We start from the raw sequence: 229,686 nt of genomic DNA, 5'->3' as shown, positions 1-229,686 counted from the left end.
CCAGGTCATCACGGCCGAATCGATCGAGAACGCCATCGAAGTCGCCTTGGCCCTCGGCGGGTCGGTGAACTGCATTCGGCACCTGACCGCCATCGCCGCCGAAGCTGACCTGGGTCTCGATGTCGTGGGCCTGTTCGAGAAGCTCGGGCGAGATGCGGTGCAGCTGGCGGCGATCCGCCCAAACGGCGCACACCAGGTGTGGGATCTCGACGGTATCGGCGGGGTCCAGACGGTGATGCGGACGCTGTTGCCGCGACTGCACGGTGACGCTCTGACCGTTGACGGCCGCACTGTCGCCCAACGCGCCGAGCATGCAAGGGCCGCCGACGGCGACGTGCTGCATGAACTTGACGACCCGGTGAACGACGAGCCGGGTCTGATCATCCTGCGCGGCTCGCTGGCGCCGGACGGTTCCATCGTGAAGGTCGCCGGGGTGGGTAAGGCCACCCGCCGTCAGTTCGGTGGACCGGCCAAGGTGTTTGTGGGCGAGGACGCCGCCATCGAGGCTCTGAAAGACAACGGAATTCAGCGCGGCGACGTGATCGTGCTCCGCGGGATGGGTCCGCGGGGTGGGCCGGGCACGGTATTCGCGGCCAGCTTTGTCGCCGCACTCAACGGTGCCGGGCTGGGCGGAGAAGTCGCCGTGGTCACCGACGGTGAACTGTCCGGTCTCAACCACGGTCTCGTCGTCGGACAGGTGATGCCCGAAGCCGCCGATGGCGGCCCGTTGGCGGGACTCCAGGACGGCGACGCCATCAGTATCGACCTCGACGCCCGCCGGGTCGACGCGGACCCTGTCCGCGACGGCGCTCCCGTACGCGCGGCCGGTGACGCTCCCGAACGCGGATGGCTCGGGCAGTACGCCGAATTGGTCGGCCCTATTCAGGGTGGCGCGGTGTTACGCCGTCCCGCTCACTGACACAACACCTTTCAACTCACAAAGGACACGCAGTATGTCAACCGCCGTACCCAACCAAGCCCGCAAGGCGGGCATCGCTGCCTTGGTCGGCACCACCCTGGAGTGGTACGACTTCCTCATCTACGGCACTGCCGCGGCGCTGGTGCTCAACAGCCAGTTCTTCCCCAACGCCGACCCCACCGTCGGTACCCTCGCAGCCTTCGCCACCTATGCTGTCGGCTTCCTCGCGCGTCCGCTGGGCGGCATCGTGCTGGGCAACATGGGTGACAAGGTGGGCCGCAAGAAGATGCTGATCTTCACCATCGTGCTGATGGGTGTGGCCACCACGTTGATCGGTGTGCTGCCCAACTATGCCGCCATCGGCATGTGGGCGCCGATCCTGCTGATCCTGCTTCGGTTGTTGCAGGGCTTCGGCGCCGGCGGCGAGTATGCCGGTGCCGTAGTGCTTTCTGTTGAGCACGGCGATCAGAAACGCCGCGGACTGGCCGGTGCTTGGGCGCCCACGGGCTTCGCGCTGGCCACCCTGCTGTCCACCGGCGTGTATCAGCTCGCCACTCTGTTGCCCGAGGACGCCTTCCAAAGTTGGGGTTGGCGGGTGCCGTTCCTGCTGGGCTCGGTTCTGCTGGCCGTCGGCTACTTCATCCGTCGCAGCATCGACGAGACCGAGGCCTACGAGAACGCCGTGCAGGCCGAGGCGGCCGGTGTCGCCCAGGAGACCAAGGTCCCGGTGCTGGAGTCCATTCGTCGCAGCCCACGCAACTTTCTGGTGGTCATCGGCGCCCGCATGGCGGAGAACGGGTTCGCCTATCTGTTTCCGGTTTTCGCCGTGGGGTTCGCGGTCAACACCCTGGGTGTGGAGCGCAGCACGACGCTGCTCGCAGTGGTGATCGCCTCCGCAGTTCAGCTGGTATTCATACCCATTTGGGCGCATCTCAGTGACCGGATCGGGCGTCGGCCGGTCTATGCAGGCGGCGCGTTGCTGTCGGTGTTCTGGCTGGTGCCTTTCTTCCTGCTATTGGAGACCCTGAGTGCACCGCTGCTGACCTTGGGTTTTGTTGTGGGACTGGGTATTTTTTACCCGGCGATGCTGGCGCCTCAGGCGGCGTACTTCGCCGAGTTGTTCGATACCCGGACCAGACTGTCCGGTTTCGCATTCGCTCGTGAGATCGGATCGGTGCTGGCCGGTGGGTTTCTGCCGCTCATCGCCACCGCGTTGATCGCTGCGTTCGGCCACTGGTGGGTGATCGTGGTTTACCTCGGCATCCTGACCGCCCTCACGCTGGTCGCACTGGCCTACGGCCCGGAGACCAACCGCAGGGAGATCATCGAACCCGGCGTGGCTAACGCGCCGGAACCACAGTCGACAACGACGACGAGCTGAGGGGCGAGCGCTCCGGAGTCAAGTCCCGCCTATCGCGCTCCGGTACCGAAGGAACAACCTTTCCGGGACATGACGTACGGAGGGGGATCTCACTACTCGAAGCGCTGTACTGCAGCGTCCTCGCCGTGATAGCGGTCCCAACCAGGAGAACCGTTGTGGGCGAAAGCTACCCACGAGGTATGCATCCGTCGGGCCAGATCCTCTGGAGCCGGATCGGGCCCCAGCAGACCCGTCTTTCCGTGCAGCCACGGCGAATCGGCGATGTCGAAGACAAACGGAAGCTCCACGGTGTGCGCCGCGCCCAGCTTGCCGTCCAGCGCTGTCGATCGGTATCCGAAACGGTAGACGTAGGTGCCGCGCGCCGAGATCAGCGCGTGCGCTCGGGCGATCCGGGCCGAGCCGGTGCTGAAGAGGGCCTCACCGAGCAGGGCCGAGCGTAACTCGCCGTGAGTGGCATGTGGGCGGTCGGCGGCCACGGTCGCCGCCGCAGCGTGCGGGTCCGAATGTGTCTGCGCGGCAACGGCTAACACATCAGCGTGTTGTGACGTATGGAAGGTGCCCTGAGGTACGAGATAGAGGTTGCCCTCTTCGGTGTTGGTGCCGATGAGCAGAGCGACGTCGGCCGCTGGACCGTGCGCCAATGCATCGGCGGGCTGCTGGTCCAGGACGAGGCTGAACGGGCTGAGACCCACCAGTGGGTCGGTGGCGGTGGCGGTACGCAGGTCAAGACCGGCCAGCGTGGGCAGCACGGCGACGAACTGTTCGTCGGGAAGGTCTGCGAGCCCGTCCGCGGTGGGTTGCACACCCAGCTCGGCGGCCGCAGCGCGGGCGACTCGTGCAGCCTGCTCAGGTGTGAACGCACCCGCGCCGCTACCGCTCTGCATGACAGCCTGGTGGAACAACCCGGTGGCCTCCGACGTGGCGAGCAGGGCTCCCACCAAAGTGGCGCCGGCGGACTGGCCGAACAGCGTGACATTCCCGGGGTCACCACCGAAGGAACTGATCGTGTCGCGGACCCACCTCAGGGCGGCCAGCACGTCGAGCAATCCGCGGTTGCGCGGTGCCCCAGGGACATCGAGAAACCCGGCGACCCCCAAGCGGTAATTAACGGTGACGAGCACGACGTCGTCACGGGTGAATGCCCGGCTGTCGTACAGCGCGGCCTGCGATGACCCGGTGACGAATCCGCCGCCGTGGACGAACACCATCACCGGTCGCGCCGCGTCGTCGGGGGCGGGAGTGTGCACGTCGAGCGTCAGATAGTCCGTGCCGCGCACCCAGCCCGGGCCGAAGTATGGCCGCATGTCGAGTGCACCGAAGTCGCGGACCGGCTGCGGCGCCGTCGCACCGTGAGCCGTCGCGTCCCGGACGCCGTCCCAACCCGGGTGCGGTGCCGGTGGAGCGAAACGAGCAGCCCCTGTCGGGGTGGCGGCATAGGGGATGGAACGGTAGCGCACGCCGCTATGGTCGCGGACACCGCACACCGCGCCGGATGGGGTTTGAACGACGGCAGTGTTTCTCTGAGACAAGGGTTCTCCTAGGTGAGTGGTCGATCAGCTGATACGGGCGAAGTCCGCCCAGCCTTTGATGGCGAAGCTAGAACCGTCGCGGACGACTTCCACAGCGCCGTGTCCACCAAGGTGCGCCGGGAACAGCAACGCATTGTCCTCGCTGGCACGACCCAGCAGCTTGTGCCTGGTGTTGCGTGATTCCGTGGGGTCCTCGCAGAAACAGCTGTTGGTATGTGGCGTGACGATCTGCAGCGGGGTGTGGATGAGATCGCCGACAAACACGGCTCGGTCTCCACCAGATTCCAGTGTCAGGACCGACGAGCCGGGGGTGTGTCCTGGCGCGAGCTCCAGCCGCAGATTCTTGTCGATCTGGTAGGTCTCGTCCCACAGATGGGTCAACCCGGCTTGGTGGACCGGGGTGACGCTGTCTTCGAACACATTCATACTTCCGCGGCTAGCGGTGGGATTGTGGACATTGGCCGGGTTCCAGAACTCGAAATCGCGTTGTGACATCAGGTAGGTCGCATTCGGGAAGGTGGGCACCCACGTCGAACCGTCCAGACGGGTGTTCCAGCCCACGTGGTCGATGTGCAGGTGGGTGTTGATCACCACGTCGACGTCCTCGGGCGCAACGCCTGCGGCGGCCAGATTGTCGAGGAACGCGGTGTCGAGGTGGTTCCACACCGGGACATACGGCCGCTCCTTGTGGTTGCCGACACCGGTGTCGACCAGGATGGTGCGTCCTTCGCTGCGTAGCACCCAGGTCTGGATCGCCGAGATGCACTGATCGGTGCCGGGGTCCCAGAAATCAGGGGCCAGCCAGTGCTTGTTGGCTTCCCAGTCGTGCTCGGTGCTGTCCGGGAAGAACTCTGCGGGCCCCATCTGCACGGAGCCGTAGTACTCCTTGACGCGGGTGACGGTGACGTCGCCCAACTCGATCTGTTCCATGTGACTCCCTTGGTCATCGGTGGTGCTCACATGAGTCTTCCGACGTACCCGGTGGGCAACCACACCTCGTTGGTCCTATCCCTGACAGGGGGTGGCTGGGATCCCACGGCGCACGGATACTGAAGAGATGGACGGACCTGGGCCACTCGGAGAGTTTCTGCAGGCACGGCGCGCACACACCCGCCCCGAGGACATCGGCGTGCAGGACTTCGGTGCGCGCCGACGGGTGCAGGGGCTGCGGCGCGACGAGGTGGCGCACCTGGCGGGAGTCAGCGTGTCCTACTACACGCGGCTTGAGCAGGGGATCTCCCGCGGGGCTTCGCCTGAGGTCCTGGACGCGATTGCCGGTGCGCTGCAACTCGATACACACGAACGTGAACACCTCGAACGGTTGGCCGGCGCTGCCCGGCGGGCACCCCGGCCGCGGCGCCCGCGGCCAGAGAAGGTGAGTGACGAAACACGTGACCTGCTGCGCGCCCTTGACGGGACGCCGGCGCTGGTCCTGGGCCGGCGCACCGATGTCTTGGCGTGGAATCACCTGGGGCACGCGCTGCTGGCCGGACATGTGGACCGAAGCGCCGTCGACGATGTGATGAACCGGCCCAACATGAGCCGAATGGTGTTCCTGGACGGACACAAGCGTGAGCTCTACACAGACTGGCGACGCAAGGCCAGAGCAGTGGTGGGCAATCTGCGGATCGCCGTGGGGCGGCATCCGGACGACCGTGACCTTGCCGCACTCATCGGTGAGCTGACGATGAAGAGCCCAGAGTTCGTCACGATGTGGGGCGATCATCGGATCACCCCCTGCGACGCCGCGTCCTACGACCTACACCATCCCGTGGTAGGTGCCCTGACAGTCACCCAGCAGACGCTGGCCATCGCGCGCTCGCCTGGTCAGAGTCTGATCGTGGTCACCACCGTCGCGGGGTCACCCTCGGAACGGGCCTTGGCGCTGCTACGAACTCTGGGCACACCCATGCTCGACCGCGAGTTGTCCGAGAGGTCACGCGTCTGAGGCTTACTCGGCGATACCCATGAGCACCAGCGCCGACGCCGGAACATTTAGCGCGTCGACAATCTGGCTGACGAGCAGGTCGACAACTGCGATGCGCACCGGCATGACCGGCTCGTAGAAGCATCACGACAAAAGCTGAAATCAAAAGAATCTCAATCATCATCCTGTCCTGGTTGCGCAGTCTTACAGACGGCCCTGTCCGCCGGATCCGTTGTGGCGTTGCGCTAAAAGCTGTGCGAGGGCGGTGAGAGCCGGGATACCCATGCTGAACATCCCGACAATGACCGCTGTTTCGTGGATGTGGCGGCCAGGAAGGAGCGCTCGGCGACTGTCACCGCGTCCGTGACGGGCACCGGGCGGGATACGAACGTGATCACACTGGGTGACAACAGGCCGAGCCACAATATCGGCGGCAGGACAGGGGAATTGCCGGTGGCGCGTGCCGGCGGCGCAAGGCACGCGAAGATCTGAAACGCGACCCACCCAGTGAGAACCCAGCCCAGGAAGTTCGTCAGCGGCACACCGTATAAACCGCTTGGTGACCGAAAGCTCCACGCGCCGTTCAGCGTCGCGCCGCTTGGATCGAATACGACGTCATACCCCGCGAGCACGAGCGCGGCAATGGGCGGGACGCTGAAACGTTGCGAGCCGATCAACGGGCCGGGGCGGTCACCGACGATCAACAGACGGGCGATCGACCACGCCACGTAACCAGCGGTGGAGTAGAGGATGGGCACGGTGAGCGGTACGCCGAGCAGCTGTGCACCGGGGCCGTGGTGGGTGAAGTAGCCGAAGGGGAATCCGATCGCGACGCTGAGCGCCTCGAAGGCGAATGCAACCGGGTACGCACAGGCCAAGAACCCCACCGCGCCACGCCAGCCGTAGACCAGGGTCCCGTGGCTGAGCAGGAACACGATCAACCCGCCAGAACTCAGCATCATCGACCAGCTCGCCTGCAGCAGGGATGCCGGCGCGTTTTCGGCAATGGCGACAACACCCGCAGAGGTCCAGGATGCCGCTTCCTGCTTGTTCACCGGCTGCCTATGGGCGGTCCGCTGCGTGTGATCAAGGCGTCGAACCGGAGAGGGCCGAGGGCGCGGTGAGGGCGGTGGATCTGCGGCGTTCGCGGAGCCTGCGCAGCAGGCGGAGCAGGGTCGGGCGTAGCACCTCGACTGCGCGGCTGGAAGGGACAAACATCTGCTGTTTGAACCGGGCGGTGCGCTGGTGTTGAGTGATGGCGGGACGCAGCCCGGTTTCCCAGGAATCCAGGGCGGCGGCAAGATCATCGGGATACTGACGCAGCGCAGCGCCCAGTTCGGCGCCGGCGCGAAGGCCAATGCTGGCACCCATGCCGGAGTAGAGGTTCAAACACCACGCCGCATCGCCCACAAGGGCCACCCGCCCTTTGCTCCACCGAGGCAATTTGACCTGGTGTACCGAGTCGAACACGTAGTCGGGGGCCTGCGGTAAGAAGTTCAAGGCATGCCCTACGGCGGCGTTATCCATGCCGGAGAACGCCGTTCGCAGACGATCGACCGGGGATCCGGCGAATTGCTCCTGAACATCTTTGGTGCGGTAAGTCAGCAACACGGTGGGAGCCCGATCGGCAAACCCGAACACCCACATTGCGCGTTTGGCGTGCGCGATGACCACGCTATCGGCTGGGCCGAAGGACGGTACCTGCTCTGGGAGCTGGAAGGCGCAGATCATGGCCTCCCAGTTCGTCAGAAACTCTTCGTGCGGGCCAAACACGATGCGGCGCACGCTCGATCGCATACCGTCTGCGCCGACGACCAGGTCGAAATCCTCGTGGTACTGAACGGCGGCCTCGGCGTTGGTGAGGTGGACCCGCACATCGTTGACGCGGTCAGTGATTTCGGTAGGCGTGGTGGCAAACCGCACCTCGATTCGCGCGCCGCTGATGCTCTGCCAGAGCGCCGCTTCGATGTCTCCGCGGAGGACTGCCGCAGGGCCTCCCGGCTGGTCCAAGAACCCCAGACTTCGGTGACGCTTTCCGCGGCGGTTCACCGACCACGTGGCGGCGTCTCCGACGGGATTACGGGTGTGGAGATGATCGGCGATCCCCAGGTCGGTGGCCGCTTGACGGCCTTCGGGGAACAGGGCGATGAAGTAGCCGCCCGTTCGGCGCGCGGGACTGCGCTCAACGATGATCGGTGTCCACCCGGCACGGTGCAGCCCGAGCGCCGTCGACATGCCGGCGATACCGAGCCCCACCACCAAGGCTCTTTTGCTTGTCGCCACCGTGTCCATTAGTTCGCTCCTGTCGCTCCAATGGACATACCGACCTCCGAGTCCGGCGCCCAGCGACGGCAACACCCATGACCATCCTTGCTTAACTTAGTTAAATGCACTTGGTCAGGATGCTTTAACATTGTTAAAGTGTCAACCATGGCGAAGGGCATCACCCGGGAACGAATCGTGGCGACAGCTCTCGAGCTACTCAACGAACATGGCATGGATGCCTTGACCGTTCGCGCGCTGGCGACTGCGCTCGATGTCCGTGCACCGGCGCTGTACTGGCACGTGCGCAACAAGCAAGAGCTACTCGACGAGATGGCCACCGAGGTCATGCGCCGAGTCGGAATCGCGCTGTCGACGATCGGCCCCGGCGCCGACTGGCGCAACGACGTCTGCGCCTACGCGCGCACCTTGCGCTCGGAGTACCTGAAACACCGAGATGGGGCCCGGATCTTCAGTGGCACGCGGCTCTCCGATCCGAATGTCCTGCGCACGAAGGAAGCCTGGTTTGCCCGGTGGACGGCTGCTGGGATGACACTCGTGGACGCAGATGATGCGATTGATGTGGCCACCGCGTTCGTGGTCGGCTTCGTCATCGAAGAACAAGAGCGACGACAGTCCGCCGAGGCCGACCCGACGCGGTACTCGCTTGCCGAGCGGGACGCTTGGCTGGGTGAGGGATCTTTGTTGGTCCGGGAGGCTGGTCACGCCCGCGACGACGGTGATACGCGTTTCGAACGTCAACTCGGCACCGTCCTCGACGGAATGGCGGCTCGAATGAATGACGCAACAACAGGACATTGATTTCCAGCACCGGTGCAGGTCGCTACGAACTGTCGCGCAATGTGGGGTCTCCGGCACGAATCGCCGGCCGGCCCGGTGCGAGCGCAGGTCAATCCGTCATGACTCGGACAGTTTGTCACCACATCGCCCAGATGGGGTCGGGGGCGTCGCCGCCATCGTGGTGTTTTGTCGAAAAGTGTTTCTCAACAACGTGATCACCGGCACAGCTGCCAACGCAAAGAGCACTCCCGCCAGCGTGATGTACAGGTAGACGCCGGAGGCGGTACTGACCGCAGATCCACCTGCGCTGAGGTCCGGTAGTTGGGTAGCTTTGAGTACTTCCCCGCCGGCGATATTGACTATGACCGAGCCGAGCGCGAGCACAACCGACACCAAGCCGGCTGTCATGCCTTGCCGTTGGGGCTCTTCGAGGCTGGTGGCCAAGTTGTAGCCGGAGGCGCCTATCGCACCGGCGGCAACGCCGAGCATGGCGCTGCAAGCAATCGCCAGCGGCAGCAGTGATACCCCTACCAGCATCCCGAAGGTCGCGGCGGTGCCTACCGAGATACCGCCCAGAAGGGGAAGTGCCGGGCCGATTCGGCCCGCAACCCACCCGGCGCCGACGCCGCCCACCACGATGCCGAGATTGGCCGTACCGAGCAGAGCGGCGAGCGCATCAGTGCCGCCCAGCCCGTAACCGAGACCCAGCGCAGGGGACACCTGGGCGGTGATACTGGTCAATTGCAGCATGCTGCGAAAGGAGCCCGCAGCCAACACCAGCGCCAACAGCGTGAGCAGAACAGGGCGTGTCAACGCACGGATATCGATGATGGGTTCAGCTATTCTCAGCGCGAGAAAAGCCCAGCCCGCCAGTGCTGCGACGCCGGCCGCCAGAAGCGCCACCATGCCCTCGGACAACCAGCCAGCCTGACTGCCGAGGCTGATGTAGGCGAGGGTCGCGCCGAGGCCGCAGCCGAGAAGGAGCGCCCCGACCACGTCGACCCGGCCGCCGGTGCGGATCGGTGACTCGGGAATGAACACCCGCACACAGACAGCGGCGGTCGCAGCGAGCAAGGCCGCTGCGACGAACACGCCCCGGAAACCGAAAGACTCGATGACGGGCTGCATCAGAAACGGCTCGATGATCCCGACAATCGAGGAACCCGACGTGAGAACGCCGACCAGTGTCATCGCCACCGTGGGCTTGCAGATCTGCTGTGTGAGAGCAACCGTGAGGAAGATCGCCGCGAATGCGGCTCCTTGAAAGAAGCGGCCTACCAGGAAAATCCACAGATTGGGGGCTAGCAGACAGATCAAGGCACCTGCACAAGCAAGGAGAAGGCTGATGAGGAGCAGCCGTCGCTTACCGAAGATGTCGGAACTCTTTGCCAGCAGCGGTGACCAGATTGCCCCAGCTAGCATCGCGCCGGCGTTGAGCCACGCTGCCTGATCGGTGTGGAAATGCTGCATCAACTGCGGCAAGACCATCATGGGCGACCCGATGACCAGATCAGCCAGAACGTTGGCGAGAGTGAGAACCGCTGCCCAGAGGACGAGCCTCTTACTCCAGCCGTGCTCGTGCTCGCCACTGGCTGAATCATCCTGTAACAGTCTCACTGTGCACTTTCTTTCGAATGATCGGGGAAATACGTTGTCGGGAAGGCAATGTGAATCGGTCGCGCGATCGCTGTGGTGGCCGGAGGTCGGCGGACCGCGTCTGTCGCGGCTGATCGGTTTCCGGCGGTCAGCATTCAGTAAAGGATGCGCAGTCAAGGCATTCGGGTGCGGGAGGCCGTTAGAGCCTCGTCGCGGGCGGCAATGTCGGCCCAGGTTGCGGGCAGGATCCGACCGCGGCCACTGTCCGCGCGGCTCTGAGCGAAGGTGACATACGGGCGTTGCCGGGCTTCGTACCGCGCGAATGCTCTGGTGTGGTTGCGATCTCGATCCAGTTCCGCGGCGAGGAACCTGGCGCCGGTGAGGGCCAGCGACGTGCCCCGACCGGACAGGAACGTTGCGCAGTAGCCGGCATCGCCGACGAGCACGACGCGACCACGGTGCCACGACGGGAGGTGCACCTGACTTGCGGCGGAAAAGTAGAAGGCAGGATCGACGCGCGCCGCGTCGAGCAGCTCCGGGATCCGCCACAGCGGGTAGTCGGCAAAAGCGTCGGCGAGGATCTGCTTCTTACTGTCCAAGTTGTCGGGATCGTAATCCACTGACTCCGAGCGGAACTCGAATACGGCGACCGCCTTACCCCCGAATCGGAACACACCTGCCATCCGGCCGGGAACGTTGTATATCGAGTTAGGGCCCTCAGTGTGAGGTTCGCCGGGAAGATCGGCGAGGGCGAAGTACACACCGAGGTGCCGCAGATAGTGCTCGTCGGGTCCGAACGCCAGTCGGCGTACCTTGGAATACTGGCCGTCGGCGCCGACAACCAGGTCGTAGCGCGCGGTCCGGCCCGATGCGAATTGCACGTCGACATGGCCGTCGTTGTCGGCCAAAGCCCTGATCGAGTCATCGAAGCGGATGGTCACTGCGTCCGAAACAGCATCGGCGAGGATGCCAACGAGATCCTCGCGCAGGATCTCGATGTCGGCGTCGGAGTCGCCGATCTCGGCGATCGGCATCGGGGCGATCGGCTTGCCGTACATGTCGACAAACTGGGTTTGCTCAGACATCCGGATGCGTCGTGCCTGAATTCGCTTGAGCAGTCCCATTTTGTCCACGGATTCGATGGCATCGCCGCGGATGTCGATCGGGGTGCCGGTGAGTCGGAGGCGGGGGGCGCGTTCGATCACCGTGACATCGTGACCGCGGCCGCCGAACTCCAGCGCGCACGTCAATCCGGCTATACCGCCGCCCGAGACAAGAATCTTCATCAGCGCTCCATGGATCCGTGGGGATGGTGGTGACGGATGGGACGGCCGTCGGTTGCGGCCGCCTTACTTAAAGCGAAATATAGTCGCGTTAGTGAGCGTATATGCATCCGGGTTGCATCGCCACCCTCCACTTGGCAAGAATCGTCGCCGAGGCAGGAGGTGAGGGTGGCGATGGGGAACGGGACTACCGACCGTCCGCCATCGCGGCGCCCAGGCGGCCGTAATGCGCGGGTCAAGGCGCAAATCCTCGCCGCCACCGCCGAACTCGTGGCACGTGATGGCATCGCCGCGTTCCGGTACGAGGATGTCGCCGCAGCAGCCGGCGTACACAAGGCCAGCGTTTACCGCAACTGGCCTGATCGCGAAGAGTTGGTCGCCGAGGCGTTGTTGCGTTATGCCGAAGGCCTCGCGTCGATTGCAGACACCGGCGACATACGCCGAGACTTGGTGGATTTTCTGGTGGCCCTTGCTGCCGGCCTTGAAACGCCATTTGGACGCACCCTCGAAAGAGCCATCCAACCCACTCGTCACGATGCCACCCTGCGCGCGCTGACCCGAGTGCTCGACGCCCGGGTGGCCGCCATGCAACACCGAGTGGACACCGCGGTCGACCGGGGCGAGCTCCCCCCGGTCGATAGCTCTTTCCTGGGCGAGATGATTTCCGGCCCAGTGCACCTCATTGTCAACCGGGGCATGCGCATGTTCACCCCTGCCGACGCGGAAAGAATCGTCGACGTTGTACTTGCCGGCATCCGATCGCGGCTGCCCGAACATCGGCAGTGACTTGGATTGGCGCAGAAGCAGGCCCGCGCCTGAGGCTCACTCGAAGCCATGACGGGCGCCATGGCCGCCGCGCAAGGGCACGTCAGTAGTTGACTGACGTGCGCCTCGTACGGCCGAAGCTGCACGACACGTACACCTGCTGACGGGTGAATTCCGCACGCAGGAAACCGGATTCGGGAATGTTCAGCTTGGCGCCGATCTAGACCGACAGCTCATCGATTGCCAGGAGATCACCGGCTTCTGCGTCCTCGGCGCACAGGAAGCCATGTCCGGCTCGTCCAAGTGTTCACGTGCGTTGCCGTCATCCGTCCAGGACGAGGCCGCGTAACCCATGGTTGACACCTTAACGTTGTTAAGGGATGCTGTGATCAAACGCCTAACTTAGTTAAGGAAATCCTGATGCGTGCTGCAGTTGTTACCGCCCCTGATGTCGCACCCGTCTGCAGCGACTTCCCCGAGCCCACGGCCCCGCCCGGCCATGAGCCGTTGCACCTGGTCGCAGCCGGCCTGCATAATGTCGTTCGCGGGCTGGCCACCGGGCGGCACTATGGCTCCGGCCAACTGACGTATCCGTTTGTCCCAGGCATCGACGCGGTCGCGCGCACCGGCGACGGGCGCCTGGTCTACACCGGATACGCGCGTCCCCCCTTCGGGACGATGGCCGAGCGACTGTTCGCCCCCCTCCAGGCGGAGTTACCGATGGGAGCGGATCCGCTCACGATCGCCGCGGGTATGAACCCCGGCTTGTCGGGATGGATGGTCCTCACCGCCCGGCGCAAGGAAGTCGGGGCGTTGGGCACCGTGCTGGTGCTGGGCGCCACGGGAATGTCGGGCAGCCTTGCCGTGCAGGGCGCATTGGCGCTCGGGGCGGAGCGTGTCATCGCCGGCGGGCGTGACCCGGAGGCACTGGAGCGGCTGCGCGGGACGGGAGTGATGACCGTGTCGCTGGCCCACGACGGACCCGACGGTCTGCAGAAGGCCCTGGCCGGTTCGGTGGCGGAGACGTCGCCCACTCTGGTGCTGGACTACCTGTGGGGGCCCGTCGCCGAGGCCGCCTTCGCCGTGCTGGGTCGCAGCGGCGAAGACACCGATGCGAACACTGCCTACGTGCAGATCGGATCGCTCGCAGGTGGGGCGGCTTCGCTGCCCGCGGACCTGCTGCGCAGCCGGCGGATCCAGATCGCCGGAAGTGGCATCGGATCGCAGTCGGCCGAGGCGATGCTCGCCGCCGCGCCCGAGGTTATGGCCCGCTTCGCCGACAGATCCCTGCAGCTGCCCTACACCGCGTTCCCGCTGAGCCGGATCCGCGAGGCCTGGGCGCACACCGGCCGCAGCCGCGCCGTCGTCGTGCCGGATTGAACCGCTCGTCGAGTGAAGCGTGCTCGGAAAGGAAAGTGCCATGCAGAAGAGAGCACTGGTGGTGGGGCTCGGGATCGCGGGGATGTCCGCGGCGATTGGGTTGCGCCAGGCGGGTTGGACGCCGGTGATCATCGAACGGGCGCCCGAGCGCCGGACGGGGGGCTACTTCATCTTCCTGTTCCCGGAAGGTGTGCAGGCCGCCGCTGACCTCGGGATCGCCGACCAGCTGCACACCCGCAACCCGGACTGGAGACCGGGTGGGACCACATGGTCGGTGGACCGCCGGGGCAGACGTAAGCCGGCGCTGGGATTGCTGGAGGTTCCCAGCGGGTTGGCAGCAGTACTGCGCGGCGACATCGAGTACGCCTTATGGCAGAACATCATTGGCGCAGGGACCCAAGACGCGGTCGAGGTTCGGTTCGCAACCACTCCCGTTGAGATCACCGATGGTGCCGACGGGGTGCAGGTCCTGCTCGAGGACACCGGCACCGGGAAGCAGCATCGCGAGGACTTCGATCTCGTGGTCGGCGCGGACGGGATGCGCTCGACCGTGCGCCGGATGGTGTTCGGCCCGGACGAGGACTACATGGCGAACTGGAAGGCGATGATCTGCGCTTTCCAGTTGACGGAGCAGGTGCCCTCCTATGCGGCGAGCGACAGCATCATCGTGGCCCGCCCCAAGCGTGCGATATGGGTGTTCGGACTGGCCGACCACGCGCCGTGCGCGTGGTTGACCTACCGCACCGAGGACCTCCCGGACCGGTTCGCCGGGTCGTCGATCGAGCAGCTGCGCGCAGTCTTCTCCGGGATGGACGACGACCCAGTGGTGCGTCACGTCTTGGACTCCTTCGAGCAGGCCCCTGACTACGTCTTCGATTCGATACACCAGGTGAAGATGCCCCGTTGGAGCACAGGGCGAGTCGTGTTGGCGGGGGACGCGGCCTGGTGCATGAACACCTACTCCGCCATGGGCTCGTCGTCTTCGCTGCGCGGCGGCGCCGCGTTGGGTGCGGCGCTGCGGCAGCACCCCGACGATCTCGACGCCGCGCTGGAAGCGTGGGAGGCCGGCCTGCGTCCCTACATCACCGGGCAGCAGCGCTCTGCACGACTGAAGCAACAGAGGTTCGTACCGTCCGGCCGTCCGACCGAAGTGCTGTGTTCGGTTGTCCTTGGACTGGTCCGCAGAGTCGTCCACCGCCGGATGGCCGCGGCATTCACTGCAAGCCCGTCGCGGTGATTACGTTCGGCGGCCACTCCTTTGGGCACTTTCCTGGGTCAAGTGCCAAAGCCTGGGTGCGCGGGAACATTCACACCATGAACATGGAGACGGCCTCCACTTATCGAGCGGTAGCCGGTAGGCTGAGGCTAGGACGTCGAAATCGACTCAACGTGTGGGTTGTCGACGATCGACGAAGGGTGCTTCATCAGGTATGAGTGTCGAATCCAACAAGAAAATCGCGCGTGCACTAGTGGAAAGCCTTGGCTCGGATCGGAACGACGGCCTTTCGGGGTTGCTCCACGAAGAGGCCCTATGGAGCGTGATGGCGAACCCGGCATCGTTTCCCGTGACAGGCGACATGACCAAGGACCAATTTCTCGAACATATGCAACGCTTTAGCCAAGCTGTACCCAACGGACTCCAAATCGCTGTCACTGGTGTGACCGCCGAAGGCGACCGGGTAGCCGTAGAGGCTGAATCGTCAGCGACCTTGATGAACGGCAATGTGATGAGCCAGGTGTACCACTTTCTCTTCGAAATCAAAGGCGAAAAGGTGTACCGAGCAAGGGAATACATCGACACCGCGCATGGCGCTGCGGTTCTTGAGTACTGATGGCAACACAGAACCTGGGTGCAGACTTGCGCCAGCAGATGGTCGCCAACGGCGCGAGCATGCCCCGGACAACCATCCGGCGTCACTGCTGAGGCCGTTGCAGCCAACGGTCGCGTGACCGTACCGGAGGCTCATCCGAAGATGTCGGTGGGCACCATGGCTGACACCAACACGTTGGGCACGTCGACGATCTGGCTGATACGCAGGTCGACGGCCACGCTGCACAGCGCGTACGCCTGCTGACGGGTGAAACCGCGTTCATCGGCCAGATGATCGACCATCAGGCGCAGTGCGTTTCGTGTAGCCAGGTTGAGATTCTCCGGGTGGATCCGGCCGTCGTCGTCTACCGGCACACCGGTCACCGCGAAGTGTGGCCGCGCGGCCACCTCCGGCGGTCCGGCGGTAAGGCGCTCGAAGCGCAGATAACGCACGCCGCCCGACGTCGCTGCCCGCTTACGCAGGTCGAATCGCAGCACCACCCTTGTGGTGGTTTCCACCGCGGCACCGCAGGATTCGCCGTCACCCTGCGCGAAGTGCCCGTCACCGACGGAGAACAAGGCGCCCGCAACCCAGACGGGCAGGTACACCCGGCTACCTGCAGTGAGGTGTTTGATGTCGATGTTGCCGCCGGCTTCGGTGGGGGAGATCGTGCGCCGCCCCGGGTCCCCCGGGAGGTCCGGTGGCACCGATGACGTGGGATTCGGCAGTTCGACCAGTCCGCCCTCCCGGGCGACCCGTTCTTCGGCGGACCTGCTGCGGTCGAACAACTCCCGCGACGGTGCTACCCCCATCACCCCCATGAAGGGGGCCCCCGGCAACCGTACGCCCGGAAGGTCCGCTGAGGTGGCAAACCCGTCGGCGATCTCCCAGCGCACGACGTGCGGTTCGGTGAATTCGTCACGCAGGAATCCGAATCCGGGAATGTTCAGGGTGGCGCCGAAGTCGCCGGTCTCCACCGATAAAACGTCGACCACCAGAAGGTCACCCGGTTCGGCGCCCTCGACGTAGACGGGTCCGGTCAGCGGGTGGATCCGGGCGGCATCCATGGCCAGTACATCCGCGGCCGTTGAATCCCGGTTGATCTGGCCGTCGTATCCGTCGCGAGCACGCAACGCCACGGTGTCGCCCGGCGCGCACCGCAACACGGCCGGGATGTCTGGATGCCAGCGGTTGTGGCCTGCTCGCGGGTCGTCCACCAGTGACTTGGTGAGGTCCAGTTCGATCTCGTGCACGTGGCTCATGATGCCCCATCCGCTGCGAACGGAAAGCCCCCGCGGGCCTGCTCGAAGGTGTGTGCAACCCGCAGCACCGTGGCATCGTCGAGGTGGCGGCCCACGATCATCATCCCGACCGGCAGTCCGTCGACCAGGCCGGCCGGTACGCTGCACGCAGGATGGCCCGTCACGTCGAACGCGGCGGTGTTGGCCATCATCTCCAATGCGCGCGCCAGGTACTCCTCCAGTGGCGCGTCGCCGCCCGGTATCGGGCTGGCCAGGATCGGAGTGGTGGGCATGACGAGGACATCGAAGCGCGACAGGGCCTCGTCGTAGGCGGCGCGCAAGTGCGGAACGAGGTTGCGTGCCATCGCATAGTGCACGCCGTGATGCCGATCGAGGGTGTGGCGACCAGCCAGCAAGACGAGCTTCACGGTGTCCGGGAAGGAGGAGCCATCCGCGCGGCGTCGGCTGCCGTAGTGCTCGATCAGCGCTGGGTCGTACCAACCCTGCCAGTTCCTGCCGTAGGCGTTGCCGTCGACCATCTGGGTGGTGCCGCCCTCGACGGCGATCACGTCCCAGATCTGCTTGCCGTGGCGGTGCCAGGGTACCGAGACCTCCTCGCACAGAAGACCTTCGGTGCGCAGGACATCGATGGCACCACGGACGGCAGCGTCGACACCGGGTACCGACTCCGGATGCCCGAAGCCCTCGGTGAGGACACCCACCCGCAGCCCGGCTGTGGGCTGGGTCAGCTCGTCGGTGAACGTCGCTTCTGAACCGTCGATACGCTGCCGGGGATCCAGGCCGTCGGGTCCGGCGATCACGTCGAGAACCAGTGCCGCATCGGCGACGGTGCGGGTCATCGGACCGAGGTGGTCGAGGGACTGCTCGATGGGGAAAGCGCCGGTGTAGGGGACCAGCCCGTGTGTCGGCTTGTGTCCTACGATCCCGGTGAATGCGGCAGGAAGCCGCACCGATCCGCCCTGATCACCGCCGATGGCCAGGTCGACGGCCCCGGAGGCGACCAGAGCGGCACTGCCGCTGGAGGATCCGCCGGAGGTGCGGGTGTGGTCCCAGGGGTTGCGCACCGGGCCTGTGGCTGCGGTGTGCGAGGCTCCCGAGAAGCAGAGGTCCTCGCAGACGGTCTTGCCGGTGATGGTGGCGCCGGCGGCCAGTAGTCGGGTGACCACGGTGGCGTCCTGAATCGGGACGTAGCCTTCGACCAACGCTGAGCCATTCATCATCGGCACGCCGGCCACCGCGATGTTGTCCTTGATGCCCACTGTCCGGCCGGCCAACGGGCCCGTGCCTGCCGAAGTGATGTTGCACGTGACATACCAGGCGCCCAAGGGGTTGTGTGCCGGCTGCGCCCAGGCACGTGTGACGGTGGGTGGCGCGATCTCCCTATGCAATTCGGCGACGACATCCCAGGAGGCCAGCGTGTCTTGTACGTGCGGGGCGAACTCAGCCAACTTGCTTGTGGACAGGCCGAGACCGTAGGTCGTAGAGGTCTGTTCGAGATCTACGGCTTCTGGAAGATGCACGGTCATGCTCAGCCCGCCTCAAGTGTTGCGCGGGCCCGGGTGGCCAGTTCGGTGTTGACGTTGTTCTCATATGACGTGGCATCCGAGGGATAGGCCGCGATGTTCTTGGTAAACAACGAGATTTCCATGTTGCGGTCCCAGGACTCCTTGGTCACTGTGATGTCCTCTGCGTAACCCTTGGCGTCGATCTCCCGTTCGACGGCGGCTGCGACGACCTCGCGGGGCAGATCGGGGAAGTACTTTGCGGCGATGTCGGTGGTGGCCACGGGGTCGGCGTAGATGAACTTCGAGGCCTTGGCGATCGCGGTGACCACACCTTGAGCGGATTCGGGGCTCTCTTGCAGGTATTTCTCGGTTGTGGTGAGGCTGGAAAAGGCGAAGGGGTACCAGTCCGGGTTGGCGGGGAAGGAATAGACAACCTCAAGACCCTGGCCCACCACAGCTTGGCTGACGGTCGGCTCGAAGGACAATGCCAGGTCGGCTTGCCCACCTGCCACGGCGGCGAGTTCACTGCCGAGCGCGACGTTGACCATCGTGACGTCCTTCAGACCTTTCTGGTCGATCAGGTACTTCATGAAAGCCCAACTGGTATCGGGCTCCGGACTCACCACCACCTTCTTGCCTTCGAACACCGACGGGTCGTTCAGGTTGGCGCCGGCACCGCCGCGGCCGATGGCGAACACCGACGGAGCATTTTGGATGGCGGCCACAACCACGCCGGGGCCGCCGTTTTCGTGTGACTTCGGCACGAATACCGGGTCCTGTATGGAGAAGTCGGCGGACCCGCCCAGGACTGCAGTCCACGACTGGGTGCCACCGCCCCCGGTGGCGATCTCGACGGTCACCCCCTGTTCCTGGAAGTAGCCGTTCTCCTGGGCCACATAGAGCGGCAGGTAGAGCAGGGACTGGAACGCTTGGCTAACCCGGACTGTGGTGGTGCCGTCCGCGGACTGAGTCGGTTGACTGCTGCAGGCAGTGGTGAGCAGAACCGTTGCCGATGTGACGGCAACAGCCAGCTTTCGGAGGAATTTTCGCATGATCATGACCTTTCCCAATGACCGAGGAAGCGCTCCAGAGCGCTGACGAGGAGGTTGAAGACCAGCACCATGACCATGACGATGGCGATGCCGGCGATGACGAGACTGATGGTGAAATTGGAGCTGCCGAGCAGGATCATGTGGCCCACGCCCGCGTCGGAACTGATGTATTCGCCAACGATGGCGCCGACCAGCGCGAAGCCGATGTTGAGCTTCAAACCCGATACCACCCACGTCATCGCTGACGGCACAACGAGTTTGCGGAAGATCTGGGAGCGGGAGGCCCCGAATGACTTCATCAGGTTGATCAGGTCAGGATCGGTGCGTCGGGCGCCGCGGTAGGAGGTGGTCAATGACACGACCACACACGAGAACGCGACGATCACCACCTTGGATGTCATCTCGGTCCCGAACCAGATGATGGTCAACGGTGCGACCGCCAGGACGGGGATTGAACCAATGGCGGCGATGAACGGCGACGTCAGATCCGCGACGAACTGCGAGTACCACAGCAGCAGGCCGAGCACAGATCCACCGACGGCGCCGATCAAGAACCCGAGGATGACCTCCGTGCTGGTGACGCCGATGTCGGACCACAGCTGACCGGAGATCGCGCGGGTCTGCAGTACGTTCCACACCGCGCTGGGGCTGCCAAAAAGAAATGAGCTGATCGCACCGCTGCGGGCACCGAATTCCCACGCCGACAACGCTGTTACGACAATGAGGACCTGCATGGTGTGCAGGACGATCCGTCGGCTGCGCGGCGACGCGGTCGCCGTCCGCCGCCGGATCGGCCGTGTGGGAGCGGTCGACGGCTCGGTCAGTACAGTGGTCATCTGTCCTCCTGGGTGAGGTGAGGAAATGTGCGGCCGGTGAGGTTCATGCCGCGTCCGCCGACTGTCCGATTCCGCGCCAGACCTTTTCGTAGAACTCGTTGAACCGTGGCGCCAGTCGCCGCTCGTTGATATCGGTGCTCGTGGTGCCGAGATCGACGTCGAGTTCATCGACGATCTCTCCGGGGTGGGCTTTGAGGATGTACACACGGTCCGACATCGTGACCGCCTCCTCGATATCGTGCGTGACAGCGACAACGGTTTTGCCTGTGGCTCTGGCGGTTTCGAGCAGCTCGCCCTCCAGTGCGATTTTGAGGGGATAGTCGAGTGCCTTGTAGGCTTCGTCCATCAAGATGATGTCCGGATCAGTCACCATGGTGCGCATGAGTGCGGCCCGCTGCCGCATCCCCCCAGACAGATCGGCGGGGTAGTTGTCCTCGTAGCCCTCCAGCTTGTAGGCCGCGAACAGTTGTCGGGCGCGTTCGCGTGCTTCCTTCTTGCCGGTGCCGCGCACTTCCAGCCCGAGGATGACGTTCTCCAGAACCGTCCGCCATGGGAACAGGAGATCTTTCTGCAGGACGTAGCCGATGTGTTGCGAGGTGGTGCCGGTGACGTCGGCCCCGTTCACCCGGATCGACCCAGAGGTGGGTGTCACCAGCCCGGTGATGATGTTGAACAGAGTCGACTTGCCGCACCCGCTCGGGCCGACGATGGAGACGAACTCGCCGCGGTCCGCGTGCAGAGTCAGCCCCCGCAGTACGCGGGTGACGCCGTGGGACGTGCCGTATTCCTTGTCGATCCCGACGACTTCCAGGCTGCGGGTCATCGCCGCAGACCCTGTAATTGGAAGCGGTGGGCAAACCGATCGATAACTGATATATCACTCATGTCGTGACTGGTCCCATTCTCGAATGTCTTGAGTTGGCTGGTGCGGGCCTCGCGGCAATGCGGGGGCAGGATAGAAAATCGAGCGTCCACGCTCGGTGGTTCACCTAGCGAAGCACACGCTCAGACGTTGAGCAACCGATTGGGCAAGATTGGCGTCGACCTGAACAACCGATTGCTCTACGGGTGGCGCGCCAGCTTCGTTCTTCCGGTCCTTCTGTCGGCCGGCGACGTGGTTCGCCCTGACCGCGGGCGTCATGCGATTGGCCGGGATGTCGGGGCGGTGGTGCCGATGCCGGCCAGGTCGATGCCCTTGGTCTCTTTCAGGAAACTCACCGCCACGGTCGAGATGACTGCCGCCACCGCGAGGTAGCAGGCGATCGGCACCCACGATCCATGCGAACGCAGCAGCGAGGTGCTGATGTAGGGAGCCAGCGATCCGGCGAAAATCGAGGTGACTTGGTAACCCAGGGAGACGCCGGTGTAGCGCATTCGAGTGGGGAACATCTCGGCCATCAGTGCCGGTTGTGGCGCGTACATCAGGCCGTGAATCAGCAGGCCGAGCGTGATGCCGAGGAAGATCAGAAAGTCGTTGCCGGTGGACAGCAACGGGAATCCGACGAATCCCCAGCCGGTGGCGAGCACGGATCCCAGCAGAAAAACTGGTTTTCGGCCCCAGGTGTCGGCGAGCCGGCCGTAGAACGGCACCACGACGAAGTGGATGGCGTGCGCGCCGAGGATGAGGACGAGGATCTCGGTGGTGGTGGCTCCGATCGTGAACGCCAGGTACGTGATCGAGAACGTGACCACCATCTGGTACATGATGTTCTCGGCGACCCGGGCGCCCATGGCGATCAGCACCTGGCGCGGGTAGGCCCGGATGACCTGCAGCGCAGAGGGTGTTGCCTCATTGGCCTTCTCGGCCGCCTCGCGGGCTTCCAGAAACAGTGGCGCCTCGTCCACGCGTGTCCGGATGTAGTAACCGACGATCACGATCACGGCCGACAACCAGAATGCTATACGCCAGCCGTAGGCCAGGAAGGCGTCCTCGGTCATGGCGAACGACAGGCCGGTGAGGACAAGTGTCGCAACAAAATTGCCGAGCGGAAGGGCGGCCTGCGGCCAGCTGGTCCAGAATGCCCGACTCTTGTTCGGACTATGTTCGGCGACCAGTAGCACTGCGCCGCCCCATTCGCCGCCGACGCCGACGCCTTGGATGAAGCGCATCAGGACCAGGAGCAGGGGCGCGGCCATCCCGATACTGGCGTAGCCGGGGATGCAGCCGATCGCGAACGTCGATGCGCCGACCAGGAGCAGGCTCACCTGGAGCAGCTTCTTGCGGCCTACGCGGTCACCGAAGTAGCCGAAGACCAAACCGCCGAGGGGCCGGGCGAGGAAGCCGACGGCGTAGATGAGAAGTGCGTTGATGACGCCGTCGAGTGCGTTGTCGGTTTTCGGGAAGAACAACGTGCCGAAGACGAGGGCCGAGGCCGCCGAGTACAGCAGGAACTCGTACCACTCGATGACGGTGCCGGCCATAGACGCCGCCACCACTTTCCGCAGCTTGCTTGCGGGCGGGTCAGCGGTGTGCGGGCTGGTGGCGGGGGATTGCTGGGGCGATGAGTTGACCACGGTGACTCCTTGTCGGTCCGCATGGTTGATGGGTGTGGCCGCGGCCTGTGTCCCAGATCACGGCAGCCATAGTGAAGCACAAGGAAAGACCTGTGAACAACCGATTGCGCTAATTTTGCGGAAGATATGGACAATCGATTGTTCATGTTGTTTCAATGGGTGCGTGGCGAAGTGCGCCCACCCCGCCGATTCGATCGAAGGAGGCACCGATGGCCATGCTCGACGGTGTTCGCGTCGTTAGCTTCACGCATTTTTTGCAAGGCCCATCAGCCACGCAGATGCTCGCAGACCTGGGTGCGCAGGTCGTGAAGGTCGAGCCACCGGCCGGTGCGTTCGAAAGGTCGTGGTCGGGCCCCGACGCCTACCTCAACGGGGAGAGCGTTTTCTTCCTACTGGGCAATCGGAACGTCAGCAGCCTGGTAGTCGATCTCAAGGACCCCGAGTGGGTGGATGTCGTCCTCCGACTGCTCGACGATGCAGACGTACTGATCGAGAGTTTCCGCCCCGGCGTGATGGAGCGGCTCGCACTGGGCTGGGAACGCCTGCGCCACCGCAACTCCCGGCTGGTGTACTGCTCGCTGTCGGGCTACGGCAGCGACGGACCATACAAGGACCGACCGGGGCAGGACGTGCTGCTGCAGTCTATGTCAGGAATCGCCGCAGCCACGGGAGTCGCCGATGGCCCTCCAACGCCGGTCGGCGCTTCGATCGTCGACCAACATGGCGCGGTGTTGGGGGCGTTCGGGATCCTGGCGGCGCTGCATGGCAGGGAACGCACCGGACGGGGCGCTCGGGTAGAGAGCAATCTGCTCAGCGCCGCGCTCGATCTCCAGATCGAGCCGCTGTCCTACTTCCTGAATGGTTACACCGGGCACCGCAGCAACAGCGGCGTGTCGTCGCCGTATTACAAAGCGCCGTACGGTGTTTTCGCCACCGCCGACGGCCACCTCACCCTGTCGCTCAATGCGTTGGCTGTGCTCGCTGCCGTCTTCGAGGACGACTGGTTCCTCAGTGTCGGGGAAGACTCGTCCTACCAACGGCGCGAGGACGTCAACGAACGGGTGGCCAAGCACATGGGGCAACGAACCACTGACGAATGGAGTGCGGTGTTCGTAAGGGCCAAGGTCTGGTTCGCGCCGGTGAACACCTACGCCGACATCGTCGAGGACCCTCAGGTGCTGCACAACAAGTCGGTGATCGAGATCGACCATCCGACCGCTGGTGCCGTCAAGCTCCTCGGGCACCCGGTGCTCTACGACGGACTGCGCCCGGGGGTGCGCAATCTGCCGCCCGAACTGGGCAGCTCCAACCGGACTGTCCTGACTGAATTGGGCTACGACACAGAAGACATCGATCGACTTCAAGCAAAGGTAGGTAACTGATGACCGAGACATTGACGATGGGGGAATCGGTGAGCGTCGACCCCGAGGCCACCAACGGCGTGCTGCACGTGGTGTTGAACCGTCCGAGAAAACGTAACGCCTTCGACCTCGATATGGTCCGATCGCTGACCAGGACGATCGACGCGCGCCCGGCCGGCACACGGGTGATCGTGCTCAGCGGTGGGTCCTTCTTCTGTGCGGGAGCAGATATCTCGGTGTACGGGCGTGGCGATCTGGGCGAGATCGGCGAACTCACCCGCGCGGCGGGAGTCCTCGTCGAAACCATCGCCACAGTTCCCGTCCCCGTCATCGCGGCGATCGAAGGGATGGCCCTCGGCGGTGGATTCGAAGTCGCGATGGCCGCCGACATCGTGGTGGCGGGTGACACGGCCGAACTCGGGCTTCCCGAGGTGTCCCTGGGGCTGATCCCGGGCTGGGGCGGCACGCAGCGACTGACCGCACAAGTGGGTGCTCGAAAAGCCAAGCAGCTCATCATGCTTGGGCAGCGACTGCCAGTTGCCGAGGCACACGCCTTGGGCTTGGTGAACGAGGTGGTCCCGGCGGGCACCAGCCGGCACCGTGCCAATGAGTTGGCTACGTTGCTGGCCGGATCCTCAGCCTCGGCGTTGGCTGCCACCAAAGATTTGGTGTCGAACGCCGAACGGGCGCTGGCCTACAGTGACGAACGGGCCACGCTGATGGAGCTGTTCACCTCCGCCGACGGAGTCGAAGGGGTGGCTGCCTTCGTGGAGAAGCGTCCGGCCCACTTCAGGCGCTAGGCGCGCTCGAGATCACGAACTCGGCGTGGCCGTGGTCTCCTTCGCCACCAGTTCGGGTGCAGGATCCTCGACCACCACATCCGTGAGCTCGGCTCCCCCCAAGTGATCTAGCAGCATGGTGGCGGCTACTTCGCCGAGCCGGTGCAGCGGCAGCTTGACAGTAGTAACGGCCGGATACACCGTGTTGGAGACCCACGTCGTGTTGATCCCGACGATCGACAGCTCCTCTGGCACCCGCACGCCGAGCCGCAGCGCGGCGAACAGGGCCCCCACGGCAGCGTTGACGCTGGCGACCACGACGGCCGTGGGGCCTCCAGGTTTTCCCAGCCCGCCATCGCGATACAGCGTGCCGAGCGCCTGTGCGCCGGCATCGGATTCCCACCCGGCATCGATCACCCAGGTCGGTTCGGCTGCGAGGCCGGCCTCGGTGAGCGCGCGCAGATACCCGTTCTTGCGTCGGCGCGCGGTGTCGTGCGCGCGCGTGCCAGAGATGAACGCGATCTGCCTGTGACCCAACTCGATCAGGTGTCGGGCGGCCAGCGCCGCGCCGCGCTCATCCTCAAGGATCACCGATCCGACCCGGCCCGGTAGCCGGGAGTTGACGGTGATCGCTGGCACGCCCGAGTGCAGAACCGCGGCCAGCATGGTGTCGTCGAAATCCTCCCGCCGCTGAATCAGCAGTCCATCGACCCGGCCTTCCCGCACCAAGCGGGACAGTTGTTGGGCACCTTCGGGCGGTGGATCCACCTGCCCGAGCAGCACGTCGGTACCGTGTCGGGCGGTCGCCTGCTGCACACCCGCCAACATGTCGGCAAACACCGCGTTGTTGACGTCAGGAACGATCAGACCGATTGCGCCGGAGCGAGACTGGCGGAGAGCACGAGCGCGGGCATTGGGCACATAGTCGAGCTCGGCGGCAGCCGCCAGAATCCGCGCACGGGTAGCTTCGCTCATACGCGCCCGGGTATCGCCGGTCAGAGCTCGAGAGGCCACTGACTTCGAGACCCCTGCCGCGCGCGCCACGTCATCGAGAGTGCCCATGAAACACATGGTAATTGGCCGACTGTATGAATAGCGATATGGCTGTGCCCCCGTTAGCCCCGGCCGATGTAGCCTCAGGACGGGTGCGGTCGACCTGTGAGAGCGCCCGCGCGCGGGGCTGGCACCACCAAAATCCCTTTGCTGGTCGGGACCCGATGGCCGCCCCGGCCCCATACGTCGCGTATTCGACGCCTCCGCGTGTCGTCGACAACCACGTGTGCGCGAGTGGCGTCGAACGGATCGCCCTCACAGTGAGGCCAGCGTCGAGGCGCCCTTGGACGGCCTTAAGCGCAATTGTTGTCTGTGCAGCGTAGTGACGCCGCGGGTTGCGCGCGGTGCATGCTCAAACCAGTCTCTCCAGGGGCAAGTTCTGGTCTCAGCGTGAAGTTTTCGTAGTCACCACCGTTCTGGGTTCTATACAGCAGTGGCGTCGCACTTTGTAACGTGTCCAACCGCTCCCGCAACCGCGCCAGAGCCAACTCGGCGTCGTCGGCGGTGTACCGGTCGGACCCCATGATCAATAGCGGTGAAAGAACCTCGGCACCATTTGAGAATCGACAGATGCCACGCGCGGCGGCTTGCGCATCCGAATCGAAAGCAGGAACCTTCCAGCAGAAACAAATGCTGCCCGGCAACTCGCTGGCACGAGACACTGCCGGCGAGCAATGAATCGTTCGGAGCGGCATCGATCAGAGGAAGCCGCTGAGCAACTCCGAGGTAGCGTTTACGTGCGTCTCCATCAGCTGCCGGGCAAGATTGCGATCGCTGGCGCGTATCGCTGCGACGATCTGAGCGTGTTGTTCGTGAGAGTGCTCGAGTGCCGGCCCAAAGAATGGCACCACCTGCAGGAGGTTCTCATTTAGGATCAGCTGGATGTTGGCTACTTGATCAGCGAGTGCCCGGCAGTTGCTCAGCTCTGCGATGTAGGTATGTAGTTCGGAGTCGGCGAGCCTGAAGTCGGGACCTCCGCACGTGGCAGCCTCGAGCCGGTGGTCCAGTCCCTGGAGTTCGGCTTCGGTGAGATGGCGTTCCGCGGCCAACGCCGCGGCGCCGGGTTCAAGCACTGATCGGAAACGCAAGGCGTCCAGGAGCCGTTCTTTCATCTGGTCACTGAGCCTGCGCTGTCCCCGTTCGTCGCCGTCGGGCTCCCAGATAACTGTGCTACCGCCGGTGCGTCCCCGCCGGGTCTCGATATAGCCCGCTTGCTGAAGCGCTCTGATGACGGCTCGGAGTGTGCTACGGCCGACCTGCATCTCGTTGCTGAGTTCGCGCTCAGGTGGCAGACGCGAACCCATCGGCAAGTCACCGCTGCGAATCCGTGAAACCAGTTGTCCCAGAGACTCTTCGAAGGGATTGCGGCCGGATCCGTCGTCGACGCTGCCCGCATCGTCGGCCAGTGCCCGGAGTTCGGTCATACGCAGCCCTTCGCCATGTTCAGTGATGATACCTCCGGCCAGCATTTGTCTCAACCATTTGCGGTAATCAGCGTCACATTCTATTATTTGGTGTGACCAAAACGTGGAACAGCGGCAGAGTCGCTTCTCCGGCGTCGGCCGTGCGATCGCCGAGGGGGACCGCACACCAGCAACAGATTCGGGTCGGCTTTGAGTGACCTCACCTGCTGGGACCACGGGTGAAAACGATTGGAAGGAACAAGACATGGATGCGTTTCTAAGTATCGAGGATCTGCGTGACGCGGTTGCAGAGGATTCGATCGACACAGTTGTGGTGGCCATGCCCGACATGCACGGGAGACTTGTCGGTAAACGGCTTGATGTCACACACTTTCTCGACGACATCGTGGGATCGGGGGTCAATGCGTGCTCCTATCTGATCACCCGCGATATCGAGATGGAAATCGTTGACGGGTTCGAGATCGCTGGATGGGCAACGGGACTCAACGACTTCACCTTGATCCCCGATCTCGACACGCTGCGACGCGTGCCCTGGATGCCGGGAACCGCGATGGTGTTGGCTGACGCACGATGGGAAGACGGAAGTCCTGTCGTGCAGTCCCCGCGGGAGATCCTGCGCCAACAGCTGGCCCGACTCGACGCCCGCGGCTGGCGTGCGCTGGTAGCCACCGAACTTGAGTTCTTGCTCTTCGACGAGACCTACCGAAGTGCCCACGAGAAGCACTACCACGACCTTCAGCGCGCCAGCTACCACAACATCGACTACACCATTTCGGGAACGTCCAAAGCGGAGCCGCTGATGCGCCAGATCCGCCGCAACATGCGCGGCGCCGGGATGAACGTCGAGGCACTCAAAGGCGAGTGCAACATCGGTCAGTTCGAACTGGGCTTCAAGTACTCCGATGCATTGACCACCTGCGACAACCACGCTATCTACAAAGATGGGATCAAGGAAATAGCCATCGCCAACGACGTGTCTTTGACCTTCATGGCCAAGTTCGACGACGGGCCCGGAAACTCCTGCCACGTGCACCTCTCACTCATCGGCGAAGACGGGGCACCAGTCTTCGCAGGCCCGGACGGCACGTCACTGTCGAAGACCTTCGAACATTTCCTGGCAGGCCAACTCGCCACAGCCCGTGAGTTCGGCATCACTGTGGCTCCCAACATCAACTCCTACAAACGATTTCGAGACGGTTCATTCGCACCGACCGCACTCACCTGGGGGCGCGACAACCGCACCTGCGCGATGAGAGTGCTCGGAGAAGGACGCAGTCTGAGGCTGGAGAACCGCACACCTGGCGCAGACGTCAACCCCTACCTGGCGGTGGCAGCCACCATCGCCGGAGGGCTGCACGGGATCGAGAACGAACTCGTACTGGAGCCGGAAGTCTCCGGTAACGCCTACGACACCAGGGGCAGCCGCATGCCCGGTTCGCTCCGGGAAGCCGCCCAGCTTTGGCAGAGCAGTGAAGCCGCTGCTAAGGCGTTCGGACCGGAAGTAGTGCACCACTACGGTAACGCCGCCGCGAAACAGGTGGAAGCGCACGAGTCCGCAGTGACCGACTGGGACCGAGCGCGCGGGTTCGAGCGAGGATGAGTCGCATTCTCCGCCAAAGGGATAACACTATCGACGTCGGTATAGGGAGAACACCATGAAAGCAGCCATTCTGCGCGGCGGCACCGACCTCCTGGAGGTCGAAGAGGTGGACGTAGACCGGGTAGGGCCACAGGAGATCCTGATCGACACCGCTGCCGCAGGCTTGTGTCACAGCGACCTCTACCACCTTAAAGGCGTCTTTGACATTCCGCGCCCAACAGTGCTGGGCCACGAGTCCGCCGGCGTCGTCGTTGAAGTCGGGCAGGACGTCAGGAATTTCAGCCCGGGCGATCACGTCATCACCTGTCTGGCCGCGTCCTGCGGAATGTGCCAGCGTTGCTTGGCCGGCCGCCCTTATCTGTGCAGCGGCGCGCACAGTGTGCGGCCGGCCAGCCCGAGCCGGCTCAGCCAGCATGGTGAGGAGGTGTTCCAGTTCCTGAACGTGTCGAGCTTCGCCGAGCAGCTCCTTGTTCACGAATCGGCGGCCGTCCGCGTATCGAAGGAGATGCCGTTGGACCTGGCGGCACTGATCGGTTGCGGGGTGACGACGGGCCTAGGAGCTGTGCTGAACAGAGGTCAAGTTCGTCCAGGCGAGACTGTAGCCGTGATCGGCTGCGGTGGAATCGGTTTGAGCGCCATCCAAGGCGCACGTTTGTCTGGTGCATCACGCATCATCGCTGTGGATCTCAATACAGACAAACTTGACACAGCAATCGTTGTAGGCGCGACTGACGTGGTGGACGGTGCCTGCGGCGACGTCGCCGCCGCCATCCGCGATCTCACCGACGGCGGTGTCGACCACAGCTTTGAAGCGGTCGGTTCGCCTGCCACCGCTACCACTGCACTGGAGTGTTTGGACGTCGGCGGGTCCGCGACCATTGTGGGTTTGATGCCGGCGGGGAAGACATTCCCGGTGCAGGGGCGGCTCCTCCTCGATGACAGACGGATTCAGGGTTCGTACATGGGGTCGCAGAACTTCCGGCTCGCCATGCCGAAGTACGTCGAAATGTTTCTCGATGGACGGCTGCTTTTGGAGGAGATGGTCAGCTCGCGTATCACCTTGGATGGGATCAATGACGCCTTTCTTGCCATGGAGAAGGGCCGGGCGCTGCGAGACCTCATTGTTTTTTGAGACTAGCTGCAGGGCCCGGGTGGCGGGATCGGGCGGGCCGCAGCAGTGACCTGGCACCTGCGTGAATTCGCTCCGGAGGACTTGGAATCGGCGATCAAGCTCGATGCCGACTCCACCATGACAGATGAGAGACCGTTGTTCGAGGCCTCTGATCTTGTGGCGAGCCTGCAGTCGCGCCACCCGGCAGTCGTGGCGGTGTCAGCTGGGGAGGTCATCGGCGTGGCCGTCAGTCGGGTGGAGATCGATCACGCCTGGGTCGTACGACTGTCCCTGGCCCCCCAATGGCGTGGCCAGGGACTCGGTAGCGAGCTCTTGAGTGCGTTGGAACACCGGTTGCTTGGACACGGCGTGCGGAGAATCTCGGCGTTGCTTCCGGCCGGCGAGACAGGCACCCAGGCGTTTGTCAACTCAGGTTTCGTTCAGCGCGCAGGCATCGCGTACTTCGAAAAGCATGAACAGATTTCGCCGCGCTCGGCTGCCATTCTGTCCAGGTTGGGCGGAGTGGTCCCCCCGGCCGGCTTGTGGCAGCAGATCGCCGGTATGGCTGGTGAGAAGCGGCTGATAGACCGGCGGATCGTTCTTCCCCTCTCACTGCCAGAGCAGGCCGCTGAACACGATGTCACACCCCCTCACGCCATCGTCCTGTTTGGACCGCCGGGCACGGGCAAGACCACCTTTGTGCGGGCCATCGCCAGCAGGCTCGGCTGGCCTTTCGTCGAGCTGTTTCCGGCGCGCCTGGCCAGCGGTGAGGGCGGGCTGGCGGCAGCTTTGGGCGACGCGTTCGACTCGTTGAACGAACTCGATAATGTTGTTGCTTTCATCGACGAGGTGGAAGAAATTGCTTCGCAGCGTGAACCAGGGTCGCTAGCGGCCACTGCAGTGGTCAACGAGCTACTCAAGAGGCTGGTTCAATTTCGTGATCGCCCCGGCCGACTGCTGGTGTGTGCCACAAACTCCGTGCGAGAGCTGGACTCCGCGTTTCTACGCCACGGTCGGTTCGATTACGTTCTGCCTATCGGGCCACCTGACGCCGACGCCCGCGGCGAGCTGTGGCGACGCTACGTCAAAGATCCAAACGTCGATATCAGTACTCTGGTTGACGCCACTCCGTACTACACCCCGGCGGACGTCGCCCATGTGGCCCGCGCGGTCGCGCAAGCGACCTTTGAGCGCAGCGTGGACTGCGGAACGCGTTGTCATAGCGACACCACGGACTACCTGACCGTTGTGCGGGGCACGCGACCGACGCTCAGCGCAGAACAGGTGCTGCGGTTCAGCACTGACATTGAGGAGTACGCGCGGACCTGACTTCTCAGGAGCTTTCGACTCACGGGCGGTCGGCATCGCACAGATGCCGACCGCCCGCGTCGCTGCCAGGGAGCCTTAACTGTCGAGTGCGTCTGCATAATCGAGCGATGTTGCGGCGCGTGGGGTGCTTACAAGCACACCGACGATGAAGAACATCAGCGGCACCGCGCCCATCAGGCCGGCCAGGAGGACGGTGCCGCCGACGATCACCGGCAGGTTCACCAGGATGAGAATCAGGCTCGCGCTGAGCGCAACAACTGCCATACCCGCGATCAACGTCGTTCCACTAATGCCACCCTGGCGTGCAAAGAACACCGTGACTGCGAGTGAGGTGAGCAGCCACAGGCCAGCGAGGCCCGTGATGCCGATTCCCCCCATCGGGCCGAAGATCTCAAGCAACGGATCGAGTTGGAGGACAGCGAAGGTGCCGATGACTGCAGCGGAAAAGATCGAGACGACGAGGGAGGCCCGCGACGGTGCCTGATGCTTGGGATGGGCCACCCCCCATGACCTTGCGAAGACGCCCTGTTGTGCGAGGACGAACTTGTAGCGGGCCGAGATGTTGTGGAACGACAGCGCGGCGGCGAACAAACTGACGACGAGCAGCACCTGGGTGATGTCCTTGCCCACCATGCCCAGGAACGCGCCGGCCGTGTTGATCGTGAAATTGTCCGGATCGTCGGTGGCGACCGCCACGGCGGCGGATCCGCCGTTGCCCTCGATCAGCGCCCAACTGGACACGGCGTAGAACACTGCGATGATGCCGACGGCCCAGTAGGTGGCCCGCTTGATGGTCCGTTGCGGATCCTTGGCCTCATCGCGGAAAATGGCGGTGGCCTCGACGCCGACAAATCCGAACAGCGCGAACAGCACTGCCACGCCGAAACCGCTGCCGATGCCGGCGGCGGTGAATGAGTCGAAGGTGACCCCCTCGGTGCCGCCGCGCACGAAAATGACGGCGTCCAGGATCACGACGATGGCAATCTCGGAGATCAGGAAGATGCCGAGCACTTTGGCGCTCAACTCGATGTGCCGGTAACCCAGCAGTCCGCAGATCCCCATCACCACGAAGGACAACACCCACCAGGGCAGCGAGGGGCCGCCGAAATCATTGATCAGAGTGGACAACACCGCACCGAGAAAGCCGTAGACGCCGAGCATGGTCGCCATGTATGCCGCGTAGGCGACCAACGCGGAACCAATTCCAGCTCGCCGCCCCAGGCCGCGCTCAACGTAGGCGTAGAACGCTCCGGCCTTGTTCACGTACTGGGTCATCGCCACGAATCCCGCTGCAAACAAGATGAATACCGCGCCGGCCACCAAGAAGCCCACGGGTGCACCAACGCCCTGTCCGAGCGCGATCATCAACGGGACATTGGCGCCGAGGGAAGTGAGTGGTGCTGCCGCTGCGACAACCATCAGCACGATTGCTGCGGTGCCAAGGTTGCCGTGCAGCCGGGGATGTTCGGGCTGATCCTGGATCAGTTCTGACATAGTGGTTTCTCCTGACGGACAGTGCGACCCGATGGGATCACTAGCGGACAAGTGTCATGTGATGTGGGTCATTTCAGAATCGACAGTTCGTCGGATCTGCCTGCGCATTCCGACATTCCGGCGGGGTGTCCCCGTCGAAAAGTTCCTGGGCCAACACAGCGACGTGTAGCGAGGTCCGGATATGGGGATCATCCAAATCCACGCCAAGGATTGATTCGATCTTGGCCAGTCGTTCATAGAGAACCGGCCGAGACAGCAGTAGTTTCTTCGCCGCGGCGGCTTTCGGGCCAGGGGTGTTCAGAAATCCCTTTAGTACGGGCAATAGCGAAGTCCCGTGCTGCGCATCGTGTGTGAGCAGCGGGCTCAGTTCGCGACGGGAGAAGAGTCGTAGACGTTCGTCGTCCCGGAGTAGGTGAATCAGCCCCCGGAGGTGGACGTCCGCTGGGGTGATCCACGGGCGCCCCTCGCCGGACTCGGAGACTGCGAGGATGTTCCGCGCCTCGATGAGAGTGCGGTAGGTGTCATCGAGGCGGTCGACCACTTCGCCGCGCGCTATGTCGGTGCTGAGTGATTTGTCGAGTTCGTGCACTAGTCGGGTCATCACCGCGTCGGCCGGTGTGCTCAGCGGGAATCCGACGAGTGCGATGACATGGTCGGTGTCGACACCCACAAGAATAGAGAGTCCGAGATAGCGCGCCGTCGTCGCGATGCTGGAGGCGAGGTCGGTGAGCGCCCACTGCCGTCTCCCCGGACTGGCTAGGCGCTGCCGAACCGCGATCGCAAAGAACGTGCGGAGCCGTGCGGGGAAATTGGCGTTCTCGCAACGAATTACCAACTCTGGGTTCATTCTGGCGGTCCGCAGTTCGCCGATCAAGGCGGTGTGGGCACTGCGCTCGATGCTGTCGCGGGCGCGGGATCGCATCTGGTGCAGCGACAACGCAGCGGCGGCACGTGCTACCAGCACATGGTCGCGGCGGGTCGGCGGGTTGTCGGTCAGCATGGTCAATCGCCCCCAGTCGTCACCTTGGGATCCAACGACAGTTGTTAATCGTCCTGTCGCGCGGTCGTAGCTGGTGCGGTTCGACGTGTGCACGCTGCGGGAGCGGCGCGGCCATTCTGCCAAGACATCCTTGGGGTCACGACCAGCGAGGTTGTACCGGATTACCTGGTGTCGCGAGGATTCCAACACGACTGGCATGTGCGCAATCTCGACCACGGCGGCGAGGATGTCGTCGGCTCCGGCCGCATCGACGTCGAGGCGGGTGAACGTTTCGTGAATATGCTCACTGGCGCGCAGGTCCTCGATTTGGGAAGCGAGTATCCGTCCGCCAACCTCCTCCACCACACCCGCGAATCGGACGATCTTATGCAATGCGATGAGTGCGAGATTCGCCGACCGGAAGGCCGTGATCAGTGAGGTCGGCACCGTCGACCACCGTCGACCGAGCTCGACGATGAGCCCGACTACGCGAGCATCGGAGAGGGATTGCGCGTAGTCGCGCATAGCGCCGGCATCGTCGGACAAGACGATGCCGGTGATCAGGACTAGCTCCCCACCACTAAGAAGGTGTGCGATGTCGGCGACCTCGGCTGGGTGGACCCAGCGGACAGGACGATCGAGGTGATCTTCGCCGGTGAGTACTTCGGGATCGGCGGCGGCGATCAGCGGCATCGACAAGACGCTGCGCACGGTGATCGCCATAACGCCTTACCTCCTCAGAAACTCGATGCCACTATTTGTACCAACCATTGCGCTCCACCGGGGCAATATTCTACTATTTGGCATGCCCAAATACTCCAACAGCGCCCGACCATATCCGGCGGAGGTCGACGCCCGACGGTCTGCCGTGGTGGGCATCCCAGTACCCGTCGAGCATGCGCAATGGCGAGTGTGGTCAGCAGAAGTGCACCTCCTCAACAGGGCGTACACGGATCACCTTCGCCGCGCAGGGATGATCCCAGTGCTCCTGCCCGTCGCCGCTACCGTCGACGAAGCGGACCGCCTCGTGCAGGGACTTGACGGATTGCTGATCGCCGGGGGCGCCGACGTTGACCCCGACAGCTACGGCCAGGAACCGCATCCCGCGTCAGGTCCGTTCGACATCGACCGCGACACTTTCGAAGCGGCGCTGATCCGCCGGGCCATCTCTCACGGACGACCAATCTTCGGTATCTGCCGCGGAATGCAGCTGCTCAACGTCGTTCTGAAGGGCACCCTGCGCCAGCACCTCCCGGACCTTGTCGGCAACCACACGCACAACCCGGTACGCGGCCAGTTCGCGCGTCACTCTGTGACCATCGCCGCCGACAGCCGACTGGGGGAGGCCCTCGGCGCCCGGCTCGACGTCCCCACGTATCACCATCAAGCCGTCGATGTAGTCGCATCTGGTCTGCGGCCCGTCGCTTGGGCCGCCGACGGCACTGTCGAGGCTCTTGAGGACTTCGGCGGCCGCCTACTCGCAGTGCAGTGGCATCCCGAAATGGACGATGAAAACCTCATTTTCGAACACTTTGCGTCCCTGTGCCGTGGGTTACCGCCCCATCTTGAACTCACTGGAAGGAACCACCAATGACAACCACGTTCAACCCTGCCGCCCGGGACGTCACGCTGCTCGAGCCCCGAGAGCAACGCGACTTTCTCAACGGCAGGTGGGAAATCCCTGCCGCCATCGGCGACACCGTGGATGACCCCAATACCGGTGTGGCGCGCCAGCAGCAGACCGAGACGTCCGCGGAATCCACCGAACGTGCGGTTGCGGCGGCGGCGCAGTTGCACCACGACGGCACGTGGGCCGAGTCCGCGTTGGGCACTCGGGTGGCACTGTTGGACCTATTGGCTGAAGGACTCGATGCTCGCGTCGACGACCTCGCCTACGAAGACGCGCTGGCCTCGGGCAGCCCGATCAGCTTCGCGCGCGTAATGGCCTCGTCCCTGGGGCCGCGGGTCCGAGCAGCCCGTGACCAGTGTCTGGCAGTGGGAGATTCCTCGTTGCTGCCTGCAGGCGGCAGGCATGTGCTGCAATTGCGGCGCGCGCTGGGGCCGGCCGCGATCCTGGCACCGTGGAATGCGCCGACGTTCGTTGGCGTGGCGAAGACGGCAAGTGCGTTGGCCGCAGGATGCCCGGTGATCCTGAAACCCTCGGAATGGGCCCCGGGCGGATGTCAGATCGTCGCCGAGATCGTGGTGAACACCGTTGCGCAGCTAGGGCTTCCGGCCAACGTGTTTCAATTCGTGCACGGTGGTGCAACCACTGGTTCGCGGCTGACCTCAGATCCGCGGATCCGCGCCATCTGCTTCACCGGTGGACTGCGCGGGGGACAGGCGATTGCGGCGGCGGCAGCACCGCATTTCACCGCGGTGCAGCTCGAGCTCGGTGGCCACAACCCGGTGGTGATTCTGCCCGACGCGGACATCGAGCAGACTGCCGCCGGGTTAGCCGAAGGAATGACCAAGCTCAACGGCACCTGGTGTGAAGGACCCGGGAGAATCCTGGTGCCCGACGAGCTGCACGACGACCTGGTAGACGCGCTGACGACTGAGCTGCGGTCTGTGCAGGTGGGCCATTGCCTGGATGAGGAATCAGGATTGGGGCCTCAAGCCTATGCGCAGCAGCGCATCCGGCTACAGGACCAGATTGACCAGCTTGTCGGCGCCGGTGGCGAGGCGATCACCACGGCGACATTGCCGGATGCAGGTGGTTGGTTCTTTTCGCCGACGGTAGTCGTGGGATTGGCGGCCGCGGAGTCGACGCACGAGTTGTTCGGTCCGGCGGTGACCGTCCACCGAACCGGCTCCGTCGAGGAGGCCGTGGCCGCTGCCCACGGCCCACAGACGGGTTTGGCCGGCTACGTCTTCGGCCAGGATGTCGACGCGGCATTGACGGTCGCCAGCAGGATCATCGCCGGCGAGGTCAAGGTCAACGGTTGCAAGCTCGACGATCTCGCTGCCGGCGCGGAACAGTCATTCTGGAACAACGCCGGCGTCGGCGGGCACGGCCCCACCGAGATGGTGCGTTTCTTTCAGGGGCGCCGCGTCGTCGGCGTAGATGATCCGAGCCTGGCTATGTGATTCCGACGAGTCGTCGGGCGACCGAAACAGATCCGACGTTATGTCACTTCATAGTTCGATGCAAAACAGGGATTCTAACGAGGCAGGGAGGATGCGACCTCCCGCACGTTTGAGCAGTGAGGACTCGACATGACAGACGTTCTGCAGACATCGGTGCACGATGCCACTCGGACCCATCGGCTGGACCGTCAGCATGTGTTCCACTCGTGGTCGGCGCAGGCTCAGCTCGATCCGATGGTGATCACCCGTGCGAGCGGCTCGTACGTATGGGACGGTGACGAAAACAGGTACCTGGATCTCGGTAGCCAGCTGGTCAACATGAACATCGGCCACCAGCATCCCAGGGTGGTGGCGGCGATCCAGGAACAGGCCGGCCGGATGTGCATGATCGCACCCCAACACGCCAACGATATGCGCAGCGAGGCAGCCCGGCTTATCGCCGAACGCACCCCCGGTGACCTCAACCGGATCTTCTTCACGAACGGCGGCGCCGATGCCAACGAACACGCAGTTCGGATGGCACGTCTGGTTACGGGGCGGTACAAAGTCATGTCGACATACCGTTCGTATCACGGTGGCACCACCACCGCGGTGAACCTCACCGGGGACCCGCGCCGGTGGCCCAACGACCAGACAAGTGCCGGGGCCCTACATTTCTGGGGGCCGTTCCTGTACCGATCAGCATTCCACGCTCAGACGGCGCAAGAGGAGTGCATCCGCGCCCTCGAGCACCTCGAGCGGACAATCACGTTCGAGGGCCCCGACACCATCGCCGCCATCATCCTGGAATCCATCCCCGGCACCGCGGGTGTTATGGTCCCACCCCCAGGATATCTGCATGGCGTGCGCGAACTGTGTGATCGGTTCGGTATCAAACTCATTGCCGACGAGGTGATGTGCGGCTTCGGGCGTACGGGGTCGTGGTTCGCCGTCGGCGCCATGGGGGTCGTTCCTGATCTGCTGACCTTTGCCAAGGGCGTGAATTCCGGGTACGTCCCCCTCGGCGGAGTCGCGATCAGCGACGAGATCGCCGACTTCTTCGCCACCCGCGCCTATCCGGGTGGGCTCACCTACTCCGGGCACCCACTCGCGAGTGCCGCTGCGGTGGCGGCGATCACCGTGATGGAAGACGAAGGCATGATCGACAATGCAGGGCGTCTGGGGCGCGACGTGATCGAGCCTGGTCTGCGGGCGATGCAGGAACGCCATCCCAGTGTCGGTGAGATCCGTGGGACCGGGTGTATGTGGGCACTAGAACTGGTCGCCAACCCGGCGACACGCGAGCCACTGGCTCCCTACGGCGGCACCAGCCCCGCCATGGTCGATATGGTGGCGTTCTTGAAGGCGAACGGCGTGCTGCCCTTCACCAACTTCAATCGGATCCACATCAAGCCGCCGCTCAACATCGCTGACGCGGATCTCGTTGACGGGCTGGCTATCACGGATGCCGCACTCGAAATTGCCGACGCCCATGTGGCGAGCTAGCCAACCACTGACTGCGAGGAAGTTCATGACCACTTTGGCTCAGCCCGGGGCTGCCCTGCATCCGCAGCCTCTCGCCGACGCGCAGGCGCAACTGACGCAAGCGGTGCAGATCCTCGGTTATGACGATGGGCTGGCGCGACTGCTGGCGCAGCCCCGTCGGGAAGTAACGGTGAGCATTCCGCTGCACCGCGACGACGGCAAGGTCGAGATCCTCACCGGACACCGAGTGCAGCACAACCTGTCTCGGGGTCCTGCCAAAGGTGGCCTGCGATACAGCCCGGATGTCAACCTCGATGAGATACGCGCACTGGCGATGTGGATGACGTGGAAGTGCGCACTGCTGGATGTCCCCTACGGCGGGGCCAAGGGTGGAGTCCAGATCGACCCAAGCCAGTATTCGCGCGCGGAACTCGAACGGGTAACCCGGCGCTACACCATCGAAATCAGCCCCTTCATCGGCCCTGAACGCGATATCCCCGCCCCTGACGTCGGAACCGACGAACAGACCATGGCCTGGATCATGGACACGTTCTCAATGCAAGCCGGACACACCGTGCTTGGTGTAGCGACGGGCAAACCACTCGGGTTGGGGGGGTCCTTGGGACGCGCCACAGCGACCTCGCGGGGAGTGGTGCACGTGGCATTGGCGGCCTTGCGGGCCAACAAAATCGAGCCCGAAAACGCCACCGCGGCGGTCGAGGGTTTCGGCAAGGTGGGCCGGCACGCCGTCCGGTTTCTCGCCGACGCCGGTGTACGCATCCTGGGGGTCAGCGATGCGCACGGAGCGGTCGTGTCACGCACCGGACTCGACATCGAGTCGTTGGAGGCATATTTCGACTCTTGCGGGACGGTAGCAGGCTATCCCGGCGCGGAGGCCGCCGATCGCGATGCAGTTCTCGAACTCGACGTGGATCTCTTGGTGCCGGCAGCAGTCGAAGGAACAATAAACGCTCACAACGCCGATCGTATTCAGGCGTCGGTGATCGTAGAAGGGGCCAATGGTCCGACATCGGCGTCCGCCGATGACATCCTGCGCCGCCGCGGCATCATGGTGGTGCCCGATATCCTGGCCAATGCCGGCGGCGTCATCGTGTCCTACTTCGAATGGGTGCAAGCCAATCAAGCCTATTGGTGGAGCGCCCGCGACGTGGAAATCCGGCTCGAAGACCGCATGCTGCAGGCTTGGCGTGGGGTACGCGATCGCGCAGCCAAATACGGTGTGTCACTGCGTACAGCCGCGACAGTGACAGCGGTGGAGCGCGTCGCCGAAGCCCATCGCCTTCGCGGCCTCTATCCGTGACCCATCCGATCCGATCTGACTACGAGGAGAACTCTGTGACCACGACAACGAGCTCGCCGCAAATCCTGGGAATTCCGGACGCCAAGGACTACCCGATGTTCATCAACGGCCACTGGGTGCCGTCAGAGAGCGGAGGGTGGAGCGACGTCACCACCCCCGTCCTGCGCGGTCACGTCATTGGCCGGACGCCGGATGCCTCAGCAGTCGACATCGACAGGGCCGTACAAGCGGCGCGGCAGGCATTCCCGGCGTGGCGTGGCGCTCACTTCACGGACCGGCAACGAGCATTGGCCCGGATCGCGGATTCGCTACAGGCGCGTACAGAGGAGTTCGCGCGGCTGACCGCCCTGGACACTGGAAATGCTATCCGGACCCAAGCGCGTCCTGAAGTGACGGCGACCGTCAACCTCTTCCGCTATTTCGCCGGCGTCGCCGGTGAGGTGAAAGGCAGCGTACTGCCTGCCGGGAACAATCAACTCCAATACACCCGCCAGGAACCACTCGGTGTAGTGGGTTGCATCTTGCCGTGGAATTCGCCGTTGATGATCGCAGGCTTCAAATTTCCCGCAGCGCTGGCGGCCGGAAACACCCTCGTCGTCAAGGCTGCCGAGGCCGCACCGCTGAGCCTGCTCCTGCTCGCCGAGGTGTGTGCCGAGCACCTGCCCGCCGGAGTGTTCAACGTGGTCACCGGCCGCGGAGCCGTTGCTGGTGAAGCGCTGACCACCCACCCTCTAGTCGACAAGGTGTCCTTCACTGGCTCCACCGAGGTCGGCAAGCAGGTCGCACGAAAGGCCGGCGACAGGTTGGCCCACGTCTCACTGGAGCTCGGCGGGAAGAATCCATCCATCGTCTTTCCGGACGCCGCCGACGATGACGACCTGGTCGACAATCTGCTGATCTCGTCCAGAGTGCACCGCCAAGGGCAGAGTTGCACCGCCGGCTCGCGGCTGCTCATTCACACCTCGGTCTACGACAATGTGCTGTCCCGGCTGACCGACCTGCTGGCCCGACAGGTCATCGGAAATCCTCTCGACGAGGCCACCGATATCGGCGCGATCATCAACGAGACTCAGTTCGCCTCCGTGAGTGCATATGTCGACGAGGGCTTGGCTGCCCCTGGGGTTGAGGCTGTGCTCGACGGCAACGCCGCGGAGGTGAGTGCGGAGGGCTACTACCTGGCACCGACGGTGTTCTCCGGTGCCGACAATTCATGGCGCCTAGCCCGCGAAGAAATCTTCGGCCCCGTCCTCGTAGCACTGCCGTGGACGCAACGTGATGAGGTCATCAAGATGGCCAACGATTCACACTACGGGCTGGCAGCGTACATCTGGTCGCACAACCTCGACGACGCGTTGACAACAGCCCACGCGCTGGAAACCGGTTGGGTACAGGTCAATCAGGGCGGCGGGCAGGTGGTCGGACAGTCCTACGGCGGCTACAAACAGAGCGGACTCGGCCGCGAAGTATCCCTGGAAGGCATGATCGCCGGGTTCACCCAGACCAAACAGATCAACGTCCGGATCGCCCGATGACCGTCGGACCGCTCGACGGGACCGTGGTGCTCGACCTGTCCCGCGCGCTGCCGGCCCCATCGCGGCCATGATCATAGGGGACTTGGGTGCCCGGGTGATCAAAGTCGAGACACCGCGCGGTGGTGACGAGTCACGAAGCTGGGGGCCGCCCTTCGTAGGTTCCGACGATGACCCCCACGCCACCTACTTCATGTCCGCAAACCGCAACAAAAGTCGATCGTGCTGAATCTGAAGTCGGACTGCGGCCAGCAGACGCTCACCAACCTCATTCGCCGCGCTGACGTGTTGGTGGAGAACTTCCGGCCGGGCGGCTTCGCCCGACTCGGGTTCACCCCCGAGATCCTCGAACAGATCAACCCCCGACTGGTCACGCTGTCGATCACCGGGTTCGGCCACGACGGACCCGAGGGTGCTCGCGCTGGTTACGACCAGATCGCCCAGGGTGAAGCGGGGCTGATGTCGGTGACTGGATCCCCCGAGACCGGGCCGGTTCGGATCGGGGTACCCATTGCCGATGTGCTTGCAGGTCTACACGGTGCTATCGGAATTGCAGCATCGCTGATCGAACGGAACAAGACCGGCGACGGTGCCGTCGTACGTACCTCACTGCTAGCGGCCGCGATCAGCGCCCACGCCTTCCACGGCACAAAATGGACTGTGGGCAAGGAAGTCTCGAGCCTTACCGGAAACCATCATCCGCAAATAGCGCCCTACGGAAGCTTCCGCTGCCGCGACGGGTGGGTACAGCTAGCCGTCGGGACAGAGGCGCTTTGGCACCAGTTCGCACCGGCGATCGGCTTAGATCCCGACGATGTGTTGTTTAACGCGAACCATATCCGGATGGCCAACCATCAGAAGCTGGTGACCACGATTGAAGAGGCCCTGTCTCAAGTCGACCGTGACGAGCTGCTGAGCCGACTGAGCGAGGCAGGCGTACCTGCCGGCGCAATCCGCAACCTGGACGAGGTTTACGAATCAGAACAGACACGCAGTCAGGGCATCCTGATCAACGTCAAGCGCTCGGCGCTCGGCTCAATCGAGCTGCCCGGAACTGCAATTCGGATCGAAAGCTCGACGGGACTAAGTCTCCTTCGGCAGGAACACGACGCACCGCCCCTGCTTGGTGAAGACACCACCGAGACCTTGCGCTGGGCTGATGTAGCTATCGCGCCGCCCGGCGTGCGCTCATACTCGGCATCGACTGGCATCTTCTGCTAGTAGACAGCCCTACTCGGCGCCTCTTGTGCACTTGCTGTCTACTAGGAGCCCGTTGATGTTGAGATTCACCCGCTCCCAGAAACGCCTCGGAACTCCTTTGATCTGAACTTGTCCGGACTCCGCCTCCCCAGATAGGGATGGTGTGCGCACACGTCTTCGGGAAGCAGGCTCGGTCGCTCGGACGGTATCCTGAATGGCTCATTGGTCTCCAGAGCCACGGCCGCTGGCTATTGCGCGTCATAGTTGCAATCGAGGTCCGGCAGCGTGCGGTCAGCTACCAGGTGCCTTCTGTATCCACTCTTAACGACATAGAATCTGATGCAGCATTGCGGTCAACTGGGCCTGTCGGCCGATTTGTTGGTAGCAAGTGATGAGTACAACTGTGCGGCCGTCCAGATCTCGGCCTGACGGGGAAACACCCGCCGCAGCAGGAAGTCGTGCACCTCGGGGTCAGAGTCGGCTGTGCAGCCGGCAACCACGATGATCCGATAGTCGCGGTCGGCGGCTTCCCGGATGGTGGTGAGCACAGCACCGCTGGTGTGGCATCCGACGATGATCAGGGTTGTCACACCGTAGTTGGTCAGTTGTTCGTCGAGATCGCCCGTGGAGAAGACACCCAATCGGGTGGTGCGCAACTCGATATCCTCGGACCGCCGCGCCACCGCTGGGTGAAAATCGGCATCTGGAGTCCCGTTCTGCAGCCGATGTTCCTCCACCACGGTCGCGAACTCTTTGTTGGTCAACGGTGGGAACCGATAGTCCATTGGGTCGAAGGCTGTCCGGGCATGGACCGCGATGACGTCGTGGATGCGGGCGATATCCACGACCTTGTTGATCTTCGCGATGAGTTCGTCATGTTCTGGTACCGATGCGAGCATGCCCGGTTGGCACCCCAGGGCGAGTAGGGCGCATTCGCCGGGCGCGATTGGTCCGCCCGAGGATGGAGAGGTCGCCGACGGAGCGGACCGGGGCGCCGGGCGCGGAGCGCTGATGCTTATGCCTGCGGTGGGGGTGCGTGGGTGCGGGTTCACCCGGCCGGACCGGTTCACGGGCCAGCTGAGGGTGCGCCATACTGATTCGACAAGCACTGAAATATCCTCCAGTGAAGCAGTTTTGCTGCAGTGATCTTGTGATAGGGCTCTACGCGTGCGTGGAACGGGAGAACGACACCGGGACGGACACGGCACCCCACACCTGGCTCTGTACATACTTGACCTGTTCGCCGGGCGCGACGTGGAAGTCATCGAACGCCCGGAACACCTCCTCGATGGCCACCCGGAGCTCCAGTCGCGCCAGGTGCATGCCCAAGCACTTGTGAATACCGCTCCCGAAAGTCAAGTGGCGTACGTTGTTTCGGTCGAATTGGGGCTGATCGGGCTCGGAGAACTCGGCCGGGTCACGGTTAGCCGCGGGAAGCGCGAGCAGTACCCGCTCGCCGGCCTTTAGTGTCTGGCCAGCCACCGTGGTATCGGTCGCGACGGTACGTCCGGTCACCACTGGCGCGAACAGCCGCAACGCCTCCTCCACGACTTGTGCCGACGGAGACTTCCGCGCCTGCTCCTGCACCTCGGGATTCTCGGCGAAATAGGCCAGCGTCGTGGCCAGTGTCTTATAAGTGGTATCGAAGCCGGCACCGATGATGCTGAATCCGATTGCGGCGATTACGTCATCGGTCAGCTCCGCCACCTCGGGTTGCTTGGCAAGTAGGTGACTGAGCAGGTCGTCGCCGGGATTCTCGCGGAGCGGCGCGATGATGACGTCCTGGATAAACGCCATTGCCCCCTGCCATGCGTCGATCGCACCGCTGGTGTCCTGCCCGGCCTGGTCGACCATGTATCGGACTCCGTCGCGGATGACATCCATGTTCTGAGCCTGGACGCCGACGACCCGCAGAATCATCTCCATGGGGATCGGCAGAGCGAATTCGGTGGCCAGGTCGGCCGGCGAGGTCAGCGATGCCAGGACCTCGGCGGTCAGGTCCCGCAGAACCGGCTCGAAACCGGTGATACGCCGCGGTGTGAACCAGTCCCGCAACAGCGTCCGATAGAGACGGTGCTCGGGGTCCTCGAGCATCTGCGGTATTAGCGGATTGCCCGCGGTCATATCCGGAATGAGGGCTTCTCCGGAGGTGAATTCGTTGGGAGCCGAGGCGATCGCGTGAATCGATTCGTATTCTGTCGCGATCCAGAAACCGCCGTGACTGTCGGTCCACTGCATCGGATTCTCGCTGCGCAGGCCTCGGTACACATCGTGTATGCGGTGCGCGATACTCTGATCGTAGTGGTCGAAGTCAACGGTTGGACGCTGACCAGTGGCCGGTTGAACCATCATTTGTCACTCTTTCTGTCGCAAGCGCCCGACGTCGCGGGGCGGCCGGCAGTGCCTGATTCCAGCTTTGCTGACCGCAACTCCCTTGGGAAGAACCCTGCGTGGTGTTGGCACTACTCCGATGCACTCCGCGGCTCGGACGTGAATCGCCAACTTATGCGGGCATACTGGTGGCATCAGCGGGATGGGTTTCCGTAGACCGCGACGACCACGGTGCGATCCAAGGCGTTCTCCGACCAGACCCCGATATCGGTCTGCGCGCAATTGCTCATCACCGCGAAGTCCTCGGGATTCCAGTACCACATGTTGATGAGTTCCCTCGAACTGATCGCCAGCGCGGGGTTGATCGCCATCGTCTCCTGGGCGGACCCTGGGTATCCTGCGTCCGCCGCCCGCTGTTGAGCTGTGGAACCGTCGGATCCGATGTGGCCGAACAGTGACCGGTTGTCGCGGACGTCGAGCGCATGCCGTTGGGCAGCCTGCTGCAACCGGGCGTCGACTCGGAGCTTGGCACGACAGCCCGCCTTGTACTGCACGATGCTCACCATCTGCACCACCGACGAGTTGAGCCGGTTGTTGTCCGCGTGAGCGGCCGGATGAGCGGAGACGGCCACCGCCAGCGCGACGGCCGCCGCTGCAATTGCGGTCTTCATTTGGCCCCGTTTCTGTTTCAGATCGGCGTGAAGTCGGAGACCAGCCATCGTCCGTCGATCCGTTCAAGGGCGACCTTCACGCTGGATGCAGTATCGGTGGGAGGGTCATCGGCGATGACGGTGGTCTGATTGACGTAGACCAGCACCAGGGCATGCGTGCTGTCGGCCGACACCGAGGCTGCGGCGGGAACCGTTGCGGTGGAGAAGGTCTTCTTCTCTCGCGCACTGGGGATCACCACATCGTTGACCAGCGTGGTGAATGAGTCACGGAAATCGCCGGTGAGTTGGTCACGGACCGGCAGCAGATCCCCCTCGACGGTGTCAGAGGAGTAGCTCAGCATCGCGATGGTGGACTCGGTGGCGGCGCGGACCGCCTCCGGGCCTGCCATCAGTGCCTCACGCTGCTGGGCGTCGTGAAACTTGAGCCAACCCGCACCGCAGGTCAACATCAGTGCCGCGCACCCGACCGCCATCGCGGGCGCCGGGCGGCGGTCAGGGAACAAATTCCACATTGGACACCTTCGCCGTCGATCCGTCCTGTTGAACACCGATTCGCATGCGCCACTGGCGAGGCTGGGCCTCGGCGCCGTTGATCGAGGTCGTCACCGCCACCGTGACCAGGACATCGGCCTGATCGCCGCGGATCTGCTCAAGTCCCGCCTCCAAAACGGTGCCGCGAGTGCTGGACTGGGCCTTGGTCACCGCCTCGACGAAGGCCTCCGAACGCCGCTGGAAATCCTCAAGGAACGGCCCTGTCGAAGAAGCGGTGATGCGTGCCACGTCATCGTGCACGTGGGCTGCGTCGACGGTGGTCAGCATCTCCGAGCCCGCACGTGCGGCGGCCAGGAACGACTCCTGGCGGCGGAGCTCCTGTCCGCCTTCGTAGCCGCCGACAGCGAGGAATCCACACAGCGCCGCCAGTGCCAGGATGATCGCGGCGTACAGCAATCGGCTCGGCCGTGGCAGCCATCGGCGCGACCGCGGTGGTTCGTCATCGTCCTGGGTGGACGCCGTCTCCCGGCTATCGGGGGCAACCATCTGGCTCAACATGGCCCTGCACATCCGTCTCGTGGCTGAAAAATCGTATCGTCATTGTCGGCCGGGGTACCGTCTTGCGGTCAAGTCCGCCCACTTCAAATGGTGCGAGCACAGCGCGTGGACTCAATCGTGTTCTGCACCATATGAAATCGCCGCCGTTGCTGAGTTGCAGCGGCACCTGTTGCACTCAGGTGACAGCGGTGCCACCTCGCACCGCGATACCGAGAGCAGGTGCAGTGGTCAGCGTCGACTTGATCGCCAAACCCATGCGAGGTATCGGCGGTTTCATATCCATGGTGATCGACACCGCGATGCTGTTGCCACGTCCGCCGTTCGCGTGGCGCGAGTGCATCTTTCAGATGTGGTTCGTGGCGCGGGTGTCCATCGTGCCGACGGTGATGCTGTCCATCCCGTTTACCGTGCTGTCGGTCTTCATCTTCAACATCCTGCTCGTCGAATTCGGGGCCGCGGACTTCTCGGGTGCCACCGCGGCATTCGGGGCCGTGACCCAGATCGGGCCACTGGTAACAGTCCTCGTCGTCGCCGGTGCTGCCGCCACGGCGATGTGCGCCGATCTGGGCGCACGCACGATCCGCGACGAGCTCGACGCCATGCGAGTGATGGGCATCGATCCGCTCCAGGCGCTGGTGGTCCCCCGTGTGGTGGCCACCGTGATCGTCGCGTTGCTGCTGAACTCGGTCGTCTGCGTCGTGGGCGTCCTCGGTGGGTTCTTCTTCTCGGTGTTCGTCCAGCACGTGACACCCGGCGCGTTCGTTGCCGGGATGACGCTGTTCACCGGAGGCGCGGAGATCCTGATCTCATTGATCAAGGCGGCACTGTTCGGTCTGGTGGCAGCCCTGGTGGGTTGCTACAAGGGCATCTCGGTCGGGGGCGGCCCGGCCGGCGTCGGCAATGCCGTCAACGAAACGGTGGTGTTCTCCTTCATGGCGCTCTTCGTGATCAATGTGTTGGTCACGGCCGTCGGCGTGCAGGCGACGATGTGACCGGCAGCGCCCCGAGCACCCTGCGACCCCGGCTGCGACGCATGGCGCACACCATCGGTGACGGCTGGAACAAGTTGGGCCAACAGACCCAGTTCTACGGGCAGACCGTACGCTCTGTCGGCGACGCCGTGGTGCACTATCGCGCCGAGGTTGCCGTCCAAGTTGCCCAGATGAGCTTGGGTGCAGGAGCATTGGCGGTGGTGGGCGGGACGATCGTCATCGTCGCGTTCCTGACCATGTCGGCGGGTGCGCTGATCGCGGTGCAGGGCTACAACACGCTGGCCGGTGTCGGAGTGGAGGCCCTGACAGGCTTCACCTCGGCTTACCTCAACGTCCGGATCATCGGCCCGTTGACAACGGGTATCGGCCTGGCCGCCACCATCGGTGCCGGCGCGACCGCGCAACTGGGCGCCATGCGCATTTCCGAGGAGATCGATGCGCTCGAGGTCATGGGGGTGCGGTCGATCTCCTACCTTGCCTCGACCCGACTGCTGGCCGGTGCCATCGTCGTGGTCCCGCTGTACTGCGTGGCCGTGCTGATGTCGTTCGTATCGGCACGGGTGGGTACGACGGTCGTCTACGGGCAGTCCACGGGCGTCTACGACCACTACTTCAAGACCTTTCTCAACCCTGCGGATCTGGTGTGGTCCTTCGTGCAGGCGGTGGCAATGGCGTTGGCAGTCATGGTCATCCACACCTACTACGGGTACACCGCCAGCGGTGGTCCTGCGGGGGTCGGGGAGGCGGTCGGCCGCGCGGTCCGGACCTCGCTGATCGTCGTCGTCTTCGTCACCCTGGTGATCTCGCTGTCCGTATACGGCCGTTCCGGCAACTTCAACCTGTCTGGATGATCGCATGCAACCGGTGAAACACTCACGAATCCGTCCGGCCTGGTCGGCCGCCCTACTGGTGGCCACCGTGCTGGTGACAGCTGCTGTGACCGCCGCGCTGTTCAACGGCTGGTTCCGCTCCTACCTGCCGGTGACGCTCACTGCCGACCGATCCGGACTGGTGATGGAACCCGGCGGCAAGGTGAAGATGCGCGGACTTGCCGTCGGCCATGTCACCGACGTCACGCCCGCCGCCGGCGGGACCGCCACCATGACATTGGCGATCGACCCGGAGTACGTCAGATACATCCCGGCCAACGTGGCCGCGCAGATCAACGCGACGACGGCATTCGGTGCCAAGTATGTGGACCTGATCTACCCCAGTGACCCGAGTCCCGAGCGCATCACCGCACAACAGACCCTCCGGTCGAGCGACACGACCAGTGAGGTCAACACGGTGTTCGAGAACATCGTGGGGTTACTGGACAAGGTTGATCCGGCGAAGCTGAACGCGACCCTGAGCGCCATCGCCGAGGGTGTGCGCGGTCAGGGCGAAGCCATCGGCCGGGCCACCACCGATGCCAACGAGGTGCTGCTGGCGATCAACCCGCGCAGCGAGACCATCCGCACCGACCTGCGTGCGTTGCGTGACTTCAGCAATACCTACGGTGCGGCCGCGGGCGATCTGCTGACGGTGCTTGATTCCCTGAGCACGACCTCTGCGACCGTGTCCGATCGCGCCGACGATATCGATGCACTGCTGGTGAACGTCATCGGATTTGGTGACAGCGGAACACAATTGCTCGGTGCGGCCAAGGACGATCTGGTGCGCACCGTGCATGCCCTGCAACCCACGACGTCGATGCTCTTCGAACACCATCCCGCGCTGACCTGCACGCTGCTGGGCGCCCAGTGGTTCATCGACAACGGTGGGGCCCAGGCCGAGGGCGGTAACGGGTACTCGATCGTCCTGGATGCCTCACTGGCCTGGGGCCAGGACCCCTACGGATATCCCGAGAACCTGCCCATCGTGGGGGCCAAGGGCGGACCCGGCGGCAAGCCCGGATGTGGGTCGCTGCCCGACCCGAGTAAGCAGTTCCCGGTGCGGCAGCTGGTGACCAACACCGGTTGGGGCACCGGAAACGACATCCGGGTCAATCCGGGCATCGGATTTCCCGGCTGGGCCAACTACTTCCCGGTCACCCGCGCCGTTCCAGAACCGCCGAGTGTGCGCAATCTGGACGGTCCGGCACCTGCACCGGTTCCCTATCCGGGCGGACCGCCCCATGGCGCGCCGCAATACGCACCAGACGGCAGCCCCCTGTATCCCGGCCTGCCACCGGCCCCACCGCCGGGGGCACCGCGCGCACCGGGACCCACGCCAGGATCCGAGGCGTTCGAGGCGCCGTTCCCCATGGCCACGCCGCCGACCCCGCAGCCGGCTCGACCCACCATGCCGACAGGAGCGTCATCGCCGTGAAGTCACAGTTGGGGGGCGTCCTGTGGCGCCTGAGCATCTTCTTGACCGTCTGTATCACGGGTCTGTTCGTTCTGGTGGCGGTGTTCGCGCAGGTGCGATTCCAGCCCCATCAGAGCTACCGGGCACTGTTCGGCAACGTCGGTGGACTCAAAAGTGGCGACTTCGTCAGGATCGCCGGTGTCGAGGTCGGTAAGGTCGGTCGGCTCACGATCGGCCGGGACAGCACGGTGGACGTCGAATTCGAGGTTGACGACTCCGTGCAGCTGACTCAGAGCAGCCGTGCGGTCATCCGTTTCGACAACCTCTACGGCGACCGCTACCTGGCACTGGAAGCCGGCGCCGGCGGCGGCGCGCCGCTGGAACCAGGTGGCATCATCCCGGTGGCCAACACCGCACCCGCACTGGATCTCGACACCCTGATCGGCGGATTCCGCCCGCTGTTTCGGGCGCTGGACCCCGACCAGATCAACGCTCTGTCCGGACAACTCATCCAGGCTTTCCAGGGCCAGGGCCGCACCATCGGCTCGCTGCTGGGCCACACCGCCATGTTCACCGATGCGTTGGCAGACCGGGATGCCTTGATCGGGGATCTGATCACCAATCTCGATGTCGTGCTCGGTGCGATCGGTGACAATGACGCCGACTTCGGCCATGCGATCGGCCGGCTGGACGAACTGACCGCAGCCTTGGCCGAGCGCAAGGATGGGATCGCCGATGCCACGGCGAACCTCGACAGCACAGCCCGCGAAGTCGCCGATCTACTCGCACAGTCGCGCCCGGCGATCCAGAAGGTGCGCCAGGAGACCGATCGGGTGGCGACCATCGTGCTGAACAATCATGAGTACTTCGACGACCTGCTCAACACCCTGCCCGATGCCTATCGAATGCTGGGTAGGCAAGGCCTGTACGGGGATTGGTTCGCCTTCTACATCTGCGAGGCAATCATCAAGGTCAACGGCAAGGGCGGTCAGCCCGTCTACATCAAGGCCGCGGGCCAGACGTCGGGCAGGTGCACGCCGAAATGAAGCCGATGTCAGAACGCAACCCGGTCAAGGTGGGGGCGGCCGGATCGGTGGTCATCGCCGCCGCCATCGTCGGCGCGCTGAACTACGACATGATCCCGTTTCTCAGCGGTGGCCACACCTACACCGCCCAGTTTGCCGATGCGGCCGGACTGCGACCGGATTCACCGGTGGAGGTGGCCGGCCTGCGGGTTGGACAGGTGTCCTCCATCGCGCTGGACGGCGATCGGGTCGTCGTGACCTTCGACATCGATAGCAACGTCTTCGTCGGGGACCGTTCCGAGGCCGCCATCAAGACCAAAACCGTGCTGGGCGCCAAGGTGATCGAGGTGACACCGCGCGGTGATGCTGCATTGGAGCAGACCATCCCGCTGGAGCAGACCACATCGCCCTATCAGTTGGCTGATGCGCTGGGCGACCTTTCGGCAACCATCAACGGTCTGGATACCGGTCAGCTGTCGACCTCCCTGCAGACACTCGCAGAGACGTTCGCCGATACACCTCCGGAGTTGCGCTCTGCGGTGGACGGAGTCTCCCGGCTGTCGGGAACCTTGGCCGAACGCGACACGCAACTGCGGTCACTGCTGTCCGATGTGGGCAAGGTGTCCACCGTACTGGGTCAGCGGAGCAGCCAGATCGTCGACCTGGTCACCAATTCCAACGCGTTGCTCGCACAGATCCGGACCCAGAGTGCGGCACTGGATTCCATCTCCTCGAGCATCGTCGCGGTCAGCGGGCAGGTGCGCGCCTTCATTGCGGAGAACCGCGAGTCGTTCAGACCGACACTGGACCGACTCAACGGGGTGCTGGCCATCATCGACAACCGCAGGGAACGCCTGCAGGACGCTGTCAAACGCCTCAACTCCTATGCGATGGCGCTCGGCGAGTCGGTGTCCTCGGGCCCATTCTTCAAGGGATTCGTCGTCAATCTGCCGCCCGGGCAGTATATTCAGCCATTCATCGACGCGGCGTTCTCCGACCTCGGGCTGGATCCCAACGTACTGGCGCCCTCCCAGCTCACCGATCCGCCGGTGGGACAGCCGGGCACGCCGGCATTGCCGGTGCCCTTCCCGCGTACCGGGCAGGGCGGTACTCCACGGATGACGTTGCCCGACGCGATCACCGGCAATCCGGGCGACCCGGGGTGCGGACCGCCGGGCCTGCCACTGCCCGGGCCCACCGGGTGCTACCCGTATCGGGAACCGATCCCGGCGCCCGCCCCCGGCGGACCACCGCCCGGACCGCCGGACCCTGGGGCCACCTCGCCGATCCCGCCCACCCACGGACCGGTATTCGTCCCGGCCCCCGGTGAGCCCCCTGCGGGCGGGGTACCGGATACGGACGGAGGACGATGAGGACATCCAAGGCCGGGCGGCTGGCCGCGGTCATCGGACTGGTGGCCGTACTGGCCTGTGGCGCTGCCGCGCTGCGGTTCTGGGAATCGGCCGGGCGCACGCACATCACCGCCTTTTTCGCCAACAGCACCGGCATCTTCCCGGGTGACGATGTGCGGATCCTCGGGGTGCGCGTCGGTGAGATCGCGACGATAGAGGCGCAACCCGACCGGGTGCAGATCACCATGTGGGTCGATGACAGCTACCAGGTGCCTGCCGATGCCAAGGCGGTGATCCTGTCGCCCTCGCTGATCTCGGCCCGGGCGGTGCAGCTCGTCCCAGCGTACACCGGCGGACCGGAACTGGCCGAAGACGCCGTGATACCGATCGACCGTACCGCGGTCCCGGTCGAATGGGATGACCTGCGTGAGCAGTTGGGCAAGTTGGCCGAGGCGCTACAGCCCACCGAGCCGGGTGGGGTGAGCACGCTCGGCGCCTACGTGAACGCGGCGGCGGACAATCTGCGCGGGCAAGGAGACAACATCCACACGGCGATCAAGCGCCTCTCGACGACCATGTCCGCACTCGGCGATCACAGCGAGGATATCTTCGCGACGGCCCGCAACCTGGCGCTGGTGGTGTCGGCGCTGCAGGACAGCAAGGACGTGATGCGCCAGCTGAACCGCAACCTGGCCGCCACCACGGAGCTGCTCGACAACCAGCCCCAGGAGATCGGAACGGCCATCGACGAGCTCAGTGCGGTCGTCGGTGAAGTGACGAGCTTCACCGCGGACAATCGCGAGACGATAGGGGTGACGGCAGACAAGCTGGCCTCGATCAGCACCGCGCTGCAGGAGAGCCACGATGACCTGGAGCAGACGCTGCACGTCGCACCGACCGAACTGGCCAACTTCGTCAATATCTATCCGCCCGCCATCGGCGGTTTCGCTGGTGCGTTCAGTCTCAACAACTTTGCCAATCCCATCCAATTCCTCTGTGGTGCCATCCAAGCCGCGTCCCGGCTGAATGCCGAACAGTCGGCCAAGCTCTGTGTTCAGTATCTGGCGCCGATTGTGAAGAACCGGCAGATGAACTTCCCGCCGCTGGGCGTGAACCCGGTCGTCGGCGCCTATGCCCGCCCGAACGAGATCACCTACAGCGAGGACTGGATGCGCCCGGACTATGTGCCCCCGCCAACGACGCCGGCTGCAGATCCCGCTCCGGCGCCGTTACCCGCCGAGCAGGCACCGCAGGATCTGCACGACATGTTGATACCGCCGGGGCCGGGCTCATGAACCGCCGACACGGAAGGTCCATCCTGGCAGGACTGGTGGCGACAGTGTCGCTGACGGCCGGGTGCGGCTGGCAAGGTGCGAACTCGCTGCCGCTGCCCGGTACCGAGGGGAGCGGACCGGGGGCTTACACCATCACCGCCCAACTCCCCGATGTCGGTAACATCCAACAAAATTCGCGCGTACGAGTCGGCGATGTCACGGTCGGGGCCGTCACCGCGATCGAGCGCCAAGGTTGGCACGCGTTGCTGACGATGCGACTCAACGCTGATGTCGACCTGCCGGCAAACTCCACCGCGACGATAGGCCAGACCAGCCTGCTGGGCTCACTGCACGTCGAACTGGCCGCGCCGGTCGCCGTCGCCGCCGAGGGACGCCTGCACGAGGGCTCGTTGATTCCGCTGTCCGCGGGCGGGAGCTACCCGACCACCGAGCAGACCCTTGCTGCACTGTCGTTGGTGCTCAACGGTGGCGGCCTCGGCCAGGTCCACGACATCACCCAATCGTTGAGTACCGCTTTCGACGGCCGAGCGGGTGACCTGGGCAGCCTCGTCGAACAGGTCGACGTATTCGTCGCCGATGTCGAGAACCAGACCCGGGACATCATCGACGCCGCCGACAGTGTCAACCGGCTCGTCGCACAGTTCGCGGCACGGACACCGGTCCTCGACCGGGCCCTCGACACGATTCCCAGAGCGCTGCAGGTGCTGGCGGATCGCCGTAGCGAGCTGGCACTGGCACTGGACAAGCTCGGTCAGTTCGGTGCGCTCACCGCCGAGACGGTGAGCAAGACCAAGGAGGACCTCATCACCGAGCTCAACGATCTCGGTCCGGTATTGGAGTCCCTGGCCAATGCGGGTCCGGCGATGGTGACCTCGCTGAGCTACCTGACGACCTTCCCGTTCGTCAAGGAGAACATCGGCAACTATTTCCGCGGTGATTACGTCAACCTCACCGGAGTCTTCGATCTCACCCTGAGCCGGCTCGACGCGGGCTTTCTCACCGGGACCAGATTCGAAGGCAGCCTGACCGAACTGGAAATGCAATGGGGTCGCACGATCGGGCAGATGCCCAGCCCGTATACCGGTGGAAACCCCTTGAGCGCACCGTATATCGCCGACCAGGGACGTTGAGATGAGACTGAACAAACGGATCAGGGTGCAGCTCGCCGTGTTTGCCGTGGTGTCGCTGGTGGCGGCATTGGTGATGAGCATCGGATTCATGGAGGTGCCGGCCCGGGTCTTCGGCATCGGCCAGTACCGAGTCACCATCGCCCTGCCCAGCACAGGCGGACTGTATCCGTCGGGCAATGTCACCTACCGGGGGCTGGGGGTGGGGCGGGTGGTCGACGTGCGGATGACCGACACCGGTATCGAAGCCGACCTGTCACTGAACTCCGATGTGTCGATCCCCGCCGAGGTGACCGCACGCGTACACAGCCGGTCGGCGATCGGCGAACAGTACGTCGAACTCACCCCGCTCGCCGATGCGCGCGGCGTCGCGTTGCGTGATGGCGACGTCATCGGTATCGACCGCACTGGAGTGCCCGTCGACATCGATACCATTCTCGACGAGACCAACCGCGGCTTGAGCGCCATTCCCGCGGACAACCTTCGTACCGTCATCGATGAGAGTGCGACCGCGTTCGGCGGTCTGGGACCGGACTTGGCCCGGCTGGTCCGGGCATCCACGAAGTTGGCCTCTGGCGCCAAGGCGGATCTGCGGGCGCTCACCACCCTGATCGACGAATCGGCCCCCGTGCTGGACACCCAGAGTGACACCGCCGGCGAGATCAGAGCCTGGGCGTCGCAGTTGGCCGGGATCACCGGTCAGCTGGCCCAGCGGGACACCGCGGTACGCAGGCTGATCGGGGACGGTGCCGCGACGGCGGGGGAAGTTCGCCAATTGTTCGAGCGGCTGCAGCCGTCCTTGCCGATCATGCTCGCCAACCTCGCCGGGGTGGCCGAGCTGGCTGTCACCTACCAGGCCGGAGTGCGGCAGGTCCTGGTGCTGGTTCCCCAGGCCATTGCCGTTTTGGGCAGTTCGCTGGTGCCCGGTATGGGAGTGATGAGCGCCTACAAGGGACCGTTTGTCACCTTCGATCTGAACCTGAACGTGCCACCGCCCTGCCTGACCGGCTTTCTTCCACCCAGCCAACAACGTTCACCGGCGTTCGAGGACTATCCGGACCGGCCCGCCGGTGATCTGTACTGCCGGGTGCCACAGGATTCCCCCTTCAATGTGCGTGGCGCGCGCAACCTCCCGTGTGTCAACAAGCCGGGCAAACGCGCACCGACGGCACGGATGTGCAACAGCGACGAAGAGTATGTCCCGCTCAACGACGGGTTCAACTGGAAGGGAGACCCCAACGCCACCATGTCGGGTCAGGGAATCCCGCAGGTCGACACCGCCGCACCGGCACCGGCTACGCCACCGGAATCAACACCCCAGGCCGCGCCAGCCTCTCTGACGCCGCCCGCGACGAGCCAAACTGACGATGTCCCAATAGCATTCGCGTCCTACAATCCGGCTGACGGATCCTATGTGGGCCCCGACGGCAACGTCTACGCACTGACCAATCTCGCCGAACACCGTCCCGAGCAGACCTGGCAGTCGATGCTGGCCGCCGAAGGCTGACCACATATCGGACGACACAATGGACGCTGAAAACCGTCTTCGTCGGTGTTAGCGGCAATGCTAGCAACGAGCTATCCCTTGTTCCGGCGGTCGGTGGATGCCTAGGGTTTGCTGCGTACGGACATCATTCACTCGGCCTTGAGCTTGGGAGGTGCGGTGGTAGGCGCAGAGCAGACCATGATTCGATCACTGCAGCGCGGTCTGCGCATCATCAACGTGGTGGCCGCGCACGGTCCGCTGCACGCAAAGCCCGTCGCACGTCAGGTAGGGGTTCCCCTTCCGACGGCCTACCACCTGTTGCGAACGCTGGTCCACGACGGCTATCTGATCCGGTTGGACGACGGCTCCTATGTGCTGGGTGGGCGGTTGGACTGGACCGGTTTCGCCACGGCCCCTGCGGAGTCGCGGTCGTTGGCCTCCGTCAACGAGGCGGGCTGATCCCGTGGATGCGTCGGCCCCGACCCTGATCCAGAGCTTGCAGCGGGGGATGAGGCTCGTCGACATCGTGGCCGAGCGGGGTCCCGTGACGGCCAAATCCCTCAGTGACTCAACCGGGATCGTGGTGGCCACGGTCTATCGTCTGGCGCAGACCCTGGTATACGAGGGATATCTTGCCCGCACGCGGGATGGTCGGTACGTGCTGGGTTCGCAGTTCGCCAGTGTCGCAGAATTGGAAGGCCGTGCTCGGGATTATCGGCTGGTTCGCGAAGCGATGGCGCGTCTGGCGGCCGCCACGCGATCGCATGTCATGATCGGTGGCCTGCTACACGGCGAAGTCGAAGTCTGGAGCATGGCCGAACATCCGGCGGCCCCGCAAATCGACTGTTGGCCGGGAGTGCACCTTCCCGGCCATGCCACCGCGATCGGTAAGAGCATCTTGGCGCACGCCGGAACGGCCCAGCGTGAAACGTATCTGACCCAACATCCGTTGCGCAGCTACACATGTCACACCATCGAGACCAGCTCGCGGCTTGGGCCTCATTTGGTGGCCCGCCCGTTGTCGATCAGTGACCAGGAGTTCCGCTACGGGGTCACCTGTCTTGCTGCACCGCTGGCCGATGCGAGCATGCCCGCCGCGCTGGGGCTTGCCACCCGTTCGGGCCGTTCGGTGCGCGCCCAGGACGAGATTGAGGAGCACCTGCTCGCGGCGGCGACGAAGATCTCGAAGCTGTTGTTGCACAATAAGTTAACCCGTACCCGGGTCGTCGCTTAGCGCATGCTTGAGGGGTGCCTTCCGTACCCCCGTCGAACCTTTTGCCGGCCGCCGACCGGCGGTATAACTGAGGCTGTCGAACCTCTGTGCATCTCACAAATATCGCGAAAGATATTCTATGACTCCGCTTTCCGATGAAGAACGAGCGACGCTCAGCTCTTCGGTCCGTGCTGCGTGTACGCGCCTGCTGCCCGAGCACCGACTGCGCGCCGTCGCCTACGAGGGACCCGTGGGCGATCGCGGTTTCGACCGTCAGCTCTGGGAAGTCCTGTGCGGCCAGGTCGGCGTAGCCGCGATCGATATTGCTGACGGTGGCCAGACCGATGATTGCCCGATTGCGGCGCATGCCGTGATCGCTCACGAGGTCGGGCGGGCACTGGCGCCGGTGCCCTTCCTGTCCTCGGCCATTCTGGCCACCCGCCTGCTCACCGCGACCGACGGGGCCATTGACCTCGTGGAGGGCCTGGCTGCCGGCGAGAGCACCGCCGCGGCGGCCGTGCCCACCAAGGACGGCGGCGTCGAGGAGGCCGAATTACCTGTGTCGTCCGACGACGCTGGACAGTGCCGGCTCTCGGGGGCGGTACGCCACGTCCTGGGCGCGGCGGGCGCCGAGCACATCGTGGTTCTCGCCACGCAGAACGGTCGCCCGCAGCTGTACCTCGTCGACCGCGATCAGTCCGGTGTCACGATCACTGTCGAACCCGTACTGGATGCGACCCGGCCGATGGCGACGGTTGCCCTGGACGGCGCGGCGGCCAGGTGCCTGCCTGCTGATCGCCCGGCAGAGGAGATCGTCGCCGATAGCCTGCGGTACGCCCTCGCTGTCCTGACCGCCGAGCAGGTGGGCGCCGCCGAGCGGGTTCTGGAGATGGCGGTCGAATACGCCAGGGTGCGCAGACAGTTCGACCGGCCGATCGGTTCCTTCCAGGTCATCAAACACAGGTGCGCGGACATGCTGGTGGAGCTGGAGATGGCACGGTCGGCGTCATTGGCTGCGGTCGAAGCCGTCGAGGCCGCCGACCCCGACGCGCCCTGGCTGGTCAGCATGGCCAAAGCGGTGTGCTCGGAAAGCCTGCGCGGAGCAGCGCACGCCAACCTGCAGATTCACGGTGGCATCGGCTTCACCTGGGAGCATGCCGTGGGTCTGTACGTCAAACGGGCCCGCACCGACGAGGTGTTGTTCGGGTCACCGGCGGCCCACTGGACCGTGCTGGAGCGATCAGCCGCGCTGATCGGGGTGGCATCGTGACGGGCGATCTCGACACCGCTTCCCCGACCCTCACCCGTGCAGAACTGCGCGCCTTCCTGGCCGGTGCGCCCAAACCGGCAGGACTGCGCAACTACGGGCCCACGCCCACCGCGGCCGATGTCGAGCCGGGTTCGGCGTGGCACCGCTTCCTGGCCCAGCACGGCTACACCTGCCTGCACTGGCCGACCGAGCACGGCGGGCGGGACGCGTCGGTGGCATTCCAGGCGATGTTCGCCGAGGAATGCGCGCACGCCGAGGTTCCCCGGCAGTTCAGCCTCTTCGGGCCCGATCTGGTCGGGCCGGTGCTCATCCGCTACGGCAGCGATGCGCAGAAGGCACGACACCTCGAACCCATCCGGACCGGCGGGCATATCTGGTGCCAACTGTTCTCCGAGCCCGAGGCGGGTTCTGATCTGGCATCGTTGCGCACCCGCGCTCAGCCCACCGAGACGGGCTGGCTGGTCGACGGGCAAAAGGTGTGGAGCTCCGGTGCTGCGGACGCGGATTTCGGAATTCTACTGGCCCGCACGGGATCCGATAAGCATGGTGGACTGTCGATGTTCATCGTCGAGATGCGGACACCGGGCATCACGGTGCGCCCGCTGCGTCAGATCGACGGGGAATCGAAGTTCAACGAGGTATTCCTCGATGGTGTCGAAATCCCGGGGGACGCCCTGGTAGGCCGGGTGGGTCAGGGCTGGGAACTGGCGCTGGCGATGCTCGGGCGGGAGCGGCTGACCCTGGGCACCCATGCGGTGGCGATGTTCCGCCGCCATGACGCCCTGGTCGCGGCGGCGCGTAGCCGCGGTGTGCTGGACCCGGTGCTGGGCCGGGCGTTGACGAGGCTGTGGGCCAGGACGTGGCTGTTGCGCCACACCTGGCAACGAGCCGTGGCTGGCGGAGATGTCACCTCACCGGAGTTCTCGGTGCTCAAACTGGTTGCCTCCGAGACCGATCGCGACCTGTCCGACCTGGCCACCGATGCGCTTGGCATCGATGCATGTGTCGATCCAGAGCTCGATGAACTGGTGCGGCACATGCTCGTCGGGCGTGCCCAGACGATACTGGGCGGCACCAGCGAGATTCAGCGCAACATTCTTGCCGAGCGGCTTCTGAAGCTGCCCCGGGAACCGCATTGACCACCTTGACTCTGGCGCAGGTGTTCCGGGCGAGGCTGCGCCCGGGGATGACGGTGGCCCTCGGCGACGGGGTCGGGGTACCGGGACGACTGCCCGATGGCACCTCGGTATGCGAGGCGCTGTGCAGTGCGGCAGCCGAGATCGGGGGGATCCGGCTGGTCGTCGGTTGGCTGCCCGAACCCGCCGACGGTCTGGACGCGAAGGCCTTCGACGAGCTGGTCGTGCTGATGCCCGGCGCCGGAGCACGGGCGTTGATGCACAGTGCCACAACACGATTCGTTCCGGCGCGGTTCTCGGCGTGGCCGGCTCTGTTGGCCGACCGGCTGCGGCCGCAGCTGCTGATCACTCGCCTCGTCGAACGCGCGGGCGCACTGCACTTCGGCAGTGAGGTGTCCTATCAGCGCGCGCTGGTCGAGTCCGGGGTGCCGGTGCTGGCGGTCGTCGACGACGCCACCCCGATGGCCTCGGCCGAGCCACCCCTGAGCCCGGCCCAGGTCGAGATCGTCGCCCGCAGCTGTGCCGGGCCGGTCAGCCACCACCGGGAACCGGAGCCGCTGCACGATGCGCTCGCCGATGCGGTACTGCGATTCATTCCGGCGGGCTCCCGGATCCAGTACGGACCTGGGCAACTTGGTACCGCGCTGCTGCGCCGGGCGACGGTGCCGCTGCATGTGGACACCGGCCTCCTCACCGATGCGGTGATCGATCTGGAGCGCCACGGGCTGCTCTGCGGCAACCCTTCGGCGACCTATTTGACCGGGACACAGGAAATCTACGAGTGGGCGGACGGGCGGCCGATACTGCGCGGGGTGCAGCACACCCACGATCTGACCCGGCTGTCACGGGGTATCCCGTTGATGGCCGTCAACACCGCCGTCGAGATCGACCCGGTGGGACAGGTGAACGTCGAGGGACGGGGCGACAAGGTCATCGGCGGCATCGGCGGGCATCCGGACTTCTGCGCCGCCGCCCGCATGCATCCGCAGGGTCTGTCGATCATCGCGACCCCCTCGACGGTGAACGGTCACAGTCCGCTGGTGGAGCAACTCAGCAGGCCGGTGTCCACACCGGCCGGCGATGTGGACCTCATTGTGACCGAAAACGGCCACGCAGACCTGCGCGACGCCGATTGGCCGTTGCGGCGCAGAAGGATAGCCGAGTTGTTCGGCCTCTGATCGAGAAGGGATCGGGTATGTCAGCACTGGACGGTCAGGTGGTTCTGGTCACCGGAGGAGGTCGGGGTATCGGACGTGCACACTGCCTCGAGCTTGCGGCGCGTGGCGCCGCGGTCGTGGTCAACGATCCGGGCGTGGACCGAGACGGCAGCGGCGGTGGGGTGGGACCTGCCGAAGCCGTCGTCGCCGAGATCACCGACGCGGGCGGAGTAGCGTTGGCGCACACCGGATCGGTCACCGACTGGGAAGACGCCCGCGACATGGTCGGTCGGGCGGTGTCTGTGTTCGGAACGCTGACCGGCGTGGTGAACAACGCGGGGATTCTGCGCGACGAGGTGATCACCAGCGCAACGGAACAGGCCTGGGACGCGGTCGTCGATGTCCATCTGAAGGGAACCTTCGCGGTGACCAAACACGCGTGTGACTACTGGCGCTCGATGGCCAGGAGCGGACACGCCGTGGACGCCCACATCGTCAACACCGTGTCGGGCGCTGGCCTGTGGGGCAATCCCGGCCAGGCCGCCTACAGCGCGGCCAAGGCGGGTATCGGGGCGCTCACCTTGGTCACTGCGCTGGAGATGGCACGCTACGGGGTCGCGGTCAACGCGATCTCCCCGTTGGCAGTCACCCGAATGAGCGCATCCTTCTTTGGTGAGGAGCGGGCCGCCGATCCCGAACTCGACCCGGCGTGCATCTCGGCTGTGGTGGCCTGGCTGCAATCCCCGCAGGCGTCATGGCTGACCGGGCAGATAGTGCGGATCGACGGCCGCCGACTGATCCGCATCGAAGGGTTCACCGAGGCGCCGCACCACTATGTGGCGCGCAACGGCGAACGCCTGGAATTCGACGAACTGCAACAGGCGGCGCGCTGGCTGTGGGGCACCGCGCCACGCGGACTCGCCGGCCCGCTACCGGTGCGCTCATGAGCACCGATGCCATGGCCTCGGTGAACGGATTCTTCGCCGACCTGACCGCCAATAGCGCCGAACTGGCGGCGATGAGGCGCGGCATCCGGGAGTTTCTGCGCGCCGATCGAGATGCGCACGGCTGGACTCCCCGGGTCGACTCGTGGTTGTCCTGCTGGGACGAAGGATTCAGCGAACGCCTCGGCGCCGCGGGCTTCCTGGGCATCACCACGCCACGCGAGTACGGCGGGGCGGGCCTCGGCCATCTGCACCGCTACGTGGTCACCGAGGAACTCTTGGCGCACGGCGCGCCGGTGGCCGCGCACTGGATCGCCGATCGCCAGGTCGCGCCCGCACTGCTCACCTACGGCACGGAGGAGCAGCGTCGCCGCATCCTGCCACGTATCGCTGCGGGCCGTTTCTACTCGGCGATCGGTATGAGCGAACACGGTGCCGGCTCGGATCTGGCGGCGGTCAGCACCCGTGCGACCAGAGCAGCGGGCGGCTGGAAGCTGTCGGGAACCAAGGTGTGGACCAGCGGAGCCCACCACTCACATCAGATCGTGGTGCTCGCCCGCACCAGTGCGGTTGATCCCGAACAGCGGCACGCCGGGCTGAGCCAGTTCCTGGTGCCCCGCGACGCGCCCGGTGTGACCATCAGTGCCATCGAATTGATGTCCGGTGAGCACCATTTCAACGAGGTACTGCTCGACGATGTCGAGATCGCCGAGTCCGACGTGCTCGGTGAGATCGGAAACGGTTGGCATCAGGTCACGTCCGAGTTGTCGTTCGAGCGCAGCGGACCCGAACGCATATTGACCACGATGCCGCTGATCTCGGCGGCGCTGGCGCGGTTGGCCGCGCAGGACGATACCGATGATGCGATGTTGGCCGATGTCGGCCACCTGGTCGCCCGGTTGACATCGTTGCGGCAACTGTCGGTGGCGGTGGCCAGGGCATTGGTGGCCGGGCAGCCGGCCGCCAACCAGGCCGCGTTGGTCAAGGATCTGGGCACTCGATTCGAGCAGGAGTCGGTCGACATCGTCGCCGACCTGCTGGAGCGCGTACCGGCCGACCCAGGACTTCAGGCAATGGTGAACATTGCGTGGTTGCACCGGCCGCTGTTCACACTGCGGGGCGGCACCAACGAGGTGTTGCGCGGTGTGGTGGCGCGGGGGATGGGATTACGATGACGAACTTCGATTCCGTGCTGGCCCATGGTGTCTTCGGCGCCGCGTCTGGGGCCGGTGAATTCGATGCGCTCGCCGAACTGGCCGACGATCTCGGTCGACGCTCCTCCGACGCCCGCCTCGGGTGCCGGCGACGGCCCGACACCTTCGACGAGCAACTCTGGGATGGGTTGGTTGCGAGCGGACTGGACCGGCTCACCAGCGATGCCGACAACGAAGCGGGACCCGCCGAGCTCGCGGTGGTGCTGTACTGGTTGGCGCGCAGCAGCGCCGCGGTTCCGGTCGCCGAGACGGACCTGGTGGCGGCCTGGCTGATGCAACGCGCCGATATCGCGGTGCCGACAGACGGGCCGCTTACGGCCGGACGGGCCGTGGGGACGGCACTGGGAGGGCTGGTCACCGGTGTGGCGGGCGCGGTCCCGTGGGCGCGTTCGGCCGGCCGAGTGGTACTGGTCGAGGTGCGCGGGCCCGGTGCCGACGACGGGACCCTCCACGTCGCGCTGGCCGATCCCGCCGACACGGTGATCAACCACGGTATGAATCTGGCCGGTGAACCGCGTGACGAGATCGCCTTCGCGATCGCCGGTGACACGTTGCGTCCCGTTGACCCGGCCGTCGCCGAGGAATACGAATGCCGTGGGGCGTGGGCCCGGTGCGTCCAGTTGATCGGTGCGCTCGATGCCGCGGCGGAGTCCTCGGTACGGCACTGTCGCGAGCGGGTGCAGTTCGGCCGGCCGTTGAGCAAACTGCAGAGTGTGCAGCATGCGCTGGCAGTCATGGCGGGTGATATCGAGCGCGCGCGTGCCGCAGTGACATTGGCAGTCGCCGCCGCGACCGATCTCGGGTTCGGGGACGGTCGCACCGAGTACGCAGTTTCGGTGGCCAGGACGGTGCTGGGCCCGGTGGTCGGTGCGGTGACCGAGTCCGCGCATCAGCTGCACGGCGCGATGGGAACCAGTATCGAGCATGGGCTGTGGCCGTCGACGCTGCGCGCCAGGAGCTGGGTCGACGAGTTCGGCAGCGTGGGCCACCACGCTCGGCGCGTCGGCCGGACGGCGTTGGGCACCGCCGATGTCTGGGACTGTGTCACGGGTTCGCGCTGGGGCTCACCACCGGTGAAACAACCGGGGTGAATGAAAGGTAGGAGATCAGATGGACCACCTCGACTTTACGGTTGCCGACGGTATCGGCACCCTCGTCATCAATCGACCGGAGGCGCGAAATGCCTTCACCATGAGCATGATCAGGGACTGGGAGGAGATTCTTCGGTGTTGTCGGACCGATGACGACGTGCGGGTAGTCGTGCTGACCGGAGCAGGCGACCGTGCGTTCTGCGCCGGAATCGATCTGGCCTGGCTCACCGACCCGTTGACCCCCCTTGAACGAAAGACGGACCTGCATGCCGGGATTCAGCGGATCGCCCTGGCGGTCGAGGATCTCGGAAAACCGATCATCGCGGCGATCAACGGGGTGGCGGTCGGTGCAGGCCTGGACATGGCCCTGATGTGTGATCTTCGGGTGATGTCGAGTACGGCCCGGGTGTCCGAGGGTTACGTCAAGCTCGGGCTGGCACCCGGTGGCGGAGGCGCGTACTTCCTGCCACGGCTGGTCGGCCTGGCCAATGCGCTGGAGCTGCTGCTCACCGGGGAACCGGTGGATGCCGAGGAGGCCCTGCGGATCGGACTGGTCAATCGTGTGGTTCAGCCGCACGAACTGCTCGACGCGACCATGACTCTGGCCCGGTCCATCGCCGCCAATCCGCCGGCGAGCGTGCGGATGATCCGGCGGGTCACCAGACAGTCGGCAAGTCTGGAGCTGCGGCCGGCGTTGGACATGGTGTCCTCCCATGTCGCCGTGCTGGCCACCACCGATGATGTCGGCGAGGCCCTTTCGGCGATGACACAGCGCCGGGCGGGTGATTTCACCGGCCGATAGGCCGATCTGACGTCAGCTGACTGCCGAATAGGGCCGAACACCAACGGTGTTCGGCCCTATTCGGTATGGCTGGCGACAACTGGTCAGGGTGTCCCGTTCTTCCAGGTCGGGTCGTTGAGCACCTCGTCGCGGCTGGCGTCGAGTTCTTCTCCGGTCCACCGAATCGACCCGGGGGTGCGGCCGAACCGGGGAACCACCGCGGGCATCCGCATCGGGCCGTACAACGGGTCCTGCACCGTTTCGATGGTGCCCCGCGCCCGATAGTGGGCATCGGCGAAAATGTCGGCGGCGTCGTACTCGACGCAGTAGGCGACGTCGCTGTCATCGCAGATGCGGATCAGTTCTGCGGTGGTGTGACCGTTCACCCAGGATGCCAGGATCGCGTCGAGCTCTTCTCGGTTGGCGACCCGCAGTGAGTTCGTCGCGAACCGGTCGTCGGTGGCCAACTCCGCGCCACCCACGGTCTGCAGCAACCTCTCGGCCACCGGCTGTGTGCTGGCGGTCAGGGAGAACCATTTTCCGTCAGTGGTTTTCCAGGTGCCAACCGGTGCCACATAGGTGTTGGAGGTGCCCTCCCGGCCAATCACCCTGCCTTCCTGGTCGAAGGTGGCGGTCATCAGTTCCATCAGACGAAAGCACGCCTCGTACAGGGCCAAGTCGATCTCCTGGCCTTCGCCGGATTTCTGCCGTTCCAGGCAGGCTGCCAGCACGGCGGCGGTGCCGGTGAGGGCGCCGAAGTAATCGCCGACCGGGATGCCGGGGTGGACGGGCGGCCGGTCGGCAAACCCGTTCACCGAGGAGAATCCACTGAAGGACTGGGCGATCCGCCCGAACGCCCGGCTCGCCCGGTTCGGCCCGGTCTGGCCGAAGCCGCTGACGCGCAGCATGATCAGTCCCGGGTTGATCGACCGCAGTGTCGGATAGTCCAGTCCCCAGCGTTCCATGGTGCCGGGAGTGAAGTTCTCGATGAAGATGTCGGCCGATTGCACCAGCGTCAACAGCACATCGCGGTCGGTCTGCTCATGCAGGTCCAGGGCGATTGAACGCTTCCCGCGTCCGTTGATCTTCCACCACAGCGGTGCGCCGGAGTGTGATCCGAGTTTGCGGATCGGGTCACCGACACGTGGTTGTTCGATCTTGACGACGTCGGCTCCCCAGTCGGCCAGATAGGTACCGATCATCGGGCCCGCGACGAGCTGGCCGATATCGAGTACTTTCAGTCCCAGTAGTGGGCCGCGAGCCTCGGTTCGGTGGTTCTGCGTCGTCATCGTGTCTCTTTCGCCGTGAGTATGATTGGGATGGCGCGCATTCGAAGGCAACCATCATCCCGTCAGCAGGCTAGCGGTGGTTGCCGACGGCGAAAATGGTTGCGATGCCACTACGGTCAGGACCCGGCGCGCATCCGCGGGTCCACCGTATGGGCATTGGTGATAGTGGGCGGTATACCATGTCGCGATCCCTCACCTCGGATAGATTCGGCTTGTGGACAACCCTTTTCGGGACGCAGCCGCAATCGTCGGTGTCGGGCGTACGGAGTACTCCAAGCGCTCGGGCGTCTCCACGCTCACCCTCGCGGTGCGGGCCGTCAGCGCCGCGCTCGCCGATGCCGGGCTGACCGCCCGTGACGTCGACGGCGTGGCGTGTCACCGTATCGCCGACTCGGCGGACCCAGCACTCGTAGCCCAGGTGCTGGGTATCGCCGATGTGAGGTTCATTCGAGATGTGTTCGGTGGCGGAAGTTCCTGTATCGCACCGCTGGCCGCGGCGGCCACCGCGGTGGCCACTGGGCAAGCCCGCTGCGTGGTGGTGTGGCGGGCGCTGAACGCGCGTTCGGGTCCACGTATGTCGGGTGCGGGGGCCATGACCGGAATGTCCTCCGATGCGCAGTACTGGTTACCCTATCAACACGTTTCCGCGCCGGCGCAGTTCGCCATGTTCACCCGCGCCTACATGCACCGGTACGGCCTCACCGAGGAGGATCTCGGCACGGTCGCGATCAACCAGCGCGACAATGCAGTTCGCAATCCGGCAGCGATGATGCGGCAACCGATCAGCATGGACGACTATCTCGGCTCACGATGGATCTACGAACCACTGCGGCTGTTCGACTGCTGTATCGAATCCGATGCAGCCGTCGCATTGGTCGTGATGTCGTCGGTACAGAGTCGAGACACCAGGGCGCTGCCGGTCACCATCTGTGCCACCGCATCGGGTGGGGGCAGTCAGTTGGCCTCCAATCACCGTTCGGATATCACCCTTTCGGGAGCAACCCGGATGGCGCCCCGGCTGTACGAGGCGGCTGGGATGAGCCCCGAGGACATCGATGTTGCCGAGTTCTACGACGCGTTCAGCTCGCTGGTGCCGTTACAGCTGGAGGCATACGGGTTCTGTGAACCCGGCGAGGCGGCATCGATGATCGCGGCGGGGGAGACGAGGATCGGTGGTCGGCTTCCGGTCAATACGCATGGTGGTCACCTGTCCGAGGCATACGTGCACGGCCTCAACCATGTCGTCGAGGCGGTACGGCAATTGCGCCAAGAATGCGGTGACCGGCAGGTGGCCGGTGCCGAGGTGGCGCTGTCGACCGCACAACCGGGGATCAACAGTGGTATCACCGGGGCGGTCATCCTGAAGCGGGGAGGGTAGCCACTATGACCGAACATCCTCTGGCCGACGCCGATTCGGCGCCGTGGTGGGATGCGTTGGAGCGGGGCGAGTTGCTTGTCCAGGATTGCGCTCGCTGCCGGCGGCTGCGTTGGCCTGCCCGCGCGGTGTGCGGTGACTGCAGCTCTCTGGAGTGGAACTGGCTTGCGGCGAGCGGTAGCGGCACCATCGCGTCGTGGACCGTGGGCCACCGGCCCGGCGCCGATTCGGCGCGCTCGGTGGTCGTCATGGTCCGGCTCGATGAACAGGACGACCTGCTGATGCCCGGGTACATCGACGGACCGGCCGACGGCCGAGGTCTGCGGATCGGGCAGTCCGTCGAGGTCGGGTTCGACGAAGTCGAGTTCGGGTCGCAGGGCTGGCGGGTGGCGGTCCTGCGCTGGCGCCTGCGGTGACCGGCCGATGTCAGCCGGCCAATAGAGCCTGCATGCGTTCCCGAGATTCGTTGTCGGCGAGCATGTGCACCATCAACAACATGTTCGGGTGCTCCAGCGGGCGCAGTTGCATCAACCGGGCACGCACGTGACCGACCCGAGGGTGGTCGATCGTTTCGACATGGTCTGCGACACCCTGAACTTCGTGGCGTTCCCAGATGTCATGGAAGAAGCTGCTTTCGGCGGTGAGTGTGTCGACGACTCTGGCGAAGTGCGGATCACCGGGGTACTTGGCGGCTTCGGCGCGGAATCGGCCGGCGGCGCGGCGCGTCTCCAGTTCCCAATCCACAAGGCGGTCGCGTATTTCCGGACACATGACCTGGATCCACAGGCCGTTGCGATGTTCCGGTGTCAAGGTCGCGGGGTCGACGAACAGCTGAGCATAGGCGCGGTTCCAGGTCACCAGGTCGGTGGCAGGCAGCATCAGGTGCGCGGGGTTGGGCAGCAAATTGTCGACCAGAGCCTTCATGCTGGAACCGATGTCATGCGCGTCGACGTAGGTGGTGCGCGACGTGACTCCGGCGAGCCGGCGCAGATAGCTGTGCCCGCTGTCATCGAGTTGCAGTGCGCGGGCCAAGGCTTCGATGACCTGCGGGGTGGTGTGGATATCGCGAGCCTGCTCCAGCCAGGTGTACCAGGTGACACTCACCGCCGCGGTGTCGGCGACCTCGTGCCGGCGCAGTCCCTTCACGCGTCGGCGTCCGCGTCGCGGAATCCCGATGTCCTCGGGCTGCAGCGACTCCCGCCGGGCGCGCAGGAACGCCGCTAGCGAGTTGCGCCGGGCTTGGTCCTCCGTGGTCCGGCTGCGGCCACCCGTGGTGACAAGCTGCGGCATAAGAGGTTCGGTGCCGACAGTCGGCGCGGGACCGGGCAGAGTCAGGGTGTAGTCGTCCATGGAGCAGTCTCCTCGTCGCGGGGGCTGGATCCGTCCGAGGGACTCGGGCGGTGAGGGGTTTGCGAACCGGGCCGCGCCGACAGGTGCGGTGGCGTCCAGGGGCGGATGGCACCGGGCGAACGCCACGGGCCTGCGGGATGACCGATCCGGCGACATCCACGCCTTGCCTTGTGTGTTGAACACCGTTGTTCACGATAGTGAGACTACACTACACCGAGTAGTTTAGTTTGATATTCGTCACATTTTGGAGTTGATTCAGCAGATGACCACCACGACCACCGGCACGAGCCGTCGCGGCCGATCCGAGATAAAGCGTCACGCGATTCTCGACGCCGCTCAGGAGCTGTTTCTCACCGCGGGTTTCAAGTCGACCAGCGTTGACGCGATCGCGGCCCGCGCCGGTGTGTCGAAGCGGACCGTGTATGACCACTTCGGCGACAAAGAGAACATCCTTTCCACGATCGTCGAAAGGCTCACCGATGGGGTGTTGGCGACCGTGGCGGCGGCGCTAACCGACGAAATGCCGACGGGATGTGATCTGCGTGCCGGACTACTGGCGTTCGTGCGGCGAGTCGCAATGGAGGCGCTGCCCTCGACCGACTACTTGCAATACCGCAACCTGGTGAACGCGGCATCTGGGGGCAGCCGCATACTAGGGCCCAAGTACAGCACTCCGATGGAGCTGTTCATCGAGCGGATGACGCAGTTCGCCGAGGAGGGCGCCATCCGCACCGATGCCCCTCACCGGGCGGCCGAGCATTTCATCGCGCTGACGATCCTGCTGGTGCAGGACACCGTCGACGCGTCGGCCGCATCTGCCGGAGATGCCATCGATTCGATTCTCGTCGACGGTGTCGATGCCTTCATTCGGGCCTACACCTGAGTGGGAGCCATCACCGTCGATCAGTCATCGATGGTGATGGCTCGCTTCGGGCATGCATTGATCGCTTCATGAACCTCGGTGCGCATGGTTTCGGGCGGGTTGTCGTCGATGACATAAAGCAGTTCGTCCTCGCGCACCTCGAATATCTCCGGTGCGGCGAAGCAGCACAAGGCATTTGACTCACACAGATCGTAGTTCACCGAGATCTTCATGGCTGTGATCGTGCCGCAATCGGCCCTGCTCATCGAGACCGAGGCGATGAGAGTATCGCCGGCACCACTTAGACGAGTTCGACGATGGTGGCATTGGCCGTCCCACCACCCTCACACATCGTCTGGAGCCCATATTGAATTCCTTTGTCGCGCATGTGATGAATCATCCTCGTCATCAGCACGGTGCCAGATGCCCCGAGCGGATGGCCCACCGCGATGGCGCCCCCGAGCGGGTTCAGGCGTTCTTCGAGTGCGTCGAAGTTCTGCTGCCAGGCCAGTGGTACGCAGGCAAACGCCTCATTGACCTCGAACACGCCAATATCGGAAATACTCAGTCCTGTTCTCCGGAGCAGCTTCTCGGTGGCGGGGATCGGCCCGGTCAGCATCTGCACGGGGTCCGAACCTGCCACGACGCCTGTGTGGTAGCGGGCGATGGGTGTCAGTCCGAGTTCACGAGCCTTGGCGGCGCTACAGATCAGGGTGGCCGACGCGCCGTCGGAGATCTGCGAGGAATTGCCCGCGTGGATGACACCGTCGGCCTGGAATGCCGGTTTCAGGCCCGCCAGAGATTCAGCGCTGGTGCCACGGCGCAACCCCTCGTCGGCCGAGAAGTCCGGCTTGTCCGGTAGGGGGGCCAGTTGGGTGTCGAACGCACCAGCGTCGATCGCCGAGGCCGCCAGCTCGTGCGAACGGACCGAGTATTCGTCGAGGCGCTTACGGGTCAGCGCCCAGCGCTGCGCGATCAACTCCGCGCCTAATCCCTGATTGAAATCCTCGTTCGGGAAACCCCCGTCGCGTAACTCGGATTGATACCGCTGCCGTGCGCGTGGGCCGAACGGCCGGCCGAGATCGCGCCCGGCACCCAGCGGCACGCGACTCATCGACTCGACACCGCCGGCCACCACCATGTCGTAATGCCCCGAACGGACCAGGGCCGCAGCGAAATCGAACGTCGATTGGCTAGAACCGCAAGCCCGGTTGACGGTCACCGCGGCGACGCCCTCCGGCCAACCGGCGGCCAAGACCGAGTAGCGACCGATCTGGGCGGCCTGATCGCCCACCTGGTTCACGCAGCCCCACAGCACATCATCGACCATCGCGGGGTCGATACCGGTGCGTTGTGCCAGCGCGCACAAGACATGCGCGGACAGATCGGCGGGGTGCACATCGGCGAGAGACCCATTGCGTTTACCGATGGGTGTACGTACCGCATCGATGATCACGGCCTCGTGCATATGTCCTCCAAATTGTGTTGTGACGCGACGGATCGTGCCGCCGGCCCGGCGGTCGGCGACGCCATTGTCGGTGATCCGCCAATACCGTTGCGGTACAGCACCTCTAGGTGCGCCACAGATGCGCGTGGTGATGCTACTCGGCTGGCCGTCGGTCAGTGTGGTGCCGAGACTGCCAGGCCGTGCCAACGACGACGCAGCGTGGCAGTGCTGCTGATGGCATGGTCGCAATCTGTTCCGTGCGGTCCGGTGATGGCAATACTGAACGGGACTGACGGAGGTTATATGAGCGACAAAAATCGCGATTCGGGTGTTCTTCTGGTGGAAGGCACCGGCAGTGTCCGGACCGTAACGATGAACCGGCCGGATTGGATGAACGCGGTCAACGAGGAGTTGCATTCGGAACTGGCGGATGTCTGGGCCGGACTGCGCGATGACGACGAGGTGGGCGCGGTCGTGCTGACGGGAGCCGGTAGGGCTTTCTCGGCCGGCGGCGACATGGATTTTCTCAACCGCGTCTCCAACGATCCGGACTTCCGCTACCGGAGCATGGCCGAGGCACGCCGCATCGTCACCGAACTGATCGCCTTCCCCAAACCCGTCATCGCCGCCGTCAACGGACCGGCCGTCGGCCTGGGTTGCAGCCTTGCGGTGCTGTCCGATGTGGTGTTCATGAGCGAGCGGACGTTCATGGCGGATCCGCACGTAACCCTCGGGCTCGTGGCCGCCGACGGCGGTGCGCTGGCCTGGCCGTTGGTGATGAGCATGTTGCGTGCCAAGGAGTATCTGCTCACCGGCGACCGCATCGACGCCGCCACGGCTGAGCGCCTGGGGATGGCGAACCACGTGGTGCCCGCCGAGGAGGTGCTGCCCAGTGCACATGCCTTGGCCCGAAGGCTGGCAGACCAACCGAAGCAGGCGCTGCGGGACACCAAGCGCGCGCTCAACATGCACGTGACCGCCGCTGTCGGCAACGTGATCGACTTCGCCTTCGCAGCGGAAGCCGAGACGTTTGCCCTACCGACGTTCCGCGAACAACTGGACAGCTACACCACCGACCGAAACATCGGCAACTCAAGGGCCGCCGCGTCGTCCTGACGTGACCAACAATCGAAGGAGAGAAGATGACTGACATTTCATTGGACTGGCTGGTCTCCGTCGACGACCATGTTCTGGAACCGCCGCACGTGTGGCAGGACCGACTTCCGGCGAAGTTCAAGGAGGCCGGCCCGCGCATCGTGAATGACGCCGACGGCGAAGCGTGGGTGTTTGAAGGCAAGCGCAAGCCCACCACCGGGCTCTCCGCTGCGGCCGGGAAGAAGCGCGAGGACTTCAGTCCGTTGCCCATCACCTACGCCGATATGCGGCCAGGGTGCTACGAGCCGAACGCGCGAATCGAGGACATGAACCGCGCCGGTGTGCTTGCCTCGCTGTCGTTTCCGTCATACCCGCGCTTCTGTGGACAGGAGTTCACCGAGGCAGAGGACCGTGAGCTCGGGCTGCTGTGCGTGCAGGCCTACAACGACTGGATGATCGAGGAGTGGTGCGGGGCAGCTCCGGACCGGTTGATTCCGTTGGTGATCCTGCCCCTGTGGGATCCTGGGTTGGCCGCCAGGGAGATCGAACGCACCGCAGCGATGGGTGCAAAGGCGATCGCCTTCAGCGAGAATGTCTATCAGCTCGGGTTGCCGTCCATCCACGACCGCAGCGGGTACTGGGAGCCGATGATCGCCGCCGCCAATGACACCGGGATGCCGCTCTGCATGCATCTGGGCTCGTCCTCGCAGCTGCCCGCAACATCTCCTGATATGCCCATGCTGGGCGTGATCGCGCTTTCCCCGGTGGCGAGTACCGCTGCGGCCTGCATCGACTGGCTGTTCAGCCCTTGGCTGCCGAAGTATGAGAATCTCAAGCTCTGCCTGTCCGAGGGCGGGATCGGCTGGATTCCCTACGTCATTGAGCGTTGTGACCACGTGGTAGAGGTTCAGCGTGGCTGGGCGGCCAAGGACGGTTTCAGTGCGGACGACTATCTCAAGGGCTGGGGTGGGGACGAGAGCAACTCCGGTGGACTGGATCTCTCGGTCATGCCCTCGGAGCTGTTCCGCAAGCACATCTTCGGCTGCTTCATCGAGGACTCGTTCGGGGTGGCGTCCATCGAGAAGATCGGTGTCGACAACGTGATGATCGAGACCGACTACCCGCACACCGATTCGACGTGGCCCAATTGCATCGAGGTGGCGCATAAGGAGCTGGCGGGGCTCTCCGATGAGGTGAAGCGAAAGGTCATGCAGACCAACGCATCACGGGTGTTCAACTTCGCACTGCCCGAGCCTCCCGCGATCAGGAAGTGACTGCGGGCCACCACCGCAGGGTGGACGTGTGGCTGTCGCTGCCGTTCCTTCCCGCGGAGGGTCTGGTCGCGCTCGCCCTCGCGGCCGAGCGGGCCGGGGTCACCGGGGTGGCGCTCTCCGAACACCCGGCCGTGCCCGCGGCGTTTTCGTCCCCGTATCCATACGGAGGCGGTCGACCGGCCAGCCTGCCGACCGACACCCTGCTACCGGATCCGATCGTCGCAATAGCAGATCTGGCGGCACGGACGTCGAGCATCCGCTTCATGACCGCTGTGCTGCTCGCGCCGCTGCGTCACCCGGTGATGCTGGCCAAGGAGACCGCGACCGTTGCGGCAATGGCCGGCGGCCGGTTCGAGTTGGGGGTGGGCGTCGGATGGCTCCGTGAGGAATACGAGGCGCTCGGCAACGAGTGGTTCTCCTCCCGTGGCGCTGTGCTGGACGAGATGCTGGAGCTGATTCCGAAACTGTGGACCGGCGCACCGGTTGCGCACCAGGGTCGCTTCTTCACCTTCGATGCCGTTGCCGTCAATCCCACCCCGCCACGGCCGATCCCGGTCTTCGTCGGGGGGACATCGGGGGTGGCGGCCCGGCGCTGTGCCGCCGTCGCTGATGGCTGGGTCGGCGCCAACCACACCGTCGACGATGTGGCAGCGATGATGGGAAGGCTGGAGACTGCACGGTCCGCCCTCAACGCGCCGTCGCGTCCGTTCACGACCCGCACCGGGCTGCGTGGCGCCGTCACACCGGAATCGGTGCGGGCGTTACGGGATATGGGAGTGGATTCGTTGCTCCTGGCCCCCTGGCAGGTGGGGGAGCGGCGCCCCTCGATCCACAGCCTCGACGTCGATGCGATTGCCGAGGCATTGCCGAACATGGTCGACATGATCACGAACACATAGGAGTTTTCCGAGTTGAAGCGAACCCTCTTTGATGACGAGCATGAGATGTTCCGGGATTCCGTCAGGACATTCATCGGGCGCGAGCTCACCAAGGACTTCGAGCAGTGGGAGCGGGCAGGAATCATCGACAAGGCGGTCTTCACCAAGGCCGGGGCCGCCGGAATACTGGGTGTGGCCGTCCCCGAACAGTTTGGTGGCGGTGGCCTTTCGGACTTCCGGTTCAATACCATCTTCCTTGAGGAGGTGTGCCGGGCAGGTGTGATGAACGCCGGGCTGGGCATCTCCAACCATGCTGACGTCGTGGTGCCGTACATCATCAAGTACGGCACCCCTGAACAACAGCAGCGCTGGTTGCCCGGGCTGGCCTCCGGCGAGCTCGTGGGCGCCATCGCGATGACCGAGCCCAATACCGGCTCGGACCTTGCGGCGATCTCCACCTCCGCGGTTCGCGACGGAGACTCCTACGTGCTCACCGGCAACAAGGTCTTCATATCCAACGGGATCAACGCAGATCTCGTCATCGTGGTGTGCCGCACCGGGTTCGATGGACCTGCGCAGCGAAACCTGAGCCTGCTCGTCGTGGAGGCAGATCGCGCGGGATTCAGCCGTGGCCGCAATCTGGACAAGGTCGGCCAACACTCTGCCGATACCGCGGAACTGTTTTTCGACAACGTGGTCCTGCCGGCGGACAACCTGCTCGGCGAGCAGGACCGCGGCTTCTACCAGTTGATGAGCATGCTTCCACAGGAACGGCTTTCGATCGCGGTGACGGCCCTGGCACACGCGCGGGCCGCGTTCGACGAGACCTTGACCTACTGCAAGACCCGGCACGCGTTCGGCCAACCCATCGGATCGTTCCAGAATTCCCGGTTCCAGCTGGCGACCATGCGCACCGAGCTCGACGTCGCGCAGGCCTTCGTCGATGCTCAACTGACCGCACATCTGGCCGGCGAGCTGACCGGGGAGGAAGCGGCGCAGGCCAAGTGGTGGTGTACCGACCTCAACAGCCGGGTGTTGCACACCTGCGTCCAGTTGCACGGCGCGTACGGTTACATGGAGGAATGCGCCGTCGGGCGGGCCTGGCGCGACGGCCGGGCGATGGCCATCTACGGTGGCACAAACGAGATCATGAAGGACATCATCGGCCGACGGATGCTCGGTGTCTGATGGATTTGAGTAGTACCGGGCTGCGGGTCGAGCGTCGCGGCCGTACCGCGTGGTGCACTGTGGGCAATCCCGATCGGCCCCACACCGTGTCGGATGCCATGTACGCCGGCCTCGGCCGGCTCATCGAGAAGGTAGAGGCCGATCCCGATCTCGATGTACTGGTGGTGACCGGCAGCGGTGATGTCTTCATCGCCGGTGGCGATCCGGCCGCGCACACCCAGGACGGCGCCGATGGCGAGGATGTCGAGCTCCCGTTCCCGATATTGCACCGTACCGGGATTGCCGTCATCGCCGTGATCAACGGACACTGCCAGGCCAGTGGCGTCTGGTTTGCCGTGCTTGCCGATGTGGCGGTGGCCAGCGACCGGGCTCGGTTCCGGCTGCCGGAACTTCGCCTCGGCGTCGCCGCGCCGTGGAGTTCGGCGATACTGCCCGCCGTGGTGGGCCTGGCGCGTGCCAAGGAACTCGCTCTGACCGCACGCTCGTTCTCGGCCGACGAGGCGCTCTCGATGGGTCTCATCGGCAGGGTGGTGCCGCATGACGAACTCGAAGATGCGGCCGAGCGTATCGCTGCCGATCTCCGCGAGACCGGTCCTGCGGCCCGCGCAGCCTGGAAAGCAGCTGCACACCAGCATATTCCGTTGGTCGATGATCGCAGCGTGGGCGCCTCGATCAGGACTGCGGAGGCCCACGAAGGATTCACCGCATATGCCGAACGTCGGCCACCGGTCTGGTCGCCGCGGCACCCAGGAAGCAAGGATGCACAAAGAGATGTCTGATGTGTGGTTCGGACCGCGGAATGACCCCAGCGTCGTCGGGTTGCTCCGCGAACGTGTCGATGAGGTGGGCGATGAGCTGTTTCTCGACTTCAGCGGGCAGGAGCACACCTATCGCCAGATCTTCGAGCGTGCCGCTGCGTTCGCGGCAGGGCTGGGCAAGGCCGGGCTGATGCCGGACCAGACGGTGGCCACGATGCTGGACAACAACGTGGACGCGGTGTCGCTGTGGTTCGCCACCAACCTGCGCGGCGGTATCTGGGTCCCGGTGAACACGGCCCTCAAGGGCAGCTTCCTGGCGCATGTCGTCGCGGATTCCGGCGCCCGGATCGTGGTCTGCGAGGCGGACTTCGTCGACCGGTTTCGTGCCGAGATAGCGAATCTTCCTCAACTGGAACGCATCCTGGTACGCGGCGCCACCGCGTGCACCTCGATCGGTACGGTCCCGGTGGAACCGCTGGCCGACTACCTGCTTGAGCCCGACGAAGACGCCCATGTGGTCCGGGGCGCGCGTGATACCGCGCTGATCATCTACACCGGCGGAACGACCGGTCCGTCAAAGGGCTGCGTGATCTCCAACGGGTACGTGTTCAACTCCGCCCGCGGATTCATCGAGCAGTGCGGGCGTCAGGAGGGCGAGCTCAACTGGAGCCCGCTGCCGATCTATCACTTCAATCTGGTCAGCGGCACGGTCGTCGGGACCATGCTGCTGCGCAGTGCGGCCTCGATCGCGGGCCGGTTCTCGGTCTCGGGTTTCTGGCCGGAGATGCGGCGCTGTGGCGCGAGCGTGGTGAACCTGCTCGGATCGATGGGTTCGCTGATCGCCCGGATGGACGACACCCCGGAAATGGCCCTGTGTGACGGCCAGATCCGTGTCGTGCACGGTGCGCCGTTTCCGGCCGAGCTCCAGGACATCTGGCGCTCACGATTCGGTGTGCAGGTGGTCGGAGGCAACGCCTACGGGCTCACCGAAGGATTTCCGCTGACCACTCTGCCCGCCGGCATCGCGGCACCGCCGGGAAGCTCCGGTAAGGCCAACACCGAAAGTTTCGACGTCCGGATCTTCGATGACGGCGACCGCGAGGTGGAGCCCGGTGCGATCGGTGAGATCGTCTGCCGTCCCAAGCGGCCGGGGGTGATGTTCGAGGGCTACTGGGAGCGGCCGGACGCCTTCGCGGCCGCAATGGGGAACCTGTGGTTTCACACCGGAGATCTCGGCCGTTTCGACGAGGACGGTTTCTTCTACTTCGAGGACCGCAAGAAGGACTACCTGCGGCGTCGCGGTGAGAACATCTCCAGCCAGGAAGTCGAGCAGGTGATCCTCGGTCATACCGCGGTCGCCGAGGTGGCCGTGCATGCGGTGCGCTCCGAGGTGACCGAGGACGATCTCAAGGTGACCGCGGTGCTCAAGGCCGACGCGCAGCTCAGCGAGATCGAGCTGTTCGAATGGCTCAAGGACCGGATGCCGTACTTTGCGCTGCCTCGCTATATCGAGTTCCGCATTGCGCTGCCGGTCAGTGCGGTCGGCCGCGTGCACAAGTATCAACTGCGCGACGAGGGCGCCACGGCGGCCACCTGGGACCGGGAGAATGCGAACGTCAGCTGGGACCGGCGATAACCAGGCGACAGCGCTGTGGCCCCGTCCGGATTCGGGCGGGGCCACAGCGCTGTTCAGTGCGCTGGGGGAGTTCCGGTCCTGACATCGATGAGCAGCGGACCCGTGCGCTGGGCGAGAGCAGCGGGGATCCGCTCGAGTTGGCCGGGGCCCTCGACGCGCACCGCCGGTACGCCCATCGCCTCGGCCACGGCGGCGAAGTTCACATCCCCGAGCAGCGGTAGGTCATGGCCCATGCCGATACGGTCGGTGATCTTGAGCTCGGCGCCATAGGCGCCGTCGTTGTACACGACCACGACCATGTCCAGCCCGTAGCGTGCCGCGGTGAGCAACTCGGACAGACCCATTGTCAGTCCGCCGTCTCCGACGGTCACCAGTGTCGGCCGGTCGCGCCTGCCCACCGCTGCACCGATTGCCGTTGCCAGCCCGAGACCGATCGATCCGAACGCCACCGTCTCGATGAAGGCCGAAGGCTCGGTCACGTGCAGCCACGAGTAGCCCGGCACCATGAACAGACCGGAATCGCAGACATAGGTGCGCTCTTGCTCGAACACCGCATCGAGCAAGAGGGTGAGCTCCCGGTTGTCGACCACGTCGCCTCGCTGTGCGGTGAATTCCGTGCGCGGATCGTACTGGGACAGTCGCTCGGCGAGTTCCGGAGTGCACAGTGTGCCCGATCGCGGCAGATTCACCTCATCGAACCAGTCCACCAGGGTGACCGCAGTCTGGGCGACGTCGGCGTGGACGGCGGCGGCGACCGGAGCATGCCGGCCAAGGTGCGCAGATTCGAGGTCGACCTGCACGATGCGTTTGCCCTCCAGCAGGGAGCCTTGCGCCGTGGTGTCCGAATTCAGGCTGGCTCCAAAGGCGATCAGGCAATCGGCCGCCAGGATGGTGTCGGTGGCGATCTGGTGGGACAGGCTGCCGCAGATCCCCAGATCGAAGGGCTCACCGCGGAAGTAATCCTTGGCGCACAACGTGGTGGCGAGCGGGGCGCCGATCCGCGCGGCCAGGGCTGTCAGCGGAGTACGGGCATCCGCGAGCACCGCTCCACGCCCGGCCAGGATGACCGGACGACGGGCATCGGCGATCGCTCCGGCAGCCACATCCAGGGCCGCCGGATCCGGCGCAATGGCCTGTAACGCAGTGATATTGACCTGAGCGGGCTGATAGGTCGTCGAATGGTGCTGGACATCGACCGGCACGTTGAGCACGATGGGTCGACGTTCGGCGCGGGCGCGGCCGAAGGCGCGCGCCACATCGTCGGAAATGGCGTCGGCGGAGTACACATTCTGAAAACCCGCGCCGGTCGGTGCGACGATACCGGCCTGGTCGACGCGCTGGCGACCGTACGGAAGCAACGGGTCAGTGTCACCGGCGAAAACCACCACCGGAATCCCGCGACGGGCCAGGTGGGTCAGGGCGGTGACCGTGTTGGTCAGGCCAGGACCGTGCGTCACCGAGGCGAAGCCCACCGCACCGGTGACCGCGGCGAACCCACCGGCCATCAGCACCGCACCGTCCTCACGGGCGGCCTTCACGTAGTCGACACGATGGTTGTCCCGCATCTGGGCGAGCACCTGGATATTGCCTTCCCCGATCACCCCGAAGGCGGTGGTGACGCGTTGGTCGGCGAATGCCTGTGCGAGGGCCGTATGGCCAGAGATTTTGTGGGACATTCTGGTTATAGAACCATGCACCGAGCATCGGGATCGACTCTGCCAAAACGTAGTTGACCTCTTACAGGGGTTGAGCTGATACCAGCACCAGCACCGACTTGTGCCTCGGTGTTGACCAGCGCAGCATCACGGTGAAGGTTGGAAAATCCCCAAGGAGGAAGACGTGTCAACGGTTCTCGACGTCGATAGCCACGAGATGGCGCCGCTGGAGCTTTGGGGTGAGGTGTTCGGCGAGGAGATCGCCCGCCGCATCAACGAAGTCGGGTTCGACATCCTGACCAGGACCCGGGCCAATTCGCTGTCGGTGCCGGGGCTGGAAGGCGACACGACAGCGATCAACCAGGAATCGGTGTGGCAACTCAAGGGCGCGACCGCCCCGTCGGCCATCGACCTGCGTCGCCGGCCGGCTGTGCTCGACGAGATGGAGATCTCTCGTCAGCTCGTGTTCCCGACCTTCGGCCTGTTCGCACTGATCCTGTTGAACGACCCGAACGCACCTACCTGGCTCGGGTTCGATGCGCAGAAGTTCGACGGCCGCGCGCTCGGCCGCCAAGCGGTCGAAGCCCACAACGAGTGGGCCGCCGAGATCACCCGGTCGACATCGAATCGGGTACGGCCGGTCGGCATCGTGATGACCGACGCCCCTGCGGAATCGATTGTCGAGCAGGCCAAGTGGGCGATCGATCAGGGTATCCGCGCACTGATGATCCCGGCGAACGTGCCCCCCGCGGGTGCGTCGCCGGCCCATCCCCAGCTGGATCCGCTCTGGCGGCTCGCGGCTGAAGCAGACATTCCGGTCACCATCCATCTCGGTACCGACAGCGGATTCATCAGTTCGACGGCATGGTCGCAGGGTGTCGAGATCTTCCATCCCTCCGACAAGTCCAGCATCGAACTGCCCATCGAGCCGTATCGGGCCACCAATATCCACTATTGCGCCGAGAACATGGTCTCCACGATGGTTCTCGGCGGGGTCTTCGAGCGGCACCCGGCGCTGCGATTCGGTGCCATCGAACTGGCGGCCGGCTGGGCAGGCCCACTCGCCGATCGGTTGGATGTCTGGGCCGACACGATGTTCAAGTCACGACTCAGGGACACGCTCTCGCTGCGGCCCTCCGAGTATCTGGCCCGCAACGTGCGGGTCACGCCGTTCTACTTCGAGCCGCTGGGACGTTATTACGAGCAGCACACCAATGTGTGGCCGATGTACTGCTACGCCACTGATTTTCCTCATGTCGAAGGCGGTAAGGACTCCCGGACGGTGCTGACCAAGGCACTGTCGTCGGCACCGCAGTCAGCGGTCGAACAGTTCTTCAACACCAACGGCGAGTTACTGCTGCCGGCGTGAGCCGCACCTTTCCCGCCCGGACATCCGAAACGCAAGGTAACCATGACACAGATGCAAGCCGGTGACGGCCTCGATTCCTTCGATGCCGCAGGTACGGTGACGACCTTCGACCACCTCGACCCGGAGCTCAACTACGAAAGACTGCAAGAGGTTTACCGTGGTCTCGGCGCGGGTTGTCCGGTACCGAAGACCACAGCCCATGGTGGGTACGCCCTGGTGACCCGATACGACGACGTGGTCGAGGTCGAGAAGGACGCCAAGACGTTCTCGTCGGCCAGTGGCGTGCTGCATCCTCCGCACGAGGGCCGCCCGCCCAGCATCCCGATCGAATTCGATGGGCCCGAGCACATCGCCTACCGGAAACTGTTCATGGAGGTGCTCAGCGCACCTCGGGTGCGTAAGCTTCTGCCCTACCTGGAGGGCCTCACCGAACGCATGCTCGACGGGTTTGCCGCCGCGGGAGATACCGATTTCGTGCAGCATGTCGCGGTGCAGATCCCGGTGCGCGCGGTGGGGCATCTGCTCGGTCTCGGCGAGGATGCCAATGAGATGATCCAGGCCTTCGCCACAAAGATTCTGGAGAACGCCGGCACACCGACAATGGTGGAGGCGCTGCAGGAACTCGATGTAGAGGCCGCGCGGTACTTCGGTGAGAGACGGGACAACCCCGGTGACGACTATCTGAGTCGACTGGTACACCTGGACTTCGGTGGTCGCAAGCTCACCGACGACGAGCTGAAAAACATCTTCCGGACGTTCGTGTTCGCCGGATTCGAAACCACGGCGCATGCCATGGGAAGTCTGGTGCATCACGTGGTCAGCCATCCGGACCTGCAGGCCGGTATGCGCTCGGGTGCCATTCCGTTGGAAGGTCTCGTGGAGGAAGGTCTGCGCATGCTGCCGCCCGTGCAGACCATGTTCCGCACCACGACCTCAGCGACCACGCTCAATGGCAGCGAGCTGTCCGCCGGTGAGCGGCTGGTGTTGCTCTACGCCGTTGCCAACCGCGACCCGGCACAGTTCGAGGATGCCGAGTCGTTCTGTCCGAGCCGTGTCAACCCCAGACAACACGTGACATTCGGGATCGGTCCGCACTATTGCGCGGGAGCGACCCTGGCGCGCGCGGAGATTCATGTCCTGATGAAGGCTCTGCTGAACCGTCCGCCGCTGGAACTGGCGGGGACGCCGAAGCACAACCCGCATCTGATGATGGGCCAGATGATGGGTGTCGATTACCTCCCGCTGCGCTTCCGGGAAGGCCCGTGCTGATGCGATCGGCGGTGCTGCATGAACTGAGAGCCGACCTGTCGGTCGAGAGCGTCACCCCGTTACCGCCGGGCCCACGGGATGTCATCGTGGAGGTCCGGGCCAGCGGCATCTGTCATACCGATCTGTCGATGCGTAATGGCATGTTCCCTACGATGTTCTCCGGCCCGATGATCGGCGGCCACGAGGGTGCGGGTGTCGTCATCGAGGTCGGCCCGCAGGTGTCCCGGGTGGCCGTCGGGGACCGGGTGATCACCTCCTTCAGGCCCGCGTGCGGCACCTGCACCTACTGCAACGACGGCCGCACCCATCTGTGTGACTCGCTGGCCTCCTTGATGCAGCGTCCGCGCGCGGTGCGCAGTGACGACACACGCGTCAACACGATGAGCGGTATCGGTACCTTCAGTCAGTTCCTCACCTGTGACGAAGCATCGGTGGTGCGGGTGCGGACCGACCTGCTCGACGTGCACCTGGCGCTGCTCGGCTGTGGCATGACGACCGGCGTGGGGGCGGCACTGTTCACCGCACACGTCCGGCCGGGATCGACGGTGGCCGTCGTCGGGTGCGGCGGGGTGGGGCTGTCGGTCATCCAGGGAGCGGTGGTCGCCGGGGCGGCACGAATCATAGCGATCGACCCGGTCGAGTCGAAACGTCAACTGGCACTGCGGACCGGAGCCACCGATGCGATCGACCCGAGCGCGCACCCAGCCGCTGAGCAGGTGCGGGAAATGACCCGCGGACGGGGAGTCGAGTTCGCCTTCGATGTCGTCGGGGGACCGGCGACCTTCGCCACCACCTACGCCATGCTCGATAAGGGCGGCATGATCGTGCTGGTTGGCTACGGCCCGATCGACAGTGAGCTGAGGCTGCCGGCGTTCGATCTGCAGTCCCAGGAGAAGGTGGTGAAAGGCTGCGTGGCGGGCTCGGCTCAGATCCGCCGGGACTTCCAGAAATTCATCGACCTCATCGAACACGGTCGGCTCAGGACCGAAGACATGGTGTCGAGCGAGGTGGCCTTGGCGGATATCAACGAGGCGATGCAGGCGATGCTGTCCGGGGACGTGGTCCGCAGCGTCATCACTACTTTCTGACGGCCACCCAGGTCTCCGTCAACTTCAGATACAGCCCAGCCCCAAGGATAGGAAGGTCGTCCATGCCGAAGTACTACAAGGTCAGCGATCCCGGCTTCTTCGATGCCATCACCCCGCCCGAGCTGAGGTTCGCGGGGGCGGCGACGCGTGAGGTGATGCCCGGATGGGATCTCGGTGCCATCGTGATGGGGGAGAACAGTACCGACCCGGACAACGCGGTCGTCTCGCTGCTGCGTATCGCCCCGGGAGACACGCTTCCCCGCCACGCGCATGACTGCTATCGGGTCGAGGTAGTCATATCGGGTTCCATCACGGTGCCCGACGGCGATATTCTGCGGTCCGGGGACATCATGACCTCCGACCCCCGCGAGTACTACGGACCGCACGTTGCGGGTGACCAGGGTTGCCTGTCGGTCGAGATCTTTTCGGCGGCCAAGGGGATGCTGCCCATCGGTGATACCGAGGACGCGGTCGCCGGCGATGTCGCCAGCCGAGTGAACGAGACGCTCTCGCGGCTGCAGGGAAACCCCAACGCAACAACGGTGTAATCGCATACCCCGCAAAGCCAGCGCCGGACGTGAGCATCAGCTCGTCCGGCGCTGGTTTCTTGTCCGACAAAAAACAGACACAGAAGGTGATAATCCAGTGAAAGCCAAGAAACCCCTCGTCGTCGGCATCGGCGGTACCCTGCGCGCCGACTCATCCACCGAACGGGTGTTACGGCACTGCCTGGCCTCCGCCGAGCGCCTGGGCGCCGAAACGAAGCTGTTCTGCGGTGAGGACCTGGACCTGCCGATGTACAACCCCTACGACACCATGCGGACTGCCAAGGCGACCGCGCTGGTGGCCGGCTTGCGGGCCGCCGATGCGGTCGTCGTCGCCTCACCCGGATACCACGGTGCGGTTTCGGGGCTGGTGAAGAACGCTCTGGACTACGCCGAGGATCTGCGTGCCGGTACGCGCACCTACCTGGCCGATATTCGCTGGGGAGCGATCGCGTGCGCTTACGGCTGGCAGGCCGCGGTCGGCACGCTGGGCCAGCTGCGAACCATCGGTCACGCGCTACGCGCCTGGCCGACCCCGTTGGGCGTGGCGATCAACTCCGCCACGGCCACATGGGGTCCGGACGGGTCGATTGAGGATCAGTCCGTCATCGGTCAGATCGACTGTCTTGCCGCGCAACTCCTCGACCTACCCGCCGACAGCGTGTGATACACCGGCGCAAGCACGATGGGGGCGGGTAGCCGAAGCCATCCGCCCCCATCGCGTCATACCGCATCGAGGTGTGCGCACCGTTACGCTATCTCGGTGCGAGCAGTACCGATTCGTCGAGCATGGACTGCGGTGGCTCCGGGTGGTGATACAGCGCCGCGGCGTTGCCGTAACAGATCTTCTTGATGGTCTCTATCGGCAGTGTTTCCAGCTCGGCGCGGAACAATTCCTGGCTGTCCGGCCAGGAGCTGTCGCTGTGCGGGAAGTCCACTTCGAGCATCATCCGGTCCTCGCTGATCACATCGAGCCGCTGGAATGCGGATGGGTCCTCGATGGAGGTGAACCAGAAGTTGCGATGCAGGACATCGACAGGGTGGATGGTCGATCCCGCCCAGACGCCGGGCTCGGCTTCCCGTTGGCGGTAGGCGCGGTGCAGACGCTCCACGACCATCGGCACCCAGGAGATGCCGGCCTCCGACAGTACAATGTGAATATCACTGTACCGCTGTGGAATTCCAGAGAATATCCAGTCGACGACGGTTTCGATCCCGTTGAGCGGGAACAACGCCACCTGTGCCGGTACCGGAGTGTCCGGGGAGGGGCAGCTGATGCGCCCGGACGACCCGATGTGCAGATTGATCGCGGTATCGGTCTCGGCGCAGGCCCGCCAGAACGGTTCCCAGTGATCGGAATGCACACTGGGAAATCCGAGCTGGGCCGGATTCTCGGTGAAGCTGACCGCGTGCACACCGCGCTCGGCGTTGCGGTAGATCTCCTTGGCGGCCAGTTCGGCGTCGGCCAGGTAGCTCAGTGCGCACGGAATGAAGCGATCGGGATGCGAACCCGCCCACTGTTCGACCGCCCAGTCGTTGTAGGCCTGCACACACGCGAAACCCAACTCCTTGTCCGGCATCCGTGAGAAGGTGGTGCCGGCAAACCCCCACGTGATGGACGGGAAGCACAGCGAACCCCAGACACCCGCGATATCCATGTCGTGAACTCGCGCATCAGTGTCGTAGACCGACGCCCGATAGTCCTCAAGTCGCATTTGCATGGACCGCCACTCGGTGATGGGCCGCCCGGCCGCTCCATCCATCCCGCTGAAGAAGAACTTCTTGTCGGCGATCTGCCACGCCGGACGGCCGTCGACATGGACCAGCCGCGGGACGTCATCGCGAAACTTGGCCGGAACGGTATCGAACAGTGTCGACGGCTCGAAAGAGTGATCATCGACCGAGATGACAGGGCACCAAACTGGTTTGGGGTCAGGCTCGGGCAGTAACGACAACTCGTAGTCACGGCCGACCGTGAAGATGCTGGAATCCGAAAGCGAATCCTCGAGATCACTGGGCATGGAATCCGTACCTCTCCGCCGCCGGAGCGGCATTCACCAATTTGGAAGGGACTAGAACAGGGGAACTTGTTTGGGTTCGGTGTAGGCCAGCAGGCCTTCGATACCGCATTCCCGGCCGATACCGCTTTGACCGAAGCCGCCGAACGGCCCGTCGAAGCTGCCGCCGGCGCCGTTGACCAGGATCATGCCGGCCCGCACGCGCTTGGCCAGCGCCGTCGCGCGATCGACGTCGGTACCCCAGACACTCCCGGCCAGACCGTATTCAGAGTCGTTGGCGATCGCCAGCCCCTCCTCGTCATCGGCATAGGGAATGATGCAGACCACGGGACCGAAGATCTCCTCCCTGGCGATGCGCATACTGTTGTCGGCCGCCGTGAACACGGCCGGCTCCACAAACCAACCGGTGTCAAGGCCGGCGGGCCGACCACCGCCGAGAACCAGTTTGGCACCCTCCGCCTGCCCAAGGGTGACATAACCCTCGACCCGCTCGCGCTGACGCTGCGACACGAGCGGACCGATTTCCGTGGCCGGCTCGGTCGGGTCGCCGACCACCATCGACGACACCATGTCACAGAAGGCATCGGTGAAATCGTCGATTCGACTGTGTGGTACCAGAATTCGAGTCTGATTTGTGCAGGTCTGGCCACTGTTGCGGAAGGCTGCGTCGCGCAGCCCCGCGACGGTGCGATCGATATCGGCGTCGTCGAGCACCAGCGCGGCCGACTTACCGCCCAGCTCGAGTGTGCACCGCCGCAGGGCGCGACCACAGATCTCGGCGACGCGCCGGCCGGCCTCGGTGGATCCGGTGAAGGCCACCCGATCCACAGCTGGATGGCTGATCAGATGTTCGCCGGCCTCACGGTCTGCGGGCACGACGTTCAGCACACCCGGAGGAAGCCCTGCCTCGTCGAAGATCTGGGCCAGCAGCAGTCCGTCGAGTGCGGTCTCGGGAGACGGCTTGGCCACCACCGTGCACCCGGCCACCAATGCGGGCGCAATCTTCATCAGCATCAACGCCTGCGGGTAGTTCCAGGGCGCGATGGCGGCCACCACGCCGGCCGGATCATGGATCACCGATACCGGCGTGCTGAGCTCGGTGCGATGTTGTTCGATCTCGAAGCGGTCACCAAGTGCGGTGAAATACCCGAGAACATGCTGTGCGATCGGGCCTTGAGCATTACGCGAGAAGGTGATCGGACTGCCCATCTCGGCGGTGATGAGATCGGCGATCTCGTTGGAATGCTCGGCATAGATCTCGCCGGCACGGCGCAGATAGCGAGTCCGTTCGGTGATCGGCAGACCCGACCAGCCGCCGTCATCAAAGGTCGTCCGTGCGGCGGCGACCGCACGATCCATATCGGCTGCCGTGCCGTCCGGTGCGTACCCGATGACCTCGAGGGTCGCCGGCGAGACGATATCCCGGCGGGAGCCAGTCGAGGCCACCCACTGGCCGCCGATGTAGATCGTGTCGCGCTGCCGGGAACGCAGTGCGTGTCCACGAGCTGACATTGCTGACCGCCTTAAGAGTCGACGTTGTGGTGTGTGCACCGCGTGTAACCGATCTCAACGAATCATGTTGGATACCAGTCGCTCCCCTGATTCGAAGCGGGTGGCGTGCGGTCGCTGCGGTGTGTACCCCAAGGTTCATCGCTGCCGACGATGCCGTCAAGGAGGGTGCGTGGTGGTGACAGTGCCCCGGTCTTGATGAGGGGTGTCAACGCAACCCCCCTTCGTGCATGCGGCGGAACTAGCGTCTGCGGTAGGTGAAATGCATGGCACAGAAACGGAGACACCCCGCACAGATGGTCAACCGATGGGTGAAGTCCGAGGCGGACGTGGTCGGTATCTGCCCCGAAATGGTTGAAGTGCGATATCTGAGTATTCCGACCGGTATCGCACCTTTTCGGCTTCCCAATGGGCGGCTGACACCGACGGACATCCCGGCGATCGTGCTCCGGTTGACCGATGGCGAGGGAGTGCAGGGGTTCTCGCTGCTGTGGTTTCAGCAACCGGGGCAGGCCGTCCTGGTCGGCGCGGGACTGCAGTACCTGTGTAGAGAGGTGGTTCCGGCGGCCGGAATGGTCGAGCTGGACGCCGGGGTCCTGTCCGCGACCCGGTTCGTCGGTGAACACGGTGTCATGGCATTCGCGTCGTCCGGACTCCGGATGGCAGCTGAAGACCTACTTTGCAGGCGTCGTGGAATCGGACTCGCCGACCTGGTCGGGCGCCGACGTGAACGGGTCCGGTGTTACCAGACGGGCCTGATGCTGCAGTCGAGTACCGACGAGCTCGTGGCGGAAGCGGCGGCGATCTACGCGAGCGGTGTGCGCGCGGTGAAGATGCTCGTCGGCAAACCGGACCTCGACGAGGATGTGGACAGGGTCCAGGCGGTCAGAGATTCACTGCCGACCGATGCCGTGCTCATGGTCGACGCCCTGCAACGCTGGGACAGTGCTGCCACCGCCCTGCGCGCCGCACATCGATTTGAGCCCTTCGGGATCCACTGGATCGAGGACCCGCTGCCGCATACCGACATCTCCGGTTACCGCGACCTCGCGCAGCGGTCGCCGGTCCACATCGCCAGCGGCGAGACATCGTTCTCTCTGGTCGATATCGAGGAACTCGTGGGTGCCGGCGTGCGCTATATCGTCGGCGAGCCCGAACGCGTCGGGGGACTGCGAGCATGGCTGGATGTCGCTGATCGCGTGCGCGAATCGGGCGCCACGATGCTGCCGCATCTCTATCCGCACGTGTCGGCACAGCTGCTGGCGACGCTGCACCAGGAGGAGGTGTGGCTGGAGTACGTGCCATGGTTCGATCAGCTGGTATCGCAGCAGCTGTCCGTCACCGCCGACGGAATGGTCCGTGTGGATTCCGAGCCTGGAGCCGGTTTCACACCTTGTCCGGACGCACTGGATCGACTGGCCTGGGGCCCCTGGCACCAAGTCGGTCGGTGAGCCGGTCAGCGCAGTGATGGTGTAAGGCGTACCCGTTCAGTTCGTTGACTTGGTGCCGCCGCGGCCGTGAAATCGAGTCAGTCGAACGCGTTTGGAAGTTCGGCGCGGTCGGCATCGGCATCGATAGCGAGTAGCGGAGGGTAGGAGTGGCCATGGACTGGTTCGACCGGAGAATTGTGCAATACATGTTGCACTGGCAGCCGTTCGGTGGACCGCCCGAGGAGGAGGTGCTGCCGCGGTTCGGGATGAGCTTGCCCCAACTGAACCGGCGTTTCGACCGGATCGTCAAGAGAATGGAAGTCCAGCGGGAGGCACTGCGATCCGAGGATGTGGCCTTGCTGTCGGCCGTCAACCGCGTCAAGGTGGAGGCGGCAGTCAAACGCGAGTTGGAGTCGGCGGAATCGCCGTTGCGTTGGCCGTTCTCGACCTCTGCCGAGCCTCGTTTCGTGTGAATGCGGTTCAGAGAATATGACTCCTGGTGATGTGTCCGGATACGAGGCCGCGATTCTGCTCCTGCGGGTGGTTCTGGGTCTGACGATGGCCGCGCACGGCTACAACAAGTTCTTCGGCACAGGCGGCATTGCGGGCACTGCCCGGTGGTTTGACAGTATCGGCATGGCGCCGGGTGCTCTTCACGCGCGAGTGGCCGCAGGTGCCGAGATCATGGCTGGAGTCTGTCTGGCGATCGGATTCCTGACTCCGCTGGCTGCTGCCGCATTCGTCTCGTTGATGGTCGTGGCAGCATGGATCGTTCACCGCGGCAACGGATTCTTCATCACCAAAGACGGCTGGGAGTACAACCTGGTGCTGGCGGCCGGAGCAGTAGCGGTGGCAGGGACCGGGGCCGGCACTCTCAGTCTGGACTCTCTGTTGTTGCGCGATGCCGCCTTGTGGCCGCTGCTGCATGGGTGGGCGGGCTTGGCGATTGCGGCGATAGTCGGGCTGTTCGGCAGCGCCGTCCAGTTGGCGGTCTTCTTTCGTTCACCTCCGCTTGCTGCGTCTTGATCGCCCAACCCAATATGGCCTGGAATATGTTGCTTGTGACCAACATTCGTCGTATTGGCGTCGCGATGAAACTGGCACAATCGGTACCCGTTCGTAATCGCCGCGCGATCTTGACCCTCGCCGAATCCGTTGGCTATAAACGGCACAGCCGTCAATTGTGACGCGCATAACACTCTGCTGAAGAGTGTTGTCCCAGCAAGGAGTTGAGAGACATGTCGATAGATTCTGGGCCCGCCGATGAGCTGGAACCTGGCGATCTCGTGCGAAACGGATACGAAATTCGTCACCTGTGTTTACTTTCCAGCACGGACCGCCTGTCCTCCTCGGTGGTTCGCAGTCCGTCGGGTAGTCAGCTCACGCCGGCGGCCCAGACCTGGTCTCTGATACCCGAGAATTGGGGCCGATGGCTGCGTGTCGGGGTCTTTGCCGCAGGCATCGGTCTCGCCCTGACCACCGGACACGGCGTTGCGGCGGCGGACACGTCGTCTGGTGGGTCGGATTCGTCGGGTGGTGCGTCGTCGGGTCGTGTTTCTTCGCAATCGGACTCGTCGACAGGGGCGTCCTCGGGTCGTGGATCTTCCGAGCCGGATTCTCCGCGCGCAACAGCCCGTGGCGTTCGTGGCGACCGTGCCGACGACACCGATCGCCGTCAGCGTCGTGCGGGATTCGACAACGGTGCTGATGGTGATAGCGCCCCCGACGCCGGCGAGAAGAGCAGTGGCGACAAGCCCAGCGACAGGAAGCGCGCCGACGGGACGCGCAGCGCGAATGCGGCCGGTGACGGCCGGCGCGAGGCGGCCGGCGAAGGCGCTCGCGGTGTTGTGCGTGTGCAATCCCAAACTGCGAGGCTGTCGGCCCCGCAGCGTCCGGGTGAGCTGACCGCTGCGCGTACGACTGCGCAAGCGGCAGCAGATTCGACCGATTCGGATCCTGCGGAACCGATTACGCCACCGACCGGTGCTGCTGCCTTTGTATTCGGCGCGGCGCGTGCGGCCGACGAATCGATGGCCATGGCTCGGGTGGTCCCGTGGTCGGCGTTCGTCAATCGTTGCGGACTGATTTGTAACGGATCCGACGGGACGCAGGCGAATCCGAATGGCGTCGGTGGTGGTTGGATATTCGGCAACGGCGGAGACGGCTGGTCGAGCACCGTGGAGGGTGTGGCCGGCGGCAGGGGCGGTGTCGGAGGATTGTTGTGGGGGAACGGCGGTGCCGGTGGGGCAGGCGGTCTCGGGGCACGGGGCGGCGGTGGCGGTAATGCCGGGCTCCTGGGTGGAAACGGTGGTCGTGGCGGCGATGGTGGAGGCGGGGTCACCGGAGTTTCCGGCGAGTCCGGTGTGAACGGGGGGCGAGGCGGCAACGGCGGAGTCGGTGGCGACGGCGGCTCCGGTGGCCGGGGTGGCCTGTTCTTCGGCTGGGGTGGCGAGGGTGGAGACGGCGGCATCGGCGGTGCAGGCGGAGCTGGGGCACACGGCACCACGGCGTCGACCGCTGAAGAAGACGGTGGTCCCGGCGGCGACGGTGGCAGTGGAGGCTTCGGCGGGTTTGGTGGCGCGGGTGGTAATGCCGGTTTGTTCATCGGCGACGGTGGTAACGGCGGCTCCGGGGGCGCGGCCGGTGCCGGTGGTGCCGGTGGATTCGGCGGCACCGGGGGAGCCACGGTTGTCACGCTGGCGGGCGGCCAGCTCACCGACAGCGCCGGTGTCGGTGGTATCGGTGGCTTCGGTGGTGCAGCTGGTTTCGCGGGGCTCGGTGGCGTCGGCGGCACGCGCAGCATGTTCGGCCGGGCGGGTGTGACCGGAGTCAACGGTGCGGGTGCGCTGGCCGGAGCCGGTGGCGGTGTGGGTGGTAATGGCGGACTGGGCGGGCGGTTGCCGCTGGTCCAACTCAACTCCGCAACCCCCGCTCAGGCGGCGCTGGCAGCACTGATGAAGAGGCTGGGTCTGCCGATCCAGGCTGCGACCGGAATACAGTTGGAGGACATCAACGGGCTGTTGCTCGGCCCGCTGAACGCCTACCTCTATAACCCGGTCATCGGTGAGGCGATCTTCAACATCGGCAATACGTTCTCTTCGTCGACACTGTCCGCACGAGTCAAGGAGATCGTGATTCTCTCTGTCGGCGGTAAGTGGGGATCGCCCTATGAGCTCTACGCCCACGAGCTCGTCGCTCGAATGGTGGGTGTTCCCGAAGCTGCCGTCGTGTCGCTTGCCAGCGGCCAGCCTCCGGTCGGTCTCACCGGCAACGAACTTGTGGCGGCGCAGTTCGTACAGGAGCTCATCTCGACCTACCGGGTGAGCGCGGCTACCTACCAGGCTGCCGAGGCGGCATTCGGTCAGACCGGAGTCGTCGATATGGTCAATCTGGCCAGTACGTACCTCGGCGTTTCGGCGACGCTGAACGCGTTCAATGTGCGTGGGCCGAATACGGCTGCGCCCGCGGTGCTTCCGACGCCGGCCCCGGCAACTCCGCCGGCCCCGGACGGTCCGAATGGATTGGGTGGCCGGCTGCCGCTGCTGGATCTCGACACCGCCACGCCGGACCAGCTGGCGCTTGCCGCGCGGATCAAGGCCCTGGCGCTACCCATTCAACAGGCCACCGGCATCGAGTTGGTGACGCCCGAGGGACAGCTGATCGGCCCGTTGAACGCCTACCTGTACAACCCGGTCATCGGCGGAGCACAGTTCGACGTGGGCAATACGTTCTCGTCGTCGACGCTATCCGCCCGGGTGAAAGAGGTGGTCATCCTCTCGGTTGGCGGGCTCTGGGCTTCGGACTATGAGGTGTGGTCACACGCCAAGGTGGCCCGGCTCGTGGGTCTGCCCGAGGAGACGATCGTCTCGCTCGGCAGCGGTCAGACTCCAGTGGGGCTCAGCGGAAGCGAGCTGATCGCCGCCCAGTTCGTGCAGGAGCTCGTCTCGACCTACCGTGTCAGCGATCAGCTGTACTACGCGGCAGAGGCGGCGTTCGGGCGGGTGGCGCTCGTCGACCTTGTCAATCTGGCCAGCACCTATCTCGGTGCCTCTGCGGTGTTGAATGCCTTCGAGATTCCGGTTCCGCAGGAGGCGCCCGCCAGCGTGTAGATCGTCGTGCGCACTCTCGGCGGGGCGTCTCCACCACTGTGGAGGCGCCCCGTTCGGGTAGCTGCGGTCCTATGCCGGTGGTGTACCCAGCGGCAAGGGTGTGACGGCTCGGTCGAGCACCTCGTGCAGCGTGCCGGCGGTGGGAATCTCCAGCCAGAACTGGACCGCGGTGTGGATGGCAGCGACGACGGTCGCGGCCGCCAAGCGTGGACCGAGGTCCACCAGCGGGTCACTTCCGGTGCGATAGGCGATCTCGGCGGCGACGACCTGTTCGACCTCGATATCGGACTTTCGCTCCTCGGCGAACAATGACGGTTCGGATCGGATCAGGCGCGCACGTGCCATCCAATGTCGATCAGGCTCACCCGTGAACAGGGTTTTGGCAGCAGCGCGTAGAGCGACATGCAACGCCTCCTCGTCGGGCCGGGCCCGCAGAGCCGCGCAGAAGACATCGGCCCGAATCGCCGCCACGCCGACGATTGCCGACTCCTTGCTGGGGAAGTAGTTGTTGAATGTCCGGGGCGAAACACCGGCTGCAGCGGCGATGTCCTCGATGCGGACCGCCGCGACCCCGTTTTCGACAGCGAGGTCGAGTGCAATAGCGCTCAACCTCGCACGCATGTCGCGCTTCTTGCGTTCTCTCAATCCCAGTGAACGTTGGTCATGGTTCACAGATCCGATGGTCCCCTCAGATGTCACGTGTAAATCCGTATTCGTGCAATTGTTTTGGCTCGCCGAGCGACAGTCGGGGGAGCGTGCGAGACAGTGGAGTGGACAGGAAAAGGTTGCGCGCCGCGATGCCCAACCGAGTCCGGGGAACCGTTATGTAGGTGAATAGGTGGCCCTGCTTGCCGGCGACAAGCGGACGCTGTGCAGCCTCGTACCGGGCAAATGCTCGCTGCGAGGCGTCTTGGGAACTCAATTCGCCGGCTAGTCGGTAAGCACCGGTCAGTGCCAACAACGCTCCCGCTCCCGAGGCCGGCGAGGCGCAGTATGCCGCATCGCCCACCAGCACGACGCGTCCCATCGACCACGACGGCAGCTTGATCTGGTCCAACGCGTCGAAGTAGAAGTCCGGCGCGGCGTCGGCGGCGTCTAGGAGGGCCGGCACCTGCCATCCGAGGTCGCAGAATGCATCGCGGAGCAATTGACGCTGTGCGTCGATGTCGCGGTAGTCATAGGTTATGGGGTTGCCGCTGCGGAAGGTGAAGTTGATCAGTCCGTGCCCGGTCCCGTCCCGGTGCACAGCGACGGACCTTCCTGGCTCGTTGTAGAAAGTCGTCCAATGCTGTTCGCCCACGGCAAGATCGGTACTGCAAACCGCATAGTAATGATGCTTGAAGACACGAAACGAGCTCTCGGGTCCGAAAGTCAGGCGCCGTACACCCGAGTGCATACCGTCTGCACCTACCACGTAGTCGAACCTCTGGGATTGCCGATGAGTGAACGCGACGGTTATCCCTGAGTCATCTTGTTGAAGCTCAGTGACAGAGTCGCCGAAGATGTACTCGACGTCAGATTCGGTGACCGAATACAGCAACTGCGACAGGTCGCCGCGGGTGATCTCGATGTCTTCGGAGCCCACCATCTTCTCGACGTCGGCTGCCGCGAAGCGTACGCGCTGCTGGCCATCGCGATCGACGAAACGCATACCCTGGTTGACCAACGCGCGCTCCTTGATCGCCGCACTGAGCCCCATTCGTTCGACAACTGCCAGCGCCTCGGAGCGGATGTCGACGCCATTCCCGCCGCGTCGGAGTTCAACCGCCTGTTCGACGATAGTGACCTCAAATCCGGCGCGAGTCAGCCAGAAGGCGGTTGCCGGTCCGGCGATACTGGCACCAACGATGAGAACTTTGGCTTTCGGCATGAGTGACATCCTGGCAGAATATTGCGTAGTCCGCAAAATTGCTGAACACGCAAAATTAGCGGGATGTCACCCACCAGGCGCGTGACGAACCCTGCGATGGAGGCATGCCAACCGAACGGGAGAGGCGCGCCGAGGAACTCCGCGACAAATGCAAGAACAATAGGCAGAGCGGGGGCAGGTGATAGTTACCGAATGGGGAGCCTTCCCGAGCGGGAACACTCGTCGCAGTTTCCGGTCTGGCCAGGGGTGGGCCGGCGGCACCGTGTAGCTTGTCCGCGCGGTAGGAGGACCGCACGATCGGACCCGCCAGTACGCCGGCGAATCCGAGAGCTTCGGTGAAGGTGATGAGTTCGTCAAATTTGCCGGGGCGCATATCGTTCCGGCTCTTGTCACTTGCGTGAGTGAATCGGTTCCGCCATCGCCGTGAGAGCTTCGCAACCCCGCACCTAGACGCCTCGGGCTCTCCAACGAGATTGAGATCACAGCCCGTTAGTGCGAGCGACACCGGCTTCCCGCACCCCATGGCCGATCGTCAGCGCGAAGCCATGTCGTGCCGCCGGTCAGCGAGATGGTCTCTTCCGGAGTCGCGAGAGTAGCGACGCATATTCGGCTTCGCGTTGGTAGACACGGCACCACATGTGGAGGCGCTCGAGTGTTGAAGGGGGAAGTGCAATTTGGCCCTGCAGGGCGACGTGAACGAGGCGGTGTATGGCAGCCGAGTGGTGAGCGCTGCCCAGGTCCATGAAGACCAGGGCGCGTTGCTCGACGCTCAGGTGTGCGTTCAGATTGTCGGCAAGTTCCCACGCAATCTGGTGTTCAGTCGTTGCAATCATGTTGTTCTACCTTCTGTTGTGCCGCTGCTCCTGTCGGCTGAGACCGTTCATCGGGATTTCGGCTGGACGCTCGGTAGCAAGAACTGCAGGTGCCTTGGCTCCGAGTTCGGGAATCAACGATTGCCCGGAACCGGCGCTATGGCTGTCGACGGGTTGCTCTGTCTCGGAGACGCAGTCAGGAGTGTCGCCACGGCGGTGGCAACGACTGACAACGCCATAACCACCTGGCCCAGATGAATGGCTTCGGCCAGCGCGATCGTGACGCGAGTGTCTTTGCTTGAACTACTGAATGTGCTTCTGTCGGTCGTGCCAGGCGCGTTCGCGTAGCAGATACTTCTGAGTCTTGCCGGTGGATGTCTTGGGAAGGTCACCGAATATCACGTGCTTGGGTGCCTTGAACCGCGCAATGTTGGCCCGGACGTGATCGATGATGTCTTCGGCCGTCGCTTCGCGGCCAGGTTTGAGTGCGACGTAGGCGGCCGCTACTTCGCCCCACTGAGGATCCGGTACCGCGATGACTGCAACCTCAAGGACGGCGGAGTGCTCCATGATTACTTGCTCAACCTCTACCGAGGCGATGTTCTCGCCGCCCGAGATGATTACGTCTTTACTGCGGTCGCGTAGTTCGATATATCCGTCAGGATGGCGCACGCCCAGGTCGCCAGTTCGGAACCAGCCGTCGGGCGCCGCCGCTTCGGTGCCCTTCAGGTCATGCAGATATCCAAGCATCACGTTGTTTCCGCGCAGTGCGATCTCGCCGGTACTCAGGCCGTCGGAGAGCACGTCGGTGCCATCATCGGCGAGTACTCGAATCTCGCAGGAGATCATGTTCGCGACGCCCTGCCTGGCTTTGATCTTCGCGCGCGATTCCAGATCGAGTGCGTCCCATTCGGGGCGCCAGTCGCATATGGCTGCGGGTCCGTATGTCTCGGTCAGTCCGTACAGGTGCGTGACGTCGAATCCGAGCTCCGCCATCCGCCGCAGGATGGCCGGTGAAGGCGGCGCACCGCCGGTGGCGACCCGAACGGGGGTGCCCTCGATGGCGTCCGCCTCGGCCGCGTACGCGAGCATGGACAGCACGGTCGGTGCGCCGTTGAGGTGAGTTACGCCGTGCCGGCGGATCAGTTGCCAGACTTCCGAGGGGTCGACCTTGCGCAAGCACACATGTGTGGCGGCCGCAGCTGTGACCGCCCAAGGGAAACACCACCCGTTGCAGTGAAACATCGGAAGCGTCCAGAGGTAGACCGCCGACGGGGACAAACCCGTATGACCGACCATCGCCAGCGCTTGCAGGTAGGCGCCACGGTGGGAATACATCACCCCCTTGGGTTTTCCCGTCGTACCCGAGGTGTAGTTGACAGATAACAAGCTCAGCTCATCCGTCGGCGTGCGCCGTACCGGGGAGGCCGCCGACAACATCTGCTCGTAGTCACCGTGTTGACCATCGTCAGCCTGCACCAGGATCGGCGAGATGCTCATCTGGGCGCGGACCTGTTCCACGACCTCTGCATGTGTTGAGTCATAGATCAGCACTGCCGCCTCCGAATGGCCCAACATATAGGCGATTTCAGATGCAGAGAGACGTGTGTTGAGGGCGACCAGGGGTGAACCGGACCACGGGACGCCGAAATGCGACTCCAGCAGGACGTGCGAGTTGGGTGCCAGCACTGCGACGGGCCGTCCCGACGACAGCTGAGCCAACGCCCCAGCTAGCTGCGCGGACCGTTGGTGGAGTTGTTCGTAGGTCCATTCGTTCAAACCGTCCACCACTGCAACACGGTCGCCATGACAACTGGCCGCTCGATCGAGGTATGCGGTGGGCGTCAACGGTTCGTAACTCATCGACGTGAGTTGCGCAGATTGCCCGCTGGCCTTCATCGCGGCGTTCCTCCTCGGGATAAAGTCTCTTGACCGACTGACGGAGTAGCCGCTCGTGTACTTCCCCGCCCTCCGTCGCTGACTGACGGCGGACGTCGGACGAAGTGCTGTCCAGTCAATACCCCTGTTGCACTGTCGGGCAACGGGTATGAGCGAAATCGAGCATTTTGCCAAGTCCAACGAGGTATAGGACGTTGATCACTGGGCAGATCGATCACTTTCCTGTTTGGTGAATGAGGTCGTCGAGCAGTGGCGTGATTCTGTAGTCGACCAGTTTGCGCATCACCAGCGAGGTCGTTGTCTGTTCGACACCATCGATGTCCAAGATTCGGCCGGCTATCCGGTAGAGGTCATCGGCTTCGCGCGCCACCACGTGAATCATCAAGTCGGTGACTCCGCCCAGCCCATGGACTTCGATCACTTCAGGAACCTGTTCGAGGGCGTCGGCGATCTGTGCGAGTTTGCGCTGAGTCACCCGCGTCAGGATGAATGCAGTGAGCGGGTACCCGAGTGCGGCAGGATCGATCCGGCGTTCGAGCGATCTGAACACATGTTGGTTTTCCAGCTTGTTCAGGCGCGCCTGAACGGTATTGCGGGAGACCTTGGTTGTGTCGGCGAGCGCTATCACGGTTGCGCGCGCGTCGTCGCTGAGCGCCTTGATGATCCTGGCGTCGATCGCGTCGATCGCGTCGATGCGCGTTTTGTTGGTCATAATGCCCAGCCTGCTGAGTCCGGAGTGCCGGAAAGTGAGCAGATTGCGTATAAAGGCGGCCGCATCTTGCGCAGACGGAGAGCCGCTGGTCCACTGAGGGTGACTTTTTGCACGAGCGAACCGTACCTCGGGTGACAATGCGTCACCACTACGCCGGGCAACCCTCATCCGGGGACCCGCACAGGGAGGGGCCGCAGACCCATGATCTGGGTCCAGTGCAGCGATCCCGCTCCAACACGACGCCGACCGACAAGGACCTCGATGCCCGGCAACGCCGCAGTGCAAAACACTGCCCACCAAGTCGACAACAGCCACGCCGCGCTCCACGAGATTGAGCAGCGAATCTTGTGGTTGTCCACCGCGATCATTCACCACGCCAATAGAATTCGACCGAATACCAGTGGCCTCAAGGTCGGCGGTCACCAGGCGTCCAGTGCTTCGATGGTGTCGATCATGACATCCCTGTGGTTCGAGCAGTTGCGCCCCGGGGACCGGGTCTCGGTCAAACCACACGCATCGCCGGTGCTGCACGCCATCAATTACCTCATCGATGAGCTTGATGCGTCCTACCTGCCGAGGCTTCGCGAGTTCGGTGGTCTGCAGTCCTACCCGAGCCGCACCAAAGACCCCGATCCGGTCGACTATTCGACCGGATCGGTGGGAATCGGTGCCACGGCGCCAATTTGGGGTGCGATTGCGCGCCGCTATGTCGACACCCAGATCAGTGCTGTCGGCAAGGGCCGCCAGTACTCGCTGGTGGGTGATGCCGAACTGGATGAGGGTGCGGTCTGGGAGGCGATTCTCGACCCTGCGGTGGCGGACCTCGGCGAGATCGTCTGGATCGTCGACCTGAATCGTCAATCACTGGACCGGGTGGTGCCGAATATCGCCGCTGGGCGCTTGGAAGCCATGTTCGCCGCAGCCGGCTGGCAGGTGATCACGGTCAAGTTCGGCGCTCTGCTTGAGTCGTTGTTCGCCCGTCCGGGCGGCCCCGGCCTGCGCACGCGGATCCTCGAAATGCCCAATCCCGAGTACCAGCGCCTCTTGCGTTGCACTGCAGAGGAACTCCGTGAACGACTGCCGGGATCGGGCTCGGGGGCGGTAGGCATTGCTGCGTTGGTGGCCGAGTTGCAGGATGCGGAACTGCTCCACGCGATCCGCAATCTCGGTGGCCACGACCTCTCTGCGCTGCGTGCAGCGTACGCGCAGATCGACGACACGCGCCCGACGGTCGTTATTGCCTACACCATCAAGGGGCGTGGCCTACCGACACAAGGACATCCACAGAATCACTCGTCGTTGCTGACGTCGGAGCAGTACGAGCAACTGGCCACCGAACTGGGGATCAATGTCGACGATCCCTGGCCACGATTCGCACCCGGTACCGCCGCGGGCCGGCTCTGTGCGGAGACGGCGCAGCGTCTCAAACGGGAGCCGGTGCAGACGTTGGCGCCACCGCCGATACCGGGAGACCTGGGGCGCACTCCTTCGGGTACGGCGACCACGCAGGCCGCGCTGGGGCGCGTTCTACTCGACCTGAGCCGCCAGGCGCCGGAGGCCGCCAAACGGGTGGTGACCGTCAGCCCCGATGTGAGCTCGACGACGAACCTGGCCGGCTGGCTGAACAAGGTCGGTGTCTGGTCCCCGAGCGAGCGACGCAACTGGTTCGACGATGATCCCGAAACCATCATGCACTGGCGGGAGAAACCGTCCGGACAACACATGGAACTCGGCATCGCGGAGACCAATCTCGTGGGGCTGATGAGCGAGCTCGGGGCAACGTGGAGCCGATGGGGACAACCGTTGCTGCCCATCGGTGTTCTGTACGACCCCTTCGTCGAGCGCGCGTTGGAACCGTGGTCGTACGGGATCTATGCCGGCGGACAGTCCATTCTTGTCGGCACGCCGTCCGGAGTCACGTTGGCAGCTGAAGGTGGCGCCCACCAGTCGATCAAGACGCCCTCGATCGGCCTGGAGCAGCCGGGCTGTGTCAGCTACGAGCCGGCCTTCGCCGTCGACGTCGAGTGGACGTTGTTGTCGTGTATCGGCCGTCTCGGCCGTCCCGACGGGACATCGGCTTACATTCGGTTGTCCACGCGGCCCGTGGACCAGCTGCTCGCCGCAGTGCCCGGCGACCCCGCCGGAAGGGAGCGGCGGCGGCGCCATGTACTGGCCGGAGGATATGTATTGCGACGGGCCGCCGAGCCGGCGCTGACCCTCGTCGGGATGGGCGCCATGATGACTGAGAGCTTGGCCGCAGCCGACCGGCTCGCGCAGCAAGGCGTCGACGTCGACGTCGTCTGTGTCACCAGTCCGGGTTTGCTTTTCGAGGCTCTACAAGCCAGGCAGGGGCGTGGCGACGCGCCGACATGGATCCTGGATCAGCTGTTCCCGGCCGGCCGGGCCGCTCCGATGCTCACTGTGCTCGACGGTCATCCGCACACCCTGGCGTTCCTCCCTGCCGTCAACGGTGTGCCGGGAACCCAATTGGGCGTCAGCCGGTTCGGTCAGGTCGGCTCGCTTGAAGACGTGTACCGGTACCACGGCATCGACACCGACAGCATCGTTGGCGCAGCCCTGGATCTGCTGGGCGGGGTGTGACATGTCTGCTGCCGAGAACGACATCGCGGTGAGATTGCCCAATCTGGGCGAGGCGGTCACCGAGGCGACCATCACCCGGTGGCTCAAGTCGGTCGGGGATTCCGTGGAAATCGACGAACCACTCCTGGAAGTCGCCACCGACAAGGTGGATACCGAAATTGCGGCCCCCGCGGCCGGCACCTTGCTGGAAGTCGTGGAAGCCGAGGACGCCGTTGTGTCGGTGGGCGCCGTTATCGCGAGACTCGACGTCTCCGCACCGGTGACCCCGGCCGCGGATGCATGTGCGCCGCCCCCTCCCGAACCCGAACCCGAACCGGTGCCGGCGTCCGAAGCAACGGAATCGGCGATCTCCTCGCCTCCGCACCCGCCATCACCAGAGCAGCCCGACGCTGGGATCGGGGTCGATCGTGTTGAGAAGTTGCCCCGGATTCGCCGGACCATCGCCCGTCGAATGGTCGAATCACTCCAGACCGCAGCACAATTGACGACGGTCGTTGAATCCGACCTCAGCTTGATCGCGGCGCGGCGTGCGGAGATGAAACAGGACTTTCTCGACCGCACCGGCTCCCGGCTGTCCTATCTGCCCTTCATCGTGGTAGCCGCGGTCGACGCGCTGGCAGCGCATCCCGTCATCAACGCCACGGTCAACGCCGACTGCACTGAGGTGACCTACCACGGTTCAGTGCACTTGGGAGTGGCGGTGGACGGTCCGAAGGGTCTCATGGTCCCGGTGATCCGCGATGCCCAGCACCTCGATGTCATGGAGGTGGGCGCGGCCATCGCGAGGGCGGCTGCGGCGGTGCGCGACGGCTCGATACGGCCCGACGACATGAGCGGTGGCACCTTTACGATCACCAACACCGGCAGTCGTGGTGCACTTTTCGACACACCGATCATCAACCAGCCCCAGTCGGCGATCCTGGGGATTGGTGCTGCCACGGAACGCCTTGTACCCGAACGTGACAGCGATGGCGCATTGCTGATCCGTACCCGGTCCATGGCGTACCTGTCACTTACCTACGACCATCGGACAATCGACGGTGCCGATGCAGCGCGCTATCTGACCGCGGTACGGAGCCGTCTGGAGTCGTGATCGAGGTGATTGACGGTCATCGCCGACACACCCGCACCTGAATGTGCCACAGCCACCCCTTGCCCAAAGGAGGACCGATGGTCCAGTCGTCGTTCGATTTGTTCGATCTGCCGAAGGAACACCACGAACTGCGCGCCTCGATCCGCGCACTCGCCGAGAAGGAGATCGCTCCGCACGCCGCGGACGTTGATGAGAACTCACGATTTCCGCAAGAGGCCCTCGATGCGTTGAATGCCTCGGGTTTCAACGCGGTCCACGTGCCCGAGGAGTACGGCGGTGAGGGCGCCGACTCGGTGGCCATCTGCATCGTCATCGAAGAGGTGGCCCGGGTCGACGCTTCGGCGTCGCTGATCCCGGCGGTCAACAAGCTGGGCACGATGGGGTTGATCCTGCGTGGGTCGGAAGGCCTGAAGAAACAGGTACTGCCGGACCTGGTGAACGGCCACCTCGCCTCCTACGCGCTGTCCGAACGTGAGGCGGGCAGTGATGCCGCAGGCATGCGAACGCGTGCCAAAGCCGACGGTGACGACTGGATTCTCGACGGTTCCAAGGCCTGGATAACCAACGGCGGCAGATCAACCTGGTACACGGTGATGGCGGTGACCGATCCGGACAAGGGTGCCAACGGAATCTCGGCATTCGCCGTCCACATCGACGACGAAGGCTTCACCGTCGGTCCGAAGGAGCGCAAGCTCGGTATCAAGGGCTCACCGACCGTCGAGTTGTATTTCGAGCACTGCCGGATCCCCGGTGACCGGATGATCGGCGAGCCGGGCACCGGCTTCAAGACGGCGTTGGCCACTCTGGACCACACCCGTCCTACCATCGGCGCCCAGGCGGTCGGTATCGCTCAGGGTGCTTTGGACGCGGCGATCGCATACACGACGGGACGCAAGCAGTTCGGACGGGCTGTCAGTGATTTTCAAGGCGTGCAATTCATGCTTGCCGACATGGCGATGAAGATCGAGGCGGCCCGGTTGCTGGTGTATAACGCCGCGGCCCGTGCTGAACGCGGCGAGGCCAACCTGGGGTTCATATCGGCTGCGTCGAAGTGCTTTGCCTCGGATATCGCCATGGAGGTCACCACCGACGCCGTCCAGCTGTTCGGGGGTGCCGGCTACACCGTCGACTTTCCGGTCGAGCGGATGATGCGCGATGCCAAGATCACCCAGATCTATGAAGGCACAAATCAAATACAGCGGGTGGTGATGGGGCGCGCGCTCTTGAAATAACACACGATCAGGCTCGTGGTCGAGAGGATGCCGTGAGAGCCTGATAGGCCGCCGTCGACATCGTGGCGATGATCGTCTCGTGGTCGAGGCCCTTGTGCAGGGTCGCAGCGGCATTGAGCATCGAGAAGACCGTCTGCGTCAGCAGCCGCACCGCAGGATCCGACAAATCCGGGCGGAGGATCGCCACCACCGAGATCCATTCTTCGGCATAGAGATTCATGGCCCGACGAATGCGTCGTCGGTCCGCCTCGGGAAGAGCGTGCTCATTCTTGAGGAAGATGAGCGGAGTCGGCGGCCCCTCCACCACGCTTCGGATGTGGAACTCCACCATGGAGATCAGCGCAGCATGCGGGTCCGTCGTCTCCTCCGCAGTTTTGCGGGCGAACTCGTGGAGTGAACCAATAGGGTTCTCCACGACGGCGATGAGCACGGCCTGCTTATTCTGAAAGTGGCGGTACAGACCTGGCGCCGAGATACCCGCCTTCGCGCACAGCATGCCGACGGTGACCGAATCGTAGGGATGCTCCAAGAACAGGTCTGCAGCGACCTTCAGCAACAGCTCTCGCCGAAAGCCTTGCGCGCGGGGTCGGTCTTCAGTCATGCCGATTACGATATCCAGTCTGTACGTGCCGTTCGGGGTGCGCACCTCGGCGGGGCCCGCAGAGGCGAATATGACGATGCGAAGTAACTCATCATTAATATTAGAACAGTAGTTCACGGCAAGAGGGCGAACCCGACCAGCAGGCCCGTCAGCTCCGTCTGTAGACTCTCGGAACTGGTCTTACGTGTCTGACTGTGGACCGATCGGAGACAAACAGTTGACAAGCCATCGCCACCGAATTACGTTAATGTCCATTCACTGTTCGCAGTTCTCGCAGTACCCGGTCAGGCGACGGCCGGCAGCCGTTCTCGGCGGTGTGCGTTCCTGCGAGGCAGTGCGGATCGACGCGTTCTGGGAGGATCACCATCCCGTGTGCCGCTCGGTTCGCGTTGACCGGTACTACCCAGGCTGCTCGGTGTCGACGTGGGCCGCGCAAGAGGTTTACGGGAGAACGACACGGCGACAATCGATCACGTCCTGTGCCAGGAAGCTGGCGAACAACCGCAAGTCGTTTTACGGTACCCGGCCGTAAACTGTCGAATTTCTCCGAGGAACAGATCTGATGGGCGAGAATTTCAATATGACACCGCCGAGTGCCGGTAGAAGTGCCGGTGTGCCGGTGCTTTCGTCCGTGGCTGCGTTCGAGGCCGTCGACCGGACTTTCCCGCAGCTGCTCTGCGACCGGGAACGGTTCGAGCCGGACACGGTCGCCTTTCAGAGTTGGTCGGGTGGCGCAATGCGCCGGAGTACCTGGCGCGACTATCTCGATGAAGTTCGTGAGATCGCGCTCGGTTTGCATGGACACGGCATCGGAACGCGTGATCGCGTTGCAGTCCTTGCTGGTACCCGACATGAGTGGGTGGTCGCGGCACTGGCGATCCTCAGCGTCGGGGGCATCCCGGTAGGTGTGCACCAGACGAGCTCACTCGCGGAGATCCGGCACGTCCTGGACAACTGCCGTGCCACCGCGATAGTTGTCGAAACAGCCAACGACGCCGAGAAGTTGGCTTCGCTGACGCCCCAACCAGACCATTTGCGACTCGCCGTCGGGCTCGACGCCGATCCGGCAGGCTTGGCGGACGGTGTCGCAGCAACAACGTGGGAGCAACTGCGTGCCGATGGCCGTCGGCTGGCCGCCAGCGATCCCGCGCTCTTCGAAGGACTGGTCGAGGCGGGTCATATCGATCAACCCGCGGGGTTGTTCTACACCTCGGGTTCGACGGGCGCACCCAAGGGTGTCACTCACACGCACCGGACGATCCAGTACTCGGTGCTCGGCTTCGCCATGTCCTATCCCGATCTCGGGCGCACTCGCCACGATCTCGTAGGATTCCTCGGAATGTCGCACGTTGCGCCGGCTCTCATCGCGGTGTACGCGCCGATCATGACCCGACTGGTCATCACCCATTGCAGCATCGACGAACGGCTCGCCGCACTTATCAGCGTGCGACCCACCGCCGTGCTTTGGCCGCCGCGTATGCACGAGAAGCTGGCCGCCGAAGTGCTGCACGCAGTCTCGGAATCGGGCGGGATGTTCCGACTCGGCTACCGCGTGGCGATGGCCGTCGCTAGACCGATCACTGCTCGGCGCTGGCAGCAACGGGAATTGCCCTGGTATGTCCGGGCGGCCGATGGGTTGACTCGTAAGATGGTATTCGTCCCACTGCTGGGCAAAGTGGGCATGGATCGCATCCAGGTGACCTGGACGGCGTCCGGGAGCATGACCCCGGATGTGGCCGCACTCTGGCACATATGGGGCCTCGACCTTCGAGAGCTGTTCGGCACCACTGAAACATGCGGATCGGTGCTGGCACAGTGGGACCGCTCCTTTCCTGCCCCGGGCACCATCGGCAAATGTCTACCGGACCCCCGCTGGCAGCTGCGAGTCTCCGCCCAAGGTGAGTTGCAGCTACGCAGTCCCTCGTTGTTTGTCGGTTACTGGGAGAATCCCGAAGCATCCACGGCCGCGATGTCGGACGGCTGGTATCGCACGGGGGATCTGGCCGAGCTCGCATCCGACGGGGAAGTGAAGATCATCGGCCGACTGAAAGATGTTCTGAAAACCAGCGGGGGCAAGATGGTGAACCCGCAGCCGATCGAAGTGCGGCTCAAGGCCGCCCCTCTCATCGATGAGGCGATCGTCGTGGGCGACGGGCGGAAGTACCTTTCGGTGTTGTTGAGCGTGAGCCAGGAAGCCACGAAACTGACCGCACAAGAACTCGACGACGCTGTCAGCGGGTGGCTCGACGAGGTGAACGCCGAGTTGTCACGGCCTCACCAGCTCAAGAAGTATCGAGTCCTCCCGCGGGAATTGTCAGTGTCGGCAGGCGAACTGACAGCCAAGGGCACCATCAGGCGGGCGGTCATCCTTGCATCGTTCGGCGATCTCGTCGATGAAATGTACGACGGCGGAGATCTCGACGCGATCGCCCGCGAGGTGCGGTACGCCAAGCCGAACCGGAAGCGGTAGGCCGCCGGGGCCGTCGTCTCCGAATACGACCACCGCCACCCAAGCACGCTCACCGGAAAATACCGTGAGTTATGGGTGCACTGTCCAGGAAGTCGCGGCTCAGAAGCGGATTCAGCATGTTCAACGTACCCCGCTTCAGATCGCTCAGGCAGGTGACCACGTCCAGGAAGCGCTGCTGCTCCCGCCGGTCAATGATGCCTTCGGCCAGCTCGGTGAACTTGGCGATGTAATCCCTGCGCTGAAACGGGCGTGCGCCCGACGGGTGCGCATCGGGAACGGTGAGCTCATCGACGAACACACCACCGGACTTCGTGGTGATTGTTGCCCTTGCGCCTAGGCCCATTTCGGTAACACCCTCGGCCACGGAGATCTGTTGCCACAGTTCAACGGTGTCAGGCCGATGAGATCGCTCCGGTGCGTACGAATGTTCGTGATGCCAAACACCGTCCTGCAGTGCGACAACGAACATGTACACCACCGAACTGCCGAGTGCTTCCCGGGATACGGGAGGACCCAACGTACGAGTCCGGCTCGTGCCGCTGACCACCCCCGATTGATCATCATGACCGGTGTGCAGCACGATGGACTCGACTGCGTCGAGCCGGCTGATTCGATTCCGCATCCTCAAGGCCAGATCAATCCATGCTTGACCCGGGTACGCCGCGCAGTGCGCTCTGGGAGAGCTGTCGAGGATGGCGATCTTCGGATCCCCCGATTTGGGTAGTCGCACCGGGTGGCCGTATCCGGTGGACAGCCAGTCGTATCCGCAGTCGTTGGCTTCTTCTGGTGGGGTCGGGTGGCGTTCACCGTGCATGGCGCGGTCCATCGCCTCGATGGCGACTTTGCCGGCGTAGGCGGCCGCATAGCCCGTCCGCCTCGAATTCGGACTCGGATGGCAGCGACGGCCGACGCCAGTCAGATGTACCGCGTGACCGATCGCGGCATAGATTGTCTCGGGCGACAGCCGCAGAGCCGTGCCCAGGCCCGCCGCCACCGACGGACCGAGAAGTCCGACGGGATCGATCAGGCTGTGGTTCGGACGGATACCACGGGCCAACGCGATCTGCACTTCGTAGGCGGTGGCGATTCCGTTGACCAGATCGGTGCCACCTAAACCCGCGTGCTGGGCAACGGCCACCAGAGCGGGAATGTTGGCCCCAGGGTGCATGTCATCGGCGGCCGGATACACATCGTGCAACTCGATTTCATGGGTCGCCACAGTGTTGGCGAAGGCGGCCCATTCGGGTGAGTAGGTGTCTTCGATCCCAAAGATGGCAGCCCCAGGCGTCGATCGGTGGACGCGTGCCTGGGCACGCGCGACGGTCACGGAAGGCTGGCGTGCCGAGGCGGCCGAAACCGCAGCGTTGTCGATGATGCGATTGACCACCATGGTCTTGGTCTCGACGGGTACCGCCGCGGGGTCGGCGGCGAGCTCGGCGATCTTCCAGGCCGACTGTTCCTCGCGAGGCAGCAGCTCAGCGCGAAGTCGGGTCCTACCGGGACTGGTCATCGGTGTGAATGGATCGGAAATGGCTGTTGTGGAAGATCAATGGCGATACGGTGTCATCTTCGGCTGCACTGATGATCTCCATCAGAACGACATCATGATCACCCGCGGTGATGGATGTGCTGATCCGGCAGTCGAACCACGCCGCTGCGTTGGCGAGGAAAACCGCGGAGGAGTCGCTGGCGAACCACGTCAGCCCGGCGAAGCGATCGGTGTTCTTGGCCGCCAGTTGACGCGACAATTCTGCGTGTCCCGCGGCGAGTACCGAGATCCCGAGATGCTCTTCTCGAGAGAGATGCGGCCACGTCGTCGATGTGTGCTGCACGCAAATCGATACCAAGGCGGGCTCCATGGACACCGGGGTGAATGAGGTGGCCACGATCCCCACCGGTTCGCCGTCGCGCAGTGCACAGATGGCGGCCACGCCGGTCGGATACCGGCCGTATAGCTTGCGCAGTCTCGACGCGTCGTGGGCAGCGTCAGTGGAGCGGATCTGGGTGAGCGCGTTCATGTTCATCTTCCTCAGTGAAAGCAGAGCGGTGTGCTTTGGGACGCTGGTGCACCGGGCGAAGCGGCTCTGCCCGGCTGCGGACGTAGTCCACGATCAGACTGGTGACCGCGTTGAGACAGGCACGACCGATCGCAGTGTTGGCTCCGACGGGGTTACCGAGGATCCCGTTGGGCGAAATGGGTTTCAGGCCATCGGCAAGCAGACGTGCGACAAACGCATCGTCGGTATGGACCTGGTATCCGGGGACCAGCTTGTCGGCGCGCACCCGTTCCGGGTGCAGCACGAGCATGACCGACGTCTCGGCGATATCGGCGTGCCCGCCGACGCTGCCCCCGTGGCCGGAGGACTCCGCGGCCGCACGCCAAGCATCGAGAATCGCCTCACTACCCGTGAAGGTAATCACCGACAGCGGAGCGAGTTTGGCGGCGAGGCGCGCCTCGAATTCGCGCATCACCGGATAGTTTCCGATGTGCCCGGAGAAAAGCACGAGTGTTCTGAATCCCGAATCGGCCAGATGGGCACCGTAGTCCTCGCAGATGGCCTCCAGCGTCGAGGCCCGCAGCGACAGGGTTCCCGCGAAACCGAGGTGGTGCGGCGAGTACCCGACTCTGACCGTGGGCAGTACCAGAGCATCACCGAGCTCGCGCGCGATGCATATGGCGAGTTCGTCGGCATGATCGGCGTCCGTCGCCAGGGGCAGATGGGGGCCGTGCTGTTCGACGGCGGCCAGCGGGAGGATCGCGGTGCGTGCGCCCTCCTCGATCGCAGCTGCCACCTCACCGCTGGTCATCCGCTCGATCCGTAACTCCTGGCCGGTGTGGCCCGCGAATGCCGGCTCAGCCATTGCCGGACCGTGACAGGCGAGCATGGCCGGCGATCTGATCGAGCTCGTGTGCTTCGTACATCTCATCGATGAGGTCGGCGAACGAAGTGAGGATAGTGCCGCGTCTGATGGTCGATTTGAGCGTGAGCTCGCCCAGATCGACCGACAGAGCTCGCGGCAGAACTCGGAAATTCTTCAGCTGCAACGGTCGGGCCAGTTCGGCGTTGACCTCCTCGATCCAGGCGTTGATGGCCGCCCGTTGCTCGGGTGCCGGCATCGCCTTCGCCTCCTCACTGACGCTGAGCAGGACGGTCAGGTACTTGCGGCCTTCACCCACCACGATCGCCTCGTCGACCAAAGGGCTGGCCTTCAGCCGCACCTCAATGGGCTGCGGACTGACGGATTTTCCTCCACTTGTCTTGAGGACGTCCTTGATGCGGCCGATGAGGGCGACCTCTCCGTCGGGTGCGATCTCGACGAGATCCCCAGTGCCGTACCAATCGCCGGTCAGCGTCGAATCGGTGGCCGCAGCACCACGCCAGTACCCTGTGAACAGACATGGGCCTTTGACCTGGAACTCGCCGTCCTCGCTGACCCGGACGGACCACCGCGAATCGGGCAAGGATTTGCCGACGGTGCCCACCGGATAGAAGGACCGTTCCCACTGCACGAGAACCGGGCCGCAGGTTTCGGTCGTCCCGTACATCTCGCGTAGGTCGACGCCCCACATCTGCCACAGCGCCGCGACCTCGGGCGTCATGGCTCCCGACGAGGTCCAGCTGACCCGGATACGGTCCATTCCGTAGGTCGACCGTAGCGGCATGAAGACAGTCCGCACACTGAGGCGATTCAGCACATCGAGTAACCTGTTCAGCGGCTTGTCGTTCCAGCGACGGGCGCAGACAGCGCGCGCGACTGCCATCGCCGCGGTGTAGCGAGCACGGAACAGCGGTCCGGATTTCGGGAGTTGCTCGAGCAGTTCGCCGGCCAACTTCTCGTACATCCGCGGTGGCCACACGATCGCGGTCGGTCGGACTGCTGTGAGCACGGGCAGGCGCTCTTCCGCTGTGCAGAAGGTCACGACCAGTTTCGTCATGACCGGGACGAAGACGTTGACCAGGGCCGGTGCGACGTGTGAAAGTCCCAGGAACGCAACCGCATCGTGTCGTACGCGGCCGATCTCCGGGTAGGCCATCGCGAACGCCAGCACCGAGTACTGCAGCGAGCGATGGGTGTGTATGACCCCTTTGGGATCTCCGGTGGAGCCCGAGGTCCAGAACAGTACTGCGGGGTGATCGACATTGCCACCCTCGACCAGGTCGTCGAACAGGTTCGGCTCGGCGGCCGCCCGCGCCCATCCCACCTTCTGCAGCGTCCGCCAATCGGTTGCCCGAATGGTTTCGGGCAGTTCGGTCGAGGTGCACTCGATCCCGACTGCGATCCGAAGGTGCGGTGTGTCCGGCGCAGCCGAGGCCACCTTGTCGAGATCTGATTCGGTCTCGGCGAAGATTGCCGTCGCCTCACTGATCTGGAGGACGCGCGCCACCTCGGTGGCCGAACTGGTCGGGTACACCCCGACAAGGATCGCGCCGAGGCTGTGGATCGCCATGGTGGCGATGACCCATTCACGGCGGGTCGAGGACATGATCGCGACTCGATCACCCGCTCTGACACCGAGCTCGTGCAAGCCGATGGCCACCTGCTCGACTTCGCCCAGGTAATCGCGCCACGTGGTCGAGCAGGCGACGCCATGCTGCCATGAGGCAAACGCCACGGTGTCCGGTTCCTGCGCAGCCCGATCGACCAGCATCTGGCTGAACGTTCGTGGCGAGGCCTCGAAATTGTGAACACTCTGCAGGACAGGGATTGTGCCGGGGCTGTCGTGATTCGGCGCGTCTGTCCGGGAAGCTCTCTGTACGACCATTGTCTGCCTTCGTCTTTTGGCGAGCTTGATGTTGCTATTGGTCTGTCGGATGGCGGCCGGTCGAGGCCTTGCCGCGGTTCCAGCCGGCGCGCAAGCCCGCGGCGACGGGATCCTCGAAGTACTCCTTGGCGGCACTGATCGTGTTCGCCAACGACCGCTCATCGCGCGTGCCGTCCGGATCGTTCACGCTGCGTTTGAGTGCGCGATAGAGGGTCGGCGCCTTCATGCCGGCTGAGCGCGCTGCCTCGATCGCCGAGTCGAGCAAGGTGTCGCTGTCTTCGAGGCGTTCGACCAAGCCGATCCTGACGGCCTCGTCAGCGGAGAAAAGGTTCCCGGAGAGGACCATTGAACGGACGGCGCGAGCACCGAGAATGCGCACAGCCCGTTGGAGTCCCTTGTCCGCGGGTAGAAGGCCGTGATTGATCTCCGGAAAGCCGAACTTCGCGTGAGGCGTCGCCAGGACGGTATCGGCGAACAGCGCCAGTTCCATCCCGCCTCCGACGCAGTGCCCGTTGACGGCGGCCACGAGTGGACGGGGGAACCGATCCAGTGCGACGAGCAATGCGTGGAAGTCCCGCATCCGCCCTTCGATTTCGGCCGGGCCGGTGCCCTCCAGCTCTTTGATGTCACCACCGGCTGTGAAAAAGCGCTCACCTGCACCGGTGAGGACCACCGGCGCAGGTGCAGCTTGAGAAGCCAGTTCGGTGAAGAACGTACACAGACTGGCGACGAGGCTGTTGTTCAACGCATTCGCGGGCGGATGATCCATGCTGACCACAAGGACACCGGAGTGGTCGTCGCATGTCAGCCCTGGGGTACGGACGGAGGATGTCTCAGCCATCGTCAGTTGACTGGTTCCATTGCCGGTGCAGGCTGATCACCGTGTGCAGAAGGGAACCGCGTGGGCCGGTTCTCCCGGAAGGCCTGCCGCGCCTCGAGGTAGTCGGCGCCCGCGAAATTGAGGGTTTCAAGTGCGGCCGAGAGTTCCTGCTGCGGTAGAGCATTGGTGAGCCAGCCGGTATTCAGTGAGCGTTTGGTCCATCGGATGGCGCGCTGCGAGCCCAGCGCGAGATCGTCAGCGATCGCCAAGGCACGTTCGAGCACCTTCTCTCGAGGCTCCACGAGACTGACCAAGCCGATGCGTTCGGCTTCGGCACCGGTCATTCGTGCGGAGGTGAGCTGGTAGTACTTCGCCTTGGCCATGCCGACGAGCAGCGGCCAGATCAGTGATGAGTGGTCCCCCGCGACCACGCCGACGCGCGTGTGTCCGTCCATGAGAACGGCGTCTTCGGCGGCGATACTGATGTCGGCGAGCAGCCCCAGCGACAGACCCCAGCCGACGGCTGGCCCGTTGATCGCCGAGATGATCGGCTTGTCCATGCTCAGCGTCGCCATTATGCGCTTGCGTTCGGTCTCCATGAGCACGATCGCGTCTTCGAGCGATGGATCCGGTTGTGCGACATCCATCCCTGTGCAGAATCCGCGGCCGGCACCGGTGATGACGGCGACTCGTGTCTGCGGATCTCGCTCGACATCGAGCAGTAGGTCACCCATCAATTCGAACATCGGCATGGTGAGCGCGTTGAGATGCTCAGGCCTGTTGAGGGTTATCAATAGAACGCCGTTGGGTTTACGCTCGATCAGGAACTCTTTCGGATAGCGGGCGAAGATGTCGTCGCCGTTGAGGTTGGTCATCACGCCTCACCCGCGCCGGCGCCGACACCACTGATTGCTGGTTGCTTGTGATTCATGTTCTCCTCGAATGCTTCTCGTTCGGCGTAATGTGCGGGTCGGGCGTCGCGAATATCGGCCAGGATGGCCTCGGGAGTGCGCGCTATTCCACGCGGATTCTTGAACTTCGGGATCACGTACTTCCCGAACAGTTCAATCGACTTCATGAGTTCCCTGTGCGGCAGGCCGTCGATCCGCATCACCAGTGAGTCGACTCCAAGGTCGGCGAAACGTTGGACCTGGGCAATGCAATCGTCGGGGTCGCCGACGATGAAACCGGACGAATCTTCGAACATGTAGCGTTCGTCGCCGAAATCCAGATGCTTTACTGCGCCCATGTATTGGTAATCGCTCGAGAGCTTCGAGAGTCGTTCGTAGGCGTCAGTGGACAGGCCGACTGTCTCCTTGAGTCCGCGCGCCCAGGTGCGGGCTTCCTCACGGGTTTCCGCGCAGTGCATGCCTCCGCCGATCGCTACCAGTCGCTCGGCCTGTACCGGATAGGTGTGCGTTGCCGAGGCCAGCGCATCGTCGTAGCGACGAATCATGTTCTCGACGAAGTCGAAGCCGAGGTAGAAGCCGCCTACGATCGCCCCGATCCCGAGTTCGGCTGCCGCGCAGACCGATTCTGGGCTGCCGGTAGCCATGTGGATGGGGGGATAGGGCGTTTGGATACTCCTGGGAACCAGACTGCGAGGTGGGATCTTGTAGTGTTCGCCGACAAAGGAGAAGACGTCGTTGTGCAGTGCGCGGCGGATCACTTCGATCCCCTCGAGCTGCTGCGATTTGTTCTCGGAAGGCGACACCTCGAAGGCGCGCAACGCGAGCGTGGTATTTCCCCGCCCGACACCGAGTTCGACCCGACCGTTGGACAGGACGTCTTCGGTGGCCAACCGCTCGGCGACGCGGATCGCGTGGTTGATGCGTGTCGGAAGCAGGGTGACCAGGTGAACAAACCGAATCCTGCTGGTCAGGGCCATCAGGTATGGATACAACACCTCAGGTGCGGACGTGCTGGCGGTGCCGATGGCCAGATGCTGTTCTGAAGTGCCGAACGCATCGAAGCCCACCTCCTCGGCGAGGAGCACTTCGTCGATGAGTTCACGATAGCGGTGCTCGTACGAGGCGCCAGGGGCTGTCTCACCCTCGCTCATGAATATGAACCTCATGCTTTTTATCTCCTTCCAATGTGAATCGACATTAACGTAAGGCTCGGTCGCTTCACTGTCAACCCTCGGACGATTTATGCGCCCTGTAGCCTTGTTGTACAGCAATATTGGTGAGGCGCAGGCGCCCGGTTGCAGTCCACGGCCGCGCTTCCTGATGTTAACGTAGTCGCCTCTGCATAAACATGCAGACGGAAGGGCAGGCGCTTATGGCAACGTCGGCAGCATCCATCGGGACTGATGCCCCGCTCATGCGGACGAGTGATCCGCATCCCCGTGGCTCGCGCCGGAAGCTGCTTCTCGATGCTGCCGCCGAGCTGTTCCTGCGCCACCCGTACGACTCGGTTACGGTCGGCATGGTGGCGACGGAGGCGGGTATTTCCGGCCCAGGTCTGTATAGACACTTCCAGAACAAGCAGGCGTTGCTCATCGCGGTGGTCGAAGAGGGGCTACAGGAGCTTCATCGGTTCGCTCGGGCGACCGCTGCCGCGGAATCGGATCCTGGCGCCGCGCTGGCGGCAATGGTCGACCTTCATGTCAGATCGGTGATAACCGGCCCGCCGAGAACGCTGATCTTCCTGAAGAACGAGCACGCCGTTCCCGTATCGGATCAGCGACGGATTCGACGTGAGATGAACCTATATGCGCACGAATGGATTCTGGTTGTCCTCCGGCTACGCCCAGACCTGTCCGAACCACAGGTCCGCCTGTTGACGCAGGCGGTGTTCTCGATGCTCAACTCGGTGGCGACTTTGAACAAGGGACTGGACCAAGAAGAGATCGTCGTGATGATGTCGACCGCGTCGATTCGAGCGCTGACCGGCCTCGGATAGAACTGGACAGGTGCTGGTCGGAAATGCACTCGTCGCTGTCCGGTCGGCTCTTCCAATATCCCAATCACCCTCTGGCACTCCAAATTTCCAGGAGGAAAGGCGGTTATGCTGGTTGCTGACGCCCGTGTCCTCTGGAGCGCAATGAACCCACGCGGTGTGCCTGTATGGCCGGCCGCGGGCAAACAAAGGAGCCATCGTGAGTGTTCTCGATCTGTTTCGACTCGACGGCAAGGTTGTCATTGTCACCGGTGCATCCTCGGGCCTTGGGGTGGCATTCGCGCAGGCGATGGCCGAAGCCGGAGCTGATGTCGCACTCGGCGCACGCCGCATCGATGGGCTCGCCCGCACCTCGGAGCTGGTTTCTGCGGCTGGCCGTAAAGCGTTGCCTGTGCGCACGGATGTCGCCGATCCGGCTTCCTGCCAGGCTTTGGTGGACGCAACCGTGGCCGAGTTCGGCAAGGTCGATGTGTTGATCAACAATGCTGGTGTCGGCACCGCGGTGCCGGCTACCCGCGAGACCCCGGACGAGTTCCGCCGGGTAGTCGATGTCAACCTGCACGGGTCCTACTGGATGGCGCAGGCCTGCGGTCGGGTCATGCAGCCTGGTTCATCGGTCATCAACATCGCCAGTGTCCTCGGCATCACCACCGCCGGTCTGCCCCAGGCTGCCTATGCCGCGTCGAAGGCTGCTGTAATCGGATTGACCCGTGACCTCGCACAGCAGTGGGGGTCTCGCAAGGGAATCCGCGTCAACGCACTCGCTCCGGGATTCTTCCGATCAGAAATGACCGACTCCTACAAGCCCGGTTACCTAGACGCTCAGATGCCACGGGTGATCCTCGGCCGCACCGGTGAACCGGTCGAGCTGGCCGCGACGGCCGTATGGATGGCCTCGGCCGCCGGCGCTTTCGTCACGGGGCAGACACTCGCAGTCGACGGTGGTCTGACCATCACCTGATGGTGTTAAGTGACCTGGGGGCGGGTCCGCTCAAACGCCGAATGCGCCGCAGAGTTTCGTGGTTTCGACAGCGGCTACAGCGGTGAGACCTTCGGAGCTCGTACCGCCAGCACAAGCATGAGGGCGACAACCGCGATGGCACCGGAGAGGCCCCACGAAATGGCGAACCCGCTCCATGGCGGTGGCGCCCCTGCATCAACTCCGTCGACGGTGAGGACAGCGCCGGATACCTGAGCGCCGATAGTTCCTGCGACTGCCTGGATCGCGAAGTTGAGGCCATTGAACTCAGTCACTTTGTCCGCCGGCACACCGGTCACGACAAGATTCAGTGATTGAGTCATCGATACCGCTATACCGAAGTTGACCAGCAATGTGGAGACCAGAATGATCACGATGCTCCCTCGCTGTCCGACTACAAGCATCAGAACAGCGCCACTCAGGATCCCGATCGGGCCGATCGACGAAGCGAACCTGGAGCCGATGACTCGGTCCAGCACGGAAATCAGCGGTGCCATCAGCCCGATCATCATGGTGAATACCAGGATGACGGAAGTGACAGTCGCCGACTGGCCCAGACCGTAGCCGGTTGACTCGGGCAGCTGGGTCTGAATAGGAACACTGATGAGAGTCGCGTTGATGCAGTAGCCGGCGAGGAACATCAGTCCCGAAGCCGCTACGACGGTGAAACTGCGCATCAGCCGGAGGTCGATGAGAGGGTCGTCAACTGTGAGTTCGAGGCGAATGAAGAACGCAAGCCCCACGAGCCCAGTCGCGAAGAGCAGGAGAAGCTTGGGTGACAGCCATCCCCAGCTCGGCGCGAAGGTCAGTGCGAGCAGGATGCACGCGAGGCCGAACGCCAACAGGACACCACCGGCGACATCGATACCCGGCCGCTCCCTGCCGGCCTTCACTGAGCGAGGAACGAACGCCCAGACTGCCGCCATGCACGCAATCAATGCAATGAACGGAACCCAGAACAACCATCGGTAGGACAGGTGGTCAGCGATTGGCCCGGCAACCATCGTTCCGACGGCCGTACTGCCGAAGATCGCTCCGACCAGAATGCCGTTCGCCGACTTGGTTCGAGCTTCGGTCTGGGTGTCACGAATGATGCCAAGAGCCAGCGGAACGGAGCTCAAGCCAACGCCCTGAAGTAACTGACCGATGATGAGCATCTCTATTGACACCGATAGGGCCGACATCAGTGTCCCTATCGAGACGATCGTGAGCACGCCGAGAAGGGCTCGGCGTTTGTCCCAGACCTCGCCCAGTCGGCTGACGATGGGCGTCGCGATGGTCCCGGTGAGAAGTACGCCTGTGATTACCCAAGAGATTGTCGATCCGGGAACTTGGAATTGTTCCTGCAGGATCGGAAGCGCCGGTGGAGTAACAGACTCGTTCAAACCCTTGAATGCGGCTACGCATGCGATCACTGCAGCAAGAATCGCGCCTGCGCGTGCGCGCTGGTCAGCGGATGCAACACGCGAGGGGGCATGGGAATCGCGTAGAGACATAAAGCTGCTCCTTTTCCAATGGTATGCAGATCTGCGAGGTCGTGGCTGCTGAGTTGACCCGGGTACGGTCGGTTGTTCTGACGCTGAGGAGTAGGCGGTGTCCGGTTGTGCGGTAAAGCTTGCGGCGCGGTACCACTAACGGGATCTGCCACGACGACGCGGCCCGGCTGCTCCAGGTATGGCGCGTCGGATCAGTGACACGGCGAATGTGTGGGATTCGTCTGTGCGCGTTGAGAAGTCGTCGGAGACCGAGTCTCTACTTGCCGTAGCCTCCTGCGATTCGGGGATATTTCTGTAGGTTCTTCCGCCGCCTGCTGTCGCGTGCACCTGGCCGCGGCCTACGAGGCGCTGTCCGCAGCGAACCCTCGGCGAGGTAGCACGAACGCCGGCTCGCCGTCGAACGTCGACCTGCCGCGGCCGGTTGCTCTGCGAATGTGACTCAACATTAACCTAGGCACGTTGTGTGACGTTGTCAACACTGTGTTGCCGGGATTCCCGGATCTGTGCTGAGTCTTCACGTACATGGGCGATATAGCAGTCATTTCGTTCCCTGCTCCACTGATGCATGCCGACCATTTGACCTTGATTCCGGGTCGGCCCCATTCCTTATGCGTTAATAACTGTTAACTTTTAGCTGCGGGTAATCGGTCTGTCCCGCTGGTCGTCTCCGTCACTGCCGCGGCCGGTGCCCCTGCCGCCAACCATTCCGAGGTGACTGCGCCATGACCCACAGCAAGCCGGCTCAGAGCAACGTGTCCGCGGCGACCACCGAAGCGGAGATCGCCGCGGGGAACCCCGCGTAGAAGGCCAGGTGTGTGATCAACGCTGATATCTCGTCCGTGGTCAGTCCGTTGTCGACACCGCGCCGCAGGTGTGCCCGCAGTTCGTCGGGTCGGTAGAGCGCGATGAGCGCACTCAGGGTGGCGATGCTGCGGTCGCGAGGGCTCAGCCGATCGTCGTTCCAGACTTTGTTGTAGAGAGGCGAATCGACGAGATCGGCCAGCTCTGGAGTGAATTGCCGAGCGGCGCCGCGCGGGGATTCGTTGATGTCAGGCACGAGAAGGCTCCGTTCATGTTGGTGTTGGCCGTTGCCAACGAGATTGGCGGGCTCACCGCGTCACCGCTGTACCGAGGCCCACGCGGAGCAGTGCCGTCTGCATCTCGGGCGACGACGGTCAACAACCAGATCACCGCGCGCCGCTGGTGCGCTTCGCGCGGAAGACGACGGGTGCAACGCTGCCCGTGGATCAGTCACCTCCCTCTGCGTGGTGGATCTGCGCCGAGACATCCTCGCCGACGAGATCGGCGTGCAGGAATGCTCCGGATGTCGGCAGGCGCAGGTGTAGTTCCGAGGCGGTGCTGATGGCGATGTGCCCGGCGTCCAGGGTGAAGTCGAGGACGTGACCTCCGCTGGTGCGTTCGTCGTCGAGGAAGTGCAGGTGATAGCCGGCCACCGAGATGCCCTGCTCGAAATCCGGTGTGCGGAAACCGACGAGAACACCATTCACGTGGTCGAATGTCTTTTCGGCCTGACCGTCGCTGGCCTCGGTCAGCGGGGGATAGGGCGGTGTCTGGGCCCTGACGGTGCGGGTGCGCACATTCGAGAGCGCACCGGTGACCCGGACCGCGTAGATCAGGTTGGGGCTCTCCACCGTCCGATCGATCAGCGCAAGAACATCCGGCCGGCTGGTGGGGACGTCGACGGTGCGGGTGGTGCTGTGCGTGAAATGGGTGACCGCCGCGAACGGCGAGCGGTCGGTACGGTTCGCCACGGTCGCGCTGCCGTCGGCCCGCAGGTGGTAGCACACGCCGTCGAGGATGATCATTTCGCCATCGAGACGGTTGAAGGTGCCAAGGCCGAAGTCGCCGTGGCGCAACAGTTCCTCGATGGTGATGTCGCCGTCGTAGACGCCGTCCAGCAGCGCGCTCATGGTCGAGGACTGGAACACCTCAGCACTTCGCGGATCGCCGGTAACTGTCGCACTGTGGTGGGCGATGACCTTGCGCGCCCATGTGGCGAACTGGTCGAGGGGGCCGTGTCGTGACGTCATGGGGTTGCCGTCACTCGAAGCTGTCGTCGTGCAGGTGCGCGGCCAGATGTGTGTTCCTGCTGTAGTCGACGGGGACGTCGATCACCGACGGCCCGTCCTCGCCGAGGGCCTGCGCCAGCGTGGAGGCGAACTCGTCGAGTGAGCCGACCCGGTAGCCGCGGGCGCCGAAAGCTGCTGCGTAATTGGTGATGTCGTAGTCACCCAGTTGTACGCCCGACTTGCGGCCGTACTTGAGGACTTCTTGGAAGCCGACCATGTCGTAGGTGTTGTCGCGCAGGATGATGTGAGTGAGGTTGAGGCCCAGTCGCGCCGCGGTTTCGAGTTCTTGCGCGGAGAACAGGAACCCGCCGTCCCCGGAGATGGACACGACGGGTGTGCCGGGACGCACCAGCGCAGCTGCCATCGCCCACGGCAGCGCTACGCCGAGGGTCTGCTGGCCGTTGGAGAACAGCAGACGCCGGGGTTCGTAGACCCGAAAGTGTCGCGCCATGTAGATGTATACCGAGCCGACGTCACAGGCAATGGTGGCCTCGTCGTCGAGGTGTTCCCGCAGCGCCAGCACGACGGCGGTGGGGTTGAGTCCCGCTGTCGTGGCGGGTATCGCGCGTTCGGTGGTGTCGATGTCGGTCAGCGACTGACGCTGACGAGCGATGTCGTCGACATAGGTGTCGGCGAGTGTCATTCCGGACAGCAGCCGGGTGAGTTCGACCAGTGTGTCGGCGATGTTGCCGCGTAGCTCGCTGACGGGCTGATAGTGGATGTCGATGCCGGCGGGCAGGGAGTCGATGTGGATGACGGTGCGGGCCGGGTCGTCGTTCCACAGGCCCGGGTCGTATTCGACGGCGTCGTAGCCGATGGTGATCAGGACATCGGCTTGGGAGACGAGGATGTCGCCGGGTTGATTGCGGAACAATCCGACGCGTCCCAGGTAGTGCGATTCGAGGTCTCGGGAGATGACGCCGGCGCCCTGGAACGTCTCGACGACGGGTAGCTCGGTGGCGGACACGAGAGCGCGCACCGCTTCGCAAGCCTCGGGTGCCGCACCTCGAACGCCCACCAGGAGGACCGGTCGTTTGGCGGCCGTGATGAGGTCGGCGGCCGCGCGGATCCCGGTGATGGGGGCGCCGGCCAATGCCGGTACCGGGTGTCGCGTGGTGATGGCTGCTGCAGTGGGGGCACTGAGCACATCGGCGGGAAGCACCAGCGCGGCGGCGCCCTGAGGCTCGGTGAGCGCGGCGCGAAAGGCGCCGACAGTGGCTTCGGCGGCGTTGTCGGCGTCGTTGACCTCGCCGGTGTGTTTGGTCACCGTCGTGAGGAACGCGGCGGCATCCATCGACTGGTGGGTCCGCTTGAGTCGATCTGCCCGGCCCACGGCGCCGCACAGGGCCACGACGGGGTCTTGCTCGGTGTTGGCGGTGAGCAGTCCGGTGGCCAGGTTGGTGGTGCCAGGACCGGAGGTGACCAGCACGACACCTGGTGTGCCGGTGAGTCTGCCGATGGCACCGGCCATGAAGGCCGCGTTCTGTTCGTGGCGACACACGACCAGTTCAGGCCCCCCGTCGACCAGGGCGTCGTAGACGGCGTCGATCTTTGCCCCCGGCACGCCGAACACGTAGGGCACCTCGTAGGCGGTGAGCACGTCGACGATGCGCTGGGCGCTGCGGGTGGAGCGGTCGCTGGTCATGTGTCGTCCTTCGTCGTGTGAAGTCGAGGTGCGGGGGCGTCCGTGACTACTCGGCGTGTCGGCACGCGCTGCTCGCCGAGACATGTTTCTAGGAGTCGACTGCAGCCTCGCGTGGACGGTGCCGATGCGTCCAATTGGTTCTTCGACGCGACTCCATAGGCGAGACCTATGCGTCCGAATCCGTTGCGATGCTGCGTGACCGGGGTCGCCGATCCTCGGCGGCCAGCTGGAATCACGTACACACGTGGCCCGAAGTCTCCTCCACGTTCACCGTGGTGTTCCAAAGCGCAAGGAACGCACGCAACGGCGCTGACGCGGGAATGTCGTTGCGCCAGATGAGCATCTTCTCGAATTCGATCTGCGGGGTGATCTGCCGGATGGTGAGGCCGCAACCAATGAGGGCGGGATCGCAGCGGGAGCTGAGCGCCACTCCGAGCCCTTGCTGGGCGAAGGAGACCTGCAGGCGCACGTCGTTGGCCGCACAGTTGACCAGGACCTCGGTGCCGGACGCTGCCGCGACCCGGTCGATATTGGCCCGCAACGCGCTGGTGCGCGGGTAGGTGATGATCGGGTGGCAGGCCAGCTCACTGAGTTCGAGTGGGTCACTGTCGCCGAGCGGGAACGCACAGGGGTCGAACACCGCGACGATCTCGTCCACGAACAGCGGCGAGGTGCTGATCGAGGCCGGTAACGCATCGGCGGGCCGGGCGATCACGGCTGCGTGCAGCTGGTTCTGCAGCACCATGTCGAGCAGTGGCTTGCTGGTGGCCTCGGAGACGACGATATCGATGCCGGGATACTCGTTCCGAAGCGCGCCGAGCAACATCGGGGTCGTGGTGTGTTCCACACCCCCTCCCGTCCCGATCCGAAACTCGCCGCGTAGCAAACCGGCGCGTGCGGAGAACTCTGCCTTGGCGTCGTTGGCGGCCTGAATGCACATCCGTGCATAGGGCAACAGCACCTGACCGGCGTCGGTGAGGGCCGTGGTGCGCTGGGTCCGGTCGAACAGCGCCTCGCCGAGCTCGCGCTCCAGCCCCTGTATCTGCGCGCTGATCGAGGGTTGGGTGATGAAGCACTTCTGGGCGGCCCGGGTGAACGAGCCCTCGTCGGCCACGGCGACGAAGTACTCCAGGGTCCTCAACTCCATGAACCGACACGATGCCCGATGATCATGACTGGTGGCTACTCATACGGCAAAGTTTCCTGGTAGCGGGGGGTCACGATGCTTCTGCAGGTTTGCCGACGCGTCAGCCGAGGGCTCTCACGATGTCGCGGATCGTGTCGACGACCACGGCGGGCTGAGACAGCATCACCAGATTCGAGGAGTTGACCTCGCGGATAGTGGCACCGGCACGCTCGTAGCCGAAGTGCTGCACCTGCGGCAGGATGCTGCGATCGGCCGTGCACAGGACCGCCCAGGTCGGGCGAGCCCGCCAGGCCGCCGTCGTGGCGGGCTGGGCAAACGCAGCGGCGGTCACGGGCCGCTGCGACACGGCGAGCACCGACGCGACCCCGGGATCGACGTCCGCGGCCAGCACCGAGGCGAACTTCGAGGAGTCCACCGACACGTCCATCCCGGCGGTGGAGTGCTCGGTGGCCGGAAACGGCGTCTGAATCAGTGCATCGGGAAGGTCGGAGTCAGGGAACCGGCCTTGAAGCTGCGCAACGCTTTCACCCTCGGTCAACGCGTATCCGGCGAGGTAGAGCAGCGCCGCGACGTTGGACGCGGTGCCGGCCTCAGTGATGACCGCTCCACCATAGGAATGGCCGACCAACAGCACCGACCCCGCGATCGTCTCCACGAAGGCGCGAACCAATGCAGCGTCTCCGATCAGGCTGCGGTTCGGTACGGCTACGGCGACCACCGGGATGCCGGAGTCCAGAAGTCCCTTCGTGACCGGCTGGTAGGACGAGGCATCGGTGAAGGCTCCGTGCACGAGAACCACGGTCGGGGTGGGCATCACGGACACGCTCCGATGAACGACGAGGGAACGATCACATCGTGATGGGCCAATTCGGCGGCGTCCAATCGTGTTTGGCGATGCGGCCATAGGTACAGCCAATCCAGATCCCCATCGGCGGAGCCGATGGAAGCCCGTGACGATTCCTATTGGACGTCGAACTGGGTGAGACGTGAAACTTCGAAGAACCCATGAAGCTGCCGACGCTCGGTGGTCCGCAGGCAGCCAAGCGCACGCCGCGTTCGAGATGACTCGTCAATCGACGAGAGAAGGAAGAGTCAGATGAGCGTCACCGTGATCGAGTACGTTCTCGGCAGACTGCACGACATCGGTGTCAACGACATCTTCGGCGTACCAGGGGACTACGCCTTCCCTCTGCACGACGCCATCGTCGCGCATTCCGACATCAACTGGATCGGCTGCTGCAACGAACTGAACGCCGGCTATGCCGCAGACGGGTACGCGCGCATTCAAGGCGTGGGTGCAGTCACCACCACCTACGGAGTAGGGGAACTCAGCGCGATCGGTGCGGTCGCCGGTTCCTACGCCGAGAACCTGCCGGTCTTCCATCTCGTCGGCATGCCCACCCTGGCCACCCAAGCCAATCGGTCGATGGTGCATCACACCCTGGGCAACGGAGAATTCGACCTGTTCCGGTCGATGGCCGACACCGTCACCGGCGCCAGCGCGATCATCACCCCCGCCAACGCCGTCGCCGAGACCGAACGTCTCATCGCTGAAGCCCTCTACAACCGGCGCCCCGTGTACATGGCCCTGCCCTCCGACGTCGTCGACAAACCGATCGTCGCACAATCGGACCCCTTGCCCGTGCCCGTCAGCGATTCGACGGCACTGGGGGCCGCGACCGACGCCGTGGTCGGTGCGTTGGAGGCGGCGTCGACGGCGTGCGTCCTGCCCGGCATCCTTCTGGACAGGTTGGGTCTGCGCGACACCGCTCGGCAGTTCGTCGAGGCGGCGGACCTTCCGTTCGCGACCATGTTCGCCGACAAGTCCGTCCTCGAAGAAGAACACCCCAACTACATCGGCATCTACGACGGCCAACTGATGGACCCGGCGGTCCGCGAGTTCGTCGAAACCTGCGACGTCGTCGTGGCGTTCGGCACGATGGCGACGGACTTCAACACCGGCGCCTTCACCTCCAACCTCGACCTTCACAAGATCGTCAAGATCGACCTGCACAGCACGCGTGTGGGGTTCACCGTCTACCAGGGCGTCGAGATGGCCGACCTCCTCCGCGCACTGGCCGGGCGGTCGTGGAGTACCCGGCAGCGAGGCGGTCCCCGGCCAGAGCAACTGGGTCCCGTGTGCGGGTCCGGTGCCGATCCGATCACCGCGGCAGCGTTATACCCGCGATGGGCAGACTTCGTGCGGCCCGACGACATCGTCATCGCCGAAACCGGCACCGTATCCATGGGTTTGGCGTTCGCGCAGCTCCCACGAGGCGCACGGTTCCACAACCAGACCCTGTGGGGCGCCATCGGGTGGGCCACTCCGGCAGCACTGGGGGCGGCCGTCGCCGCACCGAACCGCCGGCTCGTCTTGTTCACCGGGGAAGGCTCCCACCAGCTGACGGCACAAGAAATCGGCCAGTTCCACCGTCTTGGCTTGAAGCCGATCATATTCGTGCTCAACAACTCCGGTTACCTCATCGAGCGGATGCTGTGTACCGACCCCGGCATCGCCTACAACGACGTCGCGCCGTGGAACTACACCGAACTCCCGCACGCACTGGGATGCGACGACTGGTTCACCCCGCGGGTGAGTACGTGCGCCGAACTCGACGCCGCGCTCACGACCGCCGCCGAGGGCACCCGCGCCGCCTACATCGAGGTGATGACGGGGACCTACGAGGTGCCCCCGCTCGTCCAGAAGCTGCACGAGAACGTCAAGACCCTCTACAACACGGGCTAGCGAGAGGCGTGTCGATGGGAAGCCGCGGGACAGCTGCTCCGTGATCTCCGACGTTGCCGTCATTACCGCTAGCCGGAAGTGGCAACTGCCGCCACCGGGCTGTCGACCAGTACGCGATCGGAGTTGGCTCGAGTCACGACATTCGGCCGGCACAACAGAAGGGGATCGACATGACCACCCGCGTGATCGTAGGAATAACAGGGGCCAGCGGCACGGCGTACGGCGTGCGCCTCCTGGACGTGTTACGCGAAGAGCCGGACGTCGAGACGCATCTGGTGATGTCCCAATCTGCGCGTAGGACTTTGCATTACGAACTCGACATGACTGTCGGCGAGATCGAGGAACTCGCCGACGTCGTGCACAAGCCCAACGACATCGGCGCCTCGATCGCATCGGGATCTTTTCGTGCCCACGCCATGGTCGTCGCCCCCTGTTCGATGAAGACCGCAGCAGGCATTGCGACCTCCTACTCCGACAATCTGCTGCTGCGCGCCGCCGACGTCATGCTCAAGGAACGACGCCGACTGGTTCTGTTGGTTCGCGAAACGCCGCTGCACCTCGGACACCTGCGCATCCTCACCCAGCTCGCCGAGATCGGCGCGATCATCATGCCCGCGGCACCGGCCTTCTACCAGCGGCCCGAGACGATCGACGACCTGATCGACCAGACCGTGAACCGTGTCCTGGACTTGGCCGACGTCGAACTGCGCCGGGACCTCTTCCCCCGCTGGACCGGCGGACAGCCGGCACCCGATGCGCACCACGAACCCGAACTCGTCCGCCCCGTCCACTGACCGCCGATCCCGACTCACCAGGAGCACACCCACATGTCTGCACACGTCGACCGCAACAAGATCCCCCGCAGCTACCGCGAGTACCTCGCCCTCATGAAGGACATGGGCGAACTCGTCGAGATCGATGACGAAGTCGACTGGAACCTGGAGATGGGGGCGATCTTCCGCCACTCCGCCGAAACGTGCGCTCCCATGCCCGTGTTCAACCGCGTCAAGGACACCGCGCCCGGATTCCGTGCCGCCGACTGGGGCATGGGCAAGAGTGGTCACCCCACCCAACCCTGGCGCCGACTCTCCGCCATGCTCGGATTGCCCCCCGAGACACCCCTGATGGAGATCCAAGCCGCCTACATCGAGGCCAAGGAGAACGGTCGCTCCTACCCGCCCAACGTGGTCGACGCCTCCCAGGCACCGTGCAAGCAGAACAAGTGGACCGGCGACCAGATCGACCTCAACAAGATCCCTGCGCCGCTGGCCCATGACGGCGACGGTGGCCGATACCTGCAGACCGCGGGCCTCAACATCGCCAAGACCCCCGACGGGAAATGGACCAACTGGTCCACCAATCGCGCGATGATCCTCGACGCCCAGACCATGACGGGCCAATGGTGGCCCAAGCAGCACAACGGGATGATCTGGAAGATGTGGCGCGACGCGGGCAAGGACATGCCCTGGGCGTGCGCACTCGGCGTGAGCCCGGTCGCCTCGACCCAGGCTGCCTCTCGCATACCGGCCTGGGTCGACGAATACGACATGGCCAGCGCACTTCTGGGCGCACCGCTGGACATGGTGAAGTGCGAAACCAACGACATCCTCGTCCCCGCCGATGCCGAGATCATCATCGAGGGCGTGATCGAATACGGCACCCAGGAACCCGAGGGACCTTTCGGCGAATACCCCGGCTACCTACCCGACGAGACCACGATCTTCCCCCGCCAGAAGGTCACCTGCGTGACGTTCCGCGACCAGCCGATACTTCCGATGTCGATACCCGGGGTGCCGATCGACAACTGCCACGTCACCATGGGATTCTTCATCTCCTCGGACTCGGTGGTCACCCTGCAGAAGGCCGGCCTGCCCGTCATCGACGGCATGTACCTGTTCGAGGCGGCCATCCTGTGGTTTGTCATCCGCGTCCCCAAGGATTGGCACAACCGGACCGGCTGGACGCTCGACGAGTTCATGAACCGTCTGGGCAACACCTTCTGGACGGACCACGTGGGCGACACCGTCACCAAGATCCTCGTCGTCGACGAAGACATCGACCCCTCCGACGTGAAACAGGTGGTGTGGGCATTCGCGTCGCGCAACCATCCCACGTTCACCACCTACCTGTTTCCCGAGTTGCGGGCCTTCGGTGACGGCATCGAGTCCTACCACACCACCCGCGAGCTGTCCGAGGACAAGGGAACCTCCCTGGTCATCTACGCCTGCCTGGAGAACGCCGACCGGGTCGGACGACCCGAGAAGCGGGTGATGTCCTTCACCGAGAACTACCCCGAACCCGTCAAGCAGAAGGTCCTCGACAACTGGGAGCGCTGGGGCTTCACCACACCGTGACGTGCGGGCCACACCACGAACGGCGCTGCAGCTAGCCGGTAGAGCACATGTCAGGCCACCAACCATCGGAGATGGCGGACGGCACTGCCGACAGACGTCGCGTGCTCGGCAAGAGTAGGACTCACCCGCAGAACGCATCAATCGACGAGGAGAATCGCTCATGACAACGTCCCCGGCACGCAGCCTGCACTCCGCCTCCCTGCTCGACGGCGAGATCGTCGAGGAGTCCGACCTGGGCTCGATGCGCCGCGTCACCGCCGACAACCTGCCGATCCTCAACCGCCTGTCCATCAAGCGGGTTCTGCTCAACCCCGGCGCCATGCGCACACCGCACTGGCACGCCAACGCCAACGAACTCACCTACTGCGTCTCGGGCACCGCACTGGTCTCCATCCTCGACAGCGGCAGCAAATTCTCCACCTTCATCGTCACCGCCGGCCAGATGTTCCACGCCGAATCCGGCTCCCTGCACCACATCGAGAACATCGGCGACGACGTCGCCGAATTCATCATCGCCTTCCGCAACGAACGCCCCGAGGACTTCGGCTTCGGCGCCACCCTCGGGGCCTTCTCCGACGCCGTCCTCGGCAACACCTACGACCTCCCCTCGGCCGATTTCGCCAAGATTCGTCGCACCACCCGCGACCACAAACTCGCCGCCCGCATCGGCGACCCCGCCATCCCCGCCGCCGCGCACTTCAACGACCCCCACAAGTTCGACGTCGAAGCCCAAACACCCGGACTGAACTACGTCTCGGGCAACGCCCGCTTCGCCCGCGACCAGTTCTGGCCCGCCCTCAAGGACATCTCCATGTACTCGCTGCGGGTCACCGAGGACGGCATGCGCGAACCGCATTGGCACCCCGTGACCGCCGAGATGGGCTACGTCAACCACGGCGACGCACGGATGACCATCATGAATCCCGATGGGACGCTGGATACCTGGAACCTCACCACCGGCGACATGTACTTCATCCCCCGCGCCTACCCGCACCACATCGAGAACACCGGCACCGACCCCTGGCACTTCCTCATCTTCTTCGACCAGCCGTTCCCCGCCGACATCGGCTACCGCGCATCCGCGAGTGCCTACTCCCGCGAGGTCCTCGCCGCCACCTTCGGCACCCACATCCAGGACCTGCCGCAGTTCCCGTTCACGCCCGCCGATCCGCTGATCGTCAGCCGCACCAATCCGGTCGATGCCCACGGCGTCGGACAAGCCGGATAGCACCGTGGGGCAGCACCCGACCGACACCGGGTCGGCGACGCCGGTCGCGGCCGTGCGCCGCGGCGGGGTGCGGGACGTCTTCGGTGTACCTAACTACCGGCGGTTCGTATCGGGACAGTCGCTGAGCCTGATCGGATCCTGGGCCGAGACCATTGCACTCGCACTGTTGGTCCTGCAGTTGACGCGCTCGCCCCTGGTCCTCGGGCTCGTCATGAGCACGCGATACCTCCCCGTGTTGTTGGCGACGCCCTACGCGGGATTGATCGTCGACCGCAGCGACAAGCGGCGTGTTCTGACGTTGACCAATGCGGTACTCGGTCTGACGTCACTCGGGTTGGGGTTGTCGGTCCTGATGGGCACGATCGCGCTGTGGCAGATCTTCCTGGCGGCGGCGGTCTTCGGCGTCATGACCGCGCTGGACAACCCCGCGCGAATGGCGTTGATTCCGGAACTCGTTGACACGCAGCTTCTTCGGTCGGCCATCACCATCAACAGCATGATGGCCAACGTGGGACGGGCCCTGGGTCCCGCCGTCGCGGCTGGGCTGATCCGCTGGCACGGCCTCGGGTGGTGTTACCTGTTCAACGCGCTGACCTTCGCCCTGGTGGTGGCCGCACTCGCTGCCCTCGACGGTCGTCAGTTGCACAGGACGGCACCCACCGGCCGCGGCAAGCGCCAGCTGCGCGAGGGACTGGCCGTGGCCCGGTCGAACCGTGACATCGCAGGACCCCTGGTCATGATGGCCTTCGTCGGCACGCTGGCCTATGAGTTCGAGACCAGCCTGCCGGTGTTCGCGGAGCAGACACTCAGCGCGGGCGTCGACGGATATGCCTGGCTGACGACGGCATTCGGGGTGGGCTCCGTGTTGACGGGTCTGCTGATCGCACGATGGCCCATCACGGGGCTGGAACCGATGATTCGTGTGACCGTCCTCTACGGCGCAGCGATGCTCCTGTTGACCGTCAGTTTCGAGCTGCCGGTAGCGCTGGTGTCCGCAGGGCTCGTCGGCGGTGCGAGCATCGCCTTCCTCACGACGGGCAACAGCACCATCCAGCTTGCGGCGCCACCGCAGATGCGCGGCCGCGTCACCGGGTTGTGGACGACGGCGTTCATCGGGTCCACTCCGTTGGGCGCCGTGATCATCGGTGTGGTGGCACATCGTTTCGGCGGACACGCCGGCCTGGCCGCGGGAGTGATCGGATGTGCACTGGCGGTGATTCTCGGGACCGTCGTACATCGCCGAAGCGAGCCCGAGCGCACCGACGAGTCCGGTAGTCGCTGACCACCGTCGGTGCCGCGGGGGTTCAACGCCATCGATCACGTCACCCACCCCGGCCAGGCGTTCACTGCAATGGCTCGGGTGTGAAGGTGACGTCGACATCGCCCACGGTCATCGTCACCTGACCTTCCATCACCATCACCTGCGCCGAGACCCGTCGATCGACAGTCTGGGCCAGCTGCTGCACCGGTGCGTGCGGGATCTGCACCACCGACAGGTTCGGCAGCCCGGCCACTTTGGGGCCGACGGTGCGCCACCAGGTTGCCACGCCAGCGGCGAACGGGAACAGCAGCACCTGGTCGGCTTGGCCGGCCGCCTTGCCCAAGGCGCGTTCATCGGGCTGGCCGACGTTGATCCACTCCAGGATCCGGCCCGTGTAGTCCGCGAGCCGCAGGTCCGGGACCCCCGGGGTGGACAGGCCGGCCCCGAACGTCAGCTCACCGTCGACGTCGCTGAGTCGGTGTGCGCGCAGCCCAAACGCCAACAAGCGCACCACCATCCGCTCATCGGTCTCACTGGGATGACGGGCCACGGTCAGCGTGTGATCGGCGTAGTAACCGTGATCGACATCGGAGACGCCAAGCTCGACTTTGAACACTGTTGCAGAAAGGGCCACGGCCTAGTGTCCACCCTGGTGGTGTTCTGCGGGCAGGCAGGCCGCTTCATGTGGTCCGGCCGCCGCGCTTGTCGCTGGATCGAGTCGCCACCGCACCGGCGTATCAGCCCTGATGCACCGCGCCCTCAGGCCGGGCTGACCTGGCAGGGAACGCCGTTGATGGCGTGTGTGTTGCTCGGCACGTCGATGACGTCGGTGGGATTGAGCAGGTTGCTGTTGACTCCGGGATGGCGGTACGCAACGGTCAACGTCGTGCCGTCCAGCCCGTGACCCCAACCGTGGGGGAGCGACACCACCCCGGGTCTGACCTCGTCGGTGACGTCGGCAGTCACCGTGACGGTGCCTTCGGAGGTGGTCACCTGCGCCATGGCACCGTTCTCGACACCGACGCGCGCCGCGTCGGCGGGGTTGATGAGCAAGGTGCAACGATCACGTCCCTTCATGAGCGCAGGGACGTTGTGCAGCCAGGAGTTGTTGGACCGCAGATGCCGTCGGCTGATCAACACCAGTTCGGGGGTTTCGCGCTCCATCCGCGACAGCAGCCGGGGGATGTCGCTGACCAGGTGCTCGTGCAGCAGTTCGACCTTCCCCGAGGGCGTGGTCACGCTGGTATCGAGCCGTCCCCCTTCGAGTTCGGCCAGGCGCAGCCCATCGGGATGGCGGCGGACCTCTGTCAGGGTGAGGCCACCGGGCCGCTCGCCCAGCTGGTCACCCCACGGTCCCACCCGAATTCCCAAATCCATCAACCGTTCTGGTCCCTTTCCGATCAGCGCGGTCATCACCTGTTCGGCGTCGCGTCCCGTCAGCGGGTTGTTCGGAGTCGCGGACATGGTGGCCACCATTCCGCCCACGTAGAGGTCGTCGAGCGCGGCGATGTCGACCTCCGGCACCGGCGTGCCGAACATCGCGCCACCGAGTCGCAGCAGTAACTCCCATTCACGGGGACGGTCCGGCGCGGGTTCGAAGACCGGCTCCGAGTACTTGACGCAGGAGGCGACCGCATACATCCAGTACAGGTCGTCCAGATGGGGAAGTTCCAGGGGCGAGCAGCCCGGCAGAATCACATGGGCATGACGGGTGGTCTCGTTGAGCCAGTTGTCCACCGCAATCAACGCGTCGAGTCGGCCCAACGCGGCGGACAGACGGCCGGCACCCGGCGCTGACACAGCGGGATTGCCAGCCACCGTGATCAGCGCGCGCAACCGGCCTTCGCCGGGGGTGTCGATCTCTTCTGCGAGGCAGCCGACCGGGAAGCTGTTGAGCACCTCGGGCGCTCCCCGGACGCGGCTGCGGTAGCGCCCGAACCGCCAACCCGGCCCGTCCTGGTCGGGCGGCTTGGCGAACATCGGCGACCACACCGCCGGTTTCGCGAACACCGCACCGCCGGGACGGTCCAGCACACCGAGCGCGGTGTTGATCACGAACACCAGCCACGTGGTCAGCGTGCCGAATTCCTGTGTACAGGCCCCAATTCTGCTGTACAGCACCGGGTGCTCGGCACGCGCGAGGTCATCGGCCAGCCGGCGGATCGTGCCGGCGTCGATGCCGGTGGCGGCGGCGACCCGCTCGGGCGGGAAGGGCTCTGCCATCGCGATGATCTCGTCCAGCCCGGAGACTTTCCCGCGCAGATGTTCGGGATGCCGCACCCCACCGTTCTCGGACAGGGTGCGCAGGATGGCAAACAGCAGAAGTGCGTCGGTGCCGGGTTGGATCGGGACCCACTCACTCGCGCGTTGCGCGGTCGTGGTGCGTCGCGGGTCGATGACCACCACGCGGCCGCGCCGGGCGACATCGGCCAGCAGTCCGGTGATGTCGGGCGCTGACAGCATCGATCCCTGTGAGGCAGCCGGATTGGCGCCGAGGATCACCAGGTGGTCAGTGCGATAGAGGTCGGGGATGGGGCCGTTCCACATGCCGCCGAACAGCAGGCTGCTCACCACGTTCAGGGGCCATTGGTCCATGGTGCCCGGCGAGTAGTACCCCTTCACGCCTGCTGCCTCGGCGAAGCCGATCAGCGCCCCGATATAGGTGGCCAGGTGGCTGTTGTGCGCAACGGGGTTCCCGACGTACACACTCAGTGCGCCGGCACCGTCGGCGTCGAGGGCGGGCCGCAGCACCCGTTCGGTCTCGGCGAGTGCGTCATCCCAGGACACCGCCACGTGACTGCCGTCCGGGCGACGGACCATCGGCTGCCGCAGCCGGTCGGGATCGGTGTGCAGGTGTCCGAGCGACACCCCTTTCGGGCAGATGTGCCCGCGGGACCACACATCGTCGTGGTTGGCGCGGATGCCTTGGACGTGGCCGTCGCTCACCGTGACGTGAAGTCCGCACATCGCTTCGCACAGCGGGCATGTCACGTTGTGGGAAGCCATGTCGTCTCCTGACCATCAGCACGCGAAACCCCTTGAGATCTCACGATGACTATCGATGTTGGCGGAATATCTGCGAATGCGTCGCGCCGGGTCAGCGGCCCTGGGCGCGTATATAGGTGTTGAGCACCTCGACCAATGTTCTGCGGTCCCTGCTGGTGTCGAGTGGTTGTGGGGAAACCATCTGGGCGAGCACGATTCCCCGTAGCGTTGCCCAGATGAGGTTTCCGATCTCGGTGGTCTGCGGTGCGTCGAGATCCTCTCCGAGATGCCGGCCGAGCTCGGTGAATTGCCCCATGGTGTCGGACAGTTGGGCGTTGACCTCACTGTCGCGCGCCGCGCGGGTGGAGATGAGGATTTCCAGCGCGGCCATGGAGGTGGGGCTGGAGAACGCCTGCCACAGCGTGTCGACGACGACCTCGGTGCGGCGCTCGGCGGGCAGGTGCGCGGTCTCGTGGCGCAGTCTTTCGAGGGCCTCGGTGAGTTCGGTGATGCCTTGGTTGACCACTGCCATGAGCAGTCCGCCGAGATCGCCGAAGTGGTACTGCACCACTCCCCAGGTGAGGCCGGCGCGTTCGGTGATGCGCCGCACGCTGGGTGCGGCGAAGCCTTCGTCCAGGATGTAGCGCACCGTTTCGTCGATGACGGCTCGGCGTGTGCGTTCGGCGCGTTCCTGGTTGCCGCCGGGCGGCCGTCGGGGTGCAGGGGATCGTGCCATGCGCCTATGTCACCACATCGTGCCCGGTAGATGGTCGAGCGGTCGCAGCTCGTGGGCGGCGAGGATGCCGGTGGGTGCCCGGCACACCGCGTCGATGGCGTTGACCGCGCGGGCGGCGGTGGCGACGACACCGCCGATGTTGTGATCGACGCCCATTCCTCCGACATGGGTGTCGATCCTGATGCCGGGATCGCCCTCGACGGTGACGCGGTGCACGCCCGGCCTGCCGTCGGGGGGATAGGTCCACTCGGGAGCGTCGGCCGCGGTGAGTCGGTTGATGTGCTCCATGGTGATGATGACCTCGTCGTCGCGCACGCCTTCCACACCGAACCGGACCGCGGCCACCCGGCCGGCCGCGACGTCCATCATCGTGGTGGAGACCGGTTCGGGAGTGACCCATTTCTCGTGGCGCTCGCGTACCGCGTCGAGGCGCACGCCGAGGTCGCGGGCCAGGCTGCGTACCTGGGTTCCCCACATCGACGCCAGGACGCCGGGCGCGAAAAGGATCGGTTCATGGTCGGGCTCTGTGCCGAAACCGAAGCTGACGCCCGTGAATTCGGCGTCGTCATAGCTGCCGTACTCGCAGATCTCTTGGACGGTGATCGCGGTCGCGCGTCCGGCGAGGCTCAATGCCGAGTACACCAGGGTGTCACCGGAGAAGCCCGGATCGATCCCGTTGACGTACAGCGTCGAGTTGCCGGCCCGGCACGCCTGCTGCAGTGGTTCACGCAACCACGTGTCGGTGAACTCGGGTGCGACCAACCATACGAAGGATGTGCCTACGACGTTCGTCCCGGCGCTCAGGAAGCGGATCAGGTCAGCCATCGCCTCGTGTGGCCGTGTCTCCGCTTGGGAGGTGTAGACGACGCAGTCGGCTTGTAGCGCAACGAGTTCGTCGATGTCTGACGTCGCGGTCACTCCGGTGGGCGTGGCCACACCGCAGAGGTCTGCGGCGTCGCGCCCGACTTTGTCCGGCGATGCGGCATGGAGCCCGACGAGTTCGAGGTCCGGGCGCCCGATGATCGTCCGGAGCGCGTGGATTCCGACATTGCCGGTGGAGAATTGAATGACGCGGCGGGTCAATGTGTTTCCTTCAGAGGAGATCGGTGATGGTCTTGAGGCCGGCGTCATAGAGAACACCGGGGAGCATGCCGCCGTCGATCTCGATGGTGGTGCCGTTGATGTAATCGGCTGCGCCGGCGGCGAGGAACACACAGGTACGGCCCACTTCGGCGGGTTCACCGCCGCGCTTGAGCGGAATGGGGTCGAAGTACTTCTCGCCGTGCGGGTCATCGGTGGGCAGCACGAAGGACCGGAAATTGTCGGTGACAGTGGGTCCGAGCGCCACACAGTTCACCCGCACAGCGGGGCCCCATTCTTGGGCGAGTGACCGTGTCATCTGGTTCAGGCCTGCCTTGGCTGCGCCGTAGGACACCAGGGTGGGCGAACCGGCGGAGTGGCTGGCTCCGCTGGAGATGTTGATGATGCAACCGGTGCCGTCCTGGGTCTTCATCTGCCGGTAGGCGCGGATGGCGAACCACAGCGGACTGATCAGGTTCATCTGCACGGCGAAGGCGTGAAACAGCACGCTGCGCTCATAGTCATCGTCGCTGGCGGGAGCCCCTTGAATGCGGGCGACCAGGCTGGGAACGGCGTCCACCGACGGAGAAGGAACCGTGCCTCCGGCGTTGTTGACGAGGATGTCGATGCGTCCGTAGGTGTCGACCACCCGGGTGACGAAGGCGTCGATGGCCCGGTAATCGGCTTGGTCGCAGACCATCTGCGCGGATCGCTCGGTCCAGGCCGAATCGTCTTCGGTACCGGGTAATGCGTCCATCGGTGCCCGTGAGCAGCCGATCACCGTCGCCCCGGCCCGCAAGAGTTCGTGCGCGATGCCCACCCCGACGCCGCGGCTCGTCCCGGTGACTATCGCGACTTTGCCGTCCAGTTCGGCCATGTGGGCACTCATCTCTGTGCGTACGGAAGATCGGGCGGCAGCGCGTGATGCATCGACACCGAAGCGGCCGGATCCGACATCCCAAAAGATTACATCTGTTATTTTTATCTGCGTGCGGAATCGGTAATCGAGGCGTACGTCGAAAGGGCAACGATGAGCAAAGTTCCGAGTCGACGTGCGCGCTTGGCGCACGCGGCACAGCACGCTGAACTGGCGAATGCCGGTGCGCACCTTTTCCGGGCCCCCGCCCCAGAATCCCGCCGAGCCGATGGCTGATCCAACGAGCCCTACGCTTCGGGTGGCCCAGTGGACCACCGGCAACGTCGCCAGAGAGGCGGTGAAGGCGACGCTCGCGCGGCCGGATCTGAGTGTGGTCGGCGCCTACGCGCACTCACCGGAGAAGGTCGGTGTCGACGTGGGCACGTTGTGCGGGATCGACCGTGAACTCGGTGTGTACGCAACCAACGACGTGAGCGCACTCCTTGCCTTGGCGCCGGATTGCATCGTCTACACACCCCTGCATTTCGAGGTCGCAGAGGTGCAGCAGATCCTGCGTGCTGGAGTCAACATCGTCACCAGTGCCGAGTTCCTGACGGGTTTGAATCTCGCCCCCGACGATCGAACGCTGATCGAGGCTGCTGCCCGCGAAGGTGGGGCCACCATCTTCGGCAGCGGGATGAACCCTGGATATGCCCAGATGATCGCCGCGGTATCGAGCGGCCTTTCCAGCAATGTGCGGCACGCCTCGATGACCGAGTCCGTCGATGTCTCGCAATTCATCGGAGATGCGAACTTTCAGTCTGTCGGCTGGGGGCGGCCCAAAGACGATCCCTCCCATGCGGATGATGTGCGCCGAGGGACCGTCGTTTTCGCTGAAGCAGTTGACGTGTTCGCGAGGCTGATGGGCATCGTTGTCGACGAGATCCGCTGCGATGTCGCCTTCGCCCACACCACCGAAGACGTTGTCGCGGACGGGGTGTCCCTGCCGGCCGGTCACGTGGGTGGAATGGACGTCAAGTGGTACGGAACACGCGACGGGCGTGAGGTGTTGGCGGTCAACCAGCGCTGGATAGCCACCCCGCTGCTGGAACCGGCGTGGACCGTTGAGCACGGATACCGAATCGACATCGCCGGTGACCCCAATGTGCATGTCAAGGTCGACCTGATGCCGACGGCTGAAGATCTCGCTGAGCTGACGCCCTCCCGGATGCGAGGTATCGGCCTGCGCATCACCGCTGCCCCGCTGATCAATGCGATTCCGGCGGTCTGTGCAGCGGCACCCGGTATCGCCACCTACGCCGACATTCCGGTGGTAGCGGCCCGCTTGCTGAGCGCGACAAACGAATAGCCGCACCATGCCGACCTCGGCGCCGTAGTCCGAGGGGCCGGCAGCCCGCGACGAGTCAATCAGTGAGTTCGAAGGTCTTACGTAACTGCTTGTCGAAGATGCGGCTGGGAACGGCCCGGCGCATGGCACTGAGCTGGCGCGCCTTCACGCCGGCCGGGTAGCGCAGCTTGGGTTTCTGATCGGTGGCGGCAGCCACGATGGCCTTGGCGACAGTCACGGGGTCCTCGCCGCCGTTGACCTGCTCTGCCACCACACCGTTGGCGCGGCTGCGCTGCCGGGCGTAGACGTCCAGCGGATTGTCCGGTGCCGTGGTGTTGTCGTCGAAACCGGTTCTGGTGCCGCCCGGTTCGACGAGCAACACCCTGATGCCGTGGCCGCGGACCTCGTGGTCGACGGACTCCGAATAGCCTTCGACGGCATATTTCGTGGCGCTGTAGGCGGCCATGTACGGGGCGGGCATGAATCCGAAGATGGAGGAGATATTGATGATCCGTCCGCTTCCACGAGCCCGCATGTGCGGCAGCACGGCGTTCGTCATCCTGACGACGCCGAAGACGTTGATGTCGAACAGCTTCTGCTGCTGCGCGATCGAATTCTCCTCGATGGCGCCGGCGAGTCCCATGCCGGCATTGTTGACCAGGACATCGATGCGCCCGAAGTCGGCGATCACGCCCTCGACGAGCGTGGCGACCGACTCGTCGCTGGTGACATCGAGGTCGCGAAGTGTCACGCCCGGGCGGGAATCCAGTCCCGTGGTGTTGCGGCTGGTGCCGACGACGTCGAAACCGGCCTCCACGAGACCGAGGGCGGCGAACTTACCCAGACCGGAGTTGGCGCCGGTGATGAGTGCGACGGGTCGCGATGATGGCATGTGGTTCTTTCCTGACGTGGTGTGCGGTGGGTGGGTCATGGTGTTCTCAGTGGACTGTCGTGTGGCGCTGCGCGTGACCGCCGATGGGCCAGAGACTCCACGGCGCCCAAGGCGAGGCCGACGAGGGCAGTGGTGGCTCCGGCCGTGGCCAGCAGCACCCAGCCGGAGCGGATGGACGCGAACTCCGTGGGGGCGCTCGCGATGTGCGTCCCGACCACGGTGACGATCAGCGCGATGCCCAGTACCGAGCCGACCTGCCGGGCGGTGTTGATCAGCGACGAACCCGAACCCCAGCGTGGTGCCGGCAGCGCGGACCCCACGACCGAAGACAGGGTCGGCAGGATCAGCCCGACTCCCAGGCCGGTCAGCAGCTGGCCGGGCAACAGGCCGCCTAGATAGTTCTCCGATGGCCCGAGCCGCCACAGCCACCACAGCGCACCGGCCGTGAAGCTCAGGGCGCCCAGCGTGGCGGCGGCTCCGATTCCCAGCCGTGCCGTCAGGCGATTCGCCTGTCGGGCGACGACGACAACGACGGCCGGGCCTGCCGCAAGGCCGAGACCGGCGGCCTGAGCCGACCAGCCCCAGGTGGAGGTGAGATACAGCACGTTGACCAGGAGCATCCCGGCGAATCCGCACGAGAAGGCCAGCATCATGACGGTGGCCAGCGCGAACTCGGGGACACGCAGCACTGCGAGATCCAGCGCGGGCACCGGATGGCGGCGCGAGCGGATCACCACCGCGGTCATGCCCACCAGCGAAACGGCGAGTGAAGTGACGACCAGCGTTGCGCCCCAGCCCCGCTCGGGCACTTCGACCAACGCGAAGGCCAGCGCACCGACTCCGAGCACCAGGAAAGCAGCGCCGAGCAGATCGGGTCGTCCGATCGCCGTGATGTCGGATTCGCGGAGGACACGAGCCGCGGCCACCATGGTGAGGATGCCGATGGGAACGTTGACCAGGAACACCCATTGCCAGCCCGCGGCGACGAGCAGTCCGCCCAGCGGCGGACCGAGAGCGGCAGCGACCGCTCCCACCGACGCCCAGGTGCCGACCGCTTTGGCGCGCCGTTCGGCGGGCCAGGCGTTGAGCAGCAACGACAATGAGGTCGGTGTGATCAGGGCCGCCCCGACACCTTGGACGGTCCTGGCGGCCACCAGCGCCCACAGGTGGGGCGCGAGCGCGCAGGCCGCGGACGCGACGGTGAAGATCGCCAGTCCGATCAGGAAGATCCGTCGGTGGCCGTAGCGGTCGGCGAGGCGGCCGGCCAGCGCCAGTACCGCGGCGAAGACGACGGTATAGCTGTTCAGCACCCAGGACATCTGGCCGAAGTCGGCGTCCGGGAAGTCAGCGCTGATGGCGGGGAAGGCGATGTTGACGATGAACAGATCGAGCGTCGCCAGGAAGGCCGCCGATGAGGTGATCACCAGGACGGCGCCCGGCCGGGTGTTGGCGGAGGTGGTCATGTCGTGGCCTCGACGTCAACCGCGTTGCGGGAGAAGGCCGGTTGCGAACAGATCCGACACGTACTTCTCGATCAGTTGTCGCGACAGGTGTGGAATGTCGTCGGCGCCTTCGATGTTCTGCTGCTGCACGGCGTGCCGGAACACCTCCGCGGGCGCGAGCGCACCCAGCACCGGCCGCTCCGGTCGGCTGTAGGCCGTCAGCAACGGAAGCACCGAATGCTGTCGTTGTGCGTCTGGGAGGGCACGCAGCGCGGTGTCGAATCGGTTGAGCCAGTCACCGTAATCGTCTACCCGGTTGATGGCGTGTCCGGCGTCGATCATCCAGTCCACGAACACGTCCAGGGACACACCGTCGTCGTGCGGGTTCATCACGTCGTAGGACCGGAAACCGGGACCGGCCGCGGTGGCGAGCGCGGTGATCGCTTCGGCAACGAAGTCCACGGGCAGACCGTCGTAGTGCGAACGGGCACGCTGCCCCGAAGGGCCCGTCTCGTAGAAGGATCGGGGTGCCAGACCGGTGACCAGCAGGCTGTAGACCAGGCGGGTGAACATGTCGGGGACGTTGAGCTGACCGGCGTAGCGGCGGTGGGCCAGGATCATTCCCGAACGGAACACCGACACCGGCAGACCGCACAGGTCGTGGGCCTCGCGCAGCAATACCTCGCCGGCCCACTTGCTGTTGCCGTATCCGTTGGCGTAGGAGTCGTCGATCGGTCGCACCGGGCTGATCTCGCGGATGTCACCGTCCTCCTCGAAGCGTCCGGGCTCGACGGTCATCGCGACCGACACCGTGGACAGGTAGCTGACGGGTTTGAGCCGCGTGCTGAGTGCCAGCCGGATCACCTCGGCCGTTCCATTGACGTTGGGGCCGAACAGTTGTCGGTACGGCAGCATGTGGTTGACCAGGGCGGCCGGATGGACGATGAGGTCGACCCGCTGAGCAAGGCCGTCCCAGACGTGTGGGTCGAGGCCGAACAGTGGCTCGCTGATGTCGCCGGCGATGACCTCAAGATGAGCGGCGGCCAGCGTCCGGAAATGCTCGAGCAGTCCGGCGTCGCCGCTGTCGAAGACGTCCTCCAGACGTGCCCGGGCGGAGTCGTCGTCGGCGCCGCGCAGCAGGCAGATCAGTGTTCCACCGGTCTCTGAGAGCCGCTGCAGCCACTCCAGCGCCAGGAATCTACCCAGATAACCGTTGGCGCCGGTCAAAAGAACGACGCCGGGTGCGCAGTCCTCGGGTGGCGGCATCGTACCGGCCTCCGCCAGAAGGGGTTTCGGCAGGAACTTGTCGAGAGTGAGATCGGTGGCGTGTATCGAGCCGGTGCTCGATCCGTGCACACTGGCCGCCGTTGGGGCGGACGGCCCGTCCCCGGCCTCCCTCGTGAGGTAGTCCGCAATGTCGCCCAGAGTCGTTGTCGGCCCGGTCAGTACTCCCACGGGAGTCTCCACGGCGAACAGTTCGTACAGCAGGTTCGAGAAGGTCAGCGCCGACAGCGAGTCGCCGCCCAGGTCCAGGAAGCGATCACCGGGGGTGACTTCTGCGACGGGTGTGCCGAGCAGTGCGGCGGCCGCCTGCACGACGACGTCGACGGTCGGTTGGTGGCGCGCCGCGTCCCGCAGCGCCCGCACCTCGTCTGCCCGGGAGGCATCCAGCTGCTCGTACATCTGCTCGAGCTCGGCTGCGTACCGCTCCTTGAGCTTCGGGCGCAGCAGCTTTCCCACTCCGGAGAGCAGCCCGTTGTCGGAGGTGAACGGCTCGGCGTCGAGCAGGAAGTCGACCGGCAGCTCGTAGGATTGTAGATCGGCCTCGCGGGCCGTCTTGGAGAGTCCGGCCCGCACGGCCGCCTTCAGTTCGGCGTTGGCCCCGCCGTAGGTGGCCAACGCATCGTCGGTGGGGACGACGACGGCAAGCAGGCCGGGGCGCTCGCTGTTGCCGTAGATGAAGATCTGCCGGATCAGTGGGGCGCCGGCGTAAATGGCTTCCAGATTGGCCACTGCGACGAACTCACCCTGGGACAGTTTGATGACATTGTTGCGGCGGTCGACATAGGCCAGCCGATCCGGTGCGATCTCGGCCACGACATCGCCGGTGCGGTAATAGCCGTCGGCGTCGAAGACCTCGGCGGTGAGCTCGGGACGCTTGTAGTAACCGGACATGGCGGCGGCGCTCTTGACCAGCAGCTCGCCCCGAGGGTGGGGTTTGTCGGTGCTGAAATAGCCCAGCTCCGGGACGTCGATCAGCTTGTAGTCGATGACCAGCGGCCGCACCACGTAACCGTCGGTGGTGACCGCGCCGATCTCGGTCAACCCGTAGGTGTCCACCAGGTCGGCCTGCAGAGTCGATTCCAGGAACGATCGCATGTCCGCGGCCAGCGGGGCAGTACTGACGAACCCACCGAGAACCCGTCCGCCGAGCAGCTTTTCGCGGATCTCGGTCTTGGCGTGCTGTTCGGCGACGTCAGGGTCGGCGCCGCCCGCCAGCAGTCGATCCCTGATCTGTTGGTAGCGCTGGTAGAGCATGTCCACGACACGGGGAACAAGGCCCAGGTCGGTGGGTCGCGCCAGCGCCCAATCCTCGAACAGTGTCGTCAGGTCGCTCTCGGCGACGAAGTAGCTGGTGCCGCCGGTCTGGAACGACGCCGACAGCGGCAGCCGTCCTCCGAGGTGGTTGAGCGGCATGAAGTTGACGTTGATCACCGCCGACTCGGTCGATTTCGTGGGAATCGTCCACAGCGTGGCGACCATCCGCTCGGTCCACATGGCACCTTTAGGGGTGCCGGTGCTGCCGGAGGTGTAGAGGATCATCGCCAGCCGGTCGTCGGATCCATCGGTGTAGATCGGGGCCTCGGGGGCATTCTTGCCCCGCGCGATGAGCTCAGGCAGGGTTTCGATGATGACGTCCATCCCCGCGGCCGAGAATGTGTCCCGGGCGTGCTGCAGGCTTTCGGCGTGCTGCACATCATCGGCGCGGTAATCCATGACGACCATCCGTGACAACTCGCGCACTCCGAGCGCCGACTCCACGGCCAGGTCGAGATAGGCCGCACCGGCCGCGAGTACCCGCGGCCTGGTCTCGTCGAGGATGGGCGTCAGCCGAGATGCCGTGGCGTTGTGCTGCAGCGGTATCGACACCAGCCCCAGGTAGCCGCACACCAAGTCGATCGTGAGGTAGTCGGCACTGGAGAAACCGATGGCCGCCACGAAATCACCCGGCCGGATGGGATCACGGTGGTCGTGGTGCCACGCGCCGGCGACGGCGCGGACATCGGACCAGAGCTCGCCGTAGGACACGGTGGTGAACGCGGGGAGTAATCGGGTGGCGCTGCTACCGGCGGCTTCGTTGCGGACCGTCTCGCGGTCCCTGGTGCCCAATGCCGGACGATCGGAGTATCCCTGGGCCAGGGTCTGAAGTACCTGCGACAACCGCAACCCGGGGCGACGCGCTGCGCCGAGCACATCGGGACGCGGAACGGCCGCCTGCAGTTGTGGGTCGGCGTCGACCGCGGTTGCGGTCGGTGTTCCAGCGGTCACGCGATCTCCTGTGCTCGAGCCACACCCTCTGGCTGTGCCTTTGTCTAGTCAGACCCTAGGCGTCTGACTTTACTGAAGGCAAGTCAGCTGGCACCATGGCCGTTATGACCTCCATGACACTCACCGGCCGGCTCACCGACCGTGATGCCTGGTCGGCGGACGGTTGCTCCGTTGCGGCGGCGCTGGACGTCGTCGGGCGACGCGCCAGCCTGTTGCTGTTGCGGGAGGCGTTTTACGGCGCGCACCGGTTCGAGGAGTTCTCCCGGCGGGCCAAGCTCAGCGAGAAGATCACCGCCACCCGGCTGAGGGAGCTCGTGGAGGAGGGGCTGCTGGAGAAGCGGCCGTACCACGAACCCGGCCAGCGCGGCCGCGAGGAGTATTACCTCACCGAGAAGGGCGAGGACTTCGGGCCTGCGCTGCTGGCCTTGATGCGCTGGGGTGACCGCTGGGTCCGCGCCGATGGAGGACGAGTCAAGCTGACACACGCGGAGTGCGGCGCGCCGATCGATGTCGAAATTCGCTGTGGCGCAGGTCATTCGGTATCGGCGTCGGACATCGAGGCCGGTCCGGCCTAGAGTTCGAGGACCAGCCGGTCACCACGTGCGCGGGAGACGCAGATCATCATCGTGTCACCGGCCTCGCGTTCGGTGGCGTTGAGAATCGAGTCGCGGTGATCGACCGAGCCGGACAACACTGTTGTCTCGCAGGTGCCGCAGACGCCCTCTTCGCATGAGGACATCATCGGCACTCCCGCGTCTTCGACGGCATCGAGGATGGATATGTCCGCGTGCACCGTCACCGTCTCGCCGGATAGGGAGAGTTCGACTTCGAATGTGCGGTCGGTATCGGTGCCCTGGCTTGTCTTCGGCGCGAAGCGCTCCAGGTGTAGTGCCCCTTCCGGCCAGTTCGCGCTGGCGGATTCGACGGCGTCGAGCAGGGGTTCCGGACCGCAGCAGTACACCGCAGTCCGCTTCTTCGGGCGCCCGAGCAGCGACGTGAGATCCAGGCGTCCGTACTCATCGGCCGGACGTATCTGGACCCGCTTGCCGTAGGTGCGCTGCAGTCCCTCGCGGAACGCCATCGACGCTCGGGTGCGACCCGCGTAGACCAGGCGCCAGTCGGCGCGCTGTGCGTGGGCGGCAGCGATCATCGGGAGTATCGGGGTGATCCCGATCCCACCGGCGATGAACAGGTAGCGCCTCGCTCTGACGAACTCGAAGTTGTTGCGTGGCCCGCGAATATGGATCTGCTGGCCTTCGACCAGTTCGTCGTGCACATGGCGCGATCCGCCACGGCTGTCGGGCGACCGCAGCACCGAGACCTGCAGGCTGGATCGATCTGCGGGGTCCCCGCACAGCGAGTACTGCCTGACCAGCCCCTCGTCCAGCACGAGGTCGATGTGGGCGCCCGGCTGCCACGTGGGTGCCGGTCGACCGTGCGGATCGCGCAAGGTCAGCATGACGACATCGTCTGCGACCACTGACTTGCTCTGCACCACGAGGTCGTGCTCGGTGTCGACGAAGAACATGTTCATGTCCGGCTCTCCTTGTCCGCGGTGGTCGATGTGGGAACGGCTGCGCGCGCACTCAGGTGGGGAAGCAGCGCGCGAAAGTGCGCAGGAGCAGGGGTGAACCCTTGATCGTGATGCGGCGGCGCACCAGCGCCCAGGGCAGGGACGCTTGTTTGTTCAGGAAACGGATCCAGGTGTCCGAGTCGGCGGTGACGTGGATGTCGGGCGCACCGTGGTGCCCCTCGGCGACATCGAGTTCTCGGTCCCCGATCGTCACCGTGATCTTGCGCGGCTCGGACCCGGTGAAGGTGAAGTGGTAGCGCGCCGATACGCCTTTCGCCTGCTCGCGCTGAAAGATGATCGGCAGGCCTTCGACCAGACCGTCGATGCTCGTGGCCCGCAACGTCTGACCGACATGACGCACCGTCTTGTGTGGATAGCGTTTCGTCACGAACTCTTCGGCGTCGGATCCTTCGATGACGTACACGGGTTCTTCTTTGGCTTGTAAGGGGCGTACCACGTCGGTGAGGTGCTTCTTGCGGTCATCGAGCCAGGGCCCCAGGACGTCCTCGCCGGCGGGGCACACCGACATGCAGTAGGCGGCCTTGTAGTTGGCGCCGAAGGACAAGCTCTGCCACATGGACGCCGACTCGTTGGCGGTGACCTTCGAACGGAAGTCGGTGGAATCCTTGCTGTCGGCGACGTCCTCGATGAAGTCGGTGAAGCCGCCCATGAACTCGCGGTAGTTGTGGCTGTAGCAGGCCGAGAAGTCGAAGTGTCCGTCGGCGGCGATCGCTCCGGTGGGGCAGGCGGTGACGCAGAGTTTGCATTCCAGGCACGGGTTGTAGGTGATCGGTGCGGAATAGTCGCTGACCTCCGCGTCGATGAGCACGGTGCCGAGCAGGATGAAGTTCCCGAAGGTGGGGTGAATGACGTTGCGGTGAATCCCCATCTTTCCCAGGCCCGCCGCCACCGCCACCGGCTTGTGGCTGACGACCCATGTTTTGCGGGGAAAGTTGTTCATTTCCATGGGGAATCCCATGGAGGGGTTGATCGCGCGGACACCCATCGCTTCCAGCTTGCTCGCCACGGTGCGGCCGACATCGTCGCAGTGGTCGCCGGTGTGGTGGAACTCGAGGTTGGCCACCGAGCGCGCCGGGGTGCGAATGCTCTCCCGGTTCATGCGACAGACATAGCTGATCAGCACTTTGACACCCGGGAGTGCCGCGTTGAGATCCGGTCGTTGATCCGCGATTTCTGGGCGATCGATGTGTACGAAACCCACGTCGTCGGCGCCTGCGTCCAGACACAGTTGACGCAGCCAGGACTCGTCGAGCGGTTGGGCGGGGATTCTGGCCTGATCGCGCTGCCGCACCGCGATCACATTCGGATGGTCTTCGAGCTTGTTGGGTTTGGCCATAAGGCCTCCTTCGTCGTCAACAGTGATGATCCACAGTAGAGACAAGAAAATCAAGTAACATGACTAAAAACATGTCCAAATGGATGATGTCGGCAACCGGATAGATGCGACTTACCCACATAGGCTGACGAGCGTATGATCGGCCCGTGTCCGCGCCGAAGACCTACCGCCAGAATTGTCCTGTAGCACTGGGTTTGGATGTCCTCGGCGAACGATGGACGCTACTCATCTTGCGCGAGTTGATGGGTGGGCCGCGGCGTTACAGTGATCTGCGCGCCGAGCTTGCGGGCATCGCCACCAATCTGCTGGCGGACAGGCTGCGCGCGCTGGAGGAAGCGGGCCTGGTCTCGCGTATCGACCTGCCTGCACCGATCGCGCGGACGGTGTACGCGCTCAGTGACCTCGGCTGGCAAAAGACCGTCCCCGTGGTGAAGGCCATCGCCGAGTTCGGGATGGATCAGGTCGACCTCGATCACCCGCAGCGGACACCGCTGAGCGGATTCCTCACCGGCCTGCTCCTGGGCTTCGACCCGGATGGCGCCGGCGACCTGCGCGCGTCCTACCGCATCGACATCGACGACCGCGTCTTCGAGTTCTCGGTGGACCATAGACGTCTGGCGGCCGCGGACGGTGCTCCCGACGTCGTGGTGACGGCGAGTGCCGACGACCTGGTGATGGCCCGGCTTGCGTCGACCGCCCCGCGACGCAGGGCGGCAGTCAGGCGCGTGCGATGTGAGGGAGGCGAGGAGGCCGTGGCGGCACTACGCGAGGCCTTCCCCCAGCTGTCGGTGTGAGAGCGCAAACCCCTGCCCATCCCGACGCCCCCGTGCTAGATTGTCCCGCACGGGACTAATTGGTCCACGGATGCGGCAGATCGGGGTTACACACTGTGGGCACGCTTGAAGCACGAGACTCCTATCGCGTGATCCAATGGGCGACAGGCAATGTCGGCAAGGCGGCGATCCGGCACTTCGCCGGAAACCCGTTTTTCGACCTCGCCGGTGTCCTTGTCTTCGACGCCGGCAAAGTTGGCATGGATGCCGGCGAGATCGCCGGCATCGGCCCCATCGGTGTGCCGACCACCGATGACATCGACGCAATCATGGGACTCGATGCTGATTGTGTGCTCTACGCCCCGATCTGGCTGGACGTCGAGGCTGTGTGCCGGCTGTTGCGATCGGGCAAGAATGTCGTGTCGACCAGCGGGCCGTTCTATCGAACCGAGTTCACCGGTGACGATTTCGACCGCATCGAGGCGGCCTGCTCGGAAGGCAACGCATCCTTTCACGGTGGCGGCGTCCATCCGGGGTTCGCGGGCGATCTCCTCGCGCTGACGCTTGCGCGGCTGTCGAGCAGTATCAGCACGATCCACGTGTACGAGGTCGTCGACTTCGGTACCGACCCCTCCAAGTACCTCCTACTGATGGGTATGGGACAGAAGCCGGCCGAGTTCGCCTCGGCGACTTCGCTGCTGGCCGCATCGACCCCGTACTTCGCGCAGAGCATGGCGGAGATCGTGGAGGGTCTCGGCAAGCAGATCGATCAGATCACGCACGAGGTGGCAGTTTCAGAAGCGACCGAGGACGTCGCCTACTCCGGCGACCAGGGCACCGACATGCCGGAGATGTCGGGCACCATCCGAAAGGGCACCGTCGCCGCGCAGCACCACCAGTGGACCGCGTTCGTGGACGGCGAACCACTGGTCGTCTTCCACGCTATGTACACGATGGGTGACCGTGTCGTGGGGCCGGACTTCCAGTTCGGCGCGACCCGCTACCGGTTGGTGATCGAGGGCGAACCGCCCACGGAACTGACGCTTGAGGGCGGTGTCGCGGCCGATGGCAGCCGCACCCACCCGGGCTATGTATGGACGGCGATGGACGCCGCGAACACCATTCCGGCTGTGGTGCAGGCCAAAGCCGGAGTGCTCACGGACTTCGATCTGGGCGTGGTGCAGCCCAAGGGGCTAGTCCGCGGCGACAAGTAGCGCTTCGAGGCCACCGACCAGGATGCGCAGGGCAAGGTCAAAGTCACGATCCGGCAAACGGTTTCGCTGAGTTCCGGTCACCTCGCGCAGCAGGGGAAACTCTGTCACCGGCAGATTGCTCAACGCATCAGCCACCTCGGGCACCTGCGGATGCTCGCGGACGTCGGCGGAGATGATGGCGTTGCGTGCCGCCGAGAAGGCGATGTCACCGACGAAGGTGAGGATTCCGCCGGCAGTGTCCAGGTCGAACCCCGCTTGCACCAAGGCGTGGAGCACGCGCTCTGCCAGCGCCAAACTTGCCGGTCCTCCTGGTCCGCTGAGCCGATAGTGGGTTTGTACCGACCCGCTGCGGACAATGCCATCGCGGATTGCGGTCGCGTAGATGGCGAGTAGATCCTGCCAACGGATCCCTTCGGGGACCTCGACACGATTGAGCTCTGCGTCGAACAGGTCTGCCACCACCAACTCCAGCAACCCGTCCTTGTCGCCGACATACCGGTGCAGGGCCTTGCGGTCCACACCCAACGCGTCGGCCACCGCCTGCATGGTCAGCGCGCGTGGCGGTAGACGACGCGCGGCGGCCAGGATCAGTTCCCGGTTGATCCGCGCGGGACGGCCCGGCCGACGACCGCGGTCCGCGTCGTCGGCCGGTTCACCCTCGCGTTCGTGCCGTGTCACCGTGCTCAAGATAGTCGGCGTCAGGCGCGACAGGGTTCAGACTGTTACCGCGTGCCCCTCGAGTGGTTCGTACACGAACGCATTGCGCCCGGCCTGGTCGAAGATCACGGTGAAGAACCCGTCTACCAGTTCCCGCCACGGTGAGCGCTGCACATGCCTCAGCGGCAACACGATTGCCGTTGCGGTGCCGGCGCCGGTCACGATCGGGATGCTCTGATGGGGCGAGCCGTAGACACCGCTCGTCGTACCGGCGAACAGGTCGTTGACCCAGCCCACCGAGATCTCGGTGGCGGCAGCGACATTCTCCGGGGCGGAATAGCCGGCGATCAGGTACTGGGCGTTCTGGATGAACGGGTTTCCGCCCTGCAGGTGATCGATGTGCAGACCGCCCGTCAGGCCGACACCGGTGAAGCGGTCCGGGCGCGCGGCCGTCAACTTGTCCGCCATGTCGCCGTTTCGGCTCCAGAAGTAGCGGTCCGAGGACATCAGATAGATCGGCACATCGTGGAGGCCGGTCAGCTTGGACAGCGCGTCGCTGACCGCGTGCGAACCGGCCGGCTCTACACCGTCAAGCATCACCACGCCGACCAGGTCGTCGACCGCGCCGTTGTCGGCGAGGTGGCCGGCGACGGCGGTCACCAGCGTTCCGCCCGCCGAGTGCCCCACCAAGGCGAATTTCTGCGGCAACGTCACCGTTGCGCCGAACGCGGCAGAGGCGCTCTGGTTCAGGGCAGTTCGGTCACCGGCGAACAGATCGGCCACGGCGCGATGCATGGGCCCGCCACCCACCCACTCGGCGGCGGGATCAAGGAAGTTCGATGACAGCGAGGGCACCACGACGACGCTGTTGGTGCGCTCGGCGAGATTCGCTGCGGTGTAGCTGTACATCGATCCGCTGGCCAGGAATCCGTGTTGCAGATAGATCAGCCGGGTGGCGGTATCGGCGTCCTCAGGGAAGTACCAGTTGGCTTCGACGGCCTTCCCGCCACCGAGCGGCAGCGTCAGTGTCGAGGTCCGTACGGTCACGGTGCTGCCCGCAGGCAACATGGGTGGGCCGTCGAGCAGATGCACGAGGGCCGACAACATCTTGAGCACCACGGTCCCGACGGCGTTGATCAGCGAGGGCGGCCTGCGCAGGTGCGGCCGGTCGGTGGTCGTGGCCGCCGGCAACGGGGCCACCGCGGTGGTGGTGTGCGGCGAGGGCCGGGACGGGTGGGCCTCGGCCGGCACGGCAGGGGAGTCCTCGTCGGCTCCGATGGCCGGCGGGACCTCCGGGCTGTTGGATGAATCTGTCTGAATGGCAATGACATTGCCTGGCTGCGCGATGCGCGCGTGGCCCGGCGCGGTGACCGATGCGAGATGACCACCCGTGCGCCGAAGGACCCCCTGGGAACGCAGCGATTCCCGCGCGCGCACACGGTCCGACGGCGCCTTGGGCGCGGTGCGCGGCGGTGTCACGACGGACGGTTCGTCCGTGGTGTCGGGTTCTTTGGCGGCGATGGGATCCTCCGAGGGCTCATCGGCGGTTTCGGATGCCTCGGTACTGCCACGGTCGCCGGGTTCTCCGCCGGCCGACGCGGTCTGTCCGGCGTCCGGTGCAGCCCCGGCTTCGGGCGGAGCCAGCAGCAGGGCGGAGATCACCGCCGCCGAGATCCATCCAGCGCCCACGATCGCCGTCGTCCGATAGGTCATGGCATCCCCCGTCGCCTCCGCAGTAAATAGACATATGCGGGCTAAAGTCTATATATACGCGGTGGCGATGTTTCGGACAAGCCCCGGTCTCGACTGGCGTGCCGACCGCTGGGAGGCCGTCTGCGGCATAATGACGTCTTCCCGATGAGTCACCGACGGTGGCCGAGTGCAGCGACGCCAGGACGGACCTGTGGCAACCAACCCTCCCCGGCGCCCCCGCGGCAGACCCGTTGGGGGCGGCAATACCGCAGAGCAGGCAAAGACCGTCCTCATGGACGCCGCCGAGCGGTCGATACTCTCTCGCGGATTTCAGGCGTCGACCATGGAGATCATCGCGCGCGAGGCGGGATATTCGCGGGCGGCCATGTACCAACAGTTCCCGAATCGCCGCGTGCTCCTGGAAGCGTTGGTGCAGCGGGCGACGCAGCGTCATCAGGCCAAGATCGTGCAGCGGCTACCCGAAAATGCGGATTTGGCAACTGTTCTCGTGGAGAGTTTGGTGATCGTCGCCTCCGAGCTGATCAACGATCCACTGTTACGGACCATCTCGGAACAAACCGATGAAGGGTCGGTTGCGCACCTGATCGCCAACGACGTCAGCCTGCCGCAACTCGTCGACGAACTGGTCAGCCTGATGGCGGGCGACAGCGCGGGCCCGGTCTTTCGTCCCGGACTCGAACCGGCCGATATCGGCAAGTTCATCATCGCGACGGCGCTGGCGATGTTGCTCGGCGCCACCCCCGGCACCGACGACCCGGACACGGCCCGCCGTTACCTCCGGACGTTCTTCTTACCCGCCATCTTGCGCGACCCGCCGGATCCGACATCGGTGTTCGAGGTACCGCAGCCTCCCGAGTGATCCGCAGCGTTGGCACTCAACCAGCCGGCGGCACCTGACGTCCGATACCGACGGTGATGCGCGGCGCGGCGGCCGGATCGAGCCATCGGAGCAACGTGCGCATCTGCTCGCGTTCGATGGCGACACAACCCCAGGTCGGTTCGCCATCGGTGACGTGCACGAAGATGCCCGCCGAACGGCCGGGGATCCGCTGCGGATTGTGGTCGACGAGAACGGCGTAGTCGTAGATCTCGCCGGAGTGGCCGAGGTTCTCGGCGTCCTCGGAAGGCTTGGCCTGCGACCGCACGAGGGTGTTGTAGGTGGGGGAGTCCACGTCCTCGTCCCACCAATCCCAGCCGTTCACCTGCGTATAGGGCATGGCGGTCCCGGGATCGGGCTCGCGCCCGAAGGACATGCCGAGCGGGAAAGTGCCGACCGGAGTGCGGAAGACATCGTCCTGGGCCTCGCCCACGCCGAGTTCACCGAGATCGGCGTGGGTGGGTCCGAGGACGGTGCGCCATTCGGTTCCGGTCCGTTCGTAGGCGGTGAGGGTGCCGATGGCCGAATCGGCCTGCGGTGCCTCCACGATGATGAGCTGTTCGCGCAGTGGCTCGGCTCCTGCCGCAGTCGGGGTGAGGGCGCCGAGAAGGACGGCGGCCGATCCCGCGAGGACACGCATGAGCGTGATGGACATCCGCGTAGGTCCTTCCGGTGGGCGCCTCAACAGTAATGGGGATCCGGCCGGTTAGTTTTGAACCCATGCCGGATTCACGTGCGGTGCACGAAGCTGATCGCTGGTTTCTGCGGCGCGGACTCCCGTCGGCCGTGCCGAGGCGCGCCCGGTGGCGGGAGATTGTGCCCCGGTCGGCACCCGCTCTTGTCGGGTGGGCGGCACTCATGGTGTTGAGCCTCGTGGCGACGGTGGCGTCGGGCGATGAAGACATCGATATCGACGCCGATCCGTCACCGTCGCAATGGCTGGCCTTGGCTGTACTTGCGAGCCTTCCGGTAGCAACGGCGCTGGCGGGCTATAGCGCCTCGCGGCTGCCCGCCGGGCGGGGCCGGTGGTGCATTTCGGTGGTCGCCATCGCGGTCGGGGTGGCGTCGGACTGGTACGGAGACGACGGGTTGGACGCCGGCTCCGACACCTTCACCAACCTGGTGATCGTGGCGCTCATCCTGGTCGCGACCGGGACCGGCGTGGGCTCGATCCTCGGATGGTCCGCACGCGTGACGCTGACTCAGCTGCGGTCGGCAGGGCGCCTCATGGTTCGCGCCCTTCCGGTGGTGTTGTTGACGGTCCTGGTGTTCTTCAACACCCTCGTCTGGACTATCGCCACTGACTTGGACGCGCTTCGAATGAGCCTGCTCGTAGGATTCTTGGCGCTGATCGCGGCGGCCTTCCTGGTCTCGGGAATCCTCGACGCGCTGGACGCCGTAACGGCCGCGCCGACGACGGAGCGCACGATGGCCGGTCTTGCAGCAACACCGTTCGCCGACCTGGCAGAGCGCGCCGAGCCGCCGCCGCTGAGGTTCAGTGAGCGACTGAATCTGGCTCTCGTGGTGATTATTTCGCAGATCACACAGATGCTGCTGCTCGCTGCCGTCACCGGGGCGGTGTTCTTCACGATGGGCCTGATCGTGCTGAACCCCGCGGTGTCGGACAAGCTCACCAATGGTGCTCCGGCCCAGAGTGTCTGGTTCGACTTCACCCTGCCCGTATCCGTCGCGCACCTACACGTCACGGCACTGCTGAGCGCATTGACCTTCATGTATGTCAGCGTGCGCGCCGTCGGCGATGGTGAGTACCGTAAGGAGTTCCTCGACCCGCTGCTGGCCGAGATGGAACTCGCGCTGGCTGCCCGCCACCGGTATCACGCAGCCGTCAGGTGATCGAACGCCCCGGACTCTGCTGCGTTCGGATCACGGTGAGAAGCAGCCGGCGGAGCGCCGGTTCGTCGTCCCCGATCGCAGCGATCAGGGCGGGGTCGTTCTGCTCGCGGTCGAGCAACGCCTCATACACCCGGACACCGGCTGATGTGCCCGTGACCGATTTGCGTCGTTCATCGCGCGGATCGGTCTGGCGGCTGACGTACCCCAGGCGTTCGAGCCGTTCGATGGTGCGACTGGCGGTCTGATCGGTCACCCGGCAGGCCTGGGCGATCTCGCGCTGGGTGGCCGGACCGGACGCCACCACATGCAGGACGACCAACCCCGCACTGGACAGGTCGTACTCGCGCAGGACGTGCTCCCAGGACTGCTCAACGAGCCGGGCCGCCATCGAGAGCAGCCGGCCCGTGGGCCATCGGTCCACGCCATCCATCGGCGATGCTCCTTCGTTCGGCAGGTACGCCATTTGCAATTTACTCAGCAGGCTGAACAATATAGGAGAGCACCGACCGCAGAATGGATGCCGATGACCTCCGAGACCACGACCACAGGCCGACCCCAACACTTTCCCGCACTTGTCGTCTCGCTGCTCGCCGTCGCCCTGGTCGCCACTCTGGGCGGACTCGCATCTGCCGACGCCGCGTCCGATTACGGAAAGCTGACCCAACCCGATTGGGCCCCAACGTCGTTCCTGTTCGGCCCGGTGTGGACCGCCCTGTACGTGCTGATGGCGGTAGCGGCCTGGCTGGTCTGGCGGGCGGGCCCGCAGTGGAGCAACCCGGCGATCATCGCCTACGGCGTGCAACTCGTGCTGAACCTGGTCTGGTCACCGTTGTTCTTCGGACTCGGTTGGCGCGGCCTGGCACTGGTCGACATCGTCCTTCTCGATATCGCCGTCGTCGTCGCGATCGCGCTGTTCTGGAAGGTCAACCGGGTGGCCGCAGCGATGCTGATTCCCTACCTCGGGTGGGTGCTTTTTGCGACGGCACTGAACTACGCGGTGTGGTCGCTGAACACCTGAGAGGCGCGGAGGCGGCGGGTCACCAGGAAGAGCACCGCACCGACCACGAGCAGGATGGCCGCGAACAGCCAGACCTTCGCGGACTGCTGGGTCAACAGCAGCAGGCATGACGCCACGCCCAGTACCGGCACGGCGGTCCACACCCGAAAGTGCGGATGGTCGACGGTGTCACGCCGCAACACCAGGACCGCGACGTTGGTCGAGATGAACACGAACAACAGCAGCAAGACCACCGTCTCGGCCAGCGTCGACAGGTCACCGACGAGGGTGAGCAGCATCGCCACCACGGTCGTACTCACGATCGCGACCCACGGTGTGCGGCGTTGCGGCAGAACATAACTCAACTGCCGTGGCAGGAGGCCGTGCTCTGCCATGCCGAAGGCCAGCCGGCTGGACATGATCATGGTGAGCAGCGCGCCGTTGGCCACCGCCACCAGGGCGATGGCGCTGAACGCCCACGCGGGCACACCAAGACCGGACGCCGAGACGACGTCGAGCAGTGGACCGCTGGACTGGGACAATTCATCGGGGGACAGCACCGCGGCACTCGCGAGGCCGACAAGAACGTAGATGACGCCTGCGGTGATCAGCGACGCGAACAGTGCCCTGGGGTAGATCTTGCTCGGATTGCGGATCTCCTCAACGACATTGGCCGAGGTCTCGAAACCCACGAACGAGTAGTAGGCGATGATCGCACCGCCCAGGATGGCCAGCGCCGGGGTCGAGTCCGCGGGGAACTCGACCACCCGTCCGATGTCGCCGCCGCCCCGGCCGACCATCACCGCACCCGCGACGATCACGATAAGCAGGCCGGTCAACTCGATGACGGTCAGCACCACATTGCTTTTCATCGATTCGCTGATCCCGCGGGCGTTGAGCGCAGCCACGAGCCCGAGAAACACGATGGCGGCCGGCACCGCCGGTACATCGATGAATGTGGCGAGGTAGTCGCCGGCGAAGGCCAGGGCCAGTCCCGCCGCGCTGGTCACACCGGCAGCCAGCATGCAGAACCCCACCAGGAACGACACCAGCGGACGCCGAAAAGCACGCTCCGCGAAGACCGCCGCGCCACCGGCCTTCGGGTACTTGGTCACCAGTTCGGCGTACGACCCCGCCGTCAGCAGTGCCAGCAGTAGCGCCGCCAGCAGCGGCGCCCACAACGCGCCGCCGACCTCACCGGCCAATACACCCATCAACGCGTAGATCCCCGCGCCCAGCACATCGCCGAGGATGAAAAGAAAGAGCAGCGGACCGGTGATCTTGCGTGCGAGCTTGCCCTCGGGCGGCGCGCCCTCCGGTGCCTGCGCTACTGCCTCCGACGTCATACCTGCCTCCGTGCCGACCGATGCGGTGATGAGGCGGTGTACCCCGCGACGACCGATTGCACGCCGACCGCGAGCCGAATATTCGATTTTCCCGACCACCGTGTCGCGCCTACCCTGGGTAGCCGCACTAACCAAAGTGCAGACACCCAGGGAGAGTGCGTGAGTATCCGAACATCCGCCCAGCCGAAGGCACCGCCGAGCGCAGGCGTCATCATCGCTCTGCTGGTGTTCTCCGCATTCGTGATGATCCTCAACGAGACGATCATGAGCGTCGCGCTGCCGGTGCTGATCGTCGATCTGGAGATCGCCGCCCGCACCGCGCAATGGCTGACCAGTGGCTTCCTGCTGACCATGGCCGTGGTGATCCCGATGTCGGGTTCGCTGTTGCAGCGCTTCCCGGTGCGGGCAATCTTCGTGGCCTCGATGTCACTGTTCTGTGCGGGCACCCTGGTCTCCGCCCTGGCCCCGGGTTTTGCCGTGCTGCTGGGCGGCCGCATCGTGCAGGCCTGCGGCACCGCAGTCATGGTGCCGCTGCTGATGACGACGGTGATGAAGCTGATCCCCGCCGAACGCCGGGGTCAGACCATGGGCACGATCTCGATCGTCATCGCTGTCGCGCCGGCGGTGGGGCCCACCCTGTCCGGATTCATTCTGGGTTCGTTGAACTGGCGCTGGATGTTCTGGATCGTGCTGCCCATCGCCTTGCTCGGGCTGCTCGCCGGATGGGTGTGGCTCCGTGTCCCCGACGAGCGGGAACAGCCCACCCGGATCGACCCCGTCTCGGTGCCCCTGTCGGCGTTCGCGTTCGCGGGCTTGGTGTTCGGGCTCTCGGAACTGGGTGCGTCCGGCCAGGGCGGTCAGGCCGTACCGGCGTGGGTCCCGCTGTCTGCCAGCGCGGTCGCGATGGTGCTGTTCGGCGCGCGACAACTGCAGTTGCAACGCGACGACCGCGCGTTCCTCGATCTGCGACCGTTCACGTACCGGCGGTTCTCGGTGTCGGTGGGTTTGGTGGTCATCGGGTTCACCGGGCTGTTCGGCGCGATCATCATGGTGCCGCTCTACGTGCAGGACGTGCTGGGCGAGAGCGCACTGGTGGCCGGCCTCACCAGCCTGCCGGGAGGTCTGCTGATGGGACTGGCGGGGCCGTTGGTCGGGCGGGTGTACGACCGGCACGGTGCCCGACGGCTTGTCGTGCCCGGTTCGGTCATGCTGTTCCTGTCGCTGTGCGGGTTCGCGATGCTGTCGGCCGCCACCCCGATCTGGGAACTCGTTGTGCTGCAGACGATCATGATGGTGGGCCTGTCGATGATGTTCACCCCGCTGATGACCGACGCGCTCAGCGCACTGCCCGATCGGCTGTACTCCCACGGCAGCGCCATCATGACGACGCTGCAACAGGTCGCCGGCGCGGCGGGTACCGCGTTGTTCGTCACGGTGATGGCCAAGGCGTCCGTCTCGGGGGGCGCACCGGACATGCCCGGCGTGCATGCCGCCTTCGTTACCGCGGCCCTGATCGGCGCAGTCGCGGTTGTGCTGGCGTTCTTCACCGCATCGAGGCCGCTGCCGGCCGGTGGGACGCCGACGCACTAACGCTGCATTCAGGCCAAAAGTCGGTCGTCGTCCTGCGCCTTCTGGGCGGCGGCATCCAGACGGGCCCGGATGTGATCCCACTGCAGTCGCACCTCGGTGCCGGTGGTCGTCGAGTCGACCGCGGTGCGGTCCGCGAGGGCACGCATCAACATCGTGCCGCGGCCCCGACCGGGATTCGGCGCCATCGAGGGATCCTTCACGTGCCAGCGACCCTCGTCGGTGACCCACACGGTCAACGTGGCCAGCTCCGGATCGTGCTCGGCGCGGACATGCATCGGCCCGGGCTTCGGCGAGTTCAGATAGGCGTGTTCGGCGGCGTTGGCCAGTGCTTCGTTGACGGCGAGCACGATGTCGCTGGTCTTCTCCGCGTCCAACGTCAGACTCTGCGCGAGCCAGGCGGCGATGTCATCGCGGATCTGCACGGCATGCGTCATCGTGGCCCCGACTCCGGTTCGGGAGAAGGCCGCGCGCTGCTTTGCTCGATCTTCCATGACACGAGCACATTACCCAGTTTGCGCGACGTTCATTCGTGATGCAGCTAACAACGTCGTAAGGCGTGCTCACCGTGACGGGGCGCATGATGGATCGATGGCAACTGATTCTCTGAGCGAGGACGTCATCGAATTTCTGTCGGCGGGCACCCGGACCGGGAAGCTCGGCTACGTCGCCGCCGACGGCCGCCCCTTGATCGCCCCGGTCTGGTTCCTGGTGGAGGACGGCCGTCTGGTGTTCAACACCGGAGCAGACACCGCCAAAGGTCTTGCTCTGCAACGTGATCCCCGCGTGGTGCTGCTCGTCGACGATGAGCACCCGCCGTTTTCCTTCGTGCAGGTGCAGGGCGTCGCCGAGCTCAGCGAGGACGACCCGGATCTGCGTGGCACCGCCACCCGGATCGCGGCGCGCTACATGGGGGAGCAGCGTGCCGACGAGTACGGTGCGCGCAACGGCGTCCCCGGCGAGCTGGTCGTGCGCATCACGCCACGCAAGGTCATCGCTGCATTCGACGTCGCCGACTGACCGAGGATCGGTAACTCTCTGTAGCGTTGGTCGGGCGGACGTTTCCGTGAAGGACATAACGGCAATACCAACGGCGGCGGGGCAGCGGCTGCGCGAGACCTGGGAGGAGTCAGATGTCGTCACACGCGGCTGAGCCGTCGCAATCTGCCGCCAAGTCGTCGGAGTCCGGCTCCGAAGACCAGGCCAACGAGCCTGCGGAGATCACCTTCGACGAGCACCTGCATCCGGCGCGCCCGAAGGTCCTGCGTTTCCGTCCCCGAGTGCGCACCCCGTTCGTGCGGCGCTCGCTCGCCCAGGACGGTCCGCCGACCGGCGAGAACGAGGCCTACGTGTCGTGGCTGCTGTCGCAGTCGATGCTCGCCGACGCCAACGAGATCAGCCAGCAGTTCTCCGGGCAGGGCTCGATGTGGCAGAACCCGTTCGCCCGGCCCAACCCCCGAACCGCGGTGGAGACCGCGTCGGTGTGGTTCACCGCCTACCCGCTGTCGCTGATCACCCGGTCCGACGAGTCGTTCCTCAAGGCAATGGCCGATGAAACACTGTGGAAGGCCTTTGCGGAGATCGGCATCCAAGCCGTGCACACCGGCCCGGTGAAACGGGCCGGCGGCATCTCGGGCTGGCAACTGACCCCCAGCGTCGACGGTCACTTCGACCGGATCAGCACTCAGATCGACCCCGCCTTCGGATCCGAGGAAGAGTTCCGCCAGATGTGCGGTACCGCCAACTGGTACGGCGGCACGATCATCGATGACATCGTGCCCGGCCACACCGGCAAGGGCGCGGACTTCCGGCTGGCCGAGATGAAGTACGCGGACTACCCGGGCATCTACCACATGGTCGATATCGATCCCCGGGACTGGGAGCATCTGCCCGACGTCCCCGACGGCGCGGACTCGGTGAATTGCGATGCCGCGACAGAGGATTGGCTCGACAAGGCCGGCTACATCATCGGCCGCCTGCAGCGCGTCATCTTCTATGCCGAGGGCATCAAGGAAACGAACTGGAGCGTGACCCGCCCGATCGTCGGTGTCGACGGTGTCGAACGGCGCTGGGTCTATCTGCACTACTTCAAGGATGGCCAGCCGTCGATCAACTGGCTCGATCCCAGCTTCGCCGGCATGCGACTGGTGATCGGCGATGCCCTGCATTCGCTGTCGGATCTCGGTACGGGCGGGCTGCGCCTGGACGCCAACGGATTCCTGGGCGCCGAGAAGTCCTCCGAGGACGACGTCGGCTGGTCGGAGGGCCACCCGCTGTCCCAAGCGGCCAACCAATTCATCGGCAGCATGGTGCGCAAGTTGGGCGGGTTCACCTTCCAGGAACTGAACCTCACCATCGACGACATCCGCGAGAACAGCATCGCCGGCCCCGACCTGTCCTATGACTTCATCAACAGGCCCGCCTATCAGCACGCGCTGGCCACCGCCGACACCGAGTTCCTCCGGCTGACGCTGCGCACCACGCTGGAAACGGAGATCGATCCGGCCTCGCTGGTGCACGCCATGCAGAACCACGACGAGCTGACCTACGAGCTCGTGCACTGGTCAGCCGGTCACCGCGACGACATCTACCTGTACAAGGGTCACGAGGTCACCGGCGAGGAACTCGGGCACAGCGTGCGCACCGATCTGATCGAAGCGCTCACCGGCCCCAGCGCCCCGTACAACCTGGTGTTCACCACCAACGGCATCGCCTGCACCACGGCGACCGTCATCGCCGCGACGCTGGGTATCTCCGACCTCGACCAGATCACCGATATCGACCCGATCCGGCGGGCACATTTGCTGCTCGCGATGTTCAACGCGCTGCAGCCAGGCGTGTTCGCACTGTCCGGTTGGGACCTGTGCGGCATGCTCACACTCCCGCCCGATGACGTCAGTGAACTGCTCCGTGGCGGCGACACCCGCTGGATCCACCGCGCCGCGCACGACCTCATGGGTGTGAACCCCGAGGCCTCCCACTCCAGCGCCGGGATGCCGCGCGGTAAGAGTCTGTACGGGTCCATCCCGGATCAGCTGGCCAACGAGGCCAGCTTCCTGCGTCAGCTTCAGGCGATTCTCGCCGTGCGAACGCATTACGGCATCGCGACCAGTACCCAGGTGGACATTCCGGAGGTGTCGCACCGCGGCATGCTGGTCATGGTTCACCAACTGGCCGACCCGCACCAGCTGCAACTGACGGTGCTCAACTTTGCCAACGCCGACATTGCCGGCACGGTGCGTTCCGAATTCCTGCCGCCCGACGCGGTCGTCTCGGACATGTTCAGCGGCAAAGAGATCGCGCACGTCGACGATCTGCACAGCTTCGCGGTGGAGATGCCGGCGCACCACGGGATGTCGCTGCTGGTCGAGCGCCTAGCCGTCGAAGATCCTGCCGACTGAACGGACCGATCAGGGCAGTGCGTCGTCCATCGGCGGGCCGTTGAGATTGGCGACATCGCGGTGCACCACGGTGGTGGCGACGTTGTCCCCGCCGCGCGTCACACCGATGATGGACACTTCGTCATTGACGGTGAAGTTCTCTGTGGTGCCACCCATTTGGCTCCCGGCGGCGGTGATCCCGTGCGTCTGATCATCCACGCGGTAGGTGCGCGCGACACCGTCGGGGCCCTGCGCGGTGAGTGAATCCGGTGAGATCGCGATCAGCCGCCCCTCCTGGGTGACGGGCTGAGTGACGGCCACCGGTGCGGGTTCGGGACTCGGTGCCGCGACAGCGGAGTCCGCCACATGCATGATCAGTGCCGTCACGAGGGCGGCGAATGCGACCGTGAATGAGATCGACAGGCTGATCGCAGTGGTGTGCGGAGTCCTGCGTGCGTGCTTGCCGGGTCCTGTACCCATGTCCGATGACCTCTCGTCTTGGTTGAGGCACGATTACCCGGCGACTCGCTCCGAATAAACGCGCAGGTACCGGGTAGTCCGAGGCCATGGCAAAAATCGGATACTTCCTTTCTTGTGAGCAGTTCACCCCCAAGGAACTTGTTGACCAGGCCAAACGCGCCGAGGACGCGGGATTCGATGCGCTGTGGATCTCGGATCACTTCCATCCATGGAACGACGAACAAGGCCAGAGTCCATTCGTTTGGGGCGTGATCGGCGCGCTCTCGGAGGCCACGTCGTTGACGGTGTCGACGGCCGTGACCTGTCCGACGGTGCGCATCCATCCGGCGATCATTGCCCAGGCCGCTGCGACGGCCGCGGTGCAGCTGGATGGCAAGTTCGTGCTGGGAGTGGGCAGCGGCGAGGCCCTCAACGAACACATCCTCGGTGACCCCTGGCCGTCGGTGGGTGTCCGCCAGGAAATGCTGGAGGAATCCGTCGAGGTGATCAGGCTGCTGCTGGGCGGCGACGAGGTGAGCCACCACGGCGTGCACTACGACGTGCAGGAGGCCCGCATCTACACCCGGCCCGAGAAGCCGGTCCCGATCTATGTCTCGGGATTCGGGCCGCAGGCCGCCGAGCTCGCCGGCCGGATCGGGGACGGGTATGTACTGGTCACCCCGGAAGCCGACCTGGTGAAGACGTTCCGGTCATCCGGTGGCGGCGACAAGCCGGTGCAGGCAGGCACCAAGGTCTGCTGGGACACCGATGCCGACACCGCGGTCGACACCGCGCACCGGATCTGGGGTAACCAAGCGCTTCCCGGCCAGTCCGCTCAGATATTGCCGCGGCCAAAGGATTTCGCCGCTCTACAACAACTCGTCCCCAAGCAGGACATCGCGGATTCGGTGGCATGCGGTCCGGACGCCGACAAGCACGCGGCCCAGGTCCGCCAGTATCTCGATGCCGACGTCGACGAGGTGTACGTGTCGCAGATCGGCCCGGATATGGCGGGGTTCTTCGCCGCGTGGCAGCGTGATGTGCTGCCGCAGTTGCGTCAGTAGGCACGAACCGCACCCACTACGCGTGCCTCACCGTGTTCCCGCCACTCCTCTTGGCCGCGTACATGGCGGTGTCGGCGTCCGCGAAAAGTTGTCCCACCAGTGCGTCACCGTCGGGATTGTGCTGGGATCCCAGGTCGACACTCGCCACGCCGATGCTGGCGGTCACGCCATCGGGCATATCGGCGATCGCGCCGCACAATCCCTGCGCCAACGGCAGGGCCGAGGCCGGCGTGGTGAGCGCGATCAGGAATTCCTCACCGCCGGCGCGGCACAGCGCGGCCGGGGCCGGGCAACGTTCCCGCAGCAGATCGGCGACCGCCCGGATGACGCGATCGCCTTCGGCATGTCCGAAAGTGTCGTTGATGCGTTTGAAGTCGTCGATATCGGCCAGGATGACCGCCAGTTGTGTTGCGCCCCTGCCGGGTTCGCTGAGCATGCGCTGCAGCGCGTGCGAGAAGCTGCGGCGGTTGAGCAGTCCGGTCAAGCCGTCGGTCTCCGCCCGGGTCGCGTACGTCCCCATGGCCAGCGACATTCCGCGGATCGCGACAGGCACGCAGAGGTTGAGGAACCAGACGATCCAGAACGCGGCGAAGGCGGTCGCCAGATCGGTCTCGTCGGCCAGTCGCGACGCAGCGAATGCCGCGCCGGTCACCGCAAGAACCACGTTGAACAGCAGGCTGCGCGGATTGTGGAAGAAGGCGAAGTAGCCGCCGGTGACGGCCAGTGTGGCAACGGCCAGTGCGGCGACCCCCGCCGAGGGTTGGATGGCGCTCCACACGACGATGAACACGGCTCCGACCAGGCCGGTGGCCTCCGACTGCCACCGGGTCGGCCACCGGTAGAGCCAGGATGCCGTCATCGCGAGGGTGAACACCGCCGAGGCGGCGCTCACGGCGATGGCGGGGATGGACAGATCGTCCCGGGTGGCCAGATAGGAGATCGGAACCAGCGACGACGACGAGGCGACCAGCGCCATGATCAGCTGCGCCGGCCGCAGCAACCGTCGCTGCTTCAGGAATGTGGTCATGGACTCGAACTGGTCGGGTGTATTCAGCCAGTTAAGAGCCCTGCACGGCGTTCGAATCGGAGCCCCCCGGCAAGTTTCATGCGAATCGCAGCAATCTAGTGGCACTTACATTACAAGTGTATTGTGCGCCGGGATAGCGCGAATCTGTATTTCCGGGGCGCCATCGCCTCGCGGACGGCGCTACGCGGCCTGCGCCACTGCGGCGATATGGGTGGCGACCGCACGGGCGACGACCGCGGTGGCGGGGTCACTGTCGGGCTCGTAGCGGTCGGCGGCAGCGTCGTAGCGCGCCCCGGCTATCGAGCCGTGGTCGGCGGCCACCTCGACGATCTCGACGGGCCAGTCCAAGGCCCGTAGACCGGTGGCGAACTCGGTGGCAGCCGAGGCGGGCACCACCTCGTCACCATCGCCGATGAGCAAGCTGAATGGCGTGCGCACCGCCCTATCGGGGACCTCGCGCAGGGCCGGGCCACCGGAGATCGGATCATTCACCATGAACGCGCCACCAAGGCAGACGGTATGCGCGACAGGAACATTGAACTCCCGCGCGCGTAACGTCAGCCCGGCCGCGGCGACTCCGCCCAGCGACCAGCCCACGAGGACGAGATCGGCGCCCGCGGACCGGGTGCGCGCGAACCGCACCGAATTCAGTAGGTCCGCACGCCCGCCGTCGGCGGCGTGGGAATCCCAATCCGGGGCGATCACCCCTACCCCGTGCTCGGCGATGGCCTCGGCCAGTACCCGGACCGCGGCGCGGGAGTCGGTCTGCGTGCCGTGCCACAACAGCACGCACGGCCGTGATGGCTCCCCGAACAGATCGGCCCAGCGCCCGGGGGCGTACTCGACGGTGTCCACCATGGTCACGGCGAATGCGGGGTCGGGCTCTGCGTCGACTCCCACTTCGCTTCGAGTGACCGCTTCACCGGCTCACCGGCCGCTATCTGAAGCTGGAACGTCTCGCCGTCATCGCCCTCAAAGGTGACCAGGTAACCCGATTCGGACTCCTCCTTGTGGACCACTTTGTACGCGTGCTCGCCGGCGCCACGATCGAGAGCGACGATGTCGCCGGGGGCCACCGCATCGATGCGACCGTCAACAGAAGATTCAGCCATGACTGGTCGGTAGCCATATCGGCGCTGCTGCAAACACATTACTGGTCGAGGATGGGTCCCAATCTTGATAGATGAGGCGTACCGTCGTAAGTGCCGAGGGTGAATGGTTGCTTCTGTACCCGGAGTTGAGGTGGCGCGTCGGATGCAACCGTGAGGTTCAAAAACCAGCCTCGGCCTACGCGTCGCCGTCCCGCGGCACCCCGAATGCGAGCACCGCGGCATCGTCCTCGACTCCCGCGCCCAGCTCGCCGAGCAGACCCCGCACGGCCTCGACGATCTCGGAAGCGCTGGCCGGCGCGTGCCGGCGGGCGAACCGCAGGAGCTCGCCATCGTCGTCGTAACGTTCGACTCCGGGGCCGACACGCGCCTCGGTCACACCATCGGTATAGAGCACCAGGGTGTCGCCGGATCCGAGATGCATTCGGCTGCTGAAGAAGTGAGGGTCTTGGATCATTCCGACGGCCTGACCGCCGATGGTGTCGGCGAAATACGCGTTCCCGTCACCGGTGAGCAGCAACGGGGGCAGGTGACCCGCGCTGGCCAGATCGACGTCGAAACCGTCGCCCCGCGGTGTCAGGTTTCCGTAGACCACGGTGCACAGCCGGTGGCGTTCGATGCCCAGCTGCTGATGCAGCACCGTATTGAGGTTGTGCAGCACCTGCACCGGGACGTCGTCGAAGACCGCGGCCGAACGCAGGACGTAGCGGGTAAGGGTGGTGACCACGGCGGCGTCGACACCCTTGCCCGCGACATCGCCGAGGAAGAAACCCCACGTGTTCGACGACAACGGGAACAGATCGTAGAAATCGCCGCCCACGTCGTCGGCCGATGCAGTGTGGTAGTGATCGGCGGCCTCCAGACCCGGTGGTGGCGACAACAACGGCGGGTGCAGCGAGCGGCGCAGGGTGGCGGCGAACGCGCGTGCACGCTCCTGCTCGGTCTCGGCGCGGCGGCGTTCGGCAAGGAGTTCGCGTTCGTAGGCCCGTCGGTCGGTGGCGTCCACCGCGGTGACGCGCCACAGCTCGGGCGAATCGGCGGTCGCGGTTTTGACGTTGGCGGTCAGGAACATCGGCAGCCGCTCCCCGTCGGAGGCCAACATGTCGACGGTGACACCTTCGAGCGTGCCGGTCATCCGCAGCATCGGAACGAAATGTGTTTCGTAGTGGATTCTTCCGCCGGTGGTCAGGAGATCGGCGAACGCCTTCTCGTGCAGCGCGCCCTTGGGGTAACGCAACCAGCCGACGATGGTGGCATTCGCGCTGACGATGCGACCGTCCGTTGTGAGGATCAGATGCCCGGAGGGCGACTTATCCCAGAAGTCCTCGAAATCCAGGCTGGTCATGGTGTGGCGAACGCGGCGATGGCCGACGCGGTCGCGTCCGGATCGCTCACGTGCGGGCAGTGGCCCATCGCGTCGAGGGTGACCAACCGGCTGCCGGGGATCTGCTGCTGCACGAAGGCGCCGACGGTGCGCGGGGCGATGGCGTCCTGGGTGCACTCGACGATCAGCGTCGGCACCGGGACGTGCGGTAGGTCAGAACGATTGTCCGACAGGAAGGTGGCGCGGGCGAACACCCTGGCGCAGGCCGGGTCGGTCCGGCAGAACGTCTCTTCCAGCTCGGCATGCAGATCGGGGCGGTCGGGGTTGCCCATGATGACCGGCGCCATCGTCTTCGACCACCCGAGGTAGTTCGCGTCGATGGACTCGAGGAGTTCCTCGATATCGCCCTCGGAGAACCCGCCGCGATACTCGCCGTCGTCGATGTAGCGCGGCGACGGGGTCACCATGATGAGTTTGGCGAATCGGCTCGGATCGGCGATGGCCGCCAAGGCGCCGATCATCGACGCCACCGAATGGCCGACGAACACCACGTCGTGCAGGTCGAGCTCGCGCAGGATCTCCAGAACATCGGCCGCGTACCCGGACAGCGTGGAGTACTTCTCGGCGTCCCACGCCGTCGGGTCGGAGGCGCCCGCCCCCACGTGGTCCATCAGCACGATCCGGAAATCGGATTGGAGACGTTCGACCACGGGCCGCCACAAGTTCTGGTCGCAGCCGAACCCATGGGCCAGCAGCAGGACGGGAGCGCCTTCGACGCCCACTGTCTTGATGTTGTTCCTGGCCACTGCGCCCATGGGGAGCAGCATAGAACCAGCCGGTCACTCCGCCTGTTGGAACACCGTGACCGAGCGCGCGGCGACCTTGCGTGATTCACCCGCGGGGATGACCTCATCGCTGGTGCCGACCGGAATCGCGGTGTCGATGACCGTGTGCCACGCCGGCCCGAACTCCTTGGAGGGCAGGGTGAACTCGAGGGGCTCGTGGTGACCGTTGAAGCACACCACGAACGAGTCGTCGGTCACCCGCTGGCCACGCGCGTCCAGGTCGGGGATGCCGTTGCCGTTGAGGTAGACGGCGATCGATTTGCCGAATCCGGTGTCCCAGTCCTCGTCGTTCATCTCCGTCCCATCGGGCCGGAACCAGGAGATGTCGGGTACGCCGGCAGAGCCGCGCTGTCGCACCGGCCGGCCGTTGAAGAACCGGCGCCTGCGAAACACCGGATGTTCGGCGCGCAACGCCGAGACCCGGGCGGCGAAGTCCACCAGTTCCTGATCGGCGTTCTCCCAATCCACCCAGGTGATCTCGTTGTCCTGGCAGTAGCCATTGTTGTTGCCGCCCTGGGTACGCCCGAGCTCGTCGCCGTGGCAGATCATCGGCACACCCTGGGACAGCAGCAGTGTGGTCAGGAAGTTGCGCTCCTGCTGAGCCCGCAGGGCGGTGATCTCCGGATCATCGGTCGGACCCTCCACCCCGCAGTTCCACGACCTGTTGTGGCTCTCGCCGTCGTTGTTGTCCTCACCGTTGGCCTCATTGTGTTTCTCGTTGTAAGACACCAGGTCTCGCAACGTGAAACCGTCGTGGGCGATGACGAAGTTGATCGAGGCGACCGGGCGGCGTGCGCTCTGCTCATAGAGATCCGCCGAACCCGTCAGCCGGGACGCGAACTCGCCGAGGCTTGCCGCCTCACCGCGCCAGAAATCGCGCACGGTGTCGCGGTACTTGCCGTTCCATTCGGTCCACTGCGGCGGGAAGTTACCCACCTGATAGCCGCCGGGCCCGACATCCCACGGCTCGGCGATGAGCTTCACCTGGCTGACCGTCGGATCCTGTTGCACCAGTTCGAAGAATGTCGACAACTTGTCGACATCGTAGAACTCGCGGGCCAGCGTCGACGCCAGGTCGAAACGGAAACCGTCGACGTGCATCTCGGTGACCCAGTACCGCAACGAGTCCATGATCAGCTGCAGCGAATGCGGGTGCCCGACGTTGAGGCTGTTGCCGGTTCCCGTGTAATCCATGTAGTAACGCTTGTCGTCCTCGACGAGCCGGTAATACGCGGCATTGTCGATTCCGCGCATCGACACCGTGGGACCGAGGTGGTTGCCCTCGGCGGTGTGGTTGTAGACCACATCCAGGATCACCTCGATGCCGGCTTCGTGCAGGGTGCGCACCATGGCCTTGAACTCCTGCACCTGACCGCCGGGGGTCCCGCTGCTGGAGTACTTGGAGTCGGGGGCGAAGAAACCGATGGTGTTGTAACCCCAGTAGTTGGACAGGCCCTTGTCGATCAGGGTGGAGTCGTTGGCGAAATGGTGCACCGGCATCAGCTCGATGGCGGTGACCCCGAGCGTCTTGAGGTGATCGATGATCGCCGGGTGACCGATCGCGGCGTACGTCCCGCGGATGGCGTCGGGGATGTCCGGGTGGGTCTCCGTCAGCCCCTTGACGTGCGCCTCGTAGATGAAGCTGTCGGCGTATTCACGCTGCGGCGGGCGGTCGATGCCCCAGTCGAAGAACGGGTTGATCACCACCGACTTCGGCATGCTGGCCGCGGAGTCGTCATCGTTGCGGCTGTCGGGTTCCCCGAAGTCGTAACCGAACAGCGACTGGTCCCATTGGAAGGTCCCGTCGATGGCCTTGGCGTACGGGTCGAGCAGCAGCTTGTTCGGATTGCACCGATCACCGGCGGCGGGGTCATGAGGTCCGTGCACCCGGTACCCGTACCGCTGACCCGGCTCCACGGTCGGCAGGAAGCCGTGCCAGACGAATGCGTCCACCTCGGGCAACCGGTACCGGGTCTCGGTGCCGTCCTCGTCGAAGAGGCACAGGTCCACCCGTTCGGCGACCTCACTGAAGAGCGCGAAATTGGTACCGGAACCGTCGTAGGTCGCCCCGAGGGGGTAGGCCTTGCCGGGCCAGACCTCCTGCTCGACTACCTGGGTGTTCGACGGTGTGGGGGATACCGGCATGGACGTCCTCACTGCTCAACGGCGTACTTCTGAAAAGCGCGGCTCGGCGTTGAGCAGCGGGTTGTATGGGTACCCCGCCGGAGCCGATCGTATGCTGCGAGGTCGGTCACGTCCTGCCGGGCCGCCGGCGCACTCCGGTGCCGTAGCGGCGCGCCTCATCCATCAGCGCGGCGGCCGGCGCGGTGAGATGCCGGGTGCGGCTGACCGCCGCGACGTGCAGATAGGACTCGGGCACGATGCGTTGCACATGGGCACCGGCGCGGCGGGCAGATTCGGTCCACGCCGACGGCATCACCGCGCGGCCGAGCCCGTTGAGCACCATCGGCAGGATGGAGGTCCGATGGGCGATCTCGGCGACGATCATGATCTGCGTGCCGTCGGCGATGACTTCGTCGACCAGCGCGCGCATCAGGGATCCGCGCTGAGAGACGATGAGCCGGCACCCGTCGAGTTCGTCGCGACGGACGGTGGGCTCCGCCGTCACATGGTCGTCGGGGCCGGAGATCAGCACCAACGCCTGGGCTTCCAGCGGCACGACGGTGAGGTCCGGGGCCCGGATGGGTGCGGGTGATCCCAGGATCCCGATCTCGCACGCGCCGCTGCGGACGCTGTCGAGGATCTCCTCGGGGGTGAAGCCCGCCTCGGCATTGAGCGTCACCTCGGGATAGGACGAGGCGAACGCCGTCAGGATGGTGGTCAGCGGCTCCATGCCCGGCGACGGCATGGTGATGAGGTCCACCCGGCCACCGCGCAAACCCTTGAGCGCCCGCACCGCCGCCGTCGCCTCGTCGACGTCGCGCAGCACCGTACGGGCGGATCCGACGAGCACATGGCCTGCTTCGCTGAGGACCACGCCGCGCCCCACGCGATGGAACAGCGGGATGCCGAGTTCCTTCTCGAATGCCGCGATGGCCTGGGACAGGGACGGCTGGGCGATCATCAGCTGCTCGGCGGCCTTGCTGAAACCGCCGTGGTCGACCACCGCCAGGAAGAACCTGAGCTGCCGGACATCCATGCCCACCCCTGGGATCTCGATTGATAGGTAAATCCTATATGCCGAATCGCATCTTCGTCTTGGACCGCGATTGCCGGCGACCCGCCTAATGGACTCCAGAAGCCGTTGTGACCCACACAACAAAGAACGCCCGAGGAGTATCGATGACACAGACATTCAAGATCGCCGCCATCCCCGCCGACGGGGTGGGTAAAGAGGTCGTCGCCGCAGGGCGCCGGGTGCTCGACACCCTGGCCGCCCAGTCCGGCGGCGAGTTCGCTTTCGACTGGACCGAGTTTCCGTGGGGCTGCGAATACTACGAGCAGACCGGCACGATGATGGCCGACGACGGACTGGACATCCTGCAGGCATTCGACGCGATCTACTTCGGCGCGGTCGGTTGGCAGAACGTTCCCGATCACATCAGCCTGTGGGGCCTGCGGCTGAACATCACCCAGAACTTCGATCAGTGGGCGAATATCCGCCCGGTGAAGTTCCTGCCCGGAGTCGTTTCTCCGCTGCGCAAGGCCGACGACACCGACCTCGACTGGATCGTCGTCCGAGAGAACAGCGAGGGCGAGTACGCGGGTCTGGGCGGACGCAACCTCAGCGGCCGTGGGCCGGGCAATGAGGTGGCGCTGCAGACCGCGCTGTTCACCGAGAAGGGCTGCGAACGCATCATGCGGTTCGCGTTCGACCTGGCCCGCACTCGCCGGGTCAAGAAGGTCTCCAGCGTCACCAAGTCCAACGCCCAGCAGTACGGCATGGTGCTGTGGGACGAGGTCTTCAACCGCGTCGCCCTCGACTACCCGGACGTGACGACCGAATCCGTATTGGTGGACGCGATGAGCGCCAAGTTCATCCTGCACCCGGAAGATCTGTCGGTCGTCGTGGCCTCCAACCTCAACGCCGACATCCTGTCCGACCTGGGTTCGGCGCTGGCCGGCAGCCTCGGCGTCGCCGCGAGTGCGAACCTCAACCCGGAACGCCGCTTCCCCAGCATGTTCGAACCCGTGCACGGCTCCGCGCCCGATATCGCGGGTGCAGGTGTCAGCAATCCGATCGGCGCGATCGCCAGCGCTGCGCTGATGCTCGACCACTTCGGCCTTCATGAGCAGGCCCGCCGCGTCGAAGCCGCCATCGAAACCGCCACCGGCAGCGGCGTCCGCACCCGCGACATCGGGGGATCCGCAGGCACGGATGCCATGACCGACGCCATCGTCGACGCTCTGACCCCGGCCCTCACGCCGGCCTGATACTCCTCTGAATCCGAAGGCTGACAACATGATCGATATCGACCCGGCGGATGCGCCGGCCCCGCAGAAGAAGCGGTGGTACAAGCAGTTGTATTTCTGGGTGCTGATCGCCATCGTCCTCGGCGTCCTTGTGGGGTGGCTGTCGCCATCCACCGGTGAGGCCATGGAGCCGATCGGTACGACCTTCATCACCGCCATGAAGATGCTGATCTGCCCGATCGTCTTCCTGACGATCGTCGGCGGCATCGCCAGCGTCGCCGACTTGAAAAAGGTTGGTATGACTGGGATCAAGGCGTTGACCTACTTTCAGATCGGCACCATCCTGGCGATGATCACCGGACTGGTCGCCATCAACCTGTTCCGCCTGGGCGACGGTGTGAACGCCAATCCCGACTCCATCGAAGCCAGCGATTCGGCGCAGAAGCTGATCACCGCGGGCGAAGAGAAACAGTGGTGGGAGTTCATCACCCACCTGGTGCCCGACAGTGTCTTCGGCCCCTTCGTCGAAGGTGACATCCTGCAGGTCATCTTCCTGGCGGTGATCTTCGGCGTCGCACTCAACGCGGTCGGCCAGATCGGCGGGCCTGTGCTCGACGCGGTCAACCGGCTGACCGCGATCGTGTTCAAGGTTCTGGGCTACGTCATGAAGCTGGCGCCGCTCGGTGCGTTCGGGGCGATGGCCTACGCGATCGGCAAGTACGGGGTGTCCACCCTGACCAGCCTCGGCAGCCTGATCCTACTGTTCTACGTGACCTCGGCGCTCTTCGTGTTCGTCGTGCTCGGTTCGGTCATGGCCTACCTGCGGCTCAACATCTTCCACATGCTGCGCTACCTCAAGGAAGAGCTGTTGCTGATCCTTGGGACGTCGACGGCCGAACCGGCGCTGCCGGCGCTCATGCGCAAACTCGAACATGCAGGCGTCAGCAAGCCCACCGTCGGGCTCGTGGTGCCTACCGGGTATAGCTTCAACCTCGACGGGGCAGCGATCTACCTCTCGCTGGCGGCGCTGTACATCGCCCAGGCCACCAACACCGAGCTGTCGATCGGACAGCAGGTGGGTCTGCTCGCGGTGATGTTGTTGACCTCCAAGGGCGCCGCGGGGGTGGCCGGCGGTGGCTTCATCGCGCTGACCGCCACGCTCAGCACCCTGGGCACCATTCCGGCGATCGGCATCATGCTGGTGTTCGGTATCGACAAGTTCATGTCGGAGTGCCGCGCACTGGTGAACTTCATCGGTAACGCGGTGGCCACGCTGTTCGTGGCGAAATGGAACGGCGAGGTCGATATCGACCGGGTCCGAAAGGTATTCGCGGGCAAAGAGGTTCCGTCGTTGCAGGCCGGGGCTAGTGAGCCGACAGTTGAGACCGCGTCTCCCACCGCCAATGGCCAGCCGGTGCTCACCGGCACGGTCGCCGGGCACTGAAGAAAAAGGAGTGGGGCAGTGGTGACCGTTCTGATTGCGCCGGACAAGTTCAAGGGCAGCCTGTCCGCATCCGAGGTGGCGGACACCCTCGCACAGGAACTCTCGGCAGCAGGCCTGGACGTACGCACCCTGCCCCTGGCGGACGGCGGCGACGGTAGCGTCGCCGCCGCCCTGGCCGCCGGTTACACCGCGGACCAGGTCAGCGTTCAGGGCGCGACCGGTCTGGACCATACCGCCGCCATCGCCATCCGCGGTGACACCGCGGTGGTCGAGATCGCCAACACCTGCGGGCTGGGAACCTTGCCGGGAATGGCGTCGGCTGCACTGGACGCCTCGAGTTACGGTTTCGGACAGGCAATTCGACATGCTGCCGACGCGGGCGCTCAGCGCATCGTGCTGGCTCTCGGTGGCAGTGCGAGCAGTGACGCCGGTATCGGGATGCTGGCGGCGCTGGGGTTCCGATACTTCGATCATCTGGGTGCCGAACTACCACCTATCGCTCGGAGTCTCGGCGTCATCCACCGGATCGAATTCACGGGCAGCCTGGGCGCGGAGTTGATCATCGCCTGCGATGTCACCAATCCGCTGCGCGGTCCTGCTGGAGCCGCAGCGGTGTACGGACCTCAGAAGGGCGCTACCGCAGCCGATATCGAGACCCTGGAGAACGGGTACGACAACTTCATCGTCGCGCTGGCGCGTTCAGGATGGGTCGATGCTGCTTCGGTCGCCGAACTGTCGGGGGCAGGTGCCGCCGGCGGCTGCGGTTTCGCAGCGGCATTGCTGGGTGCCCGTATCGTCTCCGGGGCGGGGTTCTTCCTCGATCTGCTCGGCTTTGACCGACACTGCGCACAGGCGGATCTGGTGATCACCGGCGAAGGCCGGCTGGACACTCAGACCCTGTCGGGGAAGCTGCCCGCCGTCGTCGCGCGGCGCGCGTCTCCGAAACCCGTTGTCGCGGTGGTCGGAAAGGACGACCTCGACGGCGGCGGTGGGTCCACGTTTGCCGATGTGTTCGCGGTGTCCCGGTACTCCCGAGGCGATACCGCTACCGACCCGCACGAGACCCGCCGCGCGCTGACATTGATTGCGGCCGAGATCGCGACGGTCGCCGTGCTCGAGAAGGTCAGCGCGACTCGGTGAGCACAGAGGCTGCATCGCGCGTGGTCGGCGCGACAACCGCTTCCAGTCGTACCGCCACCCCGTTGAGCACGGACATACCGGCGAGTGCCTCGAGATCCTCGGGCCGGCTCGAGGTCAGTTCGTTCACGTTGACGCCGGGATTGGAGTTGGCCAGCCGCCAGCCTCCGCCGCGGTGACCCCACCCCTGCGGGATCGCGATGGTGCCGGGGCCGACCTCGTCGGTGATCGTCATTTCCAGTTCGATCGCGCCGGTCGCGGAGACCACCCGCGCGGTGTCACCGTCGGCGATGCCGGCGGCTTCGGCATCGTCGATGTTGATGCGGGCCCGCTGCCGGCGTTTGCCCTTCATCAGGGTCGGGCTGTTGTGCATCCAGCTGTTCTGCGACCTGAGCTCGCGAATGCCGATGGCCGACAACGGAAATTGCGGACTCGTGCTGGGCGCGGTACCCAGTCGCGCGATCTCGCTGATGATCTCGGCGGGGTTCAGGCACACCTTGCCGCCCTTGTGAGCCACCACGTCGGAGAGCACGCCGTGCGGCGCATGTTCGGCCAGCACGATGCCATGCGGATTGTCCCTGAGTTTCTGCGGATTCAGCCCACCCCGGCGCAGCCCGAACCGATCCCCGTATGGACCGATACGCAGCAGCGCGTTCATCATCTTCTGCGGGGTGAGTCGCAGGCCGCGGCGCTCCAGCCATCGCAGCACCGGGTTGAGTGGGGCCAGCGGGCCGGTGGCCAGCAGAGATACGTCCATCCGGGCGGCCAGCTCCTCGAACACTTCCCACTCCGGCCGGGCCTGGCCGTACGGTTCCAGCACCGGCTCGGCGGCCTGCAGGAACACCGTCGGGCAACAGGCGGCGTAGGCCATCGGCATATCGTCGCGTTCCAGGAACGTGGTGCCCGGCAGGATGTAGTCGGCGTGCCGGTTGGTCTCGTTGACGTAGAGGTCGAGCGACACCATCAGGTCCAGCTGTGGCAGCGCGGCGTCCAGGGCGGCGCTGTTGGGTACGGACAGCACCGGGTTGCCGGCGAACACGAACAGCGCGCGCAGCTGACCCACGCCTGGCGTGGTGATCTCATCGGCGATCAGGGCGGCAGGGAAGGAACCGAATACGTCGGGGAAATCGCCGATCCGGGAACGCTTGCTGTTGTATCCGAAGGCACCCGACCGTTCGCCCATGTCCTCGACCGGGATCACCTGATGCGACATCAGCGCCCCGCCGGGCCGGTCCAGATTACCGGTCACCAGGTTGAGCGCGTCGATCAGGAAACTGACCAGGGTGCCGTGATGCCCGAGGCAGGCGCCGGTGCGTCCGTAGGCGACAGCCGTTCGGGCAGTGGTGAAGTCGTGCGCCAGCGCGCGCACGGTCTCGGCGGGCACTCCGGTGCGGATGGCGGTGCCCTCCGGCGGGAAGTCCGCGCACAACGCGCGCAGGGTCTCGACACCGGTCGACTGCGTCGCGATGGCTGGGCGGTTCTCCAGGCCGTCGGCGAACACGACATGCAGCAGCGAGAGCATGAGCCAGGAGTCGGAATCCGGGCGCACCGCCACATGTTCGTAGGCCGCCGCGGTTTCGGTGCGACGCGGATCGACCACGATGATGCGGCCGCCGCGTTTGACGATCGCCGACAGATCGTCCTTGACCCGGGGCGCCCGCAACGCACTGCCATGCGACACCAGGGGATTGGCGCCGAGCATGAACAGGAAGTCGGTGCGCGGCAGGTCGGGGAACGGTATCTGGGTTGCCGCCCCGTACAGCAGCTTGCTGGCCACGTAGCGGCTGTTGATGTCCTGGGACCCGGCCGAGTACATGTGCCCGGACCCGATCCGTTTCATGAACAGGCCCGACCACAGACTCGCGGCGTACCCGAACGCCGACGGGTTTCCGAGGTATTCACCGACCGAGTCACCGCCGTGGGTGTCGAGCACCCCCTGCAGCCTGCGCGCGATATCGCTGAGCGCGGTGTCCCAGCTGACCTCGGCGAAACTGCCGTCGGGTTCGCGGCGCAACGGGTGGAGCACCCGGTCGGGGTCGTTCTGCACATCGGTGAACGCGATGCCCTTGGGGCACGCCCGGCCCTGGGACAGCGGATGGTCCTTATCGGGGCGCAGCGACTGGAGGCGACCGTCCTCGACGGTGGCGATCAGCCCGCACAGCGGCTCACAGATGCGGCAGTAGGTCACCTTCTGCTCGGTGCTCACGCAGGCCTCCTCGATCACCGTGGTGCCGGTCACCGTAAGTCGGCCGAGACGCCACGGGCAAGCATTTGCATAGTGCAAAACGCGCAGGTGTCAGTGGTCGCGCAGGCGCGCGGTGATGGTGTCCGCCGCGGCGCTGACGTTCTCCCCGAGGGTCAGCAGCTCCCGGCCGGTCTTGGGATCGGCCATCGTCAGCACCGACAGGGCGGCCACGGGTGCGCCGCCGGGGTCGAAGCAGGCCGCACTGACCGACAGCGGCACATACACCGCGGCCTCGTCGATGTCCCCGAGCATCAGGTCCGGTGTCATGACCGGTCGCTGCCCACCGATCATGCGTTCGGCCCGGCGGGAACCGTGCACCTCTCCGATCGCGAAATCCGTCATCTCCTGCATCTGGGCTTGCGGTGCCGGTGACAGTTCGACCGAGAATCGGCGATCCCGGATCATCTGCAGGATCCGCCACGTGCGCACGGGGTCGTCGGGGCCGGGTGCGACGCGGCGCAGCCAGGTGTCGACGGTGAACTGGCTCGCCCACGCCGCCAGGACCGCCCCGAGGGGCGGGCCGAATTCGATGTGATCGCCGGCCTGCAACGGGAGATGCCCGGTGTCGGTGCCGTCCGGGTACGTCAGGTCGGCAATCACCAGGTCGTCCGAGGACGGGATGAACAGGCAGGCCGGCACACCGGTGTCCGCGCTCAACCGGAGCATCTCGGGTCGGGCGTAGGTCGCGATCGGCAGGGACGCCTGCGCCGCCGCGCCGACGGCAATGAGGCGCGGCCCCAGCCGGTAGGTCTTGCGTACGCGGTCCTTGACCAGCCAGCCCACCCGGGTGAGCTCGGTGAGCATCGGATGACAGGTGGCGGCGTCCAGGTTGACCAGGCGCGCCAACTCGGTGAGCTGGTACTCGCGATGTGGATCCGCCGCCAGGTACTCGACCATTTCCACGAGACGCTCGGTTTGCGGTGATCTGCGGGCCATTTGGCCCGATCCTATTCGCGAACCCCGGAACATCTCTGCGAAAAGCCCCGTTGGAAGCGATATGGGAATTCGGTTGGGTGCGATCGCGGTGGACTGCCCGGACCCAGCGGCACTTGGTGACTTCTACCGCGATGTCCTGGGAGCTGAGGTGGTGCGGTCGACACCGGATCTGGCGGTGTTACGCGCACCGGGCATCCTGTTGACCTTCGAACGGATCGAGAATCACCTGCCCCCGACCTGGCCGGGCGGGCGGACGCCGAAGCAACTGCACCTCGATCTCGCGGTCGACGACCTGGACGCCGAGGAGGCCCGGATCATCGCGTTGGGCGCCACCAAGGCCGACGTCCAACCCGATCGGGACAACTGGCGCGTCCTGATCGACCCGGCGGGTCACCCGTTCTGTATCACGGTGATGTTCCCGGCACCGGCGTGACCTGGGCTCAGACGCGCACGGCCACCGACACTCGGCTTCTCACCGGCTCGGAGCCGAGGTGGTGCTGCGTTCCACGATTGCGGCGATCTGGTTGCGGCTCAACTGAATAGCGGCGGCGCTCTCGTCCAGGCGCGCCATTTCTCCGCGCAGCGCCGTCAGTAGCCGGGCACATGGCTCCACCCGGGGGGTGGCGTCCACGGTGCAGGGCAGCACCTGCCGGACGAGGTCCAGCGTCATTCCGGCGCCCAGCAGTGCCTTGATCTTGTGCACGGTCGCGACGGCGGCAGCATCGTAGGTGCGGTAGCCGTTCGCGGCGCGCGCCGATATCAGAAGGCCTTCATCCTCGTAGTGACGCAACGAGCGCCGGCTGGCGCCGGTGAGCGCGGCGAGTCCCCCGATCAGCACGTCGAATCCTCCACAGGCTCTTGACCCTCACACTGATGGCAACGTTGACCATAGTGCCATGGATATCGGAATCTTCACCGCGGCCAATGCTGACAGTCTGGCTCCCACGACGCTGGCCCGCGAGATCGAACAGCGCGGTTTCGAGTCGATGTTCGTGCCCGAACACACGCACATACCGGTCGAGTTCGAGACGCCGACGCCGACGGGTGACCCGCTGCCTGCGGAGTATGCACGAAACTTCGATCCGTTCGTGCTGCTGGCTGCCGCCGCGGCGGTCACTTCGTCGCTGCGACTCGGTACGGCCGTCACCCTTCTGGCACAACGTGATCCGATCCTGTTCGCCAAGGAAGTGGCCAGCCTGGACGTACTGTCCGCGGGCCGGGTGGAACTGGGCGTCGGAGCGGGGTGGCTGCGGGAGGAGATGCGCAACCACGGCACCGACCCGCGAATTCGGGTACGGCTGGTCTCCGAACGGCTACGGGCGGCACAGCAGATCTGGAACAACGACGAAGCCGAGTTTCACGGCGAACACGTCGATTTCGACAGGATTCTGTCCTGGCCGAAGCCGGTTCAGCTCCCGCGGCCACCGCTGCTGCTCGGGGGTTGGGGACCGAGCACCTTTACCCGGGTGGTCGCAGAAGCCGATGGGTGGCTGGCACCACCAGACGTGCCGGCCATCCGGCTCGCCGGAGCCATCCGCGAACTGCAGGACCTTGCCGCCCACAACGGTCGGTCCCCGGTCACCGTCGTCGCACTCACCAACGACCCGTCGGCAGCGCAACTCGACCAGTATGCCGAAGCAGGTGTCTCACGGACACTGCTCGCGGCGATGCCGACGCCCGACCACGGTGCGGCGCTGCGCCTCCTGGACAGTCACGCCTCGTTGCTCTGAGTCCGCACCACCCGCTCCAGCCACGCCACCGTCGGCGGTCCGACCTGCGGAAGTGCCGATTCGGCGATGATCCAGTGCGGCAGGCCGGGATACACGTGGTGCTCGGCGCGGTAGCGCGCCGCGAGGCGGCGGGACATCCAGGGGGCGACGTTTCGGTCGGCGCCGGCACTGGCGCACAGCACGGGACACGTCACGTCCGCCGGGTCGACATGCATGATGGGCAATCCGAGCGACATGGTCCGGAACACCCGCCCGGAGTCGCGAACCAGTCTGGGAATCACCATGTCTCGCTCCGCCACCGGCAAGGTGTTGAGCGGGACGGCATGCATGGTGGCGGTCGAGGGCCGGAACGGTCGCCCCGCCAGGATCGCCGGAAGCACCGGGAACAGGTGGGGAATCGAGCGCAGTTGCGGCCACAGCACACCGGACGGGACCGACGCGAGCATGATCAGGGCGACACAGTCGCGGGCCGCGGCCACCTTCTGCGCTACGAAACCACCGAAGCTGTGCCCGATCACGACGGCCGGCTCCCCGATCGCGTCGTAGGCGCGCAGGGCGACGTCCACGCATTCTGCGACACCGGTTTTAGCCAGGATGCGGTCATCGGAAGGATCGCGGCCGGGGAAGGCGGGTACATGGCAGTGGTAGCCCGCCTCGCCCAGGAAACGCGCCCATGGTTCGAGCAGGCCGGGACTTCCGAACACGCCGTGCAGCAGTAGAACTGGTGGCTTGGTCATGGTCCCCATGATCATGCGGGCCGCGTCGCGGTTCAATTACCTCAGAGGTAGGCGGTCAGCATCCGGTAGCCGAGGTCCAGCGGTCAAGAGACCGCCATCCACACACCGAGTGCCACCATCACCACCGCGATGATCCCGTCCAGGACACGCCAGGTGGACGGATTCGCGAACAGCCCGGCCAGTTTGCGCGCACCGAGACCCAGACCGGTGAACCACAGCGCGCTGGCTGCGACCGCTCCGGCACCGAAAAGCCAACGCTGCTCCTGATGTTCGTTGGCCAGTGACCCGAGCAGCACGACCGTGTCGAGGTAGACATGCGGGTTCAGCCAGGTCAGCGCTGCCGCGGTGAGCAGCACCTCCACCAACCGGGCCGGGGTCTCGTCCGATGGGTCCAACACACCCGGCCGGAGCGCGCGGCGGGCGGCCAGCGCCCCGTAGCCGAGCAGGAAGGTGGCCCCACCGATCTTGGCGATCGTCATCGCGGTCGGATGCGCGGTGATCAATGCGCCCACGCCGGCGATCCCGGCGGCGATCAGGATCAGGTCTGACACTGTGCACAGCGCGATCACCGGCACCACATGCTCGCCGCGGATGCCCTGACGGAGCACGAACGCGTTCTGCGCGCCGATCGCGGCGATCAACGCCATGGTGGTGAGGAAACCGATGAAGACAGGTGAAGCCATGCGATTGACGGTAGGTCGCCGACCAGATCAAGTACAGCTAAGGATTCTTACCCAGCATTAGCGGCATTAATGTGAGCCTTTCATTCCGGCGTCGCGGTCTCGGGCAGTTCCTGTAGGTAGACGATGCGGTGCTGGTTCCCGCCGTTCTTCCGAGCCGTCTGCACGGCCTCGCCGGCGATCTTCAGCAGCGCGGCGGTGACGTCGGTGGGCGCCATCGCGGACAGCGGTCCCAGCGGCGTGACCACGGCCCCCACACTGGCCGTGAGCTCGCGGGCGGTGGCGGGCACGCCGGCATTGATCCGTTCGCACAACGGATCGGGGGCGCGGGTGTTGAAGACGTCGGCCAGCACGAATTCGGCATCGGCGGTATGGGCCAGCACGGTGTCGCGGCGCGCCGTCTCCCGCAGCATCTGCGCGATCAGCACCCGCAGTTGCCGGGCCCTGCCGTCGCCGGCCATCTCGGTGACGGCGCCGAAACTGTCCAGCTCGATCGCGACGATCACCAGATAGCGGTCATCGGTGCGGCCGCGCGCCGCGATGGTGATGGCCACGCCGTCGTCGAAGCCTTCCCGGCTGAGCAGCCCGGTGATGGGTTCGATGGCGCCGGTGAACATGTCCGCGTCGATGAGGCCGATGAGGGCGCGCACCACGAAGGTCATGAACACGATGCTCAGGGCGATGGTGAGGCTCAGGCCGAGCGCCACCGCCGGGTCGGTGCGCCCGAGCCAGTACCCGGTGACGCCGATGACGGTTCCCGCGGCGGCCAGTACGTAGGCGACGAACTGCCCGGTATGGAACACCGTGGCGTACGTCGCGACGGCGGAGAACACCGCAGCGCCCATCAGCCCGAGCAGTGGGTGCGGCATCAGCAGACACGTGGCGACCCCCAGCGCCGTCCCGACGATCACGCAGGCCGTCGACTGGCGTTTGGTCGGCCAGACGCCGCGCAACCAGAACAGGCCGAGCAGGATGCTGACGACGGTGATCGCGGCACCGGCTGCGCGCAGCGGCCACTGTGAGGAGTTGGTGGAGCCGAACAGGATGAGAGCCGGGGCCAGGCCGCCGATCATCATCCACGCGGCGATGAATCGGGACGTCGCGACACGGGCGCCGCGGGCGTCGAGGCGCGAGGTCATCCAGTGGTAGTGATCGGGGTGGCGGGGGTCTTGCCAGCTGGGGGCCGTCATGAGGACGGCCGACATGGAACAGGCACAGAAACGCCGACCGCCCCCTCCGTGCTCATCCCCACCGTCCGCAGCCTAGTCGAGCACTGGAATGTCCGGACATCAAAACGATGTCTGGGAGTCCGGGCCGGCGGACCGCACTCGTCGAAAATCGCTCGCCGGCGCCCCGTCGGGCATGCGACGCTGCGACCGTGGACATGCACCCGGGCCAGCTGTCGGTGCCGCCGGCCACGGTGCGGCGTCTCGTCGCCGAGCAGTTCCCGCAGTGGCAGCATCTGCCGGTCCGGCCGGTACCGAGTCCCGGCACCGTCAATGCCATCTTCCGGATCGGCGACGACTTCGTCGCGCGCTTCCCGCTGCTGGCCGACGATGGTGCCGAAGCGGTGCGCGGGCACCTGAACGCCGAGGTGTCTGCGGCCGAAGAACTGGCCGGCCGCACCCGGTTCGCCACGCCGCGGCCCGTCGCGCTCGGTGTCCCCGGAGCCGGCTATCCGTTGCCCTGGTTGGTCAACACCTGGGTACCGGGTGTGCCGGCCACCGCGGACAGTCACCGGGATTCGGCGAGGTTCGCCGAGGACCTCGGCGATTTCATCGACGCCGTCCGAACCCTGGATGCTCGCGGGCGGACCTATGACGGGGACGGGCGCGGCGGCGATCTGCTGTCCCACGACGAGTGGATGCAGGAATGCCTGGCCCACAGTGAGGGGCTGCTCGATGTCGCCACGCTGCGCGCGGTCTGGGCGGAGATGCGTGATCTGCCGCGCGGCGACACTCCCGATGTGATGAGCCATTGCGACCTCATCCCGCCCAATCTGCTGTTTGCGGAGGAACGTCTGATCGGTGTGCTGGACGTCGGCGGTCTGGGGGCGGCCGACCCGGCCCTCGACCTGGTGAGTGCCTGGCACCTCTTCGAGGCTGCGCCGCGTCGAGTCCTGCGGGATCGTCTGGGCAGTGACGACGCCGAGTGGGAGCGCGGGCGGGCCTGGGCTTTCGAACAGGCGATGGGGGTGGTCTGGTACTACGTGCAGAGCAGCCCGGCGATGAGCGCGGGGTGTCGGCGCACCCTGGAACGCATCGTCTCGGATATCCGTTCCTGACCCGGTCATCTGCGCCTACAGTCCGGGTGATGAAGTACAAGATCGATCCCGCCGCGCTGGCCGGCGTCGCCGCACAGGTCGCCGGAAGGAGCAGCGCGGATCTCATTCCCGAAGCCCTGCGGCAGCTTTCGCGGGCGTACCCGGATCTGATCGACCCGCTGCCGGGCCGATGGGTCGGCAGCAAGGCCGGCGGGGTGCTCGGCAAGGTCCGCTTCCTGTACTTCAGTCCGCGCGAGTACGTCGTCATCTTCGGTTCACCCACTGGCACACAGGGCTTTTCGGGTCGATACAAGCACGTCGACATCCACAAGTTCCTGCTCGCCGGCCAGATCGACTCTTATGACCTGGACTCCGATGACACCGCACCGCTGCCGCCCCTGCTGCCGGGCCACGGCGCCTGCCTGGAGCGCGGCCACGCCCGCGGCCTGACGATCCACCCTGGCTCCTGGCATATCGAGTACGGCCGCGGCGCGGTCGCCACCACCCTGCCGTTCGCCATGGTGGACACCCTGTTGGTCTCGCTGGAGTTCGAGTCGGTGCGTAAATCCACTGTCGAGTTCGGCAAGCTCGTGCGCCGGCGCGCCCATACCCGGAAGCGCTGAGCAGACGCGGCCCGCTTTCACGATTACCCCGCGTCCAGAACGGGCACCACTGAGTAATCAGGTTTGGTGACCTGCGTCACATGGCGTGGGCTCGATGCGGGGAGAGGCCATGACCACAGAGCACTCTGCGAAAAAGACCGACGTCGACGCTGCCCTGATGGGCGGATCCACCTACCGCAGTCTCGGTGAACAGCGGCTCAGCCCGGGCGAGGAGCGCTTCGAGAAGGGACGGCGCACGGTCGGCCTGTTCCTCGCGCCGGTGGTGGCGGTCGCTTTCCTGGTGCTGCCCATGAACATCCCGCCTCAGCAGCAGACGCTCGCGGGCGTGCTGCTGGGCGTCATCGTGCTGTGGGTGACCGAAGCCGTCCCCATCCCGATCGGCGGGCTGCTGGGCGTCGCCGTCATCGTCTTCCTGGGCGTCGCACCGGCCGACGACGTGCTCGGGCCCTTCGGCTCTTCGACCGTCTTCACCTTCATCGGCGCGTTCATCCTCGCCCAGGCGATGCTCAAGCACGGCCTGGCTCGTCGGTTCGCGTTCAAGATCCTCGCGCTGCCGCGCGTCGGACAGTCCACCACCGGTGTGATCGTCGCGTTCGGCGCCATCACATGTCTGCTGTCGGCGTTCGTGTCCAACACCGCGACGGTCGCGATGCTGCTGCCCACGGCCATCGGAATCCTCGGGGTCATCGCGAAAATCCTTCAGGTGCAGGGAAAGGTCGCCGACGACTTTGACCCGCTGCGCCTGAGGGTCGGCGCCGCGCTGATGCTCATGCTCGCCTACTCGGCCAGTGTCGGTGGGCTGCTGACTCCCGTCGGCAGCCCGCCCAACCTGATCGGGCGTGGACTCATCGAAGAGGCCACCGGCGAGAAGATCAGTTTCGGTCAGTGGATGGTCATGGCGGCACCCATCTGCCTGGCGATGTTCGTGGTGCTGGCCATCGTGTTGATCACGTTGAACAAGCCCGAGCTCAAACGCATCGAAGGGGTGTCGGACTACATCGCCGAACAACGCGCCGAGATGGGCGATCTGTCCCGCGCCGAGAAGAACACCCTGGTCGCGTTCGGCATCACGGTGTCGCTGTGGATCCTGCCCGGCATCATCGCACTGATCTTCGGCAACGATTCCGACGTCTACACGGCGGTCAGCGACCGTTTGGACGAAGGAACGGTCGCGGTGTTCGGCGCGGCACTGCTCTTCCTGCTGCCCACCGATTGGGAACAGCGCGAGTTCACCCTTCGGTGGAAGGATGCCGCAGCCATCGACTGGGGCACGATCGTGCTGTTCGGTACCGGCATCATCTTCGGTTCACTGCTGGCCGACACCGGGCTCGCCGAGACCATCGGTAACTCGGTGGCAGAATCGTTGGGCCTGACGAGCGTCGTGGCCATCACGATCTTCGCCGTCTTGCTGGCCATCGTGGTCTCCGAGACGACCAGCAACACCGCCTCGGCCGCGGTGGTGGTGCCGATCATCATCCCGATCGCGGTCGCCGCCGGCGTCAACCCCTTCGTGCCCGCCCTGGCCGCCACCTTCGCAGCATCGTTCGGGTTCATGCTGCCGGTCTCCACGCCGCAGAACGCCATCGTCTACGGCTCCGGCGCGGTGCCGATCACGACCATGATCCGTTCCGGGGTGACCTTCGACATCGCCGGAGCCATCCTCATCGTGCTGCTCCTGCCGGCGATGGTCGCGGTGCTGGGACTCGGCGCGTGAACGCGCAGCGCATCGCCGTCATCCCGGGCGACGGCATCGGTGGCGAAGTGATCGACGCCGCCCGCGAAGTGCTGGACGCGGTCACCGCGCGGCATGCAATCTCGTTGGAATACCGCGAGTTCGACTGGTCCTGCCGGCGGTTCGAGCGCGAGGGATCGATGATGCCCGCCGACGGCATCGAGACACTCCGCGAGTTCGACGCGATCTTCCTGGGTGCGGTCGGCTGGGCCGGGGTACCCGACCACGTCTCGCTGTGGGGGCTGCTGATCCCGATCCGCCGGGCCTTTCGGCAGTACGTCAACCTGCGGCCGATCAAGGTCTTCACCGGTGTGCAGAGCCCACTGCGCGGCGCCGACGACGTCGACTTCGTCGTCGTCCGCGAGAATGTCGAGGGGGAGTACAGCGAGGTCGGTGGTCGGCTGAACCGCGGGTTCCCCGACGAGATGGCGGTCCAGGAATCGGTTTTCACTCGGGTCGGGGTCAGTCGGATCGCCGACTTCGCCTTCGAGCTCGCGATGACACGCGGTAAGTACGTGACGTCGGCGACGAAATCGAACGGCATCGTGCACACCCTGCCGTTCTGGGATGAGGTCGTTGCCGAGCGCGGGGCGCGCTACCCGGAGGTCCGGCTCGACAGCGAGCACATCGACGCGTTGGCGGCGAAGTTCGTCCTGCAGCCGCAGCGTTTTGATGTGGTGGTCGCGTCAAACCTGTTCGGCGACATCCTCTCCGACCTGGCCGCCGCCGTGGCGGGTTCGATCGGCATTGCACCGTCGGCCAACCTGGATCCGACGAAGCAGAACCCCTCGATGTTCGAACCCGTCCACGGATCTGCGCCGGACATCGCCGGACGGGGTATCGCCAACCCCATCGGTGCGGTGTGGTCGGCGGCGCTGATGCTCGAACATCTCGGGCACGCCGCCGCGGCCGATGACGTGATGACCGCCATGGCCGCGACCCTCGCTGAGCCAGGCATGCGCACAGCAGATCTCGGAGGTACGGCGTCGACCGCCGAGGTGACCGCTGCGCTGATCGCCGCGCTGCCCTCTTCTACTTGAGCATGCTCCCGGCATCGACCGTCACGGGAAGTCCTGTCACGTAGCGTGATTCATCGGATGCAAGGAACAGCACGGCATTGCTGATGTCGACCGGTTCCACCCAGCCGACCGGCAGAACGTGCATGAACTGCGCCGCGACGGCGAGATCGTCGGGGCCCGGGTTCTCCAGATCGGGGCGGAACAGCTTCATCGTCCCTTCGTTCATGAACATCGGTGTGTTCACGTTGGTGGGGCAGACGGCGTTGACCCGGATGGAATGCTGGCCGAGCTCCACGGCGAAGGTGCGCATCAGGCCGATGACACCGTGCTTGGCCGCGATGTAGTGACCGGTGTTCGGGTAGGCCTTGAGGCCGCCGACCGAGCTGGTCAGCACGATCGATCCGCCGTGGCCGCCGGAGATCAGATGCGGTACAGCGGCTTTGACCGATTTCCAGACCCCGGAGAGGTTGACGCCGATCATATCGTCCCAGTCGGCTTCGCTGGTCTTGTCCAGCGTCTGACCGCCGTTGCCGATGCCGGCATTGGCAACGATGATATCGAGACGGCCCAACTGTTCCACGCCACTGTCCACCGCGGACTGCAGGGCATCGAAGTCGCGGACGTCGACCTGGGCGGTGACGATTCGGCGATTCAGTCCCTTGACGAGGTCGGCGGTCTGCGCCAGATCGTCGGGGCTCGACGGTGCGATCTGGCTGTCGGCACTGATCGGACCGCAGACATCCACCGCGATGATGTCGGCGCCCTCCTCGGCCAGTCGGACCGCATGACTGCGACCCTGACCGCGCGCGGCGCCGGTGATGAAGGCGACCTTGCCTTCGACTCGGCCTGTACCCATGTGGCCACCTCGATTCTGTGCGTCGATCGATCGACCAATTTTGTCGATCGATCAGGAAGCGTGGCATCGATCTGGGAGACTGTCAACCAGTGTGCGCCGCGGCTTTGTTTGCCTGATTGACCACCGTCCGATCATCGTGATAAGTATGGCGCACTCAACAAAACTGATCGATCGATCAAGGGATGGTGGATCCGGTGATGGGAGGCGGCAAGGCATGACCGTGCGAAAGCGACTGTGGGTCGATCCGCGTCTTTGCGAGGGGCATGCCCTCTGCCTCGAATCGGCTCCCGAGGTGTTCGACCTCTCCGACGACGATGTCGCCGAGTGCGTCAAGCAGCCCACTGCCGACATGTGGGATCAGGTCAGCGCAGCCATCGACGCCTGCCCCCGCGGGGCGATCAGCCTCATCGACGACCCGAAAGGACAACCCGTCCCATGACCGATCTCGCAACCGTCAACTTCTTCGCCGACCCGGACGTCAGCCAGAACCCATACGAATATTGGGATTTCCTGCGTGAGCAAGGCCCGGTGACCCGCGAGCCGCACTTCGGTGTCTACGCGGTGACGGGCTATCAGGAAGTGATGGCGGCGTTCAAGGACCACGAATCGTTCTCGGCGGTCAATGCCATCGGCGGCCCGTTCCCGCCATTGCCGTTCACGCCCGAGGGCGACGACATCAGTGAACAGATCGAGGCCCACCGGCACCTGTTTCCGATCTATGAGCACATGGTGGTCATGGACCCGCCGGCGCATGAGAAGGCGCGATCGTTGCTCAGCAAGCTGCTGACACCCCGGCGGCTAAAAGAGAACGAAGAGTACATGTGGAAGTTGGTGGACAACTCCATCGACGCCATCATCGACAACGGTCGGTGCGAGTTCCTCACCGAGTACGCCAAGCCGTTTGCCACGTCGGCGATCATCGACCTGCTCGGTGTCCCTGCCGAGGACCGTCCGGAGTTCCTGGCAGCGCTCGGTGCCGAACGGCCCGAGGGTAATCGGGTGGGCGCGCTCGACGGCGAGCCGGTCGGGCTGGACCCGCTGCAATACCTCGACGACAAGTTCGTCGGGTACCTCGCCGAACGCCGCCGGGCGCCGCAGGATGACGTGCTGTCGGGAATGGCCACCGCGGTCTACCCGGACGGGTCGACGCCGGAACTGATCGAAGTGGCCAAACCTGCGACGTTCCTTTTCGCCGCCGGCCAGGAGACCGTGACCAAACTGCTCAGCGCCGCGGTGCAGACCCTCGGCGACCGGCCGGAGTACCAGCAGACGCTTCGCGACAACCCAGGTGGCATTCCGACGTTCATCGAGGAAGCCCTGCGGATGCATTCCCCGACGAAGATCGACTTCCGGCTGGTCCGCAAGACCACCACGCTCGGCGGTGTGCATCTGCCGGCCGGCTCGATCGTCATGCTCTGCCTGGGCGCGGCCAACCGGGACCCCCGGAAATTCGAAGATCCGCACGAGTTCCGGCCCGACCGGAAAAACGTGCGCGAGCACATCGCGTTCGGGCGGGGCATCCACACCTGCGCCGGCGCTCCGCTCGCCCGTGTCGAAGGACAGATCACCGTGCGGCGAATGTTGGATCGCATGAGCGACATCCGGATCGACGAGTCGGTGCACGGCCCGGCCGACCGTCGTGACTACACCTACGAACCCACCTTCCTGCTGCGCGGGCTGACGCAGTTGCGCATCGAGTACACACCGTCGGCCTGACAAGTACGCCGTCACGAGGAGAAGACACGCATGACCATGCAGGCATTGCTCGACGAGCTCCGTGAGCGACCGGGCGCGGGAGATCTGATCCCCGTGATCGATCCGGCCACCGAAGAGCACATTGTCGAGTTCACCGACGGCGGCGCTGAAGCCGTGGAAGTCGCAGTCGCCCGCGCCCGGGCGTCCTTCGAATCGGAGGTCTGGAAGGGCAAACCGGGCAGCGAGCGTGCCAAGGTGATGTGGCGGATCGCGGATCTGATCGACGAGCACGCCGAGGATCTCGCGCAGATCGATTCGCTCAACACCGGCATGCCGTACAACCAGGCGCACATGATCATGGCCACGGGTGCCGAAATCTTCCGGTACTACGCCGGATGGTGCACCAAGGTCAATGGAATAGCGCACAACATCCAGATGACCGGTGGCATCACCGGCGCCTACTCGACGATGCACGGGTACACCCTCAAGGAACCCTACGGCGTCGTCGGTCTCATATTCCCCTGGAATGGACCGGTTTTCAACGCGTGCACGAAGTTGGCCCCTGCGTTGGCGGCGGGGTGCAGCAGCGTGGTCAAACCGGCCGAGGAGACGCCGCTGTCGGCATTGCTCCTGATGCGCATCCTCGCTGAGGCGGGAGTGCCGGAGGGTGTGGTGAACTTGGTGACGGGCTACGGCCACACCGCCGGGGCGGCGTTGACCGAGCACCCCGATGTCGAGAAGATCGCCTTCACCGGGTCGACCGAGATCGGCAAGCGCATCGTGGCCGCGTCGACGGGCAACCTCAAGCGCGTCACCTTGGAACTGGGTGGCAAATCGCCGGTACTCATCTATGACGATGCCGATCTGAGCATGGCGATAACCATGGCGGCGATGGGGATTTTCATCCACTCGGGGCAGGGCTGCATCTCCGGATCCCGCATTTTCGTCCAACGAGGCGTCTATGAGCAGGTGGTGGAAGGGATTGCCGGCATTGCCAATTCACTGCAACTCGGTGGGCCCAAGGACGACAACGCCATGATCGGCCCCCTGATCAGCGGCAAGCAGCTCGATCGGGTACTGGGGTACATCGATGAGGGCAAGCGGGACGGCGTCGAGGTTGTGACAGGCGGCCACCGCCTGGACCGACGGGGATACTTCGTGCACCCCACCGTGCTGGCCGATGTCGATCCGCAGATGCGGCTGTATCAGGAAGAGATCTTCGGACCTGTCGTCACCGTTCTCCCCTTCGACGATGACGACGAGGCGGTGGCGCTGGCGAACAACTCGGATTACGGCCTGGCGGCGACCGTCTGGACCCGCGACATCAGCCGGGCCCACCAGTTGGCGAAGAGGCTGCAGTCCGGCACGGTGTCGCTGAACTGTCAGATGGTCTTCGACCCCGTCATGCCCTTCGGTGGCTACAAGCAGTCGGGGTGGGGCTACGAGTGGGGCAGGGAAGGAATCGAGAGCTATTTGCAGACCAAGGCCGTCTACACCCAGCTGTAGGGCGGTCTTTTGATGCCCGGGAACTCCGAGGCGGTGTTCCACCCCGAACTCCGGAGATACGCCAGGGTGCTGCCCCGGACGCTGGTGACGCCACGGACACTGTCGCTGTTCCGGCGCATTCCCGCGATCCGGGCGCGTCGTGCACCCGCTGGGCTACACACCGCCACCTTGGATTCCGGTGTCGCGGTGCGCGTGCACCGGCCGCCGTACGGCGACAACGGCAGCGCGGTGCTGTGGATTCACGGTGGTGGCTTCATGCTCGGCGACGCGCGGATGGACGACGCGTTGTGCGCACGTCTGGCCGCCGACACCGAGGCGACGGTGGCTGCGGTGGACTACCGGCTGGCTCCGGCACACCCGTATCCGGCGGCACTGGACGACTGTGACGAGGCGTTGTCCTGGCTGGCAGACCATGCCGATGTGGATCCTACGAGGATTGCCGTGGCCGGCGCCAGCGCGGGCGGAGGACTCGCCGCCGCATTGGCGCTTCGTATCCGGGATCGCGGTGAGATCAGCTTGGCTGCACAAGTTCTCATCTACCCGATGCTCGACGACCGGACCGGGTGCCGTCCAGATCCGGATTCCGGCACCCGTCGGCTGTGGAACGCGGCGAGCAACCGGCTGGGCTGGTCTGCCTATCTCGGCGACGCAGACCCGGACAGGGTCGCGCCGGCCCGGCAGGCAGATCTACACGGCCTTGCACCGTCCTGGATCGGGGTGGGAACTCTCGATGTGCTCCACGACGAGGCGGTGCGCTACGCCGATCGGCTGAAAGCCGCAGGCGTGCACACCGAATTGCGCACCGTCCCAGGCGCCTTCCACGGCTTCGACGCTGTCGCGCGGCAGACGGAGGTCGCGCGGAACTTCATTCGCGCACAGAGCATCTGGTTGCGTGAGCGGTTGGCGGCGTAGTCGCGCGTGCTATCCGCCGCCGCCGGCGTGTGGCGCACCGTCGGATGGCGCGGCTTTCGACGCCTCGGCGAACAGCGCGAGCTGGGCATCGACGAAGGCACGCATTTCGGCGTGCCCGAGTGTGACGCCGACCGCGTCCTCGTTACACAGGCTGCGTGCGGTCTGCGCGATGAGCATCGACACGGCCACCGGCGGAAACCTGTCGAGGTCCACGCCCCTGGCGCGCAGCGCGACGGCGACGGCGGCGGTCTCGATATCGCGGACCCGTTCCGCGTAGGCACGAAGCTCGGTGCGGATTGTTTTGCGATGGTTGGCAAGTGCCATGAACTCGGTATTGAGGCCGGTCAGCCGGGAGTCGCTGTTCATCTCCCACAGCGTGCGCAACGGATCCGCGTCGGCCAGCGCGGCACGCATCCGTTCGAGCGAGGCGTCGGCGCCGGCCCGTAGTACCTCTACGAACAGATCGTCCATCGTGGGGAAGTAGTAGTAGACCAGCGCCTGTTTCACGCCGGCTTCAGCGGCCACCCGCCGGGAAGTGGCGGCCGCGTAACCCTCGGTTCGCATGAGTTTCGCGGTGGCCTCGATGAGCCTGAACCGGGCGCCGGTATCTGATGTCTTTGGTGTGCGGGCGGTCGCCACTCAGTCGCCCCGCGCCGATAGGCCGCGCTGACGCCCGCCGTGCAGCGTGTAGAGCATGGCGAATTGTAACAGTGCGACCGATCGATCGATCAGTACTGACGCGGCAGCTCAGCCCAGACCGATACGGGTGTTCTTGGTCTGCGGGTAGTCCCGACGTGGAAGAAGAACACCTCGATCATGCAGTGGCACTCTTCGTGCGGGGCATACTTCCCTCGGCCAACGAACCTCGCAGGAGGTTGCGCACCGCAGAAAAGTAAACGTCGCCGTATGCATAGTCGCTGGAACGCGATAGCCTCCGCGGGTGGTGCATAGCTTCGAGGTCGCCCAGCGACTGGTCAACCTTGATCCGACGGATAACACCGGCATGCCTTCTCGGGCGGTGCCCTGCGTAGCGTCCTGGGAAGGGACCATGCAGCGATCCATCATCGCCGGTGACGAGCCTTGGGCATGACCGACGGCGGCACCTATGACAGGGGCTTGCAGATCCGCAGAGCCGTCGTCGGTGAGGACTATGTCGATAAGGCGCTGGCCGCAGCCGACGACTTCAGCGGCCCGCTGCAGGACCTTGTGACCGAGTACTGCTGGGGTGCGGTATGGGGTCGTGAGGAGCTGTCCCTGAAGACGCGCAGCATGCTCAATCTGGCTATGCTTCCAATCCTCAACCGGCCTAACGAGTTGCGTACCCACATCAAGGGTGCGCTCACGAACGGCGTCACCCGTGCTGAGATCCGGGAGGTCTTCTTACAGGTGGCGATCTACGCCGGCGTGCCCGCCGCCGTCGACAGCTTCCGTATTGCCGGCGAGGTTTTCGCCGACCTCGACCCGAGTGCCGAGAAATAGGGGATCGATGTGGACGTTGGATTCATCGGCTTGGGCCACATGGGCTTTCCGATGGCGCTGCGCCTCATAGAAGCCGGCCACGCCCTTGTGGCCTTCGATGCCCGCCCGGAGGTGATCGGTCAGCTGGCGTCCCTCGGCGCGCAGGTCGCGTCCTCACCCCACGATGTTGCCGACCGGGCTGACACCGTCCTGGCCAGCCTGCCTTCGCCACAGGCATCCCTGGATGTGGCCACTGGTGTGGACGGGCTCATTCACGGTTCACGGGTGAAGAGATTCATCGATCTGTCGACCGTGGGAGCGCGAATGGCGGTGCGCATCGCCGGCGCGCTGGCAGAGCGGGGAATCGCTCAGATCGATAGTCCGGTCAGTGGCGGAGTTACCGGCGCCCGCAACGGCACGCTGGCCATGATGGTCTCGGGCCCGATTGCCGAGGTCGAGTCGGTGCGTTCCGTGCTGGAGACTCTGGGCCGGGTATTCGTCGTGGGCGAACAGGCCGGATCGGCACAAACAATGAAGTTGGCCAACAACTTGCTGGCAGCGACCACGTTGGCGGCGACCTCGGAGGCGGTGGTGATGGGTGTCAAGGCGGGTCTGGATCCTGCAGTGATGATCGAGGTGTTCAACGCCGGTTCGGGCGCCACCCACGCCAGTCGCGACAAGTTCCCGCAGGCCATCCTGCCGCGAAGTTTTGACTACGGCTTCGCCACCGGACTGATGGTCAAAGACATTCGCTTGTGTTTGGAGGAGGCCAAGGCCGCAGGACTGTCACTGGAGATCGCCGAGGCCGTGGAGCGACTCTGGGAGGTGGTACTCCGTGAGACCGGTGCGGACTCCGATTTCACCTCGGTGATCAAGCCGATCGAAGAAGCGGCCGGTGTGACGGTCGGAGGACGTCGCTGACACCCGTGCGCGGTCTCGACATCTGAATCCTGTGGATCTGTTCATTGTCCGGTGCGTGGGGATGTGAACTTCTCGCCGTCGAGTACTGTGACCAACTCGCCGGTGATCGTCGCGCGGCCGTCGGGTTTCGAGGGAGGGGTCACCACGAAACCGGTGGGTCCGATGGTCGACCTCGACCCGGTGTGTTTTCCGCTGAGCGTCACGTTTGAGTGCCAGGTATACGGCGCAGAGGTGGCCGATTCAGTGCCGTTGACGATGTTCGCGCCATCGCGACTGAAGTTCTCATAGTCGACGTCGATGCGCGAGATCGCGGTCCGGTCGGCGTTTTCGGTGATGCTGACGGTCGCCTTGCCTGACGCGTCCCCGTCGAGGGTGTAGGTCCCCGCAGGCAGGTGCCGACGCGCGGGCAGGCGCTGACCTGGATTCACCCGGGTTGCCCAAGGAATATCCATGTCGAACGGTTGCGGCTGGGGGGCCACACGCGGCTGCCTGTCGGTCAGTTCGGCAATCATGAGTCTGGTGGCCCGCCCGCCAGGTTCCTTCGACGTCGGGCACGCCGTCGCGGTGGGCTGATCCGGACCGCATGCCGGCGCCACCACCATGGCCTGCCAGTAGACGATCGCTGTTCCATCTGGAGACCATGCCGGATCAGCGCGGCCGTTCCACAGGGGGTCGCAGACGCTTCCACTGCCCGGAGTGGCGTCATCGCAGGCGTTCAACTGCTGGGTGGCACCGGGGTCATCAATTCGTGCAATGAAGGGCTGGAAGAATCGGCGGTGTCCGTTGTTGTAGAAGAACTGCACCGCCCCGGTGTTCACCAGATCGACGATCGGGGGCACACCCGGCAGTGCGCCGACAAAGCGCATGCGATCACTCACGCGACCATCCATGTATACGACCCACTCGTCGTCAGGTGAGGTTATCGATGGGTCGGTGTACGCCGCATCATACGAAATGCGTTGGGAAGCAGCACTCTTGAGATCTGTGATAAAGAGATCGAAGTTCCACGAGTCGTAGGTCCCTATTCCCAGCGCCGCCTTACCGTCACGGGTGAAGCCGCGAAACTCGCCGATCATCGCGGCGGGTTCGTTCAGCTGCAGACGAGTCGGGTCACCGGGGGTGGCATCGACCATCCCGCGAAAGTTCGAATCGTGCGGGACCAGGTAGGTGACATCACTCAGTTCGTATCGGGCTTTCGGGCGGTTGAAGTTCAGCCCACTCACCACCGCGAGCTGATCGACAAAAACACCGTTGACGAGACTCGGCTCGCTGAACCCGAGATGCTCGTTGTCGGGGTGCAACCGGAGTTCGCGCATGCTCATGCCCGGTCGGTTGGGAGTGATCGGGTAGATCGTGGCCTCAGCCGGTGTGCATGCGTCGTCTAGTATTCGATGCGACCCGCAGTCGAACACATTGGTGCCGAGCAGCATTCGCGTGCCGTCGCGAAATATCTGGGGGTGGTCGACCAGAATGTCCCCGGCACCGGAAGGTTGACGATTTGCGCCGACAGAATTGGACACACCGCATGTCAGGCATCGCCACGCCTCCCCGTCGCTGAAAGTGGTTCCATCGGTCTTGATGGCGATGACCTGGTCCCCGGTGAAGATATGGCGGGGATCGGTTGCGCCCGGAGCGCCTGCGTAACGAATCGGCAGCAGGATGTGGTTGCCATCCGGGGTATAGCTAGGTCCTTCCGCGATACCGCGGTCCCCGCCATCGATACACCCTGTCGGGTGGCTACACGACCCGACCTCGGCCGATGGGGCGGTGGGGGGCAAGGGCAGCTCGCGTACAGCGACCGGTTCGACCTCCGAAGAACCTGTTGGAGAGGGATTCTCGCCAGTTCCCATCGTGCAGCCGCCCAGCATGGCAACCACCAGGAGGGCTGCGCCCAGGCGGACGCCGGCGGTACGTGCCGAGTGCATGCGGGCTCCTTCGGAATCTTTAATACATCTCTAGAGATACATCTCTGGTGCTAGATTAGCAACCATGGAACGCCAGCGACTGCACCGCCTCGGGCGGCGTTTGGTCGAACTCTCCCGGCAGGTGGAGCTTGCGCCCGGTGATGTGCGTCCCGATCCTGCAGAAGAATTGATCATCGGCGACGTCATGTTCCATCCGAGCAGCACCATCGGCGACGTCGTCACGCGGACCGGATTCGCCCAGAGTTACGTGTCCAAATGTGTCGCGGGACTGGTGGGGCGGGGTCTCCTTGTCACAGCTGCCGACGAGTCCGACCGGAGGCGGACGATCATCGGCCCAAGTCCGATGCTGCAGGGCGCCAGCCGACGTCGCACGCCACCCCTGCTGACCATCTTCACAGAGGAACTGGGCAGTGAAGCCGCGGCGCGGCGGGCGCTCGCAGCGCTGGAAGAACTTGCCGACGCCCTTCTTGACTGAGCGCTAGGCCAACCATGCAGGCTCGTCGCTCGACCAGCGGAACGATTGAGCTTTCAGCCCAGCCCGATCCGTATGTTCTTGATTTGCAGGAATTCCTGCAGACCTTCCCACCCGCCGGTGCGCCCGAAGCCGCTCTGCTTGTATCCGCCGTAAGGCCCCTGCGGTGAGATCCTGCTCGTCGAATTGATCCACACCGAGCCGGATTCCAGTGCCTGGGCCACCCGGTGCGCACGCCGCAGATCTCGGGTGTGCACGAACGCGTTCAGTCCGTAGGCCGTGTCGTTGGCGATTCGGACAGCCTCGTCGTCATCGGTGAACCTGATGATGGAGACGACCGGACCGAAGGTCTCGGTCTGCGCCAGCGGTGACGCGTTGTCCACGTCGGCGAACACCGTGGGCTCGACGTAAAAGCCCTGCGCCAGTTCGCCGCCTATCCGCTTGCCGCCGGTGAGCAGCTCCCCGCCGCCGGTGCGCACCGCGGTATCGACAGTTTCGAGGATGCGGGTGAGCGAGCCCTCGGAGATGACCGGACCGAACCTGACGTTCGGATCGAACGGGTCGCCCACCGTGGCGGAGCCGACCACTGCCAGGAACTTCTCCACGAAGGTGTCGTACACCGAGGCGTGCACGAGCAACCGACTCGCGCATGCGCAGCTCTGCCCGGACTGCATCAGCGGCCCCTGGTGCGCGGACAGCATCGCAGCCTGATCCAGATCGGCATCGCCGAAGATGATGTTGGCCGACTTTCCACCCAGCTCGGCGACCACGGGCGTCAGGTTCTCGGCCGCCGCGCGGATCACCGCGCGCGCGGTGATGCCGCCCCCGGTGAAGTGCACCTTGCGCACACCGGGATGGCGGACCAGGGCGTCGCCGCCTTCGGCCGCGGCGGGCAGGACGTTCACCAAACCCGGGGGCAGCCCGGCTTCGATGCACAGTTCGCCGAAGCGGAGTGCGGCCAGCGGCGCGAGCTCGGATGGTTTGAAGATGACGGCGTTCCCGGCGGCAAGGGCCGGTGCGACACAGGAACCGGCGACCGCCAGCGACCCGTTCCACGGTGCGATCACCGCAACCACACCGTAGGGTTCCCGCTCGACGAGGTTGACGTCGAACGATCCGCTCACCGGCGTGCTCGATCCGGAGATCTTGTCGGCGTAGCCGGCGAAATGGCGCAGGAAGCCCTCCAGCATGTGCGCGGTGCCCGCGAACGATATCGGTACCGCGTAGTCCTGCACGTTCAGCGTGGCCAGTTCGTCCAGGTGTTGGTGGACGGCGTCGGCGAGGTCGATCAGCCGGTCACGACGCACATCGACGGTCTGCGCCGCCCACTCCCGTTGGGCTTCGCGTGCGGCGACGACCGCACGGTCGACGTCCGCGGCGCCGGCCAACGCGACGGTCGCATTGGGACGCCCCGTCGCCGGAAAGATGTGCTCGTGAAAGGTCTCCGTCGAGGTGATCCGGTCCCCGCCGATCAACAATCCGACTGGTGCACCGGTCATTCCGATCCCCACTCCTGGGTAACCCGTTGCTTCTGTTCCCCGATCACCTGATTGAGGTGAGATCCCTTCGGCCAGCCGTAGTAGGCCGCGAACTGCAGTGCCAACTCGTCCATCTCGTCGAAGGAGACCTCACGGCTCTTCAACGCGGCGTAGACGTGGCTGAGGATCGGGTAGGGGGCGTCCTGAAACGCCACGCACGCCACGGTGATCAGGCGGCGTTCCTTCATGCCGAGCCCAGGTCGCAACCACATCTCGCCGAACACGAAGTTCAGGATCCCCGCGCCCTGGAACGGATTGTCCTGATTCGGCGCGAACTCCAGACAATTGATGTCCTTGAAAGACTGCGCGCCGACAGCAAGGCGGGCCTCCGGATCACTGGGCGTCGGCAGCGGCAGCAGCGGCAGCGGAGGCGGTACCTGCTCGCCGCGTTCACGGTGAATACGGGCCCACTGTTCGTCGACGATCATGTTGAAGCGGGATGCCTTCGGCCAGCCGGCATACACCGCGAAATGCAGTACCGTTTCCTGCATTTCGACGATGCTCACGTCTCCGCTGTTCAGCGCCGCGTATACGTGATCGCGGAGCGGAGCTTCGGCATCGGCGTCTGCCACGCAGGCGAGCGTGACGAACCGGCGGTCGCGGCGGCTGAGGCCAGGCCGTTGCCACACCTCAGCGAACACGAAGTCCAGCATGCTCGTGGTGGAGGGCGCGGTATCGGCCGGGGCCGGGAATGTCATCACCTCGGCGAAGGCTTGCCGGCCTCGTTCGAGACGATCTGTATCGATCAGCGTCACAATCGTTTTCCTTCTTGGTGGCCGGTCATCTGATGGTGACGCCGGCATCGACTTTGAACTCAAGGCCGGTCACGTAGCGGGCTTCGTCGGAGACCAGGAACAGCACCGCATTGCTGATGTCGATGGCCTCGGCCATCACGATGGGCAGTGCGTTCTGGAAGATCGGACCAAGATCGGGCCGCTTCTCCACCAGTAGGGTGTGCAGCGAAGCGGGTTGCATGCCAGTCTCGACACCGGTGGGATGCACGGTGTTGACGCGGACATTCACCGCCGCAAGCTCATTGGCCAGTGCCTTGCTCATGCCGACGACGCCGTGCTTGGACGCTGTGTAGGGGGTGTGCAGCGGGCTGCCCTTGATCCCCGCCGCCGAGCTGATGTTGATCAAACTTCCGCCGCGCTCGACCAGGTGCGGCAACGCAGCGGCGCAGGTGTTCCAGGTGCCGATCAGATTGACATCCACGACGGTGCGCCACTGCGCCGATGTGGTGGTGTCCCAGGTGCCCGCGGTCAGCACCCCGGCGTTGGCCACCGAGGCGTCCAGACCGCCGAGTTCGGCAACCCCCGCATCTACCGCGGCTGCGAGCGCCTCCGCGTCGCGGACATCGACGACGTGGGACACCGCTCGACGGCCTAGTTCTGTTACTTGTCGCGCAGTTTCGGCCAGATCGTCCTCGGTGGACAGCGGGTACTCCACCTCGGGAAGCGAAGTGCAGATGTCGATCAGGATCAGATCGGCACCCTCCTGCGCCAGTCGGACGGCGTGGCTGCGGCCCATACCGCGCGCCGCGCCGGTGATCAGGACGCGCTTGCCCTCGACCCGGCCGTTCATAGCTTGTTGCAGAAGCCGGCGTCGACCGGGAACGTGACCCCGGTGACGTACTTGGCGGCGTCGGAGACCAGATAGCCGATCGCCGCGCTGATGTCTTCGGGTTCGAGCATGGACACCGGCATCGGGTTCTGCAGATGCGGCCCCGCGCCGGGGTACTGCTCCAGGAAGGCGGTCATCGCCGGATTGTTCGCCATCATGGTGTTGACACCGGTCGGATGCACGGTGTTGACCCGGATGCTGTGGGGGGCAAGGGCGTTGGCCAGGGTACGCATCAGGCCGACGACACCGTGCTTGGATGCCGCGTAACCGAGGCCGCCGCCCTGCGAGCCGCCGAAACCCTTGAGCCCGGCCGTCGAACTGGTGAACACGATGGCGCCGCCGCGCTCACCGGCGATCAGGTGCGGGATGGTGGCTTTCGCGGTGTGGAAGGAGCCGATAAGATTCACGTCGATGGCTGCGGACCACATGTCCAGGTCCTCTTCGATACTGACCTCGCGGAAAGCCGTCGGTGCGATTCCTGCATTGGCGCAGACGATGTCGAGTCGGCCGAAGTGCGCTACCCCGGCGTCGACCGCTGCCCGGACGGCATAGAAGTCGCGGACATCGGCTACCGTACCCAACATCTTCGCCCCGGCGGCCTCCACCAGTGCGATCGTCTCGTCCAATTCGTCACGACTGGCCATCGGATAGCCGTTGGCGGGAATGTCGGCGCAGATGTCGATGCCGATGATGTCGGCGCCCTCGCCGGCCAGCTTGATGGCGTGACTGCGGCCCTGTCCGCGTGCCACGCCGGTGATGAAGGCGACCCTGCCGTCCAATGAGCCCATGAATCCTCGCTTCGTTGCGGGTGCCGCCTCCGTGTGCGGCGCTCCGGAGTAACCGGGTTACTGGGGGTACGGTAACCAAGTTACTGACGATGGGCAAGGGGGTGTGCGATGGCGGAGATCGATGACCGGCTGCTCGCCGTCGTGGTCGAGATCCTGCAAACCGAGGGTTATGACGCGGTGCAGTTGCGTGAGGTGGCCCGCCGCGCCCGCTCGTCGTTGGCCACCATCTACAAGCGGTACACCACCCGTGAGGACCTGATCCTCGCGGCGCTCGAGGTGTGGCTGGATGAGAATCGGTACTCCGCTGTCGCGCCGCATCGTCGGGCCGAGGGGGAGTCTCTGCACGAGGCGATGATGTCGCTGTTTCGCACCATCTTCGAACCGTGGGAGCGCAATCCGGGGATGCTGACGGCCTACTTCCGGGCGCGGTCATCGGCGAGCGGGCAACGCCTTTTTCGGCGGGGTCTCGACATCGTCGGGCCGGCAGGTCTTGAGCTGATGGCCGATGTGGATGACGAATTCGTCGCCGACCTGAACACCGTCTTGTCCAGCGTGGTCTATGGACTGTTGGGCAGGTTCGTGGCCGGTGAGATCGCGACCACCGATATCCTGCCCGCGCTGGATCGGACCGTGTACTGGCTCACGGCGGGCTATGAAGCGACGAAAAGAGCTGCAGCAAAATAGATCAGCCGCCGGACAACCTGTCGTCCAACTGGGACAGCGCCGCCAGTAGGGAACCCTCAGGCATCGGGGTGTTGTCTGAGGCCGCCATCAGCACCCCGACGATCGCACCCGCGATGACCCGGCGCCCGAGTTCGTCGGCGGGCGCATCGGGGCGTTCGATGAGCGCCTCGGTGATCAGATCGATCAACCGGATGTATTCGGCGTAGAGCAGACCGCGCGCCTCGGGAATGTCGAACGTCAACCGCTGGCCGGCCTCGAAAATCGTTCGTTCCTCGGGTGTCAGCGCACCGAACACCTCGGCCACCCCGTGCCGGTAGGCGGCGACGATGGACAGTTCCGGGGGTGCCTTCGCGAAGGCCGCCACGATCGGCGCGATCTGATCGTCGGCGAGCAGCACGGCTTCCTTGACCCCGAAGTAGCGGTAGAACGTGCGCGGCGAGATATCGGCGGCATCGGCGATCTGCTCGACGGTCGTGTCGGCGTAGCCCCGCGTCGCGAACAGCTCGAGGGCCGCGCGGCGGATCGCGGCACGGGTGCTGATCTTCTTGCGCTCCCGTAGGCTTTTTTCGAACTCAGGCGTCGACACGACCCCATTGTCCCCCTAAAGGGGGCCCGTTCAGCCGACCAGCGTGCTCGCCGCGCCCGCCATGTGCTCGGCGACCGTGGCTGCGGCCAAGGCGGCGTCCCCGGATTCGATGGCGTCGACGATGTCGTAATGCCGTTTGGCGTTCATGTTCTTGATGGCACGGTCGACGCCGGCGAACATGATCGACATCCGGATGCTGCCCTCCAATGATGTCCACTGGTGCAGCAGCGTCTCGTTTCCGGTGAGCTGGCACATGGTGCGATGGAACCGCAGGTCGGCCTCGATCCGGTCCTCCAGGTTCGCCTCGGCCCAGCGATCCATCTCGTCGACCGCGTGGCGCAGGGTCGCGACGGCCTCGGTGCGGTCGGGACGGGAGGCGAGTTCGTGCGCGGCCATCGACTCCAGCGCGGCGCGGACGTTGAAGATGTCGCGAATCTCCTTGGCGTCCAGGTGCCGTACCGAGAGCCGCCCGCGGGCCCCTGCCGAGATCAGGCCCTCCTGCTGGAGCTGGCGCATCGCCTCGCGCAGGGTGCCCCGGCTGATCTGCAGTGCGTCGGACAGATCCGTCTCCACCAGGTGGGTGCCCGGGGTGAGCTGGCCAGTGGTGATGGCCCGGCGCAGTGCGGTCAGTGCCTGCTGGCGCAGGCTGGTTTTCTCCAGGCGCAGCAGAGATGTGGAATCCACGGACATCCTGCGCTCCTTGACTGTCAACATTCAGATGTCAACACTTTACAGCCGTTCGAGCACCGTCGCGACGAGACGCGCGGTCGCGAGCCCGTAACGGTCGTGCAGGGTCGGCAGCGCGCCGGCGGCCAGGAACTCGTCGGGCAGCGCGACCGGGGTGATCTGCTTGGCGATCCCGCGGGTTACCACCGCCGATGCGACCGTCTCGAACAGGCCGCCGATCACCGTGTGATTCTCACAGGTCACCACCAATCGATCCGTATCCACCTGTGCCAGTACGGTTTCAGCGTCGAAGGGCTTGATGGTCGGGGTGTGCACCACGGCCACGTCGACATTGTGGGCAGCCAGTTGTTCGGCGGCCTGCAGTGCCCGCATGGTCATCAGGCCCGAGGAGATCAGCACCACGTCGGCCCCGTCGCGCAACACCTTGGCTTTGCCGAGCTCGAAACGGTAGTCGTACTCGTCCAGGACGGTGGGCACGTTTCCGCGCAACAGCCGCAGGTAGGTCGGACCGGCGTGTTCGGCGAGCTGCGGGACGGCCTGCTCGATATCCACCGAGTCGCAGGGGTCGACGATGGTCAGGTTCGGCACACCGCGGAAGATGGCGATGTCCTCGGTGGCCTGGTGGGACGGTCCGTAGCCGGTGGTCAGGCCCGGCAGTCCGCCGATGATGTTCACGTTCAGGTTCGGCTCGGCGATGTCCAGACAGATGAAGTCATACGCGCGCCGCGCCGCGAACACCGAATAGGTGGACGCGAACGGCACGAGACCGGTTTCGGCCATCCCCGCAGCGGCGCCGAAGAGCAGTTGCTCGGCCATCCCCATCTGGAAGAACCGGTCCGGGAACCGGTTGGCGAAGATGTGCATGTCGGTGTACTTGCCCAGATCGGCGGTCAGACCGACGATCCGGTCATCGGCCTGGGCGGCCTTGACCAATGCGTGCCCGAACGGGGCCGGGGTGGTCTTCTGGCCCGGATCGGCGAACGAGGCGATCATCGCCGATGTCTTGAGCTTGGTGGGCGTGCTCATGCTTGATATCCCTCAGTCAGTTGGTCGCGGCAGATCTGCCACTCGTCCTCGTCGATGCGCATGAAGTGCGCCTTCTCGCGGTTCTCCAGCAGCGGCACACCGCGGCCGACCTTGGTGTCGCACAGGATGACCGACGGCACGCTGGTGCTGACGGCGTCGAAAGCGCCGAGCAGCGCGTCGACATCGTTGCCATCCACCCGCGCCACATGCCACCCGCATGCGGCCCACTTGTCGGCGACGGGCTCGGTGCGCAGCACACCAGCGGTGGGTCCGTCGGCCTGCAGCGCGTTGATGTCCACCATCGCAATGAGATTGCCCAGTCCGTGGTGCGCGGCACCCATCGCGGCCTCCCACGTGGAACCCTCATCGAGCTCACCGTCGGACAGGAAGTTGATGATGCGGGCATCCGAGCCTTGGTGCCGCAATCCCAGCGCCATCCCGACCGCCACCGTCAGACCGTGACCGAGAGAACCGCCGGATATCTCCATACCCGGTGTGTAGCTTGCCATTCCGGACATCGGCAGCCTGGAGTCATCGGATCCGTAGGTCTCGAGTTCGTCGACGTCGATGATGCCGGCCTCGGCCAGCGCGGCATACAACCCGATGGCGTAGTGACCGGTCGAAAGCAAGAACCGGTCGCGGCCGGCCCAGTGCGGATCGTCGGCGCGGTAACGCAACTGGTCGACGTACACGGCGGCCAGCATGTCGGCGGCCCCCAGCGCCTGACCGACATAGCCCTGGCCCTGGGCCTCGCCCATGTTCAGCGCGTGGTGCCGTATCCGGTAGGCGGCCTGAGTGACCTTCTGGCTGCGGAGGTCGATGGTCGCTGTGCTCACGGCGGGCATCAGACGCTCGCCCCGTGTGGCAGGGGAGTGCTGATCGAGGCTTCCTCGGCCAGCATGCGCTCCCGAGGTCCCCAGGTTTCGCGGGTGAGAATGGCGGCGATCAGCCCGATGGCCATGTAGCCGCTGAACAGCAGGGCGGGGCCCCACCAGCCGTAGGCCTCGTACAGGAGCGTGGTGATGAAGGGCGTGAAGCCCGAGGCGATCGCGGAGATCTGGTAGGCCAGGGAGGCACCCGAGGAGCGGGTGTTCGCATTGAACAGTTCGGGGAACCACCCGCCCTGCGAGCCGGCCAGCGCGTTCTGGAACACGCCGTAGGCGATGACGAACGTCGCGACGATGAGGATGAAGACACCGGTGTTGACGGTGACGAACATCAGCACGCCGAAAGGTATGCCCAGTGCGCACACCCAGAGGTAGAGCGGGCGGCGTCCGATCTTGTCGGTGAGTTTTGCCCAGGCGAAGGTGGCGAAGATGCCGACCGCCGATGCGATGCACAGGGCGCCGATGGTCTGGGACCTGGTCGCGAGTTCGGCGTTCTTCAGGTAGGACAGCATGTACGTGATGGACACCGCGTAGCCGGCCGTTTCGGCAATGCGAAGGCCGATGCCGCGCAAGATGTTCCGCCAGTCGGTCTTGACCACCTCGATGATGGGCGACTTGATGATGTTGCCCTCGCTCTTGACGTCCTCGAACACCGGGGACTCGGGCACCTTGGCCCGGATGACCAGACCGACGATGACCAGGACGGCGCTGGCCAGGAACGGCACCCGCCACGCCCAGTCGCCACCGAGGTGGATGCTGAAGAAGAACACCAGGTTGGCGATGAGCAGCCCGACCGGGAAGCCGGCCTGGACGATGCCGGTGTAGCGGCCCTTCTTCTTCCACGGGGCGTGCTCGTAGCTCATCAGGATGGCGCCGCCCCACTCGGCACCGAACGCGAGACCTTGGATGATGCGCACGGTCACCAGCAGGATCGGGGCCAGCACGCCGACGGTCTCGTAGGTGGGAAGCAATCCGATCGCGAAGGTCGCAATGCCCATGAGGATCAGCGAGGCGACCAGGACCGGCTTGCGGCCCACCTTGTCGCCGAGGTGGCCGCCGATGATGCCGCCGAGTGGCCTGGCGACGAACCCGACGCCGAGCGTCGCAAACGCGAGCAGGGTCCCCGTCACCGGGCTGGAGTTCGGGAAGAAGGCGGTGCCAAAGTACAGCGCGGCTGCGGTGCCGAACCCGATGAAGTCATAGGTTTCGATGACGGCTCCGACACCGGAGCCGATCGCTACCCGCTTGGCGTCCTTGGTGCCATGCACCGGACCCCGCATCTTCAGAGCGTCGTCGCTCATGGTGGACATCCTTTCAAATCCAGTTCTACCTGGTGTTCCGACTGGCCATTCCGGTCACTGTCGACGGTCAACAGTGCGGTGCGTCACCCAGTGTGAGCACGCCCACAGTGAATGTCAACAGTCAACATCAACCGAATGTTGCCCGTTGACTGTTAACAGTCAACTCGGTTACTGTGTCAGTCATCACAACGCGGGAGGTGACATGACAAGCCGTTTCAGCAGCAGGCTCGGGTGCTCGACCATCAGCTTTCGGCACCAGAATCTGGCTCAGGCGCTGGCGACGATCGCTGGGCTGGGCTTCAGGGAAATCGATCTGGGCGCGCTGCCCGGCGTCTGCGATCACGTGCCGTACGTGCTCGACGAAGCCGCTGTCGACGAGGTGTCCACGACGGTCGCCGCGTCCGGGCTCACGGTCCGATCCATCAACGGCGATATCGGCGACCTGAATGCGCCGCTGGACACAGATCAGCAGCGAGCGCGAGTGCGCCACCTGAACATGCTGGTCGCCCTCGCGTCGGCCACCGGCGCGCGTGCGCTGGTGCTGCCCTGCGGGGCGCTGGCTCACGAACCGGTGTCCACCCTCGACGAGGACCTGGACCTGGTCGCCGACGAACTCACCGCGGCCGCGCACATCGCCGCCGGGGGGCGGGTCGAGCTCTGGACCGAATCCCTGCACTTCCATCGGCTGTGCTGTGACATCGACCGGGCTCAGGCGTTGCACGAACGACTCGACGCCGGGGTGGGCATCGTGATGGATTTCAGCCACATCGTGGCTTCCGGCGGCGACCCGGTGGACTACATCGGACGGATCGGTGCGCGTATCGCGCACGTGCACATCCGCGATGCGGTGCCCGGGAACATCAACCTCTCGGTGGGCAACGGGGCCGTCGACTTCGGCCGCGGACTCAAGGCACTGGCGGACGCCGGTTACACCGGCCACTTCTCCCTGGAGCTGGAGACCCGAGATATCACCCACGACGAACGACCCGCGGCGACAGCCGCCGGCGGCCAACTGATTTCCGAACTGATCTAGAAGGAGACACTGTGAGTATCGAGAAGACCGCCGTCATCACCGGCGCAACCTCCGACAAGGGCATCGGCGCGACCGTCGCCGCACGCTATGCGCGGGAGGGCTGGGCCATCGTCATCCTCGACCTCGACGGCGAAAAGAGCGCCAAGGTCGCCGCCGAGATCGGAAACCAGTACGCGGTACCGGCGTTCGGTTACGGCATCGACGTCACCTCCGAGGAATCGGTCACCAGTGCCTATGACGCCGTCGCCGCTGAGGTCACCGCAGGCAACCTGCCCCCGATCGGCGCGCTGGCCAACATCGCGGGCATCACCTCCCCGGTGCCGTTCCTGGAAACCACCCTGGAACTGTGGAACAAGGTGTTCGCCGTCAACTCGACCGGCACCTACCTCGTCACCCGCGCCTTCCTGCCCGCGATGATCGAGCAGGGCTGGGGCCGCATCGTCAACATGTCCTCGGTGTCCGCGCAGCGCGGTGGCGGCGTGTTCGGCAAGGTGCCCTACTCCTCGGCCAAGGCCGCCATCCTCGGCTTCACCAAGGCGCTGGCCCGCGAGGTCGCCGACAAGGGCGTCACCGTCAATGCCGTCACCCCGGGCGCGGTCGACACCAATATCCGGGTCGGATCCACCGATGAACAGGAGGCCGCGCTGGCTGCCGCCATCCCCGTCGGGCGCACCGCCACCACCGAGGAGATCGCCGCGGTGATCACCTTCCTGTCCAGCGAGGACGCCAGCTACCTGACCGGGACCACCGTTGACATCAACGGCGGCAGCCACATTCACTAGTCGCCTTTCACCTGGATGAGGTCCGTGCCATGACACGTCTGTTCAACGACCCGGCCACGTTCACCGAGGACATGCTCGCCGGCTTCCTGGACGCCAACGCGCATTACGTGGTGGGCGTGCCCGGCGGCGTCGTGCGTGCCACCGAGACACCGGCAGGAAAGGTGGCAGTCGTCGTCGGTGGCGGCTCTGGCCATTACCCCGCCTTCTGCGGGGTGGTCGGGCACGGCTTCGCCGACGGCGCGGTGGTGGGCAACATCTTCACCTCCCCGTCGGCACACGAGGCTGCTTCGGTGGCCCGCGCCGCGCACGGCGACGCGGGCGTGCTGCTCATCACCGGCAATTACGCCGGCGATGTGATGAACTTCGGACTCGCGGTCACTGCGCTGCGGGCCGAGGGCATCGACGCCCGCTACCTGGGGGTCACCGACGATATCGCCAGTGCCGCAGTCGAAGACATCGGCAAGCGGCGCGGTATCGCCGGAGACTTCACGGTGTTCCGGTGTGCCGGCGCGGCGGCCGAGGAGGGTGCCGATCTCGACGGTGTCGAGCGGGTGGCCGTCAAGGCCAACGCGGCGACCCGCACACTGGGCGTGGCGTTCGAGGGGTGCACCATGCCCGGTGCGGGTCGTCCGCTGTTCGTCGTCGCGGACGGCCAGATGGATCTGGGCCTGGGTATCCACGGTGAACCGGGTGTCTCCAGTCATGAGATGCCCACGGCCGCCGAACTCGCCGACCTGTTGGTCGCCGGGGTGCTTGCCGAGAAGCCGGCCGGGTCATCCGGGCGAATCGCGGTGATCCTCAATGGTTTGGGCCGCACCAAATACGAAGAGTTGTTCGTGGTGTGGAAGACAGTGGCGGAGCGGCTCGCCGAATCGGGACACACCGTGGTGTCACCCGAGGTGGGAGAACTGGTCACCAGCCTGGACATGGCGGGCTGCTCGTTGACGGTGATGTGGCTCGACGACGAACTGGAGCGGTTGTGGACGGCGCCGGCCGACACGCCCGCCTATCGCAAGGGCACGGTCACGGCAGGCGCGGGGACCCGGCGTGCCGATGGCGTCGCCGGTGCTGTTGCGCTGCAGACCGTTGAGGGCGACGCGGATTCCCGGCAGGTGGCCGCGATTGTCGCTCAGGGAATTTCAAGGATCGCCGCGCAGATGGTGAATGCCGAGCACGAACTCGGGCGCATCGACGCGGTCGCCGGGGACGGTGACCACGGACGCGGCATGGTCAAGGGCACCACGGCGGCGGCCGGCGCCGCCGCCGTCGCGGTCAACTCGGGCGGCGGTACCAGATCGGTGCTGACCGCGGCCGGCGAAGCGTGGGCGGCGAAGGCCGGCGGCACCTCCGGCGTGCTGTGGGGTGCCGCTCTGTGCGCCGCCGGGACGACGCTGGGCAACCGGGGTGCCCCCGGTGGCCGCGACATCGTCTCGGCACTGCGGGCCGGGCAGGAGGCGCTGGTCGCGCTGGGCCGTGCCGAGCGCGGCGACAAGACCATGCTCGATGCGCTCGGACCCTTCATCGAGTCGTTCGAGGCCGCAGTCGAGGGCGGAACCGGTTGGCGCACAGCCTGGCTGGAATCCGTGGAGACCGCCCAGAAAGCGGCCGCCGAGACGGCCGACCTTCGACCCAAGGTCGGCCGGGCCCGACCACTGGCAGAACGCAGCGTCGGAACCCCCGACGCGGGCGCCACATCACTGGCCATGTGTATTCACACCGTGGCCGAACTGATCGAGGAGACGGCATGACCCTGCGCGTGGTGATCGGTTGCGATGACGCCGGATTGCAGTACAAGGACATCCTGCGCGGTGACCTGGAGTCCGACCCGCGGGTGGATTCCGTGGTCGATGTGGGCGTCGGCCCCGACGAACACACCGCCTACCCGCACGTGGCGGTCACCGCGGCCCGCATGGTGGCCGAGGGGGAAGCCGACCGGGCGCTGCTGATCTGCGGTACGGGCCTGGGAGTGGCCATCGCGGCCAACAAGGTGCCCGGCGTACGCGCGGTCACCGCCCACGACAGCTTCTCGGTCGAACGCGCGGTACTGAGCAACAATGCCCAGGTGCTGTGCTTCGGGCAGCGGGTCGTGGGTGTCGAGTTGGCACGTCGGCTGGCAGCCGAATGGCTGGGCTACCAGTTCGATCCGGCCTCCGCATCGGCGGAGAAGGTCGCCGCGATCTGCGGGTACGAACCGCAGAACGTGTGACGGGGTAGCGGCGTCGGGTCCGCACGGCACGGCTAGGGTTGTGCCGTGTCCGATGACCTCTGGACGGCTGCCACCAGGCACCCGTTCCTCGACGCGGTGCGTGATGGCACCATCACCGATGGTGCCTTCGACAAGTGGCTGCGCCAGGACGCGCTGTTCGTCGCCGATCTGCTGATCTTCCAGTCCCGGCTGCTGGCCCGGGCACCGCGCGGCGCCCAGCAGGTGCTCGTCGGCGGATGCGCCGCCCTGGTGGCCGAGCTGGACTGGTTCGAGGAACAGGCGGTGCGCCGCGGTATCGATCTGGCCGCCGCACCGCTGCCCGCCACGCTGGCCTACCGCGAACTGCTGCAGCGTCTCGACGACGAGCCCCATGACGCCGCCATCACTGCCCTGTGGGTCATCGAGCGGGTCTACCTGCTGGGCTGGACCTCCGCCGCGCCGGCCGCGGCGCCACTGGACGAGTTCGTCGAGCACTGGACGACCCCGGACTTCGCCGGCTATGTCGACGAGCTGGGCGCACTGGCATCACCGGGCGAGCACACCGAACAGGTCGATGCGGTGCTGAAGCTCGAGGTGGCTTTCTGGGATATGGCGCTGGCATGACGCTGTCTGCTCAATTGTGGTCGGAGAACGCCGATATCACCGCCGAGGTTCTGGCCAACCCGTTCGTCCGCGGCATCGGGGACGGCACTCTGCAACGGGAACTGTTCGCCGGTTACATCGCGCAGGACGCGTTCTTCCTCGAATCCTTTGCCCGTGCATACGCTTTGGCGCTGGCGCGCAGTGCCGACACCGCGACGCTGCTGACCTTCGCCGATCTGCTGGCCGGCGTGCGCGAAGAACTGGGCCTGCACGCCGGGTACGCAGCCTCCTGGGGCATCGACATGGCCGGGGTGAAACCCGCGGCCGCCACGCTGGCCTACACCGAGTTTCTGCTGGCGACCGCGGCGACCGGAGGGCTCGGGGTGGTGTGCGCGGCGATGACCCCCTGCATGCGGCTCTATGCCCACATCGGGGCACACCTGGATGCGGGCGCGGCCGGGCCGTACGCACAGTGGGTGCAGACCTATGCCGACCCGGGTTTCGAGGAGATCGCCGCACTGCTGGAACGGCTCCTCGACCAGCACGGCGAGGACAGCCCGGTGATTCGGCAGGCTTACCGGCGCGCGATGCGGCTGGAGCTGGAGTTCTTCAGTGCTGCACTGACGCCCTGACCCGACGGACCTACTGCCTGGCCATCGCCACCCGGAAACGTTCCTCGGCGTCGATGTAGTGATCGGCATCATCGGCGTCTTCGCCGAGGTCGATCTGAACCCAGTTCACCGCTCCGGTGAAGGCACTGGTGTGCGCGGTGTAGTCGGGGCTGACGGTGGTGCCGGTTTCGCGGCCGATGTCGGTGGTCTCGTCGGCGGAGAACACGATGGGCTGTGTCTGCTCGATCCGGCCGGTGCCGACCTCGGTGCCGTCGTGGTAAAGGGTGACGGTCCCGCCCTTGCCCATACCTCCACCGTCGTAGTCGAATTCCATCCGGACCTGGGTCGTCCCAGTGGGGATGGGGGCGGTGCCATCGATGACGTAGGAGTGGATGCCCAGGACGTTGTAGTAGAACTTCGCCCGGCCGTCCTTGGCGTACAGGCTCCACCCGCCGAATCGTCCGCCCTGCGCGATGATCACGCCTTCGGCACCGTCGGCCGGGACCTCCAGCTCGGAGGTGACGGCGAAGGACTTGTTCTTGATGTCCACGACGCTGTTCTCGGTGAGCCGACCCATCCCGCCGAGCAGCAGCTGGGTGTTGCCCTTGATCAGGGTCGGCCGACCGGCGATATCGGGGATCAGCCGCTCGGCCTGGCGATCGTCGAGCGGAAGGACGTTGTACTTCACCGCTTCGATGAGCCAGAGACGTTGCAGCTCATGCAGTTTCTCCGGGTGCCGTTTGGCGAGATCATCGGACTGTGTCCAGTCGGTGCTGCCGTCGTAGAGCTCCCAGACATCATCGTCGAATGCGGGCATGACGGTCCCGCCCATCTCCCAGGGCGTCCGGTGTTTGGTCACCGCGCTCCAGCCCTTGTGATAAATGCCGCGGTTACAGAACATCTCGAAGTACTGCGTCTCGTGCCGCTCCGGTGCCTGCGCGTCATTGAAGCTGTACAGCATGCTGGTGCCCTCGTACGGACTCTGCAGCACGCCGTTGACCATCACCGGTTCCGGGATGCCGGCAGCCTCCAGCACGGTCGGTGCGAGATCGATGACATGGCTGAACTGGTTCCGTACGCCGTCGGTTTCGCCGATACCCGCCGGCCACGACACGATGGTGCCGTTGCGGGTCCCGCCCCAATGGGAGGCCACCTGCTTGGTCCACTGGTACGGCGCGTCCATCGCCCACGCCCAGCCCACCGCGTAATGTCCGTACGACTTCTCGCCGCCGAACTCGTCGAGCTGGGACAGCATGAACTCGGGTGTCTCGATGGCCGCCATACCGTTGAAGTTGGCCATCTCGTTGAACGCGCCCTGCAGGGTGCCCTCTGCGGACGCCCCGTTGTCACCGATGATCAGATAGACCAGGGTGTTGTCCCGCACGGGTTCGAGCGCGTCGAGCAACCGGCCGACGTGGTGGTCGGTGTGTTCCATGAACGCGGCGTATACCTCCATCTCGCGTTCGAGGACCGGCTTCAGCGCGGGATCCATCTCCTCCCAAGCGGGAATCTCGGCGTGGCGTGGTGTGAGAACAGCGTCGGCCGGGATGACGCCGAGTTCCTTCTGACGCTCGAAAGTGATCTCGCGCTGCCGATCCCAGCCGTGTGCGAACTTGCCCTTGTACTTCTCGATCCATTCTGGTGGAACCTGGTGCGGGGCATGGGTGGCGCCGGGGGCGAAGTACATGAAGAACGGTTTGTCCGGCAACAGCGCCTTCTGCTGCCGCGCCCACGCGATGGCCTTGTCGGTCAGGTCTTCGGTCAGGTGGTAGCCCTCGGCCGCGGTCTTCGGCGGCTCGATGGGAGTGGTGCCCTCATAGAGGGCGGGGTCCCACTGGTTGTTCTCACCACCGATGAAGCCGTAGAAGTACTCGAACCCGCCTCCGCCGGTGGGCCAGGCGGTGAACGGTCCCGCGGGACTGGTCTGCCAGACCGGTACCTCATGGCACTTGCCGAATTGTGCTGTCGCGTAACCGTTTAGCTTCAGGGTGAGCGGGAGCGGCGCCTTCGTGTTCGGCAGCACAGAACTGTAGCCGGGTGCTGCCGTGGCGATCTCGGTGATCCCGCCCATCCCCACCGAGTGGTGATTGCGACCGGTGAGCAGCGCCTGGCGGGTCGGCGAGCACAGCGCGGTGGTGTGGAACCGGGTGTACTTCAGGCCACGTTCGGCGAGCCGATCGAAGTTCGGCGTATGGCACGGCCCGCCGAAGGTACTGCTGGCGCCGTAGCCGACATCGTCAATCAGGATCACCACGACATTCGGCGCGCCCTCGGGTGGGCGGATATCCCTGATCGGCGGGTAGCTGGTGTCGGGATCCTTCGCGTCGTAGGTGGTCAGACCCACGTGTGCGACATCGGGGATGGGCAGGACCGTTCGCGCAATCTGATCAGCGGACATGACAAGGTGCCTCCCAGCCGGCTGCGTCTCAACCGCTGACAGGATAGGACCAATGGCACCGCTCCGCCGCGCTTCGACCGACTGGCCTCAGCGCGGGGATGGAACAGCAGCGACGGCCTGAACGAGGGCGTCGCAGAACGCCGGCAGGTCGTCGGGGGAGCGGCTGGTGATCAGATTCCCGTCGACCACCACTTCCTGGTCGACTGTGTTCGCTCCGGCGTTGCGCAGGTCGATGCGAAGGCTGGGATAGGAGGTGACGGTGCGACCCTCGACCACGCCGGCGTCGATCAGCGTCCACGGTCCGTGACAGATGACCGCCACCGGGCGGCCGGACTCCACGAACTGGCGTACGAAAGCCACCGCGGACTCATCGGAGCGCAGCTTGTCGGCGTTGACGGTGCCGCCGGGGATCACCAGGGCATCGAACTCATCTGCGCTGGCACCACCGACCTGGCGATCCACCTGGAAAGTGCCGGCAGGCTCCAGATCATGGTCACGCGCGTCGATCTCGCCGTCATGTATGGACAGCAACTCGATCGCGCCGCCGGCCTTGTCGATGGCATCGCGGGGTTCGGCGAGCTCGCGGCGCTCAACACCGTCGGTGGCGAGGATGGCGATCTTCTTGCCCTGCAGGGCTGTGGGCGTAGCAGTCATGAGAATGGGCTGCCCCGCGGTCTGCGTGCCCAAACATGGCGGCCTTACCCTCGTCCACGAAGCTGACTCAGGTCATTGCAGCGGCGGCCTCGCCGGGTCGGACCGGTCGGCAGGTCGAGGCGATATTGTCATTGTCGGCGGTTCCGGACCACTCGGTGCGCCGGAGCGCGGACAGGGAACGGAGCGGACATGGCGGTGGTGAACGGCCCCTCGGCGCGCGAGGCGAAGCGTCTGCAGACCCGGGAGCGCCTCATGGGTGCCGCGGTCGCCGAGTTCAAGCGGTCCGGGATGGCCGAGGCCGATGTCGCCGCCATCGTGGCCGCCGCCGGCGTGGCTCATGGCACCTTCTTTTTTCACTTCCCCACCAAGGAGCACGTTCTCCTGGAGTTGGAGAAGCGCGAGGAAGACCGAATGGCCAAGCAGTTCGGCCGGTACCTCGGCAGGGGTCATGACCTGGAGTCGGCCCTGTCCGAGGCCGCGCGCCTGGTGCTGGGGCTCGAACGCCGGCTCGGCGACGTCCTGTTCAAGGACTTTCTGGCGCTGCATTTCTCACAGACCCGGCCGGATTCCGAGGACGGCGGTGACCACTCACTGGTGCTGCTGCTGGCCCAGCGCATCGAGCGGGCCCGGTCCGAGGGTGAAGTGGATCCCGAGGTTCAGCCGATCAACAGTGCGGTGTTCTTCCTGTTGTGCCTCTACGCATTGGCGATCACCACCAACGACCCGATGCGCCGCGATCTGCTCGAAGATCTGGTGAAGCGCACCATGCGCAGCGTCGCCGTCGCCGGCTGAGTCGTCGGACGCTACCGCGTCCGGTGCTTGTTCGGCAGTCATTTGCATGACTAGAGTCAGTGAACATGCGACCGTCAGCCGCTTCGGCGACCCTGCCTCTCGATGAACACATGGAGGAGTCCCGGCTGGCCCAGCGCCAAGCGGACCGATGGTTGATCAGTGGCAGCATCCTGATAGGTACCGCCGCGCTGGGGATCTTCGGCCTGCCGCTGTTCCTGCGGGGCGTGTGGCTGCTGCGCCGTGCCCAGCAGAACGGACTGTCGGTGCGGCCGATGATGGTGACCCTGCTCGGGTACCTGGTCATCATCGACGCGGCGATCAACACGGTCGGGTGGGCGCTCGACCTGATCGGCAGTCACACACTGCTGGCCAGGGTGTTGTTGAACGGCTGGGGACACATGTTCGACGCCGGATACTTCTGGCATTTCAACGAACTCTGGGTCGGCGGCGCGTCCGGGCCGGGCGAGAAGGCCATGGAGGTGGGGATGATCCTCACGGTGTTCACCATGCGGATCGCCGCCGCCATCGGCTTCCTGCAGATGAAGCGCTGGGGCCAGCAGTGGATGATCGTCACCTGCTGGATGGGCGTGGTCATCTGGGTGCTTTACGTGTTCAACATGACGATGTTCGCCGACGTCCGGTTCGCGGGCACCATCTTCCCGGTCGTGGGCTGGTGGCTCTACGACATCTTCTACATCACGCCGTTTCTTGCGATCCCGTATCTCCATACGGTGAACCGCGAGATATTCACTGACTGATATCACCCAACCTGTTTCCATATCAGCCCCGAACAGGCAATTCGGCACGAGAAGCTGTGAATACTATTGACTCAAGTCAGTCGCTGAGCTAGAAACAGAAGACCATGACGCCACACCTGAAGCCGACACAGCGTGACGCGCGCCGGCTTCAGACCCGGGAACGCATCCTCGGCGCCGCGATCGCCGAGTTCCAGCGGGCGGGCACGGCCGGCGCCGAGGTGAACACGATCGTGGCTGCGGCCGGGGTCGCGCACGGCACCTTCTACTTCCACTACCCGAGCAAAGAACATGTGTTGCTGGAGTTGGTACGTCGCGAAGAAGCCAGGGTGGCGACGGCTTTCGGCCGTTTCCTCGATCACCGGCATGATCTGCGGAGCGCACTGGCCGAGGTGATCACCCTCGTGATCGGCATCGAGCGCCGCTTCGGCCCAATCTTGTTCAAAGAGATTCTTGCCCTGCACTTCTCGCCGTCGCGGCCCGACCCCGAAGACTGGACCGACCACGCGGTGATCGTGCAACTCGTCCGTGAGATCGAGAGCGCGCGCCGCGACGGCGCTGTGCACCCGGAAGTCGACGCCTTCTACAGCGCCGTGTTCTTCCTGCTCGGCGTCTACGGGGTGCTCACCACCACCGACGACGTCGCCGCCCGAAACACCATGCTCGACAAGCTGGTCTCCTCCGCGGCTCGTGGCCTGGAGATCCGATGAACCCGTCAACGAGGAGGTTCGACCGTGGACTATCTGTGGGAGGTACTGCGCTACGTCGCAGCCTGGGGCGGTACCGGCCTGGTCATCTGGTTCTGGTACTGGATGTTCTCCAATATCGGCACCTTCTGAACCGCGCGCACGTGGGACCGCCGGGGGCCGGCCATGGCTGATCTCGATGACACCTCGGCGATGGCGCTGGAACGCAGTTGCTCGCTCACCGCGGTCGCACTGAGCGAAGAGCGTCGCGCGGGTGTCCGGCTGGTCACCGGGGAACACCGCGGGTTCGGCCTGAACTCGTCGCGCACGTTCATCCACGTGCCCTACCCGCAGCTCGGTGCGGACTGGACACGCCGTTCGCTGACATGCGGTATCGCCCTGCAATGTTCGTCATCCAAGGACCGCGTCGGCGAATACCGGATCGACGAACTGTCGGCACGCGAGATACGCGCCCTGACCCTCGTGGAGGCGGGTGTCTCGCTGGGCTGGATCGCCTCGAGGTGGCCGGGGCTGATGCCCGAATGCGCCCGGCTGCTGCCCGAACTGAAGCCGTCCGACCCGCAGCAGGATGCCCACACGATGATCAGCCGCGCGATCGCGCTGGCCCGCAGCGCCGACGGGCTCACCGTCCACCCGCTGTTGGGGCGGTTGCCCGCGATCTACACGACACCGACAGGACTGGTCGACAAGCTGCGGCGCCAATTCGGCAGGATGCCGTGGACCACGACGCAAAAGCGGATGCCCCGGCCCTACTCGGTACCGGTGGGCGGTGACGGCGGCGTGCGCAACCCGAATCTGCCGCCACCGAGCCGCCCGCAGGACAACGATGTGGATGTCACCCCCGAGCACCGGCCGGGCATCCCGTACCCGGAGTGGAACGCCTGGACGAAACGCTTCCTGCCCGACCACGTGGCGGTTCTGGAACTGGCCCGCGACAGCCGTGTCGATGCCGCGAAGACGGCTTCGGCCGATCTGCGCAAGTGGTTCCAGGAGAACACCCATCGCGCCATGATCAGCCGCCTGGAGGACGGCTCGGATCTCGACATCGACCAGTACGTACGCCATTACGTGGACCTGCGCACCGGGGAAGCCGCCGAGCCACGCCTGTTCCGGGAACTGCTACCCAGCAACCGCGATGTCAGCACAGCGCTGCTGCTGGACGCCAGCTCATCGCTGGGTGTCCACGGGGGCCGGGTGTTCCGGTTGGAACTGGCCTGCGCCGATGCACTGTCGCGGGCGATGACCCAGGCGCGGGAACGGCACGGCATCTTCGTGTTCACCGGCAACACCCGCCATCGCGTGGAAGTGCGCTGCCTCAAGGACTTCCCGGAAGTACGGTTCGTCCCGCCCAGCGGTCTGGGGCTGTCCACCGGCGGCTATACCCGACTCGGCGCGCCCATCCGTCACCTGACCGGCAGGCTGCTCGCACAGCCCTCGGAGCGCCGACTGCTCATCATCATCGGTGACGGGATGATCTCCGATGAAGGTTACGAGGGCCGCTACGCCTGGTCGGATGCCGCGCATGCGGTCGAGGAGGCCAACGACGCCGGCGTGTCCGTCTACTACGTCGGCGTGGGACCGACGCGGGTCGACCCGCTTCCCGAGGTGTTCGGACCCAAACGCTCACAACGGATCCGGCGGATCGAAGAGTTACCCCGTGTGCTGGCGCACGTCCACCGGGAGCTGGTCAATTCATGACATCGGGAGACAGATGAGTAGCGAGACATACTATTCCAACGGCAACGAGGTGCAGCTCTTCGAGCAGGCCTTCACTCGCAAGATTCCGGTCATGCTCACCGGGCCCACCGGCTGCGGGAAGACCCGGTTCGTCGAACACATGGGGTCCCTGCTCGGCCGACCCGTCGTGACCATCAGCTGCCACGACGACCTGACCAGCTCCGATCTCGTCGGCCGCTTCATGGTCACCGGTGGTGACGTGATCTGGACCGACGGACCCCTGACCAGAGCGGTCAAGACCGGGGCCATCTGCTACCTCGACGAGGTCGTCGAGGCGCGCCACGACTCGCTGGCCATCCTGCACTCACTGACCGACCACCGTCGCACCCTCTATCTCGACCGCGCCGACGAAGTCGTCTCGGCACCAGATGAATTCATGCTCGTGTGCTCCTACAATCCGGCCTACCGCAGCTCATTGAAGGAACTCAAGCCGTCCTTCCGGCAGCGTTTCGCGACGCTGCCGATGAGCTACCTGCCACCGGAACGGGAAGCCCAAGCCGTGGTCTCCGAAACGGGTATCGACCCAGCGGCGGCCCGGCGGCTCGTGCAGTGCGCCAACGCCATCCGCACCGCGGATGAAGCCTTCCACTTCGAGCCGCCGTCGACGCGGGTGCTCGTCACCGCCGCCCAGCTAATCGCCGCCGGTGCCGGCGAGTTGGAGGCCGCCGAAGCGTGCATCCTCGCACCATTGAGCACCGACGGAGCCATCAGTGAGGGGCTCCGGGAAATCGCGGCAGCAGGCCTCCTCGCCGCCGACAGACTCTGAGAAGGGATTTCGCCATGGTCGACCAGAAAGAGAAGAAGCGTAAGCGGGCGCTCATCGTGTTCCAGATCGCCATCTACGGCTACCTGCTCACGATGTTCCTCATCCAGCTCTACATGTCATTCGAACGCGGCTGGTGGTATCTGTGAGCCTGGCTGTCGGCGGCTCCGTCAGCCTGGAGGACCACAGCGAGGAGTCCCGGCTCGCCCAGCGGCGAGCCGACAAATGGATGATCGTCGGCGCTGCGCTCATGGGCATGTGGGTACCGGGGCTGATCGGCTTCCCGATCTTCATGCGCGGGGTGTGGCTGCAGCGGCAGGCGGCGCGCGCCGGACTGTCGGTGCGCCCGATGATCGTCACCCTGATCGGCTACCTGGTGCTGATCGACGGAATGCTCAACAGCCTGGGCTGGGCGCTGGACCTGGTCGCCAACCACACCCTGATCAACCGGGTCCTCATGGTGGGCTGGGGCCACATGTTCGACGCCGGATACTTCTGGCACTACAACGAACTGTGGATCGGCGGCGCCGCAGGTCCCGGCGAGAAGGCCATGGTGGCCGGCATGATCATCACCGTCTTCGCCATGCGCTGCGCCGCCGCCATCGGATTCCTGCAGATGAAGCGCTGGGGCCACCAGTGGATGATCGTCACCTGCTGGATGGGTGTCGTGATCTGGAGCGTCTATGTCTTCAACATGACGATGTTCGCCGATGTTCGGTTCGCGGGCGTCATCTTCCCCGTCATCGGCTGGTGGCTCTACGACATCTTCTACATCACCCCGTTCCTCGCGATCCCGTACCTGCACACGGTGAATCGCGAAATCTTCACGGACTGAAGGAGTGACACCGTGACAACACCGCAAGCCGAAACAACCGCCGAAGATCTGCCGCCGGGCACCACGCCCTACTACGCACGGATGCACAAGTACATCAAACGCGCGGTGCTGGTGTGCCTGATCGCGCTCGTCATCGAGGGGGCCTTTACATTGCCGTTCATGGCGGTCTACTACGGCTACCCGACGCTGAGCCTCACCCAGATCTGCAGTGAACTGCTCAAGGTGCGGTACTCCGATGACGCCCTGGAGTGCAAGTTCCCCTATCCGCCGCTGGGGCCGCCGGAAGGCGCCGAGGGCAAGGACACCGCCCGCGATGTCTGGGGCATCCAACCCATCCCGCAGTACGACCGGCTCGGATTCCGCGAGCTGGTCGACCGGTACGAGGCACGCCAGGCCCGGCTCGCCGAGCAAGGTGGCTGAGATGGGCCCGAAACTGCGGGTGATCCAGTGGGCCACCGGCAATGTCGGCACCCATGCATTGGCCGCGGTGCACGACCATCCCGATCTCGAACTCGTCGGTGCCCGGGTGTACAACGAGGCGAAGGCAGGACGCGATATCGGCGACGTCGCCGGAATCGGTGAGATCGGCATCCTGGCCACCACCGATGTCGACGAGATCCTCGCGCTCGAGGCCGACTGTGTGCTCTACATGGCCGAGGGCGAGTGGAATCCACCTGTCGCGCTGGACGATATCTGCCGGCTGCTGGCCTCCGGCAAGAACGTGGTGTCCACCGCCGTCACCGCGTGGATCTATCCGCAGAGCGCCGGCGACGACGTGACGCAGCGGCTGGAGACGGCCTGCCAGGAGGGCCGAAGTTCTTTCCACGCCACCGGAATTCAACCGGGCTGGGCTGCGGAGGTGCTCCCGCTGACGATGTCCGGACTGTTCCGGCACATCGACTCGCTGCTGGTGCAGGAGCTGATGGACTACTCCACCTACAACGTGCCGTTCGTATTGTTCGAGGTGATGGGCTTCGGCAAACCACCCGATGAGCGGGTGCCGATGGACGAGGCGGCGATCGGCGGACTGTCCTTCAAGGCGCCGCTCATGCTGCTGGCGGAGGGCCTTGGCGCGACGATCGACGACTACATCTGGGAGCGCGAGGTGGCGGTCACCGACACGCCGATCGATGTCAAGGCGGGCCGCATCGAAGCGGGAACCGTTTCGGCGCAGCGCTTCTCCTATACTGCGGTGATCGAGGGCAGGCGGGCACTGACCGTCGAACACATCACCCGGCTCGGCGCCGAGCAGGCGCCGGACTGGCCGAACGGGCGAGGCTGGAAGGTGACCGTCGAGGGGGCGCCGTCGATGGTGCTGGAATCGCGGATCGCCATCCACGACGAGGATGACACCGATCAGGGGTGTCTGGGCACTGCGATGCACGCCGTCCACGCGATCGCTCCGGTCTGCGCCGCCGTGCCGGGGATCCGCACCTTTTTGGACCTGCCCACCATCGTTGGCCGCGGCGTGTTGTCGAAAGGCTTGAGGCGATGAGTTATCGGGTGATCCAGTGGATGACCGGTGACGTCGGACAGGTCGGTCTTCGGCATTTCGCCGACAATCCGGTGTTCGATCTCATCGGAGTGCTGGTGCACTCCGCGGAGAAGGTGGGTCTGGATGCCGGCGACATTGTCGGCATCGCTGCGACCGGGGTCACCACCACCGACGATGTCGACGCCGTCCTGGCCCTGGACGCCGACTGCGTGTTCTACACCCCCATCATCATGGACGTCGCCACCGTCTGCCGAATACTGCGTTCCGGCAAGAATGTCGTCACTACCAGCGGGTTCTTCTATCCGTCACCGGATTTCGCGGACGCCGGTGACCAGATCCGCGCCGCCTGCGCCGACGGTGGTACCTCCTTCCACGGCGGCGGCATCCACCCCGGCTACGCCGGTGACGTCCTTCCGCTCACCCTGGCCCGGGTGATGAGCAGGATCGACACCATCCAGGTGTACGAAGTCGTCGACGTCATCAAGGATGCGCCGCTGGACCACATCGACTGGATGGGGTTCGGCAAGGACAAGGACGCATTCCTGACCGAGCCGACGATTCTCGGCCTCGGAGTGCCGTTCTTCGCGCAGTCGATGTACATGATCGCCGACGGCCTCGGCGTCACCATCGACGAGGTGACCGCCGCCGAGATCGACGTCGCGACAGCGCGGGAACCCATTGCGCACGACGAGGGAGCGATCGCGGTGGGCACGGTCGCCGCGCAGCGACACGAATGGACGGCATGGGTGGACGGCCGGCCGTTGATCGTCTTCCACGCCATCTATGTCACCGCGGGGCCGGACAAACTGGATCCGCCGTGGGACTGGGGCGAGACCCGCTACGAGATCGTCATCGACGGAGATCCACCGACCGAACTGACCCTCAAGGGGGTCAACCGGCCGGACGGGACGATGGCCCATCCCGGCTATGACTGGACAGCGATGGGTGCCATCAACACCATCCCCGCGGTATGCGACGCCGCACCGGGCTGGGTCACCCATCTGGGTCTGGGGCTGGTCCGGCCGCGTGGGCTGGTCCGGCCGGCTGGAGATGCGTGACCCGCTGGCCTTTTCAGAACTGGACGCCGCGGGTCAGCGCGCCGTCGACGAGCAAATTCGTCCCCGTGATGAAGCTCGCCGCCTCACTCGACAGGAACACCACCGCGTTGGCCACTTCCTGCGGGGTCGCCATCCGGCCGGTCGGATTGAGGGCCAGTGCGGTGGCGAACAGTTCCGGGTTGTTCTGCTCGATGGACGGCCACACCCCGCCGGGAAAGTAGGTGTTACCCGGGCTGACGGTGTTGGCGCGCACACCCTTTCCGGCGAGCTGATACGCGAGCCCCTGCGTGTAGTGGATGATCGCGGCCTTCATCGTGCCGTACGGTCCCGCCGCGAAGTCCACCTCCCGTCCGGACACGCTGGAGATCGTCACGATCGATCCGGCGCCGGACGCCTCCAGATACGGCAGCGCGGCGTCCACCAGACCCACGGTGCCCATCAGGTCGACCTCGAAGGTGGTGCGCCAGTTCTCCGCCGAGTCCGGGATGGCCAGCGCGCTGACGTTGGCCACCACGCCGTCCAGGCCGCCGAACGCGTCGGCGGTGGCGTCCACCCACGCCGCCAACGTCGCGGTGGCGCCCACGTCGACCGCCGAGCCGAGGGCGTCGCCGCCGAGTTCCTTCTGTGCCTGCGCCACGTCCTCGGAGGTGCGCGCGCAGAACGCAACCTTGGCGCCCTCGGCGATCAGCCCCTCCACCACGGCCCGTCCGATGCCGCGGGTGCCGCCGGTGACCGCGAAGCGCTTGCCGTTGAGTCCGAGATCCATGAGGTGCCTTCCCTAGTACGTGATGGTTCCGAATGACTTTGCCGCTGAGCGCAGTTCGCTGTGTACGCCGCCGTACGCGGCGGCGTTGGGCAGCAGCCGCTTGTCGATCTTGGTCACCGCGCTGTAGTTGGTGTCCACCACGTTGGCGATCGGCGCCAACGAGATCTGGGTGAGCAACTGGTAGGCGTCGAACCGGTCCAGCCCGTACAGCTCGCCCAGCCAGGTGATCATCTCGACCTGCCCCGCGCGCCACGCCTCCTCCAGTGGGCGCCCGGATCCGATGCACATCAGGTGGGTGTCGGTCTCCAGTCGGGGCCAGGCGGGTCCGCCGCCCTTGATCAGTTCGACGATCGCGGTCACGTTCATCGCACCCTCCACTGCGGTGCCGCACGACTCGCCCTCACCCTGGCGGTAGTGACCGTCGCCGAGGGAGAACAGCGCACCCGGCACGTTCACCCGCAGGTAGCAGGTGGCGCCCGCGGTCATCTCCGGGGTGTCCATGTTGCCGCCGAACACATCGGGTACCAGTGAGGTGCGTACCTCCCGGCGGGCGGGCGCGACGCCGACGGTGCCGAGCATCGGGTTGGCGGGCAGTGCCACCTCGAAATTGCTGCCCTTCGCCGAGAACCCGACAGTGCGCGCCGCCGAGTCGTATTCGTAGATCCAGGTGCGTTCGGGTAGCGGATCCTGCAGCGTCGGGCTCACCGGCACGCTGGTCAGCCCGCCGAAGAACGGGATGAGCGTCGACGCGCCCCAGCTGCGCGCCGGCGTCAGATCCACCAGATGCACGGCCAGGGTGTCCCCGGGTTCGGCACCTTCGATCCAGAACGGTCCGGTCTGCGGATTGAGGTCCTCGGTGTCCAGCGCGCTGCTGGCCACATCGTCTGCGCTGGTGATCCGGCCACCGTAGGCGTCCTCGGCCCACAACGTGAGCACCGTGGGCGCCTTGATGCGCAGCACCGGATCGGCGCCGCCGAAGGTGAACGCGAACTGGTCGGGCGACGGGACGAAGGTGATGTGGTCCATCAGGTCATCCTGGTCGCAACGCGCCGTCGCCGCCACACCTGCGACCAAAGCCGTGGCTGGGCAACGGGTTAGGTATCAGGATCTACCGGCGTGTCGATCCGCGACGCCGCCGAGGACCTGTGCGGCGTGGTCATCCAGCCAGGCTTGCTCCACGGCGTCCACAGCGGGCCGCAACTCCTTGTGGAGCGCCAGTCCTCTCGTGCTGATGTACACCCGCACCTTGCGGCGGTCGAATTTGTCGACCTCGCGATACATCAGTGAACGGGACACCAGTTTGTCGACGACCCGCGTTTGGGTGGGGCCCGCGATCATCGTCGCCGATTGCAACTCGGCCATGGTGAGGCCGTCGGCGCCGGCCAGAACATCGATGACGAGCCAGTGGTCGATCCCGAGGTCGGCGCGTTGCAGTTCGGCTTCGAGGTCGTTGCCGAGTCGGCGTGCCGCGCGGAGCATCACGACCGTCACCGAACTGTCCGCTCGGCCGCGGGGAGACGGACTCGACATGACAGACATCTCCTTGCGTCTTGCCGACCGCGCCCACAACGCGCGATACTTCCAGTTGGAAACGATAGCAGCCGATCGCTCGATGGCACAGGTGAGGACAGGCAGATGGCGGGCTCGCACCCGGCAGGTACCGACGCCGAACGGTGGCGGTTGGCCATGGTGGTTCCCCTGCAAGGGCCCGGGGGAGTGTTCGGCCCCTCCTGCGAGGCGGTCGGTCAGCTGGCCGCCCACGACCTGAACGCCGCTGGTGGGGTGCTCGGCCGCGAGGTGCACATAGAGGTCGTGGACGGTGGGGCGGAGCCCGCTGCGGTCGCGCACCGTGTCGACGAACTTGTCTCCGATGGACGGATCGACGCGGTCACCGGCTGGCACATCTCGTCGGTGCGCAACGCCTTGGCGCCCGTGGTGGCCGCTCGCGTCCCCTATGCATATCCGGCGTTGTACGAGGGCGGCGAGCATCGTCGCGACATCTATTGCTGCGGCGAGACCCCCGATGGTCAGATCGAGCCGGCGCTGCGCTGGCTGCGGGACAACCTCGGTATCCGGCGGTGGTTCATCGTCGGTGACGACTACGTGTGGCCGCGATCCTCGATGGCATCGGTACGCCGATACGCCGGCGAGCTGAACCTGGACATCGTCGGGGGGCGGTTCGTCGACCTCGGTCGCGCCGATATGGCAGAGGTCGTACGTGCCGCGCTGGGCTCGGGTTGCGAGGCCGTGCTGATGCTGCTCGTCGGCCACGACGCGGTGGAGTTCAACCGTGCCTGCGCGGCGCAGGGTGCAGACGAGTCGTTCGTGCGATTCAGTCCCCTGATGGACGAGAGCATGCTGCTGGCCAGTGGTGACGGCGCCACGCGGCGGTTGTTCGTGGCAGCCTCGTACTTTCGGTCGATGATCGGGGCCGGCTCGATGGAGCTTCTCGACCGTTATCTCGACCTGCACGGGCCCGGCGCGCCGCCGCTCAGTGGTATAGCCGAATCATGTTATGAGGGAACGCAGCTGCTCGCCAAACTGATTCATCGAACCGGGCGCCTGACGGACCTGCCGGCAGCAGATGGCATGGCATACGAGAGCCCTCGCGGCACGGTCGAGTTTCATCCGGACTCGACGGTGCAGCCGGTGCATCTGGCCGTCGCTGACGGATTCGATTTCGACGTGCTGACCACGCTCGCTCGGCACTAACGCTGTGAGGTAGGCGTTTTCGCTCTTGACACTGTGTCGCCCGTCACTTAGTTTCATTTGGAGATAAACCAAATGAAATCAACTGGGAGGTGCCGGATGAACAACGTCGGATTGCTCTACGTCGGCGCGGTGCTTTTCGTGAACGGCCTGATGCTCCTGGGTCGGGTGCCCGCACGATCGGCGGCTGTGCTCAACCTGTTCGTCGGCGCACTTCAATGTGTCGTGCCCACCGTGATGCTCATCCAGAACCCGGGGGACCCGGTCGCCGTGCTCGCGGCCTCCGGTCTGTACCTGTTCGGATTCACGTATCTCTATGTGGGAATCGTCAACCTGGCCGGCCTGGAACCCGAAGGACTGGGGTGGTTCTCGCTGTTCGTGTCCGGCGCTGCAGTGGTGTACTCGGCATTGTCCTTCACGCTGTCCGCCGACCCCGTGTTCGGCGTCATCTGGCTGTCATGGGCCTTGCTGTGGTTCCTGTTCTTCCTGGTGCTAGGCCTACGTCGCGACGATCTGACCCGTTTCACGGGTTGGGCGGTCACACTTCTCAGCCTGCCTACGTGCGCGCTGCCGGCGTTTATGGCGCTCACCGGGGCCTACCGGACGTCGGGTCTCATCGCCACAGCATGGGCTGTGGGCCTCGCGGCGCTCCTCGTCCTGGCCAAGTTCCTCAGCTCCACCTTCCGGGAGACCTCCGCCGTCTCCCGGCCCGTATACGGCTGAAATAACCGAAGCCATTGCATCCCTTGCTGTTCCAAACCAACCAGAAGGAGAAAATCATGCGTCACGGTGACATCTCATCCAGCCCGGACACCGTTGGGGTGGCAGTGGTGAACTACAAAATGCCCAGACTCCACACCAAGGAAGAAGTGCTCGACAACGCCCGCAAGATCGCGGACATGGTCATCGGCATGAAGTCCGGGTTGCCCGGCATGGATCTGGTTGTCTTTCCCGAGTATTCGACTCAGGGCATCATGTACGACCCTGACGAGATGTATGCCACCGCCGCGAGCATTCCCGGTGATGAGACCGACATCTTCGCCGCCGCGTGCCGCAAGGCGAAGACCTGGGGTGTCTTCTCCATCACCGGTGAGCGACACGAGGACCATCCGAACAAGCCGCCGTACAACACCCTGGTGCTGATCGACGACAGCGGCGAGATCGTCCAGAAGTACCGCAAGATCCTGCCGTGGTGCCCCATCGAGGGTTGGTACCCCGGCGACACCACGTATGTCACGCAGGGGCCCAAGGGTATGAAGATCTCGCTGATCATCTGCGATGACGGTAATTACCCGGAGATCTGGCGCGACTGCGCGATGAAGGGCGCCGAACTGATCGTCCGGTGCCAGGGCTACATGTACCCGGCAAAGGACCAGCAGGTCTTGATGGCCAAGGCCATGGCGTGGGCCAACAATTGCTATGTGGCGGTGGCCAACGCGGCTGGATTCGACGGTGTCTACTCGTATTTCGGTCACTCGGCGGTCATCGGTTTCGACGGTCGCACGCTGGGCGAGACCGGTGAGGAGGAATACGGCATTCAGTTTGCGCAGCTGTCGTTGTCGGCGATCCGTGACGCACGGCAGAACGATCAGTCGCAGAACCACCTCTTCAAACTGCTGCATCGCGGCTATTCCGGCGTGCATGCTGCAGGCGACGGTGACAAAGGAGTGGCCGACTGCCCCTTCGAGTTTTACAAGCTCTGGGTGACCGACGCGCAGAAGGCGCAGGAAGTCGTCGAATCGATCACTCGAGACACCGTGGGCGTCGCCGAATGCCGGGTGGGCAACCTGCCGGTCGAGCAGACCGCCGAGGCGTAAGGCTCCGCATGCCGTTCCTCACCGATATGTACCACGAACAGAACGCGGTGCAGGAGTCCGCCGACGAGGATGCCATGACGCCCGGCCCCGCCGTGTTCGATCAGCAGGAGTTCCTCGATCGTTTGGGCAGCCGGATAATCGGTCAGCCCGATGCACTCAAAGCGGTGACCCGAGCGGTGGCGATCGGACGGGCCGGGGTCACCGATCCCGGTCGGCCGCTGGCGAGTGTGTTGCTCGTCGGGCCGACCGGGGTCGGTAAGACCGAGCTTGTTCGCCAGGTTGCCGCGGAACTACGTGCCGGCCCGGACGATCTCTGTCGTATCGACATGGCGGCGCTGGCTCAGGAACACTACGCAGCCTCGTTCTCCGGGGCGCCACCCGGATACGCGGGAAGTAAGGAATCGTTCACGCTGTTCGACAAGAACAAGATCGAGGGCGACCCGTTCATGCCGGGGATCGTCCTGCTCGATGAGATCGAGAAGGCTGATCCCACGGTGATCCGCGCATTGCTGCACATCCTGGACAGTGGTTGGCTGCGGTTGGCCAATGGCCGCGAGACGATCTCTTTCCGCAACAGCTACGTCTTCATCACGTCAAACCTCGGCTCAAGAGATGCGGCGCAGCAGCTGCGTCACGATGGTCGGCGGTGGTACCGCAAAGTCCGCCGCACGCACAGCGGACGATCGCGGCAGGCTGTCATCAACGCCGTTGAGGACTTCTTCGATCCCGAGTTCTTCAACCGCATCGACGAAACAGTCGTCATGAATGCCTTCCAGCCCGCAACCGCCCGGCAGGTGACCGCGCTCGAAGTGGAGATCGTCATCCGCAGACTCGCGCGGGAGTCTGTGGAGCTCAGGGTGGATGACGCCGTCCTGGAACTGCTGCAGGACGGCGGATTCGATCCGGTCTACGGCGCCCGTGGGCTGCGTCGAACGATTCGCCGGCAGCTGATCGCACCGGTTGCAGAATGCGTCCTTCACACGCGGCCGGTCGGACGGGCGCCCATCGTGCTGAGGGCGTCAGTGTCGGTCGGATCGGTCTCGGTGGCCGCAGTCCCGGTGATCTAGGGAAGCTTGCGCGGCACCAGCCGCTGCAACTGCGTCACGTGCTCGGGTACCAGCTCGTCGAGCGAGGCGACGCCGAGCAGTCGCATGGTGCGCGAGATCTGGTCGGAGAGGATCTCGATCATCCGGTCCACACCGGCTTCACCGCCGGCCATCAGGCCGTACAGATAAGCCCGGCCGACCAGAGTGAACCGCGCGCCCAGGGCGATGGAGGCGACGATGTCCGCGCCGGACATGATGCCGGTGTCCAGGATGACCTCGGTGCGATCTCCCACCGCCGGCGCGACCTGGGGGAGCAGGTGGAACGGAATCGGCGCCCGGTCAAGTTGGCGCCCACCATGATTGGACAGCACGATGCCGTCTGCACCGAGATCAGCGACGGCCTGCGCATCGGCAACGGTCTGGATGCCCTTGACCACGAGCTTGCCCGGCCACTGCGATTTGATCCAGGCCAGATCCTCGAAGGTCACGGTCGGATCGAACATGGTATCCAGCAGCTCGGCGACGGTGCCCGACCAGCGGTCCAGGGAGGCGAACGCCAGCGGCTCGGTGGTCAGGAAGTCGATCCACCACTGCGGGCGGGGTATCGCGTTGAGGACGGTCTTCGCCGTGAGCGCGGGCGGGATGGACATGCCATTGCGCTTGTCGCGCAGCCGCGCCCCGGCCACCGGGACGTCGACGGTGACCAGCAGGGTGTCATATCCGGCTGCGGCGGCGCGCTCGACGAGCGCCATCGAGCGGTCCCGGTCCTTCCACATGTAGAGCTGAAACCAGTTGCGTCCGTGCGGGTTGGCGGCCTTGACATCCTCGATGGAGGCCGTGCCCATGGTGGAGAGCGAGAACGGGATCCCCGCACGGGCGGCGGCGCGTGCACCCGCGTATTCGCCCTCGGTCTGCATCATCCGGGTGAACCCGGTGGGCGCGATCCCGAACGGCAACTCCGAGCGGCCGCCCAGAATGGTGCAACTGGTGTCGACCTTGGAGACATCCCGCAGGATCGCCGGATGGAACTCGATGTCCTGGAACGCCTGCCGGGCCCGCGCCAGGGACAGCTCGGCCTCCGCGGAGCCGTCGGTGTAGTCGAACGCCGCCCGGGGCGTGCGGCGCTTGGCGATCGCGCGCAGATCCTCCACGGTCAGCGCCGCGGCCAGCCTGCGGGTGCGGGCATTCAACTCGGGCTTCTTGAACTGCATCAGCGGAGCCAGGTCGGCGACCTTGGGGATGCGACGTTTCATGACGGGACCTTTCCTGCCCCGACCGTACGCGGGATGCGGGTGCGCCGGGTGCGGGGTGTGTACTGCTGGGGTGGGAACCTGGTGGCAACGATATGACGCAGCGCCTCGAGATCGCCATCGACCAGGTGGTGGGCACGGGCGCTGATCAGCACGTTGCCCAGTGCGGTGGCCTCGACAGGGCCGGCCAGCACCGGCAACCCGGCGCGATCGGCGGTCAGCTGGCACAGCAGTCTGTTCTGCGATCCGCCGCCGACGATGTGCACGGTGCGCACCGGTGTGCCGGATAGTTCAGCGGCCCGACCGACCCCGTCGGCGAACGCCGCGGCCAGGCTTTCCACGATGGCCCGGACCACCTCGGGCCGGGTCATCGGGACCTGCAGGCCGCGTTCGTCGTACCAGTCGCGTATCCGGCCGGGCATGTCGCCCGGGGCCAGGAAGCGTGGGTCTGCGGTGTCGAAGACGTCGAAGGTGGAGCGCACCTCACCGGCTTGCGTCAGCAGTTCGGACAGGTCGGCACGGTAGCCCTCACGCTGGTACTGCCGGACGGTTTCGCTGAGCAGCCAGAGACCCATCACGTTGTGCAGGTAGCGGATCCGGCCGTCGGCGCCGACCTCGTTGGTGAAGTTCGCCTGCCGCCCGGCCTCGGTGATCACCGGAGCGGCAATCTCCACACCGACCAAACCCCAGGTACCGCAGGAGATGTAGGCCGCGCTGGCGGAATCCATCGGCACCGCGACGACCGCCGAGGCGGTGTCATGCGAGGCGACCGTGGTGACCGTGGTGGCCGGTGTCAGGCCGAGGGGCTCGGACACCTCGCTGAGCAGCGGGCCCAGTTCGTAGCCGGGTTCGACCAGGCCGGGGAACAGATCCGGGCGCAGGCCCAGCCGGGCGGCCAGCTCGTCGTCCCACTCACCCGTGGTGCGCAGTAGGCCGGTTGTCGAGGCGTTCGTGCGTTCGGTCACCTGGCGGCCGGTGAGCCAGTACCCGATGAGATCCGGGATCAGCAGGGCGCGATCCGCGAGATCGATCTGACCGCGGGCCTTTTCGGCCGCCAGCTGATAGATGGTGGTGAACGGGAGGAATTGCAGACCGTTGCGGCCGTACAACTCGGCGGGGTCGATCTTGCGGTGCACTGCACGCACACCGCCGTCGGAGCGGGAATCCCGGTAGTGGTAGGGCAACGAGGCCAGTGCCCCGCCACGCAGCAGACCGTAGTCGACGGCCCACGAATCGACACCCACGGTGACCAGGTTGTCCGACCGCCGGCCCGCCTCGGCCAGCCCGGCGCAGGCCTCCCGGAACAGCCCCGGGACGTCCCAGTGCAGCGCGGCGCGATGGCCGTTCCACAGCTGCACCGGATCGTTGGCGAAGCGGGCGACCTGTTCCAGCTCCAGCCGGCCCGGCCCGATGTCGGCGAGCATCACCCGGCCGCTGGTCGCGCCCAGGTCGACGGCGGCGACCTGACCGGACTTCATCACCTGAGGAAGGCTGCGGCGACACCGGCGTCGACCGGTACGTGCAGCCCCGTGGTGTGCGAGAAATCGCTGGTGCACAACGCGAATGCGGCATTGGCGATGTTCTCCGGCAACACTTCGCGTTTGAGCAGGGTGCGCTGGGCGTAGTACGCGCCGAGCTCTTCCTCGGGCACCCCGTACACCGCGGCGCGCTTGGCGCCCCAGCCGCCGGCGAAGATCCCGGAACCGCGCACCACACCGTCGGGGTTGATGCCGTTGACCTTCACCCCGTGCTCGCCGAGTTCGGCGGCGAGCAGCCGAACCTGGTGGGCCTGATCTGCTTTGGTGGCCGAGTAGGCGATGTTGTTCGGTCCGGCGAACACCGAGTTCTTCGACGAGATGTAGATGATGTCCCCGCCCAGCTTCTGGTCGATCAGGGCGCGGGCGGCGGCCTTGGAGACCAGGAACGAGCCGCGGGCCATCACGTTGTGCTGCAGGTCCCAGTCGGCCGCGGTGGTGTCCAGCAACGACTTCGACAGCGACAGGCCGGCGTT

Annotated in this window: 208 protein-coding genes and 1 pseudogene (2 of these 209 only partly in view); 113 read left to right on the top strand and 96 right to left on the bottom strand. The window is 65.1% G+C overall.

Features of this window, described 5'->3' with window-relative positions:
* A protein-coding gene (gene ilvD / locus ASE48_RS29315) for a dihydroxy-acid dehydratase (protein ID WP_057170644.1) crosses the window boundary here: on the top strand, positions 1-919 show its 3' portion. Its footprint begins 773 nt before the window's first position; the window shows 919 of its 1,692 coding nt (coding positions 774-1,692); the start codon falls outside the window, past its left edge; it ends in the stop codon at positions 917-919.
* A 34-nt stretch (positions 920-953) separates the two neighbouring features.
* Positions 954-2,300, top strand: coding sequence for an MFS transporter (locus tag ASE48_RS29310; RefSeq protein WP_057170643.1), 1,347 nt, complete (start codon positions 954-956; stop codon positions 2,298-2,300).
* 92 nt (positions 2,301-2,392) lie between these two features.
* Here ASE48_RS29310 and ASE48_RS29305 read toward each other — a convergent pair whose 3' ends face one another.
* The gene (locus ASE48_RS29305) at positions 2,393-3,829 is read right to left on the bottom strand and encodes a carboxylesterase/lipase family protein (protein WP_057170642.1); all 1,437 of its coding nucleotides are present in this window, start codon (positions 3,827-3,829) and stop codon (positions 2,393-2,395) included.
* A 24-nt stretch (positions 3,830-3,853) separates the two neighbouring features.
* Entirely contained in the window at positions 3,854-4,759 is a 906-nt protein-coding gene (locus ASE48_RS29300; protein WP_057170641.1) for an MBL fold metallo-hydrolase, read from the bottom strand.
* Positions 4,760-4,886: 127 nt separating this feature from the next.
* Between ASE48_RS29300 and ASE48_RS29295 the strand changes: the two genes are divergently transcribed.
* Entirely contained in the window at positions 4,887-5,777 is an 891-nt protein-coding gene (locus ASE48_RS29295; RefSeq protein WP_057170640.1) for a helix-turn-helix domain-containing protein, read from the top strand.
* 224 nt (positions 5,778-6,001) lie between these two features.
* Here ASE48_RS29295 and ASE48_RS29290 read toward each other — a convergent pair whose 3' ends face one another.
* Both ASE48_RS29290 and ASE48_RS29285 read right to left on the bottom strand, forming a co-directional pair.
* Positions 6,002-6,811, bottom strand: a complete 810-nt coding sequence (locus ASE48_RS29290) for a carotenoid biosynthesis protein (RefSeq protein ID WP_057170639.1) — start codon at positions 6,809-6,811, stop codon at positions 6,002-6,004.
* A gap of 31 nt (positions 6,812-6,842) precedes the next feature.
* Positions 6,843-8,048, bottom strand: coding sequence for an FAD-dependent monooxygenase (locus ASE48_RS29285; RefSeq protein WP_057170638.1), 1,206 nt, complete (start codon positions 8,046-8,048; stop codon positions 6,843-6,845).
* Positions 8,049-8,186: 138 nt separating this feature from the next.
* Here ASE48_RS29285 and ASE48_RS29280 point away from each other — a divergent pair, with 138 nt between their 5' ends.
* Positions 8,187-8,840, top strand: a complete 654-nt coding sequence (locus ASE48_RS29280; RefSeq protein ID WP_057170637.1) for a TetR/AcrR family transcriptional regulator C-terminal domain-containing protein — start codon at positions 8,187-8,189, stop codon at positions 8,838-8,840.
* Positions 8,841-8,936: 96 nt separating this feature from the next.
* Here ASE48_RS29280 and ASE48_RS29275 read toward each other — a convergent pair whose 3' ends face one another.
* On the bottom strand, positions 8,937-10,436 hold the full coding sequence (locus tag ASE48_RS29275; protein ID WP_082614492.1) for an MFS transporter: 1,500 nt from the start codon (positions 10,434-10,436) through the stop codon (positions 8,937-8,939).
* A 152-nt stretch (positions 10,437-10,588) separates the two neighbouring features.
* Positions 10,589-11,701, bottom strand: a complete 1,113-nt coding sequence (locus ASE48_RS29270; RefSeq protein ID WP_057170636.1) for an FAD-dependent monooxygenase — start codon at positions 11,699-11,701, stop codon at positions 10,589-10,591.
* 171 nt (positions 11,702-11,872) lie between these two features.
* On the opposite strand from ASE48_RS29270, the gene ASE48_RS29265 reads away from it, so the two are divergent.
* From ASE48_RS29265 to ASE48_RS29250, 4 genes are all read left to right on the top strand, one after another.
* Entirely contained in the window at positions 11,873-12,484 is a 612-nt protein-coding gene (locus tag ASE48_RS29265; protein WP_057170751.1) for a TetR/AcrR family transcriptional regulator, read from the top strand.
* Between the two features lie 399 nt (positions 12,485-12,883).
* Complete coding sequence (locus tag ASE48_RS33250) at positions 12,884-13,843, top strand: quinone oxidoreductase family protein (protein WP_057170635.1); 960 nt, start codon at positions 12,884-12,886, stop codon at positions 13,841-13,843.
* Between the two features lie 40 nt (positions 13,844-13,883).
* Positions 13,884-15,080, top strand: a complete 1,197-nt coding sequence (locus tag ASE48_RS29255) for an FAD-dependent monooxygenase (RefSeq protein ID WP_057170750.1) — start codon at positions 13,884-13,886, stop codon at positions 15,078-15,080.
* A gap of 193 nt (positions 15,081-15,273) precedes the next feature.
* Entirely contained in the window at positions 15,274-15,675 is a 402-nt protein-coding gene (locus tag ASE48_RS29250) for a nuclear transport factor 2 family protein (protein ID WP_057170634.1), read from the top strand.
* A 131-nt stretch (positions 15,676-15,806) separates the two neighbouring features.
* Here the strand turns inward: ASE48_RS29250 and ASE48_RS29245 are convergent, their stop codons facing one another.
* The 6 genes from ASE48_RS29245 to ASE48_RS29220 all read right to left on the bottom strand — a co-directional run bounded on the left by ASE48_RS29245 (position 15,807) and on the right by ASE48_RS29220 (position 22,823).
* Positions 15,807-16,916 carry an acetamidase/formamidase family protein gene (locus ASE48_RS29245; protein ID WP_057170633.1) on the bottom strand — a complete coding sequence of 370 codons (1,110 nt, stop codon included), beginning with the start codon at positions 16,914-16,916 and terminating at the stop codon, positions 15,807-15,809.
* Complete coding sequence (locus ASE48_RS29240) at positions 16,913-18,442, bottom strand: amidase (RefSeq protein ID WP_057170632.1); 1,530 nt, start codon at positions 18,440-18,442, stop codon at positions 16,913-16,915. The genes ASE48_RS29245 and ASE48_RS29240 overlap by 4 nt, the downstream gene beginning before the upstream one ends.
* A gap of 2 nt (positions 18,443-18,444) precedes the next feature.
* Positions 18,445-19,473 (bottom strand): ABC transporter substrate-binding protein, encoded by a 1,029-nt coding sequence (locus ASE48_RS29235; protein ID WP_057170749.1) that lies wholly within the window; start codon positions 19,471-19,473, stop codon positions 18,445-18,447.
* 2 nt (positions 19,474-19,475) lie between these two features.
* Positions 19,476-20,309, bottom strand: a complete 834-nt coding sequence (locus ASE48_RS29230; RefSeq protein WP_057170631.1) for an ABC transporter permease — start codon at positions 20,307-20,309, stop codon at positions 19,476-19,478.
* A gap of 43 nt (positions 20,310-20,352) precedes the next feature.
* Positions 20,353-21,132, bottom strand: coding sequence for an ABC transporter ATP-binding protein (locus ASE48_RS29225; RefSeq protein ID WP_057170630.1), 780 nt, complete (start codon positions 21,130-21,132; stop codon positions 20,353-20,355).
* A 314-nt stretch (positions 21,133-21,446) separates the two neighbouring features.
* The gene (locus ASE48_RS29220; protein ID WP_442928777.1) at positions 21,447-22,823 is read right to left on the bottom strand and encodes an MFS transporter; all 1,377 of its coding nucleotides are present in this window, start codon (positions 22,821-22,823) and stop codon (positions 21,447-21,449) included.
* Positions 22,824-23,032: 209 nt separating this feature from the next.
* Between ASE48_RS29220 and ASE48_RS29215 the strand changes: the two genes are divergently transcribed.
* Complete coding sequence (locus ASE48_RS29215) at positions 23,033-24,205, top strand: CaiB/BaiF CoA transferase family protein (RefSeq protein ID WP_057170629.1); 1,173 nt, start codon at positions 23,033-23,035, stop codon at positions 24,203-24,205.
* Complete coding sequence (locus ASE48_RS29210) at positions 24,205-24,984, top strand: enoyl-CoA hydratase/isomerase family protein (protein ID WP_156409415.1); 780 nt, start codon at positions 24,205-24,207, stop codon at positions 24,982-24,984. Before ASE48_RS29215 ends, ASE48_RS29210 begins: the two co-directional genes overlap by 1 nt.
* 12 nt (positions 24,985-24,996) lie before the next feature.
* Here ASE48_RS29210 and ASE48_RS29205 read toward each other — a convergent pair whose 3' ends face one another.
* Positions 24,997-26,025 (bottom strand): LacI family DNA-binding transcriptional regulator, encoded by a 1,029-nt coding sequence (locus tag ASE48_RS29205; protein ID WP_057170628.1) that lies wholly within the window; start codon positions 26,023-26,025, stop codon positions 24,997-24,999.
* 689 nt (positions 26,026-26,714) lie between these two features.
* The gene (locus ASE48_RS32925) at positions 26,715-27,485 is read right to left on the bottom strand and encodes a FadR/GntR family transcriptional regulator (protein WP_057170627.1); all 771 of its coding nucleotides are present in this window, start codon (positions 27,483-27,485) and stop codon (positions 26,715-26,717) included.
* 199 nt (positions 27,486-27,684) lie between these two features.
* Between ASE48_RS32925 and ASE48_RS29195 the strand changes: the two genes are divergently transcribed.
* Genes ASE48_RS29195 through ASE48_RS29185 form a run of 3 tightly spaced genes read left to right on the top strand, consistent with a single transcriptional unit; the run spans position 27,685 to position 31,480 of the window.
* Positions 27,685-29,040, top strand: a complete 1,356-nt coding sequence (locus tag ASE48_RS29195; protein ID WP_057170626.1) for a glutamine synthetase family protein — start codon at positions 27,685-27,687, stop codon at positions 29,038-29,040.
* A 55-nt stretch (positions 29,041-29,095) separates the two neighbouring features.
* Entirely contained in the window at positions 29,096-30,172 is a 1,077-nt protein-coding gene (locus ASE48_RS29190) for a Zn-dependent alcohol dehydrogenase (RefSeq protein WP_057170625.1), read from the top strand.
* A gap of 45 nt (positions 30,173-30,217) precedes the next feature.
* Entirely contained in the window at positions 30,218-31,480 is a 1,263-nt protein-coding gene (locus tag ASE48_RS29185; RefSeq protein ID WP_057170624.1) for an ATP-binding protein, read from the top strand.
* Between the two features lie 75 nt (positions 31,481-31,555).
* Here the strand turns inward: ASE48_RS29185 and ASE48_RS29180 are convergent, their stop codons facing one another.
* Complete coding sequence (locus ASE48_RS29180; RefSeq protein ID WP_057170623.1) at positions 31,556-32,974, bottom strand: APC family permease; 1,419 nt, start codon at positions 32,972-32,974, stop codon at positions 31,556-31,558.
* 73 nt (positions 32,975-33,047) lie between these two features.
* Positions 33,048-34,646, bottom strand: coding sequence for a PucR family transcriptional regulator (locus ASE48_RS29175; RefSeq protein ID WP_162264290.1), 1,599 nt, complete (start codon positions 34,644-34,646; stop codon positions 33,048-33,050).
* Between ASE48_RS29175 and ASE48_RS29170 the strand changes: the two genes are divergently transcribed.
* The 6 genes and pseudogenes from ASE48_RS29170 to ASE48_RS29145 all read left to right on the top strand — a co-directional run bounded on the left by ASE48_RS29170 (position 34,609) and on the right by ASE48_RS29145 (position 42,578).
* Positions 34,609-35,547 carry a gamma-glutamyl-gamma-aminobutyrate hydrolase family protein gene (locus tag ASE48_RS29170; protein ID WP_200962285.1) on the top strand — a complete coding sequence of 313 codons (939 nt, stop codon included), beginning with the start codon at positions 34,609-34,611 and terminating at the stop codon, positions 35,545-35,547. The two genes, ASE48_RS29175 and ASE48_RS29170, sit on opposite strands and share 38 nt — an antisense overlap.
* Entirely contained in the window at positions 35,544-37,043 is a 1,500-nt protein-coding gene (locus ASE48_RS29165; RefSeq protein ID WP_057170620.1) for an aldehyde dehydrogenase family protein, read from the top strand. Before ASE48_RS29170 ends, ASE48_RS29165 begins: the two co-directional genes overlap by 4 nt.
* Before the next feature lie 129 nt (positions 37,044-37,172).
* Positions 37,173-38,528 carry an aspartate aminotransferase family protein gene (locus ASE48_RS29160; RefSeq protein WP_057170619.1) on the top strand — a complete coding sequence of 452 codons (1,356 nt, stop codon included), beginning with the start codon at positions 37,173-37,175 and terminating at the stop codon, positions 38,526-38,528.
* Between the two features lie 25 nt (positions 38,529-38,553).
* Positions 38,554-39,828: a Glu/Leu/Phe/Val family dehydrogenase gene (locus ASE48_RS29155; protein WP_057170618.1), complete on the top strand. Its 1,275-nt coding sequence runs from the start codon at positions 38,554-38,556 to the stop codon at positions 39,826-39,828.
* A gap of 35 nt (positions 39,829-39,863) precedes the next feature.
* Positions 39,864-41,360 (top strand): aldehyde dehydrogenase family protein, encoded by a 1,497-nt coding sequence (locus ASE48_RS29150; protein WP_057170746.1) that lies wholly within the window; start codon positions 39,864-39,866, stop codon positions 41,358-41,360.
* A pseudogene (locus tag ASE48_RS29145) lies at positions 41,357-42,578 on the top strand (CaiB/BaiF CoA transferase family protein). Before ASE48_RS29150 ends, ASE48_RS29145 begins: the two are co-directional and overlap by 4 nt.
* A gap of 332 nt (positions 42,579-42,910) precedes the next feature.
* Here ASE48_RS29145 and ASE48_RS33730 read toward each other — a convergent pair.
* The 5 genes from ASE48_RS33730 to ASE48_RS29120 all read right to left on the bottom strand — a co-directional run bounded on the left by ASE48_RS33730 (position 42,911) and on the right by ASE48_RS29120 (position 46,597).
* Positions 42,911-43,786 (bottom strand): cysteine hydrolase family protein, encoded by an 876-nt coding sequence (locus tag ASE48_RS33730; RefSeq protein ID WP_268766337.1) that lies wholly within the window; start codon positions 43,784-43,786, stop codon positions 42,911-42,913.
* On the bottom strand, positions 43,719-44,795 hold the full coding sequence (locus ASE48_RS29135) for a cytochrome P450 (protein WP_162264289.1): 1,077 nt from the start codon (positions 44,793-44,795) through the stop codon (positions 43,719-43,721). Before ASE48_RS29135 ends, ASE48_RS33730 begins: the two co-directional genes overlap by 68 nt.
* A gap of 287 nt (positions 44,796-45,082) precedes the next feature.
* Positions 45,083-45,559 carry a CAP domain-containing protein gene (locus ASE48_RS29130; protein ID WP_057170615.1) on the bottom strand — a complete coding sequence of 159 codons (477 nt, stop codon included), beginning with the start codon at positions 45,557-45,559 and terminating at the stop codon, positions 45,083-45,085.
* 17 nt (positions 45,560-45,576) lie between these two features.
* The gene (locus ASE48_RS29125) at positions 45,577-46,071 is read right to left on the bottom strand and encodes a hypothetical protein (protein ID WP_156409413.1); all 495 of its coding nucleotides are present in this window, start codon (positions 46,069-46,071) and stop codon (positions 45,577-45,579) included.
* Positions 46,052-46,597 (bottom strand): mammalian cell entry protein, encoded by a 546-nt coding sequence (locus tag ASE48_RS29120; protein WP_156409412.1) that lies wholly within the window; start codon positions 46,595-46,597, stop codon positions 46,052-46,054. The genes ASE48_RS29125 and ASE48_RS29120 overlap by 20 nt, the downstream gene beginning before the upstream one ends.
* Before the next feature lie 266 nt (positions 46,598-46,863).
* Between ASE48_RS29120 and ASE48_RS29115 the strand changes: the two genes are divergently transcribed.
* The 17 genes from ASE48_RS29115 (at position 46,864) to ASE48_RS29035 (ending at position 65,002) form a co-directional block, all read left to right on the top strand.
* Positions 46,864-47,601: an MlaE family ABC transporter permease gene (locus tag ASE48_RS29115; protein WP_082614517.1), complete on the top strand. Its 738-nt coding sequence runs from the start codon at positions 46,864-46,866 to the stop codon at positions 47,599-47,601.
* Between the two features lie 41 nt (positions 47,602-47,642).
* Positions 47,643-48,452, top strand: coding sequence for an ABC transporter permease (locus ASE48_RS29110; protein ID WP_057170745.1), 810 nt, complete (start codon positions 47,643-47,645; stop codon positions 48,450-48,452).
* A gap of 4 nt (positions 48,453-48,456) precedes the next feature.
* Complete coding sequence (locus tag ASE48_RS29105) at positions 48,457-49,911, top strand: MCE family protein (protein ID WP_057170611.1); 1,455 nt, start codon at positions 48,457-48,459, stop codon at positions 49,909-49,911.
* Positions 49,908-50,936, top strand: coding sequence for an MCE family protein (locus ASE48_RS29100; protein WP_057170610.1), 1,029 nt, complete (start codon positions 49,908-49,910; stop codon positions 50,934-50,936). Before ASE48_RS29105 ends, ASE48_RS29100 begins: the two co-directional genes overlap by 4 nt.
* Positions 50,933-52,288 (top strand): MCE family protein, encoded by a 1,356-nt coding sequence (locus ASE48_RS29095; RefSeq protein ID WP_057170609.1) that lies wholly within the window; start codon positions 50,933-50,935, stop codon positions 52,286-52,288. Before ASE48_RS29100 ends, ASE48_RS29095 begins: the two co-directional genes overlap by 4 nt.
* Positions 52,285-53,562 carry an MCE family protein gene (locus ASE48_RS29090; RefSeq protein WP_057170608.1) on the top strand — a complete coding sequence of 426 codons (1,278 nt, stop codon included), beginning with the start codon at positions 52,285-52,287 and terminating at the stop codon, positions 53,560-53,562. Before ASE48_RS29095 ends, ASE48_RS29090 begins: the two co-directional genes overlap by 4 nt.
* Complete coding sequence (locus tag ASE48_RS29085) at positions 53,559-54,692, top strand: MCE family protein (RefSeq protein WP_057170607.1); 1,134 nt, start codon at positions 53,559-53,561, stop codon at positions 54,690-54,692. Before ASE48_RS29090 ends, ASE48_RS29085 begins: the two co-directional genes overlap by 4 nt.
* Position 54,693: 1 nt before the next feature.
* A complete protein-coding gene (locus tag ASE48_RS29080; RefSeq protein ID WP_057170606.1) occupies positions 54,694-56,196 on the top strand; it encodes an MCE family protein in 1,503 nt (500 codons plus the stop codon).
* A 177-nt stretch (positions 56,197-56,373) separates the two neighbouring features.
* Complete coding sequence (locus ASE48_RS29075) at positions 56,374-56,634, top strand: helix-turn-helix domain-containing protein (RefSeq protein ID WP_156409410.1); 261 nt, start codon at positions 56,374-56,376, stop codon at positions 56,632-56,634.
* 4 nt (positions 56,635-56,638) lie between these two features.
* Positions 56,639-57,409 carry an IclR family transcriptional regulator gene (locus tag ASE48_RS29070; protein WP_057170604.1) on the top strand — a complete coding sequence of 257 codons (771 nt, stop codon included), beginning with the start codon at positions 56,639-56,641 and terminating at the stop codon, positions 57,407-57,409.
* A 118-nt stretch (positions 57,410-57,527) separates the two neighbouring features.
* Positions 57,528-58,658 carry an acyl-CoA dehydrogenase family protein gene (locus tag ASE48_RS29065; protein ID WP_057170603.1) on the top strand — a complete coding sequence of 377 codons (1,131 nt, stop codon included), beginning with the start codon at positions 57,528-57,530 and terminating at the stop codon, positions 58,656-58,658.
* Positions 58,655-59,797 (top strand): acyl-CoA dehydrogenase family protein, encoded by a 1,143-nt coding sequence (locus ASE48_RS29060; protein WP_235571647.1) that lies wholly within the window; start codon positions 58,655-58,657, stop codon positions 59,795-59,797. Before ASE48_RS29065 ends, ASE48_RS29060 begins: the two co-directional genes overlap by 4 nt.
* 47 nt (positions 59,798-59,844) lie before the next feature.
* Complete coding sequence (locus tag ASE48_RS29055; RefSeq protein ID WP_057170602.1) at positions 59,845-60,972, top strand: acetyl-CoA hydrolase/transferase C-terminal domain-containing protein; 1,128 nt, start codon at positions 59,845-59,847, stop codon at positions 60,970-60,972.
* Positions 60,973-60,989: 17 nt separating this feature from the next.
* On the top strand, positions 60,990-61,898 hold the full coding sequence (locus ASE48_RS29050) for an SDR family NAD(P)-dependent oxidoreductase (protein ID WP_200962282.1): 909 nt from the start codon (positions 60,990-60,992) through the stop codon (positions 61,896-61,898).
* Entirely contained in the window at positions 61,895-63,070 is a 1,176-nt protein-coding gene (locus tag ASE48_RS29045) for an acyl-CoA dehydrogenase family protein (protein WP_235571645.1), read from the top strand. Before ASE48_RS29050 ends, ASE48_RS29045 begins: the two co-directional genes overlap by 4 nt.
* A complete protein-coding gene (locus ASE48_RS29040; RefSeq protein ID WP_057170601.1) occupies positions 63,067-64,200 on the top strand; it encodes an acyl-CoA dehydrogenase family protein in 1,134 nt (377 codons plus the stop codon). The genes ASE48_RS29045 and ASE48_RS29040 overlap by 4 nt, the downstream gene beginning before the upstream one ends.
* A 19-nt stretch (positions 64,201-64,219) precedes the next feature.
* Positions 64,220-65,002 carry an enoyl-CoA hydratase/isomerase family protein gene (locus ASE48_RS29035; RefSeq protein ID WP_057170600.1) on the top strand — a complete coding sequence of 261 codons (783 nt, stop codon included), beginning with the start codon at positions 64,220-64,222 and terminating at the stop codon, positions 65,000-65,002.
* Positions 65,003-65,085: 83 nt separating this feature from the next.
* Here ASE48_RS29035 and ASE48_RS29030 read toward each other — a convergent pair whose 3' ends face one another.
* Positions 65,086-66,270: a CaiB/BaiF CoA transferase family protein gene (locus tag ASE48_RS29030; RefSeq protein ID WP_082614486.1), complete on the bottom strand. Its 1,185-nt coding sequence runs from the start codon at positions 66,268-66,270 to the stop codon at positions 65,086-65,088.
* Positions 66,271-66,484: 214 nt separating this feature from the next.
* On the opposite strand from ASE48_RS29030, the gene ASE48_RS29025 reads away from it, so the two are divergent.
* Together ASE48_RS29025 and ASE48_RS29020 are read left to right on the top strand one after the other, a co-directional pair.
* Positions 66,485-67,648, top strand: a complete 1,164-nt coding sequence (locus ASE48_RS29025; protein WP_057170598.1) for a thiolase C-terminal domain-containing protein — start codon at positions 66,485-66,487, stop codon at positions 67,646-67,648.
* A gap of 5 nt (positions 67,649-67,653) precedes the next feature.
* Positions 67,654-68,061, top strand: a complete 408-nt coding sequence (locus tag ASE48_RS29020) for a Zn-ribbon domain-containing OB-fold protein (RefSeq protein ID WP_057170597.1) — start codon at positions 67,654-67,656, stop codon at positions 68,059-68,061.
* Positions 68,062-68,071: 10 nt separating this feature from the next.
* Here the strand turns inward: ASE48_RS29020 and ASE48_RS29015 are convergent, their stop codons facing one another.
* Complete coding sequence (locus tag ASE48_RS29015) at positions 68,072-68,995, bottom strand: helix-turn-helix transcriptional regulator (protein WP_057170596.1); 924 nt, start codon at positions 68,993-68,995, stop codon at positions 68,072-68,074.
* 262 nt (positions 68,996-69,257) lie between these two features.
* Between ASE48_RS29015 and ASE48_RS29010 the strand changes: the two genes are divergently transcribed.
* Positions 69,258-69,878 carry a TetR/AcrR family transcriptional regulator gene (locus ASE48_RS29010; RefSeq protein ID WP_057170595.1) on the top strand — a complete coding sequence of 207 codons (621 nt, stop codon included), beginning with the start codon at positions 69,258-69,260 and terminating at the stop codon, positions 69,876-69,878.
* Positions 69,879-69,898: 20 nt separating this feature from the next.
* On the opposite strand, the gene ASE48_RS29005 is transcribed toward ASE48_RS29010, so the two are convergent.
* Positions 69,899-70,090, bottom strand: coding sequence for a ferredoxin (locus ASE48_RS29005; RefSeq protein WP_057170594.1), 192 nt, complete (start codon positions 70,088-70,090; stop codon positions 69,899-69,901).
* 68 nt (positions 70,091-70,158) lie between these two features.
* Entirely contained in the window at positions 70,159-71,325 is a 1,167-nt protein-coding gene (locus tag ASE48_RS29000; protein ID WP_057170593.1) for a thiolase family protein, read from the bottom strand.
* A 198-nt stretch (positions 71,326-71,523) separates the two neighbouring features.
* Here ASE48_RS29000 and ASE48_RS28995 point away from each other — a divergent pair, with 198 nt between their 5' ends.
* Genes ASE48_RS28995 through ASE48_RS28970 form a run of 6 tightly spaced genes read left to right on the top strand, consistent with a single transcriptional unit; the run spans position 71,524 to position 78,133 of the window.
* Positions 71,524-72,420, top strand: a complete 897-nt coding sequence (locus ASE48_RS28995; protein WP_235571643.1) for an enoyl-CoA hydratase/isomerase family protein — start codon at positions 71,524-71,526, stop codon at positions 72,418-72,420.
* Between the two features lie 26 nt (positions 72,421-72,446).
* Positions 72,447-73,673: an amidohydrolase family protein gene (locus ASE48_RS28990; RefSeq protein ID WP_057170591.1), complete on the top strand. Its 1,227-nt coding sequence runs from the start codon at positions 72,447-72,449 to the stop codon at positions 73,671-73,673.
* Entirely contained in the window at positions 73,670-74,572 is a 903-nt protein-coding gene (locus ASE48_RS28985; protein ID WP_162264288.1) for a TIGR03619 family F420-dependent LLM class oxidoreductase, read from the top strand. The genes ASE48_RS28990 and ASE48_RS28985 overlap by 4 nt, the downstream gene beginning before the upstream one ends.
* A gap of 12 nt (positions 74,573-74,584) precedes the next feature.
* The gene (locus ASE48_RS28980; RefSeq protein WP_057170589.1) at positions 74,585-75,739 is read left to right on the top strand and encodes an acyl-CoA dehydrogenase family protein; all 1,155 of its coding nucleotides are present in this window, start codon (positions 74,585-74,587) and stop codon (positions 75,737-75,739) included.
* A complete protein-coding gene (locus ASE48_RS28975; RefSeq protein ID WP_162264287.1) occupies positions 75,739-76,518 on the top strand; it encodes an enoyl-CoA hydratase/isomerase family protein in 780 nt (259 codons plus the stop codon). Before ASE48_RS28980 ends, ASE48_RS28975 begins: the two co-directional genes overlap by 1 nt.
* Positions 76,511-78,133 (top strand): AMP-binding protein, encoded by a 1,623-nt coding sequence (locus tag ASE48_RS28970; RefSeq protein ID WP_082614482.1) that lies wholly within the window; start codon positions 76,511-76,513, stop codon positions 78,131-78,133. Before ASE48_RS28975 ends, ASE48_RS28970 begins: the two co-directional genes overlap by 8 nt.
* Before the next feature lie 53 nt (positions 78,134-78,186).
* Here the strand turns inward: ASE48_RS28970 and ASE48_RS28965 are convergent, their stop codons facing one another.
* Positions 78,187-79,809 (bottom strand): thiamine pyrophosphate-binding protein, encoded by a 1,623-nt coding sequence (locus ASE48_RS28965; RefSeq protein WP_057170586.1) that lies wholly within the window; start codon positions 79,807-79,809, stop codon positions 78,187-78,189.
* Between the two features lie 163 nt (positions 79,810-79,972).
* On the opposite strand from ASE48_RS28965, the gene ASE48_RS28960 reads away from it, so the two are divergent.
* The 5 genes from ASE48_RS28960 (at position 79,973) to ASE48_RS28940 (ending at position 84,726) form a co-directional block, all read left to right on the top strand.
* A complete protein-coding gene (locus ASE48_RS28960; RefSeq protein WP_156409409.1) occupies positions 79,973-81,157 on the top strand; it encodes an amidohydrolase family protein in 1,185 nt (394 codons plus the stop codon).
* 42 nt (positions 81,158-81,199) lie between these two features.
* Entirely contained in the window at positions 81,200-82,426 is a 1,227-nt protein-coding gene (locus ASE48_RS28955) for a cytochrome P450 (protein WP_057170584.1), read from the top strand.
* Positions 82,426-83,514, top strand: coding sequence for a zinc-binding dehydrogenase (locus ASE48_RS28950; RefSeq protein WP_082614516.1), 1,089 nt, complete (start codon positions 82,426-82,428; stop codon positions 83,512-83,514). The genes ASE48_RS28955 and ASE48_RS28950 overlap by 1 nt, the downstream gene beginning before the upstream one ends.
* A gap of 62 nt (positions 83,515-83,576) precedes the next feature.
* Positions 83,577-84,062 (top strand): hypothetical protein, encoded by a 486-nt coding sequence (locus tag ASE48_RS28945; RefSeq protein ID WP_057170582.1) that lies wholly within the window; start codon positions 83,577-83,579, stop codon positions 84,060-84,062.
* A 97-nt stretch (positions 84,063-84,159) separates the two neighbouring features.
* Entirely contained in the window at positions 84,160-84,726 is a 567-nt protein-coding gene (locus ASE48_RS28940; RefSeq protein ID WP_057170581.1) for an NADPH-dependent FMN reductase, read from the top strand.
* Between the two features lie 88 nt (positions 84,727-84,814).
* Here the strand turns inward: ASE48_RS28940 and ASE48_RS28935 are convergent, their stop codons facing one another.
* Positions 84,815-86,080 (bottom strand): amidohydrolase family protein, encoded by a 1,266-nt coding sequence (locus ASE48_RS28935; protein ID WP_057170580.1) that lies wholly within the window; start codon positions 86,078-86,080, stop codon positions 84,815-84,817.
* A gap of 51 nt (positions 86,081-86,131) precedes the next feature.
* Positions 86,132-87,628, bottom strand: a complete 1,497-nt coding sequence (locus tag ASE48_RS28930) for an aldehyde dehydrogenase (RefSeq protein ID WP_235571641.1) — start codon at positions 87,626-87,628, stop codon at positions 86,132-86,134.
* A 224-nt stretch (positions 87,629-87,852) separates the two neighbouring features.
* Between ASE48_RS28930 and ASE48_RS28925 the strand changes: the two genes are divergently transcribed.
* From ASE48_RS28925 to ASE48_RS33725, 4 genes are all read left to right on the top strand, one after another.
* Positions 87,853-89,037 carry a mandelate racemase/muconate lactonizing enzyme family protein gene (locus ASE48_RS28925; protein WP_082614480.1) on the top strand — a complete coding sequence of 395 codons (1,185 nt, stop codon included), beginning with the start codon at positions 87,853-87,855 and terminating at the stop codon, positions 89,035-89,037.
* Positions 89,038-89,189: 152 nt separating this feature from the next.
* Positions 89,190-89,489 (top strand): hypothetical protein, encoded by a 300-nt coding sequence (locus ASE48_RS28920; protein WP_057170577.1) that lies wholly within the window; start codon positions 89,190-89,192, stop codon positions 89,487-89,489.
* Positions 89,490-89,505: 16 nt separating this feature from the next.
* On the top strand, positions 89,506-90,042 hold the full coding sequence (locus tag ASE48_RS28915) for a DoxX family protein (protein ID WP_057170576.1): 537 nt from the start codon (positions 89,506-89,508) through the stop codon (positions 90,040-90,042).
* Positions 90,043-90,254: 212 nt separating this feature from the next.
* Positions 90,255-93,125, top strand: coding sequence for a carboxymuconolactone decarboxylase family protein (locus ASE48_RS33725; RefSeq protein ID WP_162264286.1), 2,871 nt, complete (start codon positions 90,255-90,257; stop codon positions 93,123-93,125).
* A 69-nt stretch (positions 93,126-93,194) separates the two neighbouring features.
* Here the strand turns inward: ASE48_RS33725 and ASE48_RS28905 are convergent, their stop codons facing one another.
* The 4 genes from ASE48_RS28905 to ASE48_RS28885 form a co-directional block, all read right to left on the bottom strand.
* Positions 93,195-93,746 carry an acyl-CoA-like ligand-binding transcription factor gene (locus ASE48_RS28905; RefSeq protein WP_057170574.1) on the bottom strand — a complete coding sequence of 184 codons (552 nt, stop codon included), beginning with the start codon at positions 93,744-93,746 and terminating at the stop codon, positions 93,195-93,197.
* Positions 93,747-93,813: 67 nt separating this feature from the next.
* Positions 93,814-94,995, bottom strand: a complete 1,182-nt coding sequence (locus ASE48_RS28900) for an FAD-dependent monooxygenase (RefSeq protein ID WP_162264285.1) — start codon at positions 94,993-94,995, stop codon at positions 93,814-93,816.
* Positions 94,996-96,110: 1,115 nt separating this feature from the next.
* Positions 96,111-97,706 carry an AMP-binding protein gene (locus ASE48_RS28890; RefSeq protein WP_057170571.1) on the bottom strand — a complete coding sequence of 532 codons (1,596 nt, stop codon included), beginning with the start codon at positions 97,704-97,706 and terminating at the stop codon, positions 96,111-96,113.
* Positions 97,707-97,920: 214 nt separating this feature from the next.
* Positions 97,921-98,418 carry an Lrp/AsnC family transcriptional regulator gene (locus ASE48_RS28885; RefSeq protein WP_057170570.1) on the bottom strand — a complete coding sequence of 166 codons (498 nt, stop codon included), beginning with the start codon at positions 98,416-98,418 and terminating at the stop codon, positions 97,921-97,923.
* A gap of 261 nt (positions 98,419-98,679) precedes the next feature.
* On the opposite strand from ASE48_RS28885, the gene ASE48_RS28880 reads away from it, so the two are divergent.
* The 3 genes from ASE48_RS28880 to ASE48_RS28870 all read left to right on the top strand — a co-directional run bounded on the left by ASE48_RS28880 (position 98,680) and on the right by ASE48_RS28870 (position 103,344).
* Positions 98,680-101,019, top strand: coding sequence for a transketolase-like TK C-terminal-containing protein (locus ASE48_RS28880; RefSeq protein WP_057170569.1), 2,340 nt, complete (start codon positions 98,680-98,682; stop codon positions 101,017-101,019).
* A gap of 1 nt (position 101,020) precedes the next feature.
* Positions 101,021-102,112, top strand: a complete 1,092-nt coding sequence (locus ASE48_RS28875; RefSeq protein WP_057170568.1) for a 2-oxo acid dehydrogenase subunit E2 — start codon at positions 101,021-101,023, stop codon at positions 102,110-102,112.
* Between the two features lie 77 nt (positions 102,113-102,189).
* Complete coding sequence (locus tag ASE48_RS28870) at positions 102,190-103,344, top strand: acyl-CoA dehydrogenase family protein (RefSeq protein WP_057170567.1); 1,155 nt, start codon at positions 102,190-102,192, stop codon at positions 103,342-103,344.
* 7 nt (positions 103,345-103,351) lie between these two features.
* On the opposite strand, the gene ASE48_RS28865 is transcribed toward ASE48_RS28870, so the two are convergent.
* Complete coding sequence (locus ASE48_RS28865) at positions 103,352-103,945, bottom strand: TetR/AcrR family transcriptional regulator (RefSeq protein ID WP_057170741.1); 594 nt, start codon at positions 103,943-103,945, stop codon at positions 103,352-103,354.
* A gap of 562 nt (positions 103,946-104,507) precedes the next feature.
* Here ASE48_RS28865 and ASE48_RS28860 point away from each other — a divergent pair.
* Complete coding sequence (locus ASE48_RS28860; RefSeq protein ID WP_057170566.1) at positions 104,508-106,415, top strand: AMP-dependent synthetase/ligase; 1,908 nt, start codon at positions 104,508-104,510, stop codon at positions 106,413-106,415.
* Positions 106,416-106,464: 49 nt separating this feature from the next.
* Here ASE48_RS28860 and ASE48_RS28855 read toward each other — a convergent pair whose 3' ends face one another.
* From ASE48_RS28855 to ASE48_RS28825, 7 genes are all read right to left on the bottom strand, one after another.
* Positions 106,465-107,925, bottom strand: coding sequence for an MmgE/PrpD family protein (locus ASE48_RS28855; protein ID WP_057170565.1), 1,461 nt, complete (start codon positions 107,923-107,925; stop codon positions 106,465-106,467).
* Positions 107,909-108,433 carry a flavin reductase family protein gene (locus ASE48_RS28850; RefSeq protein ID WP_057170564.1) on the bottom strand — a complete coding sequence of 175 codons (525 nt, stop codon included), beginning with the start codon at positions 108,431-108,433 and terminating at the stop codon, positions 107,909-107,911. The genes ASE48_RS28855 and ASE48_RS28850 overlap by 17 nt, the downstream gene beginning before the upstream one ends.
* Positions 108,402-109,277 carry a creatininase family protein gene (locus ASE48_RS28845; protein ID WP_082614479.1) on the bottom strand — a complete coding sequence of 292 codons (876 nt, stop codon included), beginning with the start codon at positions 109,275-109,277 and terminating at the stop codon, positions 108,402-108,404. The genes ASE48_RS28850 and ASE48_RS28845 overlap by 32 nt, the downstream gene beginning before the upstream one ends.
* Positions 109,270-111,066, bottom strand: a complete 1,797-nt coding sequence (locus ASE48_RS28840; RefSeq protein WP_235571639.1) for an AMP-dependent synthetase/ligase — start codon at positions 111,064-111,066, stop codon at positions 109,270-109,272. The genes ASE48_RS28845 and ASE48_RS28840 overlap by 8 nt, the downstream gene beginning before the upstream one ends.
* Before the next feature lie 148 nt (positions 111,067-111,214).
* A complete protein-coding gene (locus ASE48_RS28835) occupies positions 111,215-112,021 on the bottom strand; it encodes an enoyl-CoA hydratase/isomerase family protein (protein WP_057170562.1) in 807 nt (268 codons plus the stop codon).
* Between the two features lie 2 nt (positions 112,022-112,023).
* Positions 112,024-112,875 carry an enoyl-CoA hydratase-related protein gene (locus ASE48_RS28830; protein WP_057170561.1) on the bottom strand — a complete coding sequence of 284 codons (852 nt, stop codon included), beginning with the start codon at positions 112,873-112,875 and terminating at the stop codon, positions 112,024-112,026.
* On the bottom strand, positions 112,875-114,077 hold the full coding sequence (locus tag ASE48_RS28825) for an LLM class flavin-dependent oxidoreductase (protein WP_057170560.1): 1,203 nt from the start codon (positions 114,075-114,077) through the stop codon (positions 112,875-112,877). The genes ASE48_RS28830 and ASE48_RS28825 overlap by 1 nt, the downstream gene beginning before the upstream one ends.
* A gap of 182 nt (positions 114,078-114,259) precedes the next feature.
* Here ASE48_RS28825 and ASE48_RS28820 point away from each other — a divergent pair, with 182 nt between their 5' ends.
* Both ASE48_RS28820 and ASE48_RS28815 read left to right on the top strand, forming a co-directional pair.
* On the top strand, positions 114,260-114,907 hold the full coding sequence (locus ASE48_RS28820; protein ID WP_082614478.1) for a TetR/AcrR family transcriptional regulator: 648 nt from the start codon (positions 114,260-114,262) through the stop codon (positions 114,905-114,907).
* Between the two features lie 196 nt (positions 114,908-115,103).
* Positions 115,104-115,865 (top strand): SDR family NAD(P)-dependent oxidoreductase, encoded by a 762-nt coding sequence (locus ASE48_RS28815; protein WP_057170559.1) that lies wholly within the window; start codon positions 115,104-115,106, stop codon positions 115,863-115,865.
* Positions 115,866-115,939: 74 nt separating this feature from the next.
* Here ASE48_RS28815 and ASE48_RS28810 read toward each other — a convergent pair whose 3' ends face one another.
* The 6 genes from ASE48_RS28810 to ASE48_RS28785 all read right to left on the bottom strand — a co-directional run bounded on the left by ASE48_RS28810 (position 115,940) and on the right by ASE48_RS28785 (position 123,075).
* Positions 115,940-117,379, bottom strand: a complete 1,440-nt coding sequence (locus tag ASE48_RS28810; RefSeq protein ID WP_057170558.1) for an MFS transporter — start codon at positions 117,377-117,379, stop codon at positions 115,940-115,942.
* 742 nt (positions 117,380-118,121) lie between these two features.
* Entirely contained in the window at positions 118,122-118,436 is a 315-nt protein-coding gene (locus tag ASE48_RS28805; RefSeq protein WP_057170557.1) for a carboxymuconolactone decarboxylase family protein, read from the bottom strand.
* A gap of 190 nt (positions 118,437-118,626) precedes the next feature.
* Positions 118,627-119,430 carry an acetolactate decarboxylase gene (budA, locus tag ASE48_RS28800; RefSeq protein WP_082614477.1) on the bottom strand — a complete coding sequence of 268 codons (804 nt, stop codon included), beginning with the start codon at positions 119,428-119,430 and terminating at the stop codon, positions 118,627-118,629.
* A gap of 10 nt (positions 119,431-119,440) precedes the next feature.
* A complete protein-coding gene (gene alsS, locus ASE48_RS28795) occupies positions 119,441-121,114 on the bottom strand; it encodes an acetolactate synthase AlsS (RefSeq protein ID WP_057170556.1) in 1,674 nt (557 codons plus the stop codon).
* Positions 121,115-121,346: 232 nt separating this feature from the next.
* Positions 121,347-122,261 (bottom strand): LysR family transcriptional regulator, encoded by a 915-nt coding sequence (locus ASE48_RS28790; protein ID WP_057170555.1) that lies wholly within the window; start codon positions 122,259-122,261, stop codon positions 121,347-121,349.
* A 100-nt stretch (positions 122,262-122,361) separates the two neighbouring features.
* Entirely contained in the window at positions 122,362-123,075 is a 714-nt protein-coding gene (locus tag ASE48_RS28785; RefSeq protein WP_057170554.1) for an alpha/beta hydrolase, read from the bottom strand.
* A 282-nt stretch (positions 123,076-123,357) separates the two neighbouring features.
* On the opposite strand from ASE48_RS28785, the gene ASE48_RS28780 reads away from it, so the two are divergent.
* From ASE48_RS28780 to ASE48_RS28760, 5 genes are all read left to right on the top strand, one after another.
* Positions 123,358-125,007 (top strand): alpha-keto acid decarboxylase family protein, encoded by a 1,650-nt coding sequence (locus ASE48_RS28780; protein ID WP_057170553.1) that lies wholly within the window; start codon positions 123,358-123,360, stop codon positions 125,005-125,007.
* Positions 125,008-125,177: 170 nt separating this feature from the next.
* Entirely contained in the window at positions 125,178-125,801 is a 624-nt protein-coding gene (locus ASE48_RS28775; RefSeq protein WP_057170552.1) for a UbiX family flavin prenyltransferase, read from the top strand.
* Between the two features lie 33 nt (positions 125,802-125,834).
* Positions 125,835-127,361, top strand: coding sequence for a UbiD family decarboxylase (locus ASE48_RS28770; RefSeq protein WP_057170551.1), 1,527 nt, complete (start codon positions 125,835-125,837; stop codon positions 127,359-127,361).
* Positions 127,362-127,521: 160 nt separating this feature from the next.
* Positions 127,522-128,589, top strand: coding sequence for a cupin domain-containing protein (locus ASE48_RS28765; protein WP_057170550.1), 1,068 nt, complete (start codon positions 127,522-127,524; stop codon positions 128,587-128,589).
* Entirely contained in the window at positions 128,561-129,871 is a 1,311-nt protein-coding gene (locus tag ASE48_RS28760) for an MFS transporter (protein ID WP_057170549.1), read from the top strand. The genes ASE48_RS28765 and ASE48_RS28760 overlap by 29 nt, the downstream gene beginning before the upstream one ends.
* A gap of 61 nt (positions 129,872-129,932) precedes the next feature.
* Here the strand turns inward: ASE48_RS28760 and ASE48_RS28755 are convergent, their stop codons facing one another.
* From ASE48_RS28755 to ASE48_RS28735, 5 genes are all read right to left on the bottom strand, one after another.
* Positions 129,933-130,484, bottom strand: a complete 552-nt coding sequence (locus ASE48_RS28755) for a YaeQ family protein (RefSeq protein WP_057170548.1) — start codon at positions 130,482-130,484, stop codon at positions 129,933-129,935.
* A 125-nt stretch (positions 130,485-130,609) separates the two neighbouring features.
* Complete coding sequence (locus ASE48_RS28750) at positions 130,610-132,856, bottom strand: molybdopterin-dependent oxidoreductase (RefSeq protein ID WP_057170547.1); 2,247 nt, start codon at positions 132,854-132,856, stop codon at positions 130,610-130,612.
* A 91-nt stretch (positions 132,857-132,947) separates the two neighbouring features.
* A complete protein-coding gene (locus ASE48_RS28745; RefSeq protein ID WP_057170546.1) occupies positions 132,948-133,571 on the bottom strand; it encodes a TetR/AcrR family transcriptional regulator in 624 nt (207 codons plus the stop codon).
* Between the two features lie 9 nt (positions 133,572-133,580).
* Positions 133,581-134,702, bottom strand: coding sequence for an NAD(P)H-dependent amine dehydrogenase family protein (locus ASE48_RS28740; RefSeq protein ID WP_057170545.1), 1,122 nt, complete (start codon positions 134,700-134,702; stop codon positions 133,581-133,583).
* Positions 134,665-135,528: an SDR family NAD(P)-dependent oxidoreductase gene (locus ASE48_RS28735; protein ID WP_057170544.1), complete on the bottom strand. Its 864-nt coding sequence runs from the start codon at positions 135,526-135,528 to the stop codon at positions 134,665-134,667. The genes ASE48_RS28740 and ASE48_RS28735 overlap by 38 nt, the downstream gene beginning before the upstream one ends.
* A gap of 268 nt (positions 135,529-135,796) precedes the next feature.
* On the opposite strand from ASE48_RS28735, the gene ASE48_RS28730 reads away from it, so the two are divergent.
* Positions 135,797-136,876 (top strand): NAD(P)H-dependent amine dehydrogenase family protein, encoded by a 1,080-nt coding sequence (locus ASE48_RS28730; RefSeq protein ID WP_156409408.1) that lies wholly within the window; start codon positions 135,797-135,799, stop codon positions 136,874-136,876.
* 55 nt (positions 136,877-136,931) lie between these two features.
* On the opposite strand, the gene ASE48_RS28725 is transcribed toward ASE48_RS28730, so the two are convergent.
* Genes ASE48_RS28725 through car form a run of 3 tightly spaced genes read right to left on the bottom strand, consistent with a single transcriptional unit; the run spans position 136,932 to position 142,738 of the window.
* Positions 136,932-137,747 carry an oxidoreductase gene (locus ASE48_RS28725; protein ID WP_057170542.1) on the bottom strand — a complete coding sequence of 272 codons (816 nt, stop codon included), beginning with the start codon at positions 137,745-137,747 and terminating at the stop codon, positions 136,932-136,934.
* A gap of 35 nt (positions 137,748-137,782) precedes the next feature.
* The gene (locus ASE48_RS28720; protein ID WP_057170541.1) at positions 137,783-139,210 is read right to left on the bottom strand and encodes a DHA2 family efflux MFS transporter permease subunit; all 1,428 of its coding nucleotides are present in this window, start codon (positions 139,208-139,210) and stop codon (positions 137,783-137,785) included.
* Positions 139,211-139,225: 15 nt separating this feature from the next.
* Positions 139,226-142,738, bottom strand: coding sequence for a carboxylic acid reductase (car, locus tag ASE48_RS28715; RefSeq protein WP_057170540.1), 3,513 nt, complete (start codon positions 142,736-142,738; stop codon positions 139,226-139,228).
* Positions 142,739-142,842: 104 nt separating this feature from the next.
* On the opposite strand from car, the gene ASE48_RS28710 reads away from it, so the two are divergent.
* Positions 142,843-143,313, top strand: a complete 471-nt coding sequence (locus ASE48_RS28710) for a winged helix-turn-helix transcriptional regulator (protein ID WP_057170539.1) — start codon at positions 142,843-142,845, stop codon at positions 143,311-143,313.
* Here ASE48_RS28710 and ASE48_RS28705 read toward each other — a convergent pair.
* Together ASE48_RS28705 and ASE48_RS28700 are read right to left on the bottom strand one after the other, a co-directional pair.
* Positions 143,310-144,266: a PDR/VanB family oxidoreductase gene (locus ASE48_RS28705; protein ID WP_200962295.1), complete on the bottom strand. Its 957-nt coding sequence runs from the start codon at positions 144,264-144,266 to the stop codon at positions 143,310-143,312. The genes ASE48_RS28710 and ASE48_RS28705 overlap by 4 nt on opposite strands.
* A gap of 58 nt (positions 144,267-144,324) precedes the next feature.
* On the bottom strand, positions 144,325-145,668 hold the full coding sequence (locus ASE48_RS28700; protein ID WP_057170537.1) for an SCP2 sterol-binding domain-containing protein: 1,344 nt from the start codon (positions 145,666-145,668) through the stop codon (positions 144,325-144,327).
* A gap of 146 nt (positions 145,669-145,814) precedes the next feature.
* Between ASE48_RS28700 and ASE48_RS28695 the strand changes: the two genes are divergently transcribed.
* Entirely contained in the window at positions 145,815-146,462 is a 648-nt protein-coding gene (locus tag ASE48_RS28695) for a winged helix-turn-helix transcriptional regulator (protein WP_057170536.1), read from the top strand.
* A 128-nt stretch (positions 146,463-146,590) separates the two neighbouring features.
* Entirely contained in the window at positions 146,591-147,655 is a 1,065-nt protein-coding gene (locus ASE48_RS28690) for an NAD(P)H-dependent amine dehydrogenase family protein (protein ID WP_235571633.1), read from the top strand.
* On the opposite strand, the gene ASE48_RS28685 is transcribed toward ASE48_RS28690, so the two are convergent.
* Positions 147,635-148,333, bottom strand: coding sequence for a TetR/AcrR family transcriptional regulator (locus ASE48_RS28685; protein WP_057170534.1), 699 nt, complete (start codon positions 148,331-148,333; stop codon positions 147,635-147,637). The genes ASE48_RS28690 and ASE48_RS28685 overlap by 21 nt on opposite strands.
* Before the next feature lie 36 nt (positions 148,334-148,369).
* Positions 148,370-150,025 carry an alpha/beta fold hydrolase gene (locus ASE48_RS28680; protein ID WP_057170533.1) on the bottom strand — a complete coding sequence of 552 codons (1,656 nt, stop codon included), beginning with the start codon at positions 150,023-150,025 and terminating at the stop codon, positions 148,370-148,372.
* A gap of 271 nt (positions 150,026-150,296) precedes the next feature.
* Between ASE48_RS28680 and ASE48_RS28675 the strand changes: the two genes are divergently transcribed.
* Complete coding sequence (locus ASE48_RS28675) at positions 150,297-150,884, top strand: TetR/AcrR family transcriptional regulator (protein ID WP_082614476.1); 588 nt, start codon at positions 150,297-150,299, stop codon at positions 150,882-150,884.
* Positions 150,885-150,900: 16 nt separating this feature from the next.
* On the opposite strand, the gene ASE48_RS28670 is transcribed toward ASE48_RS28675, so the two are convergent.
* Positions 150,901-151,557, bottom strand: a complete 657-nt coding sequence (locus ASE48_RS28670; RefSeq protein WP_057170531.1) for a L,D-transpeptidase family protein — start codon at positions 151,555-151,557, stop codon at positions 150,901-150,903.
* Positions 151,558-151,775: 218 nt separating this feature from the next.
* On the opposite strand from ASE48_RS28670, the gene ASE48_RS28665 reads away from it, so the two are divergent.
* Positions 151,776-152,756: a hypothetical protein gene (locus ASE48_RS28665; protein ID WP_156409407.1), complete on the top strand. Its 981-nt coding sequence runs from the start codon at positions 151,776-151,778 to the stop codon at positions 152,754-152,756.
* Here the strand turns inward: ASE48_RS28665 and ASE48_RS28660 are convergent.
* Positions 152,749-153,186, bottom strand: coding sequence for a MarR family winged helix-turn-helix transcriptional regulator (locus ASE48_RS28660; protein WP_057170738.1), 438 nt, complete (start codon positions 153,184-153,186; stop codon positions 152,749-152,751). The two genes, ASE48_RS28665 and ASE48_RS28660, sit on opposite strands and share 8 nt — an antisense overlap.
* A 93-nt stretch (positions 153,187-153,279) precedes the next feature.
* On the opposite strand from ASE48_RS28660, the gene ASE48_RS28655 reads away from it, so the two are divergent.
* On the top strand, positions 153,280-153,774 hold the full coding sequence (locus ASE48_RS28655) for a TspO/MBR family protein (RefSeq protein WP_057170737.1): 495 nt from the start codon (positions 153,280-153,282) through the stop codon (positions 153,772-153,774).
* On the opposite strand, the gene ASE48_RS28650 is transcribed toward ASE48_RS28655, so the two are convergent.
* On the bottom strand, positions 153,747-155,099 hold the full coding sequence (locus ASE48_RS28650) for an APC family permease (RefSeq protein ID WP_057170529.1): 1,353 nt from the start codon (positions 155,097-155,099) through the stop codon (positions 153,747-153,749). The two genes, ASE48_RS28655 and ASE48_RS28650, sit on opposite strands and share 28 nt — an antisense overlap.
* 165 nt (positions 155,100-155,264) lie before the next feature.
* On the opposite strand from ASE48_RS28650, the gene ASE48_RS28645 reads away from it, so the two are divergent.
* A complete protein-coding gene (locus tag ASE48_RS28645) occupies positions 155,265-156,689 on the top strand; it encodes a DHA2 family efflux MFS transporter permease subunit (protein WP_082614514.1) in 1,425 nt (474 codons plus the stop codon).
* Positions 156,690-156,697: 8 nt separating this feature from the next.
* Here the strand turns inward: ASE48_RS28645 and ASE48_RS28640 are convergent, their stop codons facing one another.
* Positions 156,698-157,180 (bottom strand): ATP-binding protein, encoded by a 483-nt coding sequence (locus ASE48_RS28640; protein ID WP_057170527.1) that lies wholly within the window; start codon positions 157,178-157,180, stop codon positions 156,698-156,700.
* Positions 157,181-157,277: 97 nt separating this feature from the next.
* Between ASE48_RS28640 and ASE48_RS28635 the strand changes: the two genes are divergently transcribed.
* Both ASE48_RS28635 and treS read left to right on the top strand, forming a co-directional pair.
* On the top strand, positions 157,278-157,706 hold the full coding sequence (locus ASE48_RS28635) for a PPOX class F420-dependent oxidoreductase (RefSeq protein ID WP_057170526.1): 429 nt from the start codon (positions 157,278-157,280) through the stop codon (positions 157,704-157,706).
* 113 nt (positions 157,707-157,819) lie between these two features.
* Positions 157,820-160,087 (top strand): maltose alpha-D-glucosyltransferase, encoded by a 2,268-nt coding sequence (gene treS / locus ASE48_RS28630; RefSeq protein ID WP_057170525.1) that lies wholly within the window; start codon positions 157,820-157,822, stop codon positions 160,085-160,087.
* Positions 160,088-160,096: 9 nt separating this feature from the next.
* On the opposite strand, the gene ASE48_RS28625 is transcribed toward treS, so the two are convergent.
* On the bottom strand, positions 160,097-160,546 hold the full coding sequence (locus ASE48_RS28625) for a hypothetical protein (protein ID WP_057170524.1): 450 nt from the start codon (positions 160,544-160,546) through the stop codon (positions 160,097-160,099).
* Positions 160,547-160,632: 86 nt separating this feature from the next.
* Between ASE48_RS28625 and ASE48_RS28620 the strand changes: the two genes are divergently transcribed.
* On the top strand, positions 160,633-161,589 hold the full coding sequence (locus tag ASE48_RS28620) for a TIGR03557 family F420-dependent LLM class oxidoreductase (protein WP_057170523.1): 957 nt from the start codon (positions 160,633-160,635) through the stop codon (positions 161,587-161,589).
* Between the two features lie 16 nt (positions 161,590-161,605).
* On the opposite strand, the gene ASE48_RS28615 is transcribed toward ASE48_RS28620, so the two are convergent.
* The 7 genes from ASE48_RS28615 to ASE48_RS28585 all read right to left on the bottom strand — a co-directional run bounded on the left by ASE48_RS28615 (position 161,606) and on the right by ASE48_RS28585 (position 169,054).
* The gene (locus ASE48_RS28615; RefSeq protein WP_057170522.1) at positions 161,606-162,616 is read right to left on the bottom strand and encodes a GGDEF domain-containing protein; all 1,011 of its coding nucleotides are present in this window, start codon (positions 162,614-162,616) and stop codon (positions 161,606-161,608) included.
* Positions 162,617-162,796: 180 nt separating this feature from the next.
* Positions 162,797-163,471, bottom strand: coding sequence for an alpha/beta hydrolase (locus ASE48_RS28610; RefSeq protein WP_057170736.1), 675 nt, complete (start codon positions 163,469-163,471; stop codon positions 162,797-162,799).
* A 5-nt stretch (positions 163,472-163,476) separates the two neighbouring features.
* Complete coding sequence (locus tag ASE48_RS28605; RefSeq protein ID WP_057170521.1) at positions 163,477-163,728, bottom strand: hypothetical protein; 252 nt, start codon at positions 163,726-163,728, stop codon at positions 163,477-163,479.
* 175 nt (positions 163,729-163,903) lie between these two features.
* Positions 163,904-165,070, bottom strand: coding sequence for a SpoIIE family protein phosphatase (locus ASE48_RS28600; protein WP_057170520.1), 1,167 nt, complete (start codon positions 165,068-165,070; stop codon positions 163,904-163,906).
* Positions 165,067-165,864, bottom strand: a complete 798-nt coding sequence (locus tag ASE48_RS28595) for an alpha/beta fold hydrolase (protein WP_057170519.1) — start codon at positions 165,862-165,864, stop codon at positions 165,067-165,069. The genes ASE48_RS28600 and ASE48_RS28595 overlap by 4 nt, the downstream gene beginning before the upstream one ends.
* 24 nt (positions 165,865-165,888) lie before the next feature.
* A complete protein-coding gene (gene glgX / locus ASE48_RS28590; RefSeq protein ID WP_057170518.1) occupies positions 165,889-168,039 on the bottom strand; it encodes a glycogen debranching protein GlgX in 2,151 nt (716 codons plus the stop codon).
* Between the two features lie 106 nt (positions 168,040-168,145).
* Positions 168,146-169,054: a LysR family transcriptional regulator gene (locus ASE48_RS28585; RefSeq protein ID WP_057170517.1), complete on the bottom strand. Its 909-nt coding sequence runs from the start codon at positions 169,052-169,054 to the stop codon at positions 168,146-168,148.
* Positions 169,055-169,197: 143 nt separating this feature from the next.
* Here ASE48_RS28585 and ASE48_RS28580 point away from each other — a divergent pair, with 143 nt between their 5' ends.
* Genes ASE48_RS28580 through ASE48_RS28570 form a run of 3 tightly spaced genes read left to right on the top strand, consistent with a single transcriptional unit; the run spans position 169,198 to position 172,852 of the window.
* Positions 169,198-170,289, top strand: a complete 1,092-nt coding sequence (locus tag ASE48_RS28580) for a tartrate dehydrogenase (protein WP_057170516.1) — start codon at positions 169,198-169,200, stop codon at positions 170,287-170,289.
* Between the two features lie 28 nt (positions 170,290-170,317).
* Positions 170,318-171,712 (top strand): C4-dicarboxylate transporter DctA, encoded by a 1,395-nt coding sequence (gene dctA / locus ASE48_RS28575; protein WP_057170515.1) that lies wholly within the window; start codon positions 170,318-170,320, stop codon positions 171,710-171,712.
* Between the two features lie 21 nt (positions 171,713-171,733).
* Positions 171,734-172,852 carry a glycerate kinase gene (locus tag ASE48_RS28570; protein ID WP_057170735.1) on the top strand — a complete coding sequence of 373 codons (1,119 nt, stop codon included), beginning with the start codon at positions 171,734-171,736 and terminating at the stop codon, positions 172,850-172,852.
* Here ASE48_RS28570 and ASE48_RS28565 read toward each other — a convergent pair.
* Complete coding sequence (locus ASE48_RS28565; RefSeq protein WP_442928775.1) at positions 172,836-175,088, bottom strand: molybdopterin-dependent oxidoreductase; 2,253 nt, start codon at positions 175,086-175,088, stop codon at positions 172,836-172,838. The genes ASE48_RS28570 and ASE48_RS28565 overlap by 17 nt on opposite strands.
* A gap of 57 nt (positions 175,089-175,145) precedes the next feature.
* Entirely contained in the window at positions 175,146-175,997 is an 852-nt protein-coding gene (locus ASE48_RS28560; protein ID WP_162264284.1) for an IclR family transcriptional regulator, read from the bottom strand.
* A gap of 94 nt (positions 175,998-176,091) precedes the next feature.
* Between ASE48_RS28560 and ASE48_RS28555 the strand changes: the two genes are divergently transcribed.
* Positions 176,092-176,463 carry a VOC family protein gene (locus ASE48_RS28555; RefSeq protein WP_057170513.1) on the top strand — a complete coding sequence of 124 codons (372 nt, stop codon included), beginning with the start codon at positions 176,092-176,094 and terminating at the stop codon, positions 176,461-176,463.
* A 39-nt stretch (positions 176,464-176,502) separates the two neighbouring features.
* Here ASE48_RS28555 and ASE48_RS28550 read toward each other — a convergent pair whose 3' ends face one another.
* Positions 176,503-176,868 (bottom strand): MerR family transcriptional regulator, encoded by a 366-nt coding sequence (locus tag ASE48_RS28550; RefSeq protein WP_057170512.1) that lies wholly within the window; start codon positions 176,866-176,868, stop codon positions 176,503-176,505.
* Between the two features lie 58 nt (positions 176,869-176,926).
* Between ASE48_RS28550 and ASE48_RS28545 the strand changes: the two genes are divergently transcribed.
* A complete protein-coding gene (locus tag ASE48_RS28545) occupies positions 176,927-177,760 on the top strand; it encodes an LLM class F420-dependent oxidoreductase (protein WP_057170511.1) in 834 nt (277 codons plus the stop codon).
* Here the strand turns inward: ASE48_RS28545 and ASE48_RS28540 are convergent.
* The 3 genes from ASE48_RS28540 to ASE48_RS28530 form a co-directional block, all read right to left on the bottom strand.
* Positions 177,742-178,497: an alpha/beta hydrolase gene (locus ASE48_RS28540; protein ID WP_162264283.1), complete on the bottom strand. Its 756-nt coding sequence runs from the start codon at positions 178,495-178,497 to the stop codon at positions 177,742-177,744. The genes ASE48_RS28545 and ASE48_RS28540 overlap by 19 nt on opposite strands.
* 83 nt (positions 178,498-178,580) lie before the next feature.
* Positions 178,581-179,180 (bottom strand): L-lysine exporter, encoded by a 600-nt coding sequence (gene lysE / locus ASE48_RS28535; protein ID WP_057170509.1) that lies wholly within the window; start codon positions 179,178-179,180, stop codon positions 178,581-178,583.
* Between the two features lie 80 nt (positions 179,181-179,260).
* A complete protein-coding gene (locus tag ASE48_RS28530; protein WP_162264282.1) occupies positions 179,261-180,367 on the bottom strand; it encodes a diguanylate cyclase domain-containing protein in 1,107 nt (368 codons plus the stop codon).
* A gap of 194 nt (positions 180,368-180,561) precedes the next feature.
* Between ASE48_RS28530 and ASE48_RS28525 the strand changes: the two genes are divergently transcribed.
* The 4 genes from ASE48_RS28525 (at position 180,562) to ASE48_RS28510 (ending at position 184,835) form a co-directional block, all read left to right on the top strand.
* The gene (locus ASE48_RS28525; RefSeq protein ID WP_057170733.1) at positions 180,562-181,461 is read left to right on the top strand and encodes an aminoglycoside phosphotransferase family protein; all 900 of its coding nucleotides are present in this window, start codon (positions 180,562-180,564) and stop codon (positions 181,459-181,461) included.
* 29 nt (positions 181,462-181,490) lie between these two features.
* Positions 181,491-182,063, top strand: a complete 573-nt coding sequence (locus ASE48_RS28520; RefSeq protein WP_057170507.1) for an isomerase — start codon at positions 181,491-181,493, stop codon at positions 182,061-182,063.
* Positions 182,064-182,172: 109 nt separating this feature from the next.
* Entirely contained in the window at positions 182,173-183,777 is a 1,605-nt protein-coding gene (locus tag ASE48_RS28515) for an SLC13 family permease (RefSeq protein WP_057170506.1), read from the top strand.
* Complete coding sequence (locus tag ASE48_RS28510) at positions 183,774-184,835, top strand: tartrate dehydrogenase (RefSeq protein WP_057170505.1); 1,062 nt, start codon at positions 183,774-183,776, stop codon at positions 184,833-184,835. Before ASE48_RS28515 ends, ASE48_RS28510 begins: the two co-directional genes overlap by 4 nt.
* On the opposite strand, the gene ASE48_RS28505 is transcribed toward ASE48_RS28510, so the two are convergent.
* Positions 184,828-185,670 (bottom strand): mycofactocin-coupled SDR family oxidoreductase, encoded by an 843-nt coding sequence (locus ASE48_RS28505; protein WP_057170504.1) that lies wholly within the window; start codon positions 185,668-185,670, stop codon positions 184,828-184,830. The genes ASE48_RS28510 and ASE48_RS28505 overlap by 8 nt on opposite strands.
* Before the next feature lie 214 nt (positions 185,671-185,884).
* Between ASE48_RS28505 and ASE48_RS28500 the strand changes: the two genes are divergently transcribed.
* Genes ASE48_RS28500 through ASE48_RS28485 form a run of 4 tightly spaced genes read left to right on the top strand, consistent with a single transcriptional unit; the run spans position 185,885 to position 189,783 of the window.
* Positions 185,885-186,109 carry a ferredoxin gene (locus tag ASE48_RS28500; protein ID WP_057170503.1) on the top strand — a complete coding sequence of 75 codons (225 nt, stop codon included), beginning with the start codon at positions 185,885-185,887 and terminating at the stop codon, positions 186,107-186,109.
* Entirely contained in the window at positions 186,106-187,386 is a 1,281-nt protein-coding gene (locus ASE48_RS28495; protein WP_057170502.1) for a cytochrome P450, read from the top strand. The genes ASE48_RS28500 and ASE48_RS28495 overlap by 4 nt, the downstream gene beginning before the upstream one ends.
* A gap of 30 nt (positions 187,387-187,416) precedes the next feature.
* Positions 187,417-188,871, top strand: a complete 1,455-nt coding sequence (locus ASE48_RS28490; RefSeq protein ID WP_057170501.1) for an aldehyde dehydrogenase family protein — start codon at positions 187,417-187,419, stop codon at positions 188,869-188,871.
* 12 nt (positions 188,872-188,883) lie between these two features.
* Complete coding sequence (locus ASE48_RS28485) at positions 188,884-189,783, top strand: alpha/beta hydrolase (RefSeq protein ID WP_057170500.1); 900 nt, start codon at positions 188,884-188,886, stop codon at positions 189,781-189,783.
* Positions 189,784-189,792: 9 nt separating this feature from the next.
* On the opposite strand, the gene ASE48_RS28480 is transcribed toward ASE48_RS28485, so the two are convergent.
* The gene (locus tag ASE48_RS28480; RefSeq protein WP_057170499.1) at positions 189,793-190,422 is read right to left on the bottom strand and encodes a TetR/AcrR family transcriptional regulator; all 630 of its coding nucleotides are present in this window, start codon (positions 190,420-190,422) and stop codon (positions 189,793-189,795) included.
* Positions 190,423-190,869: 447 nt separating this feature from the next.
* Here ASE48_RS28480 and ASE48_RS28475 point away from each other — a divergent pair, with 447 nt between their 5' ends.
* Positions 190,870-191,262: a carboxymuconolactone decarboxylase family protein gene (locus ASE48_RS28475; RefSeq protein WP_057170498.1), complete on the top strand. Its 393-nt coding sequence runs from the start codon at positions 190,870-190,872 to the stop codon at positions 191,260-191,262.
* A 9-nt stretch (positions 191,263-191,271) separates the two neighbouring features.
* On the top strand, positions 191,272-192,162 hold the full coding sequence (locus ASE48_RS28470; RefSeq protein ID WP_057170497.1) for an NAD(P)-dependent oxidoreductase: 891 nt from the start codon (positions 191,272-191,274) through the stop codon (positions 192,160-192,162).
* A 41-nt stretch (positions 192,163-192,203) separates the two neighbouring features.
* Here ASE48_RS28470 and ASE48_RS28465 read toward each other — a convergent pair whose 3' ends face one another.
* Complete coding sequence (locus ASE48_RS28465; RefSeq protein ID WP_156409406.1) at positions 192,204-194,087, bottom strand: PD40 domain-containing protein; 1,884 nt, start codon at positions 194,085-194,087, stop codon at positions 192,204-192,206.
* A gap of 64 nt (positions 194,088-194,151) precedes the next feature.
* Between ASE48_RS28465 and ASE48_RS28460 the strand changes: the two genes are divergently transcribed.
* The gene (locus ASE48_RS28460) at positions 194,152-194,562 is read left to right on the top strand and encodes a MarR family transcriptional regulator (RefSeq protein WP_057170495.1); all 411 of its coding nucleotides are present in this window, start codon (positions 194,152-194,154) and stop codon (positions 194,560-194,562) included.
* A gap of 53 nt (positions 194,563-194,615) precedes the next feature.
* Here ASE48_RS28460 and ASE48_RS28455 read toward each other — a convergent pair whose 3' ends face one another.
* The 4 genes from ASE48_RS28455 to ASE48_RS28440 all read right to left on the bottom strand — a co-directional run bounded on the left by ASE48_RS28455 (position 194,616) and on the right by ASE48_RS28440 (position 198,508).
* Entirely contained in the window at positions 194,616-196,058 is a 1,443-nt protein-coding gene (locus ASE48_RS28455) for an aldehyde dehydrogenase family protein (protein ID WP_057170494.1), read from the bottom strand.
* Positions 196,055-196,795, bottom strand: a complete 741-nt coding sequence (locus ASE48_RS28450) for a carboxymuconolactone decarboxylase family protein (RefSeq protein WP_235571693.1) — start codon at positions 196,793-196,795, stop codon at positions 196,055-196,057. Before ASE48_RS28450 ends, ASE48_RS28455 begins: the two co-directional genes overlap by 4 nt.
* An 82-nt stretch (positions 196,796-196,877) precedes the next feature.
* The gene (locus ASE48_RS28445) at positions 196,878-197,681 is read right to left on the bottom strand and encodes a mycofactocin-coupled SDR family oxidoreductase (protein ID WP_057170492.1); all 804 of its coding nucleotides are present in this window, start codon (positions 197,679-197,681) and stop codon (positions 196,878-196,880) included.
* On the bottom strand, positions 197,678-198,508 hold the full coding sequence (locus tag ASE48_RS28440; protein WP_057170491.1) for a mycofactocin-coupled SDR family oxidoreductase: 831 nt from the start codon (positions 198,506-198,508) through the stop codon (positions 197,678-197,680). The genes ASE48_RS28445 and ASE48_RS28440 overlap by 4 nt, the downstream gene beginning before the upstream one ends.
* Before the next feature lie 108 nt (positions 198,509-198,616).
* Here ASE48_RS28440 and ASE48_RS28435 point away from each other — a divergent pair, with 108 nt between their 5' ends.
* On the top strand, positions 198,617-199,192 hold the full coding sequence (locus ASE48_RS28435; protein ID WP_057170490.1) for a TetR/AcrR family transcriptional regulator: 576 nt from the start codon (positions 198,617-198,619) through the stop codon (positions 199,190-199,192).
* Between the two features lies 1 nt (position 199,193).
* Here the strand turns inward: ASE48_RS28435 and ASE48_RS28430 are convergent, their stop codons facing one another.
* Genes ASE48_RS28430 through ASE48_RS28410 form a run of 5 tightly spaced genes read right to left on the bottom strand, consistent with a single transcriptional unit; the run spans position 199,194 to position 203,679 of the window.
* The gene (locus tag ASE48_RS28430) at positions 199,194-199,778 is read right to left on the bottom strand and encodes a TetR family transcriptional regulator (RefSeq protein WP_057170489.1); all 585 of its coding nucleotides are present in this window, start codon (positions 199,776-199,778) and stop codon (positions 199,194-199,196) included.
* Between the two features lie 30 nt (positions 199,779-199,808).
* Positions 199,809-200,468 carry a GntR family transcriptional regulator gene (locus ASE48_RS28425; RefSeq protein ID WP_057170488.1) on the bottom strand — a complete coding sequence of 220 codons (660 nt, stop codon included), beginning with the start codon at positions 200,466-200,468 and terminating at the stop codon, positions 199,809-199,811.
* 39 nt (positions 200,469-200,507) lie between these two features.
* Entirely contained in the window at positions 200,508-201,491 is a 984-nt protein-coding gene (locus ASE48_RS28420; protein ID WP_057170487.1) for a transketolase family protein, read from the bottom strand.
* Positions 201,488-202,327: a transketolase gene (locus tag ASE48_RS28415; protein WP_268766336.1), complete on the bottom strand. Its 840-nt coding sequence runs from the start codon at positions 202,325-202,327 to the stop codon at positions 201,488-201,490. Before ASE48_RS28415 ends, ASE48_RS28420 begins: the two co-directional genes overlap by 4 nt.
* Before the next feature lie 8 nt (positions 202,328-202,335).
* Positions 202,336-203,679 (bottom strand): MFS transporter, encoded by a 1,344-nt coding sequence (locus ASE48_RS28410; RefSeq protein ID WP_057170732.1) that lies wholly within the window; start codon positions 203,677-203,679, stop codon positions 202,336-202,338.
* Between the two features lie 202 nt (positions 203,680-203,881).
* Here ASE48_RS28410 and ASE48_RS28405 point away from each other — a divergent pair, with 202 nt between their 5' ends.
* Genes ASE48_RS28405 through ASE48_RS28380 form a run of 6 tightly spaced genes read left to right on the top strand, consistent with a single transcriptional unit; the run spans position 203,882 to position 208,914 of the window.
* Entirely contained in the window at positions 203,882-204,712 is an 831-nt protein-coding gene (locus tag ASE48_RS28405; protein ID WP_057170485.1) for a sugar phosphate isomerase/epimerase family protein, read from the top strand.
* A gap of 11 nt (positions 204,713-204,723) precedes the next feature.
* Complete coding sequence (locus ASE48_RS28400) at positions 204,724-205,494, top strand: SDR family NAD(P)-dependent oxidoreductase (RefSeq protein ID WP_057170484.1); 771 nt, start codon at positions 204,724-204,726, stop codon at positions 205,492-205,494.
* A 29-nt stretch (positions 205,495-205,523) separates the two neighbouring features.
* A complete protein-coding gene (locus tag ASE48_RS28395; RefSeq protein WP_057170483.1) occupies positions 205,524-207,242 on the top strand; it encodes a dihydroxyacetone kinase family protein in 1,719 nt (572 codons plus the stop codon).
* Positions 207,239-207,700 (top strand): ribose-5-phosphate isomerase, encoded by a 462-nt coding sequence (locus tag ASE48_RS28390; RefSeq protein WP_057170482.1) that lies wholly within the window; start codon positions 207,239-207,241, stop codon positions 207,698-207,700. The genes ASE48_RS28395 and ASE48_RS28390 overlap by 4 nt, the downstream gene beginning before the upstream one ends.
* Positions 207,701-207,745: 45 nt before the next feature.
* Positions 207,746-208,303 carry a TenA family transcriptional regulator gene (locus tag ASE48_RS28385; RefSeq protein WP_057170481.1) on the top strand — a complete coding sequence of 186 codons (558 nt, stop codon included), beginning with the start codon at positions 207,746-207,748 and terminating at the stop codon, positions 208,301-208,303.
* Positions 208,300-208,914, top strand: a complete 615-nt coding sequence (locus ASE48_RS28380; RefSeq protein ID WP_057170480.1) for a TenA family protein — start codon at positions 208,300-208,302, stop codon at positions 208,912-208,914. The genes ASE48_RS28385 and ASE48_RS28380 overlap by 4 nt, the downstream gene beginning before the upstream one ends.
* 10 nt (positions 208,915-208,924) lie before the next feature.
* On the opposite strand, the gene ASE48_RS28375 is transcribed toward ASE48_RS28380, so the two are convergent.
* Both ASE48_RS28375 and ASE48_RS28370 read right to left on the bottom strand, forming a co-directional pair.
* Positions 208,925-211,291 (bottom strand): arylsulfatase, encoded by a 2,367-nt coding sequence (locus tag ASE48_RS28375; RefSeq protein ID WP_057170479.1) that lies wholly within the window; start codon positions 211,289-211,291, stop codon positions 208,925-208,927.
* 87 nt (positions 211,292-211,378) lie between these two features.
* Positions 211,379-211,945 (bottom strand): type 1 glutamine amidotransferase domain-containing protein, encoded by a 567-nt coding sequence (locus tag ASE48_RS28370; RefSeq protein WP_057170478.1) that lies wholly within the window; start codon positions 211,943-211,945, stop codon positions 211,379-211,381.
* Between the two features lie 189 nt (positions 211,946-212,134).
* On the opposite strand from ASE48_RS28370, the gene ASE48_RS28365 reads away from it, so the two are divergent.
* The 10 genes from ASE48_RS28365 (at position 212,135) to ASE48_RS28325 (ending at position 220,087) form a co-directional block, all read left to right on the top strand.
* Positions 212,135-212,737, top strand: a complete 603-nt coding sequence (locus ASE48_RS28365) for a TetR/AcrR family transcriptional regulator (RefSeq protein WP_057170477.1) — start codon at positions 212,135-212,137, stop codon at positions 212,735-212,737.
* Positions 212,738-212,802: 65 nt separating this feature from the next.
* The gene (locus ASE48_RS28360; protein ID WP_057170731.1) at positions 212,803-213,495 is read left to right on the top strand and encodes a hypothetical protein; all 693 of its coding nucleotides are present in this window, start codon (positions 212,803-212,805) and stop codon (positions 213,493-213,495) included.
* A 104-nt stretch (positions 213,496-213,599) separates the two neighbouring features.
* Entirely contained in the window at positions 213,600-214,202 is a 603-nt protein-coding gene (locus tag ASE48_RS28355; RefSeq protein WP_057170476.1) for a TetR/AcrR family transcriptional regulator, read from the top strand.
* A 162-nt stretch (positions 214,203-214,364) separates the two neighbouring features.
* A complete protein-coding gene (locus ASE48_RS28350; RefSeq protein WP_057170475.1) occupies positions 214,365-215,897 on the top strand; it encodes a nitric oxide reductase activation protein NorD in 1,533 nt (510 codons plus the stop codon).
* A gap of 13 nt (positions 215,898-215,910) precedes the next feature.
* Positions 215,911-216,702: a CbbQ/NirQ/NorQ/GpvN family protein gene (locus tag ASE48_RS28345; protein ID WP_057170474.1), complete on the top strand. Its 792-nt coding sequence runs from the start codon at positions 215,911-215,913 to the stop codon at positions 216,700-216,702.
* Between the two features lie 14 nt (positions 216,703-216,716).
* The gene (locus ASE48_RS33720; protein ID WP_255419436.1) at positions 216,717-216,848 is read left to right on the top strand and encodes a hypothetical protein; all 132 of its coding nucleotides are present in this window, start codon (positions 216,717-216,719) and stop codon (positions 216,846-216,848) included.
* Positions 216,845-217,534: a hypothetical protein gene (locus ASE48_RS28340; RefSeq protein ID WP_442928774.1), complete on the top strand. Its 690-nt coding sequence runs from the start codon at positions 216,845-216,847 to the stop codon at positions 217,532-217,534. Before ASE48_RS33720 ends, ASE48_RS28340 begins: the two co-directional genes overlap by 4 nt.
* A gap of 81 nt (positions 217,535-217,615) precedes the next feature.
* Entirely contained in the window at positions 217,616-217,954 is a 339-nt protein-coding gene (locus ASE48_RS28335) for a hypothetical protein (protein ID WP_082614513.1), read from the top strand.
* Position 217,955: 1 nt separating this feature from the next.
* On the top strand, positions 217,956-219,029 hold the full coding sequence (locus tag ASE48_RS28330; protein WP_057170730.1) for an NAD(P)H-dependent amine dehydrogenase family protein: 1,074 nt from the start codon (positions 217,956-217,958) through the stop codon (positions 219,027-219,029).
* Positions 219,026-220,087, top strand: coding sequence for an NAD(P)H-dependent amine dehydrogenase family protein (locus ASE48_RS28325; RefSeq protein ID WP_057170471.1), 1,062 nt, complete (start codon positions 219,026-219,028; stop codon positions 220,085-220,087). Before ASE48_RS28330 ends, ASE48_RS28325 begins: the two co-directional genes overlap by 4 nt.
* Positions 220,088-220,100: 13 nt before the next feature.
* Here ASE48_RS28325 and ASE48_RS28320 read toward each other — a convergent pair whose 3' ends face one another.
* From ASE48_RS28320 to ASE48_RS28310, 3 genes are all read right to left on the bottom strand, one after another.
* A complete protein-coding gene (locus tag ASE48_RS28320) occupies positions 220,101-220,853 on the bottom strand; it encodes an SDR family NAD(P)-dependent oxidoreductase (protein WP_057170470.1) in 753 nt (250 codons plus the stop codon).
* 12 nt (positions 220,854-220,865) lie between these two features.
* Positions 220,866-221,879, bottom strand: coding sequence for an acetamidase/formamidase family protein (locus tag ASE48_RS28315; protein WP_057170729.1), 1,014 nt, complete (start codon positions 221,877-221,879; stop codon positions 220,866-220,868).
* Positions 221,880-221,954: 75 nt separating this feature from the next.
* Positions 221,955-222,383 carry a MarR family winged helix-turn-helix transcriptional regulator gene (locus ASE48_RS28310; RefSeq protein WP_057170469.1) on the bottom strand — a complete coding sequence of 143 codons (429 nt, stop codon included), beginning with the start codon at positions 222,381-222,383 and terminating at the stop codon, positions 221,955-221,957.
* A gap of 105 nt (positions 222,384-222,488) precedes the next feature.
* On the opposite strand from ASE48_RS28310, the gene ASE48_RS28305 reads away from it, so the two are divergent.
* The 4 genes from ASE48_RS28305 to ASE48_RS28290 all read left to right on the top strand — a co-directional run bounded on the left by ASE48_RS28305 (position 222,489) and on the right by ASE48_RS28290 (position 226,446).
* On the top strand, positions 222,489-223,565 hold the full coding sequence (locus ASE48_RS28305) for a substrate-binding domain-containing protein (RefSeq protein ID WP_057170468.1): 1,077 nt from the start codon (positions 222,489-222,491) through the stop codon (positions 223,563-223,565).
* 96 nt (positions 223,566-223,661) lie between these two features.
* Positions 223,662-224,285, top strand: a complete 624-nt coding sequence (locus ASE48_RS28300) for an AmiS/UreI family transporter (RefSeq protein WP_082614473.1) — start codon at positions 223,662-223,664, stop codon at positions 224,283-224,285.
* A gap of 56 nt (positions 224,286-224,341) precedes the next feature.
* Positions 224,342-225,379, top strand: a complete 1,038-nt coding sequence (locus ASE48_RS28295; protein ID WP_057170728.1) for an aliphatic amidase — start codon at positions 224,342-224,344, stop codon at positions 225,377-225,379.
* 8 nt (positions 225,380-225,387) lie between these two features.
* A complete protein-coding gene (locus ASE48_RS28290) occupies positions 225,388-226,446 on the top strand; it encodes an AAA family ATPase (protein ID WP_057170467.1) in 1,059 nt (352 codons plus the stop codon).
* On the opposite strand, the gene ASE48_RS28285 is transcribed toward ASE48_RS28290, so the two are convergent.
* The 3 genes in view from ASE48_RS28285 to ASE48_RS28275 are tightly spaced (each overlapping or abutting the next) and all read right to left on the bottom strand, a layout consistent with a single transcriptional unit that may run on beyond the window.
* Positions 226,443-227,678, bottom strand: coding sequence for an alpha-hydroxy acid oxidase (locus ASE48_RS28285; protein ID WP_057170466.1), 1,236 nt, complete (start codon positions 227,676-227,678; stop codon positions 226,443-226,445). The genes ASE48_RS28290 and ASE48_RS28285 overlap by 4 nt on opposite strands.
* Complete coding sequence (locus ASE48_RS28280; RefSeq protein ID WP_057170465.1) at positions 227,675-229,153, bottom strand: rhamnulokinase; 1,479 nt, start codon at positions 229,151-229,153, stop codon at positions 227,675-227,677. The genes ASE48_RS28285 and ASE48_RS28280 overlap by 4 nt, the downstream gene beginning before the upstream one ends.
* Positions 229,153-229,686: the 3' end of a bifunctional rhamnulose-1-phosphate aldolase/short-chain dehydrogenase gene (locus ASE48_RS28275; protein WP_057170464.1), read on the bottom strand. The gene runs 1,506 nt beyond the window's last position; only the last 534 of its 2,040 coding nucleotides appear in the window; the start codon falls outside the window, past its right edge; its stop codon occupies positions 229,153-229,155. The genes ASE48_RS28280 and ASE48_RS28275 overlap by 1 nt, the downstream gene beginning before the upstream one ends.

Source organism: Mycobacterium sp. Root265, from assembly GCF_001428895.1.
Lineage (GTDB): Bacteria > Actinomycetota > Actinomycetes > Mycobacteriales > Mycobacteriaceae > Mycobacterium.
The sequence above is the reverse complement of the archived record's forward strand: the minus strand, read 5'-3'. Positions and strand labels throughout refer to the sequence as shown.

What these genes read in the sequence shown, in the direction of transcription:
- ASE48_RS29310 (WP_057170643.1), top strand. Translation starts at nt 954, where the DNA reads ATGTCAACCGCCGTACCCAACCAAGCCCGCAAGGCGGGCATCGCTGCC.
- ASE48_RS29300 (WP_057170641.1), bottom strand. Translation starts at nt 4,759, where the DNA reads ATGGAACAGATCGAGTTGGGCGACGTCACCGTCACCCGCGTCAAGGAG.
- ASE48_RS29295 (WP_057170640.1), top strand. Translation starts at nt 4,887, where the DNA reads ATGGACGGACCTGGGCCACTCGGAGAGTTTCTGCAGGCACGGCGCGCA.
- ASE48_RS29285 (WP_057170638.1), bottom strand. Translation starts at nt 8,048, where the DNA reads ATGGACACGGTGGCGACAAGCAAAAGAGCCTTGGTGGTGGGGCTCGGT.
- ASE48_RS29280 (WP_057170637.1), top strand. Translation starts at nt 8,187, where the DNA reads ATGGCGAAGGGCATCACCCGGGAACGAATCGTGGCGACAGCTCTCGAG.
- ASE48_RS29270 (WP_057170636.1), bottom strand. Translation starts at nt 11,701, where the DNA reads ATGAAGATTCTTGTCTCGGGCGGCGGTATAGCCGGATTGACGTGCGCG.
- ASE48_RS29265 (WP_057170751.1), top strand. Translation starts at nt 11,873, where the DNA reads ATGGGGAACGGGACTACCGACCGTCCGCCATCGCGGCGCCCAGGCGGC.
- ASE48_RS33250 (WP_057170635.1), top strand. Translation starts at nt 12,884, where the DNA reads ATGCGTGCTGCAGTTGTTACCGCCCCTGATGTCGCACCCGTCTGCAGC.
- ASE48_RS29255 (WP_057170750.1), top strand. Translation starts at nt 13,884, where the DNA reads ATGCAGAAGAGAGCACTGGTGGTGGGGCTCGGGATCGCGGGGATGTCC.
- ASE48_RS29250 (WP_057170634.1), top strand. Translation starts at nt 15,274, where the DNA reads ATGAGTGTCGAATCCAACAAGAAAATCGCGCGTGCACTAGTGGAAAGC.
- ASE48_RS29245 (WP_057170633.1), bottom strand. Translation starts at nt 16,916, where the DNA reads ATGAGCCACGTGCACGAGATCGAACTGGACCTCACCAAGTCACTGGTG.
- ASE48_RS29240 (WP_057170632.1), bottom strand. Translation starts at nt 18,442, where the DNA reads ATGACCGTGCATCTTCCAGAAGCCGTAGATCTCGAACAGACCTCTACG.
- ASE48_RS29235 (WP_057170749.1), bottom strand. Translation starts at nt 19,473, where the DNA reads ATGCGAAAATTCCTCCGAAAGCTGGCTGTTGCCGTCACATCGGCAACG.
- ASE48_RS29230 (WP_057170631.1), bottom strand. Translation starts at nt 20,309, where the DNA reads ATGACCACTGTACTGACCGAGCCGTCGACCGCTCCCACACGGCCGATC.
- ASE48_RS29225 (WP_057170630.1), bottom strand. Translation starts at nt 21,132, where the DNA reads ATGACCCGCAGCCTGGAAGTCGTCGGGATCGACAAGGAATACGGCACG.
- ASE48_RS29215 (WP_057170629.1), top strand. Translation starts at nt 23,033, where the DNA reads ATGGCCATGCTCGACGGTGTTCGCGTCGTTAGCTTCACGCATTTTTTG.
- ASE48_RS29210 (WP_156409415.1), top strand. Translation starts at nt 24,205, where the DNA reads ATGACCGAGACATTGACGATGGGGGAATCGGTGAGCGTCGACCCCGAG.
- ASE48_RS29205 (WP_057170628.1), bottom strand. Translation starts at nt 26,025, where the DNA reads ATGGGCACTCTCGATGACGTGGCGCGCGCGGCAGGGGTCTCGAAGTCA.
- ASE48_RS32925 (WP_057170627.1), bottom strand. Translation starts at nt 27,485, where the DNA reads ATGCTGGCCGGAGGTATCATCACTGAACATGGCGAAGGGCTGCGTATG.
- ASE48_RS29195 (WP_057170626.1), top strand. Translation starts at nt 27,685, where the DNA reads ATGGATGCGTTTCTAAGTATCGAGGATCTGCGTGACGCGGTTGCAGAG.
- ASE48_RS29190 (WP_057170625.1), top strand. Translation starts at nt 29,096, where the DNA reads ATGAAAGCAGCCATTCTGCGCGGCGGCACCGACCTCCTGGAGGTCGAA.
- ASE48_RS29180 (WP_057170623.1), bottom strand. Translation starts at nt 32,974, where the DNA reads ATGTCAGAACTGATCCAGGATCAGCCCGAACATCCCCGGCTGCACGGC.
- ASE48_RS29175 (WP_162264290.1), bottom strand. Translation starts at nt 34,646, where the DNA reads ATGCCGCTGATCGCCGCCGCCGATCCCGAAGTACTCACCGGCGAAGAT.
- ASE48_RS29165 (WP_057170620.1), top strand. Translation starts at nt 35,544, where the DNA reads ATGACAACCACGTTCAACCCTGCCGCCCGGGACGTCACGCTGCTCGAG.
- ASE48_RS29160 (WP_057170619.1), top strand. Translation starts at nt 37,173, where the DNA reads ATGACAGACGTTCTGCAGACATCGGTGCACGATGCCACTCGGACCCAT.
- ASE48_RS29155 (WP_057170618.1), top strand. Translation starts at nt 38,554, where the DNA reads ATGACCACTTTGGCTCAGCCCGGGGCTGCCCTGCATCCGCAGCCTCTC.
- ASE48_RS33730 (WP_268766337.1), bottom strand. Translation starts at nt 43,786, where the DNA reads ATGTACAGAGCCAGGTGTGGGGTGCCGTGTCCGTCCCGGTGTCGTTCT.
- ASE48_RS29135 (WP_162264289.1), bottom strand. Translation starts at nt 44,795, where the DNA reads ATGCAGTGGACCGACAGTCACGGCGGTTTCTGGATCGCGACAGAATAC.
- ASE48_RS29130 (WP_057170615.1), bottom strand. Translation starts at nt 45,559, where the DNA reads ATGAAGACCGCAATTGCAGCGGCGGCCGTCGCGCTGGCGGTGGCCGTC.
- ASE48_RS29125 (WP_156409413.1), bottom strand. Translation starts at nt 46,071, where the DNA reads ATGTGGAATTTGTTCCCTGACCGCCGCCCGGCGCCCGCGATGGCGGTC.
- ASE48_RS29120 (WP_156409412.1), bottom strand. Translation starts at nt 46,597, where the DNA reads ATGGTTGCCCCCGATAGCCGGGAGACGGCGTCCACCCAGGACGATGAC.
- ASE48_RS29115 (WP_082614517.1), top strand. Translation starts at nt 46,864, where the DNA reads ATGCGAGGTATCGGCGGTTTCATATCCATGGTGATCGACACCGCGATG.
- ASE48_RS29110 (WP_057170745.1), top strand. Translation starts at nt 47,643, where the DNA reads ATGGCGCACACCATCGGTGACGGCTGGAACAAGTTGGGCCAACAGACC.
- ASE48_RS29105 (WP_057170611.1), top strand. Translation starts at nt 48,457, where the DNA reads ATGCAACCGGTGAAACACTCACGAATCCGTCCGGCCTGGTCGGCCGCC.
- ASE48_RS29095 (WP_057170609.1), top strand. Translation starts at nt 50,933, where the DNA reads ATGAAGCCGATGTCAGAACGCAACCCGGTCAAGGTGGGGGCGGCCGGA.
- ASE48_RS29090 (WP_057170608.1), top strand. Translation starts at nt 52,285, where the DNA reads ATGAGGACATCCAAGGCCGGGCGGCTGGCCGCGGTCATCGGACTGGTG.
- ASE48_RS29085 (WP_057170607.1), top strand. Translation starts at nt 53,559, where the DNA reads ATGAACCGCCGACACGGAAGGTCCATCCTGGCAGGACTGGTGGCGACA.
- ASE48_RS29080 (WP_057170606.1), top strand. Translation starts at nt 54,694, where the DNA reads ATGAGACTGAACAAACGGATCAGGGTGCAGCTCGCCGTGTTTGCCGTG.
- ASE48_RS29075 (WP_156409410.1), top strand. Translation starts at nt 56,374, where the DNA reads ATGATTCGATCACTGCAGCGCGGTCTGCGCATCATCAACGTGGTGGCC.
- ASE48_RS29065 (WP_057170603.1), top strand. Translation starts at nt 57,528, where the DNA reads ATGACTCCGCTTTCCGATGAAGAACGAGCGACGCTCAGCTCTTCGGTC.
- ASE48_RS29055 (WP_057170602.1), top strand. Translation starts at nt 59,845, where the DNA reads ATGACGGTGGCCCTCGGCGACGGGGTCGGGGTACCGGGACGACTGCCC.
- ASE48_RS29050 (WP_200962282.1), top strand. Translation starts at nt 60,990, where the DNA reads ATGTCAGCACTGGACGGTCAGGTGGTTCTGGTCACCGGAGGAGGTCGG.
- ASE48_RS29045 (WP_235571645.1), top strand. Translation starts at nt 61,895, where the DNA reads ATGAGCACCGATGCCATGGCCTCGGTGAACGGATTCTTCGCCGACCTG.
- ASE48_RS29040 (WP_057170601.1), top strand. Translation starts at nt 63,067, where the DNA reads ATGACGAACTTCGATTCCGTGCTGGCCCATGGTGTCTTCGGCGCCGCG.
- ASE48_RS29035 (WP_057170600.1), top strand. Translation starts at nt 64,220, where the DNA reads ATGGACCACCTCGACTTTACGGTTGCCGACGGTATCGGCACCCTCGTC.
- ASE48_RS29030 (WP_082614486.1), bottom strand. Translation starts at nt 66,270, where the DNA reads ATGACGACGCAGAACCACCGAACCGAGGCTCGCGGCCCACTACTGGGA.
- ASE48_RS29020 (WP_057170597.1), top strand. Translation starts at nt 67,654, where the DNA reads ATGACCGAACATCCTCTGGCCGACGCCGATTCGGCGCCGTGGTGGGAT.
- ASE48_RS29015 (WP_057170596.1), bottom strand. Translation starts at nt 68,995, where the DNA reads ATGGACGACTACACCCTGACTCTGCCCGGTCCCGCGCCGACTGTCGGC.
- ASE48_RS29010 (WP_057170595.1), top strand. Translation starts at nt 69,258, where the DNA reads ATGACCACCACGACCACCGGCACGAGCCGTCGCGGCCGATCCGAGATA.
- ASE48_RS29005 (WP_057170594.1), bottom strand. Translation starts at nt 70,090, where the DNA reads ATGAAGATCTCGGTGAACTACGATCTGTGTGAGTCAAATGCCTTGTGC.
- ASE48_RS29000 (WP_057170593.1), bottom strand. Translation starts at nt 71,325, where the DNA reads ATGCACGAGGCCGTGATCATCGATGCGGTACGTACACCCATCGGTAAA.
- ASE48_RS28990 (WP_057170591.1), top strand. Translation starts at nt 72,447, where the DNA reads ATGACTGACATTTCATTGGACTGGCTGGTCTCCGTCGACGACCATGTT.
- ASE48_RS28975 (WP_162264287.1), top strand. Translation starts at nt 75,739, where the DNA reads ATGGATTTGAGTAGTACCGGGCTGCGGGTCGAGCGTCGCGGCCGTACC.
- ASE48_RS28970 (WP_082614482.1), top strand. Translation starts at nt 76,511, where the DNA reads ATGTCTGATGTGTGGTTCGGACCGCGGAATGACCCCAGCGTCGTCGGG.
- ASE48_RS28965 (WP_057170586.1), bottom strand. Translation starts at nt 79,809, where the DNA reads ATGTCCCACAAAATCTCTGGCCATACGGCCCTCGCACAGGCATTCGCC.
- ASE48_RS28955 (WP_057170584.1), top strand. Translation starts at nt 81,200, where the DNA reads ATGACACAGATGCAAGCCGGTGACGGCCTCGATTCCTTCGATGCCGCA.
- ASE48_RS28950 (WP_082614516.1), top strand. Translation starts at nt 82,426, where the DNA reads ATGCGATCGGCGGTGCTGCATGAACTGAGAGCCGACCTGTCGGTCGAG.
- ASE48_RS28945 (WP_057170582.1), top strand. Translation starts at nt 83,577, where the DNA reads ATGCCGAAGTACTACAAGGTCAGCGATCCCGGCTTCTTCGATGCCATC.
- ASE48_RS28935 (WP_057170580.1), bottom strand. Translation starts at nt 86,080, where the DNA reads ATGCCCAGTGATCTCGAGGATTCGCTTTCGGATTCCAGCATCTTCACG.
- ASE48_RS28925 (WP_082614480.1), top strand. Translation starts at nt 87,853, where the DNA reads ATGGCACAGAAACGGAGACACCCCGCACAGATGGTCAACCGATGGGTG.
- ASE48_RS28920 (WP_057170577.1), top strand. Translation starts at nt 89,190, where the DNA reads ATGGACTGGTTCGACCGGAGAATTGTGCAATACATGTTGCACTGGCAG.
- ASE48_RS28915 (WP_057170576.1), top strand. Translation starts at nt 89,506, where the DNA reads ATGACTCCTGGTGATGTGTCCGGATACGAGGCCGCGATTCTGCTCCTG.
- ASE48_RS33725 (WP_162264286.1), top strand. Translation starts at nt 90,255, where the DNA reads ATGTCGATAGATTCTGGGCCCGCCGATGAGCTGGAACCTGGCGATCTC.
- ASE48_RS28905 (WP_057170574.1), bottom strand. Translation starts at nt 93,746, where the DNA reads ATGCGTGCGAGGTTGAGCGCTATTGCACTCGACCTCGCTGTCGAAAAC.
- ASE48_RS28900 (WP_162264285.1), bottom strand. Translation starts at nt 94,995, where the DNA reads ATGCCGAAAGCCAAAGTTCTCATCGTTGGTGCCAGTATCGCCGGACCG.
- ASE48_RS28890 (WP_057170571.1), bottom strand. Translation starts at nt 97,706, where the DNA reads ATGAAGGCCAGCGGGCAATCTGCGCAACTCACGTCGATGAGTTACGAA.
- ASE48_RS28885 (WP_057170570.1), bottom strand. Translation starts at nt 98,418, where the DNA reads ATGACCAACAAAACGCGCATCGACGCGATCGACGCGATCGACGCCAGG.
- ASE48_RS28880 (WP_057170569.1), top strand. Translation starts at nt 98,680, where the DNA reads ATGCCCGGCAACGCCGCAGTGCAAAACACTGCCCACCAAGTCGACAAC.
- ASE48_RS28875 (WP_057170568.1), top strand. Translation starts at nt 101,021, where the DNA reads ATGTCTGCTGCCGAGAACGACATCGCGGTGAGATTGCCCAATCTGGGC.
- ASE48_RS28870 (WP_057170567.1), top strand. Translation starts at nt 102,190, where the DNA reads ATGGTCCAGTCGTCGTTCGATTTGTTCGATCTGCCGAAGGAACACCAC.
- ASE48_RS28865 (WP_057170741.1), bottom strand. Translation starts at nt 103,945, where the DNA reads ATGACTGAAGACCGACCCCGCGCGCAAGGCTTTCGGCGAGAGCTGTTG.
- ASE48_RS28860 (WP_057170566.1), top strand. Translation starts at nt 104,508, where the DNA reads ATGGGCGAGAATTTCAATATGACACCGCCGAGTGCCGGTAGAAGTGCC.
- ASE48_RS28855 (WP_057170565.1), bottom strand. Translation starts at nt 107,925, where the DNA reads ATGACCAGTCCCGGTAGGACCCGACTTCGCGCTGAGCTGCTGCCTCGC.
- ASE48_RS28850 (WP_057170564.1), bottom strand. Translation starts at nt 108,433, where the DNA reads ATGAACGCGCTCACCCAGATCCGCTCCACTGACGCTGCCCACGACGCG.
- ASE48_RS28845 (WP_082614479.1), bottom strand. Translation starts at nt 109,277, where the DNA reads ATGGCTGAGCCGGCATTCGCGGGCCACACCGGCCAGGAGTTACGGATC.
- ASE48_RS28840 (WP_235571639.1), bottom strand. Translation starts at nt 111,066, where the DNA reads ATGCTGGTCGATCGGGCTGCGCAGGAACCGGACACCGTGGCGTTTGCC.
- ASE48_RS28835 (WP_057170562.1), bottom strand. Translation starts at nt 112,021, where the DNA reads ATGGCTGAGACATCCTCCGTCCGTACCCCAGGGCTGACATGCGACGAC.
- ASE48_RS28830 (WP_057170561.1), bottom strand. Translation starts at nt 112,875, where the DNA reads ATGACCAACCTCAACGGCGACGACATCTTCGCCCGCTATCCGAAAGAG.
- ASE48_RS28825 (WP_057170560.1), bottom strand. Translation starts at nt 114,077, where the DNA reads ATGAGGTTCATATTCATGAGCGAGGGTGAGACAGCCCCTGGCGCCTCG.
- ASE48_RS28820 (WP_082614478.1), top strand. Translation starts at nt 114,260, where the DNA reads ATGCAGACGGAAGGGCAGGCGCTTATGGCAACGTCGGCAGCATCCATC.
- ASE48_RS28810 (WP_057170558.1), bottom strand. Translation starts at nt 117,379, where the DNA reads ATGTCTCTACGCGATTCCCATGCCCCCTCGCGTGTTGCATCCGCTGAC.
- budA (WP_082614477.1), bottom strand. Translation starts at nt 119,430, where the DNA reads ATGACGTCACGACACGGCCCCCTCGACCAGTTCGCCACATGGGCGCGC.
- alsS (WP_057170556.1), bottom strand. Translation starts at nt 121,114, where the DNA reads ATGACCAGCGACCGCTCCACCCGCAGCGCCCAGCGCATCGTCGACGTG.
- ASE48_RS28790 (WP_057170555.1), bottom strand. Translation starts at nt 122,261, where the DNA reads ATGGAGTTGAGGACCCTGGAGTACTTCGTCGCCGTGGCCGACGAGGGC.
- ASE48_RS28785 (WP_057170554.1), bottom strand. Translation starts at nt 123,075, where the DNA reads ATGCCCACCCCGACCGTGGTTCTCGTGCACGGAGCCTTCACCGATGCC.
- ASE48_RS28780 (WP_057170553.1), top strand. Translation starts at nt 123,358, where the DNA reads ATGAGCGTCACCGTGATCGAGTACGTTCTCGGCAGACTGCACGACATC.
- ASE48_RS28775 (WP_057170552.1), top strand. Translation starts at nt 125,178, where the DNA reads ATGACCACCCGCGTGATCGTAGGAATAACAGGGGCCAGCGGCACGGCG.
- ASE48_RS28770 (WP_057170551.1), top strand. Translation starts at nt 125,835, where the DNA reads ATGTCTGCACACGTCGACCGCAACAAGATCCCCCGCAGCTACCGCGAG.
- ASE48_RS28765 (WP_057170550.1), top strand. Translation starts at nt 127,522, where the DNA reads ATGACAACGTCCCCGGCACGCAGCCTGCACTCCGCCTCCCTGCTCGAC.
- ASE48_RS28760 (WP_057170549.1), top strand. Translation starts at nt 128,561, where the DNA reads ATGCCCACGGCGTCGGACAAGCCGGATAGCACCGTGGGGCAGCACCCG.
- ASE48_RS28750 (WP_057170547.1), bottom strand. Translation starts at nt 132,856, where the DNA reads ATGGCTTCCCACAACGTGACATGCCCGCTGTGCGAAGCGATGTGCGGA.
- ASE48_RS28745 (WP_057170546.1), bottom strand. Translation starts at nt 133,571, where the DNA reads ATGGCACGATCCCCTGCACCCCGACGGCCGCCCGGCGGCAACCAGGAA.
- ASE48_RS28740 (WP_057170545.1), bottom strand. Translation starts at nt 134,702, where the DNA reads ATGACGCCGGCCTCAAGACCATCACCGATCTCCTCTGAAGGAAACACA.
- ASE48_RS28735 (WP_057170544.1), bottom strand. Translation starts at nt 135,528, where the DNA reads ATGGCCGAACTGGACGGCAAAGTCGCGATAGTCACCGGGACGAGCCGC.
- ASE48_RS28730 (WP_156409408.1), top strand. Translation starts at nt 135,797, where the DNA reads ATGGCTGATCCAACGAGCCCTACGCTTCGGGTGGCCCAGTGGACCACC.
- ASE48_RS28725 (WP_057170542.1), bottom strand. Translation starts at nt 137,747, where the DNA reads ATGCCATCATCGCGACCCGTCGCACTCATCACCGGCGCCAACTCCGGT.
- ASE48_RS28720 (WP_057170541.1), bottom strand. Translation starts at nt 139,210, where the DNA reads ATGACCACCTCCGCCAACACCCGGCCGGGCGCCGTCCTGGTGATCACC.
- ASE48_RS28710 (WP_057170539.1), top strand. Translation starts at nt 142,843, where the DNA reads ATGACCTCCATGACACTCACCGGCCGGCTCACCGACCGTGATGCCTGG.
- ASE48_RS28705 (WP_200962295.1), bottom strand. Translation starts at nt 144,266, where the DNA reads ATGTTCTTCGTCGACACCGAGCACGACCTCGTGGTGCAGAGCAAGTCA.
- ASE48_RS28700 (WP_057170537.1), bottom strand. Translation starts at nt 145,668, where the DNA reads ATGGCCAAACCCAACAAGCTCGAAGACCATCCGAATGTGATCGCGGTG.
- ASE48_RS28680 (WP_057170533.1), bottom strand. Translation starts at nt 150,025, where the DNA reads ATGACCTATCGGACGACGGCGATCGTGGGCGCTGGATGGATCTCGGCG.
- ASE48_RS28675 (WP_082614476.1), top strand. Translation starts at nt 150,297, where the DNA reads ATGGACGCCGCCGAGCGGTCGATACTCTCTCGCGGATTTCAGGCGTCG.
- ASE48_RS28670 (WP_057170531.1), bottom strand. Translation starts at nt 151,557, where the DNA reads ATGTCCATCACGCTCATGCGTGTCCTCGCGGGATCGGCCGCCGTCCTT.
- ASE48_RS28660 (WP_057170738.1), bottom strand. Translation starts at nt 153,186, where the DNA reads ATGGATGGCGTGGACCGATGGCCCACGGGCCGGCTGCTCTCGATGGCG.
- ASE48_RS28655 (WP_057170737.1), top strand. Translation starts at nt 153,280, where the DNA reads ATGACCTCCGAGACCACGACCACAGGCCGACCCCAACACTTTCCCGCA.
- ASE48_RS28650 (WP_057170529.1), bottom strand. Translation starts at nt 155,099, where the DNA reads ATGACGTCGGAGGCAGTAGCGCAGGCACCGGAGGGCGCGCCGCCCGAG.
- ASE48_RS28640 (WP_057170527.1), bottom strand. Translation starts at nt 157,180, where the DNA reads ATGGAAGATCGAGCAAAGCAGCGCGCGGCCTTCTCCCGAACCGGAGTC.
- ASE48_RS28635 (WP_057170526.1), top strand. Translation starts at nt 157,278, where the DNA reads ATGGCAACTGATTCTCTGAGCGAGGACGTCATCGAATTTCTGTCGGCG.
- treS (WP_057170525.1), top strand. Translation starts at nt 157,820, where the DNA reads ATGTCGTCACACGCGGCTGAGCCGTCGCAATCTGCCGCCAAGTCGTCG.
- ASE48_RS28625 (WP_057170524.1), bottom strand. Translation starts at nt 160,546, where the DNA reads ATGGGTACAGGACCCGGCAAGCACGCACGCAGGACTCCGCACACCACT.
- ASE48_RS28620 (WP_057170523.1), top strand. Translation starts at nt 160,633, where the DNA reads ATGGCAAAAATCGGATACTTCCTTTCTTGTGAGCAGTTCACCCCCAAG.
- ASE48_RS28615 (WP_057170522.1), bottom strand. Translation starts at nt 162,616, where the DNA reads ATGACCACATTCCTGAAGCAGCGACGGTTGCTGCGGCCGGCGCAGCTG.
- ASE48_RS28605 (WP_057170521.1), bottom strand. Translation starts at nt 163,728, where the DNA reads ATGGCTGAATCTTCTGTTGACGGTCGCATCGATGCGGTGGCCCCCGGC.
- ASE48_RS28600 (WP_057170520.1), bottom strand. Translation starts at nt 165,070, where the DNA reads ATGACCAGCCTGGATTTCGAGGACTTCTGGGATAAGTCGCCCTCCGGG.
- ASE48_RS28595 (WP_057170519.1), bottom strand. Translation starts at nt 165,864, where the DNA reads ATGGGCGCAGTGGCCAGGAACAACATCAAGACAGTGGGCGTCGAAGGC.
- glgX (WP_057170518.1), bottom strand. Translation starts at nt 168,039, where the DNA reads ATGCCGGTATCCCCCACACCGTCGAACACCCAGGTAGTCGAGCAGGAG.
- ASE48_RS28585 (WP_057170517.1), bottom strand. Translation starts at nt 169,054, where the DNA reads ATGGATGTCCGGCAGCTCAGGTTCTTCCTGGCGGTGGTCGACCACGGC.
- ASE48_RS28580 (WP_057170516.1), top strand. Translation starts at nt 169,198, where the DNA reads ATGACACAGACATTCAAGATCGCCGCCATCCCCGCCGACGGGGTGGGT.
- dctA (WP_057170515.1), top strand. Translation starts at nt 170,318, where the DNA reads ATGATCGATATCGACCCGGCGGATGCGCCGGCCCCGCAGAAGAAGCGG.
- ASE48_RS28555 (WP_057170513.1), top strand. Translation starts at nt 176,092, where the DNA reads ATGGGAATTCGGTTGGGTGCGATCGCGGTGGACTGCCCGGACCCAGCG.
- ASE48_RS28545 (WP_057170511.1), top strand. Translation starts at nt 176,927, where the DNA reads ATGGATATCGGAATCTTCACCGCGGCCAATGCTGACAGTCTGGCTCCC.
- ASE48_RS28540 (WP_162264283.1), bottom strand. Translation starts at nt 178,497, where the DNA reads ATGACCAAGCCACCAGTTCTACTGCTGCACGGCGTGTTCGGAAGTCCC.
- lysE (WP_057170509.1), bottom strand. Translation starts at nt 179,180, where the DNA reads ATGGCTTCACCTGTCTTCATCGGTTTCCTCACCACCATGGCGTTGATC.
- ASE48_RS28530 (WP_162264282.1), bottom strand. Translation starts at nt 180,367, where the DNA reads ATGACGGCCCCCAGCTGGCAAGACCCCCGCCACCCCGATCACTACCAC.
- ASE48_RS28525 (WP_057170733.1), top strand. Translation starts at nt 180,562, where the DNA reads ATGCACCCGGGCCAGCTGTCGGTGCCGCCGGCCACGGTGCGGCGTCTC.
- ASE48_RS28520 (WP_057170507.1), top strand. Translation starts at nt 181,491, where the DNA reads ATGAAGTACAAGATCGATCCCGCCGCGCTGGCCGGCGTCGCCGCACAG.
- ASE48_RS28515 (WP_057170506.1), top strand. Translation starts at nt 182,173, where the DNA reads ATGACCACAGAGCACTCTGCGAAAAAGACCGACGTCGACGCTGCCCTG.
- ASE48_RS28505 (WP_057170504.1), bottom strand. Translation starts at nt 185,670, where the DNA reads ATGGGTACAGGCCGAGTCGAAGGCAAGGTCGCCTTCATCACCGGCGCC.
- ASE48_RS28500 (WP_057170503.1), top strand. Translation starts at nt 185,885, where the DNA reads ATGACCGTGCGAAAGCGACTGTGGGTCGATCCGCGTCTTTGCGAGGGG.
- ASE48_RS28495 (WP_057170502.1), top strand. Translation starts at nt 186,106, where the DNA reads ATGACCGATCTCGCAACCGTCAACTTCTTCGCCGACCCGGACGTCAGC.
- ASE48_RS28490 (WP_057170501.1), top strand. Translation starts at nt 187,417, where the DNA reads ATGACCATGCAGGCATTGCTCGACGAGCTCCGTGAGCGACCGGGCGCG.
- ASE48_RS28485 (WP_057170500.1), top strand. Translation starts at nt 188,884, where the DNA reads ATGCCCGGGAACTCCGAGGCGGTGTTCCACCCCGAACTCCGGAGATAC.
- ASE48_RS28475 (WP_057170498.1), top strand. Translation starts at nt 190,870, where the DNA reads ATGACCGACGGCGGCACCTATGACAGGGGCTTGCAGATCCGCAGAGCC.
- ASE48_RS28465 (WP_156409406.1), bottom strand. Translation starts at nt 194,087, where the DNA reads ATGCACTCGGCACGTACCGCCGGCGTCCGCCTGGGCGCAGCCCTCCTG.
- ASE48_RS28460 (WP_057170495.1), top strand. Translation starts at nt 194,152, where the DNA reads ATGGAACGCCAGCGACTGCACCGCCTCGGGCGGCGTTTGGTCGAACTC.
- ASE48_RS28455 (WP_057170494.1), bottom strand. Translation starts at nt 196,058, where the DNA reads ATGACCGGTGCACCAGTCGGATTGTTGATCGGCGGGGACCGGATCACC.
- ASE48_RS28450 (WP_235571693.1), bottom strand. Translation starts at nt 196,795, where the DNA reads ATGACATTCCCGGCCCCGGCCGATACCGCGCCCTCCACCACGAGCATG.
- ASE48_RS28445 (WP_057170492.1), bottom strand. Translation starts at nt 197,681, where the DNA reads ATGAACGGCCGGGTCGAGGGCAAGCGCGTCCTGATCACCGGCGCGGCG.
- ASE48_RS28440 (WP_057170491.1), bottom strand. Translation starts at nt 198,508, where the DNA reads ATGGGCTCATTGGACGGCAGGGTCGCCTTCATCACCGGCGTGGCACGC.
- ASE48_RS28435 (WP_057170490.1), top strand. Translation starts at nt 198,617, where the DNA reads ATGGCGGAGATCGATGACCGGCTGCTCGCCGTCGTGGTCGAGATCCTG.
- ASE48_RS28425 (WP_057170488.1), bottom strand. Translation starts at nt 200,468, where the DNA reads ATGTCCGTGGATTCCACATCTCTGCTGCGCCTGGAGAAAACCAGCCTG.
- ASE48_RS28420 (WP_057170487.1), bottom strand. Translation starts at nt 201,491, where the DNA reads ATGAGCACGCCCACCAAGCTCAAGACATCGGCGATGATCGCCTCGTTC.
- ASE48_RS28410 (WP_057170732.1), bottom strand. Translation starts at nt 203,679, where the DNA reads ATGAGCGACGACGCTCTGAAGATGCGGGGTCCGGTGCATGGCACCAAG.
- ASE48_RS28405 (WP_057170485.1), top strand. Translation starts at nt 203,882, where the DNA reads ATGACAAGCCGTTTCAGCAGCAGGCTCGGGTGCTCGACCATCAGCTTT.
- ASE48_RS28395 (WP_057170483.1), top strand. Translation starts at nt 205,524, where the DNA reads ATGACACGTCTGTTCAACGACCCGGCCACGTTCACCGAGGACATGCTC.
- ASE48_RS28390 (WP_057170482.1), top strand. Translation starts at nt 207,239, where the DNA reads ATGACCCTGCGCGTGGTGATCGGTTGCGATGACGCCGGATTGCAGTAC.
- ASE48_RS28380 (WP_057170480.1), top strand. Translation starts at nt 208,300, where the DNA reads ATGACGCTGTCTGCTCAATTGTGGTCGGAGAACGCCGATATCACCGCC.
- ASE48_RS28375 (WP_057170479.1), bottom strand. Translation starts at nt 211,291, where the DNA reads ATGTCCGCTGATCAGATTGCGCGAACGGTCCTGCCCATCCCCGATGTC.
- ASE48_RS28370 (WP_057170478.1), bottom strand. Translation starts at nt 211,945, where the DNA reads ATGACTGCTACGCCCACAGCCCTGCAGGGCAAGAAGATCGCCATCCTC.
- ASE48_RS28365 (WP_057170477.1), top strand. Translation starts at nt 212,135, where the DNA reads ATGGCGGTGGTGAACGGCCCCTCGGCGCGCGAGGCGAAGCGTCTGCAG.
- ASE48_RS28360 (WP_057170731.1), top strand. Translation starts at nt 212,803, where the DNA reads ATGCGACCGTCAGCCGCTTCGGCGACCCTGCCTCTCGATGAACACATG.
- ASE48_RS28355 (WP_057170476.1), top strand. Translation starts at nt 213,600, where the DNA reads ATGACGCCACACCTGAAGCCGACACAGCGTGACGCGCGCCGGCTTCAG.
- ASE48_RS28350 (WP_057170475.1), top strand. Translation starts at nt 214,365, where the DNA reads ATGGCTGATCTCGATGACACCTCGGCGATGGCGCTGGAACGCAGTTGC.
- ASE48_RS28345 (WP_057170474.1), top strand. Translation starts at nt 215,911, where the DNA reads ATGAGTAGCGAGACATACTATTCCAACGGCAACGAGGTGCAGCTCTTC.
- ASE48_RS33720 (WP_255419436.1), top strand. Translation starts at nt 216,717, where the DNA reads ATGGTCGACCAGAAAGAGAAGAAGCGTAAGCGGGCGCTCATCGTGTTC.
- ASE48_RS28335 (WP_082614513.1), top strand. Translation starts at nt 217,616, where the DNA reads ATGCACAAGTACATCAAACGCGCGGTGCTGGTGTGCCTGATCGCGCTC.
- ASE48_RS28330 (WP_057170730.1), top strand. Translation starts at nt 217,956, where the DNA reads ATGGGCCCGAAACTGCGGGTGATCCAGTGGGCCACCGGCAATGTCGGC.
- ASE48_RS28325 (WP_057170471.1), top strand. Translation starts at nt 219,026, where the DNA reads ATGAGTTATCGGGTGATCCAGTGGATGACCGGTGACGTCGGACAGGTC.
- ASE48_RS28320 (WP_057170470.1), bottom strand. Translation starts at nt 220,853, where the DNA reads ATGGATCTCGGACTCAACGGCAAGCGCTTCGCGGTCACCGGCGGCACC.
- ASE48_RS28315 (WP_057170729.1), bottom strand. Translation starts at nt 221,879, where the DNA reads ATGGACCACATCACCTTCGTCCCGTCGCCCGACCAGTTCGCGTTCACC.
- ASE48_RS28310 (WP_057170469.1), bottom strand. Translation starts at nt 222,383, where the DNA reads ATGTCGAGTCCGTCTCCCCGCGGCCGAGCGGACAGTTCGGTGACGGTC.
- ASE48_RS28305 (WP_057170468.1), top strand. Translation starts at nt 222,489, where the DNA reads ATGGCGGGCTCGCACCCGGCAGGTACCGACGCCGAACGGTGGCGGTTG.
- ASE48_RS28300 (WP_082614473.1), top strand. Translation starts at nt 223,662, where the DNA reads ATGAACAACGTCGGATTGCTCTACGTCGGCGCGGTGCTTTTCGTGAAC.
- ASE48_RS28295 (WP_057170728.1), top strand. Translation starts at nt 224,342, where the DNA reads ATGCGTCACGGTGACATCTCATCCAGCCCGGACACCGTTGGGGTGGCA.
- ASE48_RS28290 (WP_057170467.1), top strand. Translation starts at nt 225,388, where the DNA reads ATGCCGTTCCTCACCGATATGTACCACGAACAGAACGCGGTGCAGGAG.
- ASE48_RS28285 (WP_057170466.1), bottom strand. Translation starts at nt 227,678, where the DNA reads ATGAAACGTCGCATCCCCAAGGTCGCCGACCTGGCTCCGCTGATGCAG.
- ASE48_RS28280 (WP_057170465.1), bottom strand. Translation starts at nt 229,153, where the DNA reads ATGAAGTCCGGTCAGGTCGCCGCCGTCGACCTGGGCGCGACCAGCGGC.